The sequence below is a fragment of the Mycolicibacterium frederiksbergense genome, assembly GCF_012223425.1.
In the GTDB taxonomy this organism is placed as follows: domain Bacteria; phylum Actinomycetota; class Actinomycetes; order Mycobacteriales; family Mycobacteriaceae; genus Mycobacterium; species Mycobacterium frederiksbergense.
Map to the genome: position 1 here is coordinate 1,091,060 of NZ_CP038799.1, position 226,981 is coordinate 1,318,040.

223 protein-coding genes, 2 pseudogenes and 2 riboswitches (2 of these 227 cut by a window edge) are annotated in these 226,981 nt (G+C 67.7%); of the genes and pseudogenes, 86 read left to right on the forward strand and 139 right to left on the reverse strand.

Annotated elements, in window-relative coordinates:
* On the reverse strand, positions 1–49 hold the 5' end (the start) of the coding sequence (locus EXE63_RS08210; RefSeq protein ID WP_168141533.1) for an AI-2E family transporter. 1,109 nt of this gene lie to the left of the window's left edge; the window shows 49 of its 1,158 coding nt (coding positions 1–49); its start codon is at positions 47–49; the stop codon falls past the left edge of the window.
* Between the two features lie 78 nt (positions 50–127).
* Between EXE63_RS08210 and EXE63_RS08215 the strand changes: the two genes are divergently transcribed.
* Complete coding sequence (locus EXE63_RS08215) at positions 128–706, forward strand: carboxymuconolactone decarboxylase family protein (protein ID WP_168141534.1); 579 nt, start codon at positions 128–130, stop codon at positions 704–706.
* 3 nt (positions 707–709) lie between these two features.
* Here the strand turns inward: EXE63_RS08215 and EXE63_RS08220 are convergent, their stop codons facing one another.
* The gene (locus EXE63_RS08220; protein WP_168141535.1) at positions 710–1,612 is read right to left on the reverse strand and encodes a sigma-70 family RNA polymerase sigma factor; all 903 of its coding nucleotides are present in this window, start codon (positions 1,610–1,612) and stop codon (positions 710–712) included.
* Positions 1,613–1,734: 122 nt separating this feature from the next.
* On the opposite strand from EXE63_RS08220, the gene EXE63_RS08225 reads away from it, so the two are divergent.
* Positions 1,735–3,243 carry an APC family permease gene (locus EXE63_RS08225; protein WP_168141536.1) on the forward strand — a complete coding sequence of 503 codons (1,509 nt, stop codon included), beginning with the start codon at positions 1,735–1,737 and terminating at the stop codon, positions 3,241–3,243.
* A gap of 21 nt (positions 3,244–3,264) precedes the next feature.
* Complete coding sequence (locus EXE63_RS08230; protein WP_168141537.1) at positions 3,265–4,125, forward strand: universal stress protein; 861 nt, start codon at positions 3,265–3,267, stop codon at positions 4,123–4,125.
* Between the two features lie 5 nt (positions 4,126–4,130).
* Here the strand turns inward: EXE63_RS08230 and EXE63_RS08235 are convergent, their stop codons facing one another.
* Positions 4,131–5,615, reverse strand: a complete 1,485-nt coding sequence (locus tag EXE63_RS08235; RefSeq protein WP_168141538.1) for a gamma-aminobutyraldehyde dehydrogenase — start codon at positions 5,613–5,615, stop codon at positions 4,131–4,133.
* Positions 5,616–5,715: 100 nt separating this feature from the next.
* Here EXE63_RS08235 and EXE63_RS08240 point away from each other — a divergent pair, with 100 nt between their 5' ends.
* The 3 genes from EXE63_RS08240 to EXE63_RS08250 all read left to right on the forward strand — a co-directional run bounded on the left by EXE63_RS08240 (position 5,716) and on the right by EXE63_RS08250 (position 8,908).
* Positions 5,716–6,237 carry an Lrp/AsnC family transcriptional regulator gene (locus EXE63_RS08240; protein WP_057166871.1) on the forward strand — a complete coding sequence of 174 codons (522 nt, stop codon included), beginning with the start codon at positions 5,716–5,718 and terminating at the stop codon, positions 6,235–6,237.
* Positions 6,234–7,619, forward strand: a complete 1,386-nt coding sequence (locus EXE63_RS08245) for an aspartate aminotransferase family protein (protein WP_168141539.1) — start codon at positions 6,234–6,236, stop codon at positions 7,617–7,619. The genes EXE63_RS08240 and EXE63_RS08245 overlap by 4 nt, the downstream gene beginning before the upstream one ends.
* A gap of 89 nt (positions 7,620–7,708) precedes the next feature.
* Entirely contained in the window at positions 7,709–8,908 is a 1,200-nt protein-coding gene (locus tag EXE63_RS08250; protein WP_272955800.1) for a D-alanyl-D-alanine carboxypeptidase family protein, read from the forward strand.
* Here the strand turns inward: EXE63_RS08250 and EXE63_RS08255 are convergent.
* Complete coding sequence (locus EXE63_RS08255; RefSeq protein ID WP_168141540.1) at positions 8,896–9,756, reverse strand: nitronate monooxygenase; 861 nt, start codon at positions 9,754–9,756, stop codon at positions 8,896–8,898. The genes EXE63_RS08250 and EXE63_RS08255 overlap by 13 nt on opposite strands.
* Positions 9,757–9,817: 61 nt before the next feature.
* A riboswitch (guanidine-III (ykkC-III) riboswitch) is annotated at positions 9,818–9,882 on the forward strand.
* A 12-nt stretch (positions 9,883–9,894) separates the two neighbouring features.
* Here EXE63_RS08255 and EXE63_RS08260 point away from each other — a divergent pair.
* Positions 9,895–10,212, forward strand: a complete 318-nt coding sequence (locus tag EXE63_RS08260) for a DMT family transporter (RefSeq protein ID WP_168141541.1) — start codon at positions 9,895–9,897, stop codon at positions 10,210–10,212.
* Here the strand turns inward: EXE63_RS08260 and yhjD are convergent.
* Positions 10,209–11,264 (reverse strand): inner membrane protein YhjD, encoded by a 1,056-nt coding sequence (yhjD, locus tag EXE63_RS08265; protein ID WP_168141542.1) that lies wholly within the window; start codon positions 11,262–11,264, stop codon positions 10,209–10,211. The two genes, EXE63_RS08260 and yhjD, sit on opposite strands and share 4 nt — an antisense overlap.
* Positions 11,265–11,285: 21 nt before the next feature.
* Positions 11,286–12,311, reverse strand: coding sequence for a tryptophan--tRNA ligase (trpS, locus tag EXE63_RS08270; RefSeq protein WP_168141543.1), 1,026 nt, complete (start codon positions 12,309–12,311; stop codon positions 11,286–11,288).
* Between the two features lie 124 nt (positions 12,312–12,435).
* Between trpS and EXE63_RS08275 the strand changes: the two genes are divergently transcribed.
* Positions 12,436–13,398: an esterase/lipase family protein gene (locus tag EXE63_RS08275; protein WP_210000380.1), complete on the forward strand. Its 963-nt coding sequence runs from the start codon at positions 12,436–12,438 to the stop codon at positions 13,396–13,398.
* Between the two features lie 2 nt (positions 13,399–13,400).
* Here EXE63_RS08275 and EXE63_RS08280 read toward each other — a convergent pair whose 3' ends face one another.
* Positions 13,401–13,796 carry a MarR family winged helix-turn-helix transcriptional regulator gene (locus tag EXE63_RS08280; RefSeq protein ID WP_168145468.1) on the reverse strand — a complete coding sequence of 132 codons (396 nt, stop codon included), beginning with the start codon at positions 13,794–13,796 and terminating at the stop codon, positions 13,401–13,403.
* Between the two features lie 78 nt (positions 13,797–13,874).
* Here EXE63_RS08280 and EXE63_RS08285 point away from each other — a divergent pair, with 78 nt between their 5' ends.
* Complete coding sequence (locus EXE63_RS08285) at positions 13,875–14,516, forward strand: TIGR03086 family metal-binding protein (protein WP_168141545.1); 642 nt, start codon at positions 13,875–13,877, stop codon at positions 14,514–14,516.
* Here EXE63_RS08285 and EXE63_RS08290 read toward each other — a convergent pair.
* A complete protein-coding gene (locus EXE63_RS08290; RefSeq protein ID WP_168141546.1) occupies positions 14,486–15,286 on the reverse strand; it encodes an exodeoxyribonuclease III in 801 nt (266 codons plus the stop codon). The genes EXE63_RS08285 and EXE63_RS08290 overlap by 31 nt on opposite strands.
* Positions 15,287–15,388: 102 nt before the next feature.
* Between EXE63_RS08290 and EXE63_RS08295 the strand changes: the two genes are divergently transcribed.
* Entirely contained in the window at positions 15,389–16,228 is an 840-nt protein-coding gene (locus EXE63_RS08295) for an epoxide hydrolase EphH (RefSeq protein ID WP_168141547.1), read from the forward strand.
* A gap of 25 nt (positions 16,229–16,253) precedes the next feature.
* On the opposite strand, the gene EXE63_RS08300 is transcribed toward EXE63_RS08295, so the two are convergent.
* A complete protein-coding gene (locus EXE63_RS08300) occupies positions 16,254–18,488 on the reverse strand; it encodes an NADP-dependent isocitrate dehydrogenase (protein ID WP_168141548.1) in 2,235 nt (744 codons plus the stop codon).
* Positions 18,489–18,753: 265 nt separating this feature from the next.
* Positions 18,754–18,873: riboswitch (SAM riboswitch) on the forward strand.
* 41 nt (positions 18,874–18,914) lie between these two features.
* Here EXE63_RS08300 and EXE63_RS08305 point away from each other — a divergent pair.
* From EXE63_RS08305 to EXE63_RS08320, 4 genes are all read left to right on the forward strand, one after another.
* Positions 18,915–20,249 (forward strand): bifunctional o-acetylhomoserine/o-acetylserine sulfhydrylase, encoded by a 1,335-nt coding sequence (locus EXE63_RS08305; RefSeq protein ID WP_168141549.1) that lies wholly within the window; start codon positions 18,915–18,917, stop codon positions 20,247–20,249.
* Between the two features lie 9 nt (positions 20,250–20,258).
* A complete protein-coding gene (gene metX / locus EXE63_RS08310) occupies positions 20,259–21,386 on the forward strand; it encodes a homoserine O-acetyltransferase MetX (RefSeq protein ID WP_168141550.1) in 1,128 nt (375 codons plus the stop codon).
* On the forward strand, positions 21,383–22,114 hold the full coding sequence (locus tag EXE63_RS08315) for a class I SAM-dependent methyltransferase (RefSeq protein ID WP_168141551.1): 732 nt from the start codon (positions 21,383–21,385) through the stop codon (positions 22,112–22,114). The genes metX and EXE63_RS08315 overlap by 4 nt, the downstream gene beginning before the upstream one ends.
* Before the next feature lie 78 nt (positions 22,115–22,192).
* Positions 22,193–22,660 (forward strand): DUF4383 domain-containing protein, encoded by a 468-nt coding sequence (locus EXE63_RS08320; RefSeq protein WP_168141552.1) that lies wholly within the window; start codon positions 22,193–22,195, stop codon positions 22,658–22,660.
* A gap of 1 nt (position 22,661) precedes the next feature.
* On the opposite strand, the gene EXE63_RS08325 is transcribed toward EXE63_RS08320, so the two are convergent.
* Both EXE63_RS08325 and EXE63_RS08330 read right to left on the reverse strand, forming a co-directional pair.
* Positions 22,662–22,955: a DUF3017 domain-containing protein gene (locus EXE63_RS08325; protein WP_168141553.1), complete on the reverse strand. Its 294-nt coding sequence runs from the start codon at positions 22,953–22,955 to the stop codon at positions 22,662–22,664.
* Positions 22,955–23,800 carry a bifunctional methylenetetrahydrofolate dehydrogenase/methenyltetrahydrofolate cyclohydrolase gene (locus tag EXE63_RS08330; protein WP_168145469.1) on the reverse strand — a complete coding sequence of 282 codons (846 nt, stop codon included), beginning with the start codon at positions 23,798–23,800 and terminating at the stop codon, positions 22,955–22,957. The genes EXE63_RS08325 and EXE63_RS08330 overlap by 1 nt, the downstream gene beginning before the upstream one ends.
* A gap of 28 nt (positions 23,801–23,828) precedes the next feature.
* On the opposite strand from EXE63_RS08330, the gene EXE63_RS08335 reads away from it, so the two are divergent.
* Positions 23,829–25,052 (forward strand): NADH:flavin oxidoreductase, encoded by a 1,224-nt coding sequence (locus tag EXE63_RS08335; protein ID WP_168141554.1) that lies wholly within the window; start codon positions 23,829–23,831, stop codon positions 25,050–25,052.
* A gap of 87 nt (positions 25,053–25,139) precedes the next feature.
* Complete coding sequence (locus EXE63_RS08340) at positions 25,140–27,752, forward strand: ATP-binding cassette domain-containing protein (RefSeq protein ID WP_168141555.1); 2,613 nt, start codon at positions 25,140–25,142, stop codon at positions 27,750–27,752.
* Between the two features lie 62 nt (positions 27,753–27,814).
* Here EXE63_RS08340 and EXE63_RS08345 read toward each other — a convergent pair whose 3' ends face one another.
* From EXE63_RS08345 to EXE63_RS08370, 6 genes are all read right to left on the reverse strand, one after another.
* A complete protein-coding gene (locus tag EXE63_RS08345; protein ID WP_168141556.1) occupies positions 27,815–28,375 on the reverse strand; it encodes a pentapeptide repeat-containing protein in 561 nt (186 codons plus the stop codon).
* Entirely contained in the window at positions 28,372–28,980 is a 609-nt protein-coding gene (locus EXE63_RS08350) for a GTP-binding protein (RefSeq protein WP_168141557.1), read from the reverse strand. Before EXE63_RS08350 ends, EXE63_RS08345 begins: the two co-directional genes overlap by 4 nt.
* Positions 28,961–29,347: a DUF742 domain-containing protein gene (locus EXE63_RS08355; protein WP_168141558.1), complete on the reverse strand. Its 387-nt coding sequence runs from the start codon at positions 29,345–29,347 to the stop codon at positions 28,961–28,963. The genes EXE63_RS08350 and EXE63_RS08355 overlap by 20 nt, the downstream gene beginning before the upstream one ends.
* 7 nt (positions 29,348–29,354) lie before the next feature.
* Entirely contained in the window at positions 29,355–29,756 is a 402-nt protein-coding gene (locus tag EXE63_RS08360) for a roadblock/LC7 domain-containing protein (RefSeq protein WP_168141559.1), read from the reverse strand.
* A complete protein-coding gene (locus EXE63_RS08365) occupies positions 29,749–32,328 on the reverse strand; it encodes an ATP-binding protein (protein WP_168145470.1) in 2,580 nt (859 codons plus the stop codon). Before EXE63_RS08365 ends, EXE63_RS08360 begins: the two co-directional genes overlap by 8 nt.
* A gap of 218 nt (positions 32,329–32,546) precedes the next feature.
* Positions 32,547–33,152 (reverse strand): class I SAM-dependent methyltransferase, encoded by a 606-nt coding sequence (locus EXE63_RS08370; protein ID WP_168141560.1) that lies wholly within the window; start codon positions 33,150–33,152, stop codon positions 32,547–32,549.
* Between the two features lie 30 nt (positions 33,153–33,182).
* Here EXE63_RS08370 and EXE63_RS08375 point away from each other — a divergent pair, with 30 nt between their 5' ends.
* Positions 33,183–33,647 (forward strand): tRNA (cytidine(34)-2'-O)-methyltransferase, encoded by a 465-nt coding sequence (locus EXE63_RS08375; RefSeq protein WP_168141561.1) that lies wholly within the window; start codon positions 33,183–33,185, stop codon positions 33,645–33,647.
* Between the two features lie 9 nt (positions 33,648–33,656).
* Here the strand turns inward: EXE63_RS08375 and EXE63_RS08380 are convergent, their stop codons facing one another.
* Entirely contained in the window at positions 33,657–34,298 is a 642-nt protein-coding gene (locus EXE63_RS08380) for a nitroreductase family protein (RefSeq protein WP_168141562.1), read from the reverse strand.
* A 23-nt stretch (positions 34,299–34,321) separates the two neighbouring features.
* Between EXE63_RS08380 and EXE63_RS08385 the strand changes: the two genes are divergently transcribed.
* Positions 34,322–34,732: a TIGR03667 family PPOX class F420-dependent oxidoreductase gene (locus EXE63_RS08385; protein ID WP_168141563.1), complete on the forward strand. Its 411-nt coding sequence runs from the start codon at positions 34,322–34,324 to the stop codon at positions 34,730–34,732.
* 3 nt (positions 34,733–34,735) lie between these two features.
* On the opposite strand, the gene EXE63_RS08390 is transcribed toward EXE63_RS08385, so the two are convergent.
* Positions 34,736–38,032: an error-prone DNA polymerase gene (locus tag EXE63_RS08390; protein ID WP_168141564.1), complete on the reverse strand. Its 3,297-nt coding sequence runs from the start codon at positions 38,030–38,032 to the stop codon at positions 34,736–34,738.
* A 152-nt stretch (positions 38,033–38,184) separates the two neighbouring features.
* Between EXE63_RS08390 and EXE63_RS08395 the strand changes: the two genes are divergently transcribed.
* On the forward strand, positions 38,185–39,453 hold the full coding sequence (locus tag EXE63_RS08395) for an integrase core domain-containing protein (RefSeq protein WP_168141565.1): 1,269 nt from the start codon (positions 38,185–38,187) through the stop codon (positions 39,451–39,453).
* 140 nt (positions 39,454–39,593) lie between these two features.
* Complete coding sequence (locus EXE63_RS08400; RefSeq protein WP_168141566.1) at positions 39,594–40,907, forward strand: HNH endonuclease signature motif containing protein; 1,314 nt, start codon at positions 39,594–39,596, stop codon at positions 40,905–40,907.
* 7 nt (positions 40,908–40,914) lie between these two features.
* Here the strand turns inward: EXE63_RS08400 and EXE63_RS08405 are convergent, their stop codons facing one another.
* The 3 genes from EXE63_RS08405 to EXE63_RS08415 are packed head-to-tail and all read right to left on the reverse strand — an operon-like array spanning position 40,915 to position 44,224.
* The gene (locus tag EXE63_RS08405) at positions 40,915–42,426 is read right to left on the reverse strand and encodes an APC family permease (RefSeq protein ID WP_168141567.1); all 1,512 of its coding nucleotides are present in this window, start codon (positions 42,424–42,426) and stop codon (positions 40,915–40,917) included.
* Positions 42,423–43,304: a universal stress protein gene (locus EXE63_RS08410; protein WP_168141568.1), complete on the reverse strand. Its 882-nt coding sequence runs from the start codon at positions 43,302–43,304 to the stop codon at positions 42,423–42,425. The genes EXE63_RS08405 and EXE63_RS08410 overlap by 4 nt, the downstream gene beginning before the upstream one ends.
* A 53-nt stretch (positions 43,305–43,357) precedes the next feature.
* Positions 43,358–44,224: a MaoC/PaaZ C-terminal domain-containing protein gene (locus tag EXE63_RS08415; RefSeq protein WP_168141569.1), complete on the reverse strand. Its 867-nt coding sequence runs from the start codon at positions 44,222–44,224 to the stop codon at positions 43,358–43,360.
* A gap of 84 nt (positions 44,225–44,308) precedes the next feature.
* Here EXE63_RS08415 and EXE63_RS08420 point away from each other — a divergent pair, with 84 nt between their 5' ends.
* Both EXE63_RS08420 and EXE63_RS08425 read left to right on the forward strand, forming a co-directional pair.
* Positions 44,309–46,306 (forward strand): SDR family oxidoreductase, encoded by a 1,998-nt coding sequence (locus tag EXE63_RS08420; RefSeq protein ID WP_168141570.1) that lies wholly within the window; start codon positions 44,309–44,311, stop codon positions 46,304–46,306.
* A gap of 92 nt (positions 46,307–46,398) precedes the next feature.
* Complete coding sequence (locus EXE63_RS08425) at positions 46,399–47,394, forward strand: nucleoside hydrolase (protein WP_234904555.1); 996 nt, start codon at positions 46,399–46,401, stop codon at positions 47,392–47,394.
* Here EXE63_RS08425 and EXE63_RS08430 read toward each other — a convergent pair.
* Together EXE63_RS08430 and imuA' are read right to left on the reverse strand one after the other, a co-directional pair.
* A complete protein-coding gene (locus EXE63_RS08430) occupies positions 47,385–48,947 on the reverse strand; it encodes a DNA polymerase Y family protein (protein ID WP_168141571.1) in 1,563 nt (520 codons plus the stop codon). The two genes, EXE63_RS08425 and EXE63_RS08430, sit on opposite strands and share 10 nt — an antisense overlap.
* Before the next feature lie 29 nt (positions 48,948–48,976).
* Positions 48,977–49,711, reverse strand: a complete 735-nt coding sequence (gene imuA' / locus EXE63_RS08435) for a DnaE2-dependent mutagenesis accessory factor ImuA' (RefSeq protein WP_372513099.1) — start codon at positions 49,709–49,711, stop codon at positions 48,977–48,979.
* Positions 49,712–49,998: 287 nt separating this feature from the next.
* On the opposite strand from imuA', the gene EXE63_RS08440 reads away from it, so the two are divergent.
* The 8 genes and pseudogenes from EXE63_RS08440 (at position 49,999) to EXE63_RS08475 (ending at position 59,176) form a co-directional block, all read left to right on the forward strand.
* Positions 49,999–50,247 carry a hypothetical protein gene (locus tag EXE63_RS08440; protein WP_168141572.1) on the forward strand — a complete coding sequence of 83 codons (249 nt, stop codon included), beginning with the start codon at positions 49,999–50,001 and terminating at the stop codon, positions 50,245–50,247.
* A 62-nt stretch (positions 50,248–50,309) separates the two neighbouring features.
* Positions 50,310–51,914 carry a S53 family peptidase gene (locus tag EXE63_RS08445; protein ID WP_168141573.1) on the forward strand — a complete coding sequence of 535 codons (1,605 nt, stop codon included), beginning with the start codon at positions 50,310–50,312 and terminating at the stop codon, positions 51,912–51,914.
* Positions 51,914–53,832, forward strand: a pseudogene (locus EXE63_RS08450) (zinc ribbon domain-containing protein). Before EXE63_RS08445 ends, EXE63_RS08450 begins: the two are co-directional and overlap by 1 nt.
* A 160-nt stretch (positions 53,833–53,992) precedes the next feature.
* Positions 53,993–54,973: an alpha/beta hydrolase gene (locus EXE63_RS08455; protein ID WP_168141574.1), complete on the forward strand. Its 981-nt coding sequence runs from the start codon at positions 53,993–53,995 to the stop codon at positions 54,971–54,973.
* A complete protein-coding gene (locus EXE63_RS08460; RefSeq protein ID WP_168141575.1) occupies positions 54,970–55,812 on the forward strand; it encodes an SDR family NAD(P)-dependent oxidoreductase in 843 nt (280 codons plus the stop codon). Before EXE63_RS08455 ends, EXE63_RS08460 begins: the two co-directional genes overlap by 4 nt.
* A 12-nt stretch (positions 55,813–55,824) precedes the next feature.
* The gene (locus EXE63_RS08465; RefSeq protein ID WP_168141576.1) at positions 55,825–56,745 is read left to right on the forward strand and encodes a ferritin family protein; all 921 of its coding nucleotides are present in this window, start codon (positions 55,825–55,827) and stop codon (positions 56,743–56,745) included.
* Between the two features lies 1 nt (position 56,746).
* Positions 56,747–58,240: a flavin-containing monooxygenase gene (locus EXE63_RS08470; RefSeq protein WP_168141577.1), complete on the forward strand. Its 1,494-nt coding sequence runs from the start codon at positions 56,747–56,749 to the stop codon at positions 58,238–58,240.
* Positions 58,241–58,267: 27 nt separating this feature from the next.
* The gene (locus EXE63_RS08475) at positions 58,268–59,176 is read left to right on the forward strand and encodes a MerR family transcriptional regulator (RefSeq protein WP_168141578.1); all 909 of its coding nucleotides are present in this window, start codon (positions 58,268–58,270) and stop codon (positions 59,174–59,176) included.
* A gap of 214 nt (positions 59,177–59,390) precedes the next feature.
* Here EXE63_RS08475 and guaA read toward each other — a convergent pair whose 3' ends face one another.
* From guaA to EXE63_RS08495, 4 genes are read right to left on the reverse strand one after another with little or no spacing between them, the layout of a single operon-like run.
* On the reverse strand, positions 59,391–60,950 hold the full coding sequence (gene guaA / locus EXE63_RS08480) for a glutamine-hydrolyzing GMP synthase (RefSeq protein ID WP_168141579.1): 1,560 nt from the start codon (positions 60,948–60,950) through the stop codon (positions 59,391–59,393).
* 16 nt (positions 60,951–60,966) lie between these two features.
* On the reverse strand, positions 60,967–61,602 hold the full coding sequence (gene upp, locus EXE63_RS08485; protein ID WP_168141580.1) for a uracil phosphoribosyltransferase: 636 nt from the start codon (positions 61,600–61,602) through the stop codon (positions 60,967–60,969).
* Between the two features lie 14 nt (positions 61,603–61,616).
* Positions 61,617–62,819: a URC4/urg3 family protein gene (locus EXE63_RS08490; protein WP_168141581.1), complete on the reverse strand. Its 1,203-nt coding sequence runs from the start codon at positions 62,817–62,819 to the stop codon at positions 61,617–61,619.
* Positions 62,816–64,072, reverse strand: a complete 1,257-nt coding sequence (locus EXE63_RS08495; RefSeq protein ID WP_210000384.1) for a GTP cyclohydrolase II — start codon at positions 64,070–64,072, stop codon at positions 62,816–62,818. Before EXE63_RS08495 ends, EXE63_RS08490 begins: the two co-directional genes overlap by 4 nt.
* A 195-nt stretch (positions 64,073–64,267) precedes the next feature.
* On the opposite strand from EXE63_RS08495, the gene EXE63_RS08500 reads away from it, so the two are divergent.
* Complete coding sequence (locus EXE63_RS08500; RefSeq protein WP_168141582.1) at positions 64,268–65,713, forward strand: catalase; 1,446 nt, start codon at positions 64,268–64,270, stop codon at positions 65,711–65,713.
* Between the two features lie 68 nt (positions 65,714–65,781).
* Here the strand turns inward: EXE63_RS08500 and EXE63_RS08505 are convergent, their stop codons facing one another.
* From EXE63_RS08505 to guaB, 3 genes are all read right to left on the reverse strand, one after another.
* The gene (locus tag EXE63_RS08505; protein ID WP_168141583.1) at positions 65,782–67,524 is read right to left on the reverse strand and encodes an FAD-dependent oxidoreductase; all 1,743 of its coding nucleotides are present in this window, start codon (positions 67,522–67,524) and stop codon (positions 65,782–65,784) included.
* 69 nt (positions 67,525–67,593) lie between these two features.
* Positions 67,594–68,730, reverse strand: a complete 1,137-nt coding sequence (locus tag EXE63_RS08510; RefSeq protein WP_168141584.1) for a GuaB3 family IMP dehydrogenase-related protein — start codon at positions 68,728–68,730, stop codon at positions 67,594–67,596.
* Between the two features lie 24 nt (positions 68,731–68,754).
* On the reverse strand, positions 68,755–70,296 hold the full coding sequence (gene guaB, locus EXE63_RS08515; RefSeq protein WP_168141585.1) for an IMP dehydrogenase: 1,542 nt from the start codon (positions 70,294–70,296) through the stop codon (positions 68,755–68,757).
* A 168-nt stretch (positions 70,297–70,464) separates the two neighbouring features.
* Here guaB and EXE63_RS08520 point away from each other — a divergent pair, with 168 nt between their 5' ends.
* Positions 70,465–70,869 (forward strand): DUF5319 domain-containing protein, encoded by a 405-nt coding sequence (locus tag EXE63_RS08520; RefSeq protein WP_168141586.1) that lies wholly within the window; start codon positions 70,465–70,467, stop codon positions 70,867–70,869.
* A 7-nt stretch (positions 70,870–70,876) separates the two neighbouring features.
* On the opposite strand, the gene EXE63_RS08525 is transcribed toward EXE63_RS08520, so the two are convergent.
* From EXE63_RS08525 to EXE63_RS08535, 3 genes are all read right to left on the reverse strand, one after another.
* Positions 70,877–72,097 carry an anti-sigma-D factor RsdA gene (locus EXE63_RS08525; RefSeq protein WP_168141587.1) on the reverse strand — a complete coding sequence of 407 codons (1,221 nt, stop codon included), beginning with the start codon at positions 72,095–72,097 and terminating at the stop codon, positions 70,877–70,879.
* A complete protein-coding gene (locus EXE63_RS08530) occupies positions 72,090–72,665 on the reverse strand; it encodes a sigma-70 family RNA polymerase sigma factor (protein WP_168141588.1) in 576 nt (191 codons plus the stop codon). The genes EXE63_RS08525 and EXE63_RS08530 overlap by 8 nt, the downstream gene beginning before the upstream one ends.
* A 103-nt stretch (positions 72,666–72,768) precedes the next feature.
* Positions 72,769–73,569 carry a hypothetical protein gene (locus tag EXE63_RS08535; protein WP_168141589.1) on the reverse strand — a complete coding sequence of 267 codons (801 nt, stop codon included), beginning with the start codon at positions 73,567–73,569 and terminating at the stop codon, positions 72,769–72,771.
* 398 nt (positions 73,570–73,967) lie between these two features.
* On the opposite strand from EXE63_RS08535, the gene EXE63_RS08540 reads away from it, so the two are divergent.
* The 4 genes from EXE63_RS08540 (at position 73,968) to EXE63_RS08555 (ending at position 77,261) form a co-directional block, all read left to right on the forward strand.
* On the forward strand, positions 73,968–74,258 hold the full coding sequence (locus tag EXE63_RS08540; protein WP_105362692.1) for a WhiB family transcriptional regulator: 291 nt from the start codon (positions 73,968–73,970) through the stop codon (positions 74,256–74,258).
* A gap of 106 nt (positions 74,259–74,364) precedes the next feature.
* Positions 74,365–74,859 (forward strand): hypothetical protein, encoded by a 495-nt coding sequence (locus EXE63_RS08545; RefSeq protein WP_168141590.1) that lies wholly within the window; start codon positions 74,365–74,367, stop codon positions 74,857–74,859.
* Positions 74,860–74,968: 109 nt separating this feature from the next.
* The gene (locus tag EXE63_RS08550) at positions 74,969–76,330 is read left to right on the forward strand and encodes a histidine phosphatase family protein (RefSeq protein WP_168141591.1); all 1,362 of its coding nucleotides are present in this window, start codon (positions 74,969–74,971) and stop codon (positions 76,328–76,330) included.
* Positions 76,331–76,418: 88 nt separating this feature from the next.
* The gene (locus tag EXE63_RS08555) at positions 76,419–77,261 is read left to right on the forward strand and encodes an IclR family transcriptional regulator (RefSeq protein WP_234904422.1); all 843 of its coding nucleotides are present in this window, start codon (positions 76,419–76,421) and stop codon (positions 77,259–77,261) included.
* Positions 77,262–77,268: 7 nt separating this feature from the next.
* Here EXE63_RS08555 and EXE63_RS08560 read toward each other — a convergent pair whose 3' ends face one another.
* Positions 77,269–78,357 carry an acyl-CoA dehydrogenase family protein gene (locus EXE63_RS08560; protein ID WP_168141592.1) on the reverse strand — a complete coding sequence of 363 codons (1,089 nt, stop codon included), beginning with the start codon at positions 78,355–78,357 and terminating at the stop codon, positions 77,269–77,271.
* A gap of 57 nt (positions 78,358–78,414) precedes the next feature.
* Between EXE63_RS08560 and EXE63_RS08565 the strand changes: the two genes are divergently transcribed.
* Positions 78,415–79,260: an acyl-CoA dehydrogenase family protein gene (locus tag EXE63_RS08565; protein ID WP_168141593.1), complete on the forward strand. Its 846-nt coding sequence runs from the start codon at positions 78,415–78,417 to the stop codon at positions 79,258–79,260.
* Positions 79,261–79,332: 72 nt separating this feature from the next.
* Here the strand turns inward: EXE63_RS08565 and groL are convergent, their stop codons facing one another.
* The 10 genes from groL to EXE63_RS08615 all read right to left on the reverse strand — a co-directional run bounded on the left by groL (position 79,333) and on the right by EXE63_RS08615 (position 89,332).
* Positions 79,333–80,952 carry a chaperonin GroEL gene (gene groL, locus EXE63_RS08570; RefSeq protein ID WP_168141594.1) on the reverse strand — a complete coding sequence of 540 codons (1,620 nt, stop codon included), beginning with the start codon at positions 80,950–80,952 and terminating at the stop codon, positions 79,333–79,335.
* Positions 80,953–81,057: 105 nt separating this feature from the next.
* Positions 81,058–81,360, reverse strand: coding sequence for a co-chaperone GroES (groES, locus tag EXE63_RS08575; protein ID WP_036421278.1), 303 nt, complete (start codon positions 81,358–81,360; stop codon positions 81,058–81,060).
* A 277-nt stretch (positions 81,361–81,637) separates the two neighbouring features.
* Positions 81,638–82,660 carry a tRNA (adenosine(37)-N6)-threonylcarbamoyltransferase complex transferase subunit TsaD gene (tsaD, locus tag EXE63_RS08580; protein ID WP_168141595.1) on the reverse strand — a complete coding sequence of 341 codons (1,023 nt, stop codon included), beginning with the start codon at positions 82,658–82,660 and terminating at the stop codon, positions 81,638–81,640.
* Positions 82,657–83,121: a ribosomal protein S18-alanine N-acetyltransferase gene (gene rimI, locus EXE63_RS08585; protein ID WP_168141596.1), complete on the reverse strand. Its 465-nt coding sequence runs from the start codon at positions 83,119–83,121 to the stop codon at positions 82,657–82,659. Before rimI ends, tsaD begins: the two co-directional genes overlap by 4 nt.
* Positions 83,118–83,747: a tRNA (adenosine(37)-N6)-threonylcarbamoyltransferase complex dimerization subunit type 1 TsaB gene (tsaB, locus tag EXE63_RS08590; RefSeq protein WP_168141597.1), complete on the reverse strand. Its 630-nt coding sequence runs from the start codon at positions 83,745–83,747 to the stop codon at positions 83,118–83,120. Before tsaB ends, rimI begins: the two co-directional genes overlap by 4 nt.
* Complete coding sequence (gene tsaE, locus EXE63_RS08595; RefSeq protein ID WP_168141598.1) at positions 83,744–84,208, reverse strand: tRNA (adenosine(37)-N6)-threonylcarbamoyltransferase complex ATPase subunit type 1 TsaE; 465 nt, start codon at positions 84,206–84,208, stop codon at positions 83,744–83,746. Before tsaE ends, tsaB begins: the two co-directional genes overlap by 4 nt.
* Positions 84,201–85,319 carry an alpha/beta fold hydrolase gene (locus tag EXE63_RS08600; protein WP_234904423.1) on the reverse strand — a complete coding sequence of 373 codons (1,119 nt, stop codon included), beginning with the start codon at positions 85,317–85,319 and terminating at the stop codon, positions 84,201–84,203. Before EXE63_RS08600 ends, tsaE begins: the two co-directional genes overlap by 8 nt.
* A 5-nt stretch (positions 85,320–85,324) precedes the next feature.
* Complete coding sequence (gene alr / locus EXE63_RS08605) at positions 85,325–86,476, reverse strand: alanine racemase (RefSeq protein ID WP_168141599.1); 1,152 nt, start codon at positions 86,474–86,476, stop codon at positions 85,325–85,327.
* Between the two features lie 53 nt (positions 86,477–86,529).
* Entirely contained in the window at positions 86,530–87,915 is a 1,386-nt protein-coding gene (gad, locus tag EXE63_RS08610; RefSeq protein WP_168141600.1) for a glutamate decarboxylase, read from the reverse strand.
* Between the two features lie 4 nt (positions 87,916–87,919).
* On the reverse strand, positions 87,920–89,332 hold the full coding sequence (locus EXE63_RS08615) for an NAD(P)H-hydrate dehydratase (RefSeq protein WP_168141601.1): 1,413 nt from the start codon (positions 89,330–89,332) through the stop codon (positions 87,920–87,922).
* Between the two features lie 172 nt (positions 89,333–89,504).
* Here EXE63_RS08615 and EXE63_RS08620 point away from each other — a divergent pair, with 172 nt between their 5' ends.
* Entirely contained in the window at positions 89,505–90,401 is an 897-nt protein-coding gene (locus EXE63_RS08620) for an alpha/beta fold hydrolase (RefSeq protein ID WP_168141602.1), read from the forward strand.
* On the opposite strand, the gene EXE63_RS08625 is transcribed toward EXE63_RS08620, so the two are convergent.
* Positions 90,366–91,325 (reverse strand): alpha/beta fold hydrolase, encoded by a 960-nt coding sequence (locus EXE63_RS08625; RefSeq protein WP_168141603.1) that lies wholly within the window; start codon positions 91,323–91,325, stop codon positions 90,366–90,368. The genes EXE63_RS08620 and EXE63_RS08625 overlap by 36 nt on opposite strands.
* On the opposite strand from EXE63_RS08625, the gene EXE63_RS08630 reads away from it, so the two are divergent.
* Positions 91,324–91,689 carry a hypothetical protein gene (locus EXE63_RS08630; protein WP_168141604.1) on the forward strand — a complete coding sequence of 122 codons (366 nt, stop codon included), beginning with the start codon at positions 91,324–91,326 and terminating at the stop codon, positions 91,687–91,689. The two genes, EXE63_RS08625 and EXE63_RS08630, sit on opposite strands and share 2 nt — an antisense overlap.
* Before the next feature lie 33 nt (positions 91,690–91,722).
* On the opposite strand, the gene EXE63_RS08635 is transcribed toward EXE63_RS08630, so the two are convergent.
* Positions 91,723–92,781 (reverse strand): zinc-dependent dehydrogenase, encoded by a 1,059-nt coding sequence (locus EXE63_RS08635; RefSeq protein WP_168141605.1) that lies wholly within the window; start codon positions 92,779–92,781, stop codon positions 91,723–91,725.
* Between the two features lie 193 nt (positions 92,782–92,974).
* Between EXE63_RS08635 and EXE63_RS08640 the strand changes: the two genes are divergently transcribed.
* The gene (locus EXE63_RS08640) at positions 92,975–94,951 is read left to right on the forward strand and encodes a PTS mannitol transporter subunit IICBA (protein WP_168141606.1); all 1,977 of its coding nucleotides are present in this window, start codon (positions 92,975–92,977) and stop codon (positions 94,949–94,951) included.
* Between the two features lie 19 nt (positions 94,952–94,970).
* The gene (locus EXE63_RS08645) at positions 94,971–95,729 is read left to right on the forward strand and encodes a DeoR/GlpR family DNA-binding transcription regulator (RefSeq protein ID WP_168141607.1); all 759 of its coding nucleotides are present in this window, start codon (positions 94,971–94,973) and stop codon (positions 95,727–95,729) included.
* A 7-nt stretch (positions 95,730–95,736) separates the two neighbouring features.
* On the opposite strand, the gene EXE63_RS08650 is transcribed toward EXE63_RS08645, so the two are convergent.
* The 3 genes from EXE63_RS08650 to cynS all read right to left on the reverse strand — a co-directional run bounded on the left by EXE63_RS08650 (position 95,737) and on the right by cynS (position 98,591).
* Positions 95,737–97,131, reverse strand: a complete 1,395-nt coding sequence (locus tag EXE63_RS08650; RefSeq protein WP_168141608.1) for an HNH endonuclease signature motif containing protein — start codon at positions 97,129–97,131, stop codon at positions 95,737–95,739.
* A gap of 132 nt (positions 97,132–97,263) precedes the next feature.
* Positions 97,264–98,121 carry a formate/nitrite transporter family protein gene (locus EXE63_RS08655; protein ID WP_168141609.1) on the reverse strand — a complete coding sequence of 286 codons (858 nt, stop codon included), beginning with the start codon at positions 98,119–98,121 and terminating at the stop codon, positions 97,264–97,266.
* Between the two features lie 23 nt (positions 98,122–98,144).
* Positions 98,145–98,591 (reverse strand): cyanase, encoded by a 447-nt coding sequence (cynS, locus tag EXE63_RS08660; protein WP_168141610.1) that lies wholly within the window; start codon positions 98,589–98,591, stop codon positions 98,145–98,147.
* A 218-nt stretch (positions 98,592–98,809) separates the two neighbouring features.
* On the opposite strand from cynS, the gene EXE63_RS08665 reads away from it, so the two are divergent.
* The gene (locus EXE63_RS08665) at positions 98,810–99,556 is read left to right on the forward strand and encodes a helix-turn-helix domain-containing protein (RefSeq protein WP_168141611.1); all 747 of its coding nucleotides are present in this window, start codon (positions 98,810–98,812) and stop codon (positions 99,554–99,556) included.
* A gap of 4 nt (positions 99,557–99,560) precedes the next feature.
* Here the strand turns inward: EXE63_RS08665 and glmS are convergent, their stop codons facing one another.
* A complete protein-coding gene (gene glmS / locus EXE63_RS08670) occupies positions 99,561–101,429 on the reverse strand; it encodes a glutamine--fructose-6-phosphate transaminase (isomerizing) (RefSeq protein WP_168141612.1) in 1,869 nt (622 codons plus the stop codon).
* Between the two features lie 90 nt (positions 101,430–101,519).
* Between glmS and EXE63_RS08675 the strand changes: the two genes are divergently transcribed.
* From EXE63_RS08675 to EXE63_RS08695, 5 genes are all read left to right on the forward strand, one after another.
* The gene (locus EXE63_RS08675) at positions 101,520–101,708 is read left to right on the forward strand and encodes an AbrB/MazE/SpoVT family DNA-binding domain-containing protein (RefSeq protein WP_168141613.1); all 189 of its coding nucleotides are present in this window, start codon (positions 101,520–101,522) and stop codon (positions 101,706–101,708) included.
* Positions 101,709–101,712: 4 nt separating this feature from the next.
* On the forward strand, positions 101,713–102,747 hold the full coding sequence (locus tag EXE63_RS08680; protein ID WP_168141614.1) for an alpha/beta fold hydrolase: 1,035 nt from the start codon (positions 101,713–101,715) through the stop codon (positions 102,745–102,747).
* A gap of 14 nt (positions 102,748–102,761) precedes the next feature.
* A complete protein-coding gene (locus EXE63_RS08685; protein WP_210000387.1) occupies positions 102,762–103,604 on the forward strand; it encodes a dienelactone hydrolase family protein in 843 nt (280 codons plus the stop codon).
* A 47-nt stretch (positions 103,605–103,651) separates the two neighbouring features.
* Positions 103,652–104,692 (forward strand): LLM class F420-dependent oxidoreductase, encoded by a 1,041-nt coding sequence (locus EXE63_RS08690; RefSeq protein ID WP_168141616.1) that lies wholly within the window; start codon positions 103,652–103,654, stop codon positions 104,690–104,692.
* A 170-nt stretch (positions 104,693–104,862) separates the two neighbouring features.
* Positions 104,863–106,233, forward strand: a complete 1,371-nt coding sequence (locus EXE63_RS08695) for a DEAD/DEAH box helicase (protein ID WP_168141617.1) — start codon at positions 104,863–104,865, stop codon at positions 106,231–106,233.
* Between the two features lie 92 nt (positions 106,234–106,325).
* On the opposite strand, the gene EXE63_RS08700 is transcribed toward EXE63_RS08695, so the two are convergent.
* From EXE63_RS08700 to EXE63_RS08770, 15 genes are all read right to left on the reverse strand, one after another.
* A complete protein-coding gene (locus EXE63_RS08700) occupies positions 106,326–107,666 on the reverse strand; it encodes a hypothetical protein (RefSeq protein WP_168141618.1) in 1,341 nt (446 codons plus the stop codon).
* 5 nt (positions 107,667–107,671) lie between these two features.
* Positions 107,672–107,977, reverse strand: a complete 306-nt coding sequence (locus tag EXE63_RS08705; RefSeq protein WP_168141619.1) for a type VII secretion target — start codon at positions 107,975–107,977, stop codon at positions 107,672–107,674.
* Between the two features lie 48 nt (positions 107,978–108,025).
* Positions 108,026–109,363: a phosphoglucosamine mutase gene (glmM, locus tag EXE63_RS08710; protein ID WP_168141620.1), complete on the reverse strand. Its 1,338-nt coding sequence runs from the start codon at positions 109,361–109,363 to the stop codon at positions 108,026–108,028.
* Positions 109,364–109,519: 156 nt separating this feature from the next.
* Positions 109,520–109,978, reverse strand: coding sequence for a hypothetical protein (locus EXE63_RS08715; RefSeq protein ID WP_210000390.1), 459 nt, complete (start codon positions 109,976–109,978; stop codon positions 109,520–109,522).
* A gap of 396 nt (positions 109,979–110,374) precedes the next feature.
* Positions 110,375–110,809: a 30S ribosomal protein S9 gene (rpsI, locus tag EXE63_RS08720; RefSeq protein WP_082614123.1), complete on the reverse strand. Its 435-nt coding sequence runs from the start codon at positions 110,807–110,809 to the stop codon at positions 110,375–110,377.
* A 92-nt stretch (positions 110,810–110,901) separates the two neighbouring features.
* Positions 110,902–111,345: a 50S ribosomal protein L13 gene (rplM, locus tag EXE63_RS08725; RefSeq protein WP_057167120.1), complete on the reverse strand. Its 444-nt coding sequence runs from the start codon at positions 111,343–111,345 to the stop codon at positions 110,902–110,904.
* 193 nt (positions 111,346–111,538) lie between these two features.
* Entirely contained in the window at positions 111,539–112,312 is a 774-nt protein-coding gene (gene eutC, locus EXE63_RS08730; RefSeq protein WP_168141622.1) for an ethanolamine ammonia-lyase subunit EutC, read from the reverse strand.
* Between the two features lie 8 nt (positions 112,313–112,320).
* On the reverse strand, positions 112,321–113,730 hold the full coding sequence (locus EXE63_RS08735; RefSeq protein ID WP_168141623.1) for an ethanolamine ammonia-lyase subunit EutB: 1,410 nt from the start codon (positions 113,728–113,730) through the stop codon (positions 112,321–112,323).
* Positions 113,727–115,139, reverse strand: coding sequence for an ethanolamine permease (gene eat / locus EXE63_RS08740; RefSeq protein ID WP_168141624.1), 1,413 nt, complete (start codon positions 115,137–115,139; stop codon positions 113,727–113,729). Before eat ends, EXE63_RS08735 begins: the two co-directional genes overlap by 4 nt.
* A 321-nt stretch (positions 115,140–115,460) precedes the next feature.
* Positions 115,461–115,871, reverse strand: coding sequence for a hypothetical protein (locus EXE63_RS08745; protein ID WP_168141625.1), 411 nt, complete (start codon positions 115,869–115,871; stop codon positions 115,461–115,463).
* The gene (locus EXE63_RS08750) at positions 115,868–116,227 is read right to left on the reverse strand and encodes a glycerol dehydratase reactivase beta/small subunit family protein (protein WP_168141626.1); all 360 of its coding nucleotides are present in this window, start codon (positions 116,225–116,227) and stop codon (positions 115,868–115,870) included. The genes EXE63_RS08745 and EXE63_RS08750 overlap by 4 nt, the downstream gene beginning before the upstream one ends.
* The gene (locus EXE63_RS08755; RefSeq protein WP_168141627.1) at positions 116,220–118,091 is read right to left on the reverse strand and encodes a diol dehydratase reactivase subunit alpha; all 1,872 of its coding nucleotides are present in this window, start codon (positions 118,089–118,091) and stop codon (positions 116,220–116,222) included. Before EXE63_RS08755 ends, EXE63_RS08750 begins: the two co-directional genes overlap by 8 nt.
* Before the next feature lie 59 nt (positions 118,092–118,150).
* Positions 118,151–118,735, reverse strand: coding sequence for a propanediol/glycerol family dehydratase medium subunit (locus EXE63_RS08760; RefSeq protein WP_272955801.1), 585 nt, complete (start codon positions 118,733–118,735; stop codon positions 118,151–118,153).
* 2 nt (positions 118,736–118,737) lie between these two features.
* Complete coding sequence (locus tag EXE63_RS08765; protein ID WP_272955802.1) at positions 118,738–120,465, reverse strand: propanediol/glycerol family dehydratase large subunit; 1,728 nt, start codon at positions 120,463–120,465, stop codon at positions 118,738–118,740.
* A gap of 12 nt (positions 120,466–120,477) precedes the next feature.
* Positions 120,478–120,906: a diol dehydratase small subunit gene (locus tag EXE63_RS08770; protein WP_168141629.1), complete on the reverse strand. Its 429-nt coding sequence runs from the start codon at positions 120,904–120,906 to the stop codon at positions 120,478–120,480.
* A 359-nt stretch (positions 120,907–121,265) separates the two neighbouring features.
* Between EXE63_RS08770 and EXE63_RS08775 the strand changes: the two genes are divergently transcribed.
* The 5 genes and pseudogenes from EXE63_RS08775 (at position 121,266) to EXE63_RS08795 (ending at position 125,189) form a co-directional block, all read left to right on the forward strand.
* A complete protein-coding gene (locus EXE63_RS08775) occupies positions 121,266–121,961 on the forward strand; it encodes a (2Fe-2S)-binding protein (RefSeq protein WP_168141630.1) in 696 nt (231 codons plus the stop codon).
* A gap of 172 nt (positions 121,962–122,133) precedes the next feature.
* Complete coding sequence (locus tag EXE63_RS33255) at positions 122,134–122,820, forward strand: response regulator transcription factor (protein WP_272955803.1); 687 nt, start codon at positions 122,134–122,136, stop codon at positions 122,818–122,820.
* A gap of 20 nt (positions 122,821–122,840) precedes the next feature.
* Positions 122,841–123,463 (forward strand): annotated as a pseudogene (gene bluB, locus EXE63_RS08785) (5,6-dimethylbenzimidazole synthase).
* A 23-nt stretch (positions 123,464–123,486) separates the two neighbouring features.
* Positions 123,487–124,623, forward strand: a complete 1,137-nt coding sequence (gene cobA / locus EXE63_RS08790; RefSeq protein ID WP_168141631.1) for a uroporphyrinogen-III C-methyltransferase — start codon at positions 123,487–123,489, stop codon at positions 124,621–124,623.
* Complete coding sequence (locus EXE63_RS08795) at positions 124,623–125,189, forward strand: histidine phosphatase family protein (protein WP_168141632.1); 567 nt, start codon at positions 124,623–124,625, stop codon at positions 125,187–125,189. The genes cobA and EXE63_RS08795 overlap by 1 nt, the downstream gene beginning before the upstream one ends.
* 137 nt (positions 125,190–125,326) lie before the next feature.
* Here the strand turns inward: EXE63_RS08795 and EXE63_RS08800 are convergent, their stop codons facing one another.
* Together EXE63_RS08800 and EXE63_RS08805 are read right to left on the reverse strand one after the other, a co-directional pair.
* Positions 125,327–125,896, reverse strand: a complete 570-nt coding sequence (locus EXE63_RS08800; RefSeq protein WP_168141633.1) for a cob(I)yrinic acid a,c-diamide adenosyltransferase — start codon at positions 125,894–125,896, stop codon at positions 125,327–125,329.
* 18 nt (positions 125,897–125,914) lie between these two features.
* Positions 125,915–126,625, reverse strand: a complete 711-nt coding sequence (locus tag EXE63_RS08805; RefSeq protein WP_168141634.1) for an MIP/aquaporin family protein — start codon at positions 126,623–126,625, stop codon at positions 125,915–125,917.
* 262 nt (positions 126,626–126,887) lie between these two features.
* Between EXE63_RS08805 and EXE63_RS08810 the strand changes: the two genes are divergently transcribed.
* Positions 126,888–127,286, forward strand: coding sequence for a GlcG/HbpS family heme-binding protein (locus EXE63_RS08810; RefSeq protein WP_168141635.1), 399 nt, complete (start codon positions 126,888–126,890; stop codon positions 127,284–127,286).
* An 18-nt stretch (positions 127,287–127,304) separates the two neighbouring features.
* Here EXE63_RS08810 and EXE63_RS08815 read toward each other — a convergent pair whose 3' ends face one another.
* From EXE63_RS08815 to eccCa, 10 genes are all read right to left on the reverse strand, one after another.
* On the reverse strand, positions 127,305–128,033 hold the full coding sequence (locus EXE63_RS08815) for a 5'-methylthioadenosine/adenosylhomocysteine nucleosidase (RefSeq protein ID WP_168141636.1): 729 nt from the start codon (positions 128,031–128,033) through the stop codon (positions 127,305–127,307).
* Between the two features lie 3 nt (positions 128,034–128,036).
* Entirely contained in the window at positions 128,037–129,554 is a 1,518-nt protein-coding gene (gene glpK, locus EXE63_RS08820; RefSeq protein WP_168141637.1) for a glycerol kinase GlpK, read from the reverse strand.
* A gap of 39 nt (positions 129,555–129,593) precedes the next feature.
* Positions 129,594–129,992, reverse strand: coding sequence for a DUF779 domain-containing protein (locus tag EXE63_RS08825; RefSeq protein ID WP_105364772.1), 399 nt, complete (start codon positions 129,990–129,992; stop codon positions 129,594–129,596).
* A 31-nt stretch (positions 129,993–130,023) separates the two neighbouring features.
* A complete protein-coding gene (adh, locus tag EXE63_RS08830; protein WP_168141638.1) occupies positions 130,024–131,547 on the reverse strand; it encodes an aldehyde dehydrogenase in 1,524 nt (507 codons plus the stop codon).
* Between the two features lie 86 nt (positions 131,548–131,633).
* The gene (locus tag EXE63_RS08835) at positions 131,634–132,557 is read right to left on the reverse strand and encodes an alpha/beta hydrolase (RefSeq protein WP_168141639.1); all 924 of its coding nucleotides are present in this window, start codon (positions 132,555–132,557) and stop codon (positions 131,634–131,636) included.
* A 102-nt stretch (positions 132,558–132,659) separates the two neighbouring features.
* Positions 132,660–133,949, reverse strand: coding sequence for a helix-turn-helix domain-containing protein (locus EXE63_RS08840; protein ID WP_210000643.1), 1,290 nt, complete (start codon positions 133,947–133,949; stop codon positions 132,660–132,662).
* Positions 133,950–134,121: 172 nt separating this feature from the next.
* Positions 134,122–134,418 (reverse strand): WXG100 family type VII secretion target, encoded by a 297-nt coding sequence (locus tag EXE63_RS08845; RefSeq protein ID WP_168141641.1) that lies wholly within the window; start codon positions 134,416–134,418, stop codon positions 134,122–134,124.
* A gap of 35 nt (positions 134,419–134,453) precedes the next feature.
* The gene (locus EXE63_RS08850) at positions 134,454–134,762 is read right to left on the reverse strand and encodes a WXG100 family type VII secretion target (RefSeq protein WP_168141642.1); all 309 of its coding nucleotides are present in this window, start codon (positions 134,760–134,762) and stop codon (positions 134,454–134,456) included.
* A gap of 97 nt (positions 134,763–134,859) precedes the next feature.
* Positions 134,860–135,975, reverse strand: coding sequence for a type VII secretion-associated protein (locus EXE63_RS08855; RefSeq protein ID WP_168141643.1), 1,116 nt, complete (start codon positions 135,973–135,975; stop codon positions 134,860–134,862).
* A complete protein-coding gene (eccCa, locus tag EXE63_RS08860; protein ID WP_168141644.1) occupies positions 135,972–139,535 on the reverse strand; it encodes a type VII secretion protein EccCa in 3,564 nt (1,187 codons plus the stop codon). Before eccCa ends, EXE63_RS08855 begins: the two co-directional genes overlap by 4 nt.
* 108 nt (positions 139,536–139,643) lie before the next feature.
* Here eccCa and eccD point away from each other — a divergent pair, with 108 nt between their 5' ends.
* Together eccD and mycP are read left to right on the forward strand one after the other, a co-directional pair.
* Positions 139,644–140,957 (forward strand): type VII secretion integral membrane protein EccD, encoded by a 1,314-nt coding sequence (gene eccD / locus EXE63_RS08865; RefSeq protein WP_210000394.1) that lies wholly within the window; start codon positions 139,644–139,646, stop codon positions 140,955–140,957.
* Entirely contained in the window at positions 140,954–142,321 is a 1,368-nt protein-coding gene (mycP, locus tag EXE63_RS08870; protein ID WP_168141646.1) for a type VII secretion-associated serine protease mycosin, read from the forward strand. The genes eccD and mycP overlap by 4 nt, the downstream gene beginning before the upstream one ends.
* Here the strand turns inward: mycP and eccB are convergent.
* A complete protein-coding gene (eccB, locus tag EXE63_RS08875; RefSeq protein WP_234904424.1) occupies positions 142,250–143,599 on the reverse strand; it encodes a type VII secretion protein EccB in 1,350 nt (449 codons plus the stop codon). The two genes, mycP and eccB, sit on opposite strands and share 72 nt — an antisense overlap.
* 114 nt (positions 143,600–143,713) lie before the next feature.
* Positions 143,714–144,277, reverse strand: coding sequence for a CGNR zinc finger domain-containing protein (locus EXE63_RS08880; protein ID WP_168141648.1), 564 nt, complete (start codon positions 144,275–144,277; stop codon positions 143,714–143,716).
* 73 nt (positions 144,278–144,350) lie between these two features.
* Between EXE63_RS08880 and EXE63_RS08885 the strand changes: the two genes are divergently transcribed.
* From EXE63_RS08885 to EXE63_RS08905, 5 genes are read left to right on the forward strand one after another with little or no spacing between them, the layout of a single operon-like run.
* Positions 144,351–145,361 carry an EamA family transporter gene (locus EXE63_RS08885; protein WP_168141649.1) on the forward strand — a complete coding sequence of 337 codons (1,011 nt, stop codon included), beginning with the start codon at positions 144,351–144,353 and terminating at the stop codon, positions 145,359–145,361.
* Positions 145,362–145,376: 15 nt separating this feature from the next.
* On the forward strand, positions 145,377–146,054 hold the full coding sequence (locus EXE63_RS08890) for a cutinase family protein (RefSeq protein ID WP_168145479.1): 678 nt from the start codon (positions 145,377–145,379) through the stop codon (positions 146,052–146,054).
* Between the two features lie 40 nt (positions 146,055–146,094).
* Positions 146,095–146,742, forward strand: coding sequence for a cutinase family protein (locus EXE63_RS08895; protein WP_168141650.1), 648 nt, complete (start codon positions 146,095–146,097; stop codon positions 146,740–146,742).
* A gap of 24 nt (positions 146,743–146,766) precedes the next feature.
* Complete coding sequence (locus EXE63_RS08900; RefSeq protein WP_168141651.1) at positions 146,767–147,477, forward strand: cutinase family protein; 711 nt, start codon at positions 146,767–146,769, stop codon at positions 147,475–147,477.
* A 51-nt stretch (positions 147,478–147,528) separates the two neighbouring features.
* Positions 147,529–148,218, forward strand: coding sequence for a cutinase family protein (locus EXE63_RS08905; protein WP_210000398.1), 690 nt, complete (start codon positions 147,529–147,531; stop codon positions 148,216–148,218).
* Positions 148,219–148,225: 7 nt separating this feature from the next.
* Here EXE63_RS08905 and truA read toward each other — a convergent pair whose 3' ends face one another.
* The 8 genes from truA to infA all read right to left on the reverse strand — a co-directional run bounded on the left by truA (position 148,226) and on the right by infA (position 152,884).
* On the reverse strand, positions 148,226–149,095 hold the full coding sequence (gene truA, locus EXE63_RS08910) for a tRNA pseudouridine(38-40) synthase TruA (protein WP_168141652.1): 870 nt from the start codon (positions 149,093–149,095) through the stop codon (positions 148,226–148,228).
* 7 nt (positions 149,096–149,102) lie between these two features.
* Entirely contained in the window at positions 149,103–149,675 is a 573-nt protein-coding gene (rplQ, locus tag EXE63_RS08915) for a 50S ribosomal protein L17 (protein WP_168141653.1), read from the reverse strand.
* Between the two features lie 73 nt (positions 149,676–149,748).
* The gene (locus tag EXE63_RS08920; RefSeq protein ID WP_105364788.1) at positions 149,749–150,801 is read right to left on the reverse strand and encodes a DNA-directed RNA polymerase subunit alpha; all 1,053 of its coding nucleotides are present in this window, start codon (positions 150,799–150,801) and stop codon (positions 149,749–149,751) included.
* 82 nt (positions 150,802–150,883) lie between these two features.
* The gene (gene rpsD / locus EXE63_RS08925; protein WP_057167086.1) at positions 150,884–151,489 is read right to left on the reverse strand and encodes a 30S ribosomal protein S4; all 606 of its coding nucleotides are present in this window, start codon (positions 151,487–151,489) and stop codon (positions 150,884–150,886) included.
* A gap of 17 nt (positions 151,490–151,506) precedes the next feature.
* Positions 151,507–151,923, reverse strand: a complete 417-nt coding sequence (rpsK, locus tag EXE63_RS08930) for a 30S ribosomal protein S11 (protein WP_019512358.1) — start codon at positions 151,921–151,923, stop codon at positions 151,507–151,509.
* Between the two features lie 6 nt (positions 151,924–151,929).
* On the reverse strand, positions 151,930–152,304 hold the full coding sequence (gene rpsM, locus EXE63_RS08935) for a 30S ribosomal protein S13 (protein WP_057167085.1): 375 nt from the start codon (positions 152,302–152,304) through the stop codon (positions 151,930–151,932).
* Positions 152,305–152,466: 162 nt separating this feature from the next.
* Positions 152,467–152,580 (reverse strand): 50S ribosomal protein L36, encoded by a 114-nt coding sequence (gene rpmJ / locus EXE63_RS08940; protein ID WP_003879483.1) that lies wholly within the window; start codon positions 152,578–152,580, stop codon positions 152,467–152,469.
* A gap of 82 nt (positions 152,581–152,662) precedes the next feature.
* Entirely contained in the window at positions 152,663–152,884 is a 222-nt protein-coding gene (gene infA / locus EXE63_RS08945; protein WP_003418601.1) for a translation initiation factor IF-1, read from the reverse strand.
* Positions 152,885–153,274: 390 nt separating this feature from the next.
* Between infA and EXE63_RS08950 the strand changes: the two genes are divergently transcribed.
* The 4 genes from EXE63_RS08950 (at position 153,275) to EXE63_RS08965 (ending at position 157,720) form a co-directional block, all read left to right on the forward strand.
* On the forward strand, positions 153,275–153,790 hold the full coding sequence (locus EXE63_RS08950; protein WP_168141654.1) for a hypothetical protein: 516 nt from the start codon (positions 153,275–153,277) through the stop codon (positions 153,788–153,790).
* Between the two features lie 21 nt (positions 153,791–153,811).
* A complete protein-coding gene (locus EXE63_RS08955) occupies positions 153,812–155,260 on the forward strand; it encodes a flotillin family protein (RefSeq protein ID WP_168141655.1) in 1,449 nt (482 codons plus the stop codon).
* 130 nt (positions 155,261–155,390) lie between these two features.
* Positions 155,391–156,845 carry a wax ester/triacylglycerol synthase family O-acyltransferase gene (locus tag EXE63_RS08960; RefSeq protein ID WP_168141656.1) on the forward strand — a complete coding sequence of 485 codons (1,455 nt, stop codon included), beginning with the start codon at positions 155,391–155,393 and terminating at the stop codon, positions 156,843–156,845.
* Positions 156,842–157,720 (forward strand): universal stress protein, encoded by an 879-nt coding sequence (locus EXE63_RS08965; protein ID WP_168141657.1) that lies wholly within the window; start codon positions 156,842–156,844, stop codon positions 157,718–157,720. The genes EXE63_RS08960 and EXE63_RS08965 overlap by 4 nt, the downstream gene beginning before the upstream one ends.
* A gap of 20 nt (positions 157,721–157,740) precedes the next feature.
* Here EXE63_RS08965 and EXE63_RS08970 read toward each other — a convergent pair whose 3' ends face one another.
* From EXE63_RS08970 to EXE63_RS08990, 5 genes are all read right to left on the reverse strand, one after another.
* Positions 157,741–158,628, reverse strand: coding sequence for a universal stress protein (locus EXE63_RS08970; RefSeq protein WP_168141658.1), 888 nt, complete (start codon positions 158,626–158,628; stop codon positions 157,741–157,743).
* Entirely contained in the window at positions 158,625–159,671 is a 1,047-nt protein-coding gene (locus tag EXE63_RS08975) for a zinc-dependent alcohol dehydrogenase family protein (RefSeq protein ID WP_168141659.1), read from the reverse strand. Before EXE63_RS08975 ends, EXE63_RS08970 begins: the two co-directional genes overlap by 4 nt.
* Positions 159,672–159,715: 44 nt before the next feature.
* Entirely contained in the window at positions 159,716–161,203 is a 1,488-nt protein-coding gene (locus tag EXE63_RS08980) for a bifunctional aminoglycoside phosphotransferase/ATP-binding protein (protein ID WP_210000401.1), read from the reverse strand.
* A 102-nt stretch (positions 161,204–161,305) separates the two neighbouring features.
* Complete coding sequence (locus EXE63_RS08985) at positions 161,306–161,689, reverse strand: hypothetical protein (RefSeq protein WP_168141661.1); 384 nt, start codon at positions 161,687–161,689, stop codon at positions 161,306–161,308.
* A gap of 182 nt (positions 161,690–161,871) precedes the next feature.
* A complete protein-coding gene (locus tag EXE63_RS08990) occupies positions 161,872–162,321 on the reverse strand; it encodes a pyridoxamine 5'-phosphate oxidase family protein (protein ID WP_168141662.1) in 450 nt (149 codons plus the stop codon).
* A gap of 129 nt (positions 162,322–162,450) precedes the next feature.
* Between EXE63_RS08990 and EXE63_RS08995 the strand changes: the two genes are divergently transcribed.
* The gene (locus tag EXE63_RS08995) at positions 162,451–163,332 is read left to right on the forward strand and encodes a universal stress protein (protein WP_168141663.1); all 882 of its coding nucleotides are present in this window, start codon (positions 162,451–162,453) and stop codon (positions 163,330–163,332) included.
* An 8-nt stretch (positions 163,333–163,340) separates the two neighbouring features.
* Here the strand turns inward: EXE63_RS08995 and EXE63_RS09000 are convergent, their stop codons facing one another.
* Positions 163,341–164,126, reverse strand: a complete 786-nt coding sequence (locus EXE63_RS09000; protein WP_168141664.1) for a sigma 54 modulation/S30EA ribosomal C-terminal domain-containing protein — start codon at positions 164,124–164,126, stop codon at positions 163,341–163,343.
* Positions 164,127–164,366: 240 nt separating this feature from the next.
* Between EXE63_RS09000 and EXE63_RS09005 the strand changes: the two genes are divergently transcribed.
* Together EXE63_RS09005 and EXE63_RS09010 are read left to right on the forward strand one after the other, a co-directional pair.
* On the forward strand, positions 164,367–165,002 hold the full coding sequence (locus EXE63_RS09005) for a hypothetical protein (RefSeq protein WP_168141665.1): 636 nt from the start codon (positions 164,367–164,369) through the stop codon (positions 165,000–165,002).
* A gap of 154 nt (positions 165,003–165,156) precedes the next feature.
* Positions 165,157–166,038, forward strand: coding sequence for a universal stress protein (locus tag EXE63_RS09010; RefSeq protein WP_168141666.1), 882 nt, complete (start codon positions 165,157–165,159; stop codon positions 166,036–166,038).
* 9 nt (positions 166,039–166,047) lie between these two features.
* Here the strand turns inward: EXE63_RS09010 and EXE63_RS09015 are convergent, their stop codons facing one another.
* Positions 166,048–166,518, reverse strand: coding sequence for an SRPBCC family protein (locus EXE63_RS09015; protein WP_168141667.1), 471 nt, complete (start codon positions 166,516–166,518; stop codon positions 166,048–166,050).
* 113 nt (positions 166,519–166,631) lie between these two features.
* On the opposite strand from EXE63_RS09015, the gene EXE63_RS09020 reads away from it, so the two are divergent.
* The 6 genes from EXE63_RS09020 to EXE63_RS09045 are packed head-to-tail and all read left to right on the forward strand — an operon-like array spanning position 166,632 to position 173,249.
* Positions 166,632–168,335 (forward strand): response regulator, encoded by a 1,704-nt coding sequence (locus EXE63_RS09020; RefSeq protein ID WP_168141668.1) that lies wholly within the window; start codon positions 166,632–166,634, stop codon positions 168,333–168,335.
* Positions 168,336–168,348: 13 nt separating this feature from the next.
* Positions 168,349–169,854 (forward strand): ATP-binding protein, encoded by a 1,506-nt coding sequence (locus EXE63_RS09025; protein WP_168141669.1) that lies wholly within the window; start codon positions 168,349–168,351, stop codon positions 169,852–169,854.
* A 59-nt stretch (positions 169,855–169,913) separates the two neighbouring features.
* Positions 169,914–170,759, forward strand: a complete 846-nt coding sequence (locus EXE63_RS09030) for an LLM class F420-dependent oxidoreductase (protein WP_168141670.1) — start codon at positions 169,914–169,916, stop codon at positions 170,757–170,759.
* A 25-nt stretch (positions 170,760–170,784) separates the two neighbouring features.
* A complete protein-coding gene (locus EXE63_RS09035; protein WP_168141671.1) occupies positions 170,785–171,636 on the forward strand; it encodes an LLM class F420-dependent oxidoreductase in 852 nt (283 codons plus the stop codon).
* A gap of 18 nt (positions 171,637–171,654) precedes the next feature.
* Positions 171,655–172,650: a dTDP-glucose 4,6-dehydratase gene (gene rfbB, locus EXE63_RS09040; RefSeq protein WP_168141672.1), complete on the forward strand. Its 996-nt coding sequence runs from the start codon at positions 171,655–171,657 to the stop codon at positions 172,648–172,650.
* Positions 172,647–173,249, forward strand: a complete 603-nt coding sequence (locus tag EXE63_RS09045; RefSeq protein ID WP_168141673.1) for a dTDP-4-dehydrorhamnose 3,5-epimerase family protein — start codon at positions 172,647–172,649, stop codon at positions 173,247–173,249. The genes rfbB and EXE63_RS09045 overlap by 4 nt, the downstream gene beginning before the upstream one ends.
* 13 nt (positions 173,250–173,262) lie before the next feature.
* Here EXE63_RS09045 and EXE63_RS09050 read toward each other — a convergent pair whose 3' ends face one another.
* The 3 genes from EXE63_RS09050 to EXE63_RS09060 are packed head-to-tail and all read right to left on the reverse strand — an operon-like array spanning position 173,263 to position 175,615.
* Complete coding sequence (locus EXE63_RS09050; RefSeq protein ID WP_168141674.1) at positions 173,263–174,009, reverse strand: Rv2686c family ABC transporter permease subunit; 747 nt, start codon at positions 174,007–174,009, stop codon at positions 173,263–173,265.
* Positions 174,006–174,719 (reverse strand): fluoroquinolone export ABC transporter permease subunit, encoded by a 714-nt coding sequence (locus EXE63_RS09055; protein WP_168141675.1) that lies wholly within the window; start codon positions 174,717–174,719, stop codon positions 174,006–174,008. The genes EXE63_RS09050 and EXE63_RS09055 overlap by 4 nt, the downstream gene beginning before the upstream one ends.
* Complete coding sequence (locus tag EXE63_RS09060) at positions 174,716–175,615, reverse strand: ABC transporter ATP-binding protein (protein WP_168141676.1); 900 nt, start codon at positions 175,613–175,615, stop codon at positions 174,716–174,718. Before EXE63_RS09060 ends, EXE63_RS09055 begins: the two co-directional genes overlap by 4 nt.
* A gap of 161 nt (positions 175,616–175,776) precedes the next feature.
* Between EXE63_RS09060 and EXE63_RS09065 the strand changes: the two genes are divergently transcribed.
* Positions 175,777–176,220 (forward strand): GbsR/MarR family transcriptional regulator, encoded by a 444-nt coding sequence (locus tag EXE63_RS09065; RefSeq protein WP_168145481.1) that lies wholly within the window; start codon positions 175,777–175,779, stop codon positions 176,218–176,220.
* Here the strand turns inward: EXE63_RS09065 and EXE63_RS09070 are convergent.
* Positions 176,217–176,837, reverse strand: a complete 621-nt coding sequence (locus EXE63_RS09070; protein ID WP_168141677.1) for a TetR/AcrR family transcriptional regulator — start codon at positions 176,835–176,837, stop codon at positions 176,217–176,219. The genes EXE63_RS09065 and EXE63_RS09070 overlap by 4 nt on opposite strands.
* Complete coding sequence (locus tag EXE63_RS09075; RefSeq protein WP_234904425.1) at positions 176,834–178,351, reverse strand: FAD-dependent monooxygenase; 1,518 nt, start codon at positions 178,349–178,351, stop codon at positions 176,834–176,836. The genes EXE63_RS09070 and EXE63_RS09075 overlap by 4 nt, the downstream gene beginning before the upstream one ends.
* A gap of 145 nt (positions 178,352–178,496) precedes the next feature.
* Between EXE63_RS09075 and EXE63_RS09080 the strand changes: the two genes are divergently transcribed.
* Genes EXE63_RS09080 through mmsB form a run of 3 tightly spaced genes read left to right on the forward strand, consistent with a single transcriptional unit; the run spans position 178,497 to position 182,073 of the window.
* Positions 178,497–180,017, forward strand: a complete 1,521-nt coding sequence (locus tag EXE63_RS09080; protein ID WP_168141678.1) for a CoA-acylating methylmalonate-semialdehyde dehydrogenase — start codon at positions 178,497–178,499, stop codon at positions 180,015–180,017.
* Positions 180,018–181,178: an acyl-CoA dehydrogenase family protein gene (locus tag EXE63_RS09085; RefSeq protein WP_168141679.1), complete on the forward strand. Its 1,161-nt coding sequence runs from the start codon at positions 180,018–180,020 to the stop codon at positions 181,176–181,178.
* Positions 181,179–181,197: 19 nt separating this feature from the next.
* Complete coding sequence (gene mmsB / locus EXE63_RS09090; protein ID WP_168141680.1) at positions 181,198–182,073, forward strand: 3-hydroxyisobutyrate dehydrogenase; 876 nt, start codon at positions 181,198–181,200, stop codon at positions 182,071–182,073.
* A gap of 9 nt (positions 182,074–182,082) precedes the next feature.
* Here mmsB and EXE63_RS09095 read toward each other — a convergent pair whose 3' ends face one another.
* Positions 182,083–182,880 (reverse strand): HAD family hydrolase, encoded by a 798-nt coding sequence (locus EXE63_RS09095; RefSeq protein WP_168141681.1) that lies wholly within the window; start codon positions 182,878–182,880, stop codon positions 182,083–182,085.
* 104 nt (positions 182,881–182,984) lie between these two features.
* Here EXE63_RS09095 and EXE63_RS09100 point away from each other — a divergent pair, with 104 nt between their 5' ends.
* Both EXE63_RS09100 and EXE63_RS09105 read left to right on the forward strand, forming a co-directional pair.
* Positions 182,985–183,647, forward strand: a complete 663-nt coding sequence (locus EXE63_RS09100; protein ID WP_168141682.1) for a response regulator — start codon at positions 182,985–182,987, stop codon at positions 183,645–183,647.
* Entirely contained in the window at positions 183,644–184,843 is a 1,200-nt protein-coding gene (locus EXE63_RS09105; protein WP_168141683.1) for a GAF domain-containing sensor histidine kinase, read from the forward strand. The genes EXE63_RS09100 and EXE63_RS09105 overlap by 4 nt, the downstream gene beginning before the upstream one ends.
* Before the next feature lie 7 nt (positions 184,844–184,850).
* Here the strand turns inward: EXE63_RS09105 and EXE63_RS09110 are convergent, their stop codons facing one another.
* The 3 genes from EXE63_RS09110 to EXE63_RS09120 all read right to left on the reverse strand — a co-directional run bounded on the left by EXE63_RS09110 (position 184,851) and on the right by EXE63_RS09120 (position 186,652).
* Positions 184,851–185,354 carry a MarR family transcriptional regulator gene (locus EXE63_RS09110; protein WP_105362512.1) on the reverse strand — a complete coding sequence of 168 codons (504 nt, stop codon included), beginning with the start codon at positions 185,352–185,354 and terminating at the stop codon, positions 184,851–184,853.
* A gap of 63 nt (positions 185,355–185,417) precedes the next feature.
* On the reverse strand, positions 185,418–186,131 hold the full coding sequence (locus tag EXE63_RS09115; RefSeq protein ID WP_168141684.1) for an anti-sigma factor family protein: 714 nt from the start codon (positions 186,129–186,131) through the stop codon (positions 185,418–185,420).
* Positions 186,128–186,652: a sigma-70 family RNA polymerase sigma factor gene (locus EXE63_RS09120; protein ID WP_105362514.1), complete on the reverse strand. Its 525-nt coding sequence runs from the start codon at positions 186,650–186,652 to the stop codon at positions 186,128–186,130. Before EXE63_RS09120 ends, EXE63_RS09115 begins: the two co-directional genes overlap by 4 nt.
* A 144-nt stretch (positions 186,653–186,796) precedes the next feature.
* Between EXE63_RS09120 and EXE63_RS09125 the strand changes: the two genes are divergently transcribed.
* A complete protein-coding gene (locus EXE63_RS09125; protein WP_168141685.1) occupies positions 186,797–187,462 on the forward strand; it encodes a GntR family transcriptional regulator in 666 nt (221 codons plus the stop codon).
* 11 nt (positions 187,463–187,473) lie between these two features.
* Here EXE63_RS09125 and map read toward each other — a convergent pair whose 3' ends face one another.
* The 3 genes from map to secY are packed head-to-tail and all read right to left on the reverse strand — an operon-like array spanning position 187,474 to position 190,185.
* Positions 187,474–188,268 carry a type I methionyl aminopeptidase gene (gene map, locus EXE63_RS09130; RefSeq protein WP_168141686.1) on the reverse strand — a complete coding sequence of 265 codons (795 nt, stop codon included), beginning with the start codon at positions 188,266–188,268 and terminating at the stop codon, positions 187,474–187,476.
* Between the two features lie 27 nt (positions 188,269–188,295).
* Positions 188,296–188,841: an adenylate kinase gene (locus EXE63_RS09135; RefSeq protein ID WP_105362518.1), complete on the reverse strand. Its 546-nt coding sequence runs from the start codon at positions 188,839–188,841 to the stop codon at positions 188,296–188,298.
* Positions 188,842–188,856: 15 nt separating this feature from the next.
* Entirely contained in the window at positions 188,857–190,185 is a 1,329-nt protein-coding gene (gene secY, locus EXE63_RS09140) for a preprotein translocase subunit SecY (RefSeq protein WP_168141687.1), read from the reverse strand.
* A gap of 261 nt (positions 190,186–190,446) precedes the next feature.
* Here secY and EXE63_RS09145 point away from each other — a divergent pair, with 261 nt between their 5' ends.
* Genes EXE63_RS09145 through EXE63_RS09155 form a run of 3 tightly spaced genes read left to right on the forward strand, consistent with a single transcriptional unit; the run spans position 190,447 to position 193,178 of the window.
* Positions 190,447–191,361, forward strand: a complete 915-nt coding sequence (locus EXE63_RS09145) for a class I SAM-dependent methyltransferase (RefSeq protein WP_168141688.1) — start codon at positions 190,447–190,449, stop codon at positions 191,359–191,361.
* On the forward strand, positions 191,361–192,257 hold the full coding sequence (locus tag EXE63_RS09150; RefSeq protein ID WP_168141689.1) for a class I SAM-dependent methyltransferase: 897 nt from the start codon (positions 191,361–191,363) through the stop codon (positions 192,255–192,257). The genes EXE63_RS09145 and EXE63_RS09150 overlap by 1 nt, the downstream gene beginning before the upstream one ends.
* A 9-nt stretch (positions 192,258–192,266) precedes the next feature.
* On the forward strand, positions 192,267–193,178 hold the full coding sequence (locus EXE63_RS09155; protein WP_168141690.1) for a class I SAM-dependent methyltransferase: 912 nt from the start codon (positions 192,267–192,269) through the stop codon (positions 193,176–193,178).
* Positions 193,179–193,196: 18 nt separating this feature from the next.
* Here EXE63_RS09155 and EXE63_RS09160 read toward each other — a convergent pair whose 3' ends face one another.
* The 25 genes from EXE63_RS09160 to EXE63_RS09280 form a co-directional block, all read right to left on the reverse strand.
* Complete coding sequence (locus EXE63_RS09160) at positions 193,197–193,553, reverse strand: STAS domain-containing protein (RefSeq protein ID WP_168145483.1); 357 nt, start codon at positions 193,551–193,553, stop codon at positions 193,197–193,199.
* Positions 193,554–193,582: 29 nt separating this feature from the next.
* Positions 193,583–194,665 (reverse strand): glycosyltransferase, encoded by a 1,083-nt coding sequence (locus EXE63_RS09165; protein ID WP_168141691.1) that lies wholly within the window; start codon positions 194,663–194,665, stop codon positions 193,583–193,585.
* Complete coding sequence (locus tag EXE63_RS09170) at positions 194,665–195,369, reverse strand: glycosyltransferase family 2 protein (RefSeq protein ID WP_168141692.1); 705 nt, start codon at positions 195,367–195,369, stop codon at positions 194,665–194,667. Before EXE63_RS09170 ends, EXE63_RS09165 begins: the two co-directional genes overlap by 1 nt.
* Positions 195,366–196,727 carry a PIG-L family deacetylase gene (locus EXE63_RS09175; protein WP_168141693.1) on the reverse strand — a complete coding sequence of 454 codons (1,362 nt, stop codon included), beginning with the start codon at positions 196,725–196,727 and terminating at the stop codon, positions 195,366–195,368. The genes EXE63_RS09170 and EXE63_RS09175 overlap by 4 nt, the downstream gene beginning before the upstream one ends.
* Positions 196,720–197,736, reverse strand: a complete 1,017-nt coding sequence (locus tag EXE63_RS09180; protein ID WP_168141694.1) for an acyl-CoA dehydrogenase family protein — start codon at positions 197,734–197,736, stop codon at positions 196,720–196,722. Before EXE63_RS09180 ends, EXE63_RS09175 begins: the two co-directional genes overlap by 8 nt.
* 62 nt (positions 197,737–197,798) lie before the next feature.
* Positions 197,799–198,437: a helix-turn-helix transcriptional regulator gene (locus EXE63_RS09185; RefSeq protein WP_168141695.1), complete on the reverse strand. Its 639-nt coding sequence runs from the start codon at positions 198,435–198,437 to the stop codon at positions 197,799–197,801.
* A 79-nt stretch (positions 198,438–198,516) separates the two neighbouring features.
* On the reverse strand, positions 198,517–200,286 hold the full coding sequence (sppA, locus tag EXE63_RS09190) for a signal peptide peptidase SppA (protein ID WP_168141696.1): 1,770 nt from the start codon (positions 200,284–200,286) through the stop codon (positions 198,517–198,519).
* A 95-nt stretch (positions 200,287–200,381) separates the two neighbouring features.
* Positions 200,382–200,825, reverse strand: a complete 444-nt coding sequence (rplO, locus tag EXE63_RS09195) for a 50S ribosomal protein L15 (protein ID WP_168141697.1) — start codon at positions 200,823–200,825, stop codon at positions 200,382–200,384.
* A gap of 5 nt (positions 200,826–200,830) precedes the next feature.
* Positions 200,831–201,010, reverse strand: a complete 180-nt coding sequence (gene rpmD / locus EXE63_RS09200; protein ID WP_057167049.1) for a 50S ribosomal protein L30 — start codon at positions 201,008–201,010, stop codon at positions 200,831–200,833.
* A gap of 2 nt (positions 201,011–201,012) precedes the next feature.
* Positions 201,013–201,678 (reverse strand): 30S ribosomal protein S5, encoded by a 666-nt coding sequence (gene rpsE / locus EXE63_RS09205; protein WP_105364660.1) that lies wholly within the window; start codon positions 201,676–201,678, stop codon positions 201,013–201,015.
* Between the two features lie 25 nt (positions 201,679–201,703).
* The gene (gene rplR, locus EXE63_RS09210; protein ID WP_105364649.1) at positions 201,704–202,120 is read right to left on the reverse strand and encodes a 50S ribosomal protein L18; all 417 of its coding nucleotides are present in this window, start codon (positions 202,118–202,120) and stop codon (positions 201,704–201,706) included.
* Positions 202,121–202,122: 2 nt separating this feature from the next.
* Entirely contained in the window at positions 202,123–202,662 is a 540-nt protein-coding gene (rplF, locus tag EXE63_RS09215; RefSeq protein ID WP_105364648.1) for a 50S ribosomal protein L6, read from the reverse strand.
* A gap of 13 nt (positions 202,663–202,675) precedes the next feature.
* Positions 202,676–203,074, reverse strand: a complete 399-nt coding sequence (rpsH, locus tag EXE63_RS09220) for a 30S ribosomal protein S8 (protein WP_068000379.1) — start codon at positions 203,072–203,074, stop codon at positions 202,676–202,678.
* A gap of 88 nt (positions 203,075–203,162) precedes the next feature.
* Entirely contained in the window at positions 203,163–203,348 is a 186-nt protein-coding gene (locus EXE63_RS09225; protein WP_020109913.1) for a type Z 30S ribosomal protein S14, read from the reverse strand.
* Between the two features lie 2 nt (positions 203,349–203,350).
* Positions 203,351–203,923 carry a 50S ribosomal protein L5 gene (gene rplE, locus EXE63_RS09230; protein ID WP_168141698.1) on the reverse strand — a complete coding sequence of 191 codons (573 nt, stop codon included), beginning with the start codon at positions 203,921–203,923 and terminating at the stop codon, positions 203,351–203,353.
* A 2-nt stretch (positions 203,924–203,925) separates the two neighbouring features.
* The gene (gene rplX, locus EXE63_RS09235) at positions 203,926–204,243 is read right to left on the reverse strand and encodes a 50S ribosomal protein L24 (RefSeq protein WP_105364647.1); all 318 of its coding nucleotides are present in this window, start codon (positions 204,241–204,243) and stop codon (positions 203,926–203,928) included.
* Positions 204,244–204,612 (reverse strand): 50S ribosomal protein L14, encoded by a 369-nt coding sequence (gene rplN, locus EXE63_RS09240; RefSeq protein ID WP_105364646.1) that lies wholly within the window; start codon positions 204,610–204,612, stop codon positions 204,244–204,246.
* Positions 204,613–204,797: 185 nt separating this feature from the next.
* On the reverse strand, positions 204,798–205,226 hold the full coding sequence (locus EXE63_RS09245) for a RidA family protein (RefSeq protein WP_168141699.1): 429 nt from the start codon (positions 205,224–205,226) through the stop codon (positions 204,798–204,800).
* The gene (locus EXE63_RS09250) at positions 205,216–206,820 is read right to left on the reverse strand and encodes a gamma-glutamyltransferase family protein (protein WP_168141700.1); all 1,605 of its coding nucleotides are present in this window, start codon (positions 206,818–206,820) and stop codon (positions 205,216–205,218) included. Before EXE63_RS09250 ends, EXE63_RS09245 begins: the two co-directional genes overlap by 11 nt.
* A complete protein-coding gene (locus tag EXE63_RS09255) occupies positions 206,820–207,176 on the reverse strand; it encodes a Rieske (2Fe-2S) protein (protein ID WP_057167038.1) in 357 nt (118 codons plus the stop codon). The genes EXE63_RS09250 and EXE63_RS09255 overlap by 1 nt, the downstream gene beginning before the upstream one ends.
* A gap of 29 nt (positions 207,177–207,205) precedes the next feature.
* Entirely contained in the window at positions 207,206–208,651 is a 1,446-nt protein-coding gene (locus EXE63_RS09260) for an aldehyde dehydrogenase family protein (RefSeq protein ID WP_168141701.1), read from the reverse strand.
* The gene (locus EXE63_RS09265) at positions 208,648–209,892 is read right to left on the reverse strand and encodes an NAD(P)/FAD-dependent oxidoreductase (RefSeq protein ID WP_168141702.1); all 1,245 of its coding nucleotides are present in this window, start codon (positions 209,890–209,892) and stop codon (positions 208,648–208,650) included. Before EXE63_RS09265 ends, EXE63_RS09260 begins: the two co-directional genes overlap by 4 nt.
* Positions 209,889–210,239: a Rieske (2Fe-2S) protein gene (locus EXE63_RS09270; protein ID WP_168141703.1), complete on the reverse strand. Its 351-nt coding sequence runs from the start codon at positions 210,237–210,239 to the stop codon at positions 209,889–209,891. The genes EXE63_RS09265 and EXE63_RS09270 overlap by 4 nt, the downstream gene beginning before the upstream one ends.
* A 64-nt stretch (positions 210,240–210,303) precedes the next feature.
* Positions 210,304–211,023, reverse strand: coding sequence for an iron-containing redox enzyme family protein (locus EXE63_RS09275; RefSeq protein ID WP_168141704.1), 720 nt, complete (start codon positions 211,021–211,023; stop codon positions 210,304–210,306).
* 195 nt (positions 211,024–211,218) lie between these two features.
* Positions 211,219–211,671 carry a GlcG/HbpS family heme-binding protein gene (locus EXE63_RS09280; RefSeq protein ID WP_168141705.1) on the reverse strand — a complete coding sequence of 151 codons (453 nt, stop codon included), beginning with the start codon at positions 211,669–211,671 and terminating at the stop codon, positions 211,219–211,221.
* 233 nt (positions 211,672–211,904) lie between these two features.
* Between EXE63_RS09280 and EXE63_RS09285 the strand changes: the two genes are divergently transcribed.
* Positions 211,905–213,575 carry a PucR family transcriptional regulator gene (locus tag EXE63_RS09285; RefSeq protein ID WP_168141706.1) on the forward strand — a complete coding sequence of 557 codons (1,671 nt, stop codon included), beginning with the start codon at positions 211,905–211,907 and terminating at the stop codon, positions 213,573–213,575.
* 12 nt (positions 213,576–213,587) lie between these two features.
* On the opposite strand, the gene EXE63_RS09290 is transcribed toward EXE63_RS09285, so the two are convergent.
* Entirely contained in the window at positions 213,588–214,982 is a 1,395-nt protein-coding gene (locus EXE63_RS09290; RefSeq protein WP_168141707.1) for an MFS transporter, read from the reverse strand.
* 372 nt (positions 214,983–215,354) lie between these two features.
* On the opposite strand from EXE63_RS09290, the gene EXE63_RS09295 reads away from it, so the two are divergent.
* On the forward strand, positions 215,355–216,911 hold the full coding sequence (locus EXE63_RS09295; RefSeq protein ID WP_168141708.1) for a hypothetical protein: 1,557 nt from the start codon (positions 215,355–215,357) through the stop codon (positions 216,909–216,911).
* Positions 216,911–217,609 (forward strand): YoaK family protein, encoded by a 699-nt coding sequence (locus tag EXE63_RS09300; protein WP_168141709.1) that lies wholly within the window; start codon positions 216,911–216,913, stop codon positions 217,607–217,609. The genes EXE63_RS09295 and EXE63_RS09300 overlap by 1 nt, the downstream gene beginning before the upstream one ends.
* A gap of 21 nt (positions 217,610–217,630) precedes the next feature.
* Here EXE63_RS09300 and EXE63_RS09305 read toward each other — a convergent pair whose 3' ends face one another.
* The 6 genes from EXE63_RS09305 to EXE63_RS09330 form a co-directional block, all read right to left on the reverse strand.
* Positions 217,631–218,359, reverse strand: coding sequence for a hypothetical protein (locus tag EXE63_RS09305; protein WP_234904426.1), 729 nt, complete (start codon positions 218,357–218,359; stop codon positions 217,631–217,633).
* On the reverse strand, positions 218,359–220,710 hold the full coding sequence (locus tag EXE63_RS09310; protein ID WP_168141710.1) for an arylsulfatase: 2,352 nt from the start codon (positions 220,708–220,710) through the stop codon (positions 218,359–218,361). The genes EXE63_RS09305 and EXE63_RS09310 overlap by 1 nt, the downstream gene beginning before the upstream one ends.
* Positions 220,711–220,804: 94 nt before the next feature.
* The gene (locus tag EXE63_RS09315) at positions 220,805–222,490 is read right to left on the reverse strand and encodes a glycosyltransferase family protein (protein ID WP_168141711.1); all 1,686 of its coding nucleotides are present in this window, start codon (positions 222,488–222,490) and stop codon (positions 220,805–220,807) included.
* Complete coding sequence (locus tag EXE63_RS09320; protein ID WP_234904427.1) at positions 222,487–223,977, reverse strand: glycosyltransferase; 1,491 nt, start codon at positions 223,975–223,977, stop codon at positions 222,487–222,489. Before EXE63_RS09320 ends, EXE63_RS09315 begins: the two co-directional genes overlap by 4 nt.
* Positions 223,974–225,899 (reverse strand): cellulose biosynthesis cyclic di-GMP-binding regulatory protein BcsB, encoded by a 1,926-nt coding sequence (locus EXE63_RS09325; protein WP_168141712.1) that lies wholly within the window; start codon positions 225,897–225,899, stop codon positions 223,974–223,976. The genes EXE63_RS09320 and EXE63_RS09325 overlap by 4 nt, the downstream gene beginning before the upstream one ends.
* A gap of 68 nt (positions 225,900–225,967) precedes the next feature.
* Positions 225,968–226,981, reverse strand: the 3' portion of a protein-coding gene (locus EXE63_RS09330) for a hypothetical protein (RefSeq protein WP_168141713.1). Its footprint extends 495 nt past the window's final position; the window shows 1,014 of its 1,509 coding nt (coding positions 496–1,509); its start codon lies off the right edge, out of view; it ends in the stop codon at positions 225,968–225,970.

A 226,981-nucleotide genomic window follows, 5' to 3' on the forward strand; every position in this document is an offset into this window, starting at 1 on the left:
GAAGATGCGTCCCGAATACCGAGCCCCGACTGGGCAGTATGTCCTTCACGCTTCTTCTTTACCCCCCGACAGCCGATTCAGACGACTTCTGGTGTCACAATCTCGCATGCTGCCTCGTCTGATACATATGACGACGAGAATCGCTGCACTGACCCCCCACCGCGCCGGCCCGCTGACCCGGATGATGTACCGCTATGCCAAGCGGCGGTTCGGTGAAGTGCCCGAGCCGTTCGCGGTCGCGGCACACCACCCACGCCTGCTGATCGCCAACGGTGTGCACGAGGCGCTGCTGGCGGCCGGGTCGAAGAAACTACCGACCAACGTCCGCGAGCTCGCGGTGTTCTGGACCGCGCGCACCGTGGGCTGCTCATGGTGCGTGGACTTCGGTTCGATGCTGCAGCGCCTCGAAGGCTTGGACGTCGCCCGGCTCAAGCACATCGACGACTACGCGACATCGCCGTCGTTCAGTGATGACGAGCGCGCCGCGATCGCCTACGCCGACGCCATGACCACCGACCCGCACACCGTGACCGACGAGCAGGTGGCCGATCTGCGGCAGCGGTTCGGCGACGACGGTGTCATCGAACTGACCTATCAGATCGGCGTGGAGAACATGCGGGCCCGGATGTACTCGGCGCTGGGCATCACCGAACAGGGCTTCAGCTCCGGCGACGCGTGCCGGGTGCCATGGCCTGATCAGGCCTGAGCGCTATCTGCCCCGCAGCGGCGACGCGGTGAACTTGTCCGGGTTCGCGATATCCCATAGCGCACAGACCTTTCCGCCCCGGATCGTCATCGCCGAGATCCGCGGCATCAGCTCGGGATATCCGTCAACGGCGGCCGCACCGGGCGTGTAGGCACCGAGCCGGCCGTTGATCAGCGCCAGCTGATTGCCCGCGAGCCAGTTCGGCCCATACCGCTCGGCCAGCCCGAACAGGAACCGGGCCACCTTGTCCGGTCCGTGGATGACGCGCGCCGCCGTCGGGGCCCGGCGGTTGGAGTCCCCGGTGAAGGTCACCTCCGGGTGTAGCAGCCGGACGACGGCATCCAGATTCCCCTCGGCCAGCGCGGCCATCAGCAGTCCGGCCGTCTCGTCGTGGGTGTCGTCGGAGGCCACGGGTGCTGCGTGCTCCACGGCGCGCCGGGCCCGCGAGGCCAACTGACGGGCGGCAGCGGCGCTGACGTCGAGCACGTCGGCGATGTCAGCGAACGGGACCCCGAAGCCGTCGTGCAGCACGAAGGCCACCCGCTGATCCGGGGTGAGACGCTCCAGCACCACCATGGCCGCGAACCGGGCGTCCTCGTCGGCGACGACGGCGGCCAGCGGGTCGTCGCGGTCGAAGCCGGTCACCACCGGCTCGGGCAGCCACTGCCCGACGTAGGTCTCGCGGCGGCGGCTGGCCGAACGCAGCCGGTCCAGGCCCAGCCGGCTCACCACGGTGGTCAGCCAGGCACGCAGATCCACGATGTCGTCACCGGAACCGCGCCAACGCAGCCAGGCGTCCTGCACGATGTCCTCGGCGTCGGCGTAGGTCCCGGTGAGCCGGTAACCGACGGCGAGCAGGTGCGGTCGCAGCTCCTCGAATTCCTCGGCCCGGGCACTCGCGGTCATACGCCGAGTCTAGGACCGCCGCAAACATGCCCAAAGAAGCGAATCCGTCGTCGTGTTACCTCAAAGAAAACCTTTTCGTCGTATATACACGTAACAACAACGGAAACCGTATATTTCTGCGAATGGCAATCGCGGAACAGCCGGCACCCATGACCACCGACAAGGGTCTGCAAGCCGGCGCGCTCGGTCTGGTCGGCAATGTGGTGATCGGTCTCGCCGCGGTGGCTCCCGCGTACAGCCTGGCCGCCACGCTGGGGTATGTGGTCCTCAACGTCGGAGACAAGGCGCCGGCGATGTTCGTGCTGGCCTTCATCCCGATGCTGCTGGTCGCCTTCGCGTACAAGGAGTTGTCGCAGGACACCCCGGACTGCGGGACGACATTCACCTGGGGCACAAAGGCTTTCGGCCCGTGGATCGGCTGGATCGGCGGCTGGGGCCTGGCGGTGTCCGCGATCATCGTGTTGGCCAACGTCGCCGAGGTGGCGGCCATCTACCTGTTCAAATTCCTCGGTCAGGACGCGCTCGCCGATAATCTGTTCGCCAAGGTGGCGCTCGGTTCGTTCTTCATCATCTCGATGACGCTGGTGAGCGCGCGCGGCGTCGTGGTGTCAGAGCGAATGCAGAATGTCCTGATCTCGATCCAGTTCGGCGTGTTGATCATCGCCAGCATCTGGGCGTTGATACGGGTGTTCAGCGGCACCGCGGGCGCCCAGGCCGTCAGCCCGCAACTGTCCTGGCTCTGGCCGTCCGGTCTCGACGTGTCCTCCATTGCCGCCGCGATCATCCTCTGCATCTTCATCTATTGGGGCTGGGACGCCTGCCTGGCCGTCGGCGAGGAGACCAAGAATCCCGGCAAGACGCCCGGTATCGCCGCGGTCATCACCACCTTGATCCTGGTCTGCACCTACGTGTTGGTGGCCTACGCGGTGCAGTCGTTCTCCGGCTTCAGCGTCGTCGGCATCGGGCTCAACAATCCCAACAACACCGACGACGTGCTGACCGTGCTCGGCGGACCGGTGGGCGGCTCGATCCTGGCGTCGCTGCTGCTGCTCACCGTGTCGGTGTCCGCGCTGTCGTCCACCCAGACCACCATCCTGCCCACCGCCCGCGGCACCCTGTCGATGGCCGTGTACGAGGCGCTGCCCAGACGCTTCGCCAGCGTCCATCCCAAGTACATGACACCGGCCTTCGGCACCATCGTGATGGGCGCCATGGCGTTGTTCTTCTACCTCGTGTTGACGTTCCTCTCCGAGAACGCGCTGGCCGATTCGGTCGCCTCGCTGGGGCTGGCGGTGGCCTTCTACTACGGCATCACCGCGTTCGCCTGCGTCTGGTACTTCCGCAGGACGTTGTTCGCTTCGACCCGGAACCTCTTCTTCCGCGGCATCTTCCCGCTGCTGGGCGGTAGCGCGATGGCGGTGGCCTTCGGGATCAGTGCCAAGGACATGATCGCGCCGGACTACGGTTACACCGCCTTCGGGCCCATCGGCGGTGTGTTCGTCCTCGGCGTCGGCATGCTGGTGCTCGGCATTCCGCTGATGCTGGCGTGCTTCGCCTTCGGCACCAAACGCTTCTTCCGCGGCGAGACACTCAATGGCGGCACCGAAGTCAAAGTCCCCGATGTGTACTGACAAGAAAGAACAGGCAGCACAATGCATCTGACTGTCGGATATCTCGCGACACCGACCGGCGACGACGGCGTCGCACTGGCGGCCGCGCTGGCCCGCACCTTCGGGGCAGACGTGGACGTCGTGCTGGTGGTACGTGAGGAACTGCCCGACGGGCATCCGGGGCGCGCCCAGTATCAGAAGCTGCTCATCGAGCGGGGTGAGCAGTGGATCGCCAAGGCGGTGTCGACCCTGACCGGCGCCGCCGCGTCGGTCAACGCCAACGTCCTGGTGGGTGAGTCGTTCGCCGAGACATTGCTGCAGTTCGCCGAGGACCACGAATCGGACCTCATCGTGGTCGGCGGCGCGCGCGACGGCTTCTTCGGCGGGCATGTCATCGGGCCGGTGTCCAGTGCGCTTCTGCACAGTTCGACGATCCCCGTTGCACTCGCTCCGCGCGGCTACTCCGATGATGCCCCCGAGCGCATCGAAGCCATCACCGCCGCGGTGCCCAGCAGGGCCGGTGACGACAATCCCCTGCCCTTCGCCATCACCTTGGCCAGCGCGGCCAACCTCGCGATCCGGATGGTGTCCCTGGTATCGGCCGAAAACCTGGCCGAGGCCGCCGATCTCAAGGATCTGCGGCAGATGCAGATCGATGCAGCGCAGGAGAACCTGGCAGTGGCCGCCCGCGCACTCCCCGAGTCTCCCGAAATCGAATCGCTGGTCGCCGAGGGCATGACGCTGGAGTCCGCGCTCAAGAAGCTCAACTGGGACGACACCGACGTGCTGGTGGTCGGATCCAGCAGGTTCGCCGCACCCAAGCGGATCTTCCTGGGCTCCACCGCATCACGGATCCTGGCCGGCACCGATGCGCCGGTGATCGTCATCCCGCGCGCGGAGTAGCGGGCCTAGCGCTTCGTGAAGATGGTCCGGTGCCAGTCCTTTTCGGCCGCACCGGTGATATCGCTCATCACGTGCTTGATGGTCAGGTACTCCTCGAAGGAGTAGTCGCTCATGTCCTTGCCGAATCCGGATGCCCCGACACCGCCGTGTGGCATCTCGGAGATGATCGGGATGTGGTCGTTGATCCACACGCAGCCGGCGTTGATCTCACGCGACGCCCGCTGCGCGCGGTAGACATCGCGGGTCCACGCCGAGGCGGCCAGTCCGTAGACGGTGTCGTTGGCCTGGCGCAGCGCGTCGTCATCGTCGGTGAACGCGCGCACCGTGAGCACCGGACCGAACACCTCGTCGCGGTAGATCTCGGAATCCTCTGCCACATCGGCGATCAGCGTGGGCCGGTAGAACGCACCCGGCAGGTCCGGGCTGACGCCACCGGTCACGATCCGGCCACCCTGTCCGGGTGCGCGGGACACCATGGCCGCGACCTTGTCCCGGTGCGCGAACGAGATCAGCGGCCCGAGATCGGTATCCGGATCGTTCGGGTCGCCGATGACGATCTTGCCCATCACCTCGCCGACCCCGGCGACGAAATCGTCGTACAGATCCCGCGACACGATGGCCCGGGTCGCCGCCGTGCAGTCCTGCCCGGAGTTGATCAACGCACCCGCGACGGCACCCTGGATGGCCGCGTCGAGATCGGCGTCATCGAAGACCACGAAGGGCGCCTTGCCGCCGAGTTCGAGCTGGGTGCGGTGACCGTGCACGGCGGCCGCGGCCATCACCTTGCGGCCCACTCCGGTCGATCCGGTGAACGTGACGACGTCGACATCGCGGTGCCCGGCCAGCGCGGTACCGACATCGGCGCCCGAGCCGGTCACCACGTTGAGCACACCGTCGGGCAAGCCGGCCGCCGTGGACACCCTCGCCAGGGTCAGCGTGGTCAGTGGGGTGATCTCGGCCGGCTTGATGACGACGGCGCAGCCGGCGGCCAGCGCCGGGATGACTTTCCACACCGCCATCTGCAGCGGATAGTTCCACGGCGTGATGGTCGCGACGACACCGACGGCTTCGCGCCGGATGCTCGAGGTGTGATCGGCCGAGTATTCGGCGGTGGCCTTGCCTTCCAAATGTCGTGCCGCACCGGCGAAGAACGACACGTTGTCGATGCTGCCGGGCACGTCGAACTCGGTGGCCAGGCGCACCGGCTTACCGCACTGGGCCACTTCCTCGGCGATGAAGGTGGCCGCCTCTGCTTCCATCAGCTCGGCCAGCTTGAACAGCACGGCGGCCCGCTCGGCCGGCGTCACGGCGGCCCATCCGGGCTGAGCGGCGCGTGCCGCGGCCACGGCGGCGTCGACATCGGCGGGGGTTGCCAGCGCGTAGGTCGCGGCCACCGCGCCGGTCGCGGGGTTGATGATCTCGAAGGGCGCACCACTGGTTCGCGCCGCTGCTCCGTTGATCCAGCTGCCGGGGATTTGCGTTGCACTCACAGAGCTCTAGCCTACGCATTACCGCAATCTGTGGCACATCGAACGGCTGATTTCATGGAATTAGTTGCTTGTAACGACGGATTCCGTGCACAATCGTCACATGTCGAACCCGGATTCCCAGCCCGGCGCGTCCGCCGTGTCACTGCGAATCAACCACTCCCGCCCCGGCGCCGCGTTCCAGCTGGACGAGCTCTCGAAGGCCATCATCGAGAAGCTGCAGCAGGACGGTCGACGTTCCTACGCCGGGATCGGCAAGGCCGTCGGCCTGTCCGAGGCCGCGGTGCGCCAACGGGTCCAACGGATGGTCGATGCCGGTGTCATGCAGATCGTGGCGGTCACCGATCCCATGCAACTCGGTTTCGCCCGTCAAGCCATGATCGGCATCCGATGCACCGGTGACACCACCAAGGTCGCCGAGAAGCTGGCCGCACTGGAGTCCGTCGACTACGTGGTGCTCACCGCCGGAACCTTCGACGCGATCGTCGAGGTCGTCTGCGAGGACGACGGTGACCTGCTCGACCTGCTCAACACCAAGATCCGCGCCGTCCCAGGAGTGATAGCCACCGAAACGTTGGTTTACCTGAAACTAGTCAAACAGCAATACAACTGGGGCACGAGATGACAATTACCGAAGCAAGCACAAGCGCGGCAAGCGATCTGGCCGCCAAGGCCAACCGGCATCTGTGGGGACATTTCGCCCGCCACGGTGACGGCATCACCCCGCCGATCATCACCCGCGGTGAGGGCACCCGGATCTTCGACGACAAGGGCAACAGCTACATCGACGGCCTGAGCGGGCTGTTCGTGGTCCAGGTCGGGCACGGCCGTGAGGAACTCGCCGCCGCGGCCGCCAAGCAGGCCGAGCAGCTGGCGTTCTTCCCGCTGTGGTCCTATGCCACCCCATCGGCGATCGAACTGGCCGAGCGGGTGGCCAATTACGCGCCCGGCGACCTGAACCGGGTCTTCTTCACCACCGGTGGCGGCGAGGCCGTGGAGAGCGCCTGGAAGCTGGCCAAGCAGTTCTTCAAGCTGACCGGCAAGCCGGGCAAGTACAAGGTGATCTCGCGCTCCATCGCCTATCACGGCACCCCGCAGGGTGCGCTGGCGATCACCGGCATCCCGGCCTTCAAGGCACCCTTCGATCCGCCGACCCCCGGCGGCTTCCGGGTGCCCAACACCAACTTCTACCGCGCTCCCGAGCAGTTCAGCAGCGACCCCAAGGCATGGGGCCGCTACTGCGCTGACCGCATCGCCGAGGCCATCGAGTTCGAGGGCCCCGACACCGTCGCCGCGGTCTTCCTGGAGCCCGTGCAGAACGCCGGCGGCTGCTTCCCGCCGCCGCCCGGATACTTCGAGCGGGTCCGCGAGATCTGCGACGAGTACGACGTACTGCTGGTCTCCGACGAGGTGATCTGCGCCTACGGCCGGATCGGCTCGATGTTCGCCTGCGACGATTTCGGGTACGTTCCCGACATCATCACCAGCGCAAAGGGTTTGACGTCGGGCTACTCCCCTCTCGGCGCGATGATCGCCAGCGACCGGCTCTTCGAACCGTTCAACGACGGACAGACCGTGTTCGGGCACGGCTACACCTTCGGTGGGCACCCGGTGTCCTCCGCCGTCGCGCTGGCCAACCTCGACATCTTCGAACGCGAGGGCATCAACGCCCACGTCAAGGAGAACGCCCCCGCCTTCCGCGCCACCCTGGAGAAGCTCTACGACCTGCCGATCGTCGGCGACGTCCGCGGTGAAGGCTTCTTCTACGGCATCGAACTGGTCAAGGACAAGGCGACCAAGGAGACCTTCGACGACGATGAATCCGAGCGGTTGCTGCGCGGATACCTCACGCCGGCGCTGTGGGAGGCCGGGCTGTACTGCCGCGCCGACGACCGTGGCGACCCGGTGGTGCAGTTGGCTCCCCCGCTGATCAGCGGGCAGGCCGAATTCGACGCGATCTACGACATCCTGCACAACGTGCTGTCGGAGGCCTCCCGCCGGATGTGACCCGGTTCGCCACACAAACCACACAAGTCACATCAGCCACAGCGTGGCGGCCCAGAAATCTGGCGTGAATCTCCTAGTCTGCACAGACGATGGCTTCCAAAGTTTCGCTGCGCCGAGTGGCTTGTGCGGTCACGGCGACCTTGATGCTGACCGGCTCCGCGCTGGTCGGAGCGCCGCTGGCCGGCGCAGACCCGGGCCCGGATCCCTGCCCCTACAAGGTGACCACGCCGCCCGCGGTCGATGACTCGGAGGTGCCCAAGGCGGGTCCGCCGCCACAGCCGCTACCGGTGCCCGCCACCCCGCTCGGTGGCGATGCACTCGGCGGTTGCGGGCTGATCACCGCGCCCGACACCCCGCCGGTGCCCGGTGACGTGTCGGCCGAGGCGTGGCTGGTTGCCGACCTGGACACCGGCGACATCATCGCCGCCAAGGATCCGCACGGACGGCATCGCCCCGCCAGCGTGATCAAGGTGCTCACCGCGATGGCGTCGATTCAGGAACTGCCGATCAACCGTGTGGTCACCGGCAGCGAAGCCGACGAGAACGCCGAGGGCAGCAGCGTCGGCGTGAAGAACGGCGAGCGCTACACCGTCAGCGACCTGCTGCACGGCCTGCTGATGGTCTCCGGCAACGACGCCGCGCACGCGCTGGCCGCCCAGCTCGGCGGAATGGACACCGCGCTGCAGAAGATCAACAACCTGGCCCGCCGGCTCGGCGCCCGCGACACCCGTGCGGCGACGCCGTCGGGCCTGGACGGCCCGGGGATGAGCACCTCGGCCTACGACATCGGCCTGTTCTACCGGTACGCCTGGCAGAACGACACTTTCGCGAAGATCGTGGCCACCCAGAAGTATCAGTGGCCGACCTACGAGCTGGAAAACGACGTCAAGCTGCTGTCGAACTACCCGGGCGCACTCGGCGGCAAGACCGGCTATACCGACGACGCCGGGCAGACGTTCGTCGGCGCCGCCGAGCGGGACGGCCGACGGCTGGTGGCGGTCACGCTCAAGGGCACCCGGGTACCGATCGCCCCGTGGGAGCAGGCGGCCCGCCTGCTCGACTACGGCTTCGCGACGGCGCCGGGCACCAAGATCGGTTCCCTGATCGAACCCGACCCCTCGTTGAGCACTCCTGAGCCGGAGAAGACTCCTGATCCCACGGCGGTGGCCGCGACCGCACTGCCGAGTGCCGACGCGCTGCCGGTGCGGGTCGGTGTCGGATTCGTCGGCGTCCTCATCGTCTTCGCGCTCATCATGGCTGCGCGTTCGATGAACCGTCAGCGCGCCTGAGAGCCCCAGCGCCCCAACAACGCTGCCGCACCCGCACCGAGCTGGACGACGAGTTCGTCGGCGTCGACGGGACCACGCAGCTGTCCCACACCTTGGCCGGCATTGACCGGCGACCCGCGCAGCACCCGCTCCGGAATGCCGGCCGGCCAACGGTATCCGGCCGCGATGTCGTGCTCGGAGGTCAGCTCGGTCTGCGATCCGGCCAGCAGTTCGGCGCGGGCATCATCGGAAGTCAGCGCCTCGGTACACGCGGCGAACGCGGTCCCGATCCAAGCCCCGGCGGCTCCGGCCGCCAGCACTGCGGCCACCCCGCGTGGCGAGGCGATCCCACCGGCGGCCAGCACCGGAACGTCGACGGTGTCGAGCACCGCGGTCAGCAGCGGCAGGGTGCCCATCACGGGTTTGCCGTGCCCGCCGCCCTCGGCGCCGCGGGCCACCAGCACGTCCACCCCGGATTCCGCCGCACGGACGGCGTCGTCCACCGTGGCGACCTGCGTCGCGGCAACCACCCCGGCCTCATGCGCGGCCTGCACCCAGGCCGGTCCATTTCCCGTCGCTGCGCTCGCCTCGGTGTCCTCGCCGAAGCTGACGCTCAGCAGCGCCGGCCGGGCGGACAGGGCCACCTCCAGCAGGTCCGGCTGCTCGCAGAGCACCCAGTGCACCAGTCCGATACCGAACGGACCGACGCATCCACCCAGCGCGGCGAGCTCGCGGCTCAACACCTCCGGGGTCGCCGCGCTGCCCATGCCGATCATGCCCAGCCCGCCGGCCCGCGACACCGCGGCGGCCAGCCGTCCACCGGCCGCACCTCCCATCGGCGCGTTCACCACCGGGTAGGTGAGACCCATTGCGGCAGACCATGTGGTGAGCAATGACACCACCGGGACGCTACCGGAGTTTGCTACCGTCGAGATGTCACCATGTGACACCGGACGAGGCGGCACCGTACCCGGCCAGCGACAAGACGGAGCCACGGAGGGTGTGCCATGGCGTGGTTGATTCTGGTGATCTCGGGTGTACTGGAGGCCGTGTGGGCCACCGCGCTCGGCAGGTCCGAGGGCTTCACCAAACTGGCCCCGTCGGTGGTTTTCGGTGTGGCGCTGATGTTCTCGATGGCCGGCCTGGCCTTCGCCATGCGCTCGCTGCCCATCGGCACCAGCTACGCGATCTGGGTGGGTATCGGCGCCGCGCTCACCGTGGGCTACGCGATGTTCACCGGCTCCGAGGGCGCCTCAGTCATCAAGGTGGCGCTGATCCTCGGCATCATCGGCTGCGTCGTCGGCCTCAAACTGATCGGACACTAGCGACGTGAGCGCAACAGCCGGGACAAGCCGAGTGCGCCGATCGCGCCCACCGCGAAACTTGCGACGGCACCTGACATCCCGACTCCCTCACGCACCTCGATCCGCGGACTGATCCGGACCGGGCCGGGCGGCTCGACCGGCACCGCCTCCAGGTTCTCCGGAGCGGTCGCCGCCCAGGCCGTCGCGAACAGGATCAGTCGCGCGGTGATGTAGGCGAACACCATCAGCCCCAGCACCGGACCGAAGGTGGCGCCGGCCGGCCCGGTCACCACCGCGCGCAGGTAGATCGAGGCCACCTGCTTGAACACCTCGAACGCCACGGCCACGATCAGACCGGCCTGCAGCGAACTCCGGAAGCTCACCGACTCGCGCGGCAGCCGGGCGATAATCCAGGTGAACAGCATCCAGGAGACCCCGAGCGAGAACACCCACGACGCCACCTGCAGTCCGACGCCGAGACCCGGCACATCCTGCAGCCCGAACCAGCCCAGCACCGCCGTCATCGGTGACTCTTTGCTCAGCGCGGTCAGGCCGATCGTCAGTGCCAGCGCCACGAACGCCGAGACCAGCGACAACAGATCCGACAGCTTTGTGGACACGAATCCGCCGGGCGCGTGCCGCTGCTCCCACATCTGGCTCAGCGCTTCGCGCAGGTTGGCCATCCAGCCCAGGCCGGCCCAGGCGGCGGTGAGCAGCCCGATCACGCCGACGGTGCCGCGCGAGTCGATCGCCGAGTCCATCAACTCCACAAGTTGCGACCCGAGGTCACCCGAGACGCTGGAGCGGATGCGCTCCTCGACCTCCGCCATCAGATCGGGCTGGTTGGCCAGCACGAACCCACCGATCGAGAACCCGACCATGAGCAGCGGGAACAACGCGAAGATGGTGAAGTACGTGATGCCGGCGGCGTAGAAGTCGCCCTTGCAGTAGTTGTACCGGTCCTGCGCCACCATGATGCGGTTGAACCAGGCGAAACGATTGCGCAACCGGTCCATCACACCTGGTTTGTCCGGCTCGGACGGGGCTGTCGGTACCGCTTCGCGGTCGGCCATCGGTGGTCCCTTTCCGGGCTGTCAACGTGTCGGCGACAAGAATCCCATTCGGTCATATACCCGCTGCAACGTCGCTGAAGCGACCCGGTCGGCGCGCGCGGCCCCGGTGGCCAGCACCGCCTGCAGCTCGGTCGGGTCATCGAGCAGTTCGTCGACACGTGCCTTGATCGGCGTGACGAATTCGACCACGGCATCCGCGGTTTCGGTCTTGAGATCGCCGTACCCGCGTCCGGCGTAACCGGCCACCAGCGTGTCGATATCGGTGCCGGTCACCGCGGACTGAATGGTGAGCAGGTTGGACACCCCGGGCTTGGCCTCGCGGTCGAATCGGATCTCACGCTCGCTGTCGGTCACCGCCGACCGGATCTTCTTGGCGGTCTTCTTCGGATCGTCGAGCAGGCTGATAAGGCCGGCGTCGGTGGCTGCGGACTTGCTCATCTTGGCCGTCGGGTCCTGCAGGTCATAGATCTTGGCGGTGGCCTTGGGGATGATCGCCTCGGGAATGACGAAGGTGCCCGGAAGGCGGACGTTGATGCGTTCGGCGATATCGCGGGCCAGTTCCAGGTGCTGGCGCTGGTCCTCCCCGACCGGCACCAGCGCGGTGTCGTAGAGCAGCACATCGGCCGCCATCAGCACCGGATAGGTGAACAACCCGACCGTGGTCGCCTCGGCCCCCTGCTTCTGTGACTTGTCCTTGAACTGCGTCATCCGCGATGCCTGCCCGAAACCGGTGAAACACCCCAGCACCCAAGCCAGTTGGGTGTGGGCGGGTACGTGGCTCTGGACGAACACCGTCGCCTTCGCCGGATCGACGCCCAGTGCGAGATACTGTGCAGCGGTCACCAGGGTGCGCTTGCGCAGCACCTCCGGATCCTGCGGGACGGTGATGGCGTGCAGGTCCACGACACAGAAGTACGCGTCGTAGTCGCTCTGCAGGCTGACCCACTGGTTGACCGCACCGAGGGCGTTACCGAGGTGCAGGGAATCCGAGGTGGGCTGTGCGCCGGAGAACACGACCTGGCGACCGGCGCTGCTGGAGTCACTCATGATGCCTCGATCTTGTCATGCGCGCATTTCACATCGCGCCCGCTATGGTTTACGCATTCGTCAATTAACCGGAGGCGTCGTGCGCCGCTTTTCCCCAGCCCTGCTGAGCCTTATCGTTGTCGCCATGCCCAGCTTCGGAACTGCCACTGCCGCAGCGGAATCCGATGGGCGCGCGGTCGTCATCGTGTCCGGCGGCGACGCCACGAGCCCGTTCACCACCCCATCGGTGGCCTGCGCATCGGGTTTGGCGGCCGGCAACACCGATACCGCGCTACGCCAGTACCTGCTCGAACAGGGCCATACCGTCTATACCTCACCTGCGATGGCCGGCCGCGGCCCGGTCGTGGACCAGGACGGGTTCGGCGCTTTCGGAGATTGCCCGATCACGCTGCCGGAGAACATGACCGTCAACTCCACCGGCAGTATCGATACCGCCGGTGAGCACCTGGCCCGCTTTTTCGACCACTTGCACACCGCATACGGTGTCGATGAAATCGACATCGTCGGCCATTCCATGGGCGGGCTGTACTCGCGTGCGGCGATCAGGGTGCTGCAGGGCCTCGGCTCCCCGATCCAGATCCGGTCGCTGACCACCATCGGCACCCCGTGGCAGGGGTCGTATCTCTCCGACTACGCCAACGGCATCACCCCGAGATCGGACTGCCTCGGTGACGCCTTCTGCGAGGCGGCGATGGACGGGATGAAGACCGAGGTCGAGCGGCTGATGGCCGGGTCAGGGCGCGAGGTCAACCAGGCTTATCTGATGGGTCCCGACGGCTGGAACGAATACCAGGCCGGCGTGCTCGACCAGATCCCGGTCACCCTGATCGGCGGCAACCGCTTCACCGCGCCGGACGGCTCCGGACCGCCGAATCCGGCCGTGTGGCCCAACGACGGCCTCGTCGCGACCTCCAGCGCGCTGGCGACCGATATCAGCGACCGGGTGCTCCCGCAGCGCCGGACAGTCACCTTCGACGACACCCACAGCATCTTCGTCTCCGACGCCAACGGGCTGCCCTGGGAGACCGGGTTGACCTGGGATCGCCGGGTCCTTCAGACCGTGAACGCCGCCGTCGAGGACTCCTGAGGTCAATCGTTTTCCGCGCGGGTCCACAGGTCGAGCACCCGGAGGAAGATGCGGCGCTCGTCGGCGCTCAGGGCTCCCAGCCACCGTTCCTCGCCACGTTGGATGTCCGACTGGGCGGCATCCTTGACCTTCTGCCCCTTCGCGGTGATCGCCAGCAGGCGAACCCGCCGGTCCTCGGGATCGACCTGACGCTCGATATGGCCACGGTCCTGCAGGTCATCGAGGGTGCGGATGATGCGCGTCTTGTCGGCGCCGATCGCTTCGGCGAGGGCGGCCTGGGTGCGTACCGGCCCGCCGTCCAATGCGCACAGCACGACGTAGCCCCACATGGTGAGATCGTGCGCCTCCAGCACAGGCAGCTCGGCGGCGGCCATGTCGCGCAGCAACGGGGCGAGCATGGCCGCCAGGTCGGGACGTCGCGGCACCGCCACATGCTAAGCGTTGCTCAATCATAAGCTATAGCTTATCGTAAGCTGATGCATATCAATTCTGCCGGTATCGCACCCTCCCACCGAACCGCCGTCCTGCACTCCGTTTTCATCGTCGAGGCCGTCACCGCATCCGACCTGGATCTGCCGACACCGTGCGCGGGGTGGACGGTGGCCGACCTGCTCGCGCACATGACCGTTCAGCACCGCGGGTTCGCCGCGTCGGTGCGGGGCCACGGCGCCGACGCCCGAATCTGGGATCCCGAGACGATCAGCGCGCAGGTGCGGGCCGACCCGGCGGGGAGTTACACCGCCGCCGCCCGCGATGCGCTCGACGCATTCAGCGCCGACGGCATCGACGACGCCGTGTGCGCCCTACCCGAATTCGGTCCGGACGCAACGGTTCCCGGCGCGATCGCGATGGCCATGCATTTCGTGGACTATGTCGTGCACGGCTGGGACGTCGCCGCCAGCCTGGGCTTGCCGTTCCAGCTGCCCGACGAGGTGGTCGCCGCGGCGCTGCCGATCGTGCTGGGGATCCCCGACGACGGGTCCAGAGACGCCGCGAATACGCCGTTCGGGCACGCCGTCGAGGCCGCCGGCACCACGGATCTCGGCCGGCTCCTGGCCCACCTGGGCAGGCGGCCGGACTGGTCGGCTCAGGCGAACTCGACGGTCACCGGGGCGTGATCGGACCAGCGCAGCGCGTACAACTCGGCCCGCTCCACCCGCGCCGATACCGCACGGGCGGCCAGCCCCGGGCTGGCCAGGTGGTAGTCGATACGCCAGCCCGCGTCATTGTCGAAAGCCTTACCGCGCCATGACCACCAACTGTATGGGCCCGCCACGTCGGGATGCAGTCGGCGCACCACGTCCACCCAGCCGGTCGACATCAGATCGGTCAGCCACTGCCGCTCTGCGGGCAGGAAGCCCGCCTTCTTGACATTGGCCTTCCACGCCTTGATATCGCTCTCGGTGTGCGCGATGTTCCAGTCACCGCAGAGCACCGCATCGTCGCCCTGCGCGAGCAGCGCGGCCATCCGGGTCTCGACCGCGGACATGAAGCGTTCCTTCTCCCGCTGGCGCTCGGTCTCGGCCTCGCCGGTGGGCAGGTACACGCTGGCCACCGTGGCTCCTGCGGTGTCGACCTCGATATAGCGGCCGTGCTCGGCGAACTCCTCGGAGCCCGGACCGATGCGCACCGCGTCGAAGGGTGCGCGGGACAGCACGGCAACACCGTTGCGGCCCTTCACATGCGGCTCGGCCGCGGCGAGATGCCAACCGTCGGCCAGCGCCGGCGCCAGCGCCTCGGCGAGCTGCTCGTCATCGGCGCGGGTCTCCTGCAGGCAGACGACGTCGGCGGTGCTGTCCTTCAGCCACGGCAGCAGTCCGAGGTTCTCCGTGGACCGCTGTTTGACCGCTGCGCGGATGCCGTTGACGTTGACGGTGGTGACGATCACGGTGGACGACCCTAGTGGACGACCCCGACATCTGTTGATCCCCGGCCCGGCCCACCGGCGACCCCTTGCGGTACCGGCGGTACCGCCATACTGTCGGGCGCTATGACCCAACGCGCACCCATCCACCGCGGATCGGGTGAACCGATCCTCATGCTGCACCCGTTCCTGTGCTCGCAGAACGTCTGGCGCACGGTGGCCGACCAACTCGCCGACACCGGCCGCTTCGAGGTGCTGGCACCCACCATGGTCGGTCACAACGGGGGTTCCCGCGCGGGCACATGGCTACTGGACACAGCCGCACTGGTGGACGATGTCGAACGTCGGATGGACCAGATCGGCTGGGAGAGCGCCCATATCGTCGGCAACTCACTGGGCGGCTGGGTGGCATTCGAACTGGAGCGGCGCGGCCGGGCACGCACCCTGACCGCCATCGCTCCGGCGGGCGGGTGGAGTCAGCACTCCCCCACCAAATACGAGACAGTGCTGAAGTTCCTGGCCGGCGGCCCGGCCCTGATCGCCGCCCGCCTGCTCGGGCCGCGCATCCTGGACCTGCCGTACGGCACCCGGATCGCCACCCTGCCGGTGAGCGGGCCCGCCGACGGACCCAGCCGCGCGGACCTGGTCGCCCTCGTCGAGGATGCCACGCACTGCACGGCCTACATCCAGTTGCTCATCAAGACGTTGCGCCTGCCGGGCCTGCTGGAACTGGCCCAGGTGGGCGTGCCGACACACCTGGTGCTGTGCGAGAAGGACCGGGTGTTCCCGAGCCCGCGCGGAACGAAGTACTTCATCGAGAACCTGCCGACCGACGCAAAGGTGACCCGCCTGCCGGGACTGGGCCACATCCCGATGCTGGAGGCGCCCGGCCAGATCACCGAACTGATCGCCGAATTCGCCGATCAGCACACCGAGCCCGAACGCGAGGCGCCACCGGCGGGCTGACGCCGCTACCCGTGCGGGCGCCAGGTCAGCTCTTGGCGGACTCCAGCGCGGCGTTGAACGTCTTGGAAGGACGCATGACCGCGGCGAGCTTCTCCGGGTCCGGGTAGTAGTAGCCACCGATATCGGCGTGCCCGCCCTGAACCTCGTTGAGCTCGGCGATGATGGCGTCCTCGTTCTCCGCCAGCGCCTTGGCCAGCGGCGCGAAGTGCTCGGCGAGCCCCTTGTCCTCGGTCTGCTCGGCCAGCGCCTGCGCCCAGTACATGGACAGGTAGAACTGGCTACCGCGGTTGTCCAACTCGCCGGCCTTGCGCGACGGATTCTTGTTCTCGTTCAACAGCTTTCCGACCGCGGTGTCCAGCGTCTCACCGAGCAGCTTGGCCTTGGCATTATCGGTCTTGCTGCCGAGATCCTCCAGGCTGGCGCCGATGGCGAGGAACTCACCCAGCGAATCCCAGCGCAGGTGGTTCTCCTCGACCAGCTGGCTGACGTGCTTGGGCGCCGAGCCGCCGGCTCCGGTCTCATACAGTCCGCCACCGGCCATCAGCGGCACGACCGAGAGCATCTTCGCGCTGGTGCCCAGCTCCAGGATCGGGAACAGGTCGGTGAGGTAGTCACGCAGGATGTTGCCGGTCGCGGCGATGGTGTCCTGCCCGCGGATCACCCGCTCCAGCGTGTACCGCATGGCCCACACCTGCGGCAGGATCGTGATGTCCAGGCCCTCGGTGTCCTCGTCCTTGAGGTACTCCTTGACCTTCTTGCGCAGCTCGTTCTCGTGCGGACGCTCGTCGTCGAGCCAGAACACCGTCGTCATGCCGGACTGCCGGGCGCGGTTGACCGCAAGCTTCACCCAGTCGCGGATCGCGGCGTCCTTGACGATCGGCATGCGCCAGATATCGCCTTCTTCGACCTCCTGGCTCAGCAGCACCTCACCGGAATCGATGTCGACGATCTTGGCGACCCCGGCCTCGGCGATCTCAAAGGTCTTGTCGTGGCTGCCGTATTCCTCGGCCTTCTGCGCCATCAGTCCGACGTTCGGCACGGTGCCCATGGTGGTGGGATCGAACTGGCCGTGCGTCTTACAGAAGTTGATCATCTCCTGATACATCCGCGAGAAGGTCGACTCCGGGTTCACCGCCTTGGTGTCCTTGGTGCGTCCGTCGGCGCCGTACATCTTGCCGCCGAGGCGGATCATCGCGGGCATCGACGCATCCACGATGACATCGGACGGCGAATGGAAGTTGGAGATGCCCTTCGCCGAATCGACCATGGCGAGTTCGGGGCGATGCTCGTGACACGCGTGCAGGTCGTTGATGATCTCTTCACGCTGCGAGGCCGGCAACGACTCGATCTTGCCGTACAGATCCGAAAGACCGTTGTTGACGTTCACGCCCAGCTCGTCGAACAGCTTCTCGTGCTTGGCGAACGCGTCCTTGTAGAACACCTTCACCGCGTGACCGAACACGATGGGGTGGCTGACCTTCATCATGGTCGCCTTGACGTGCAGGGAGAACATCACACCCGTCTTGTAGGCGTCCTCGATCTGCTCCTCGTAGAACTCGATGAGCGCCTTCTTGCTCATGTACATGCTGTCGATCACATCGCCGGCGTCGAGCTTCACCTCGGGTTTGAGCACGGTTTCGCCCGCCGAGGTCTCCAGCACCATCTTGACCTTGCGGTCCTTGTCCACCGTCAGCGACTTTTCGCCGTGGTAGAAGTCGCCGTCCTTCATGGTCGCCACGTGGGTGCGTGACGCCTGCGACCACTTGCCCATGCTGTGCGGATGCTTGCGGGCGTACTCCTTGACGGCCTTGGGGGCGCGGCGGTCGGAGTTGCCCTCGCGCAACACCGGGTTCACCGCGCTGCCGAGGATCTTGGAGTACCGCTCCTTGATCTGCTTCTCTTCGTCGGTCTTCGGGTCTCCGGGGAAGTCGGGGAGGTCGTACCCCTTCTCCTTGAGTTCCTTGATGGCGGCCAGCAACTGGGGCACCGACGCACTGATGTTGGGCAGCTTGATGATGTTGGCGGCCGGATCCTGGGTCAGCTCGCCGAGTTCGGCGAGGTTGTCCGGCACCTTCTGCTCATCGGACAGGCGGTCACTGAACTCGGCCAGGATGCGCGCCGCCACGGAGATGTCACTGGTCTTGACGTCGATCCCGGCGGCGTCGGCGAAGGTCCGGATGATCGGCAGGAAGGCGTAGGTCGCCAACAGCGGCGCCTCGTCGGTCAACGTGTAGATGATGGTCGGATGCTCGGCGCTCATGTGTACTCCCGGCGTCACTGTCGTGTCAGATGCAGCGAAAGTCGTTTCTGCCGTGATTGATTGAGCAGAGGCGCTCTCGCACCAGCGGGCCGCCCGCGGCCGTTCTCACGACGGTCCCAGGCTGCCCTCACCGGCAACACTACAAGGGCCGACGAACCGGCGAGGGGTCAGCTTTGACTACTGGCCAGTAGCTATTTTTGTGGCCGCGCGACACCTCCGATAACCAGGTGGCATCGGGTCAACGTCGTGAGCTAGGCTTCATATCGGTCATGAGTGCCAGCATCTAGCCCCGGCTTGCTGGCCGGCAACCCTCCAACCGCGGTGGGGTGCTCCGGGTGAAGACCAGGTTGAGCAGTCGAATGGCGACTGCCGGCAAGCGCGGGTCCGCACTGACGGGCCCCCAGACACAGATGGAGGTTCGTTCCCGTGAGCACGCCAGAAGATCCCACCGCCACGTGGTCGTTCGAGACCAAGCAGGTACACGCCGGCCAGACCCCCGACACGGCGACCAGCGCCCGGGCACTGCCGATCTACCAGACCACGTCCTACACGTTCCGCGATACCGACCATGCGGCCGCGCTGTTCGGGCTGGCCGAGCCTGGCAACATCTACACCCGGATCATGAATCCGACCACCGATGTCATCGAGCAGCGGGTGGCGGCCCTCGAGGGCGGTGTCGCAGCGCTGTTCCTGTCCTCCGGGCAGGCCGCCGAGACGTTCGCGATCCTGAACCTGGCCGGCGCCGGGGATCACATCGTGTCGAGCCCGCGGCTCTACGGCGGCACCTACAACCTGTTCCACTACACGCTGCCCAAGCTCGGTATCGAGGTCAGCTTCGTGGAGAACCCCGATGACCTGGAGTCCTGGCGCGCCGCGATCCGGCCCAACACCAAAGCGTTCTTCGCCGAGACCATCTCCAACCCCCAGATCGACATCCTCGACATCCCCGGCGTCTCGGGCGTGGCTCATGAGCAGGGCATCCCACTGATCGTCGACAACACCATCGCCACCCCGTACCTGATCCAGCCGATCGCCCACGGTGCCGACATCGTGGTGCACTCCGCGACCAAGTACCTCGGCGGTCACGGCACCGCGATCGCGGGCGTCATCGTCGACAGCGGCACCTTCGACTGGACCCAGGGCCGTCACCCCGGTTTCACCGAGCCGGACCCGAGCTATCACGGTGTGGTGTTCTCCGAGCTCGGCCCGCCCGCGTATGCGCTCAAGGCGCGCGTGCAGCTGCTGCGCGATCTGGGATCGGCGCTGGCACCGTTCAATGCCTTCCTCATCGCCCAGGGCCTGGAAACCTTGTCGTTGCGCATCGAACGGCACGTCGCCAACGCCCAGCGGGTCGCCGAATACCTGTCCGGACGCGAGGACGTCGTGTCGGTGAACTACGCCGGCCTGCCCACCTCACCCTGGTATGAGCTGGGCCGCAAAATTGCCCCCAAGGGCACCGGCGCGGTGCTGGCCTTCGAACTGGCCGGGGGCATCGAAGCCGGAAAGGCCTTCGTCAACGCGCTGACCCTGCACAGCCATGTCGCCAATATCGGCGACGTGCGGTCGCTGGTCATCCACCCGGCCTCCACCACCCATCAGCAGCTGACTGCCGAGGAACAGCTCACCACCGGCGTCACGCCCGGGCTGGTGCGCCTCGCGGTGGGCATCGAGGGGATCGACGACATCCTGGCCGACCTGGACCGGGGGTTCGCCGCGGCCCAGGCCTTCGCCGGTGCCGGCCAGAGTGTCGCGTCGGTGTGAGGCGGCCCGATGACCATCTTCGACATACTGAGCGACGTGCCGACTCTGCCCGCAGAAGGTGAGCTCGGGGTCGTCCACATCGGCGCCCTGACGCTGGAAAGCGGCGTGGTCCTCGACGATGTATCGATCGCGGTGCAACGCTGGGGCGAGCTGAACCGCGAACGCGACAACGTCGTCATGGTGCTGCACGCACTCACCGGCGATTCGCACATCACCGGTCCGGCGGGCCCCGACCATCCGACACCGGGCTGGTGGGACGGCGTGGCCGGGCCCGGCGCGACGATCGACACCGACCGCTGGTGCGCCATCGCCACCAATGCGCTCGGCGGCTGCCGCGGCTCGACCGGGCCCAGCTCGATCGCACCCGACGGAAAGCCCTGGGGCTCAAGGTTCCCGGCGATCACCATCCGCGATCAGGTGAATGCCGATCTCGCCGCGCTGGCCGCGCTCGGGATCACCGAGGTGGCCGCGGTGATCGGCGGATCGATGGGCGGTGCACGGGCGCTGGAGTGGATCGTCGGGCACCCCGACACCGTCCGCGCCGGCCTGATCCTGGCGGTCGGCGCACGCGCCACCGCCGATCAGATCGGCACCCAGAGCACCCAGGTTGCCGCGATCAAGGCCGACCCGGACTGGAACGGCGGCGACTACTACGACACCGGCCGCGGCCCGGCCGCGGGTCTGGAGATCGCGCGACGCGTCGCGCACCTCACCTACCGCGGCGAGGCCGAGCTGGACTCCCGGTTCGGCAATGACGCCCAGGGCGACGAGGACCCCACCAACGGTGGGCGCTACGCCGTGCAGAGCTACCTGGAACATCAGGGCGGCAAGCTGGTGTCCCGGTTCGACGCCGGCACCTACGTCGCGCTCACCGACGCACTGAGCAGCCACGATGTCGGCCGCGACCGCGGCGGCGTGGAGGCTGCGCTGGCCGGATGCCCGGTGCCGGTGCTCGTCGCGGGCATCACCTCCGACCGGCTGTACCCGCTGCGCCAGCAGCAGGAACTGGCCGACCTGCTGCCCGGCTGCGCCGAACTGAAGGTCGTCGATTCGATCTATGGCCACGACGGGTTCCTGGTGGAGACCGAGGCGGTGGCTCCGCTGATCCGGCAGACCCTGGAGATCGCGTCCCGGTGAGCCCGTCGAACAAGCAGGGATCCCTGTCCTTCGGCGAGGAAGCCGCCGCCTACGAACGCGGGCGGCCGTCCTACCCGCCGGAGGCCATCGACTGGCTGTTGCCGAGCGGCGCGCAGCGCGTGCTGGACCTCGGCGCGGGGACCGGCAAGCTGACCGTGCGGCTCGTCGAGCGCGGCCTGGACGTGGTGGCCGTGGACCCGATTCCCGAGATGTTGGAAGTCCTCAGCCACTCGCTGCCGCAGACCCCGGCGCTGCTGGGTACGGCCGAGGAGATTCCGTTGCCGGACAACAGCGTCGACTCCGTGCTGGTGGCCCAGGCCTGGCACTGGTTCGACCCGAAACGCGCCGCGCAGGAGATCGCCCGGGTGTTACGCCCCGGCGGCCGGCTCGGGCTGGTGTGGAACACCCGCGACGAGCGGATGGGCTGGGTCAAGGATCTCGGCACCATCATCGGGCACGAGCACGACCCACTCAGCGACGAGGTGACGCTGGATACGCCGTTCACCGATGTGGAACGCAACCGGGTGGAATGGACCAGCTACCTGACCCCGCAGGCACTCATCGATCTGGTGGCGTCCCGTAGCTACTGCATCACCTCGCCCACCGAGGTGCGCACCCGCACACTGGAGAAGGTCCGCGAACTGCTGGCCACTCATCCGGCGCTGGCCAACAGCACCGGTTTGGCGCTGCCCTACATCACGGTCGGAATCCGGGCGACGCTGCCCTGAGCTGGCGTCATCGATGCCGGCGCCGGAATATTCGTGCCGCCGAATGGGTACTAGACGGTGAACGACGAGAGGCCCGCGATGACCAAGCGTGACCGAGACCGTCTTGCCGCAGCCGGAGGCACCGCCCCCGTGGTGCAGATCGCCGCCATGGTGATCGGGGCGGTGTTCCTGGTGTTCGGGGTCGCGGGCTTCATCCCGGGTATCACCAGTCACTTCGACGAACTGAGCTGGGCCGGTCAGCACTCCGGCGCGCTGCTGCTCGGAGTTTTCGCGGTGTCGATCCTGCACAACGTCGTGCACCTGGCGTTCGGGCTCGCCGGCCTGATTCTCGCCCGGACCGCGGCGTCGGCCAAGGCGTATCTGCTCTGGGGTGGAGCCGTGTACGCGGCGCTGTGGCTCTACGGGGTGGCGATCGATCACCACGGCCCGCTGAACGTCGTGCCCGTCAACGCTGCCGACAACTGGCTGCATCTCGGTTTGGCGGTCGCCATGATCGCCTCGGGGGTGACGCTGGGGCGCATGGCGATTCAGCCCGACCAATCCTGAGTCAGGACGTGCCCAGCGGGTCGATCGTCCATGCGATGTAGAGCATCGCCGCGCTGACGGTCGCGGTCGTGGCAAAATCGATGGTGCGGGAACGGATCACCAACAGGCCGGCGCGGTCGTCGGAGAGGGCCAGCCGCAGGGCGGCCGCCACTCCCACCGCGATTCCGATGACGAGCGCACCGCGGCGCCAGTAGCCGGTGATCACCAGCCCCAGTGCGGCCAGGAGTATCAGGCCGACCAGCAGGATCGGCCACTGACCGGCAAAGACCTTGCGGGCGAACTCCTTTGGTGTCACTAGGCGCGCTCCGCGCGCTCCACCACGTTGGTCAGCAGGAACGCCCGGGTCAACGGGCCCACCCCGCCGGGGTTCGGCGACACGTGACCGGCGACATCCCAGACGTCGGGCGCCACGTCACCGGTGAGCTTGCCCTCGACCCGGCTGACGCCGACATCCACCACGGCAGCACCGGGTTTCACCATGTCGGCGGTGACCATATAGGGCACCCCGACCGCAGCCACGATGATGTCCGCCTGCCGGGTCAGCTCAGCCAGATCGCGGGTTCCGGTGTGGCACAACGTGACCGTGGCATTCTCCGAGCGACGGGTGAGCAGCAGGCCGAGCGGGCGGCCGACCGTGACTCCGCGGCCGATGACCACCACGTGCGCGCCGGCGATCGGCACGTCGAAACGACGCAGCAGGTGCACGATGCCGCGCGGCGTGCAGGGCAGCGGCGCTTCCTTGCCCAGCACCAGCCGACCCAGGTTGGTGGGGTGCAGACCGTCGGCGTCCTTGTCCGGGTCGATGCGCTCCAGGGCCGCGTTCTCGTCGAGGTGCTTGGGCAGCGGCAGCTGCACGATGTAGCCGGTGCATTCGGGGTTGGCGTTGAGTTCGTCGATCGTCTCGTCCAGGGTGGCCTGGCTGATATCGGCGGGCAGGTCACGACGGATCGAGTTGATCCCCACCTTCGCGCAGTCGGCGTGCTTGCCGCGCACGTAGGCCTGCGACCCCGGGTCGTCGCCGACCAGGATGGTGCCCAGTCCCGGGGTGCGGCCGGCGGCCGTCAGGGTGGCCACCCGCCCCTTGAGATCGTCGAGAATTTCGTCGCGGGTGGACTTACCGTCCAAAGTCGTCGCTGCCACGTAGGTCATTGTGGCAGGCTCGCCCGGTATGAACATCCAGCCCGGAGTGTTCACTGACGTGTTCGGCGAAGCCAAACTCGGTCCGGTGACGCTGCGCAACCGCATCATCAAGGCCGCCACCTTCGAGGCGTCCACGCCGAATGCGCTGGTCACCGATGATCTGATCAAGTACCACCAGCTCCCCGCCGCAGGCGGTGTGGGCATGACGACGGTCGCCTACTGTGCCGTCACCCCGGGCGGGCGCACCGACGGCTGGCAGCTGTGGATGCGGCCGGAGGCGCTGCCCGGACTGCGCCGGCTCACCGACGCCGTGCACGCCGAGGGTGCCGCGATCAGCGCCCAGATCGGCCACGCCGGCCCGGTCGCCAACGCCAAGACCAACAAGGCCCCGGCCCTGGCCCCGGTGCGGTTCTTCAATCCGCTCTCCATGCGGTTCGCCCGCAGGGCCACCCTTGAGGACATCCGCGCGGTCACCGCGGCGCACGCCGACGCCGCGCGGCTGGCCATCGACGCCGGATTCGACGCGGTGGAGATCCACCTCGGGCACAACTATCTGGCCAGTTCGTTCCTCAGCCCGATGCTCAACCGGCGCACCGATGAGTTCGGCGGCTCGCTGGAGAACCGCGCCAAGGTCGCGCGCGGGCTGGTGCGGGCGGTGCGCGACGCCGTCGACACGCACGGGGCCAAGAAGATCGCGGTCACCGCCAAGCTGACGATGACCGACGGGGTGCGCGGCGGCATCCCGATCGACGAATCCCTGCAGACCGCCAGGTGGCTACAAGATGACGGCGGGCTCGACGCCATCGAGCTGACGGCGGGCAGTTCCCTGGTCAACCCGATGTACCTGTTCCACGGTGACGCGCCGCTCAAGGAGTTCGCCGGCGCGTTCAAACCCCCGATCAGCTGGGGCATGCGGATGACGGGCAAGAAGTTCCTGCGCGAATACCCGTACCGGGAGGCCTACCTGCTGCGGCACGCCCGCCAGTTCCGGGCCGAGCTGTCGCTGCCCCTGATCCTGCTTGGCGGTATCACCAACCGCGAGACCATGGATCTGGCGATGGCCGAGGGATTCGAGTTCGTCGCGATGGGCCGTGCGCTGTTGGCCGAACCCGACCTGATCAACCGCATCAAGGCCGACGGGGACGCCCATACGGTCAAAGCGCTGTGCACCCACTGCAACAAATGCATGCCGACGATCTACACCCACACCCATTGCGTGGTCACCGGCGCTCCGGACACTCTGACCGTCTGACGATCCTGCGCCGAGAACGCCTCAGATCGGCAACAACGCCCTTGCAGCCCGGCACACCGCTTCGCCCAACCGATACAGTTGTTCCCGATGAGCCGCCCCGGAACGCCCGCGCTGACCGTTCGATACGAGGGGTCCGCACGCACCTTCTCCGCAGGCAACGACGTCGTCGTCGGCCGCGATCTGCGTGCCGATGTCCGTATCGCCCACCCGCTGATCTCCCGCGCGCACCTGGTGCTGCGCTTCGATCAGGGCCGGTGGATCGCCATCGACAACGGCAGCCTCAACGGCATGTACCTCAACGGCCAGCGGGTGCCGACCCTCGACATCGTCGACGGCCAGCTCCTCAACGTCGGTAACCCGGACGGCCCGCAACTGGCCTTCGAGGTCGGGCGCCATCAGGGCTCGGTGGGCAGTCCCCCGCCGACCGCCGCGGTCCCGACCCCCACCGGCCCCAGGCCCAGCGCCTCTTGGCCGACCCAGGCACCGATCCAGCCCGCTCCGCCGGCGTGGCCGACCGGCGGCGCACCGGCGCAGAACCCGCCGCGCTATCCGTCGGCGCCGCAGCCGTACCAGCCGACAGGCCAGCAGGCCTACCAGCCCAGCGCGCCGCAACCGGCCTATCCGCCACCGCCGGTCGCGCGCTCACAGCCGGCCTACATCCCGCCGGCCGACCCGTCGCAGACCGCCATGGGTCCGACCGCCGTGCCGCGCCCGTCGGAGAACAATCTCGCGACCAGCATGCTGAAGATCCTGCGTCCGGGGAAGGCACCCGAGGTGCCCCCGGGCGGGATCAAGATCGGTCGCGCCACCGACAACGACATCGTCATCCCCGACGTCCTGGCCTCACGGCACCACGCCACCCTGGTTTCCGGCCCCGGTGGCACCGAGATCCTGGACAACCGCAGCATCAACGGCACCTTCGTCAACGGTGCCCGCGTCGACGACGCGTTGCTGCGCGAGGGCGATGTGGTCACCATCGGCAACGTCGACCTGGTGTTCACCGGCGGGACGCTGGTCCGCGGCTCGGAGACCCAGGCCGCCACCCGCACCGGTGGTCTGGAGGTCCGCGGCCTGACGTGGACCATCGAGGGCAACAAGACGCTGCTGAACAACATCTCCATCGACGCGCGGCCGGGCACGCTGACCGCGATCATCGGCCCGTCGGGCGCCGGTAAGTCGACGTTCGCCAAACAGGTCGCCGGTCTGACGCATCCGACCGACGGCCGGGTGTCCTTCGAGGGCCACGACATTCACGCCGAGTACGCCTCGCTGCGCTCCCGGATCGGCATGGTCCCCCAGGACGATGTGGTGCACGGCCAGCTGACCGTCAAGCAGGCGCTGATGTACGCCGCCGAGCTGCGGCTGCCACCGGACACCACCAACGAGGACCGCGAGCGGGTGGTCCTGCAGGTCCTCGAGGAACTCGAGATGACCCAGCACCTGGAGACCCGGGTGGACAAGCTCTCCGGCGGTCAGCGCAAGCGGGCCTCGGTGGCACTCGAGCTGCTGACCGGCCCGTCGCTGCTGATCCTGGACGAGCCGACCTCGGGCCTGGACCCGGCGCTGGACCGCCAGGTGATGACGATGCTGCGCCAGCTCGCCGACGCCGGCCGCGTGGTGCTGGTGGTGACGCACTCGCTGACCTACCTCGACGTCTGCGATCAGGTGCTGCTGCTGGCGCCGGGCGGCAAGACGGCGTTCTACGGTCCGCCGAGCCAGATCGGCCCGGAACTGGGCACCACCAACTGGGCCGATATCTTCTCCTCGGTCGCCGGTGACCCCGACGCCTCCCATCAGAGCTACCTGTCCCGCAGTGGCCCGCCGCCGCAGGCCGAGGCCTCCTCACAGCCTGCTGATCTCGGCAAGCCCGCGAAAACCAGTGTGCGGCGGCAGTTCTCCACCATCGCGCGACGCCAGATGCGGCTGATCATCTCCGATCGCGGCTACTTCGCGTTCCTGGCGGTGCTGCCGTTCATCATGGGTGTGCTGTCGCTGTCGGTGCCGGGCACCGTCGGCTTCGGCATCCCGGACCCGATGGGCGACGCCCCCAACGAACCCGGCCAGATGCTGGTGCTGCTCAACGTCGGTGCCATCTTCATGGGCACCGCGCTGACGGTCCGCGACCTGATCGGTGAGCGCGCCATCTTCCGCCGCGAACAGGCCGTCGGGTTGTCGACGACGGCGTACCTGATGGCCAAGGTGTGCATCTACGCGGTGTTCGCCATCATCCAGTCCTCGATCGTCACCGCCATCGCGGTTGCCGGCAAGGGCGGCCCGACCCAGGGGTCGGTGTCCTTCCTGCCGCCGACAGCCGAGCTGTTCCTGGTGATGGCGGCAACGACGGTGACCGCCGCGATGGTCGGCTTGGCGCTCTCGGCGCTGGCCAAGTCCAGTGAGCAGATCATGCCGCTGCTGGTGGTCGCGGTGATGAGCCAGCTGGTGTTCTCCGGGGGCATGATCCCGGTGACCGACCGCATCGTGCTCGATCAGCTGTCCTGGTTCACCCCGGCGCGCTGGGGTTACGCAGCGTCGGCGTCCACGGTGGACATCACCAAGCTGGTGCCCGGCCCGCTGACGCCCAAGGACTCGCACTGGGAGCACACCGCGTCGGCATGGTGGTTCGACATGGGCATGCTGGCGCTGCTGAGCGTGGGCTACCTGACCTTCGTGCGCTTCAAGATTCGCCTCAAGGCCGGCTGATCACTGCGGTTTGTGGAGTGTTTGTCGGAGTCATTCCGACGGAGACTCCTCAAACCGCTGCGCTATTCGCCGTGGACGTTCAGCCCGTGGGCCGCGGCGTAGGCCAGCGCCTGCTCGATGTTGATGCGCGCGCCCCGTACTTTGGCCGTCGTCCAGAAGGTCGGGTCGGTCCGCGCGCCACGCAGATCGGCCTCGTCGAACTTGGCGTCCTGCACCCGCGCGCCGCTCAGGTCCGCGCGCTGCAGCACCGCCTTGCGCAGGTCCGCGCCGACCAGGTTCGCCTCACGCAACCGGCAGTCCGACAGGTCGACGGTGCGTAGGTCACACCCACCGAGCACGCTGAGCGACAGGTCGACCTCGACAAACCGAAGCGGCCGCAGCCGGGTCTCGGTGAACACCGACCCCAGCAGGCTGCACTGCCGGAACGTGCTGTGCAGCAGCGCGGCCCGGCGGAAGGTGCAGTTGCGGAAGGCCGACCCGAGATGCACGGACTCGGTCAGGTCGACACCGCTGAAATCGCATTCGTCGAACACCACCCGCTCGGTGCGCAGCCGGCTCAGGTCGTCATCGCGGAAGTCGTGTCCGGTGAACTCACGGTCCACCCAGACCTGGTCTTCGCTCACACCGCGGCCAGGGCGTACTCGGCGATCGCGATCAGCGCTGCGCGTGCGGAATTCCGGTCGCGGGCATCGACGGTGACGATCGGGATGTCCTCGCGCAGCGCCAGCGCCTGCCGCACGGCGGTCTCCGGATGTCGTGGCGCCCCGTCGAACTCGTTGATCGCGATGAGGAACGGGAGTTTGCGGGCCTCGAAGAAGTCGATGGCGGCGAAACTGTCCTGCAGGCGCCGGATGTCGACGAGGATGACGGCGCCGATCGCGCCGCGGATCAGGTCGTCCCACATGAACCAGAAGCGGCGCTGACCGGGAGTGCCGAACAGGTAGAGCACCAGATCCTCGGCCAGGGTGATGCGTCCGAAGTCCATCGCCACCGTGGTGGTGTTCTTGTGCGGGGTGGCGTCGAGCCCGTCGACACCGGCCGATGCGGTGGTCACCAGCGCCTCGGTGCGCAGCGGCATGATTTCCGAGACCGCGCCGACGAATGTGGTCTTGCCGGAGCCGAACCCGCCGGAGATGACGATCTTCGTCGCCCCTGGCCGCTCGGAGTGCCCAGCTGTCTCAGACTGCCCAGCCGACGCCGAAGGCGTCTCAAAGTGCCCGAAGGCCACGCAGAGTCCTCCCGATCAGTTCACGACGTTCGTCGGCGGAGGCCGTATCGACCAGTGTCGTGTGTACCCGAAGATACCCCTCGGAAACGAGGTCACCGATCAGCACACGCGCCACACCGAGCGGTAAGGACAAACGCGCCGCGATCTCCGCGACCGACGGACTGCCCCTTCCGAGGACCAGGATGCGTGCCCGCACATCGCCACCCGGCCACCCGGCTGCCGGTGCGGTGTCCAGCGTCCTGATCGGTGCCTCCAGCGGCAGCTGCACGGCGGAATCGGTGCGTCCGGCGGTCAGCCGGTAGGGCCGCACCATGCTCGGCACATCCGCAGGGTCGGCGGATTCCCAGGCATCTGGCGGCGGCTCCATCGCAGCCTCAGGTGCGTTGGCGGCTACGCCGTGCGGACTGGACGACGTTGCCCACCTGCTCCACCAGAATGGCCATCTCATAGCCGATCTGGCCGATATCGCAGGACCGGGTCGCCAGGGTGGCGAGGTTGGATCCGTCACCCACGCGCATCAACAACAGATAGCCGTTCTCCATCTCGACAATGGACTGCATGACGTGGCCACCCTCGAAGAGCTGCGCCGCTCCCGTCGACAGACTGGCCAGTCCCGAGGCGACCGCGGCAAGCTGATCGGCGCGTTCGGTCGGCATGTGCTCACTGGCGGCCATCAGCAGGCCATCGGCGGAGACCAGCACGGCGTGCGAGACTCCGGAAACCTCGCGGGCGAACTTGGCGACCAGCCAGTCGAGTGTTTCGCGAGTGTCACTCATGGGATCCTCCGGTGTCGCGGGTGTGCGACCGACCGGCATGCACCCCACCGAAGTGGCTGCTGAGGCTGGCTCGTACCGCGGCGGGATCCGGCCGCGGGCCGGGGTCGGCAGGCTCCGATGGTACCGGGGCGACGTCATCACCTGCCCCTGGCACGAGTCGTTCCCCGGGCCGGCGGACCGGCAGGCCCTCGGCGGTGTGTTCGGTGACCGGTGCATCCTCGGCAGAGGCCGCCGCCGACCAGCCGTGATCCCACACCGATTTCCAGTCCAGGTCGGTGCTGGCGCCCAGATCGGTCGGATCGACCAGCCACTCCGACAACATCTTCTGATAGATGGCGTCATCGGAGGATTCCGAGCCCGCCGGCTCGGCTTGTCGCTGGGGACGCGCGGCGAAATACGCCGAGGTGTCCGCCGGCGCGGGGGTCCGGATCGGCAACTCTGGTGGCGTCTGCACCGGTGTCGGCTCGGTGGGCCAATGCTCCGCTTCCGCCTCGGCCGGCTCCATACGGAACCCGCTGGCACCCGGATTGCGTTGCGGCAAGCCGGATACCGGGGCCTGCTCGCGGGACTCGGCGACCGGCTCCAGATAGGAGGGTTCGGGCTGTACCGGCACGAACTGCTGCACCTCGGCCACCGGGGCCGGCTGGAAACCGGTGAAGACCGGCGTCGGCAGCACGCCGGCGAGCAGCTCCTCGGGCACGTACACCCCGGCCGTGGTGCCCGAATGCGCTTCTCCGGCAACGGTACTGCGCAACCGAACCACCAGTCCGTGCTGGCCGGCCAGTCGGCCGACGACGAACAGGCCCATGTGCCGTGCCGTGTACGGGGTGACTTCGCCACCGGACTGCAGACGGGTGTTGGCCACCCGCAGATCGGGTTCGGCCATGCCCAGGCCCGAGTCGGCGACCTCGATGACGAGTGCACCGTTCCCGGTGCGCACCGCCGACACCCGCACCTGCGCCTCCGGCGGCGAATAGCGCAGCGCATTGTCCATCAGCTCGGCAAGCACGTGCACCAGGTCGGCGGCCACCGTGCCGCTGATATCGCAGTCGGCGACGACATCGGTGACGACCCGGGTGTATTCCTCGACCTCGGAGGCCGCGGCGTTGACCACCGCGGAGACCGGTACCGGCTCAGCGTGCTCGCGGGTGACCTTGGTTCCGGCGAGCACCAGCAGGTTGGCGCCGTTGCGGCGCATCCGGGCGGCCAGGTGGTCCAGCCGGAACAGACTGTCCAGGCGTTGCGGGTCTTCCTCATCGCGTTCGAGCTGGTCGATGAGCGTCAGCTGCTGATCCACCAACGATCGGCTGCGCCGCGACAGGGTCTCGAACATATCGCTGACCTGCATCTGCAACCGGGCCTGCTCGCCGGCCAGCAGGACGGCCTGCTCGTGCAGTTCGTCGACCGCGTGCGCGACCTGCCCGACCTCCTCGGTGGTGTGCACCGGGATCGGGCGGATCGGGCCGGGGTCTCCCCCGGTGCGTACCTGTTCGAGTTCGCGGACGAGTTCGGTGTGGGCGACCTTGAGCGCACTGTCCCGCAGCCGGCGCAGCGGCCGGACCAGTGACCGCGCGACCAGCGCCACGATCAGCAGGGCGATCAGGATCACCGCGAGCACGATCACTGCGTCTCGGATGGCGGTGCTGCGTTGCGCGTCGGCCTGCGCACCCACGGTCGTGGTCACCGACGTCGTGGCCTCGGAGATGACGGCGTCGGCGATGTCGTTGGTGGCGGCGATGGACTGGCTGAGCTCCGGATTGTTCACCAGAACCGCCGTCGGGTTGGCCATGATCGCCATCCGGCGGATGAACTGCTCTTGCAGTTCCTTGGCCTCGTCCGAGCCGACGCCGAGAATCTGGCTCATGCCGAACAGCGTGGACGGTTCGGTACCGGCGACGGTGTTCATCGAGGTGCGCAGTTCGGGTTCGGGCACTTCGCCACCGAGGTTGACCAGCAGCTGCTGCATCATCATCTGCCCGCGGGCACCGACCGCCCGGGACAGCCCGAGCGTCTCGCTGCGGATCTGTGCGTCATCGACGCGCACCGATCCGTTGATGGCGTCCTCTGCGGTCAGCAGGATGGGTGCGTAGGTGGTGACCCTGTCGCGCAGGCCGATCGAGTTGGAGCCCACCTTGTTCACCAGGTCCTGGCCGCCCTGGAGAATCGCGGTGACGCCGCTGTCCACGTCGGGCAGCACGTCGGTTTCGTCGAGTTGGCGTTGCAGTGCCTGGCGGGCGGTGTCGAACTCGCTCAACGCGGCCTGGGCATCGCCGCCGGCGCTGCCGGCCAGGACGGCGGTATCGAGCGCGGCCATGTACTCGACGACGGCGGGCACCATGTCGGCGCGGTCGGCCGCCAGCCGCAGATCGGCGGCGTCGGTGAAACCGGAGTAGATGCGCAGCCCACCGAATGTCGCGGCCAGAGCCAGCGGAACCAGCACGATGGCAAACACTTTCCAGCCGACGGGCCAGTTGCCCAACGCCCAGCGCGACGGCCTTTTCACGGCTTGCGCTGCCGCACTGTCGAATTCGTCGCGCACAGACGTATCCGGCGGCGCGGCATGGGCCGTCATCGGAATCCGCACAACGTTGGTGTTCATATACTTCCTGCTTTTGCCCACCATCGGGGCCGGCGTGGCACGCCTGGCAATTTGTCGAGTATGGCAGTCACCGACAGTGGTTTCCATACCTCGATATCGAACGGACACAGTTCGTGACCGTTACGTTGCGCAGTCGTGGTGATGCGGGCAAACAGGTCTGACGTGCGCGTCACTTCGCCGGCGTGGAATGTCTACGCGGGCCGCAGGATCGCGACCAGGAAGTCGGAGCCCTCGGTGAACGGCCGCACATCCCAGGTGGACAACAGCAGGTCGGGCACCAGCCCGGCGTGGGCCGCGTCGTCGAGAAACTCGGTGTGCTCGTACTCGCGTCCGGCACCGAACCCGATCACCGCGCGGCCACCGGTGCCGAGATGGGCCCGCAGCCTGCTCAGCACCTGGGTGCGGGTGCTCGGCGCGAGGAAGGTCATCACATTGCCCGCCGACACGATGAGGTCGAACGGCTCGGCGACTCCGCGGGCGGGCAGGTCCAATTCGGCGAGGTCACCGACCAGCCAGCGCGGGCCCGGGTGGTCCTGTTCGGCGGCGGCGATGAGCGCCGGGTCGACGTCGACGCCGACGACGTCGTGTCCGGCGGCGGCCAGATAACCGCCCACCCGGCCCGGACCGCAGCCCGCGTCGAGAATGCGGGCACCGCGTTCGGCCATCGCGTCGACGAAGCGAGCCTCGCCCGCCAGATCTTTGCCCGCGCGCTCCATCGCCCGGAAGCGATCGATGTACCACTGCGAATGGCCCGGGTCGGCCGCGACTTTCTGCATCCAGATGCTCTGTTCGACCATGAGCCCATTATCCCGGGGCAAGATGACCGGGTGTTCAAGGTGCTGTTCTTCTCCCCACGCATCGCGCCCAATACCGGCAACGCGATCCGGATGGTGGCCGCGACCGGGTGCGAGCTGCACCTCGTCGAACCGCTCGGCTTCGACCTGTCCGAACCCAAGCTGCGCCGGGCCGGCCTGGATTACCACGACCTGGCATCGGTGACGGTGCACCAGGACCTGCCCGCGGCCTGGGACGCGATCGGGCCGACGCGGGTGTACGCGTTCACTGCGCACGCCGACACGTCGTTTGCCGACGTCTCCTACCAGCCCGGCGACGTGCTGATGTTCGGCCCGGAACCGACCGGCCTGGACGAGCACACGCTGGCCGACCCGCACATCACCGCGCAGGTGCGGATCCCCATGCTGGCCGGCCGTCGGTCGCTGAATCTGTCCAACGCCGCGGCCGTTGCCGCCTATGAGGCGTGGCGCCAGCAGGGGTTCACCGGCGCGGTGTGAGCGGCAGGTCTACCAGGTGTCCCAGTGCGCGAAGTTCTCGGCGGGCAACCGTCCGGCCTTCTTGAAATCGGTGCCCTTGGTGTAGGCGATCGGGAACAGCCCGCCCTGGGCGTACTGATCGAACGGGATGCCGAGCACCTCGGCGGCCTGCTTTTCACCGTCACCGAGGAGGAGCAGCGTCGTCCACGCCGAGCCCAGCCCGCGGGACCGCAGCGCCAGCATGAAACTCCACACCGCAGGCAGCAGTGAGCCCCAGTAGGACGCGCTCATCCCGGCCGGTGCGCCGTCGGGGCGGCCCTCCAGGCACGGGATCAGCAGCACCGGGGCCTTCTCGAAGTTCTCGTTGAGGTACTTCGCGGAATCGGTGACCCGGACGATCTGCTCGTCGCGAATGTCGCCGCGCTCTGGCTTGGGCAGATCGAGATACGGATTGGCGTTCGTCCGGTAGATATCGGCCAGCGCCTTCTTCTTGGCCGGATCCTCGACGAAAACCCATTGCCAGCCTTGAGCATTGGAGCCGGTGGGAGCCTGCAGCGCCAGGTCGAGACATTCCAGGAGCACTTCGCGCGGCACCGGTTTGTCGAAATCGAGCCGCTTGCGCACCGAACGCGTGGTGGTCAGAACTTCATCCGCGGTCAGGTTGAGTGTCATACCGCGAGACTACATTCGCGAACATGACTGCAGACCTGACACCGGAAATCATCGAGCGTCTGAGATCCGACGACTACGGATGGCTGACCACCGTCGCGAAGTGCGGGCAACCGGTGCCCAAACTGGTGTGGTTCTTCTTCGACGGCACCGACATCGTGGTGTACACCGAGCCCGGCGCGGCCAAGGTGCGCCATATCCGCAACCATCCACCCGTGAGCCTGAACCTGGACTCCGACGGCAACGGTGGCGGAATCATCGTGATCGGAGGTCCGGCGCGGGTGGACGCCGAGGGTGTCGATCTGCGCACGGACACGCCGTACTGGGCGAAGTACCAGGCGGCCTCCGATCAGTTCGGGCTGACCGACTCGATGGGCAACTTCAGCACCCGGCTGCGGATCACCATCGAGAAGGTGTGGACGACGCCCACCGAGTGAGCCTCACTGGAAGTCCCGCGACCGCGAGCGCACCTTCAGATCGATGGGGCTCATCCTGTCCGCGGCCACCGTCACCGCACCGGTGGCGTTCTGCACGATGCCCCGGATGACCAGCGCCGACGCCGTCTGCGCCAGCTTGCGATGACGCGCCCACACCCCGCGGGAGCACATCACGTTCACCATGCCCGTCTCGTCTTCGAGGTTCATGAACGTCACGCCCTGGGCTGTCGCGGGCCGCTGGCGGTGCGTCACCGCGCCCGCCACCAGCACGCGGGTGCCGTCGGGTACCGACAGCAGCTGATCGGCAGGCACGATCCCCATCTCGTCGAGCGTCTCGCGCAGGAACTGGGTGGGATAGCTGTCCGGGGACACCCCGGTGGCCCACACGTCGGCGGCGGCCAGTTCCAGCGCGCTCATCCCGGGCAGCGGCGGGATATGCGAGGACGACCCCACCCCCGGCAACCGGTCCGGCCGTTCGGCGGCGGCCGCCCCCGCCGCCCACAACCCTTCTCGGCGGGTGATCCCGAAACACCCGAGCGCACCCGCGGTGGCCAGCGCCTCGGTCTGCGAGACCGAAAGCTGCACTCTGGCCGTCAGATCCAGCAACGACGTGAACGGGCCATTGGCCGTGCGCTCGTCGACGATCCGTTGTGCCAGCTCATCGCCGATGTGACGGACGCTGCCCATCCCCATCCGCACATCCAGGCCGCGGTTCTCACAGGTGGCGTGCGCCAGCCCGACGTTGACGTCCGGACCGTGTACCAGCACGCCGTGCCGGCGCGCATCGGCGACCAGCGACTGCGGTGAATAGAAGCCCATCGGCTGGGCCCGCAGCAGCGCCGCGCAGAACACCGCCGGGTGGTGCAGCTTGAACCAGGACGAGTAGAACACCAGCGATGCGAAGCTCAGCGAATGGCTCTCCGGGAAACCGAAATTGGCGAACGCCTCCAGCTTCTCGTAGATCCGCTCGGCCACCGCCCCGGTGATGCCGTGGCGTTCCCGCATTCCGTCGTAGAACCGGTCGCGGAGCCGCCGCATCTTCTCGGTGGACCGTTTCGAGCCCATCGCCCGGCGCAGCTGGTCGGCCTCGGCCGGGCTGAAACCGGCGCAGTCCACCGCCAGCTGCATCAGCTGCTCCTGGAACAACGGCACACCGAGGGTCTTGCGCAGCGCCGGCTCCATCGACGGGTGGTCGTAGACGACCTTCTCTTCGCCGTTGCGCCGCTTGATATATGGGTGCACCGATCCGCCCTGGATAGGTCCGGGACGGATCAACGCGACCTCGACCACCAGGTCGTAGAACATCCGCGGCTTGAGCCGGGGCAGGGTCGCCATCTGCGCGCGGGATTCGACCTGGAACACCCCGACCGAGTCGGCACGTTGCAGCATCTCGTAGACGCCCGCTTCGGACAGGTCCAGCCGGGACAGATCCACCTCGAGGCCCTTGTGTTCGCGCGCCAGGTCGATGGCATAGTGCAGGGCCGACAGCATGCCGAGACCGAGTAGATCGAACTTGACCAAACCGATTGCCGCACAGTCATCTTTGTCCCATTGCAGCACACTGCGGTTCTCCATGCGGGCCCATTCCACCGGGCAGACATCGGCGATCGGGCGATCACAGATCACCATGCCCCCGGAGTGGATACCCATGTGCCGGGGCAGGTTGGAGATCTGGGTGGCCAGGTCGACCACCTGTTCTGGGATGTCCTCGACATCGGGTGAGTCGGCCAGACCGTTCCACCGGCTGATCTGCTTGCTCCAGGCGTCCTGCTGCCCCTGCGAGAAGCCCAGCGCGCGGGCCATGTCCCGGACCGCGCTGCGCCCCCGGTAGGTGATGACGTTGGCGACCTGGGCAGCGTAGTCCCGGCCGTACTTGTCATAGACGTACTGGATGACGTTCTCGCGCAAGTCCGATTCGATATCGATGTCGATATCGGGTGGGCCGTCCCGCGCCGGTGACAGGAACCGCTCGAACAGCAACTCGTTGGCGATCGGATCGACGTTGGTGACCTTGAGCGCGTAGCAGACCGCCGAATTGGCCGCCGAGCCACGGCCCTGGCACAGGATGTCGCGCTCCCGGCAGAACCGGGTGATGTCGTGCACCACCAGGAAGTAGCCCGGGAAGTCCAGCTTGTCGATGATGGCCAGTTCATGTTCGATCTGCGCGTACGCCTTGGGCGCCCGGTCCGGTGGGCCGTAGCGATCCCGGGCGCCGTCGCGCACCAGTTTGCGTAACCAGCTGGATTCGGTGTGCCCGTCCGGCACGTCGAACGGCGGGAGTTGCGGGGCGATCAGCGCCAGCCCGAACGCACACTGCTCACCCAGGTCTGCTGCCGCCGTGACGATTTCGGCACCGAACAGCCGGGCCATCTCCTCCCCCGACCGTAGATGCGCTCCGCCCAGCGGCGCCAGGTACCCGGCCGCGTCGTCCATCGAATTGCGGGCCCGGATGGCCGCCATCGCCATGGCCAGCCGACCCCGCGACGGCGCCGCGAAATGGGCGCCGGTGGTGGCGACCACGTTCAGGCCGAACCGTGGCGCCAGCGCGGCCAGAGCGGCATTACGTTCGTCATCGAGCGGGTGTCCGTGATGGGTGAGTTCGATGCTGACCCGGCCGGCGCCGAACCTGTCCACCAGATCGGCCAGCGCCCGCTCGGCGGCCTCCGGTCCGCCATCTGTAAGTGCCTGTTGGACATGTCCTTTCCGGCAGCCGGTGAGGATGTGCCAATGCCCGCCGGCGGCCTCGGTCAGCGTGTCGAAGTCATACCGTGGCTTACCCTTCTCGCCACCGGCCAGGTGTGCCGCCGAGATCTGGCGCGACAGCCGCCGGTAGCCCTCCGGGCCGCGGGCCAGCACCAGCAGATGCGGTCCGGGTGGGTCGGGCTGTTCGGTGCGCGGCACATTTCCCAGCGACAGTTCGGCACCGAACACGGTGGACATGTCGAGTTCGCGGGCGGCTTCGGCGAATCGCACCACTCCGTAGAGACCGTCGTGATCGGTCAGCGCGATGGCCCGTAGGTCCAGCCGGGCCGCCTCCTCCACCAGTTCCTCCGGGGTGCTGGCACCGTCGAGGAAGCTGTAGGCCGAGTGCGCGTGCAGTTCGGCATAGGGCACCGACGAGCCGGAACGTTGCACCCCCTCGGCCTGGTAAGCGCCGCGCTTGCGGGACCAGGCGGGACTGTCCCCGCCGTCGCCGGGCGGCTCCAGCGGCAGGCCGGACCGGCGTGGCTTACCGCGCGGTCTGCTGTTGAGCACCCGCTCCATCTCGGTCCAGCTCGGCGGCCCGTTGTGCCAACCCATCGAGTCAGTGTATCGAACACGTGTTCGATATGTCCAATGTGGAATCGGACCGGGGTGTCATGTCTCAAGACATCGGTGACAGTTCTGCATCAGGACATCGGTGACACTTCGAGGGTTCTTGGTGGTGACACTTCTGCGCCGAGGCTGCGGGGGTGGCTGTTAATGAACCTATCGATCCTCGTGTCCGGTTGGCGATCTCACAGTGGCCTGATGACGCGCCGCGTGGGGCGGTCTCGACGTTCTGCGCCGAGCACGGCATCTCCCGAAAGTCGTTCTACGCGTTACGTCAGCGCGCGAAGACCGATGGGCAGGCCGAGGTGCTCGAACCCAAGTCTCGGCGGCCGAAGTCGAGTCCGTCGAAGTTAACTGAGGAGGTTAGGCAGCAGGCCGTGGCCGTGCGTGCCGCTCTGGAGGGCTCCGGCCGCGACCACGGACCGATCAGCGTGTACGACAAAATGCACGCGATGGGCCTGCCGCAGGTCCCTTCCATCGCAGCGTTGGCACGGATCTTCCGTGAGGCCGGTGTGGCTCGTCTTGAGCCCAAGAAGAAGCCCCGCTCGGCATGGCGACGGTTCGTCTACCCGGCCCCGAACGCGTGCTGGCAAGTCGACGCCACCCAGTACGTGCTCACCGGTAGCCGCACGTGTGTGATCTTCCAACTCATCGACGACCACTCCCGCTACGCGGTGGCCTCCCATGTGGCGTGGACAGAGACCGCCGAAGCGGCCATCGCAGTGTTTGACAAGGGCGTGGCAGCCTGTGGTGTTCCCCAACGGTTATTGTCGGACAACGGAATTGCGCTCAACCCCTCGCGGCGTGGCTACCTCGGCCGACTCGTCAAACACCTATCGCGACTAGGGGTTCAGGCGATCACCGGCAAGCCCGACAAGCCCACCACCCAGGGCAAGAACGAACGCTTCCATCAGACCTTGTTCCGCTACCTCGACAAGCAGCCGCTTGCCAGCACGCTGGCCGAGTTGCAGGCCCAGGTCGACGCGTTCGACGACATCTACAACACCGAACGTCCCCACCAAGGGCTGCCAGGACGCGTCACACCGCGCACGGCCTGGGAGGCAATCCCCAAAGCTGAACCACCGCGCCCCAGGCCCGACGCGCCGGTTCTTCCAGCGGTCACCACACCGCGCAGGTCTGCGCCCACCGACCTCCCCGCCGGCACCACCGTCGCAACCCTGACCAGCGCCGGCGCATTCGTCCTCGCCGGAGTTCGCTATCAAGTCGACGGTGGGCGCGGTTTCGAACAGGTCTTGGTGGTCATCGACGGCGAGAAGATCACCGTGGCTGACCTGGACGGCGAAGTCCTCATCGAACACACCCGACCCGCACCGGGGGTGAAGTACGTCGGCAACGGACGCCCCCGCGGTCCACGCCCCAAGAACGAGAAACCGTCACCGATGTCCTGAGACATCAACTGTCACCGATGTCCTGATGCAGAACTGTCACCGATGTCCTGAGACATCACAGGAATCGGACCGGGGTCAGCCGAGTACGGGCCGGAAAGTCCGTCCGGTTACTTGTCGGAACCCTCTTCTAGAATCGTGGTATGCCGCCGCCGACAACACCTTTCGCCGCACACACACCTCGGGTGTCGCGGTTGGAGGTGTTGTTCGAGGAGATGGCGGAGTTGACCGGGAAGCGCAATGCGATCGACGGCCGGTTGGTGGAGATCGTCGCCGAGATCGACGGCAGAGGCACCGATGACGGGAACTCGTTGTGGGGTGCCACCGGATGCCGGTCTATCGAGGCATTAGTGGCATGGAAGACGGGGGTCAGCCCGCGCCGGGCCGAGACCATGGTCGCCGTCGCCCATCGCATCGACGAACTTCCCCGCTGCACCCAAGGCTTGCAGGAAGGGCGGGTCTCACTCGATCAGATCGGGGTCATCGCCGAACAGGGTGGCCAGGGCTGCGACGAGCACTACGCGGAATTGGTGAAGGTCGCCACCGTCGTCCAGCTGCGGACCGCGGTCAAGCAGGAACCCCGCCCCGAACCGGAACCCAAGCCCGAACCCAAGCGCACGATCACCAAGGTCGAAGGTGAAGAGTCCACGACGTGGCGGATCACCCTGCCGAAGGTGGAGGCCGCGAAGTTCGAGGCCGGCCTGCAGTCCCACCGCGACAAGCTGGTCGCGGATTGGAAACGCGATCACGACAAGGCCGACAGTATCGACCCCGAGGACGGCTGGGCCCGCGACGGCGACGCCGAAACCACGGTTCCTGCGCAGGCGCCCCCGTTCCCGGACGGGGTGGACGCGTTCATAAGCCTCGTCGAGGCCGGTTGGGACACCGACGCGCAGCGGCGCCCGCACGGCCAGCACACCACCGTCGTCATGCACCTCGATATCGAGAAACGGGTCGCGGCCCTGCATCTGGGACCAGCGCTGTCCGACGAGGACCGCCGGTATCTGCTCTGCGATGCCACCTGCGAGGTGTGGTTCGAACGCAGTGGCCGCCCGATCGGGGTGGGCCGGGCCACCCGCACCATCAACCGCCGGCTCCGCCGCGCCCTGGAGCACCGCGACCAGACCTGTGTCGTTCCGGGTTGCGGCGCCACCCGTGGCTTGCACGCCCATCACCTGGTGCACTGGGAAAACGGCGGCCCCACCGAACTGTCCAACCTGGTCCTGCTCTGCCCTTTCCACCACCGCCTGCACCACAAAGGCGTCATCACCCTGACCGGGCCCGCCGACAAACTGAAAGTCACCGACGAAGACGGCGAAATACTCACCGACGCGTCACTGGCCCGCCCACCCACCACACCCCCACCGGATGTACCACCATGCCCCGGACCAAAAGGGGAACGCGCGCAATGGTGGTGGTACACGCCCTACGAACCACCGCCGCCAAAACCCAACTAGCGCTCGGCTATTCCTTCAACGCCGGGGTGTCGCGCCGCAACGTCTGGCCGGTGAAGAAGTCCGGTCGCTGCGCGCGCATCACCAGCATCAGTACCGCGCCCAGCGCGAGGATGCCGAACCCGATGAAGAACACCAGGCCGATACCGCCGATCTCGGCACCGCTGCCGTTCTCCGGGTTCATGCTCTCGACGATCGAGATGACGAAGACGGCCGCCAGTATCAACCCGCCCACGAGCGGAAACAGGAACTTGAACACGATGTTGTGGACATTGGCGAACAGCTCCCTGCGGAAGAACCAGACACAGGCGAACGCGGTGATCCCGTAGTACCAGCAGATCATGATGCCCAGGGCGGCAATGGTGTCCCAGAGCGCGTTGTCGGACAGCAGCGTCACCACGGTATAGAACCCACCGGTGACCACGCCGGCGACAACGGTGGAATAGACCGGCGTCAGGAAGCGCGGGCTCACTTCGGCGAAGCGGGTGGGAAACGCCTTGTAGGCCCCCATCGCGAGCATGGCCCTCGCCGCAGGCAGGAAGGTGGTCTGCAGGCTGGCCACCGACGAGGCGAACACCGCCAGATACAGCAGCGGCCCGAACCAGTGCCCCAGCACCGGGTCGGCCAGCGCACCGAACACGTTCTCCGAGTTCTCCGGATTGCCCAGCCCCAGCCCCTCTTCGCCGACACCGGCGTACATCATCACCGCGACGGCGATCAACAGATAGGTGATCAGAATCGATGTCACACAGAGCAACCCGGCCCGGCCCGGCACCTTGGTCGGATCCTTGGACTCCTCGCCCAGGGTCAGACAGGTGTCCCAGCCCCAGAACGCGAAGATGGAACCGGTCAGACCGATGGCGAACACCGCCATCGTCAGCCCGGTGAACGGATTGAACCAGTCCAGGTCGAAACTCAGCCCGGCCGGCGCATCCCCGCGCCCCACATGGACGAACGCCGTGATGGCGAATGCCATCAGCACCACCAGCTGGAAAGCCACCAGCACGTACTGCACCCGCTCGCTGGTGGTGATGCCCCGGCTGGCGATCAACGTGGCCAGCGCGATGAATACCAGTGTGGTGATGATGTTGACGAGTTTGTTGCCCGCCAGATCGGCGATGCCGGGTTGGTTGATGACCCGGGCGATGAGCAGATAGAAGAACTCGACGGCGATGGCGGCCAGGTTGGACAGCACGATGATCGAAGCGACCACCATGCCCCAGCCGCACATCCAGCCGACGTAGGGTCCGAATGCCTTGGTGGACCACGTGAACGACGCCCCGCAGTCCGGGGTGCGGGAGTTGAGTTCTCGATAGGCGTAGGCGGTGAGGAACATCGGGATGAAACCGGCGATGAAGATCGCCGGCATCTTCAACCCGACTGCCGCGACGATCACGCCGATACTGGCGGTCAGCGTGTAGCCCGGTGCCACACAGGAGATCCCGAGCATGGCCCCCGACAGTGTGCCGACCTTGCCTTCGGCCAGGCCCTTGGAGACAGTGCCGGCATCCTGCGCAGTCATGCTGTCTCCTTGTCGGCAGTTCTGGGTACGACGACCATCGGAACGTCGAGCACGCGCAGCATCTTGGCCGCCGTCGATCCGAGAAACAGCCGGCGCGGTGCGGCGAGCCTGCTGGATCCGACCATGATCACATCGCCGTCATGCCAGGGCAGTCTGCTCACCGCGTCCTCCACCGAGGCACCCTCAGCGACGGTGGCCGTGACCGAAAACCCCTCGGGCAGTGACTCTTTTGCTTCCTCCAGGGCGCGCCGTGCGTGACCCATCGCCCGTTCCCGCAGCGCATCGGCGTCACCACGCAGGGATCCGAACATCGGGTCGAGAGCCACCAGCGACACCAGACGCAAGGGGACGTCGGCGGCCTTACAGGCCCGCACCGCCGCGTTCAGCAGCGTGCCCGCGCCGGCGCGCTCGCCGATCGCACACGTCACCTCACGCACCCGTTCCACCGCGGACAGCCGAGTTCCCTTCGGCGCCACCGCCACCGGAACATGCGCGGAATGCAGCAGTTCGTTGACCACCGACCCCAGTGAGTAACTGCCGGCCAGTCCGCCGCCCGACCCGCCCACGACGACGGCCTGAGCTCCGAGGCGTTTCACCTCGTTGATGAGGCCGTCGGCGGTGGAATCGCTGACGCTGACATGCGAGTGCGCCACCACGTCATCGGGCACCCCGGCCAGCGCCTCGTTCAGCCATTCGCCGGCCTGCTCGGCGAGCAGTTCCTCATAGCCTCCGGTGGGAACCATCGCCGGTACCCCGCGGTCCGGGGGCAGCACCATGCACACGTCGAGCTCGGCGCCCAGACTCCGGGCGAGCCGGACGCCAAGCGCCACAGCGTCCGCTCCACCCGGGGTGGCGAGATATCCGACAACCAGTCTCATCGGGCCATCCTGTCAACGCGCGGCGGTGCGCACTGGCGATTGGCCCCACGAAATCAGTTGTATTCGGCAGTCCCGTCATCGAGCACGACGCGGGCATCGGATCCGTCCGGCTGGGCGGCCTCGGTGCGGAACACCGCGCGACCCGATTCGGTGCGCCAGATCGAGGTGGTCAGCGTCTCGCCGGGGAAGACCGGCGAACTGAACCGCGAGGCCACCGCGGTGACCTTGGTGGCATCGCCGCCGCCGAGTTCGGCGACCAGTGCCCGGCCGGCCACGCCGTAGGTGCACAGGCCGTGCAGGATCGGCCTGGGGAAGCCGGCCAGCGTCTGGGCGAACCAGGGATCGCTGTGCAAGGGATTGCGGTCGCCGGAGAGCCGGTAGAGCAGCGCCTGATCGGCACGGGTCGGCAGGGCCACCTGGGCATCGGGGGCTCGGTCGGGGAACTCGGGTGCCGCCGGTCGCTGGCCGGGCTGTCCGCCGAATCCGCCCTCGCCGCGGATCACCACGGTAGTGAGGGTTTCCACCAGCACCTCGCCGCTGTCCGGGTCGGCGCCCACCCCCTTGAGCATCACCACCGCGTTCTTGCCCTCACCCTTGTCCTGGATGTCGGCGACCTCGGAGTGCACGGTGAGCGCGCCCGCCGGCGGCAGCGGCCTGAACAAGCGGATCGCCTGTGACCCGTGCAGTAGCAGGCTGAAGTTGAAGGATCCGATCTGCAGCGCCGCCGCGAACGGCGAACAGGCGATCACGGCGAAGGTGGGCAGCACCTGCTGCTCGATATCGTGACTGTTCTCGGTGGTGAAGGCCAGGTCGTCGGTGCCGGCGCCGACCCCGAGCGCGTAGAGCAATGTCTCACGGTCGGTCCAGCTGAAGGTTTGCGACTCGGTCTTGGCACCGACGGCGTTCGGGTCGATCGGCATGGGCGGGTATCCCTTCATGGCGGACTACGGGGTGTGACCGGGACCATAGTTGACCTTTGCCGGTTCGAGGACGACCATGGCCGCATGCATTATGTCGTTACCGGCGGTACTGGGTTTATCGGCAGTCGCGTGGTGGCCCGTCTACTGGCCCGCGACCCGGACGCGCAGGTGCACGTGTTGGTGCGGCGCTCGTCGCTGGAACGCTTCGAGCGACTCGCCGACACGTGGGGCCCGCGCGCGAAACCCCTGGTCGGTGACCTCACCACCGAGGATCTCGGGCTGAGCGATGACGCCATCGCCGAGCTCGGGACCATCGCGCACGTGGTGCACAGCGCCGCCATCTACGACATGACCGCCGCCGAGGACGTCCAGCGCGCCGCCAACGTCGAGGGCACCCGCGCGGTCATCGGCCTGACCCGGCGCCTGGGCGCGACCCTGCACCATCTGTCCTCGATCGCGGTCGCCGGAGACTTCCACGGCGAGTACACCGAGGACGATTTCGACGTCGCGCAGAACCTGCCGACCCCGTATCACCGCACCAAGTTCGAGGCCGAACAACTGGTGCGCACCGACGCGGGCTTGCGATACCGGATCTACCGACCCGCAGTCGTCGTCGGAGATTCGCGGACCGGTGAGATGGACAAGATCGACGGGCCCTATTATTTCTTCGGCGTTCTGTCCAAACTGGCGGTGCTGCCGAGTATCACGCCCATGGCGGTACCCGACGCCGGCCGCACCAATATCGTGCCGGTCGATTTCGTGGTCGACGCGTTGGTCCACCTGACGCACATCGACGGTGCCGACGGACAGACCTTCCACCTGACGGCACCGAAAGCGATTGGCCTGCGCAGCATTTACCGCGGTGTAGCCAAGGAGGCCGGGCTTCCGGCGCTACGCTTCGGGTTGCCCGGCGCGGCCGTCGCACCGGTGCTCAAGGCCACCGGCCGGGCCCGGGTGCTGCGCAACATGGCCGCCACCCAGCTGGGTATGCCCGCCGAGATCCTCGACGTCGTCGACCTGGCGCCGACGTTCACCGCGGACCGGACCGCAGCGGCGCTGGCCGGCACCGGAATCGAGGTGCCCGAATTCGGTTCCTACGCAGGAAAATTGTGGCGGTACTGGGCCGAACATCTGGACCCAGACCGGGCCCGCCGCGATGATCCGTCCGGCGCGCTGGTGGGCAGGCACGTCATCATCACCGGCGCCTCCAGCGGTATCGGTCGCGCCTCGGCGATCGCGGCTGCCCAACGCGGAGCCACGGTGTTCGCGTTGGCCCGCAACGCCGATGCCCTCGATGACCTGATAGCCGAGATTCGCGCCGAGGGTGGCGATGCGCACGCATTCACCTGTGACGTCACCGATTCCGGTTCCGTCGACCACACAGTGAAGGACATCCTGGGGCGCTTCGGTCACGTCGACTATCTGGTCAACAACGCCGGCCGGTCCATCCGCCGGTCGGTGTCGGCCTCCACCGACCGACTGCACGACTACGAACGGGTGATGGCCGTCAACTATTTCGGCGCGGTGCGGATGGTGCTCGCCCTGCTGCCGCACTGGCGCGAGCGCCGGTTCGGTCACGTGGTGAACGTGTCGAGTGCCGGTGTGCAGGCCAACAGCCCCAAGTACAGCGCGTACCTGCCCACCAAGGCGGCACTGGACGCGTTCTCCGAGGTGGTCGGCACCGAGACCCTGTCGGACCACATCACCTTCACCAATATCCATATGCCATTGGTGAGCACCCCGATGATCGCGCCGTCGCGCCGGCTGAACCCGGTGCCCCCGATCACCGCCGAGCATGCCGCGGCGATGGTGGTGCGCGGGCTGATCGAGAAGCCCGCGCGGATCGACACCCCGCTGGGCACGCTGGCCGACCTGGGTACCTACTTCACGCCCCGGCTGTCGCGACGGGTACTGCACCAGCTCTACCTGGGCTATCCGGACTCCCCCGCCGCCCGCGGGCAGTCCGGCGACGAGCCCACCTCGGAGCGCCGGCCCAGGAAGCCGTCCCGCGCGGCGCGGCCCATGCGGGTGCCCCGACCGGTCAAGCGCGCGGTGCGGGCCATTCCGGGTGTGCACTGGTAGCGGCCCCCACCTATCGTGGGAGCGTGACTGGGCCTGAAACCGATGCGCCGCTACCGGTGTTCGCCGACGTCGACACCGGAGTGGACGATGCGATGGCGCTGGCCTATCTGTTCGCCAGCCCGGACGCGCAGGTGGTGGGCATCGCGTCGACGGCGGGCAATGTGCCCGTCGCGCAGGTGTCGGTCAACAATCTCGGGCTGCTCGAACTGTTCGGGATCGACGACGTTCCTGTCTCCGAAGGCACCCCGGTGCCGCTGAGCATTCCGCTGCGCACCGCCGAGGACACCCACGGTCCCGAAGGGCTCGGCTACGCACGACTGCCGGAGACCGACCGATCACTCACCCCGTACGACGCCGCCCAGGCCTGGGTCACCGCGGCCCGCGAATACCCCGGCGAACTCGTCGGATTGGTCACCGGCCCGCTGACCAACCTCGCGCTGGCGCTGCGTCTGGAGCCCGCACTGCCCCGACTACTGCGCCGTCTGGTGATCATGGGCGGCGCGTTCGACTACCGCGGCAACACCACCCCCGTCGCGGAATGGAACACCCATGTCGACCCGGAGGCCGCCGCCGAGGTGTTCGCGGTGTGGGGCGCGGCGTGGGGCCTGAGCACGCCCACACATCTACCGATTGTGTTGGGCCTCAACCTCACCGAGAACGTGGCGATGACACCGTCCATCCTGGGCCGGCTGGCTGCCGCCGCCGGTTCGCCGTCGGCGCAACTCAGTGTGCTCGATGATCGGGGAACCCGGTCGACGGCGACCAATCCGCTGATCCGGGTGCTCGAAGATGCCATGCGCTTCTACTTCGAGTTCCACTTCGACCAGGGCGAGGGCTACCTGGCGCACCTGCACGATCCGCTGGCCGCCGCGGTCGCGCTGGACCCCGACCTGGTGCGCTACCAGTCCGCGACCGTCGACGTGGAACTGACCGGCACCCTGACCCGCGGGATGACGGTGGCCGACTGGCGTGGTCACTGGGGTCGGGAGCACAACGCGCACATCGGTGTCGAGGTGGACCCCGCCGCGTTCTTCGACCGTTTCATCGAGCGGGTCGGCCCGTTCGCCCGGCACCTCGGTCATTCATAGATGCCCTCCACATGCCACTGCCGTTGGCGGTAGCACAGCAGCATCGCCACCCCGACGCCGGCATCCTTCTGTCCACCGCGACCGGACACCACCACCTGGGCTCGCGCGGTCCGTCCCACCGGTGTGCGATCGGGATCCCACCAGCGTTCGTCGACCGGCCACGGCCCGGTCCACCAGCTGATATCTCTCCCGCGGCCCGGGGACTCCAGCCGCACCGGATCCGAGGAGAACAACCCACGGCTCGTCACCCGTACCGGCTTGCCTTCTGCATCAAGCACTTCCACCGGATCATCGAGCAACACCGCCGGCGAGGGCTCGGGTAGCTGGCCCGGCCAGGGCTGAGTCGGGTCGGCCCGCGGAACCGGCTCGTCGCCCAACGGGGTGAAGGTGATGCGCTCGGCCGGCCCACGGCCACCGCTGAGCACCGGCACCTGTACGGCTTCGAGCCCCAGCAGACCCTGCACCCGCACCAGCGCCCGCCGGGCACGCAACCGGTCGTCGTCACCGGATGACCCCCACAGCGGGAGTTGCAGCGCCCCGGCCGAGACCACCTCCACCGGATGCAACCGCAGCATGGTGATCGCCGCGGTGGGTACCGTCCCCCCGGTTGCCCGCCGAGCCAGCCAGCCGTCCAGTTGCCACCGCACCCGATCCGCGGTGGCATCCTCGGTCAGCGGTTCCGCGCAACGCCAAACCCGGTTCAGCTCTTCACCATTGGCGGTGACGGCCTGGATGGCCAGCCGGGTGCAGCCCACCCCGGCACCTTCCAGGCTGCGGTGCAGTTCGCCGGCCAGCGATCGGCCGGCGAAGGCCGCCGCATCCACCCGGTCGATGGGTGGATCGCAGTTCATCACCGCATCGAGCTCCGCGGGAAGATCACGCCCCGACGGTCCGCGGTCGGACTCCCCGCAGGCGAATCGGTGGGCGAGAAGAGCGTCCGCGCCGAACCGGGAGGCCACATCGGTACGCGACAACTCGGCGAACTGACCGATGGTGCGGATTCCCATCCGCCACAGCAGGTCTGCCAGGTCTTCCCGGCCCGCCCCGGAGAGGCTGGGTTCGGTGGCCAACTGCCGGATGGACAGCCCGGACAGGAATGCCGCGTCCCGGCCCGGCTCGACGATGCGCCCCGCTCTGGCCGCGAACACCGCGGTGGACAACTGATCGGCGATACCGGTCTGACATTCCGCGCCCGCCGCGGCCACCGCGTCGACCAGCCGTTCGGCGGCCTCCTGTTCTGATCCGAAATAGCGGGATGCGCCCCGGACCGACAGCACCAGCAGACCGGGGCGCAGCACCTCGGCCCGGGGAACCACCTCGTCGACCGCCGCCGTCACGGCCTCGAAGTGGCGGGCATCGCGCGCCGGGTCTGCGGTGACGACGTGCAGCTGCGGGCACCGGGACTGCGCCTCACGGCGGCGCAGCCCGCGCCGCACCCCGACCGCCCGGGCCGCGGCCGAACAGGCGATGACCCGGTTGGCCAGGGTGACCGCCACCGGGTCGGTGGCGGCGAGCCCGGCCGCGGCGGCAGCGGCCACCGCAGGCCAATCCATGCACCAGAGCGCAAGAACCCGCGGCACCGTCAGCCACCGACCGCGAGGCGCGGTTGCCCGGGAATCCGGCTCCTGGTCCGGGTGTCCAACCGCACCCGCCCGATCCGTCCCCGGCCGGAAATCGCGGCACCACCGGAACCGACCATCTCGTAGCCGCAGACCCTGGCATCCAGCCGAGCCGAGGCACCGTGCCAATCACCCCCGGTGACCAGCAGCGTGCACCCCTTCTGCCGGGCGCGCGCGGTCACCGCCCGTGCTCGGCTCATCGGCACTGATCGCCCGGCCAGCGCCAGCACCACCAGGTCCAGACCATCCAGCAGGACCGCGGCCACCTCCACCGGATCATTGCCGGGATAAGGAATCACCGCGACCCGGCTCAGGTCGGCACCCATCTCCACGGCCGCCAACAGACCGACATCGGGCTGCCCGACGATGGCCGCATGCCCGCCCGCCGCGGTGGCCGCGGCCACCATCCGCAGTGCCAGCGATCTGGCCCCGGACAGCACCGCCACCGTCCCCCTGGGCAACAGCGGAGAAAGAGGCCCGGACACCGGTGGCGCCGGCAACGCATCGTCAGACGGCCCGATCGGCGGATCCGGGGCTTCCAGCAAAGTTTCCGAGGCAGAATTCAGGTCATCGCCGGCGACCCTCCGCGCACCCTGGATTCCCATCCTCCCGGAGACTTCGGCTATCCTGTGACGTAACTGTTCTACCTGTTCAGCGCGCTCTTTTCGGTGCTGCTCCAGGTCCATCGCCACCGCCACAGCAGCACCTCCAGCATCATCCGAAACGGGCGTTGTTCGAACACATGTTCGATCTCTCGAGTAAACACTCGTCGGGTGTGACAGTCAAGCGGTGGAATGGACGCCCAGATCAGCGTCACGGATCGGTCATCGACAACGCTTGAGTAAGGGAATGCACTGATACAGGCCCTGCGTTACAGTTTCTGACACCAGATCCCGGCCCTTGAGCGGGACTGCTGCACCCGGTTTTCGCGGACCATCGCGCCGACCAACGATTCACCACAACGAGAACAAGTAAAGGACCGAACATGGCAACAAATCGTCTGGCTCGTCGTCGGATTTCGGCAGCGGTTGGCGGTGCCGCCATCATCGCGATGATCGGCTTCACCGCGGCGTGCAGCAGTGACAGCGACACGCCCGAAGAGTCGACCACCACGACCACCACCACCGAGCCCTCGGTCACCCCGACCGAGAAGTCGCTCAACCCCGGCGGTGGCGTGTTCACTCCCCCGGTGACGGCCCCGCAGCCGACCTTCGACCCGCAGCAGAACGACTGAGCGACAACTCTGAACGGGGCGGGTCCGAATTTTTCGGACCCGCCCTCAGTTCTTCTGGAACCATGAGAACGGTGCTCGCTCGCTCACTGGCCGCCCTGCTGCTCATCGGAGCCCTGGTGGTCGCTGTCGATCTGTACGTCGGCAGGGAACGCCCCGATGCCTTGCGCATCGAGGGCCCCTACGCGTCCCTGCTGGAAGCGTCGATCGACCTCGGACCGGCCCGCGAGGAGAGCATCGAACTCACCGCCACCCTCACCGACGAATCGCAACCCACCGCGCTGATGGACTGGGCCCGCGACCAATCACTGTCGGTGCAGTGGCGCCCCGGCGATGACTGGGTGATCGTCGAGGGACCCCCCGCCGCCGTCGAGCAGGCTTTCGATGTCTCTGTGCGCGACTACCGCGGCAGGAGAGGACAACTCTTCTACGCCTCACCACACCAGCCCGCGGTCCCCGAACACCTGCGCGACGAGGTGTCCGAGATCGGCCGAATCCTCAGCTACACACCACATCACATGTCCCGCCCCGATCACATCCCGCTCGATGTGCCCGACCAGGGGCTGGCTCCCCAAGCGCTGCTGAACACCTACAACGCCGACGACCTGAACAGGGGCGGCTTCACCGGCAGAGGCATCACCATCGTGATCTTCGCCTTCGACGGATTCCACCAATCCGACCTGGACACCTACACCACCATGTTCGGCCTGCCGCAGTTCACCCCGGAGGTCGTCGGCGGATCGCCCGGCGAGCCACGCGGTGAACTGTCAATGGATCTTCAAGTGGCACATGCGGTTGCACCCGATGCCCGCAAGGTCGTGGTGAATGCCCGTCCCACCGTCGAAGGTGGCGGCGGATACCGCAAGATCGGCGAGATGCTCGAGGAGACCGATCGCCAGTTCCCCGGTGCGGTATGGAGTTTCTCGATCGGTTGGGGCTGCGACAAACTGATCACCGCCGCCGATCTGGCCCCGGTCCGGTCCGCGCTGCGCACCGCCCAGTCCCACGGCACCACCGCCTACAACGCCAGCGGCGACCTCGCCGGGATGGAATGCCGTGGGGGGCAAGACTGGTCGTCGCCCCCGAGTGAACAGGATGTCGGCCTCGACTCGATCGCCTCGTTGCCCGAGATGACCAGCGTCGGCGGCACCACGCTGTCCACCGATGCCGACGGCAGATGGGTATCCGAGCAGACCTGGTTCGACGTCCCGCTGTCCCAGGGCACCGGCGGCGGCGTATCGGCGCTGTTCGACATGCCGCCCTGGCAGCGCGATGCCGCGGCCGCGGTCGCACCCGATCGCCACAACGGCAAGCGCATGACACCGGACATCGCCGCAGTCGCCGACCCGTTCACCGGTGTGAAGATCGTGATCAACGATCAGATCGTCGTCGGTGGCGGCACGTCACAGTCCGCCCCCATCTGGGCCGGCCTCACCGCGGTGATGAACCAGTGGCTGCTGGAGAACAACGGCTCCCTGATCGGTGACATCAACCCGTTGCTGTACCGCATCGCCCAGGGTGCTCCACGGCCCGCCTTCCGCGATGTGACCTTGGGCGGCAACGCCGTCGACAATGCCGGTCCCGGCTATGACCTGGTCACCGGACTGGGCACGCCCGATATCGACAACCTCGTGCGCAACCTGCAGATCGCGCAGCGGGTGGGTGCCTGATGAGCGCTCCCGGCATGGTCGAATGCCAGGTCTGCCAGATCGATGTTCCCGCTGGCGTTTACTGCGGACTCTGTGGCGTGCCACTGGCCGATCACAAACGCGGTGACGGCCCGCACTGGCTGCGCGCCCGCGCCTTCAGCGCCGCGCCCGGACAGCGTCTGCTCACACCGTCGCTGACCAGTTCGCTGTTCCCGCACCTGTCGCCGCGGTCACGCAAGGTGTTCCTGATGGGCCTGGTGCTGCTGGCAGTGGCGCTGACCGTCGGCACCGTGCTGCGCATGCCCGCCGCTCTGATCGCCGTCGCGTCACTGGGCATCCCCCTGCTGTTCGCCCTCTACCTCCGCGAATCCGGTGTGTCCCGCGATATCCCACGCAGCACGCTGATATTGACCGCGACCCTGGGCATCGTGCTCGGCGTCGGCTGGGTGCTGCTGACCGGAGTCGCGCTGGCCCGCGCCTACGGCGTCCCCTTGGGTGCAGGTATCGCGGGTGGCCGGGTTCTGCGTGACGGTATCGCGATACCGGTGGGCAGCATGCTGCTCATGCTGGTGCCCGCGCTGGTGGCCCGGGTCGGGTGGCGTGGCAACCGGGAATCCCTGGACGGCTACGCCATCGGGGCGCTGGGGGCACTGACGTTCACCGCGGCGGCCACCCTGACCCGGCTGGCGCCACAGTTCACCACCGGGATGATCAACCGGGTCCGCCCGCTGGACGGATTGCTCGTCGAGGCCGGCATCCGCGGCATCGCCATGCCGCTCACGGCCGCCGCCGTCGGCGGTCTGATCGGCACCGCGCTCTGGTTCACCCGGCCGCCCACCAAGGTCACCAAGAACCGTGGCTTCGTCCGCGGCACCCTCGTCGCCATCGCGTTGGTGGTGATCTCCGTCTACGCCGGACTGGGCCTGCTCGACGTGGCCCGCTTCCCGCAGTGGGTGCAACTGGCCGGACACCTGACCCTCACCGCGCTCGCGCTGTTCGCACTGCGGGTCGGACTGCACCTGGCCCTGCTGCACGAGGCACAGGACGAGATCCGCACCGACGAACCGATCCTGTGCGTCGAGTGCGATCACGTCGTGCCCGATGCGCCGTTCTGCGCGAACTGCGGGGCGGCCATGCACGCATCCTCGCGCCGGTCGCGTCGGGCCCGGCGCGACGACCGCCCGATCCGGCTCGCCGAGGAACCCGCGGCCGGGGAACTCGTGGTGGGTTTGAAACCCGGCTATTCGCTGCACTCCGGCACCTTCGAAACGCTTCAACCGCCGAAGACGTCATTCCGCAACGTGGCGCTGGTGCTGGGAATCGCGGTTGTCGTGGTGGCCGGCGGCCTGGTCGGACTGTCCGGGCTGATCACCAAACCCGCTGCCAAGTACGTCTGCCCGCCGGATTGCGGGAGCCCGCCGATGAATCGCGCGGTGGAGATCAACCCCCGATTCACCTCCGCGGACGGGTCGTTCTCGGTGTCCTATCCGGTGGAGGGTGCAGCCTATGAGGTCTCCAAGCAGGACAACGGGATCACCGCGGTGTTGCAGGCCGGCGACGGCGGCACCATGCAGCTGTTCAGTCGGCCCGCGGCCGGGCGCACCCCGAAGCAGATCGCGGTCGACCTGGTGAACGAGACGTTCCCGATACCAAGACGGCCTACGAGATCCCCAACACCATGGTCGGTTACCAGCACGGATACGGGATGGCCGCCGATATGTGGCCGCAGGGCGCGATGAGCAGTTCCAGCCGGATGCGGATCATCGTGATGGTCGCCGTGAAGAACGATCTGGCCCTGATCGCCGGCGCGGTCGGGCCGTACCGTGCCTTCGGGCCGGATTTCGGTTCCGGTAAGCCGTCAGCGGCCAACCTGCAGCTCGCGCTGGACATGGGCAAGTACGTCAACAGTTTCAGCTGGCGCGGCGACCCACGCCGGTAGTCAGGCGCGAGCAGCCGTAAAAGACCCCTGAAATGGGAGTTTCCGGGGCCTTTTACGTCTGCTCCACAGGGACCTGGGTCACACAACACCAAATGTTGACATTGACAAATGTCACCAATTGAAGGTGTACTCATCGGACGCTCGATCGACGGAGGTCCGAATGCCCGAGCAGTCCCTTCCCACCCGCGGATCGTTGCGGTCCCGCGGCGCCGCCACGGTCAGCAGCGTGACCTTGCGGCAGATCAGCGCGGTGCTGCCGCCCGAACGGGCCTGGGGCCTGTGGGCGTCCCGGCAGATCATCGCGCGGGTCATGGACACCTTCGGGCCCTCGCTGGCGGGCACCGAGGTCGAGCAGGTGGACGTCCGCCTGGCCGACGGCCGCCGGGTCGTCGGGGAATGGGTGCGCAGCGGCACGGTGACCGATCGGGCCGGAGCCATCTACTACGTGCACGGCAGCGGATACGCGCTCTGCTCGCCCCGCACCCACCGCAGACTGACCGGCTGGCTGTCCCGCCTGACCGGACTCCCGGTGTTCTGCGTCGATTACCGGCTGGCGCCGAAGTACCGCTTCCCCACCGCCGCCGACGATGTCCGCGCGGGCTGGGACTATCTGCGCACCGAAGCCGGCTTCGCCCCCGAACGGATGGTCATCGCCGGCGATTCCGCGGGCGGCCACCTCTCGGTCGACCTGCTGCTGCAGCCCGGTGTCCCGCATCCCGCCGCGATGGCCCTGTTCTCCCCGCTCGTGGACCTCACCTTCGGGCTGGCCCGCGCCCGCGAAGCGCTGCGCGACGATCCGGCGATCCGCGCCTCGGATGCCGCCCGCCTCATCGGGTTGTATTGCACCGGAACCGATCCGCGCCACCACCGGCTCACTCTCGATATCGCCGGCGGCCGTCCCATGCCGCCCACCCTTATCCAGGCCGGTGGCGCGGAGATGCTGCAGGCCGACGCCCGCACCCTGCACGCGGACATCCGCGCCGCCGGCGGCGACAGCGAGTTGCAGGTGTGGCCCGATCAGGTACATGTCTTCCAGGCCCTGCCCCGGCTCACCCCCGAAGCCGCACCAGCCATGCGCAAGGTCACGTCCTTCATCGCGCAGTCCCTGCAGCACAACGCGATTGACCGGGCCGCCGGATGAACCTCTTCGGGAGCTCACGGCGTCGAAGCAAGGGAGCGGACGCCGTCGTCACCGGTGCGGGCAGCGGGATCGGCGCCGCCTTCGCGCTGGAGCTCGCCGCGCGCGGCGGTCGGGTGGTGTGCAGCGATATCAACGAGAACGCCGCCCGCGCCACCGCCGCGGAGATCACCGCCGCAGGCGGTGAGGCGACGGCATTGCGTTGCGATGTCTCCAAGATCGAGGATGTGCAGGCCCTGGCCGACGCCGCGCAGAACTGGTTCGACGGCGCGCCGACGCTGGTGATCAACAATGCCGGGGTGGGTGCCGGTGGCACCCCGATCGGCGAGGTCAGCCTGGACGACTGGAACTGGGTGCTCGGTGTGAACCTGTGGGGGCCCATCCACGGCTGCCACGTCTTCACCCCCATCCTGCGGGCCGCCCAGACCGATCAGCCGCGCGGCATCATCAACGTCGCCTCGGCGGCGGCGTTCGGCGCCGCACCGGGAATGGCCGCCTACAACGTGAGCAAGGCTGGGACACTGTCCCTTTCGGAAACGCTGGCCGCCGAGCTCGCCGGCACCGGGATCAACGTCACCGCGTTGTGCCCCACCTTCGTCAAGACCAATATCCTCGACACCGACCGCATCACCGCCGGTTCCAGCCAGCTGGCCGACACCCTGATGCGCTGGACCGGGTTCTCCCCGCAGAAGGTCGCCCGGATGTGCCTGGACACCAATGACCGCGGCGGCCTCTACTGCATGCCGCAACCTGACGCCCGGATCGGCTGGGGCATCAAACGTTTCACACCGACGGTGTACACCCGTGCCGTCGGTCTCACCACTCGCATCACCGCACCGTAGGAGGTCTGGACAATGGCTGTCGACATGGACGTCATGCTCGCGAAGATCAAGGATCGGCAATGGGCGCTGGCCGATATCGACTGGGATGCACCGGGCGCGGAAACCATCAGCGACGAGTTCCGGCCCAAGCTCAAGGCCTTCATGGCCGATCTGTGCTGGATCGAGAATGTCGGTGCCCGCGGTTTCGCGGCGCTGGCCAAGAAGGCCCCGACACCCGTGCTGGCCGAGATCTACCGCTACTTCCACGCCGAGGAGCAGCGGCACGCCAATGCCGAACTGGCGCTGATGAAGCGGTGGGGCATGCTCGAAGACGGAGAGATGCCCGAGCCCAACGTCAACATCCGGCTGGCCATCGACTGGCTGGATACCTACGCCGACGATATGTCGCTGTCCGTACTGGGCACCGTCATCCCGATGCTCGAGGTCGCCCTGGACGGCGCGCTGCTGAAGTTCCTGCTCGACGAGGTCGACGACCCGGTCTGTCATCAGGTCTTCGAGAAGATCAACAGCGACGAATCACGGCATATCGCCGTCGATTTCGAGGTGCTCAACATGATCGGAAACGCCAAGGCGCGGAAGCTGGCCATCGATTTCGTGGGCAGCGTCGCCTCCCCCGGGCTGATCATCGGCATGATCATCTACGTTCCGCTGCTCAACCGGATGCGCAACAACATCGTCGACATGGGCCTGGAGCCCGAGCGGCTCTACAAGGCGATGGCGCGGTTCAAGGACATCGGTGGTCGCTCCGAACACACCTGGCGCGTGCCGACCTACCAGATCCTGAAACTGCACTCACGCTGGGTGGTCAACTCCCGCAACCCCTATCACTGGGTGGCCAACCCGATGGTGGCCGCCTCGGACTACCTCCCCAAGGCGGTACTGAAGCCGATTCCGTCCTGGTTCAAGGAACTCACCTACAAGCCGGCGGCCTGACATGGCGGCGCACATTCACGACACCATCATCGTCGGCGCCGGGTTCAGCGGTATCGGCACCGCGATCAAGCTCGCCGAATCCGGCGTCGAGGACTTCGTCATCGTCGAACGCGGTGACCGCGTCGGCGGCACCTGGCGGGACAACACCTATCCCGGTGCGGCCTGCGACATCCCGTCGCTGCTCTACTCCTACTCGTTCGCCAAGAACCCCGACTGGACACGGGCGTACTCGCCGGCCGGTGAGATCTGTGCGCACATCGAGGAGATGGTCGACGACTTCGACGTGCGCCGGCGCATCCAGTTCGGCGTGGAGGTCAACGGACTGTCCTTCGACGAGGCGGCCGGAGTCTGGACGGTGGCCACGAACGGACGCAAGAAGCTACAGGCGCGTACCGTGGTGCTGGCCTCCGGGCCGTTGACCGACCACAAGTTCCCCGACATTCGCGGGCTGGACACCTATCAGGGACACAAGATCCACAGTGCCCGTTGGGATCACGACTACGACTTCACCGGCAAGCGGGTCGCGGTCATCGGCACCGGCGCCAGCGCCGTGCAGATCGTGCCGGAACTGGTCAAGCAGGCCGGTTTCGTGAAGGTGTTTCAGCGCACCCCGGGCTGGGTGGTGCCGCGGATGGACGTCGCCACCCCGGAGGCCGCCAAGACGCTGTTCGCCAAGGTGCCCGCCGCCCAGGAGCTGGCCCGGCAGGTGCTGTACTGGGGCCACGAGGTCACCGCCACCGCATTGGTCTGGGACACCCCGCTGACCGGTCTCGTCTCGCGGCTGGGCAAGGCGCATCTGCGCAAGCAGGTCAAGGATCCGTGGCTGCGCAGGCAGCTCACCCCGGACTTCACCCCCGGCTGCAAGCGGATGCTGGTCTCCAGCGACTACTACCCGGCGCTCCAGCAGGACAACTGCAAGCTCATCGACTGGCCCATCGCCACGATCAGTCCCGTCGGTATCCGCACCAGCGACGGCATCGAGCACCACCTGGATGCCATCGTGTTCGCCACCGGGTACGACGTCCACCTGTCCGGTCCGCCGTTCCCGGTCACCGGTCTGGACGGTCGGGTGCTGGCCGACGAATGGTCCGGAGGCGCCCAGGCCTACAAGAGCATCCAGGCCCACGGCTACCCGAACCTGTTCCTGATGACCGGCCCGAACTCCGGGCCCGGCCACAATTCGCTGCTGGTGTATTCCGAGGGCCAGATCGACTACGCGGTGAACGCGATCGGCACGATCCTGCGCGATGACCTGCGCTATCTGGACGTCCGCGCGGACGTCCAGCAACGTCACAATGCCGCGCTGCAGCGGCGGCTGCGCAAGACCACCTGGATGAGCGGGTGCAGCAGCTGGTACCTGACGGCCGACGGATTCAACGCGTCCATGTACCCCGGCTTCGCCACCCAGTATCTTCGACAGATGCGGGAGTTCCGATTCGGTGACTACACGGCGGTGGCGCACGGCGCACGTGTGACGGCGTTGTCGTCGGCCTGATGGCGGCCATCTGATGGCTGAGATCTGATGGGAACGCCCAAGCAGCCCCGGCAGTCGGCCGGCGCGATCTCGACGATCCTCACCGGACTGCGCCGGGCCCCCCGCCAGATCCGGCGCAGCTCGCGTGACGTCATCGAGAACGCGGTCACCCAGCTCTTCGACGCGGCGGTGCAACCGCACGGTGTCGCCGCCTCGGGCGAGTACCGGATCGATGAGCTGGCGCAGCTGGCCGGAACCACCACCCGCAACATCCGGGTCTACCGGGATCGTGGTCTGTTGCATCCCCCGCTGCGGGTGGGCCGTATCGCTTTGTTCAACGACACCCACCTGACCCGGCTGCGGCTGATCACCTCACTGCTTGACCGCGGCTACAACATCGCCCACGTGCACGAGATGCTCTCGGCCTGGGAACAGGGCAAGGGTGTCGGTGAGCTGCTCGGTCTGGAATCCGCGATCGCCGGGAGCTGGTCGACCGAGAAGCCCGAACGGATGAGCGTCGCCGAGGCCAAGCGACTGGTCGACGACGACCCGGGGTTCGACCGCATGCTCGGTTTGGGCGTCATCAAGCTCGAGGATGGTGAAGCGGTCGTCGTGCGCCCCAAGCTGATCGAGGCGTTCAACGAGATCCGGCAGTACGGGGTCGCCACCGACAAGCTCATCGGCCTGCACGAGCAGATCGCGCCGCTGGTCGATCAGATCAGCGGCCTGCTGGTGCAGGCGGGGATCGAGGAGGCGCTGCACCGCATCAACCCCGGTGCCGCGCTGCCGCCCGACACCGAGATCGCCGAACTGCTCACGATGCTGGTGCGCTTCCGCACCCAGGCCGTCTCGGCGGTCTCCTCGACACTGGCGTTCTCGATCGAGTCGACCATCGAGTCGGCGGTCGGTCAGATTCTCGGCGAACTGATCGACAAGGAAACCGAACCGGACACCTGATTTCAGCGCGTGACCAGCAGCTCATGGTCGCCGGTGCGCCAGGCGTGCCTTCGGTCGACGATCGGATCTACGAAACTTCAGCCGGAACGCGCCCGGCGGGCCCGCAGCTGTACTGACGTACGTCCTACGGCCCGATCACGTACCTGGCTTCAGTCTCGTGACGGTCCGCCTCACGAGACTGAAGCCAGGTAGAAACGGGTCCAGCGCAGGCGGGTCACTCCCACTCGATGGTGCCGGGCGGCTTGCTCGTCACGTCCAGCACCACCCGGTTGACCTCGGGCACCTCATTTGTGATCCGGGTCGAGATCCGTTCCAGGACTTCATAAGGCACCCGGGTCCAGTCCGCGGTCATGGCGTCCTCGCTGGACACCGGTCGCAGCACGATCGGGTGGCCGTAGGTACGCCCGTCGCCCTGCACGCCCACCGAGCGCACATCGGCCAGCAACACCACCGGGCACTGCCAGATCTGCTGATCCAGCCCCGCCGACGTGAGTTCCTCGCGGGCGATCGAGTCGGCGCGGCGCAGCGTGTCCAGCCGGGACGCAGTCACCTCGCCGACGATGCGGATACCCAGCCCGGGACCCGGGAATGGTTGGCGGCCAACGATTTCCTCGGGCAGGCCGAGTTCGCGTCCGACCGCGCGCACCTCGTCCTTGAACAGCAGGCGCAGCGGTTCGACGAGCTTGAACTTCAGGTCGTCGGGCAGTCCGCCCACATTGTGGTGGCTCTTGATGTTCGCGGTGCCCGCACCGCCGCCGGACTCCACGACATCCGGGTACAGGGTGCCCTGCACCAGGAAGTCGACCTCGGGCCCTCCGCCCTCGACCACATCCCGGACCGCGCCCTCGAAGGCACGGATGAATTCCCGCCCGATGATCTTGCGCTTGCCCTCTGGGTTGGTCACCCCGGACAGCGCCTCCAGGAAGCGGTCGGCGACATCGACGGTGATCAGCTTGGCGCCGGTGGCCGCGACGAAGTCGCGCTGCACCTGGGCACGTTCGCCGGCGCGCAACAGCCCGTGATCGACGAACACACAGGTCAGCCGGTCGCCGATGGCACGCTGTACCAGCGCCGCGGCGACCGCGGAGTCCACTCCGCCGGACAGCCCGCAGATCGCCTGGCCGTCGCCGATCTGGTCGCGGACCTGCGCGATCAGCTGCTCGGCGATATTCGCCGGAGTCCAGGCAGGTCCGATCCCGGCGAACTCGTGCAGGAAGCGGCTCAGCACCTGCTGGCCGTGCGGGGAATGCAGGACCTCGGGGTGGTACTGCACCCCGGCGAGTCGCCGGGCCCGGTTCTCGAAGGCCGCCACCGGCGCGCCGGAGCTGACGGCCACCACCTCGAAGCCCTCGGGGGCTTCGGTGACCGCGTCACCATGGCTCATCCACACCGGCTGATTGTCGGGGAGATCCGAATGTAGCTGGCCACCAGTGACATTCATTTCGGTGCGGCCGTACTCACTGGTGCCGGTGCGGGCGACCGTGCCGCCGAGCGCCTGTGCCATCGCCTGAAAGCCGTAGCAGATACCGAACACCGGGACGTCGAGATCGAACAACGCCGGATCCAGCCGCGGCGCACCGTCGGCGTACACGCTGGCCGGGCCGCCGGAGAGCACGATGGCCTGCGGATCGCGGGCCTTGATCTCCTCGACCGTCGCGGTGTGCGGGATGACCTCGGAGAACACCCGCGCCTCGCGGACGCGACGCGCGATCAACTGGGCGTACTGCGCGCCGAAATCGATGACGAGAACGGGGCGGGTCGGGGCTGCTTCCACCCGGACAGTGTAGTGGTCAGGTGCCGAACAGCCGGTCCCCGGCGTCGCCGAGACCGGGGACGATATAGCCGTGTTCGTCGAGTTGGCGGTCGATGGCGGCGGTGTAGACCGGGATGTCGGGGTGGGCCTCGTGCAGGGTCGCCAGCCCTTCCGGACAGCTCAGCAGGCAGACGAACTTGATGGACCGCGGATGGTGCTCCTTGAGCCGGTCGATCGCGGCGATCGCGGTGTGGCCGGTGGCCAGCATCGGATCCACCACCACGACATCGCGTTCGTGCAGATCGTTGGGCACCTTGAAGTAGTACTCGACCGCGATATGCGTCTTGGGGTCGCGATACAGCCCGATATGCCCGACCCGGGCGCTGGGCACCAGGCTCAGCATGCCGTCCAGAATGCCGCCGCCGGCGCGCAGGATGGACACGAAGACCAGCTTCTTACCGTCGATGACCTTGGCGGTCATGGTCTCCAGCGGCGTCTCGATCTGCTCTTCGTGCAGCGGGATATCGCGCAGTACCTCGTAGGCCATCAAGGCCGACACCTCGCTGACCAGACGCCGGAAGCTGTTGGTGGATACGTCCTTGCGGCGCAGCGTGTTCAGCTTGTGGGTGACCAGCGGGTGCTCGATCACATGCACCGCAGACGGTGGGGTCATCGACGATCCTTTCCTCAGAAGACGGTGCCGTCGCTGATGACGGTGAGCGGTGGCAGTCCGCCGCGCAACTGCTGGGCCAGGGCCCGTCCGGCCGCCCAGCTGCCGCCTTCGAGGACGCAGGCCAGCGGAAGTTGCTCAGCGGTGACGCCGAGGCGATCCCGCACCAGGCCGGCGAGCTCGTCGAGCAGCGCGACGGTGAGCGCGCGCCATTCCACCACCAGCTCGTCGGCGGGCGTCCACCCGCGCGCGGCCCAGCCGGGATCGCGCAGCGCCAGCACACCGGTGTCCAGGAACAGACCGCCGTTGCGGTATTCGGGGAGCCCGGTCAGCGCGTCGAGGCCGGTCACCGGCGCTCCGGCCCAGCCGAACGGCTCCAGCAGTGAATATGTCAGCCACTGGGAGAGCTTGTGGAACGGCACCCAGCCCGCGGTGGCTCCGGCGCCCGGCACCGCACCGTGCCGCCAGCAGTCACCGAGCGGTTCACCGTCCAGCACATTGTCGGCAAGCCAGATTCGCGACATCGTGGACAGCAGCGCGGACAGGATGTCGTGCGCGGCCACCGTCGGCGTTGCCGGATCGGGAACCAGTAGATCGAACAATCCCCCCGGGCGGCCCGGGGTGCCGAAAGCGGCCGGCTGATCGGCCATGGCGGCACCGAGCCGGCGCAGCAGGTCGACCCGGCCGTCGAAGCCGACGAGCGGGTTGTCCGGGCCCAGCTGAAATGCCGTCGCCAAGGTGCCGGCGTCCAGGCCGCTCAGCCCCGCGGCATCGGCCTGCAGCGGGCGCGCCGGGTCCGAGGAGAAGGTGCCCGCGGTGAACGCGTGCCAACTCGCCACTCCCAAACCCTCGGAGCGGGTGAGTGCCAGGCCGGTATCGGCTTCCCGGTAGCTCCAGTCCGGACCGGCACCGGCGTCGAGCAGCACGCTGACCACGGTCAGGTCGATCATCGCCCGGGCACGCCCCGGGCCGTCCAGTCCGTCGAGGTCCAGCGTGCGGTCCACGCCACCGGCCTCGAAATGCCGCCACCGGCTGTGAAACGGGATGACGAGATCGGGAAACCGCGCCGCGGTGCTGTCGGCCACCTCGGCGGCAGCGGCGCCCATGGCGTCGTCGTGGACCGTGAACCACGCCGAGTCGCCGGCACGCGCCCGGCTCAGCAGGAATTGCGAACGGGTCCGGATCTCGGCGGTGCTGCGCAGTGTCGCCGCGGGGTTCACACCAGACCCCGGCCCACCGTGTTCTTCAGGTCGTCGGCGTCGGGGACCGGTCCCGGGGTGAAGTAGCCGGCGGCCATCTTGGCGTCCATCTCGACCCGGGCGTCCGCGGGAATGAGGTCATCGGGGATGTTGACCCGCTCGCCGACGGTGATGCCCGATCCGGTGATGGCGTCGTATTTCATGTTGCTCATCGACACCAACCGATGGATGCGGGTGACGCCCAGCCAGTGCAGCACATCGGGCATCAGCTCCTGGAAACGCATATCCTGCACGCCTGCAACACATTCGGTTCGCGCGAAGTACTGGTCGGCGGTATCGCCGCCAATCTGGCGCTTACGCGCGTTGTACACCAGGAACTTGGTGACCTCACCGAGCGCACGGCCCTCCTTGCGGGAGTAGGCCACCAATCCGACACCGCCGCGCTGGGTGCCGGCGATACACTCCTCGATCGCGTGGGTCAGATACGGGCGGCACGTGCAGATATCGGAGCCGAACACGTCCGAGCCGTTGCACTCGTCGTGCACGCGTGCGGTCAACTCCACATCCGGATCGGCGAGATCCCTTGGGTCACCGAAGATGTAGACGGTCTGCCCACCGATCGGCGGCAGGAACACCTCGAGATCACCGCGGGTGACGAGTTCGGGGTACATGCCGCCGGTCTCCTCGAACAGCGCCCGGCGGAGCGCGGATTCGGTGCAGCCGAACCGTGCGGCGACACCGGGTAGGTACCAGACCGGTTCGACGGCGACCTTGGTCACCACTGCGGCGCCGCCGGGCATCAGCACCCGGCCGTCGGGCCGCAGCCGGCCCTGCTGCATCGCCACCGTGACCTCCGGCAACATCACGTGCGCCTTCGTCACGGCGATGGTCGGCCGGATGTCCTGGCCGGCCTCGAGTTCGGCGGCGAAGACATCGGCGACGGCGGCACCCCACGGGTCGAGGCTGACGATGGCGGCCGGGTCCTGCCACTGCGGGTAAGGGCCGATCACATCGGTCGGGGCGGTGTTCGTGAGGTCGGCGCGGTGTTGTGGCGACAGTGCGCCGGCGGCCACCGCCAGCGCACGGTAGACGCCGTAGGAGCCACTGTGGGTGCCGATCACGTTGCGATGCGCCCGGGTGCCGGTGGTGCCGACCACCGGGGCGCGCTCTGCCGGGGTGGCCGCGCCCCACCGGATGGCCGGCGCGGTGGCGCCCGCGCTGTGCGACGTCAGCCGGATATGACGCGCGCCGGTGCGATCTGTACCAGTCCCCACGCCGCCCTCCTCACACACGATCGCGCAACACCTCGGACGACTGCATTGTCACCCGCATCGTATCAGCGTGGTCCGCACCGCACCGGGCATACGAATGGCACAGTCTCAGAACACTTTTCGGACCGAGGTGTCGAAACTCACGCGCCGGGGTATACGCTCGCTGCGGCCTGCCCGCAGGCACGAAAGGAGCACAGTGTGACAAATTCACAGCCCAAACCGACCACCACCGACACAGGTATCCCGGTCTACAGCGATGAGCACTCCCTGACCATCGGCCCCGACGGCCCCATCCTGCTGCAGGATCACTACCTGATCGAGCAGATGGCCAACTTCAACCGGGAACGGATCCCGGAGCGGCAGCCACACGCCAAGGGCGGCGGCGCGTTCGGCCATTTCGAGGTGACCCATGACGTCAGCGCCTACACCAAGGCTGCCTTCCTGCAGCCCGGAGCCAAGACCGAGACGCTGACCAGGTTCTCGACCGTCGCCGGTGAGCGCGGCAGCCCGGACACCTGGCGCGATCCCCGCGGGTTCGCCACCAAGTTCTATACGCCCGACGGCAACTTCGACATGGTCGGCAACAACACCCCGGTGTTCTTCATCCGCGATCCGATGAAGTTCCAGCATTTCATCCGGTCCCAGAAGCGCCGGTCCGCCAACAACCTGCGCGATCACGATATGCAGTGGGACTTCTGGACGTTGTCCCCGGAGTCCGCACATCAGGTGACCTGGCTGATGGGTGACCGGGGCATCCCCCGCACCTGGCGGCACATGAACGGCTACTCCAGCCACACCTACAGCTGGATCAACAACGCCGGCGAGATCTTCTGGGTGAAGTACCACTTCAAGTCCGACCAAGGAATCGAGTTCCTCACCCAGGACGAGGGCGATCAGATGGCCGGCCAGGACGGTGACGCTCACCAACGCGACCTGTTCGACTCGATCGAGCGCGGCGAGTTCCCCAGCTGGACGTTGAAGATGCAGATCATGCCGTTCGAGGACGCCAAGAACTACCGGTTCAATCCGTTCGACCTGACGAAGGTGTGGCCGCACAGCGACTACCCGCTGATCGATGTCGGCAAGCTGACGCTGGACCGCAATGTCACCGACCATCACACCGAGATGGAACAGGCGGCGTTCGAGCCGAACAACGCGGTACCGGGTACCGGGCTGAGCCCGGACAAGATGCTGCTGGCGCGTGACTTCTCCTACTCCGACGCGCACCGCGCCCGGCTCGGGGTGAACTATCGCCAGATCCCGGTGAACACCCCGAAAACCGAGGTCAACAGCTACTCGAAGGACGGGGCGATGCGGGTCACCAACGTCACCGACCCGGTGTACGCACCGAACTCCTACGGCGGGCCGAAGGCCGACCCGTCGCGCACCGGCGAGCCGCTGTGGCATGCCGACGGCGACATGGTGCGGTCGGCGTACTCGCTGCACGCCGAGGATGACGACTGGGGTCAGGCGGGCACGCTGGTGCGCGACGTGCTCGACGACGCGGCGCGTGACCGGCTGGTCTCCAACATTGCCGGTCACCTCTCCGACGGGGTGTCCGATGCCGTGTTGGCGCGCGCCTTCGAATACTGGCGCAATGTGGACAAGGATCTCGGCGACAGAGTCGCCGCCGAGGTCAGCTAGCTCGCATGCGGTGGTGCACTCAGATCGTGAAAATCGCCGATATCACGCTCTGAGTGCACCGTCGCGGGTCAGCTCACCCGGGGCGTGCTGACCGGCTCGATCGGCAGCCTGCGCAGCGCGGCGGGCGCCTCGGCGGGTACCACCGGGCGCACCGGCGCGATCGGGTCCAGTCGGCGGTAGGGCTCACCCTGGGCCGGACGCAGATCGGCTTCACCCTTGTTCGGCCACAGCGCCGCGGCCCGCTCCGCCTGCGCGGTGATCGACAGCGACGGGTTGACCCCGAGGTTGGCCGAGATCGACGCTCCGTCGGCCACATACAGCGTCGGGTAGCGATACACCCGCTGGTAGGGGTCGATGACGCCGGTCTCGACGCTGTCGCCGATGGCCGCGCCACCCAGGAAGTGTGCGGTGAGCGGGATGTTGAACAGTTCGCCCCAGGTGCCGCCGGCCACTCCGTCGATCTTCTCGGCGATGCGGCGGGTGACCTCGTTGCCGGCCGGGATCCAGGACGGGTTGGGCAGGCCGTGGCCCTGCTTGCTGTCCAGCATCCGGTAGCCGAACCAGGTCTTGCGGGTGAACGTCGTGATCGAGTTGTCCAGGTGCTGCATGACGAGCGCGATCATGGTCCGTTCGCTCCAGCGGCGCGGGTTGAGCAGCCGCAGCGTTCCGCGCCGGTCGGCCCTGGCGGTCTGGACGAGTTGTTTCCAGCGCGGCACGTCGGTGCCCTCGGGCCCGGTGCCGTCGGTCATCAGGGTCTGCAGCAGGCCCATCGCGTTGGATCCCTTGCCGTAGCGGCACGGTTCGACGTGGGTGTCACTGGTCGGGTGGATCGACGAGGTGATCGCGACCCCCTGGGTGAGGTTGAGGTCGTCCCCGACGGTGAGCCGTCCCGCGCCGACGATGGACTCGGAGTTGGTGCGGGTCAGCACGCCCAGGCGGTCCGACAGGCCGGGCAGCTTGCCGTGATCCCGCATCCGGAACAGCAGCTTCTGGGTGCCGTAGGTGCCGGCGGCCAGGATCAGGTGGTTGGCGGTGAAGGTCTTCTTGCGGCGGCGCAGTTTCCCGCCGGTGCGCACCGTCTGCACTTCCCACACACCATCGGGGCGCTGCTCGAACTCCCGCACGGAGGTGAGCGGATGGACGTGTGCGCCAGCGGATTCCGCCAGACCCAGGTAGTTCTTCAGCAGGGTGTTCTTGGCGCCGTGCCGGCAGCCCGTCATGCACTCACCGCATTCGATGCATCCGGTGCGAGCCGGGCCTGCGCCGCCGAAGTACGGGTCGGGGACGGTCTTGCCGGGCGTCTTGGCACCGTCTTCGCCGAAGAAGACGCCGACGGGAGTGGGGACGAAGGTGTGCCCCACGCCCATGTCCTCGGCGACCTCCTTCATGATCCGGTCGGCATCGGTGAAGGTGGGATTGGTGACGACCCCGAGCATCCGCTTGGCCTGGTCGTAGTGCGGCATGAGCTCTTCGCGCCAGTCGGTGATGTCCTTCCACTGGGCATCGGCGAAGAACGGCTCCGGCGGCACGTAGAGGGTGTTGGCGTAGTTCAGCGAACCGCCGCCGACCCCGGCACCGGCCAGGATCATGCAGTTGCGCAGCAGGTGGATGCGCTGGATGCCGTACATCCCGAACTGCGGGGCCCACAGGAACTTGCGCAGGTTCCACGAGGTCTTCGCGAACTCGTCGTCGGCAAACCTTCGTCCGGCCTCCAGCACCCCTACGCGGTAGCCCTTTTCGGTGAGCCGCAGGGCGCTGACGCTACCGCCGAATCCCGAGCCGATGATCAAGACGTCGTAGTCAGGCTGCATCAGAACAGTATGGCCCTACCGGCAGGTAACTTTCTAGACAGGAGGGCCTAACTTGTAAAGATTGGCTGATCAGGACCCGACGGTCAGCCCGACCTTCTGGAATTCCTTGAGGTCGCAGTAGCCGGCCTTGGCCATCGACCGGCGCAGGCCGCCCACCAGGTTCAGCGAGCCGAACGGATCGTCCGACGGGCCGTTGAGCACCTGCTCAAGCGACGGACGCTCACCGAGCGCCACCTGCAGCAGCGCACCGCGCGGCAACGACGGGTGTGCCGCGGCCGACGGCCAGAACCAGCCGTCGCCCTGTGCCTCGGCGGCCACCGACAGCGGCGGGCCCAACACCACGGCGTCGGCACCGCAGGCGATCGCCTTGGCCAGATCGCCGGAGGTCTGGATGTCACCGTCGGCGAGCACATGCACGTACCGGCCGCCGGTCTCGTCGAGGTACTCCCGCCGCGCGGCGGCCGCATCGGCGATCGCGGTGGCCATCGGCACGCTGATGCCCAGCACCTCATCGGAGGTGGTCACCCCGGACGTGGAGCCGTAGCCGACGATGACGCCGGCCGCGCCGGTACGCATCAGGTGCAGGGCGGTGCGGTGATCGAGCACACCGCCGGCCACCACGGGGACGTCCAGTTCGGAGATGAAGGTTTTCAGGTTCAGTGGTTCACCGTCGTTGGCCACCCGCTCGGCGGAGATCAGAGTGCCCTGGATGACCAGCAGGTCGATACCCGCGGCCACCAGCGCCGGGGTCAGCGCGGCGGCGTTCTGCGGGCTCACCCGCACGGCGGTGGTGACACCGGCTTCCCGGATCCGGGCGACGGCGGCACCCAGCAGTTCGGGGACCAGCGGCGCGGCGTGCAACTGCTGCAGCATCCGGATCGGCGCCGACTCGTCATCCGAGGTGGCCGCGGTCTCGATGACCGCAGCGATCTTGGCCTCGACATCGGCATGGCGGCCGATCAGCCCTTCACCGTTGAGCACACCGAGTCCGCCGAGCCTGCCCATCTCGATGGCGAACTCCACCGACACCAGGGCGTCGGTGGGATGCGCGAGCACCGGGATCTCGAAGCGGTAGGCATCCAGCTGCCAGGCCGTCGAGACGTCCTTCGAGGACCGGGTCCGGCGGGCCGGGACGATGTTGATGTCGTCGAGCTCATAGGTGCGGCGAGCTGTTCTGCCCATGCCGATTTCAACCATGTCACGCATGTGTGATGTAGCCCCTTTCGGGCTTTAACGGGCGTAGTAGTTCGGGGCTTCGACGGTCATGGCGACGTCGTGCGGGTGGCTTTCCTTCAAGCCCGCGGCGGTGATCTGCACGAACTGCGCCTGCTGCAGATGCTCGATGGTGTCCGAGCCGGTGTAGCCCATCGCGGCACGCAGACCGCCGGTCAGCTGGTGGATCACCGTGGACAGCGGCCCGCGGAACGGCACCCGGCCCTCGATGCCCTCGGGCACCAGCTTGTCCTCGGAGAGCACATCGTCCTGGAAGTAGCGGTCCTTGGAGTAGCTCTTGGCGGCGCCGCGGCCCTGCATGGCACCCAGCGACCCCATGCCGCGGTAGCTCTTGAACTGCTTGCCGTTGACGAAGATCAGCTCGCCGGGCGACTCGGCCGTGCCGGCCAGCAGCGAGCCGAGCATGGCGGTCGAGGCGCCGGCGGCCAGTGCCTTGGCGATATCGCCGGAGTACTGCAGGCCACCATCGGCGATCACCGGGACCCCCTTGCGCGAGCAGGCGGCGACAGCCTCCAGGATGGCGGTGATCTGCGGGGCGCCGACACCGGCGACGACGCGGGTGGTGCAGATGGAACCGGGGCCCACGCCGACCTTGACGGCGTCGGCTCCCGCATCGACGAGCGCTGCGGCGGCCGCCCGGGTGGCGACATTGCCGCCCACCACATCGACGCGATCGCCGACGGCTGCCTTCAGCCGGCTCACCATGTCGAGCACCAGCCGGTTGTGGGCGTGTGCGGTGTCGACGATGAGCACGTCCACGCCGGCGTCCGCCAACGTCATCGCCCGGGTCCAGGCGTCATCGCCGATACCGACGGCCGCCCCGACCAACAGGCGTCCGTCGCTGTCCTTCGTGGACAACGGGAACTGCTCGGTCTTGACGAAATCCTTGACGGTGATCAGTCCGGTGAGCTTGCCGTGACCGTCGACGATGGGCAGCTTCTCGATCTTGTGCCTGCGCAGCAGCCCCAGGGCCGCTTCGGCCGAGACGCCGGCCTGCGCGGTGATCAGCGGGGCCTTGGTCATCACCTCGGAGACCGGCCTGGACTGGTCCACCTCGAAGCGCATGTCACGGTTGGTGATGATGCCCACGAGCGCACCGGCCGCGTCCACCACGGGCAGCCCGGAGATCCGGAACCGCGCGCACATGGCGTCGACCTCGGCCAGCGTGTGCTCGGGAGAGCAGGTCACCGGATCGGTCACCATGCCGGCCTCGGACCGCTTCACGGTCTCGACCTGACCGGCCTGCTCGGCGACCGACAGGTTGCGGTGCAGTACGCCCATCCCGCCGGCCCGGGCCATCGCGATGGCCATCCGCGACTCGGTGACGGTGTCCATCGCCGAACTGACCAGCGGCACCCGCAGCCGGATCCGTTTGGTGAGCTGGCTGGACGTGTCGACGTTGGCGGGCACCACGTCCGACGCGGCCGGCAGCAGCAGGACATCGTCGAAGGTCAGCCCGAGCATCGCGATCTTGGTCGGATCATCACCGCCGGTGGGTACCGGGATGGCGAGCGGGACGCTGCTTTCAGCGATCGACATGGGTGGAGCCTCCACTAGCAACAGTCGCGAATCTAAGAGGCCATTCTATCGGCACTGACCTCGACGCTCGCGGCCACGCCGCGAGGTGGGTCCGGAGTTCGGCACGTGCGGGCGGCGCGCGGGGTGAACCGGTGGCGCGAAAGCAGCGGGGCTGCGTAGGCTAGATCCGTGCGAGATGACCTCCCGCCTGGCCTGCCACCCGACCCCTTCGCCGATGACCCGTCCGATCCATCGGCGGCTCTCGACGCGATCGAGCCTGGCCTGCCACTCGATGCGCAGGAACGCAGTGCCGTGGAAGCGGACCTGGCTGACCTGGCGGTATATGAGGCGTTGTTGGCGCACAGGGGAATCCGCGGCCTCGTGGTGTGCTGCGACGAATGCCAGCAGGACCACTATCACGATTGGGACATGCTGCGCGCGAACCTGCTGCAGCTGCTCGTCGACGGTACGGTCCGCCCGCATGAGCCGGCCTACGATCCCGAGCCCGATGCCTACGTGACCTGGGATTACTGCCGCGGGTACGCCGACGCCTCACTCAACGAGGCCACGTCGGAGCCCGACGGCTACCGCTGATCTGCGCTCATTCTCCGCTTGACGGCGGTGTCGTCGTCGTGGTGACGGTCGGCACCGTCGCGGCCGGCTCATCCGCGGTCTGCACCGGCTCCTCGAGGACCGGCTGCTCCACCACCGGAGCCTCCTGCACCACCGGTGCCTGAGTGCTCGGCGGCGCTGCCGGCGCCGAGGACGGCGCCTCGGCCCGCGGCGGAGCCACTGATGTGGACTGCGTCACCGTCGTGGTGGTCGTGGTGGTCGGCGCGGTGGTCGTGGTCACCGTTGTCGTGGTCGTCGGTGCCGTCGTGGTGGTGCTCGACGGTGCCGTGGTCGTCGGTGCCGTCGTGGTCGTCGGCTGGGTCGTGGTCGTTTCCGACGTCGACGTCTGCGAACTCGAGGTCGGCGATGTCGAGGTCTCGGTGACCGGACTGGTCGACGTGGTGGTCTCCGAGCCGGTGGTCTCCGAGGTCGCGGTCTCGGATGTGGTCGTCTCAGCTGCGGTGGTCTCCGACGGTCCCGTCGTCGAGAGCACCTCGGGGCCCGGGGTGGTGGTGACCGTGACGGAATCCTCGATCACCGGCATCGGCAGCAGCGTCAGCGGTGAGGCCGGCAGCTGCGGCAGCGGCTCACCCGCGGGGGGCAGCGTCGCGGCCGGATCCTGCTCAACGACCTTGTAGGTCAACGCATTCCACTGCTGGATCAGCTCTTGCTTCTGTTCGACCCGGTCGACGCTCTGTACCGTCGCCGACAGCGCGGCCAGCTTGTCCTGCGCCTGGTCCCACTGGCCCTCGTCCACCAGTTGCTGCACCTGGGCGAGCTCGGTCTGCGCGGCCAGCACCACCGCGTCATCGCGGGTGGCCCGCTCGTCGCCGAAGAGCATGCTGCGCACGCCGTAGAGCCCGTCACCGGGCGCGGCCGCGAAGACGGCGGTCCCGAAGCCGCCGAGGCAGAGCACGGCGGCGGCCGCCGAACCGACGACAGCAAGCGAGAGCCGGTTGCGCCGGGATGGCCCGGCGGTGGCATCGACCAGTGCGGCAGTGGCCTCGGCGGGAGTCACCACATGATCCATCGGGACCTGGCGCACCTCATCGCGCCATCCCGAGAGCAGGAACGCGAGGTCGGCGTCGCCGCGGTCGGTGGAGAACACCGGCTGTTCGGAGGCCAGCGCGTCCAGGAACTTGTCGGCGCGGTTGATGTCGTTGAGGGAGGGATCACCGCCGTTGGCGGTCCATCGACCGAAATCAGGCATGCTCACCTCCCGTTGTGATCTGTGACTTGAGTCGTGCCAGGGCTCGGTGCTGGGCAACCCGCACCGCGCCAGGTGTACTTCCGACCGCTTCCGCGGTTTCCTCTGCGCTCATCCCGACGACGACGCGCAGGATGAGAATCTCGCGCTGCTTGTCCGGGAGGATCGACAACAGTCGCTCCATCCGGGCCGACGCATCGGCGTCGAGTGCCAGCTGTTCGGGGCCGGCCTCACCGGAGAACCGCTCCGGCACGTTTTCGGTGGGCTCGGCGCGGTTGCGCGCCGACGCCCGGTGAGCGTCGGCAAGCTTGTGCGCCGCAATGCCGTACACAAAGGCCAGGAACGGACGCCCCTGATCCTTGTAGCGCGGCAACGCCGTGATGGCGGCCAAGCACACCTCCTGCGCAATGTCGTCTGCGGACAGACCACTTCGTTCAGCTGACCCGATCCGTGCCCGGCAGTACCGGACGATGATCGGGCGGATGGTCTCCAAGACCACCCGAAGAGCGTCACGATCTCCCGCCACAGCATCGGCGACGACATCATCGAGACGTTCTCCCGAAATGGTCATCGTGGTTGATCTCTCCAGCGTTACGGATGTGGCGTTCTACAGATGGGGCTGCGCGGACGTATGCGTCAGATAAACACTAACGATCCAGATGGGGTGAATCGGCTCAGCGACGCGACCACACGCCGCCTCCGCGTCGCACTGTATCGGCGGCGGCGTCGCGGATGGCGACGACCTGCGAGGCAGAATGCGAGGTACTGCCGATATCGGCGAGCAGGCATCCCAGCGCCCAGCGCAGCGGGATCAGGCCGAATCGGTCCGTCTCAGCGAACGCCGCGTCGGCAACCTCGCGCGCGGCATCGAGGCGGCCGGCACAACACAGGGCGGCCGACAGCACCACCTGAGATTTGACGGCGTGGCGCGCCGAGCCCAGCGTGTCGGCGTGAGCGACGGCGCGTTCGGCGTGCGCGACGGCGGCGACGCCGTCACCGCCGGCCATCGCGAGTTCCGCGGCGACCCAGCCCAGCCGGACCGGCAGCCGCGGCGGGGCCGCGGAGTCGAGCAGCCCGCCCGCCCGCGCCAGCAGCCGGGCCGACGCCGACAGCCGCCCCACCCCCAGAGCGTCGGCGGCAAGACCCACGAGTGCATCCACACCGGCTTCGGGATCGTCGGCGACCACCCAGGCCCGGCCGTCCCAGCCGCGCGCCGGATCGTGCCCGCCGAGCTGGCGCAGAAACGAGGCCCGGGTGCTGTGGGCCAGCGAGAGTGCCGACCCGCGCGCTCCGGCGCGGATGATCTGGTCGAGTTCGTGCAGTGCGCAGGCATAGCGGCCCTGGCCGCCGGCGGCGACGGCCCGCAGCCAGCGCTCGCACGGGGTGGTGGCCGGCGGCAGCGGCCAGAGCTGCGGTTGGGCACCGAATGCGGCGTCGGCCAAGCGGGCGTTCACGGTGGATTTCGGGCTGGCCATCGCACCGGACGCTATCAATGCCGGGGTACCGGCCTAAAAAAAGTGACCAATTCGACCTCGGTTAACAATTGATGGTCGGCACGTTACGAATGGATCAACGGGCTGCCGATCCGCGAAATTGCCGAATCGGCGCGAGCAGGGGAAATGCGCCCCGAAGCGCACCCCCGACGCGATGCAAACCACCCGCCGCATTGCCCGCAAGTGAACACGATGAACGTGACGTAAATTCACGGCCTGCATTGATGCCTTTTCCCGGTGAACCTGGGTATTGACGGCTTTTCTGTAGCCCTTCTACGTTGTGTGCACGAGATGTCATCGGCGACATGTGCTCGGTTCAGTTCCGCGACTCACGCACTTCACGCGTTTCGCGAAATGGGTGCGACGAGAGGGGTTTTCACATGCCACAGCCGCAGCAACTGCCCGGACCCAACGCCGACATCTGGGATTGGCAAATGGCGGGTCATTGCCGGGGCGTCGATTCGTCGATGTTCTTCCATCCCGACGGCGAGCGTGGCCGCGCTCGCGCCCAACGCGAGATGCGCGCCAAGGAGCTGTGCCGGTCCTGCCCGGTGATCACCCAGTGCCGCTCGCACGCTCTCTCGGTCGGCGAGCCCTACGGCATCTGGGGCGGCCTGTCCGAGTCCGAACGCGAACTGCTGCTCAAGCGCGGGATGCGCCGCAGCGCCTGATTCTTCGCTGCGCGAGCAGACACGGATGGCCTCTCAGACACACGTTTGAGGGGCCATTCGTGTCTGCTCGTGTAACTCGCGCGCGCCCGGCGCCGATCACATCCATGTGAACTCCTTCCGGCTCGCAGGCTCCGTCGCGTTGGCGGCCGGCGCCGTCCTGACCGCAGCCCCGGCCCACGCCGCACCGCTGCCCGGCTTCTGCGCGGCGGACGTCGTCGTCGACGGAATCTGCACTACGCGGTTGGCCTCGGTGACCACCGACGTCGTCAACGGGACGATCACCGGCACCCCGGTCGGCGGCACCGAGGCGGTCACCCTCACCGGACAAGCCGATGCATACCTGGAGTCCGACGGATTCGGTGACACCCCGCCGGAACCCGTTGCGAACTGGGACAGCACGCTGGCGCAGGTGAGCGGTCTCGACGTCTCCCCCGCCGACCCCAATTGGTACGGCAACGCCAAGGCCAAGGTCTTCCTGCCCAGGACCCTCAACGACCTGGCCACGCACTTCCCGCCCGGTAGCCTGCTCGTCCGGTTCACCGGCGACGAGGCGCAGCCGGGCGCGTTCCAGTTGGTGTCCATTCAGCCGACGCTGCGGTAGTTCCGCCGGATCACTCCTGCGGTCTCAGTGAGTGAGATCACACCTTGTTGGCCGTCCGCCCCGCGGGCCACCGTGTGCTGTCTACTCCACCGGCAGGAAGAAGTACTCCATGAAGGATGCGTCCGGACCAGTCACCGCCCGCGGTCACTGGTCACGCCTCGGCAAGCTGCTCGGCATCGCCCTGCTCTCGTCGGCCATGCTCATCGGTGCCGCAATCCCGGCGGCGGCCGCCGAGTTGATGCGGGTGACGTTCGTGCGCCACGGGCAGTCCGCGGGCAATGCCTCCGGCCTGATCGACACCTCCACCCCCGGCCCCGTTCTCACACCGACGGGCCAGACCCAGTCCGAGGCCGTGGTCGGCAGGCTCGGCGTCCACAACTACGACGGCGTCTACGCCTCGACCATGCAGCGAACCCAGCTCACCGCCGGGCCGCTCTCGAAGTACCTGCACCTGCCGATCCGGGTGCTGCCCGGCGTCCACGAGATCGAGGCGGGCGTCTTCGAGGGCACCCCGGAGAGCGAGGCCGCCAACGGATACGGCCGGTATCCGCTGGCCTGGGCGTTGCAGGGCAACCGTGATCTGCGCATCCCCGGTTCCATCGACGGCCACGAGTTCGACGCCCGCATGGACGGTTCGCTGCAGGAGATCTACGACAACGGCGACCGCAACGCCGTCGTCTTCTCCCACGGCGGGGCCATCATGTTCTGGACCATGATGAACGCCACGAACCTGACGATGGAACAGAAGCTGGACCTGCTGCGCTACGCCCCGCTGAGCAACACGAATTACGTTGTCGTCGAGGGCAATCCGGTAGACGGATGGAAGCTGGTGGACTGGAACGGACAGAAGTTCGCGCCCGAGGCCACGCTGGCCGCCGAGGTACGTCTGCAGCTGCGGACCCTGCAGCGCCAGCTGTCCGGTGCCGTGACACAGGTGGTGGCGTCGTTCGCGACGCTGAACCCGGCAAAGGTGCTCGCCGCGATCGCCGCGAGCTTCTCCGACACCGTCGTGTCCATCGCCAAGTTCGCCGGCGCGGTGAACCACAAGCTCGCCACCGAGTGGGCCGACAAGACCGAGCCGAGCCCGACGGTGCAGAGCCTCGCGACGGCCGCCGTCGCACCTGCGGCCGAACAGGACGCTCCCGCGAGCGAGGCCAAGACGGTGGTGGCGGATCGGCAGACCTCGAAAATGACTGTCCCGGCTGACAGTTCCGCGTCCGTCGAGCAGGCCCCGAAGGCAGCGACGGTCGCCTCGGAGTCGGTCACCGAGGAGGTCACGCCCGGCGCTGAATCGGAGACCCCGGCCGAGGCCGTAGCCCCCGAAGCCCCGGAGATCGGCGCGGTCGAGGTGCCCATGACGACCACACCGGCCAAGGCGCCGCGGGCGGCCAAGTCGGCGGCCAGCGGTGCGACCACCGCCAAGAAGGCCGGCAACCCGCGGGCCAAAGCCGGCGCGAACAGCGCCGGCTGACCTGTCCGGCGCGATGAGATTCCCTGTCGTCGATGCCGACGGCAGGGAATCTCCGTGTCAGAACGGGGCGGCTCGCTACAGTGACACCGTGCCGCGGGGTGACAGTACGACCAGTGCTCCCGCCTCGATGGTCGCGCGGGTGGCCCTGATCGTGAACGCTTTCGACCGGGCGGGCGCCGTGCTGCGTCTGGACCAGGTGGCCGAGCGCACCGGTCTGCCGCGCTCCTCCACGCACCGCATCCTCAACCAGCTGCATGACGCCGGCCTACTGCAGCACACCCCCGACGGATACTCCTTGGCCGCATCGGCATTGCCTGCCGCGGGAGCCATCGACCATGCGCAGCTGCGCAGCATCGCCTCACCGGTGCTGGAACGCCTGCACGCCGATACCGCGCTCGTCGTGCACCTCGGGGTGCTGGCCGGCGCCGATGTGGTCTATCTCGACAAGGTGGCCGGCGGCGGTGGTGCCGCGGTACCGACCCGGGTCGGCGGCCGGACACCCGCACACGCCAGCGCGCTGGGCAAGACGATGCTTGCGCGCCTGCGCGCCGAGGACATCGACAAGACCCTGGACAAGCAGCTGCGCAAGTGCACCCCATCGACGATTGCCGACCTGCCCACCCTGCATCAGGAATTGGCCAGGATCAGGTCGCGGCGTGGAATCGCCTACGACGAACAGGAACTCGCGGTGGGCCTGTCCAGCGTCGCCGCCCCGATCACGATGTCGGGCACCGAGGTGGCCGGGCTCTCGCTCACCGGGGCGGTGCCCGCGCAGCATCTGGTGCGGGTCGCGCCGTTTCTGTCACGCTCCGCCAACGGCATCTCCGGGCGGCTCGGCAGCGCCGCCACCGAACACGCCGATATCGAGACCGTGACCGACGACATGCTGTCGCGGGTGTTGCGCACGCTGGCCTCCGACGCGTGGGTGTGAGCGGCCCTCACCAGATCAGATCATCGACGGCGATGCCCACCGAGTGCCGGCCCACCACCGTCAGCACCTGCTCGACGTTACTGGCCACGTGCATGCGCGCGGTCTGGACGTCCCGCCAGATCCGTTCCAGCAGTGGCTCGTCGGGCTCGATACCCGCGTCATCGACGACTACCTCGACGGCGCGCAACGCACGATCGGCGGCCATCACCTGATCGCGCCTGGTCCGCAGCATCAACTCGGCATCCGGATACCGTTCGCCGCGAACACAATCGAGTTGTTCGGCGACATTGCGTCGGATCTGCATCATCGACAGTTCGACATCGGCGCGGGCCGTCACATGCGCGTCCGACGCTGCGTGGAGCGCACGGTGGGCCGCGCCGAGCAACGGCATCGTCCCGGCCAGCGTATAGAGCGTCGGCTGAGGCAACCGCTGCAGCGCGGGCAGCGCCGCATCGGGCACCATGTCGAGCCAGCTGAACGCCCGGTACTCCGGGACGAAGGTATCGGTGACGATGACATCGTCTGCGCCGATTCCTCTCAGCCCCAGACCGTTCCAGGTGGGTTGCACGGTGTAGTCACCGCGCGGGACCAGCACCGCCATGAAGTCCTGTGCCGCGCCGTCGGCGCCGACCTTCAGCGCCGCCACGCTCAACCAGGACGCGTAGGGCGCTCCCGTGCACCGTGCCCAACGGCCGCTGAGCCGAAAGCCCCCGGGCACCCGCTCCAACCGTCCGGTGGGCGCATAGGATGAGCACAGCAGGGCCCGCGGATCCGCGCCCCAGATCTCCCGGAGCACCCGCACGTCACGCACCGACAGCCCCCAGTTGTTGACCGCGAGCCAACCGGCCAGCCAGCCCGTCGACATGCACGCCGAGGACAGCTCCCGGGTCGCCGTCAGGTAGATATCGGGGTCGGCGTCCAGGCCACCGAAGTCCGGCGGCTGCAGCAGCGCAAAGTATCCGGCGTCGTGCAGCAGGGTGATCACCGCGCGGTCGACCACACCCGTGCGATCGACCTCAGCGGCGGCCGCGGCGACCTCGGGGAGCAGATCCCGGACGGAACTGAGTACAGACTGCGACGTACTCCCCCTCGTCATCGTGTCGGCGTGCAACGATCGTGTGTATATCAGTCCCCGTCACCGCTGGAGGTGGGTATGTCGCAATCGGCCGTTCGCGACAGCGTCGACGGTTCGCGCGCATACCGCTTGACCCAACCCTCGGCGCACGACGGCCTCGGGCTGGCACCAGACGAATTAATCCGGGCGGTAGGTGAAATCGCGGTCAGCGATGGATCACTCGGCTGGCTGGCCGGCAGCTACGGTATCGCCGCGCTGGCGCTCGCGCCCGCGGTGGCCGACGACGTGTGGGGTGCCCGTCCGGACGCGGTGGTGACCGCCGGGCACCGCGGATCGGCCGTGGTGGCGCAGGGTCGGCTGACAGGGCGCTGGGGGTCGGTCGTCGGCGCGGAGCATGCGGATTGGTTTCTGCTCTCCTGCGATGGCGCGTATGTACTGCTCCCTCGGAGGCGCGTCGATGTCGCCGTCCACGCCCGGCCCGCCGCCCTTCCCGGTGCGGGGATCGGCGACGTGACGGTCGCCGACATCGCGGTCGACGACCGCGACCCCGCTGTGGCCGACCGCGTGGTGGCCGCGGCAGCGGCGGCCTCCGTCGTGGTGGGATCGGCCCTGGGCGGGTGGCGCCGGCACGTCGATCAGGTGCGGGCCCGGCTGGCAATCTCCTACGGCGGTGACGAGATCGCCGATGAGGCGGCCGCCCAGATCGCCCGCACCGCATCGGATCTCGACGCGTCACGGTTGCAGATCGCGACGGCGGGATTCACCGGAGGCACCGCGCCGTTCGCACAGGCGATCTCCCGGGCCCGCGGCGCGGCGGACCGCCTGATGGCCGGCAGCCGGCACGCACTCGACGCCTCGGACCCGGTGACCGCCGCCTGGCGCGATGTGCATGCGGGCTGCCGGCTGGCCGCCGCGGTCATGTGATGGGAGGGCTCGCGGCCCTGCAACGAAAACACCCCCGGCCCAACAGGACCGGGGGTGTTCTCGTTGTACTGATCAGTGAGCGTGGCCGTGATGGCCGTGGCCGTGATCTTCTTCCTCGACCGGCTTCTCGACGACAGCCGTCTCGGTGGTGAGGATCATCCGCGCCACCGACGCGGCGTTCAGAACCGCCGAGCGGGTGACCTTGACCGGGTCCACGATGCCCTCGGCGAGCAGATCGCCGTAGGTCAGCGTGGCGGCGTTGAAGCCCTGCCCGTTGGGCAGCTCACCAACGTTGTTCACCACGACAGCGCCATCGAGCCCGGCGTTGGTGGCGATCCAGAACAGCGGGGCCGACAGCGCCGAGGAGAACACCTCGAGGCCGAGCAGCTCGTCGCCGGTCAGCGATCCGCGCAGCGTGTCCAGTTCCTTGCGGGCCTGCACGAGTGCCGCGCCACCACCGGTGACGATGCCCTCTTCGACAGCAGCCTTGGCCGCCGCGACGGCGTCCTCGACAGCTTCCTTGCGCTTCTTCAGGTCGGTCTCGGTGGCCGCGCCGACCTTGATGACCGCGACGCCGCCGGACAGCTTGGCGAGGCGCTCTTCGAGCTTCTCGCGGTCCCAGTCCGAGTCGGTGGCCTCGATCTCCGAGCGCAGCTGCGACTTGCGACCCTCGATGGCCTCCTGGGTGCCGGCGCCGTCGACGATGACGGTGCTGTCCTTGGTCACCACCACCCGTCGTGCCGAGCCCAGCACGTCGAGTCCGGCCTCGCGCAGCACCAGACCCACGTCGGGGTTGACGACCTGCGCGGCGGTCACGACGGCGAGGTCGTCCAGGAACGCCTTGCGCCGATCACCGAAGAACGGCGCCTTGACGGCGACGGCCTTGAGCGTCTTGCGGATGGCGTTGACCACGAGCGTGGACAGCGCCTCTCCCTCGACATCCTCGGCGATGATCAGCAGCGGCTTACCCGACTCGGCGACCTTCTCCAGCAGCGGCAGCAGGTCCGGCAGGGAGCTGATCTTGTCGCGATGCAGCAGCACCAGCGCGTCCTCGAGCACCGCTTCCTGCGAATCGAAATCGGTGATGAAGTACGCCGAGGTGAAGCCCTTGTCGAAGCCGACACCCTCGGTGACCTCGAGTGCGGTCTCCAGCGTGGAAGACTCCTCGACCGTGACGACGCCGTCGGCGCCGACCTTGGTCATGGCCTCGCCGACCAGATCGCCGACGACCTCGTCGCGGGACGAGACGGTGGCGACCTGAGCGATGGCCTTCTTGTCGCTGACCGGCGTGGCGGCGGCCAACAGCGCCTCCGACACGGCGTCGGCGGCCTTGCTGATACCGGCGCCCAGGGCGATCGGGTTGGCCCCGGCCGCCACGTTGCGCAGGCCGGCCTTCACGATGGCCTGGGCGAGCACGGTGGCGGTGGTGGTGCCGTCACCGGCGACGTCGTTGGTCTTGGTGGCCACCGACTTGACCAGCTGGGCACCCATGTTCTCGAACGGGTCCTCCAGGTCGATCTCGCGGGCGATGGTGACACCGTCGTTGGTCACCACGGGGCCGCCGAAGGCCTTGGCCAGCACCACATGGCGGCCACGCGGGCCGAGCGTGACGCGGACGGCATCGGCGAGCTTGTCGACGCCGGCCTCCAGAGCGCGACGCGCAGTTTCATTGAATTCGATCTGCTTGCTCATAAATGTCCTTTGATGTGCCGAACCCCCGTGCGCCGGGGGGCAATGCATACCGCCCCGGACGTCATCCGCTCAAAGGCGGGGACATCCGGGGCGGTACACGAGTGCTTACTTGTTGACGACAGCCAGCACGTCACGCGCGGAGAGGATCAGGTACTCCTCGCCGCCGTACTTGATCTCGGTGCCGCCGTACTTGCTGTAGATGACGGTGTCGCCTTCGGCAACGTCCAGGGGGATCCGCTTCTCGCCATCCTCATCCCAGCGGCCGGGGCCAACTGCGACGACGGTGCCTTCTTGCGGCTTTTCCTTGGCGGTGTCGGGGATGACCAGACCGGAAGCGGTCGTGGTCTCGGCCTCGTTGGCCTGTACGAGGATCTTGTCCTCGAGTGGCTTGATGTTGACTGCCACGATGGGAGCCCTCCACTTTGTTGGGTATAGGAGTCCGGATTGCGTCCGGGTCCTCATGGTTTTCAGGTGTTCGGCCTGCGCCCGTACCTATGCTCCGTCGTCGCGGGTGCCGGTGCTGCGGTTGGTCGCGTGCCACCTAGCACTCTATACATGAGAGTGCTAGCACTCAAGGTCGGGTTGTGCAGATCCCGATCCGCGGCCGCTACCCGTCGTGTGTGCGCCAACCATCAGGTGATCGAAAGACATCCCGACCATCGCGGCGTGGACTTGTCGTGGCTGCTCATGCCACCTGACCCGTGACCACCGGCAAACCCGGATCGGTGGCCGAATCCAGCCCCGAGGCCGGCGCACCGGCAGCGATCAGGTGCGCCGCGAACGACGCGATCATCGCGCCGTTGTCGGTGCACAACCGCGGCCGCGGCACCCGCAGCGTCAACCCCGCAGCGGCGCAGCGCTGCTCGGCGAGTTCACGCACCCGCGAGTTGGCGGCCACCCCGCCGGCGATCAGCAGGGTCGACACCCCCAGATCGGTGGCGGCACGCACGGCCTTGGCGGTCAGCACATCGGCGACGGCCTCCTGGAACCCGGCTGCCACATCGGCGCGCGCCGCATCGGGATGCCGCTCCAGGTGGCGGGCGACGGCGGTCTTGAGTCCGGAGAAGCTGAAGACATACGGCGCATCGCGCGGCCCGGTCATCCCGCGCGGGAACACGATCGCATCGCGATCACCGGTGCGGGCCAGGTCGTCCAGCGGTTTGCCACCGGGATAGCCGAGGCCGAGCAGCCGGGCCACCTTGTCGTAGGCCTCCCCCGCCGCGTCATCGACGGTGCTGCCCAGTTCGACGATCGGCTCACCGAGTGAGCGCACATGCAGCAAGTTGGTGTGACCACCGGACACCAGCAACCCCACGCATTCGGGCAGCGGGCCATGGTCGTAGACATCGGCGGCCAGGTGCCCGCCGAGGTGGTTGACCGCGTAGAACGGCACTTCCCAGGCGGCCGAATACGCCTTGGCGGCAGCGACTCCCACCAGCAGAGCGCCCGCCAGCCCGGGCCCGATGGTGGCGGCGACGACATCGGGGCGGGTGATGCCCGCGGTGTCCAGGGCACGGCGCATGGTCGGACCGAGCGCCTCCAGGTGCGCCCGGGACGCGATCTCGGGCACCACTCCGCCGAAGCGCGCATGCTCATCGACGCTGGAGGCCACCTCGTCGGCCAGCAGAGTGACGGTCCCGTCGTCGTCGAGCCGTGCGATACCGACTCCGGTTTCGTCACAGGAACTTTCGATGGCCAGGATGATCATGCCGGGTCTCGCTTCATGGTGTAAGCGTCGGCACCGCTGACCTTGTAGTACCGCTTGCGCACGCCCACGGTGGCGAAACCGACGCTCTTGTACAGGTTGATGGCCGCCTCGTTGTCGACGCGGACCTCCAGGAACACCTCCCCGCGGGTGGCGAATCCCAGCAGGTCATCGAGCAGCCGGCGACCGATGCCGCGGCCCTGGTAGGTCGGGTCGACGCCGATGGTGTGCACCTCGTATTCGTAGGGCGGGATCCGGCCCAGCCGCGAGATGCCGGCGTAGCCGATCAGCCTGCCCTCATCGCGGGCCGCCACATAATGGTTGTGCTTGCCGTCCAGGGCGTGCAGGAACGCCGCCGGCGGCCAGGGGTCGTCACCGTCGAACAGCTGGGACTCCAACTCGGCGCAGCGGGCCGCATCGGCGCGGGTCAGCGCGTCGATCGTGGTGTTGTCGGGTGCGGTCACGCCAGGCCTCGTTCGGCCAGCGTCTTGGCATCCGGGCGCCGCAGGTACAGCGGGATCAGGGGCTGTGGTTCCTGGTTCCAATCCGGCACGGCCGCCACGAGTTCGGCGGCGGTCGGGTACTCCGGTCCGATGACGGGAAGTCCGAACGACGCGGCGAGCGCCGGCGATCCGGCCACCGCCTGCACACCGTCGGCATTCACCTCGGCCGCGGCGTTGACCGCCGGTCCGGCGACCCGCACCCCGTCGCGGTAGCGCGCCCAGTACACCTCGCGGCGGCGGGCGTCGGTGACCACGAGGACCTCACCGCGGGTGGCGCGGGCGATGGCGTCGAGCGTGCACACCCCGTGCACCGGGATGCCCAGTGCCTGGCCGTAGGCGGCGGCGGTGGCCATACCGACGCGTAGACCGGTGAACGGGCCGGGCCCGCAACCGACCACGACGGCGTCCAGATCCGCCATGGTCTTCCCACCGTCGGCAAGTGCGGCAACCACATTCGGTGTCAGACGCTCGGCGTGAGCGCGGGCGTCGACGATGGTTCGCTCGGCCAGGGTGACGATCGTCGCACCCAGCTCGACGATGCCGGCGGTGACGGCGGGGGTGGCGGTATCGAGGGCCAGTACGATCATGAACTGCTCCATTGCCATGTCGCGGTGCGCATCTCGGAGTCGTCGGCACGGTCGAGGTGGATGTCCAGGTGGTTCTCCGAGAGCCGCTCGGCCAGGCCCTCGCCCCACTCGACGACGACGACGGCGTCGTCGAGGTCGGTGTCGAGGTCCAGCGAGTCGAGTTCGCCGAGCAGGTCACCGCCGTGATCGAGCAGTCGGTAGATGTCCACGTGCACCAGGGCAGGCGCCCCGGCGCGACGGGCCGGATGCACCCGCGCCAACACATAGGTGGGCGAGGTGACCGGTCCTTCGACATCCATGGCCACCGCAATTCCCTTGGTGAACATGGTCTTACCGGCTCCGAGCGGGCCGGACAGCACCACCACGTCACCGGCGCGCAGGTCGGCGCCGAGGCGCGCGCCGAGCGCGACGGTGTCCTGCGGGGTGGCCAGTTCTGCGGTGCCGCCCGTGCGCTCAGCCATGGTTACGGGCCCGTTCCCTGAGCCTGCGGGTGAGCGCCACCAGTTTGGACGGGGTGGCTCGTTCGACCAGGCGCACCAGCGCGTCGTCGATCAGTTCCGGCTGCTCCAACTGCACGAGGTGTCCCGCGCCCTCGGCGATCACCAACTCGGACTTGGGTAGCGCCGCGGCCATGTCCTGCGAGTACTCCAGCGGCGTGAGCAGGTCACGGTCGCCGCACGCGATCAGGGTCGGGATCTTCGCCAGCGCCGTGAGCCCGTCGGTTTCGTCGTGCACCTCCAGGGCGTGCAGGAACCCGACCAGGGTGTGCACCGGGGTGTCGTGCATCATCCGCTCACTGAAGGCGACCACGCTGGGGCTGACGCTCTCGTCACCGTAGGAGGCCGCCCGCAGCACCGGTCCGATGATCGAGCGGGCCACACCGCGGCCTCGGTGCACCAGTCCGGGCGCATAGCGGACGACGAACCGGGCCGCCTCCAGCGCCGGGTTGCGCAGTATCTCCCCCAGCGGGGAGCGCGAGATTCCCTCGGCGGCAGAGGATATCAGTGCGGCACCGACGACTCGGGTGGGATAGCGCTGTGGGTACTGGCGGGCGTGGGACAACACGGTCATCCCGCCCATGGAGTGCCCGACCAGCACGACCGGGCCGCGCGGCGCCATCACCGCGAGCACCGACTCCAGGTCCTGGCCGAGTTGGGGCACGGTGAAGGTGTCCGGCGAGGCGTCTCCGGACAGACCGTGCCCACGCTGGTCGTAGAACACCATCCGGACCTGATCGCCCCACTGCTCGGCCAACCGGTCACGCTGAAAGTGGAAGGCGCCCATCCGCAGACAGAACCCGTGCGCGAAGACCACGGTCAGCGGTGCGTTCTCCGGCCCGCATTCGCGGACCGCGAGCGGCACCCCGTCTCCGGTGGTGACGACCACGCTTCGGTCGTCGTGCAGCAGTTCGAAATCCTCGTGTGCGTAGGGATCCTCCACGCTGACCCGGCGGGCCAGGGAACGGGCCACCGAAACCCCGGCCACCGAGCCGACGGCGCTCAGTCCGGCCAGTCCGGCCAGCCAGCGCGCCACGGCCCAGCGCTCGGGCGGGCGGATATCGTCGTCGGCCACCGGTGTCAGCCCATCTCGCCGCGATAGACACGGGTGATCCGGCCCCGCACAGCGGTGACCACCTCGTAGTTGATCGTGCCGATCAGATCGGCCCAGTCCTGGGTGGTCGGCTCGCCGGAATCACCGGGGCCGAACAGGATTGCCTCATCGCCGACGCCGATATCGACGGGCCCGGGCCCGAGGTCCACCACGAACTGGTCCATGCAGATGCGGCCAACGCCGGGATGGCGGCGACCGTTGATGGACACCTGCAGCCGACCGCTGAGCGTGCGGAAGATCCCGTCCGCGTAACCGAGCGGGATCAGCGCCACTGTGGTGTCCCGCTCGGCGATCCAGGTGTGCCCGTAGGACACTCCGTCCCCGGCCTTGATCGAGCGGACCACCGCCACCGGAGCCTTCAGCGTCATCGCCGGGCGCAGGCCCATATCGCCCAGGGCGGGAATCGGGGTCTGACCGTAGATCGCGATTCCGGGACGGATCATGTCGAAGGCCAGGTCCTGGCGGGTCATCGCCGCGGGCGAGTTACTCAGGTGCGCGATCTCGAAGTCGACGTCGTACTCGCGGGCGAGCTCACGCATCTCCTGCAGACGGGCGGCCTGACGATCGTTCATCGGGTTGCCCGGATCGTCACCGCACGCCAGGTGGCTCATGATGCCCCGGGCATGCACCGTCCCCTCGGCTACCGCGTGTGCCAGGGCAACCAGCACCTTGGGCAGGTCGGCGGCGGCCACCCCGTTACGACTCAGGCCGGTGTCGACCTTGAGGGTCGCGGCAGCGGTGACCCCGGTGCGCCGGGCCGCATCGACCAGGTCGTCGAGCTGTCCCGCTGAGGACACCGCGATCTGCACGTCGGCGGCCAGTGCCGGGGAGAAATCGGTGCCCGGGGCGTGCAGCCACGCCAGCACCGGTGCGGTGATGCCGTCCCTGCGCAGGGCCAGGGCCTCACCGACGGTCGCCACGCCCACTTCGGCGGCGCCGGCGGCCAGCGCGGTGCGCGCGACGGGGGTGGCGCCGTGGCCGTAACCGTCGGCCTTGACCACCGCCATGACCCCCGCCGAGCCCGCGCGCTCTCGCAGTACGCGCACGTTGTGTGCGATGGCGCCGAGATCCACCTCGGCCGTGGGGCCGGGCGGGGCGGTCAGGTCGGTCGGGTGCATTGACTCGATTTTGTCATGCCGGTGCCGCCGACCTGTTCGCGCCGAGTCTGCGATCAGTGCGCGAAGGGCTGCACGGTGTCGAAGTGACCACCCGGTTTGAGCTGGTCGAGGTGCTCGAGAGCGGTGATGGTGTCATCCCGCAACGCCCGGGCCAGATCGGCGGAGAATCCCTCGCGGACCACCACCCGCAGCACCGTGACGTCCTCGGCGCCCTCGGGCATCGTGTAGGCCGGCACCTGCCAGCCGGAGGCGCGCAGGGCCTGGGAGACGTCGAACTCGGTATAACCCGGATCGCCCTTGAGCCGGAAGCTGACCACCGGGATGGCCGAGCCGTCGGTGATCAGCTCGAAGTGCTCGCTGTCGCGCAACTGGTCACCGAACCAACGCGCCGTGTCCGAGAGGCAGTGCATGACCTGGGAGTATCCGGCCCGGCCCAGGCGCAGGAAGTTGTAGTACTGCCCGATCACCTGGTTGCCCGGCCGGGAGAAGTTGAGCGTGAAGGTCGGCATGTCGCCGCCCAGGTAGTTGACCCGGAACACCAGGTCCTCGGGCAGATGCTCGGCGCTGCGCCACACCACGAACCCGATGCCCGGGTAAGTGAGTCCGTATTTGTGGCCACTGACATTGATGGACACCACCCGCGGCAACCGGAAGTCCCACTGCAGGTCCGGATGCAGGAACGGGACGACGAACCCGCCGCTGGCCGCGTCGACGTGCACCGGCACATCCACCCCACCGTCGGCGGCCAGCTTGTCCAGCGCGGCGCAGATCTCGGCGATCGGCTCCAGCTCCCCGGTGAAGGTGGTGCCCAGGATGCCGACCACGCCGATGGTGTCCTCGTCGACGGCGTCGAGCACCTGCTCGGGGGTGATCACGTAGCGGCCCTCGGCCATCGGCAGATAGCGCGGCTCGACGTCGAAGTAGCGGGTGAACTTCTCCCACACCACCTGCACGTTGGAGCCCATCACCAGGTTGGGCGTGCGGCCCTTCCAGCCATCACCCACTTTCGCGCGCCACCGCCATTTCAAGGCCAGCCCGGCGAGCATCACGGCCTCGCTGGATCCGATGGTGGACACCCCGACCGCGGTGGCGGCGTCATCGTCGACCAGGTCCTCGGCGTGGAACAGGTCGGCCACCATCGCCACGCAGCGCGCCTCGATGGCGGCGGTCGCCGGGTATTCGTCCTTGTCGATCATGTTCTTGTCGAAGGTCTCGGCCATCAGCTTCTCGGCCTCGGGGTCCATCCACGTCGTGACGAAGGTGGCCAGGTTCAGCCGTGAGCTGCCGTCGAGCATCAGCTCGTCGTGGATGTAGCGGTAGGCGGCCTGCGGGTCCATCGATTCGCCCGGCAGTCGCAGCGCGGGCACCGGGTCGGTCGAGAGCCGTCCGGTGTAGGCGGGGGCGATATGCGGCGGGCGCGGGTGGTGCCTGCGGCTCATGTGTTCATCCTTTTCCGATCGTTGATGCGATGGCGGCGCGCAGGTGGGCGAGGATGCCCCCCGCGGATGTCGGGGCAGGGTTCGGTCCGGGATCGGCGGCGGCCAGCGCGGCCGCCCGGGCGTGCACGAACGCGGCCATCGCGGCGGCCTCGGCGGCCGGGACCCCCGCGGCCAGCAGCGCGCCGATGACCCCGGACAGGACGTCACCGGATCCGGCCGTGGCAGCCCAGGACTGTCCGGCGGGGTTCAGGTAGACCGGTCCGGTCGGCGAAGCGATGACGGTGACATTGCCCTTGAGCAGGACGGTGGCGCCGAGGGTTTCGGCCAGGGTGCGCGCCGCGCCGACCCGGTCGGCCCCGACGTCCGTTCCGGCCAACCGCTGGTACTCGCCCGCATGCGGGGTCAGCACCGTCGGCGCGGACCGCCCGTCCACCAGCTCGGGCGCGGCGGCCAGCAGGGTCAGCGCATCGGCGTCGACGATCACCGGGAGATCCGAGGACAGCGCGAAACGCAATGTCGCAAAAGCGCTTTCGTCGGTTCCGAGCCCGGGTCCGACCACCCAGGCCTGCACCCGGCCCACCGTGTCGGTGTCGGGGGTGGCGATGACTTCGGGCCAGTGGCTCACCACGTCATGTGCGGCGCTACCGGCGTAGCGGACCATGCCCGAGGTGGCGGCGACGGCGGCGCCGGTACTGAGGATGGCGGCACCGGGATAGGTCGCCGAACCGGCCAGCACACCGGTGACACCCTGGGTGTACTTGTCGTCGCGCGGTCCGGGGATGGGCCAGCGGGCGGCCACGTCGGCGGCCTCGAACCCGCGCAGATCCGACGGCGCGAGATCCAGTCCGATGTCGATGAGTTCGATCCGACCGCAATCCGCCAGTGCGTGTACGGGTTTCAACCCGCCAAAGGTCACGGTGACGGCCGCCTGCACATGGGGACCGTCCTCGGCGCCGGTGTGCACGTCGATCCCGCTCGGAATGTCGACGGCGACGACAGGCGCTCCGCAACCCTCGAAGACGGCCGCGGCATCGGGACGCAACCCGCCCCGGCCGGAGATGCCGACGACGCCGTCGATCACCAGATCGGTTGCCGCCGGGATGTTCTGCACCAGTCGGCCACCGGCCTTTCTGAAGGCGGCCAGCGCCGCCGGATGGGTGCGATCCGGGGAGAGCAGCACCGCGGTGGCGTGCACGCCGCGGCGACGCAGAAAGGTCGCCGCCCACAGCGCGTCGCCGCCGTTGTCCCCGGAACCGACCACCGCACAGATCCGCCGTCCGGCGACGGTGCCGAGTTCACCGGCGATGACGGTGGCGAGCCCGTAGGCGGCCCGGCGCATCAATGCTCCGTCGGGCTGAGACGCCAGCAGCGGGGCTTCGGCGGCACGGATCGCGTCGGCGGTGTGGTAGTGCCGCATCAGCTCCCGTTCCGATTCGATGTGCGCGCGCGCCAACAGGTTACGCGCACTCGGAGATCTGTGGGGCCGATCGCCGGTGTCGAGATCGAACTAACCGGTCTAATTGACTTGACAGGTTATGCAATCTGGAGTTGACTCGGGATAACCGTTAAACGGCTTAGAAAGGTTAGACATGGTCACCCACCATCGATACGCCCAGATCGCCGGACGACAGCTGTTCTACCGGGAAGCCGGGCCGACCGGCGCGCCCACCGTCGTGCTGCTGCACGGCACGCCGGCCAGCTCGCACATGTACCGCAATCTGATCCCCGCGCTGGCCGACCGTTATCACGTGATCGCCCCCGACTATCCCGGCTTCGGCCATTCCGAGGTTGCCGGAGTCGACGCGTTCGACTACACCTTCGACGCGCTCGCCGACCACGTCGACGCCCTGCTCGACCATCTCGGGGTGAACCGCTACGCGATCTATGTCCAGGACTACGGCGCCCCGGTCGGCTGGCGGCTCGCATTGCGCCACCCGGCGCGGATCGCAGCGGTGATCACCCAGAACGGCAACGCCTACGTCGAGGGCTTCGTGGGCGATGCGATGGAGCCACTGTTCGCCTACGGCCGGGACCGGTCGGCGTCCAACGCGGCAGCGCTACGCGAGCTGCTCACCCTGGATGGATTCAAATGGCAATACACCCATGGTGTTTCAGATCCCAGTGTGGTCGATCCCGACGTCTGGATCAACGCGTACACCGCGGTCGCCTCGTCCGAAGAACGCATCGATGCCCAGCTTCAGCTGTTCGCCGACTACCAGAGCAATGTCGAGCTCTATCCCGCCGTGCACGAGTACTTCCGGACCAGCGGGGTGCCGCTGCTTGCCGTCTGGGGCCGCAACGATCAGATCTTCGGCCCCGCCGGGGCGCTCGCGTTCAGCCGCGACCTGCCACAGGCCGATATCAACCTGCTCGACGGCGGCCACTTCCTGCTGGAGAGCCGTCTGGCCGAAACGGTGGCGCTGATCCGACCGTTCCTGCAACGGCACCTGTCAGCGCAACTCGACAGCGCCGAAGAAACGGCGTGAGCGCTCGGCGATGCGGTCCGGGAACTCGCCGCTGACCGCATGGGAGGCGTCCGGCCACAGCTCGACCTGTCCCGTCGCCAGCAGCCCTCGAGCCCGGTCCGCCGCCCGCGCGGGGTGATGAATCACGCTGCGGCCGGCAATAATCGCCAGCACCGGCAGCGAGAGCGCGCGCAGCGCGTCGTCAGCGAACACCCGTGGCGCCGGCTGGCGCACCACGAATCCCCTTGCTGCGGCGTCCAACAGCTCGGCCTCGGGCAGGGTCTCGTCGACCGGGGCGCCGCCGGCCAGCCAGCTCATCACGCGACGGCGCAGCCCGCCCGGAAACCTCGGCACCACCAGTGCGATCGACGCGATCACCGCTTTCGCGGGGACGCGCCCGAAGGTCATCGCGGGGTCCAACACCATGATCGAGGCGATTCGGTCCGGCGTACGTACCGCAGCATTGACGGCCAGCCACCCACCCATCGACACCCCGAGCAGATGCACCCGCGCCAACCCCAGCCCCGCGATCACCTCATCCAGCCAGCGAGCCTCGTCAGCCGCATCGGCGATCGGCCCGGACTGCACCGACAGCCCGGCGTCGCCGAGCAGGTCCAGGCTGAACACGGTTCGCTGCGCGACCAGCGAGGCGAGGTTGGTGCGCCACATCGGGCTGCCCGAGCCGCGCCCGGGCAGCAACAGCACCGGGGTCGGGCCGGCCGGGCCGTCGTACCGGTAGACGCGGACGGCGCCCAGACCGGTGGGCACATCGAACTGGGCGCTGAAGGCGGGTGCGGCGGCGCGATAGGCGTCCAGGTAGCGCGTGAACGCATCCTGGCTGACGAAATGTCCGATGCGCTGCCGGGACGCGATGTTCACCGCGGGGATCACGAGTTCGATACCGGCCAGATTAGTGGGCTCGCCCTGATTAGAGTGGCCGTCCATGACCTACGGCTACCCCGCGCCTCCGCCGGCCAAGCGCCCGATCTCCGGCGTCGACCTCGCGGTGTCGATCACGGCGCTGGTGCTCACCGTCGCCGGCGGCGCCGTAGCGGGCTTCTTCGGAATCTTCTTCATGGCCTTCACCGATCATTGCCCACCCGAGAGCTGCGATATCGACGCCGGCGTGGCCGCCATGTTCACCGGCTTCACCGCGGCGGCGCTGTTGTGGATCGCCGGCACGGTGCTGACCGTCATACGGCTGATACGGCGTTGCACCGCATGGACGTTCGCGATCGGCACGCTGGCACTGTGCGCGGCGGCGTGCGTCGCGGGCATCGGCGGCTATCTCGTCGCGGTCGGCGGATAACACGCGGACTTCCGCCGGAACGCGGGTCCGGGATCAGGGCTCGACGGTCACCTTGATGGCCTCGCCCTTCTTGACGATGTCGAAGGCATCGAGCACGTTCTCCAAGGGGATGCGGCGGGTGATGAGGTCCTTGACCGGAACCTGCCCGGTGGAGATGTACTGCAGGGCGCGCTTGTTGTGCTCGGGCGCGGATCCGTTGGCTCCGTGGATGTGCAACTGGCGATAGTGCACGACATTGGAGTCGCAGGTGATGGTGGGATCGGTCTTGGGCAGCCCGCCGAAGAACGAGATGCGGCCGTTGCGGGCGGCCATCGCGATGGCCTGCTCCTGGGCGACATTGGCTGCGGTTGCGGTGATCACGATGTCCGCGCCTCGACCGCCGGTGAGTTCCATGACCTTCTCCACCACGTCGACATCGGCGGCGTTGATGACACCGTCGGGGTTGACGGCGTCGGCCGACATCTTGAGCCGGGCGTCGTTGACGTCGACGAGGTAGATAGGACCGCACTTGTGCACGCCGCGCGCGATGCGGATGTGCATGCAACCGATGGGGCCCGCACCGAAGACCACGACGGTGTCGCCCTCCTCGATGCCGAGCAGCTCCTGGGCGTTGATGGCGCAGGCGAACGGTTCGGCGGCCGAGGCCTCGTCGAAACCGACGTTGTCCGGGATCTTGTTCAGCCCGTCGACCTTGAGTACCTGCTTGGGCACGATCATGAATTCGGCGAAGCCACCGTCGTACTGGTAACCCATCGAGGTCTGGTTCTGGCACACCGCCATCCAGCCCTTGCGGCACTCGTGACACTCGCCGCACGGGACCGCGGCGATCACCTGGACGCGGTCGCCCACCGACCAGTCGCTGCCGTAGGTCGCGTTGACGTCGGCGCCGACCTCCACGACCTCGCCGGCGATCTCGTGGCCGATGGTGCGCGGTGGCGTCAGGTTCTGGTGCCCGTTGTGGAAGATCTTGACGTCGGTGCCGCAGGTGGAGCAGTTACGCACCCGCAGTTTGACCTCGTCGGGGCCGCATTGCGGCTCCGGCACGTCCTCCAGCCGGACATCCTCGGGGGCGTAGAAACGCAGGGCTTTCATGGGCTGTCCTTCCGGTTGTCGGCCATTCCAAGGAGCTGCTGTGTCAGCACTCTAACCCCAATGTGGTCATAAAACCACAAAATTGGCTGCCCGTTTTTGCCCATATCCCTTGCATTTCTGCCCGAGTGTGCGTATTACTAGATGTGCATGTGACCGGCATCACCCATCTGCCGGCGGAATCGGAGGTCATCGGATGTCCACTGTCGAAGCGTCTGCCGCGGCGTCCCCGCAGACCGGCATGCGGGTGCGCGTACAGAAATTCGGCACCGCGCTGTCGAACATGGTCATGCCCAATATCGGCGCGTTCATCGCGTGGGGCCTGATCACCGCACTGTTCATCGAGCAGGGCTGGTTGCAGGCGATCTTCGCGGGTCTGCGGGACCCCGACGGCTGGGTGGCCAAGATCGGTGGGTGGGGCGCCTACGACGGCGCCGGGATCGTCGGCCCGATGATCAGCTACCTGCTGCCGTTGCTGATCGGCTACACCGGCGGCCGGATGGTCCACGGCAACCGCGGCGCGGTGGTCGGTGCGATCGCCACCATGGGTGTGGTCGCCGGCGCCGACGTGCCGATGTTCATGGGCGCCATGATCATGGGCCCGCTCGGTGGGTGGGCCATGAAGAAACTGGATGCCCTGTGGGAGGGCAAGATCCGGCCCGGCTTCGAGATGCTGGTCGACAACTTCTCCGCGGGCATCCTCGGCATGATCCTGGCGATCTTCGGTTTCTTCGGCATCGGCCCGATCGTCTCGTCGTTCACCCGGCTGGCCGGCAATGCGGTCGATTTCCTGGTCGACAACAACCTGTTACCGCTGACCTCGATCCTGATCGAGCCGGCCAAGGTGCTGTTCCTCAACAACGCCATCAACCACGGCGTGCTGACCCCGCTGGGCACCACCCAGGCGCTGGAGACCGGCAAGTCGGTGCTGTTCCTGCTGGAGGCCAACCCCGGCCCCGGCCTCGGGCTGCTGCTGGCCTACACGTTCTTCGGCCGCGGTGTCGCCCGCGCCTCGGCGCCGGGAGCGGCGATCATCCAGTTCTTCGGCGGCATCCACGAGATCTACTTCCCGTACGTGTTGATGAAGCCCAAGCTGATCATCGCCACCATCCTCGGCGGCATGACCGGCGTGTTCATCAACGTGCTGTTCGGGTCGGGCCTGCGGGCCCCGGCCGCGCCGGGCTCCATCATCGCGGTGTACGCCCAGACCGCCGGCGGCAGCTTCCTGGGCGTCACGTTGTCGGTCTTCGGGGCGGCCGCGGTGTCCTTCCTGGTGGCGGCCTTCCTGCTCAAGACCGACAAGGCGACCGATGAGCCGGATCTGGCCGCGGCCACCGCGTCCATGGAGTCGATGAAGGGCAAGAAGTCCAGCGTCGCCTCGGCCCTGGTCCGCGCGGGCAACGGCCCGATCAAGACCATCGTGTTCGCCTGTGACGCAGGCATGGGCTCCTCGGCGATGGGCGCCTCGGTGCTGCGCAAGAAGATCCAGCAGGCGGGATTCGGTGACGTGAAGGTCACCAATTCGGCGATCTCCAATCTGACCGACACCTATGACCTGGTGGTGAGCCACCGCAATCTGACCGACCGGGCCACCCAGAAGACCGGATCGGCGGTACACGTGTCCGTCGACGACTTCATGAGCAGCCCGCGTTACGACGAGATCGTCGAACAGCTGCGGCAGGCCAATGGCGGTGCGACCAGCGACGTCGCGGCCCCGGCCGTCGAACAGGCCTCCGCGGCCGGCGGTGACGCGCTGCCGGTGGGTTCGATCGTGCTGAACGGCACCGGCACCAGCGCCGCGCAGGCCATCGATGAGGCCGGCTCCCTGCTGGTCGCCGCCGGCGCCGTCGAGCCGTCCTATATCGGCGCCATGCACGAGCGCGAGAAGTCGGTGTCCACCTATATGGGCAACGGCCTGGCCATCCCCCATGGCACCAACGAGGCGAAGACGGCGATCCGCCGCACCGGGATCTCGTTCGTCCGCTACCCCGACCCCATCGACTGGAACGGCAAACCCGCCGAGTTCGTCGTCGGAATCGCCGGTGCCGGGGACGACCACATGGCGCTGCTGACCCGGATCGCGCATGTCTTCCTGGACAAGGACCGCGTCGCCCAACTCCGCGCGGCGACCACGGCCGAGGAAATCCAGGCCGTGCTGAACGCCGGGGAATGACACCGACCAGAATGTGACCGTGGATTCGGACAGCCGCCAGCGCCAGATCGTCGAGTTCGCCCGCCATCGGGGGCGTGTCGAGGTACCCGCTCTGGCCGAGGAGCTTCAGGTCGCGACGGAGACCATCCGTCGCGACCTGAAGGTGCTGGCGGGCCGGCGGCTGCTCAAACGGGTGCATGGCGGGGCGGTGCCGCTGGAGACGGTGGCGTTCGAGTCCGGCGTCGAGTACCGCAGCCAGGTCGATCTGGCGCAGAAGCACCGGATCGCCGGGGCGGCCGCCAATGAACTCCATGGTGCCGAAACCGTCTATCTCGATGAGGGTTTCACGCCCCGGCTGATCGCCGAACTGCTCGCCGAGCAGAACCTGACGGTCGTGACCGCCTCACTGCTGGCCGCCGAGGCACTGGCCCACAGCGGTACCGTCACGGTGCTGCTGCTGGGCGGACGGATGCGGGGCAGAACCCTTGCCACCGTCGATGAGTGGGCGCTGGAACGGCTGCGCTCACTGGTCATCGACGTGGCATTCCTGGGCACCAATGGCATCGACCTCGTGCACGGCCTCACCACCCCCGACCCGGCGGTGGCGGCGGTCAAGCACACCGCGGTGCGGGTGGCCACCCGCCGGGTGCTGGTCGCTGCGCATTCCAAGTTCGGGCAGACCAGCTTCTGCCGGTTCGCCGAGGTGTCCGATTTTCAGACCGTCGTGACCGGCACCGAGTTCCCGATCGCGCAGGCGCACCATTATGAAGCACTGGGGCCCAACGTTATTCGAGCCTGACCGGCTGTCAGAAAGGCGGTGGGTTGGCTTTGATATCGGCGCGGTTGAGTGCGCGTTCGTGGGCTATTCGGTAGGCGAGGTTTTGTGCCCGGGTGCGGGTGCGTGTGGGGGCGGCCAGGTCGCGGTGTCGGCTCGGCGGTGGCGCCGGTGGCAGCACCAGCGTGGCGGTGGGGGTATCGAGTGAGGGGAAGAACAGCGCGCCGTCGGGTCTGGTGGTGTACACCCGGCCGTTGGGTGCGGTGATCGTGATGGTGCCGTCCGGGTGTTGCTGATCGCGCCAACCCTGCGGGCCGCAGTGAAATGTCTTGATCAGATGGTGGATTCGGCAGTACAACTTGGTGTTCGAGGGGTGCGTGGTCCCGTAGGGCCATGGCACCGTGTGGTCGATATCGCAGCGCTCGGCCGCGACGTTGCAGCCCGGCCAGCGACACGTCAGATCGCGGCACCTGATGAACTCGGTGAGCGTGCGCGATGGCTGGTAGCCGCCCTCGGTTCCCAGATCGGGTGCCGCCGGCACGGGCCGGACCGTGGCCCGCGCGACCATTCTGCGGACCTGCTCGGCCGGAATCGGCCCGTACCCGGGTAGCAGGGCCGGGCGATCCGAGCGGCCCTCGACAGTGTCGCGGTCACCAAGCAGGTGGATGACGATGTGGCCGGCGGGCGCCTCGGTACCGGCGGCAGGGCAGGTGTCGTTGCCGCATTCACACGGCAACGCGGTCGCACCCAGGGCCGGCAGATCGATGGCATCGGCACGGCGTTCATCGAGCGTGCGGGGGTCATCGGGGCAGGTGGTGCGGGCCAGTTCATCGAGGCGCCGATCGAAGACTGCGCCCTTGGCGGCATCGACGCGGCCGTGGATCTCGACCATCCCGTCGCCGATCGGTTCGACGGTGATCCCCCGCTGCCGGCGTGCCTGCCGCGCCCGCCGTACGGCCTCGGGGTCCACCTCGATGACCATCCAGTCCACCAGTTCGGTGATGCGCTCATCTGAGCGCGCGTTGCATGCCGGTGCCGCCGCGGCCAGCTGCGCGTCGAGGACCGACATCACGTCGGGATCGGTGATCAGCGCGGTGCGGTGCAGGATGACCCGCAGCACCCGAAGGTCCACGGTGCCGGTGGCGAAGACCTCGGCCAATCGCGGTAACCGGGTGAGCAGGTCGCGGCCCTGGGTGATCAGGGTGCAAGCGCGGCCGCGGCTGAGCCCGAGTTCGGCACCCAGCTCGGCGGCGACCAGCTCCCAGTCATCGACGATCAGGTCCTCGAACGCATTGCCCAGCTCCGCCATCCGGGCGACCGCGAAGGTGCCCGCGGCCAGTATTTTCGCGGCCACCGCCGTGCGTTCGGCGCGCAGCTGCTCGCGTGCGGCGTCCAGTGCCGTCACCGCCTCCGTCGCCGCCTTCATGATTCGAACATACATTCGACCACCGACAAGTTCTGACACGTGAATCGAAGAACGCCTGCAACGCCCCCGCCACCAGTTCGGGCACGGTCGGACTCGCGGTCGGTATGGCCACGACCGCGAGTCCGCCGGCGATCAGATCTTGCTCGGCACCGGTACCTGGTCCACCGAGACAAGATCGCCCGGTCGCGGCCGCGACGGCCCGGTCCGCCCGTGCGTCGCGTAGATGACCAGCCCGACGAACGCCAGCCCGCCCACCAGATTGCCCAGCACGGTCGGGATCTCGTTCCACACCAGATAGTCGACGACGGTGAACTCACCGCCGAGCAGCAGCCCCGACGGGAACAGGAACATGTTCACGATCGAGTGCTCGAAACCGAGATAGAAGAACACCATGATGGGCATCCACATCGCGATCACCTTGCCGGGCAGGCTGTCCGACATCATCGCTCCGACCACACCCATCGACACCATCCAGTTGCACATGACGCCGCGCAGGAACAACGTCAGCATCCCGGCGGCGCCGTGCTCGGCGTAGCCGACCGTTCGCCCCGCGCCGATGTCCCCGATCGCCTGACCGACGGCATCCGGTTCGACGCTGAACCCGTAGGTGAAGTAGACCGCCATGAACACCGCGACGGTGAGCGCACCGAGCAGGTTACCGACGAATACCAGGCCCCAGTTGCGCAGCATCGGCTTGAGTGTCACACCCGGGCGCTTGTCCAGCCAGGCCAGCGGCACCAGCGTGAAAACCGCTGTCAAGAGGTCGAATCCGAGCAGGTGCAGCATGCAGAAGCCGACCGGGAAGAGCACCGCGCCCAGCAGCGGCTCCCCCGTCTTGACCGAGATCGTCACCGCGAAGGCCGCAGCGAGGGCGAGGATCGCCCCCGCCATGAAGGACCGGATGAGCGTGTCACGGGTGGACATGAACACCTTGGACTCGCCGGCATCGATGATCCGGACGGCGAGCTCGGCGGGTTTGACATACGACATGGGCTGATTCCTTTCGGTCGGAGTCACCACTGGTAGGGCAGGAATTTGCCGTCGATGGTCACGACGACGCGGTCTCCCCCGGGATCCGCGCGCCGCTCGAACGAGACGTTGCAGTTGATCGCGCTCATGATGCCGTCGCCGAACTCCTCATGGATCAACGCCTTGAAGGCCGGTCCGTAGACGTTGATGAGCTCCACGAACCGGTAGATCGTCGGGTCGGTCTGCAGCGCCGGGTCGGCTGTCCGGTAGGGCTGCCGCTGCAGTGCGGCAACGGTTTCCGGGCTGAGGTCGAGCAGTTCGCCGGCCGCGGCGGCTTCCTTGGCCGGCATCGGGTGGCTGCCCAGCAGGGCCGCCACCGTCCACACCAGCGGTCGGTCGATGTGGTCGGCCAGCTTCTGCCAGCTGATCCCGGTGGCCGAACGTCGTTGTTCGATCTCGGTGATGACGGGTGAGGCGGGGTCATAGACCATGCGTGGGTTCCTTTCGTGGCATGCGGCGGTGGATTGTGCTGTGGCTCCATATCACCGTGTCGACGGCGTCGTGCCCATGGCAGAAGACGCACGGAATCCGGCGTTTTGCGCAGGGCGGCCCCGAACGGCCGTCGTTTAACCGCGCCGTAACGAACGGAGAAACACCTCGAAACGCCTTGCGCCTAGCCTCGGCTCATCATCGGAAGCCAGGTGGGAGCATGGTCAACAAGACGAATCTCAGCGCGCGGCGGCTCGATGTCGGAACACTGTCGGCGGCTCTCGATATCGCGCCGACCCCGCTGTGGGTGATCGGCCCCGACGGCACAGTGGCGCTGGCGAATCAGGCAGCGCTGAGCATGCTCGGCTATCGGTCCGACGATGACGTGATCGGCGCACCCAGCCACGACACCCTGCACGAGTGGCACCCCGACGGCTCCCGCTACCCGTCGCAAACCTGTCCGATCCTCGATGGTTGCGGTTCTCCTGGCGTGACGGCACACGAATGGTTCATCTCCCGGGCCGGGCAACCCATCCCGGTCACCTGGTCGGCGAAACCACTGGGGACCGACGGCACCCGACTGCTCGCGTTCGCCGATGCGACGGAACGACTGGCCGCCCGCCCGTCCGGCATCGGCAACGAGCCCGCGCGCACCGAGTTACGGGCACGACTGCTCGCACATGTCCGCACCCGGTTCCGTGACCCGGATTTCACGGCGGCCAGGCTGGCCGCCGAGTTCCATCTCTCGCTACGCTCCGTGCAGCAGGTGTTGGCAGAGGACGGTCGCTCGCCGGCCAGCGAAATCCGGCGGCAGCGGCTGGAACTCGCGAGCACCCTGATCTCACAAGGCTCTTCGGTGAGTCACGCGGCGCGCTCCAGCGGCTTCACCGACCCGGGTACCTTCAACCGCGCCTTCCGCCGCCACTTCGGCGTCCCGCCCAGCGAATGGGCCAGGCGGGCCGGCTGAACGGTTACTCGACGGTGACCGACTTGGCCAGGTTACGGGGCTTGTCCACGTCGTAGCCCCGTGCCTGAGCCACGCCCGCGGCGAACACCTGCATGGGAATCGTCGACAGCAGCGGCTGGAAAAGCGTTGACACCGCGGGTATCTCGATCAGGTGATCGGCGAACGGCGCCACCGTGTCGTCGCCCTCCTCGGCGATGACGATCGTGACCGCACCGCGGGCCTGGATCTCGCGGATATTGCTCAGCAACTTGGAGTGCAGCATGGCCGCACTCTTGGGTGAGGGCATCACCACGATGACCGGCAGATCATCCTCGATCAACGCGATGGGGCCGTGCTTGAGCTCACCTGCGGCGAACCCTTCGGCATGCATGTAGGCCAGTTCCTTGAGCTTGAGCGCACCCTCGAGAGCCACCGGGTAGCCGACGTGGCGGCCCAGGAACAGCACCGCGGAGGCGTGGGCGTATCGCTGTGCCAGCGCGGTCACCGGCTCCATGCAGGTCAGCACGCGTGCCACCTGATCCGCCATCGCCTCCAGGTCGTGGTACTCACGGGCCACCTCATCGGCGTACTTGGTGCCGCGGGCCTGCGCCAGCGCCAGCCCGACCAGATAGTTCGCGGTCAGCTGCGCCAGGAACGTCTTGGTGGACGCCACGCCGATCTCCGGACCGGCGCGGGTGTAGAGCACCGCGTCGGCCTCGCGCGGGATCTGACTGCCGTTGGTGTTGCAGATGGCCAGCACCTTGGCCTTCTGCTCCTTGGCGTGCCGCACGGCCTCCAGGGTGTCGGCGGTCTCACCGGACTGCGAGATCGCGATCACCAGGGTGCTGCGATCCAGGACCGGGTCGCGGTAGCGGAATTCACTGGCCAGCTCCACCTCGACCGGTAGCCGCGTCCAGTGTTCGATGGCGTATTTGGCCAGCATGCCGGAGTGGTAGGCGGTGCCGCAGGCGACGATGAAGACCTTGTCGACCTCACGCAGCTCCTGGTCGGAGAGCCGCTGCTCGTCGAGCACGATCCGGCCGTCCGCGAAATGGCCCAGCAGCGTGTCGGCCACGGCGGCGGGCTGCTCGGCGATCTCCTTGAGCATGAAGTACTCGTAGCCGCCCTTCTCGGCGGCCGAGAGATCCCAGTCGATATGAAAAGGCCGGGCGTGTACGTCGTCACGGTCGCCGGCGAAGTTGTAGATCTCGTACCCACCGGCGGTGATGACCACCGCCTGGTCCTGCCCGAGTTCGACTGCCTCACGGGTGTATTCGATGAACGCCGCCACATCGGAACCGATGAACATCTCGCCGTCACCGACACCGACGACCAGGGGGGTGGAGCGGCGCGCAGCCACGATGGTGCCGGGGTCATCGGCGAAGGCGAACACCAGGGTGAAATGGCCTTCCAGCCGTCGCAGCACCGACAGCACGGAGGCGACGAAATCCCCGGCGGTGTCCCCGTCGCGGTAGGCCTGCGCGACCAGGTGCACGGCGACCTCGGAATCGGTGTCGCTGGCGAACTCGACGCCCGCGGCCTCCAACTCACCGCGCAGGACCGCGAAGTTCTCGATGATGCCGTTGTGCACGACGGCGAACTTGCCGCTGGCATCGCGATGCGGGTGCGCGTTGCGGTCGGTGGGACGCCCGTGCGTGGCCCACCGGGTGTGTCCCATACCGGTCGTCCCGCCGAGGTCGCCTGCCGCAGCGTCCTTGAGGGCCTCTTCCAGATTGGCCAACCGGCCCGCCCGGCGCTGCACGGTGAGTCCACCGGCGCCGTCGAGCAGGGCCACCCCCGAGGAGTCGTAGCCGCGGTATTCCATCCGTCGCAGCGCATCGACGACGACCTCGCAGGCAGGACGCTGCCCGACATAGCCGACGATTCCACACATAGGGGCCCAGGGTAGTGCACGGCCACGCATCCGCCACCGAGAGACATCCCACTAGTAGTATTGGTATGATTTGTACAACCAAGGAGGGGCGTGGCAGACGGCAAGTACGCGAGCACTGTTCGGGTCGGCGAGAAAGGGCAGATCGTGATTCCCAAGGCCGCGCGCGAGTTATTTGGCATCGCGCCGGGTGACACACTTCTTCTTCTGGCTGATGTGGATCGCGGCATCGCCATCGTGCGGCCTGACCTGTTCGAACAGTTCCCGGAAAGCCCCCGCTGATCGAATGCGGCCCCGGGTGGTGACCGGCGCGGCAGCACTGATCGCGATGGCTGCCACGACCTATGCGCTGAACAATCTGACCTACGCCGCCAGGCAGGCTCGGCGCGTGGCAGCTGCGGGTTTTGTCGAGAGACGGATCGCGCTGAACGGTTCGACGCTCAACTATGCCGTGGGACCCGACAACGGCCCACCACTGCTGCTCATCCACGGCCAGATCACCGACTGGCGCAGTTGGAGCCGAGTTCTTCCCGCGCTGTCACGAACCCACCACGTGTTCGCGGTCGACTGTCCCGGTCATGGTGGTTCAGATCACAACCCGTACACGTACCAGGCCGTGGCCCAGGCCGACGCCATGCGGCGTTTCCTCGCCGGTGCCGTGGGAGCGCCGTCACTTGTCGCGGGCCACTCGTCGGGCGGGTTAGTTGCAGCGATTCTGGCCGCCGACTCGCCCGAATGGGTGCGTGGCGTCGTACTCGAAGACCCGCCCTTTTTTTCGTCGGTGCTGCCCGCCGCGGAGAAGACGTTCAACTATGTCGGGCTGGCTACCGTTGCACACAACTTCCTGGCGTCCGGTCGGATCGACTTCACCAACTACTTCCTGCAGCACGCCGGCATCTGGCAACTGTTCGGCAAGTTGGCCGGCCCACTACAGCGTTCAGGCATGCGCAACCGGCTGCGCCATCCGGACAAACCGGTGCGGTTCCCGGTGTTGCCACCCTCGGTCAACGAACTGTTCCGCGCGGTCGACTGCTATGACCCTCGATTCGGAGCAATGTTTTACGACAACAGCTTTCACGATGGGTTTGACCACGCTCGGACCCTGCAACGCATCACCGTGCCCGTCGCCCTGATGCACGCGAACTGGCACCACGACAAGGATGGAGTCTTGTTGGCGGCCATGAGCGGCGCAGACGCCGCACGCGCACGGTCATTGCTGCGCGGTGCAACCTTCCACCGCGTCGACAGCGGGCACAACATCCACTTCGAGAAACCTCGCGAATTCCTCGCCGTCGTCGCGGCGCTGACACAACGGCTGTGAGCTACGGTCGTCGGGTGGCAAGCACCAAGAAACTCTTCGCTGCTCTGACCCGGCGCGGACCGCACCGCGTCCTGCGCGGAGATCTCGCTTTTGCCGGTCAGCCCGGCATCGTCTACACCCCGGAGTCGGGCCTGAGCCTGCCAGGTGTGGCGTTCGGCCACGACTGGCTGGCCGCCGCCGACCGCTACGAGGGCACCCTGGAGCATCTGGCGTCCTGGGGCATCGTCGCGGCGGCCCCCGACACGGAACGCTCACTGGCCCCGTCCGCGCTCAATCTTGCTGTTGACCTGGGCACCACCCTGGACATCATCGCCGGGGTGCGGCTGGGACCGGGCAAGATCAGCGTGCACCCGGCCAAATTGGCCGTCGTCGGACACGGCTTCGGCGGGTCGGCCGCGGTGTTCACCGCCGCCGGCCTGGGATCGCGACTGAGGGCCGCCGCGGCACTGTTCCCCGCGGTCACCAGCCCGCCGGCCGAACAGCCCGCCGCCGCGCTGACGCTGCCCGGCCTGATCCTGCGGGCACCAGCCGACGCCACGGCGCTGAAATCCAATGCCGATGCGCTGGCTCGTTCATGGCCGGGGGCAATTCTGCGGACGGTGGCCAAGGCCGAGGCCGGCGGACTCATCGAGGGCCGCCGGCTGGCCAAGGCGGTCGGCCTGCCCGGTGCCGACAAGGGCACCCAGAAGGCGACCCGCGCGCTACTGACCGGCTACCTGTTACACGTGCTGACCGGCGACAAGGAGTACCGCGATTTCGCCGATCCGGAGGCGGTGCTGCCCAAGACCGTCGCGCCGGACCCCGACTCCGTGCCGCCGACGCTGGAAGACAAGGTTGTCGCGCTCCTCAAGGGCTGAACACCACACCATGCCACCAACCAACCGGTTGGTGATATAACTCAGTCATGCGCACCGGAATCTTTCTCAGCTACGCGGGCGGCTTCAAGCAGGCCGTCGAGCAGGTCGTCGAACTGGAAAAGGTCGGCGTCGACATCGCGCTGGTGGCCGAGGCCTATTCCTATGACGCCATCAGCCAGCTCGGATATCTGGCGGCCAAGACGACCACCATCGAACTGGGATCCGGCGTCGTACCGATCTACGTGCGCACCCCGACCCTGCTGGCGATGACCGCGGCGGGCCTGGACTACGTCTCCGACGGGCGCTTCCGGCTCGGCATCGGCACCTCGGGCCCCCAGGTCATGGAGGGCTTCCACGGCGTCCCGTTCGACGCTCCGATGGGCCGTACCCGCGAGGTCGTCGACATCTGCCGCCAGGTCTGGCGCCGCGAGAAGGTGAACTACGACGGCAAGCACTACCAGATCCCGCTGCCCGAGGGCCGCGGCACCGGCCTTGGCAAACCGCTGCGCCTCATCAATCACCCTGTGCGGGAGAATATCCCGATCACCATCGCGGCGCTGGGGCCGAAAAACGTTGAGCTGACCGCAGAAATCGCCGAGGGCTGGCAGCCGGTGTTCTTCTACCCGGAGAAGGCCGACGAGGTGTGGGGCGACGCACTGCGGGCCGGCTACGCCAAGCGCGATCCCGCCCGGGGCCCGCTGGACATCATGGTCAGTGCCAGCCTCGCGATCGGCGATGACGTCGAGGACCGGCTGGCCTGGGCCAAACCCCAACTGGCGCTGTACATCGGCGGCATGGGCGCCAAGGGCAAGAACTTCTACCACAATCTGGCCACCCGGTACGGGTTCGGTGAGGTGGCCGACCACATCCAGGAGCTGTTCCTGGCGGGTAAGAAGGACGAGGCGATCGCCGCGGTGCCCGACGAACTGGTGCGGCACGTGTCGCTGGTCGGCCCACGCGGATTCGTCAAGGAACGCCTGGCCGCCTACAAGGAGGCCGGCGTGACGACGATGCTGGTCCATCCGCTGGCCACCGACGACGCCGAGGCCCTGCGATTCACCGAGGAATTGGTGACGCTCACCTCATAAGTTAGGGCCAAACGGCTTCCTTGGGTATCGTGAACCGCAGCGGCATCGTCTGTTCTGCCTTTTGCCGCTTCGCCAGGGCCATTTCTTGAGCCCTGCTCGATCGTCACACCGAGAGCCGCGGGAACCATCCGCGCCGGGCAGGACGACCATTCCTAATCCATGGAGCATTCTTGTCTACGTTTGCCGACTTCGGCCTGCCCGAAGCCGTTGTCACCACACTCACTGCCGCCGGCATCGAGTCCCCCTTCCCCATTCAGTCCGCGACGCTTCCCGATTCGCTGGCCGGCCGCGATGTGCTCGGCCGCGGTCGCACCGGATCCGGCAAGACCTATGCATTCCTGCTTCCGGTCGTCGCCCGTCTGGCCGCCTCGGCCACCCCGCGGCGTTCCGGTCAGCCGCGCGCGCTGATCCTGGCCCCGACCCGCGAACTGGCCACCCAGATCGACGCATCGCTCGCACCGTTGGCCAAGGCCACCGGCCTGCGTTCGGTGACCGTCTTCGGTGGCGTGAGCGCCGGGCCACAGATCCAGAAGCTGCGTGACGGTGTCGATATCGTCATCGCCTGCCCCGGCCGCCTGGAAGACCACGTGAAGTCCGGTCACGCCGACCTGTCGGCAGTGCAGATCACCGTGCTCGACGAGGCCGACCACATGGCCGACCTCGGCTTCCTGCCCCCGGTGAAGCGCCTGCTCGACCGCACCCCGCGCGACTGCCAGCGGCTGCTGTTCTCGGCCACCCTCGACGGCGGCGTCGACGTGCTGGTTCAGCGCTACCTGCGCAACCCGATCGTGCACAGCGTGGACTCCGAGAATTCACCGGTCTCCACACTGGTCCACCACGTCCTGCACGTCGACGGCGCAGCGCGATTCGACGTACTGGCCGACCTGGCCGCCTCACCCGGGCGCACCATCGTGTTCGCCCGCACCAAGTACGGCGCAAAAGGCCTCGCCCGCAAGCTGAATTCACGCGGTGTGCCGGCAGTCGAACTGCACGGCAACCTTTCCCAGAACGCCCGTACCCGCAATCTCGGGGCATTCTCCGATGGCTCCGCCTCGGTGCTCGTCGCCACCGATATTGCCGCGCGCGGTATCCACGTCGACGATGTCAACCTGGTGGTGCACGCCGACCCGCCGGTCGAGCACAAGGCCTACCTGCACCGGTCCGGGCGTACCGCGCGTGCCGGCAACGACGGCACCGTGGTGACCCTCATGGTCGACGACCAGGTCGCCGATGTGCGGGTGCTGACCCGCAAGGCCGGCGTCAAGCCGACCATCACCAAGTTCAGCGGCGCCTCGCACCCGGTGCTGCTGGAGATCGCCCCCGGCGAGCGGTCCTTCACCGGCGGTCTCGTGATCGACACCCCGGAACCCCCGGCGCGCACCGCGCAGCAGCCCGGACGACGCCGCAGGCCGCAGCGTCACAACGGTGCCGGCGGCACCGGTTCGGCGGGTTCGGGCCACACCGGCGGCGGTCGCTCCAGTGGCGGTCGCGGCGGACAGCGCCGCAGCGGTTCCGGAACGGCGCGCACCGGTACGCGCTAACAGTCCTTCGATCAAAATCGACGAAATGATCACGCCGGACTCCTCGGCAACGATCATTTCGTCGATTTTGCGTTTCACCCGCAGCCCCTAGTTCAGGGACCGGCCTGCGGCAGCTCGTCGGCCGCGATCTCGCACGGTGTGTCGGCCGGTACCGGCTCGGCGGGCGCCGCCACCGCCGGATCGGCCAACGGCTCGGGGACCGGTGTCGGCACCACCGGTTCAGGCGTTACCGCAACGGGTTCCGCCGGCACCTCCGCCTCCGCCGGCCCCGCCGATTCCTCGGCAGGGGTCTCGCCCTCCAGCGGCTCGTCCTCGTCCGGTTCCTCTCCGTCCGGGTCTTCCTCGTCCTCGTCTGGCTCCGGATCGCCCAGGTCGTCCAGTTCGGCGCCCTCCGTGCGGTCGTCCGAGAAGGGATCCAGATCGCCTACAGCGCCCAAAGTTTCACCGAGTCCGCCGCCGGAACCCAGCAGGCCGCCGAGCATGTCGGAAAAGGACTGCCCGAGACCGGACAGACCCGACATGCCCGAACCGAGGGGGGACGTCGCGGCCGGCATCGGCGCGGCGGCCGCGGCCATCGGATCGGCCGCTACCGGTGTGGTCGGGGCAACCGACGGTGCCGCAGCCGGGGCGGTCGGTGTGGAAGTGGACGCCGGTACAGCCTCCATCGAGACAGCGGACTGAGCGGGCACCGTGCCCGCAGCCGCCGGGCCGGCAACAAAGGACGTCGGAACAACGGCCGCCGGCGCAGACGCCACGGAAACCGTCTCCGCTGCAACAGGTATGGCCCCGGATAGACCGGGACGCTCAAACACAGCCGACGCCTGCGATGCGATGGCGGCGGCCGCATCTCGGTACGCCTGCCGGATCGCCGACTCGGTGTCGCGCATCGTGGAAACCCAGTCGAGGGCGATATCGGTGGCCACGAACGGCGCGACCTGCATGTCCACCATTTCACTGGCGCCGGCCCGGTCCCCGACACCGGCCGTGACGGTGCGGGCCGCGCTCAGCCACTCGGCTCTCGTCCCGCGCGCCTCGATGCCCTGGGTGGTGTCGACCTTGGCCTCGACCAACTGCCACAGTCGATTCCGCAATTCGTCGAGCGCGGCCACACTGCCGCGCAGCCCATCGACGACGGTAGCCGCCGTTTCGGTATGGCGCACAAGGTGATCGACCGCCGCCACGGCCCCGGCGCCCCGCCACGCCGCGGCCAGCGCGCGGTGGGCTTGTTCCTGCAGCACCAGTGCCGCCTCGACCGCGGCGAGCGCTTCCGACAGCGTGCGGTGGTCGTCGTCGAGCGCTTGGAGGTCCAGACCCTCCTCGGCGGTGTACGCGGCGTGCAGGTGGGCAGGCTCCGGCACCGAATGTCCGAGCCGGCGGCAGGCCCGTACATACTCGGTCATCACCTCGGCCGCCGGCGCTCCCGCGGCAAGCATGCCGTTCATCCGATCCGGCGGGCCGCGCGGTCATCGATCTGCGCATAATCCTCGGCGGAAACCCGGAGTTGCGAAGCGATTTCACGAGAACGACGCGACCAGCCACGCAGTGCGCCGATCGTGTGCTCGACAGACCGGCGCACCTGGGCTCCCTCGTCGGTGTACTCCCGGCCGGCCCGCGCACCGGTGAAGGCCAGCGCTGCCTGACAGCGTTGCCACGCGCCGTCGACCTGATCGGCGGCGTTGTCGAAGCGGTGCGCGATATCGAGTACCGCAGCGACATCCATCCGGGCTGAATCGGTGAGTCCCATACCCAGATTGGACGCAGCGGCGCCCCGTTCGGTTCCCTCCCGGCGAAACTAGTTCTGCCGGCTGACCGATTCGGCGACCCGCACCGCGAGCTGACGGGCGGTGTCCGCGTCGGCGGCTTCCACCATGACCCGAACCACCTGCTCGGTTCCCGAGGGGCGCAGCAGGATCCGGCCGGTATCGCCGAGCTCGGCCTCGGCCGCGGCGACCGCGGTCCGCACCGTGGGCGCTTGGGCGACGGTCGTCTTGTCCGCCACCGCGACATTGATCAGGACCTGCGGCAACGTCTTCATCGGCTCACACAGCTGGGCCAGCGTCGAACCGGTGTGCGCCATCCGCGACATCAGCCGCAGTCCGGTCACGATCCCGTCGCCGGTGGTGCCGAAGCTCGGCAGCACGATATGACCGGACTGCTCGCCACCCAGCGAGAACTCGCCGGCCCGCAGTTCCTCGAGCACATACCGGTCGCCGACCGCGGTGGTGCGGACCTCGATACCGGCCGCCCGCATCGCCAGGTGCAGGCCCAGATTGCTCATCACGGTGGCGACCAGGGTGTCCGACGCCAATTCACCGGCTTCCTGCATGGCCAGCGCCATCATCACCATGATGGCGTCCCCGTCGATGAGCTCACCGCGCGCATCCACGGCCAGGCACCGGTCGGCGTCACCGTCGTGGGCCAGACCCAGGTCGGCGCCATGAGCGAGCACGGCCTGCTGCAACTGCTCCATATGGGTGGATCCGCAGCCGTCGTTGATGTTGAGGCCGTTGGGCTCGGCGTTCAGGGTGATGACCTCGGCGCCCGCCGCGCGGTAGGCCAGCGGCGCGGCGGTGTAGGCCGCGCCGTTGGCGCAGTCGACCACCACCTTGATGCCGTCCAGCCGGGCGGTGACCGCCTTGGCGACATGGCGCAGATAACGGTCCAGGGCGTCCTCGGCATCGACGACCCGCCCGATGCCGCCGCCGAGGGGACGGACACCCGGACCCGAGGTCAACAACTCGTCGATGCGGTCCTCGGTGGCGTCGTCGAGCTTGTGCCCGCCCGGGCCGAAGATCTTGATGCCGTTATCGGGCATCGGATTGTGTGACGCGGAGATCATGATCCCGAAATCTGCGTCATAGGCGCTGGTCAAGTACGCCACTGCGGGAGTGGGAAGCACTCCGACGCGCAGCGCATCGATGCCCTCACTGGTCAGTCCGGCGATGACCGCGGCCTCCAGCATCTCGCCGCTGGCGCGTGGATCGCGGCCCACCACGGCGAACCTGCGCCGGGCTCCGCCCGACGAGCCCAGCCGCCGCGCAGCGGCTGCGCCCAGCGCGAGCGCCAACTCGGCGGTCAGGTCGAGGTTGGCGACTCCGCGCACGCCATCGGTGCCGAACAGTCGAGCCATGCCCACAAATTTCTCACACGAGACGCCCAAAGAGCCAACTGACAACCCCGGTGGCCGTCTCGGCGCCCAACCGACACCCGATCGTGCCCCGAACGGGCCACCGCCCGCACCCTGGTGGGTGCGGGCGGTGGGGTGCTGCTGTTCGACCTGATCTGGTTACCCGGCGGGCGCGGGAACAGGGGTCGTGGTCGTGGTGGTGGGCTCCTCGTCGCCGGTGACGTCATCCGGTGCGGGCACCTCGGTCTCCGTCACGGGCTCCTCGGAGAAGGACGCGCCCTCGGCGGTACCCGGCGCATCGATCACACCGGAGGTGCCGTCCTCGACGGTCGCGGTGTTCTGCCGGAAGTCGACGGCGCCGATGTCGTTGTTGCACACGCTCTGCTGCGAGCCGCTGGCGTCCACGCTCTCGGCGACTGAAGAGATCGTCATGGCGTCGGTGTCGCAGACGCCTGCGGCGATCTGGGTGGCCGTCTCGATCGGCACGCCGGTGAGCACGCCGGCCGTGCCGATGGCCAGGTCCACGCGGCCGTCGCCGGGCTCGGCGTTGGCCGCTGCGGCCCCTCCGAACAGGAGGAGGGCGCCACCAAGGGCGGCACCGGCGGTCACTCGCGTCATGGTCATTTTCTTCATTTTCATCCTTTCAGTCAGAGAAGCGGTGCCGGTCCCCCACGAGCTGACTGACTCGTACCGACGGCAGATTGTCTGCCTGGGCGCATGCTGCGGCGCCCCCGCTTCCACACCCACGGTGGTTCACCGTCGCGCGCGGTGTCAAACCCGACCCGCAAACATCGCTGTCAGGGCCAACATATCGCCGGGTCTCAGAAATTCGCTGTCAGCGACGGGTTTGCGCACCGAAACGCCGTGATGAACAGTGCTGGTGCCGGACGTGGCGACACCGCGACCTCGTTACCCACGCCCGAGTGCCGAGAGATCAGCAAACAAGGTCACGATAAAAAGAAACCGCCGGGTGTGGATCGGAATCCACACCCGGCGGTGCCAAGACTGAACAGATCAGCGCTTGCTGTACTGCGGAGCCTTACGGGCCTTCTTGAGGCCGTACTTCTTGCGCTCGATGGCACGCGGGTCACGCGTGAGGAAGCCGGCCTTCTTCAGGGCCGGACGGTCCTCGGGCTGCACGATGATCAGTGCACGCGCGATGGCCAGACGCAGTGCGCCGGCCTGCCCGGACGGGCCACCACCGTCGAGGTGGGCGTAGATGTCGAAGCTGTCCACGCGATCCACGGTCACCAGCGGAGCCTTGATCAGCTGCTGATGCACCTTGTTCGGGAAGTAGGCCTCCAGGGTGCGGCCGTCGAGATGGAACTTGCCGGTGCCGGGCACCAGGCGCACCCGGACGACGGCTTCCTTGCGGCGGCCGACGGTCTGGATGGGGCGGTCGATGTAGATCGGCTCGCGCGGAGCGGCTTCCTCGACTGCGGCTTCCACGACGGTCTCGTCGGCGGTTTCGGTCGCCTCAGGCGCCTGCACGGCGTCTTCGGTCACGTCCACCTCGACAACCTCGGTCTCGTTCACTTCGGTCACTGGGCCACCTGCTTGATCTCGAACGGAATCGGCTGCTGCGCGGCATGCGGATGCTCCGGGCCGGCGTACACCTTCAGCTTCTTCTGAACCTGGCGACTCAGCTTGTTGTGCGGCAGCATCCCGATGATCGCGTTCTCCACGACACGGGTGGGGTGCTTCTCCAGCAGCTCGCCGATGGTGCGCTTGCGCAGACCGCCCGGGTAACCCGAGTGGCTGTAAGCGAACTTGTTGGTGAGCTTGTCGCCGCTGACGGCGATCTTCTCGGCGTTGATGACGATGACGAAGTCGCCGCCGTCAACGTTGGGCGTGAATGTCGGCTTGTGCTTGCCGCGCAGCAGCTTTGCTGCTTCGACGGCGAGCCGGCCGAGCACCACGTCTTGGGCGTCGATGACGTACCACGAACGCGTGGTGTCACCCGCCTTCGGCGTGTAAGTAGGCACAGTGCTTACCTTCTATTCTCGGGTTACGGTGCCGGTCAGGCGGACGCGCTCAGGGTTGCCCGGCGACCGACGTTGACCCGGGACCCGTATGCCCGGTGGGGCAGCACACGCCAACGCAGCAGCTTACCGGCCGCCGTCACCCCAGGTCAAAACGCCCAAACCGGAGCCCAACGTGAAGACGATGGCGCGAAATCTAGGAGATCTCGCGATCGACTTCACGGTCGAGGGATTCCAGGGACCGGGAGGTGTCCTTGAGGTCGACGCCGGAACGCCCGAGCGCCACCGCACCGCCGATCAGGCCGGTGGCCACCCGCGCCGCCTCGGTGTATCCCAGCCCGTCGGGCGGGTGGATATTGGAGATGCAGTTGCGATCCGCGTCGGTGCGGCCGGGCCGCGGCAGATGCGTCAGGTAGATGCCGAGGCTGTCGGCGACGCTCAGGCCGGGTCGTTCCCCGATGATCAGCACCAGCGTGCGCACCCCCTGCGCGGCCGCGATGTGATCGCCGAGCGCCACCCGGGCCTGGGTGGCGATCACCGGCGGCGCCAGGGTGTACCGATCACCCAACCGATCCACCAGGGCCTTCAACAGCGCGGCCCCGTGATGGCTCAGTGCGGTCGGCGACAGTCCGTCGGCCAGCACGAAGCCGATATCGGCCGGACTGGGCGGCACGTCCATGTCCTCGGCAGGCATCCGGCCCAGGTCGGGGCGGCGCAGGTATTCATCGCGGGTGGTGGCCCGGCTGGTCACCACCACCGGATCGCCGATGCCCACCTCGCGCACCATGGCGGCCAGCGCATCGGCGTCCAGCGGGATGTGGACGGCATCGCGGGCCGCGGCGTGCGCGGCCGCCAGTTCCAGGACCTCACGGGTGGGCAGGGCGGTACCCGCCCGGCCCAGCCCGATCCTGGCCTGGGTGGTCTTGCGCAGTTCGGCCCAGAACTCCTGGACCGCGGGATCAGATGTCACGGCGCTCCTCAGGTGGCGGAGGTGAGCGCACGCAACGGTGAGTGCGTCAGATCGAACGGTGTCAGGCGGCCAGTCTCGTCGACCATCCCGACCTTGCGCAGCCAGCCCTCGAACTCCGGCGCCGGCCGCAGCCCCAGGGTCCGGCGGGTGGTCAGCACATCGTGGAAGGACAGGCTCTGATAGCCGAGCATCACGTCATCGGCTCCCGGGACGGTGATCACGAACGCCGCCCCGGCCGCCGCCAGCAGCGTCAGCAGGGTGTCCATATCGTTCTGGTCGGCCTCGGCGTGGTTGGTGTAGCAGACGTCGACGCCCATCGGCAGCCCGAGCAGCTTGCCGCAGAAGTGGTCCTCGAGCCCGGCGCGGATGATCTGCTTGCCGTCGTACAGGTACTCCGGACCGATGAAGCCGACGACGGTGTTGACCAGCAAGGGATTCAGATCGCGCGCGACGGCGTAGGCCCGCGTCTCCAGGGTCTGCTGGTCGACCGGTTTGCCGCCCACACCCAGGTGGGTGTGGGAACTGAGCGCCGATCCCTGCCCGGTCTCCAGGTACATCACGTTGTCACCGACGGTGCCGCGTCCCATGCTCGTGGCGGCGTCGCGGCCCTCCCGCAGCAGCGCGATGTTCACGCCGAACGCGGAGTTGGCGCCCTCGGTCCCGGCGATGGACTGGAACACCAGGTCGACGGGCGCTCCGCTCTCGATCAGCCCGATCGTCGTGGTGATGTGTGACAGCACGCAGGACTGCACCGGGATGTCGTAGCGGGTTCGGATCGAGTCCAGCAGGACCAGCAGGTCGGCGGTGGCCTGCGGGGAATCGGTGGCCGGATTGATCCCGATCACCGCGTCCCCGCAGCCCAGCAGCAGCCCGTCGAGCACGGCCGCGGCGATGCCGCGCGGGTCATCGGTCGGATGATTGGGCTGCAGCCGGGTCGCCAGCGTGCCGGGCAGCCCGACGGTGGTGCGGAACGACGCGGTGACCCGGGTGGCCGCCGCGACCGCGATGAGGTCCTGATTGCGCATGATCTTGCTGACTGCGGCCACCATCTCCGGGGTCAGGCCCGGGGCGATGGCCGCGATCCGGGTGGCGCTGTCGTCATGCGAGGAGGTCTCCAGCAGCCAGTCCCGCAGACCGCCCACCGTCAGTCCCGAAACGTGCGAAAAGGCTTGACGGTCATGGGTGTCCATGATCAGCCGGGTGACCTCGTCGGTGTCGTAGTCGACAATGTCCTGATTGAGGAAGGTGTCCAGCGGCAGGTCTGCGAGCACCCACGCGGCGGCCGCGCGTTCTGCGTCGTGTTCGGCGGCGCACCCGGCGAGTTGGTCGCCCGAGCGCAGCGGTGTGGCCTTGGCCATCACCTCCACGAGTCCGTCGAAGGCGTAACTGACGCCCGAGACCTGCTGCCGGTAGATCACTTGAGCTCGCTCTCCGCTCTCGCGAGCATCGCGAACTCCTCATCGGGGGAATTCGACACCAGCTTGTGGCGGCTGTACACCGCGAAATAGAGCATGAACGCGGCGAACACACCCAGGCACCACCCTGCGGCGACGGGGTCGACCAGGAAGGTCGCGATGACGGCGAACACCCCGATGACGAGGGCGAAGCCGGTGGTCACGACTCCGCCCGGGGTGCGGTAGGGGCGCGGCATCTCTGGTTCGCGGCGGCGCAGCACGATATGGCTGATCATCATCAGCACATAGCTCAGTGCCGCCCCGAAGACCGCCATGTTCAGCAGCATCGCGCCCTGGCCGGTCAGGGAAAGCGCGAACCCGATGATCCCGGGCACCAGCAAGGCGAGGAAGGGTGCCTTGCGCGCGTTGGTCACCGACAGCGTCTTGGGCAGGTACCCGGCCCGGGACAGCGCGAACAACTGCCGCGAATAGGCGTAGATGATGGAGAAGAAACTGGCGATCAGGCCGGCCAGGCCGATGTAGTTGACGACCTTGGCGGCCGTCCCATCGCCCAGCGCCTCCACGAGCGGGTTACCCGAGCTCGACATCGCGTCGGCTCCGCCGGCGCCCGTGGTGAGGATCAGCACCGTCGCGCAGGTGACCAGCAGCACGGCCATACCGGCGATGATGCCGCGTGGCACGTTCCTCTCGGGGTTGGCGGTCTCCTCGGCCGCCAGCGGCACGCCTTCGATCGCGAGGAAGAACCAGATCGCGAACGGGAAAGCCGCCCAGATGCCCATGTAGCCGTTGGGGAGCCAACTGGAGGCGCCGGCGGCGGTCTCGTCGACGGCCATGTCGGTGAGGTTGGCGACGTCGAAGTGCCCGATGGCGGCAATGGCGAACACCAGCAGGCCGACCAGCGCGATCGCGGTGATCACGAACATCACCTTGAGCGCTTCACCCACACCCGCAAGGTGGATACCGATGAAGATCAGATATGCGGCCAGGTACACCCACCAGCCGTCGGTGATGCCGAACAGCCCCAGCGACTCGACGTAGGCCCCGATGAAGGTGGCGATGGCCGCCGGCGCGATGGCGTACTCGATGAGAATGGCTGTGCCGGTGGCGAAACCACCCCAAGGACCGAGCGCCCGCCGAGCGAAGGTGTAGCCGCCACCGGCGGCCGGCAGCGCCGAGGACAGCTCGGCCATGCCCAGCACCAGCGCCAGGTACATGCCGGCAATGATGACGGCCGCGATGGCCAGCCCGCCGAAACCACCTTCCGCGAGGCCGAAGTTCCAGCCCGAGTAATCGCCGGATATGACATAGCTGATGCCGAGACCGGCCAACAGTACCCAGCCCGCGGTGCCCGACTTGAGCTGACGCTTTTGCAGATAGTCCGCACTCTCGAGGTGTTCTTCAACACCGGCCACTTGGAACTCCTTCGTTCACAGTGCAATCAGATTCTTCTGGGGCTCTTGACATTCCGTGCGCTTGTGCGCCGATCTGGACCCGGTCGCGAAACCGGCGTCCTAACGTTCACGCGTCCGGCTGCTCACCGCGAGACAACCTAAAGGTCTGATTCCCAACCTTTGATACAGCAGTATCGTCCGTAATCGCTGCTGTGTCCACCCCAAAATGGCCATTTCCACCCGGCTTGTGGTCGCGACCACCGGCCCCACGATTCGGCGCACCTGGCCGGCCGTCCAGAAGCGATTCACCGGAACCGGATCCCGACGATCAGATACGCGGGATCAGCTCGCGCTGCGCAGATTCGACTCGGCGAGATCGAGCATGTCGCGCCAGAACCGCGACCGGTCCGAGCGGATACCCGCTACCGCGGCGGAACGCCAGTACTCGATATGGGGCCGGAAGGAACGATGCTCGTCGAGCAGATCTGCGGTGGCCGCAACCAGCTGGCCGTCGATGTGGTCGTCGACGCCCAGCGCACGCCACACGCGCGACATCTTGCGCAGGTTTCGACGATGCTCGCGCAGCGCCGACAGCAACCACCGCACCGAGGTCCGGGAATCGTCATCGAGCCATTCGGCGTCGCAACAGCTGTTCAGCAGGGCGCTCTGTGCCTTGACCGAATCGTCGATGGTGCGCAGGGAGTCCAGGATCTGCGTCCGCAGTTGCGGGTTGCCGACCGGGGCGACGGTCACCGGGGAGCCGACCGGAGCGGGATTCCTACGACGATGCGTGCCGCATTGTGACCCGCAACCCGAGCCACCGCAGCCGTCGCGGAGGTCTCGCTGAACAATCCGGCAACTGATTCCGGCAGTTTGGCATGCATGATGGCCACCCGGCCCGTGCGATCGGCCCCGACACCGACCTCCAACGAGGACCTCTCCGCGGCGCGGCGCGCCAGTTCGACGGCGGACCCATCGCCGGTTGTCCGCTCCAGAACGTAGGGCACCCCCTCCTCCTCGATTCCGGCCAGCACCTCGATCTCGGTGGCCGATGCAGCGGCACTGATCACCAAGATGGCGGGCTTCTCAGGCTGACCACCCTCAAGCATCGACCGAGATCCTGTCCGGAGCCCCTTGGGTCGCGGCATACGCGGCGACCAGGCCCGAGGCGACCGCGTTTCGCGGGCCTTCGGTACCTCGCACATTTCCTGTGCCACAAACGATTCCATAGGGGGCGACAGCATCTGCGATGAGGTCTGGAATCTCGAAATCCAGTGCGCATCCCCCCAGCAGCACGACGAAGCCGATCCGGCGAAGATCACCGTGCGGGGCGATACCGCGCAGCGCCCGCAGGGCGTTGACGACGAACACGCGCTCCTTGGCCGTGCGACGCACCGCGCGGATCCGGTCCAGCGAATGCCGGGTCGGGATCGGATTCATCCCTGTCGGCGTCAGCGTCACCACGCGCGCAAACGCATTGGGCGACAACGGCTTCTCGAAGAACTGGACGGTACCGTTCTCCAGCCTCACATGAAAGAAGCTCTCCGCCTTGCCGAGCGGGAACTGTTTGATTTCCTCGGCCAGTTCGAGGTTGTCCAGACCCAACTCGGCATCGATCAGTTTGGTCACCAGGTCTCCGGCACCGGCCAGATGCACCGCCTGGGTGGCACCCTCGCTGTCGATCACCGCGGCATCGGTGGAGCCGCCCCCCATATCGAGCACGACGAGTGGCTTGTCGGTGCCCGGCGTGGTGAGCGCACCGAGCACCGCCATCTCGGCCTCCACCCCTCCCACCACCGCGGAGATCCGCCGGCAACCGGCGTCGGCGAGCGCAGCCGCCACTGCATCGGCCACGGCCTGCATGCCGCTCTCCTTGGTCCGCACCATGGCCGCCAGCGCGACGGCGTTCTCCAGGGCGACCTCGCCGGCCACCCCACCGCGAACCTCCTGCGGCACCAGTGTGTCGATGGCCAGCAGGTCACCGATGTGCACATCGGCCAGGGCATGCTTGGACAGATCTGCCATGCTCTGGCGGACGTTGGAAATCATGCCGCCGGTGTTGGTCCCGGACTCCCCCAGCACATCGCGCAGCGGGCTGACCCTCTCCACCTCGGCCATGATCTCCGCTGCGCCACGCGAGACGTCGATGCTCCCGCGTTTGGCGGCTCCGATGAACTCCAGGGACCCGGCCGGAATCGTCCGATCCTCGACATCACCGGAGGGCGTGCGGATCACGACGGCCGAACGATTACCGGTCAGCGCCCGCGCCACCGGGGAGACCACCCGGGTCTGATCGGGGTCGAGCTCGAAAATGGTGGCCAGGCCATAGGCATTCGACAAGGTCCGAATCGACTGACCCGGTCCGGCCACCTCCACCGCCGCCAACATGCCCACCGGCACCGCGTCCACCCGCGACACCTCGTCGATGATCGGGATCGGACGGTTCAGCCGGTTCGCCACCAGCACCGCATCGTCGTTTCCCAGAATCGCCGCGGTGACGTCGACTCCACGTTCCACCGCGGCGTTGAGGGTGCTCGCGGTGAGATCGAAGTCGACGCCGCGCGGGACCACCACGATCACCTGATCCCCCGGCGCCGCGTCCGGAAGGGCTCCGAAGTCGACGATGGTGCCGACGCCGAGACCCCGGCCTCCCGGCGTACGGGGATCATGCCCGATCATCGTCGACTCGGTGATGATCGTCTCGGTGATGGTCTCCATCGCCAATCCGCTGATCACCGGTGTCGCCTCATTGAGCAGAATCACATCCAGATCGGCCAACCGGATGCCGGCGTCCTGAGCGGCGCGCGTCACCGCCTTGACCACACCGTCGACGTTCTTGACGGTGCCCTTGATCCCGGTCGTCCGGGTCAGGGCGACGCCGACATAGCGCACCGACCCGTCCTCGTCGATGAGGGCGACGCTGGCCTCGGTCGTGGAGTTGCCGATATCGACCCCGACCACCGTCACACTCACCGATCGAACCTCTTTCCTAGTCCCGCTCTAGCCTGTCTCACATCAGTTTTCGTCGTCCGTCAGACGGCGGCGGCGAAGGTGGCAGCCACCTCGACGGGCTTGGCACCCTTGCGGATCTGTTCGGTTTCCTTGAGGTGCAACAGCGCCGCCTTGGCCTGCCACCGTGGCCGCGCCATCTGGTCATTCAGCGTCGGAACTGGCTCCGGGGACTCCCCTTTCGCGTACTGAGCGGCGTTGGCGCCGATATTGCGATAGGTCTCCAAGGTCAGCAGCGGACACTGCGGAAACAGTTCCAGGCTCGACAGCCGCGGCAGGTCACGCTGGTGAATCATCGAGGTGCCGCGGGACAGGATCCCGATCCCGATGCCCGATCCCGACAGCTTGGCCGCGGTGTGGGCGAGCACGGCCAGATCGGCGCTGTGGGTGACACGGATACAGCGAGCGGACACCTCTTGCTCCTCGATACCCGCCAAGATCTGGCGCACCACCTCCGCGTGCGGGATGTCCACGATGGTCTGGCTGAAGAAGTCGGCGAAGGCCGGTGAGATGGCGAGCACCACCTCATCGCTGCGCGTGCCGCGCTGCGCCGGACCGATCTCCTCGAAGGTCAGCGTGCGCTGCGCGTCGTTCAGTGTGGGCGACATGGTCATTCCACCTCCAGTTCGGGGTTCGATGCGCTGGTGACGTGGCGCAGCCGTTTCATCTCTTCCCACCGCGCGCCCGACGGCCGGTAACCGGTGTCGGGACCGTTGTAGTCATTGGCGTCGTTGACCGCCGACAACGGCTCCAGGTCACGGGTCATGATCGCTGATGTCTGCAGGAGATCACCCGAAACACGTTGCCGCAGAACGGCCAGCAGGTTGGATGCGACATCGGAGAACCCGGTGGCCTCCAGCGCCTTGACCAGGTCCAGACCGGTCACGTTGCGGTCCATCACCTGCTGGGCACCCTTGAGATCCTCCAGCACATCCCGCGGGATGCACTCCCGGCTCCCGTTGGCGTAGACGGCCGCATCGACCTCGGCATCGCTGATGGGCGGCAGGTCGAGGTGCGCAAAGACCGCCTGCAGCGCCTTGGCCGCGCGGGTCCGCACCTCCAGAATCTCGGACTCCTTGACATGGCGCAGCCCGCCGTCGATCTGCAGATCCCGCTGGATCGTGTTGAAGTCGTCGAAATCGTCGCTGTCCACGTTGGACCCGGCGAACATGTTGTCGTAGTTGGGCACCGCCGAGTAGCCCGAACAGACGAAGTCGGTGCCGGGCATCATCTGCGGCATCAACCGCGCGGTGCGCCGCATGGCCGAGTGCGAGAAGGACTGGTCGTTACCGGAGGCACACTCCAGGTCCACCGCCGAGGCGATCAGGTTCTCCGCCGCCACCGCACGGATACCCGCCGGTACCGCGCCCGGCACACCGATGCACGAGATCGAGCCGTTCTGCAGGCCCTGCACACCGGCGCCCTTGGCGATCAGAATGCAACGAATCTCCAAGTACAGCATCGACTTACCCTGCGCATTGCCCATCTGCACCTCTGATCCGGTGCCCGAGGTGAAGCGCATCTTGATACCGCGCGACGCGTAGGCCGACGCCAGGAAAGCCTTGGAATACGGGGTGTCGTCACCGTCGACGAACACCGGTTCGGTGCCGTACACCGAGATGGTCTCGGCGTAGCCGGTGATCCCGCGCATACCCAGATCCAGCTCGGTGGCCTCCTCCAGCGCGCACTGGGTCAGCGGCCCACCGGTGCCGACCTGGCTGCCGATCTGCTGGGCCATCGCCACCAGCGGCGCGTAACGCACCACGCCCAGTGTGGTTTCGACCTCCGCGAATCCACGGATCGATGCTTCGGCTGCCTCACAGACCACCTGCACCGGGTTGTCCCGCGCGCTGGTGCAATGCCCCTGGTTGGCCGGGGTGCGCCGGGCCCGCATCTTCTGCATCGCCATCATGATCTCGACGATGTTCATCGTCTTGGCCACCGCGAGCAGCTTGGCCGGGGTCAGCCCCTTGGTCACCGCGATGACCTCGGCGCGAGTCACCTTGGGATTCACCAGCATTGTGGCGATCTCGGCGGCCGGGATCGCCATCGATGCCTCGGTGGTTGCCACGTCGATCGCCTTGTCCGCGATGAACTGGTCGATGAAGTCGAAGTCGGCCCGGACGGTGCCGTCCATCTCGACGATCTGACCGTTTTCGACGCGGACGCTCGGCGCCGGGTCATATGCGCTGTCCATCGCGACCATGCCGACTTCCGGCCACTCCTCGACGAAACCGTCCAGGTTGACCGGGCGGTCCTCCAGCAACATGGTGCGGTGGGAATGGCGGACGCCGTCCTTGTCCAACGCGTGATTCTGCGGAACTGCCGAAGCTGTCACTGGTCCGATCTCCTATTCGCCGGCCGCGAGCACATCGCGACGTTCATAGACATCAGCCGCTTCTCGCACCAATTGCGCGAGGTGTTCGGCCTGGTACTGCGTCGACAATTCGTCGGCAATCGCGTCCAATTCCGCTTTCGTGGACGCATTGGGACGCAACGCGTTGTAGATCTCCAGAACCCGTTCATCGGAGATCACGGTCATCTCCGCGGCGCGCCGGAGGTTGTCGCCGATCTGGGTCCGGCCGGACTTCTCGGCGATCTGCGCCTGCAACCGCAGCGCCTCCGGGGTGATGCGCAGATCTGCGGCCTCCACGTCCCCGGCCATCACCGCATCCATGGTGATGGCGTCGATCGACTTTCCGGTCGGAGTGAACAGCAGGTCCCTGCGATGCACGCTCAGCGGGTAGTCCACCGCCGGGTCGAGATTCGGTTCCGTCATGCACTGCTCCAGAGATTCGGGGCGGGCACAGCCCGCCCGGGGATGTCATCCGCGTGACGGGGCGCCGTCACGTTTTCACATTGTGGCGGTCGTCACGTTGCACCGACGTTGCACGCTCCGCGGCGGCGTAACAGCACGTCGGCGGCGCCGCGGGCGGTCACACTCACCCGCCGTGCACCACCTCCACCCCTCGGAGCTGGCCGTTGATCGCCGCTCCGGCCGCCGGACGGGCAGGTTCGCCGACGTCGGTGTGGTCAGCCGCAGCGGCCGGCGCACCTATCCATCTGGCCAGTTTTCGGCCTGACCCGCCGGAAAGTCAGGCAGTCCCGACCGGGCCCGGTGACTACCGTCAGACGGTGATGAGTACCGCCGCCGATGTCCTGGAGGAGCTGTCCCGCCTGGGCGGCTACTTCGCGCTGCCCCCGGCTGGAGCCGGTGCGGTGCGGTACTCCCAACTGGCGACCCCGGAGGTGGTGACCCGGTTCGTCGAAGCCACCCGGACGGCCATCGCCACATCGGTGCGGGTTCCCGCCCCCACCGTCGAGGCCCGGGTGGCCGCGTCGTCGTTCCAGCTCGGGGTGGCCGCCCGACTGCTGTCGCCGATGATCGCGGGGGCGCTGTGTCGTCAGGCGATCCCGGTGCTGACTCCGGATAACCTGTTCTTCAGCGCCCAGAATCACGCGCCGGTGTTCTCGGTGCACGATATCGGAGTTCGGGATGCACCCGATATCGAATCCGCGGCACGCGGAATTTCGGCGTCACTACCGACATTGTTCGAGCCGCTGAATCTGACCCTGCGGGGCGTTGCGGGGCTGTCACCGCTGGTCAGTACCGGCAACGTGGCATCTGCAGCAAACGGGGCGGTGACCGTCCTCGCGCTGACGCACCCCGAGCTTGAGCGCGCCGGTCGCGCCTTGATCGAGGCGCTGCTGGCCGGCACGCCATTGACCGATGCGGGCCGCCTCGACCGCGGCAACTTCACCAGACACAGTTGCTGCCTCTTCTACAAAGTGCCCGGCGCGGGACTCTGTGGCGACTGCGTGATCTCCCGGTAGCGCCGATCACACCACCCTGCCCGATGACTGGTCGGTCATATTGCAACCTTGGTGCAACGGTGCCGGAGCTACCATTCGCCCGCCATACGGCAGGACGGAGTCAACCATGAGTTTGTCACCAACCGGATACGCCCAGACGCCAACCACCAGGCCTCGCCCCGAGATTGCCCGGATGCCCCAAATCGACTACCAGCAGCCATTTTTGGGATACCCATCCAGCCTCCGCACCACGATCGTCGCCAACGACGAACTTCTCCGCCACGGACTCGTGCACGTGGTCTCACGCATCGATCGGATCCGGTTCGTCGGCGACCTGCGCTACGGCGAAGGGCTTGCCGAGCGCGTCAGGGAGCTGCGCCCGGAACTGCTGGTGCTCGGAATGGACCGCACGTTGGTGTTGTCGGATTTGCTGGCGGAGCTGGATGTCACGCCGCGGGTCATCGTCGTGATGGACAGCCAGGACGAGGGCGCCAACACGTTGGACCTGCTGCGAGCCGGGGCCGACGCCCTGGTCGACAGGCGCTCGACCGCCACCGAACTGCGCAATACGTTCAACCGGGTCATCAACGGCCAGTCCGCGCTCGACAGTCACAGCGTCAACGCCGTGATCACCGAACTGCGATGTCCCCGTAAGGATTTTCGCGACGATCTCGTTGCGGTGCTCACCGCCCGCGAACGCGAAGTCCTAGACCTGCTCGTCGAGGGCCTCGATAACCGGACGATCGCCGCCCAACTGTTCGTGTCGGAAGCCACCGTCAAGTTCCACCTGCAGAACATCATGAAAAAGCTCGGGGTGCACAAACGCGCGGCCCTGATATCGGTGGCCCTGCGAGGCCACAGCCGACAGATGCACTCGTGACCGCGGCGCCCGAAACCGAACTGTATGACGTGATCCGCCGGCGTCGCGATGTCCGCGCGGAGTTCACCGGAGCAACCGTCGACGACTCGGTGCTGACCCGGATCCTGCAGGCCGCCCATACCGCACCCAGCGTCGGGATGAGCCAGCCGTGGGACTTCGTGGTCATCGAGAATCCGCTGACCAAGGCCGCTTTCCACGACCATGTGATGGCTGAGCGGCAACGCTTCCACGACAGCCTGCCCGCCGAGCGGGCCCGAACGTTCGACCGCATCAAGATCGAGGGCATCCGCGAGTCCACCGTGAGCATCGTGGTCACCTACGACGACACCCGCGGTGGTACCGCCGTGCTCGGCAGGCACGCCAGCCCGGATGCCGGTCTGTACTCGGTGTGCCTGGCGATCGAGAACCTCTGGTTGGCCGCCACCGCCGAAGGGCTCGGCGTCGGATGGGTGTCCTTTTTCCGCGAGCAGTATCTGCGTGGGCTGCTGGGTATCCCCGACGCGCTGTCCGACCGATCGCGTGGTTGTGTCTCGGACCGGTGACGGCCCTCCAGCAGATCCCGGACCTGGAACGGCATGGTTGGCAGGACCGCAGGCCGCTGTCGAGGGTCGTCCACCGCGAATTCTACGGAAGCAGGTCATGACCGCAGACCACAGAGAGCACCGGATGTCCACTCACACAATCCCTGTCGACCGGCCGCCGGCCGTCTCCATCGATCTGGCAGTGCGCGATCAGCGGGTCACCATTGCCGGCGCGACACCGCGCGCGATGGCGACCGCCGCGGCCATGCTCGACGCGGGCGCGATCGTGACAGTCATCAGCGAGCAACCCACCGCCTACCTGAGCGACCTGGCGGCCCGAGGGTTGGCCACTGTCGCGCACCGCGGTTTCCAGTCCAGCGATTTCGACTCGGCCACCTTGGTTTTCGCTCTCACAGATGACCACACGCAGAATCGGAGGATCGCCGAAGAAGCCCAGCGGCGCGCGGTGCTGTGTTCGGTGGAACCGGACCCACCGAGTCCGGGGAACGGTCACCGCTCCGGCGGGCGTGTCATCTTGGTCGGCGGCGGGCCCGGTGACCCTCGCCTGCTCACCATCGCCGGCCGCGACGCGATCGTCGGTGCTGATGTCGTCGTCACCGACCGTCTCGCCCCTGTCGGCGTGCTGCGCCAGTTGGCGCCGTACGCCGATATCATCGATGTCTCCAAGATTCCCGGTGGCCGCCGCACCGAACAGAGCGAGATCAACTGCGCCTTGATCTCTCGCGCCCAGGCCGGTCAGATCGTGGTGCGGCTCAAGGGCGGAGACGGGTTCGTGTTCGGCCGCGGCGGCGAGGAGTTGGACTGCTGCGTGCGGGCCGGTGTGCCCGTTGAGGTGATCCCCGGCGTCAGCTCCGCGATAGCGGCTCCGGCATCCGCGCTGATCCCGGTCACCCATCGGGGTCTCACCCAGGGATTCACCGTGGTCTCCGGTCACGTCCCACCCGGACATCCGGAATGCACCGTCGACTACGCGGCGCTGGCGCGCGCCAACACCACGCTGGTGTTGATGATGGCCGTCGCCAACCTCGCGGCCATCACCCGGACGCTCACCGACGCCGGACTGCATCCGGACACCCCGGCCGCCGTCATCGCAGACGGCAGCCTGTCCAGCCAACTCGAAATCCGCGGCACGGTAAGCACTATCGCCGACCTGGCGCATGATGCCGGGATCGGACCACCGGCCACGACGGTGATCGGCGCGGTCGCGGGCTTCGTGCCCGGCACCTCCACGCTCCGGCAGGCGCAACGATCGAGCGTCTGATGCGACTGCTCGGTTCGGCACGCACACCCGGCCGCCGGATCTGGGTGATCCGCCACGGCGAGTCCACCTGGAACGCACGGGGCCTCATTCAGCGACAGGTCGCGCACCCCCCGTTGACGGCAAAAGGTATCGAGCAAGCCTATGCCGCAGGTTTTTCATTGCGATACCGCGACATCGGTCAGATCGTGACCTCGGATGCGGTGCGTGCCCGCCAGACCGCCGCGGCAATAGCCACCGTCCTGGACGTACCGGTCATCGTCGACCCCCGGTTGCGCGAGCGCGACTGGCTCGCCACCCCCGGGCTCGCCCCGGCCAACTCCCGCTCATCGCACGGGCTCGAGGACCCCAGGCCGCGGGTGGCCGAGGCGCTCTGGGCACTGGCCGGCCTCGGGGCTGACTCAGCCGTGGTGACGCACGGCGATATCGTGTGCGCGCTGCTGGATATGTTGGCTGCCCGCAACGCCGAGACCGTGCACTGGGGCGACGGCATGTCGGTACCCAACGGTGCGGTGGTACCGATGCCGATCGCGCACCTGCGGAGCGCCGGTGGAGGCACTCAGCCCTGAGGGGAGGCGTCGACGCTCACCGGGACGCCGGTCAGTGCGCGTCCGATAGGGCACAACGACGGTGCCTGCCAGGTTCCTCGAATGCCGCCGCCGTCCGCGCACTCATGAGATACCCCTGTTGCTACCGGTTTTCGTTGTCAACCACGATCGCCGCCGGGACGCCACAGCACGTCCCCACCCGGATTCTCGACCCTGGCCAGAATGAAGAGCAGATCCGAGAGCCGGTTCAGATAGCGCAACGCGCACTCGTTGACCGGGGCGGACCCGGCGAGAATCCACCCGCTACGTTCCGCGCGCCGAGCCACCGTGCGGGCCTGATGCAGGTACGCCGACGCCGTGCTGCCGCCCGGAAGGATGAAGCTGGCGAGTTTGGGCAGGTCGGCGTTGAACTCGTCGCACCACGATTCCAGGCGACTCACCTGCTCGTCGGTGACCCGCAGCGGCGGGTACTCCGGGTCCTCCACGATGGGGGTGCACAGGTCCGCCCCGACATCGAACAGATCGTTCTGGATGTGTTGCAGTACTGCGCTCGTGCGCTCGCTTGCGCCGCCGCAGGCGATGGCAACCCCGATGACGGCGTTCGTCTCGTCACAGTCGGCGTAGGCGCCGACACGCGCATCGGCCTTGGGCACCCGTGACATGTCGCCCAGCGCGGTGGTGCCGGCATCACCGGTTCTGGTGTAGATGCGTGTCAAATGCACTGCCATTGTCTGTAATCCGCCCGTCTAGATGAGTGCGAGCGCCAAGCCGGCGGCGGCAGCGGAGCCGAGAAGCGGTCCGACGATCGGCACCCACGCGTAACTCCATCCGGCGTCGGCTTTGCCCTTGATCGGCAGGATCGCGTAGGCCAGACGGGGGCCCAGGTCGCGGGCCGGGTTGATCGCGTAGCCGGTTGGGCCACCGAGGCCGAAACCGATCGCCATGATCACGAAGGTCACCGCCCCGTACCCGAGGCCGCTGTTGATGTCCGGGTTGGTCACGATCCAGAAGATCAGCACGAACGTCGCGATGATCTCGGTGACGAGGTTCCACGGGATCCCGCGGATGGCCGGGGAGGTACAGAAGATGCCCCGAGTCCCGCTGTTGTCGTCGTTGTTGTCGTACTGGAGTTTGAAGGCGGCCCAACCGAGTACCGCGCCGATGAACCCACCGGACAGCTGCGCGGCCCAGTAGACCGGCACCGACGACCAGGCGATGTCGCCCGACATGGCGACCGCGAGGGTGACCGCGGGATTGATGTGCGCGCCGGAGGGGCTGGCGATGCTGGCCGCGGTGAACACCGCGAAGCCCCAGCCGAGCACGATGACCACCCAGTCACCGCCACCACCGTGCGAGAACGAATTCTTCAGCACGACGGCCGCGACAGCCCCGTTTCCGATGAGGCAGAGAATCGCCGTCCCGATGAACTCCCAGACGAAGATGTCGATGTTCGACACTGGCCGCGATCCTCCTGACGTGTGCACTGCACCGAATGTGACAGCTGAAGTCTGCGACGCCGACGGCCGGTTCCGTGATCACTATTGCTGCGTCCCAACCGGTTTACTGTCCATTGGGCTGTGCTTTTGGCTAGGGTCCGTCGGCCACCGCGACGAATCGCCGCGACGCACGGCTCCGAGGCATTAACATCGCGCCTGAACTTGGGGCCACCCCAGAAGTGGCCGAAGCACACGCCGCTGCATCCAGCCGAAAGGGTTCTCCATGACATCGCTCCCCCTGACCAAGGCACAGGCCATCGTCGACGCCGCGATCGTCAAGGCCGATGAGATCGGCCAGCCGATGAACATCGCCGTGGTCGACGACGGCGGGCATCTGGTGGCGTTCGCCCGGATGGACGGGGCGATCAAGGCCAGCATCGATATCTCGACACGCAAGGCGCGGACGTCGATCCTGATGAACGCACCCACGAGCGCACTGATGGGGCTTGTCCAGCCCGGCGCCGAACTCTATGGCCTCGAACAACTTTCCGGAGGGTTGGTCATCTTCGGCGGCGGACTGCTGCTGGAGCGGGACGGCGTGGTGGTCGGTGCCATCGGGGTCAGTGCGGGCAGCGTCGAGCAGGATATCGCGGTGGCCGAGGCGGGCGTCGCGGCACTGTAGCCGGCACCCGCCCGGCTTTCATCGATGCAACTGGGGCAACAACCGACGCACCACCATGGCCGACGATCCGGCGACCTGCTCGGCGAAGGCCGCGAAGTCCTCCAGTGCGTCGCTTCCGGCCAGATCGGATAGCGCCCGCACGATCAACCACGGCACCGAGAAACGCTCGCACACCTGCGCGACCGCGCCACCTTCCATCTCGATGGCCCGGCCGCCGTGTTCGCGGTGCAGGCGCTCCCTGGTGACCTCGCAGTGCAGGTACTGATCTCCGGTGAGTATCAACCCGTACACCAGCCGTGACGCCCCCGGCAATGCGAATCCGGAGAAGGTCGTCCGCACCCGCGCCATCAACTCCGCGTCCACCGCGTACCCGAGTTCTGCAGTGGGATTGATCGACTCGACATGGCCGGCCTGATACACCGACAGTCTCTCACCGGCGATCGTGCCCGCGTCGATCTGCACCACCCGGTCGGCGATCACGATGTCACCGATCGCCAGTCCCGGATCCAAGCCGCCGGCGACACCGGAGAACAACACCGCCGAACAACCGAAGCGGTCCACCAACAACGAGGTGACCAGCGCGGCGTTCACCTTTCCCATACCTGCTCCGACAAGCACCACCGGTACGTCGTCGATTCGACCGCAGGCGAACTCGGTGCCCGCGATCTGGACCCGATGCTCGGCGTCGAGCCGATCGAGAAGATGCGTCAGCTCTTGGGGTATCGCGCAGATGACACCGATCGGCACGGGTTAGGACACGTCCACCCAGTCCAGCGTGCGCTGCACGGCCTTCTGCCAGCCCGCATAACCGGAGCTGCGCTGTTCCTCCGACCATTCCGGGCTCCAGCGCTGACCTTCCTGCCAGTTGGCACGCAGGTCGTCCGGGTTCGCCCAGAAGCCGACGGCCAGCCCGGCCGCATATGCCGCACCCAGCGCCGTGGTCTCGGCGACGACCGGCTTCACCACGTCCACGCCGATCACATCGGCCTGGATCTGCATGCACAGGCTGTTCGCCGTGATACCGCCGTCGACCTTCAGAACCTCAAGGTGCACACCGGAATCGGCCTCCATCGCGTCCACCACGTCACGGCTCTGATAGCAGATGGCCTCCAGCGTCGCCCGGGCCACGTGGGCATTGGTGTTGAAACGGCTCAACCCGACGATCGCGCCACGGGCATCCGAACGCCAGTACGGCGCGAACAGCCCGGAGAAGGCGGGCACAAAGTAGACCCCGCCGTTGTCCTCGACCTGCTTGGCCAGCGACTCGCTCTGCGCAGCACCACTGATGATGCCCAGCTGGTCCCGCAACCACTGCACCGCCGAACCCGTCACCGCGATGGAACCCTCCAGCGCGTACACCGGTTTCGCGTCCCCGAACTGGTAGCACACCGTCGTCAACAGGCCGTTGGTGGAACGGACGATTTTCTCACCGGTGTTCAGCAGCAGGAAATTGCCTGTGCCGTAGGTGTTCTTGGCTTCGCCCGCCTTCAGGCACACCTGGCCCACCATCGCGGCCTGCTGGTCACCCAGAATCCCCGTCACCGGGACCTCGCCCCCCATGGGTCCGGAGCTCAGCGTCACCCCGTAGGGCTCCGGTGAGGACGACGGCCGGATCTCCGGCAGCATCTGGCGCGGAATTCCGAAGAACGACAACAACTCATCGTCCCAGTCCAGGGTTTCCAGATTCATCAGCATGGTGCGGCTGGCATTGGTCACATCGGTGACGTGCACCCCGCCGCGTGTCCCGCCGGTCAGATTCCACACCACCCAGCTGTCGCTGTTGCCGAAGATCGCGTCACCGCTCTCCGCGGCTTCCCGCACCCCGGCCACGTTCTCCAGGATCCACTGGATCTTTCCGCCGGAGAAGTAGGTGGCGGGCGGCAGGCCGGCCTTCTGCCGGATCACATCACCGCGCCCGTCGCGGTCCAGCGCCGTGGCTATCCGGTCGGTGCGGGTGTCCTGCCAGACGATTGCGTTGTAGTACGGCCGCCCGGTCTTGCGGTTCCACACCAGGGTGGTTTCCCGCTGATTGGTGATCCCCAGCGCGGCAATGTCATCGGGCTGCAGGTTGGTGTTGTTGAGCACGGAGGTCAGCACCGAGGCGGTGCGTTCCCAGATCTCCACCGGGTTGTGCTCCACCCAGCCGGGCTGCGGCATGATCTGTTCGTGTTCGAGCTGATGACGGCCCACCTCGGCACCGGCATGATCGAAGATCATGGCTCGGGTGCTGGTGGTGCCCTGATCGATGGCTGCGACGAAATCGGGCAACGCTGCTCCTGACGTCGAAAGGGTGGTACCGGGTGGGTTCTACGGTAGCTGGGCGGACCGCATCGATGTGGCGTGCGCCGGGACCACCCGGGCCAACGATACGAACCGCAAACCTTCTGATTCCTCGAGGCTGAACCCGGTACCGCGGCCGGGTTCCACATCGATCACCAATTGACTGTGCTCCCATACCGGCACCTGTGGGCCCGAAACCCACACCGGCACGCCGTATGGCTGACGATCCGAGACGACGTCGAGCATGCCGAGCAGGACATCGCTGTCCTCGATCGAGAACTCGCCGACGGGGTGACACATGAGCGTGGCGCTCACACCGAAGCCGCCGGACTGGCGAAACATCAACGCCCCGTTCCGGTTCTGAAGATGCACCACCAGCCCTGCAGCAGCCCGGGTGATCAACACCCGGGCTGCCGGGGAGTCCATCAGAGTCGCCCGCTCTTGGCGCGAGCGCTCATCAGAAGAATCCCTGCGCGTTGTCGCTGTAGCTGACGAGCAGGTTCTTGGTCTGCTGGTAGTGATCCAGCATCATCTTGTGGTTCTCGCGTCCGATCCCGGACTGCTTGTACCCACCGAACGCGGCATGCGCCGGGTACTGGTGGTAGCAGTTGGTCCACACCCGGCCGGCCTTGATGTCACGCCCGGCGCGGTAGGCGGTGTTGCCGTTGCGCGACCACACGCCGGCCCCCAGCCCGTACAGGGTGTCGTTGGCGATGCTGATGGCCTCGTCGTAATCGGAGAACGAGGTCACCGCCACCACCGGACCGAAGATCTCCTCCTGGAACACCCGCATCTTGTTGTGGCCGGTGAAGATGGTCGGTGCGACGTAGAAGCCGCCGTTCAGATCGCCGCCCAGTTGCGCACGCTCACCGCCGGTGACCACCTGCGCGCCCTCGTTCTTGCCGATCTCGATGTAGGACAGGATCTTCTCCAACTGATCGTTGGAGGCCTGCGCGCCGATCATCGTCTCGGTGTCCAGCGGGTCGCCCTGGCGCACGGCCTTGGTGCGGATCGCGGCCATCGCCAGGAACTCGTCGTAGATATCGGCCTGCACCAGGCTGCGCGACGGGCAGGTGCACACCTCGCCCTGGTTGAGGGCGAACATGGTGAAGCCTTCGAGCGCCTTGTCCTGGTAGGCGTCGTTGGCGGCCAGCACATCGTTGAAGAAGATGTTGGGGCTCTTGCCGCCGAGTTCGAGGGTGACCGGGATCAGGTTCTGCGAGGCGTACTGCATGATCAGCCGGCCGGTGGTGGTCTCACCGGTGAAGGCGATCTTGGCGATCCGGTTGCTGGAGGCCAGCGGCTTGCCGGCCTCGACTCCGAAGCCGTTGACCACGTTGAGCACGCCCGCGGGCAGCAGGTCGCCGATCAGCGACACCAGGTACAGGATCGAGGCCGGGGTCTGCTCGGCCGGCTTGAGCACCACGGCATTGCCCGCGGCCAGCGCCGGTGCCAGCTTCCACACGGCCATCAGGATCGGGAAGTTCCACGGGATGATCTGGCCGACGACGCCGAGCGGCTCGTGGAAGTGGTAGGCGACAGTGTCCTCGTCGACCTCCGAAAGCGAACCCTCCTGCGCACGAATGCATCCGGCGAAGTACCGGAAGTGGTCGACGGCGAGCGGGATGTCGGCGTTCAGCGTTTCGCGGATCGGCTTGCCGTTGTCCCAGGACTCGGCGAGTGCAATGGACTCGAGGTTCTCCTCGATGCGGTCGGCGATCTTGTTCAGGATCAGCGCACGCTCGGCGGCCGAGGTCTTGCCCCAGGCCGGTGCGGCGGCGTGCGCGGCGTCGAGCGCCTTGTCGATATCGGACTCGTCGGATCGGGCGATCTCACAGAACACCTGGCCGGTGATCGGGGTGGGGTTCTCGAAGTAGCGACCGGCGGTCGGTGCGACCCACTGCCCGCCGATGAAGTTGTCATATCGCGCGTCGAACGACATCAGGGCGCCGTCGGCGCCCGGACGTGCATAAACAGTCATGGTTTCTCCTGCGTTGTGACACCGAGGTGTGTCGGTCGTCACTCAACTTAGGCGCGCAGAGGTTGCATCACGGTTGCAACGCGCACTCAGTTCACCACCGCCTGCAGCACCTCCCGGCCGACGGCCTCCAGCCGGCTCAGGCCCGGCTCCTCGATCGGATAGTGGCCACAGTTCTCCAGCAGTTCCACCCGCGTCGGGCCGGCGATCCGCTGAAGAAACCGCACGCTGAGTGCCGGGGGCGTCCAGGTGTCGGCCGCGGGCGCGACCAGGGTGACCGGCGCGCCGCGATAGCGCTCCGGCGGGGTGTGTTCGTAGTTCAGCCAGCTCGACAGGAAACCGAGCGGCACGCTGACCCCGCCACCGCGTGGGTCGGAGGCGCACAGCCTCGACAGACCCGGATCGCGGCTCATCGCCGACATGTCGGCGAGCAGGCGGATGGGCACGCGCACCGAGCCGAGCACCGAGCCGGCCGCCCGCAGGATCGGCCCCGTGAGCGCACCCGCGATCTTGATCCGGGATACCGCCGCCAGCGCGGCCGGATCGGTCAGATCGAGCAGGCAGGTCGCCAGCACCGCATCGGCGGCGCCGGTGCGATGCGCCGCCTCGTAGGCCATCATCCCGCCCATGCTCGCGCCGAACAGTATGATCGGCCGGTCGTCACGGGCCCGTTCGGCGGAGATGATGTCGCACAGCAGGTCGATCCAATCGGCGTAGCGCACCGCGGCCGGGTTGGGTTCCTCCGTGTAGCCGTACAGCGGCATATCCGGCGCCAGGATCTCCACGCCGATGCCGTCCCGGTTGCCGGCGACCAGGCCGGCCAGCGGCCACAGGGCCCCGGAGTACCCGCCGCCACCGTGCACCAGGATCCCGCGGGCTTTCGCCGTATTCGGGTCACCGCCGCGGGCGATGTGGACGCGGCGCCCGCGCCAGTCCATCCAGGTCTGCCGTGGCGCGGCGATGCGGCCACGAAGGTCGGCGGGCAGGAACGCGGCATAGCGATCGATGTCCATGTATCGATCGTCGGCTGCCACGGCGCGGCTGACAACTCGCGTACGTTGTCATCGTCGGCGCAGGTCAGTGCCACCGAAGCGGGTACTGCTCAGCTTTTGCGCTCAGCCGAGTTCGGAATCGAGCCCGGCCAGGTGACCGCGGGCCCCGGCACGAGCCACCGGATCGGTTTCGGCGTGGTCGTGCAGCAGGGTCCACCCGCGCCGGTCATCGCGGCCGTCGGGCAGTTCCAGCCAGCGTCGCAGCAGACCGAGATCCGCGCCGGCCAGGACCGCACCGCGCAGGCTGGTCATCAGTTCGGTACGCAGCCGCCCGATCGCCGGGGACACCGACTGCGGGAGCAGCGCACCGGAGTACGCCGTGAGCGCGGCCGAGACGTCACCGGCCGCCAATGCGTCGAGCACGTCGCCCATATCACTGGCCACCGGACCGAGCAGCCGGTACGGCCGGGACGCGATGTAGCTGGTCCCGATCACCCGGCGCAACCGGGACATCTCGGCGCGGATGGTCACCACGTCGAGGTCCTTGTCATCGAGCAGCATCGCCAGATGGTCGGCGCTCAGGCCCTCCGGGTGACGGATCAGCAACACCAGGATGTCGGCATGCCTGCCGGTCAGCGTGGCGGAACCGGAGCCCGCCTGCCATTTCGGCCGGTCGGCACCGAGCACGGACAGCCTGGGGGCCGCACTCGCCACGGGCGCCGGGGGGGTGGGCGCCGGGGTGGTCAGGCGCAGCAACGCGAGCTGATTTTCCACCGCGACGGCGGTGGCCCGGACCAGCGCCAACGTCTCCGGCGCGGCGACGCGGGATCCGCCGGTGAGGTCGATGGCACCCAGCAGCACCCCGGTGGCCGGGTCGTGCACCGGTACCGCGGTGCAGTTCCAGGGATGCACGATGCGGGAGTAGTGCTCGGATCCGCGGATCTGCACCTCCCGATCCAGGGCGAGCGCGGTGCCGGGCGCGTTCGTCCCCGCGATGTTCTCGCTCCAGTCGGTGCCGGGTACGAAGTTCATCGCCTCGGCCTTGCGGATGGCGAGCCGGTCGCCCTCGACCCAGAGCAGGGTGCCATCGGCGGCGGTGACGGCGACGACGACGCCCGCATCCACGGCATCCTCGACGAGGAGGCGACGGATCAGCGGCAGCGTCGGCGCCAGCGGATGGGTCTTGCGCAGTTCGTCGAGCGCGTTCACCGCTTCCGCCGTGCGGCCCATGCTGTCGGGATCGACGCCGGTGGCCAGACTGCGCTGCCAGCTCTCGGCGACGACCCTGCGCAGCGGCACCGAATCGAGATAGGACGCGTCGACCTCACCTGCGACGAAGAGGTCATGGACGGCGCGTACCTGTGCCGGGGGCACGCGCCCACCGGTTGTCCTCGATATCGCCACCAAGCTCACACTCCCCGCGCACAGCCGAAGAGCCGACACCAGCGCATCACACCAGGATAGTTGACGGTCGACAGTCTGAATCGAATTCGTCCTCCTGGGGGCGCTACGCCATGACTGTGCGGTCCCGCCGGTCTCTCCCCCCGACGCGGGACCGCACAGGGTCATGGGTGTCCGCGGCCGGTCAGCGGCCCCAGGCGCCGGCGGCGCGGCGGTCGGTCGCCGAGACATCGTCGGCCCCGTCGCGCACCGCGTTGCCCAGCCGGAACAGGATGTCGTTGAGCGCGGCGGCCGACTGGTTCCAGCGCAGCTGTTCGGTGCGGTAGGCCTCGGCGGCCTCGGCGGTCCAGGTCTGCTGCAGCGGCGCGATCTGGGCCCGCAACTCCTCCAGCGCCGCATTGAATCGGGCCGAGGTGCTGTGGATCTCCTGGCGCACCGTGTACTCGATCTCGTCGAAGTTGTACGTCAGCATCATGTCCATGTGCCTGTCTCCGGGTTTCTGCCGCTCGGGTGTCTCTACAGCTGATTGCTGACGGCGCCGATACGGTGCGAGTGGCCGTCGGCGGCCTCGCGCAGCGTGCGTTCGTTGAGCCGGATGGTCTCCGCGATGCGCTCCAGCGCGTGGTGCAGCGCCAGCGACTCGGCGTTCCAACGGTCGACGACCTCCCGGAAGCGGACGGCCGCCGCACCACCCCACACCGATGCCGGCACACTGCACATCCGTCCGATGAAGGTGCCGAGCATGGCCCGGATCTCCTGATTGCGGGCATCGATCTGACCGGAGACCGAGTGCATCAGGTCCAGGTCGGTGTTGAGTGCGGGCATGGTGGTCCTCCCCCGGTGAATGACTTCCCTTGCGGAAATGCTGTTGTGAATAGGACGCAGCGGCGCCCGATTCGGTTCCGTGTGATCCGAATTCGTTTCACGGTGCCGCGTGTGCCGACCGGATGGCCGCATCGCAGTGCTGCCGGATCTCGGCCCCGGAGGACGGCTGCTGGCATCCGATCGCGATCCGCACCTGTCCGTCGAGGAAGACAGCCCAGGCGATCTCGCGGTCCGGGCGCGTCTCGACATAACTGAGCACGGCACGGCCACCCCGGTGGTCGTCGACGCGCAAACCGGTGAAGACCCCCGGCGGCTGCAGTGCCAGCGCAGCCTCCAGGACCGCGGCGGTGTGGGCCGTATTCGGTCCGGCCACCGACTGCGTGAGCAGGATCGCGGCGACTTCCTCGGTCGGCGAAAATGCCTGTACTCGGGGCGAACCCGCGCCCTCGGTGATCCGGCGGACCACCCAGCCGGCGGGGATCTCGACCGTCACGCGACCCTCGGTGAGCAGCGTCACGGGCCGCTCGGCGGGCTCGCCCGTCCTGGCTAGACCGAGCAGCATCCCGAGGGCCAGCAGCACGCCCGCCGACACCGCCCACCCCGACGTGCGCCGGCGCGGTACCGGCCCCGGCAGTTGGCGTTCCCCGAGGGCGGCGACCACCGTGGCGTCGTCGACGATCCGCACCTCGTGGCCGTGCAGCATATCGGCCAGGGCGGCCGCGATTTCCGCCGCGCCGGCCACACCCACCGGTGCGTCGATCACCACCGGTCCTGCTCCGATGACGTCGCGCGCGACGGTCTCGGCGACCCGGGCAGTCGCACCCAGACGGGGCGTGACCGCGATGGGCAGGGCCGAGCCACGGCAGATCACGAACTCCGGTGCGATCTCGACGACACTCGCGGCCGGTGATCGCAGCGTGTCGTGCCGACGCAGGATGACCGGTTCCTCGCAGTGCTCACCCGCGGCGCGCCGGATGCGATTCACCCGCGCCTCACTCCACCAGCCGGGACACACGAGCAGCAGTCCGCCCGCCGGTTCTCCGGCCGCCGCGGCGATGACCCGCGCCCACAGCTCGTCGAGGGCGACCGGCCGTTCATCGACGAGCACATGATCGTCGTCGATGGCATCGATTGCCGCAGCGACGATGTCGGCCGGCACCGGGTTCGGCCCGCTGACCGTTCCCGGTCCGATGACCAGTGCCGTGGCGCTCACGGTTCGGGGGTCCACGCGATCTGCACCCGCTCGTCGGCGTGCCCCCTGCGAGTCAGCATGGCCCGCCCCGGGGGTAGCGGTGTGGGCCGCGCGAGGCCGAGCAGGGCGCCCTCGTCCGCACCCGCGCTCATCAGCAGCCCAGCGCAGCCGAGCTCACGCATGGTGGCGGGCACCGGATTGAACATCGCCCGCGCCGCACCGCCGGCGCGGCGCGCGATGACCACGTGCAGTCCGATATCGCGGGCGTGCGGGAGGAATTCCAGCAGCGGTGCCAAAGGGTCCGTGCCGGCGCCCGTGATCAACTCGTAGTCGTCGACGATCACATATATCTCCGGACCCGACCACCACGACCGGTCGCGCAGTTGCTGCGGGGTGGCCGAGGCGCCCGGCAGCCGCCCACGCAGCTCATCGGTCAGCCCGGCGAGGTGTGTCTGCAGCATCCCGGTGGACATCAGGTAGCCGGCCAGGTACCCGGTGTCCACCACACCGAGCTGTGTCCTGCGCACATCGACGAGATGGATCTGCACCTGTTCCGGCGTGCAGGTACGGGTCAGTTGGGTGCACACCGTCCGCAGCGCCGCGGTCTTACCGCAACCGCTGTCGCCCAGCACGATCAGATGAGCGGTCTCGGCGAAATCGACGGCCATGGCTTTCAATTCGGACTCTCCGATGCCGATGGTGACGTTCGTCGGACCAGCGTCGCGGGCGGGCACCGATTGGCGCTCCACCAGGGCGGGCAACAGCCGGACCGGCACCGCCGAGCGGCCGGCGTGACGCATGCGCAGCTCCTGGCCGATGGCCTCGATGGTGTCCGGTCGAGACTGCGCGATGACCGAGACCCGGCCGTCGCGGGTGATCCCGGTGCCCGGCGGACTGTCGATGAGATGGCGGGCCGCCTTGCGGTCCATCTCGGATTCCGCGGGCTCACCCAGGCGCAGTTCGATCCGGGTGCCGAGTTGGTCCTTGAGCGCGGGCCGCAGTTCTGCCCAGCGGGAGGCCGTGATGACGACGTGGATTCCGTGGGCGAGACCCTGGGCGGCCATGGCGGTGATGGCCTCCACCAGGGCGTCGTCGCTCTCGCGGAGTGCACCCCACCCGTCCACCACCAGGAACACCTCGCCGTAACCATCGGGTGCCGCGGCACGACCGGCGTCCACCCGGCGTCGGATCAGCGCCTGCAGCTGTGCCACGGTCCGCCGCACCAGCTCGCCGTCGCCTGGTCCTGCGATGACGCCGGTGTGCGGAAGATGCTGTAGCGCAGCCAATGTGCCGCCACCGAAGTCCAGGCAGTAGAACTGGACATCGGCGGGGCCGTGCGTGGCAGCCAGCGCCAGTAGCAACGTGCACAACGAGGTGGACTTACCGGATCGCGTCGCACCCACCACGGCGACGTGCCCTCCGGCCCCGTTCAGGTCGGCGATGAGCAGGTCGCGACGCTGCGCGAAGGCGTTGTCCACCAAACCGATCGGCGCGGTCAGGCGGGTGCCGTCGTGCCGGGTGAGCAGTTCTTCCACAGTCGGACACCCCCTCAGCGCGGGCAGCCACAGCGTGTGCGCTGGACTGCCCCGGCCGGCCAGCCGGTGCAGCGCGGTCTCCAACACCGTTGCGCCGGTGTGCAGAGGCACCGCAGCCTGGCCGGCAGCGTCATCGGACGCCGCGGTGAACCGGCGTGGACGCAGGTCCGGTACGGCCCGGGAATCATCCCGGCCGGATACATACGCCGTCCGCAGCCGCACCAACAGGCCGTCGGTGGTCTTCAGGTAGGCCGCACCCGGCGCGGCAGGCAGCTCGTAGGCGTCGGGCACTCCGAGAACTGCCCGGGATTCGCCGGCCGAGAACGTCTTCAGACACACCCGGTAGGACAGGTGGGTCTCCAGGCCGCGCAGTCTGCCCTCATCGAGGCGCTGGCTGGCCAGCAACAGGTGCATCCCCAGTGACCTACCCAGCCGACCGATCGCGACGAACAACTCGGCGAGCTCGGGGCGCTGGCTGAGCAACTCGGAGAACTCGTCGATGACGATGAACAGCGCGGGTAACGCGGGCAGACCGGAGCCGGACGATCGCGCCCTGCGATACTCGGCGATGTTGGCGAGATTGCCTGCCGATCGCAGCACCTGCTGCCGGCGGTTCATCTCACCGGAGAGTGCATCGTGCATCCTGCTGACCAGGTATGCCTCATCGTCCAGATTGGTGATGACCGCCGACACGTGGGCGAGCTTCTCGAAGCCGAGAAACGTCGCGCCGCCCTTGAAATCGATGAGGGCGAGATTGAGATCGTCGGGCGGATGCGCAGCCACCAAACCGAGGATCAGTGTGCGCAGGAACTCGGACTTTCCCGATCCGGTGGCCCCGACGCACAGCCCGTGCGGGCCCATTCCGCCCTGGGCGGCCTCCTTGATGTCGAGGAACACCGGTTCGCCCCGCGCATCCACGCCATCACCGATACCGATGGGCACCCGCAGCCTGTCCGAATCCGAACGGGGGCGCCACAGCACGGCCGGATCGAGATCCGTTGCGGTATCGACGCCGATCAGACTCGTCCATGTCGTCCGGGCCGCTCCGGCATCCGGTCCGGTGCGCCACCGGGCCAGCCGGCGCGCACACATTTCCGCCTGCGCCGGCGACAGACCGTCCACGTGGTCGAATCCGGCGAGTTCGATGACAGTGTCACCGCCTCCGTTGAGATCGAGCACCGTGGCATCGGGGTCGGCCTGGGGCGGCATGTCCCCGTCCAGGATCGCCACGGCGTGGGAAGGCCCGCCCACGCCCGTCCCGTGGTGGGGCAGCCATTTCAGCCAGTCCCACTGCGGATCAACGGGTCCCGTCACGCGGACATCCCCCGGGCTGTGCAATACCGCAAGTTGGCAGACGATGGCACGCACCAGGGCTCGCGCCGCGGCCGGCTCACCGTCGAAACCGATGTGTCCGGTGACGTCGAGCGTGACGGGCAGGTCCGCCACCACGGATCGGCCGGCGAGGAGCTCCTCCAGCGCGGCCGTGGTCACCGGGTCCGGTTCGGCGACCGGATCGGCCGGGCCGGCGATCAGCGGCGTCACCAGCGGTCCGGCACCAAGACCGACCCTGATCCGGCAGAAGTCCGGGTCACCGGGCCTGCGCTCCCACATTCGCCGGCCGCCGGCCAGCGTCCACAGCACCGCGGGATCAGGATGTCTCCAATGCGCCGAAACATGCTGTCTCCGCGCGGTTTCGCGGGTCACCGACGCCACAGTGTCCAGGTAGCGCAGGTAGTCCCGCCGACCGGCGTTCAATTCGGCTGTCCGCCCGCGGGCGGTGTGCGCCAGTGTGCCGAGCACCGAAAGCACCATCATGACCGGGAAGATCAGGTACATCGGGTTGCGTGGAGCCGATGCACCCGGCCCGCTCGATGCGTTCAGATACAGCACCACCATGCCGCCGACCGCGACGAGCATCAGCACCGGCAACAGGCGCGCCAACGGACTCGCCGGCTCCGCGGCGGGTACCTCCGGTGGTCGCCGCAGCGGCACCTCCACCTCCGGCACGGGCGGAGCGGGCAGACGCTTCTCCCTGAGGAACTCCATTCCTGTTTTGACGCAGCGCGCGCCCCGCCGGTTCCCCCGAATTTTGGTGCGCGGTGCATGCTCGGCGCCCGGCTACCGTGACATCGGGGAGTGTTCGGGGGGATGGCGATGGATGATCCGTTGTGCCGGGTGTCGATTCAGCATGCCCGGCGGCAGCACGTGGTCGACCTCGTGTTGCCACGGCATGCCGAACTGGGCCTGCTGCTACCCGATATCGTCGGCCTCGTCGCCGACGGCGCGGCCTCGGATGCCGCCCCGCAGGGCTGGCGACTGGACCGTCTGCGCGGCGGGCACTGTGATGAGTCGATGACCCTGCACGAGAGCGGGGTATCCGACGGCGACGTCATGGTGCTCTCCCCCGTCGGCGCCCCGGCGCCCGGCCCGCTACCCGAGGATGCCTTCCGCGCCGTGTCCGGGGCCGAGCCCGGTCCCGAATCCCGCCCCGCGATCTCTGCCGGATTCTGGACGTGCGCCGGTCTGGCCGCGCTGATCGCGCTCGGCTACTCGGGCATCCACGGTGGCGCGCCGATGCCGGCCGCGGGGACCGCCTCGATCAGCGCGGCGGTGTGCCTGATCGCCGCCTGGCGACGGGACGCCATGCGCTCGACACTGCACGGTCTGGCGGTCGGTTTCATCTGCGTCGCAGGATTTCTGGCGGTACCCGGTGACGGCGGCACACCGGGGGTGACGCTCGGTGCAGCCGCCGGCTGTGTCGCCTCGCTGTGGTTGCTGCGCACGGCAGGCGGCGATGTCTGCTCGCTCACCGCGGCGGCGACCGCGTCCGCGGCGGTGGCGGCGGTGGCGTCATTCTCGCTCATGGTGTCCGTGGACCTGGCGGCATGGGGTGCGGTGCTCGGCGCGCTGTCCCTGGGGGTACTCAGTGTGGCCGGACGGGTCACGTTGGTGCTCAGCGGTCTTCGGCCACCGTTTCCCGGTGAGGGCATCGGCGCCGACCCGATATCGGCCGCGGCTGCGGCCGGTGGCCGTGATGTCTTCGCCGGGCTGGTCACCGGAAGTGCCACGGCGACCACGCTGGCCGTCGTCGCGATCGCCACCGGCTGCCTGGGCGCGGCGACGTGGCTTCCGGGATTCGCGCTGGTCGCGGTGCTGGCGGCCCTGCTGCTGTTGCGGACCCGGTGCTACGCCGACCCGCGGTGCCGCAACGCCCTGGGTTGGTGCGGCCTCATCTGCGCCACGGCAGCGGTCGCACTGGCGACGGTATCGGCGCCGCGGTACGCGGGTCCGGCGGTGGTGCTGACCGTGGCGCTCGCGGGCTGGTGCCGGGCAGGCCAGGGCACGCGCGCCGCGTCATGGGCACGCGGCGCCGATGTGGCCGAATACATCCTGCTTGCCGCGGCGGTGCCGCTGGCATGTTGGGTCGCCGATGTGTACGAGGTGGTGCGGTCGATGAGTGTCGGATGACCGGCCGGACAGCGCCGATGATCGCGACCGTGCTGTTGACGGTTGCGCCGGTCCTCACTGCGGCGCCTGCGGCCGCTGTCGGTCCACCACCGATCGAGGATCGGTTGTTGCCGCCGGCCGGACCGGCCGCGTCGCGTTATCCCACCGAACAATTCGCGACCTGCACCACCGCACCGGTGATGGTGTCCGGCCCGCCACGGGACAGGCCCGAACTGCGCACCGCGTGGGTTCGCACCCGCGGCGCCGGACAGATGGTGGCGGTCATCGACACCGGCGTGGCGCGGCACCGGCTGCTACCGCATCTGGTGCCGGGCGGGGATTACGTCGCCGACGGTGACGGCACCGCAGACTGTGACGGCCACGGCACCATCGTGGCCGGGATCATCGGTGCGGCTCCCGACCCGGCAGGCAGGTTCAGCGGTATCGCCCCGGATGCCGCCGTTCTGGCAATTCGGCAGTCCAGCATCAAGTTCCGTGCCGCCGGGCACGCCGGCGACGGCGACGGCGTCGGCGATGTCGAGTCGCTCGCGGCGGCGGTGCGGGCCGCCGCCGACCAGGGCGCAACGGTCATCAACATCTCGTCGGTGGCCTGCCTCGCGGTCGCCGACGCACTCGATGACCGCGCGCTGGGTGCGGCCCTGGCGTACGCGGTCGACACCCGCAACGTGGTGGTCGTTGCCGCGGCCGGAAATGTGGGCGGACAGGGCACCTGCCCGAAACAGAATCCACTACCCCCAGCCGGCGGCGGTCCGGACTGGGATCGCGTCGAGGTGGTGGCCAGCCCCAGTTGGTATGACGACTACGTCCTGACGGTCGGTTCGGTGGATGCCGACGGGGCGCCGTCGGACTTCACCTTGGCAGGTCCGTGGGTGGACGTCGCCGCCCCCGCCGAGGCCGTGATATCGCTGAACCCGGCCGGCGAGGGCCTGGCGGATAGCATGCCGGGATACCCTGAACCACAGCCGATTTCGGGCACCAGCTATGCGGCTCCGATGGTGTCGGGCGTGGCGGCACTGCTTCGCGCAGTGGCCCCGAACCTGACCGCCCGTCAGGTGATGCACCGCATCGAGAGCACGGCGCGGCGCCCTGGGTCGGGCTGGAATCCGTTGGTGGGACACGGCGTGGTGGATGTGCTGGCCGCGATGCACGGTATAGCCGGTCCGGTACCGGCGAGCGCGGCGCGCCCCCTCGCGCGGCCGCCCGCCGTGGCCACCGACGCCGAGCCGCGACGGTTCGCCCTGGTCGGTGCCGCGGTGTGCACGGTGCTTGCGGTGGCGTCGGCGGCGCTGAGATCACGACGGGGTGCCGACGCTGTCCCGCACCACGGTGGCACGGGCGACACCGAGTTCGGGTCCGCGCGGTAACAGCGCGAGCAGCGGCCACGGCGCGGCGCCCGGCGTCGGCGGTAGTCCGAGGGCTTCGGCGGCTTCGGCGTCACCGACACCGAATGCCACCCCGGCCCCGGTGACCAGGTACCGCGGGCCGGTCGACAGGCCTTCCCCGGTGACACCCGCCGCCCGGGTGTAGACACTGTGGCCGGCCGGGACCGCGACGGCATCGATCCCGGGGCCGGCGCCATCGGCCTGCACCAGGTCGAGGGCGCCCTCTGGTTCCGGCCGGGTGCCGGGCGCCAGCACGGCGGTGTCCGGCGCGGCGCCGTTTCGCCGCCACTGCCAGCGCGTGCAGAGCGAACCACCGAGATCCGCACCGGCCACCGCCGGATCCGCCAGATCGGTCACCGCCAAGGTGTCCAGCACCGGCACCGCGGTGATCCAGTCGGCCGGCACGTCGGGTATCTCGTCGGCGCCGTGTGAGTCCGTGAAGCGGATCAGATCGGCTGCCACCCGTCCCACCCGCTGCACTCCGCCGGCGAGCACCACATAGTGGTCGGCGGCGTCACCGGCCCGCGGCACCCGCAACACCTCGCCGACCCGGAAATCGGCGAGCCCGGCAGGTCCGGGGCCTCCGGCACCGGGCACCCGGGGCGCGGCGATCGGCGTCGCCTCCGGGAGGGGATCCAGTAGTGCGGCCGAAACCCTCAGCGGGACAATGTCATCGAGACGCAGTGCGCGTATCGCTGCCCGGTCGCGCAGGTCCACTGCGGCGCGCCGCCCGGCGTGTAACACGAAGGTGCCCCGCGCGCGTTCCTGCGCCGCGGTGACCAGGACCGGCGGAGCGATCGGATACTGCGTGGGTGGACCGATGATCATCGTCGTGGTCGAGTCGTCGCTGTCCTCGCACACCGTCCAAGCCTGCTGTTCGTCCCCGAGCGCCTGCGCGAGATCGCCCGGCGCGCCCGGGATGCCCATCAGCGGACCGCGTTCGGCGGCTGCGATCATGGCCGCGCTCACCAGCCGAGGCACCGCCGGGGTACCGGCGATCAGCCGAGCGGACGCCAGGTTCGGCACCGGGTGCATGACGTCACCGACTCGCACGTACATCGCACCGGACTCCCGCACCATGACGATGGGGTCGGCTCCCAGACTTCCGTGCGGCCTCAGCAGCGCCAGCACTGCACACACCGCCACCACGATCGCGGCCAGCACCATGCCGGCGACCAGGGCCATCGACTGGCTGCGGATCGGGTCGTCGAGCATCCGGATATCCCGGTACACCAACGCGTATTCCATTCTGCGCGTCATGAAGCGGTAACCGCTGACCTGAAGCCGTGTCACCGAACGCCGAACCATATGCCCCCCGGCTTCGACCCTAACCGGCTTGCCGCACGGCGCCACGCACCACTTTCCGGAGCGCTGTTACTCCTTGCCGCGCCGTTGCCGGTAGGCCGCCACGTGTTGCCGGTTACCGCAGTTGCCGGTGTCGCAGAAGATCTTCGAGCGGTTGCGGGACACATCAAAGAGCACAGCGCCACAATCCGGGGCGGCGCACGTTTTGAGCCGGCGCAGTTCACCGCCGCGGATGAGGTCGGCCAGTGCCATCGCCATCTCCGCGCCCATCCTGCGCGCCAGCGGGTCGTGGATCGAGGCCAGATGCAGATGCCATTCCGGCATCTCGGCGTGCCGGGTCAGCCAGGGCGAGGCCTTGGTGTCGGCGAGCAGCGCGTTCACCTGACCGACCGCGCGTTCCTCGTCGTCGGCGGCCGCCCAGAGCCGGCCGATGCGCTCCCGCAACCGGTGCACGTCGGCGAGTTCGGCCGCGTCCCGGTCGCGGCGCCCGGTCCAGCCGAACTCGGCCAGGTAGTCGTCGAGTCCCGCGATATCGCCGATCGTGTCGACGTTGCCGTCCGATGAACCTCGGTCGCTGTTGATCAGCACGCACGCGGCCCGCAGTGTGAGCTCCGTGTCATGAGTGAAAATCATTTGACGCATGACTCCCGTCACCGATATTGTCATGAGCAACATTCATTTTACTCATTACACCTTGGAGCGCCTCATGACGGTGACCGACGCGCGGTCCACGAACCGGTTCCGGCTCGGCCTGATGTTCGCGATCACGTCCGCCTTCGCGTTCGGCCTGTCCGGTCCGCTGGCGAAATCGCTCATGGAGGCGGGCTGGACCCCGACCGCCGCGGTGACCGCACGATTGGCGGGCGGGGCGCTGGCCATGGCCGTGTTCGCCAGTCTCGCCAAACCGGGGTGGTTCCGTGAGGCACTGGAGCATCGCCGCACGATCATCGCGTATGGCGTGGTCCCTGTCGCGGGTGCCCAGTTCTGCTACTACAACGCCGTCTCCCATCTCTCGGTGGGCGTGGCACTGCTGCTCGAATACACCGCCCCGATCCTGGTGGTGGGCTGGCTGTGGGCACGGACCCGGCGCCGGCCGGGCAACCTCACCCTGGCCGGCGTCGCCATCGCGATCACCGGCATCACGCTGGTGCTCGACGTGTTCTCGGGCGCGCACATCAACTCGACCGGAGTGCTGTGGGGACTCGCCGCCGCGGTCTGCGCGGCCTGCTACTTCATGATGTCGGAGAAAGCCAGTTCCGACGGCACGGGGCTGAGTCCCATCACACTGGCCGCGGCGGGTCTGATCGTCGGCGCCGTCGCCGTTGCCGCACTCGGCGTCTCCGGTGTGATGCCGATGCGCTTCAGCACCGAGAACGCCGCGGTGGCCGGCCTTACCCTGCCCTGGTTCGTCCCCGTCATCGCACTCGCCGTCATCCCGACCGCCATCGCCTACACGCTGGGCATCATGGGCGTGGCCCGGCTGCGACCGCGGTTCGCCTCCCTGGTGGGCCTCTCCGAGGTGTTGTTCGCGGTGCTCGCCGCCTGGGCGCTGCTCGGTGAGGCGATCACCGTCACCCAGACCATCGGCGGCGCGGTGGTCCTACTCGGCCTGGCACTGGCCCGCCAGGGCGACCGCACCGAACAGGTGGCACAGGCCAATTGGCCCGACGTCCCGCCCGTGCAACCGCCGGCCGGGCAACCGATTAGCCGTAGCTAACCTTTGAATGTGAAGATGTTGATCGTGAAGCTGCGCACGATGGCTGCCCGGTCGGCCGCACTGGGATCCGCCCTGGTATCCGCAATTGCCGTTCTTGCCGGTCCCGCACCGGTCGCGTCCGCCGAGCCCTGCTCCGATGTCGAACTGATCTTCGCGCGCGGCACCAGCGAGCCCCCCGGCATCGGCCGCGTCGGACAGGCACTCGCGGATTCGCTGCGTCCGCAACTCGGTGGCCGCACCCTGAGCACCTACGGGATCAACTATCCCGCCACCTACGACTTCTTCACCGCCGCCGACGGCGCCTTCGACGCGACCGGCCGCATCTCCTACCTGGCACAGAACTGCCCGGGAACGCAGGTCGTGCTCGGGGGTTACTCGCAGGGCGCGGCCATCGTGTCGATGCTCGTCGGGCTGCCGCCGGTCGGCGAAAAGATCGGCGAATTCGGTTCGGCGCCGCCACTGCCCGGCAACCTGGCCGGAAATGTCGCCGCGATGGCGGTCTTCGGCAACCCCGGCGCCAAGTTCAGCAACCCGGTGTCGGTGGCCCCACCGCCGTTCAGCGGCCGCGGTATCGACCTGTGCGCCGACGGCGATCCGATCTGCTCGCGCGGGCGCAACCCCTTCGCACACACCCACTACGAGTCATCGGGATTCATCCCGCAGGCCGCCGGGTTCATCGCCGGCCGCGTCTGATCCGGGACTTGTTTAGCCCGCCTCCGCGTTATGCTTTGGCGTGGCCATTGATCTTGTTCGCCGTTGTTCCGTATTCGTCGCCGCCGCTGCCACCGCAGCCGGCGCGCTGATCCTGACGCCGGCGTCACCGGCACAGGCCGAGGGATGCCCCGACATCGAAGTCGTGTTCGCCCGCGGCACCAATGAGGATCCGGGCCTCGGCCGGATCGGGACTGCCTTCGTGAACTCGCTGCGCAACAAGGTGGGCGGACGCTCGGTGGGCACCTACGCGGTGAACTACCCGGCAAGCTTCGACTTCCTGGCCGCCGCCGGGGGCGCCAATGACGCCAGCGGCCACGTCCAATGGATGATCAACAACTGCCCGAACACGCGAATGGTGCTGGGCGGCTACTCACAGGGTGCGGCCGTCATCGACGTCATCGCCGCGGTGCCGGTGCCCGGCATCGGGTTCAACGCCCCGTTGCCGCCGAACACCCCCGAGCACGTCGCCGCACTCGCAGTGTTCGGCAACCCGTCGGCAAAGGTGGGACTGCCGCTGACGGTGAGCCCGGTCTGGGGCGGCAGGTCCATCGATCTGTGCAACTTCGGTGACCCCGTCTGTGGCCCCGGCGAGGACGTTGCCGCCCACCGGGCCTACGACGGCGGTCCGGCGGAGCAGGCCGCGAGCTTCGCGGCCGGTCTGCTCTGAGCGCACCCCGGTACACTGCATCAGGTGTCCTTCCGAACGCTCCCAGCAAAGCGCCGTGCGCGTAAGTTCGCCGCCACCGTCGCCGCGGTAGCGGCCATCGCCGGCGGGTTCGTGGCCACGACGACGGCCGGGCCAGCCGCGCAGGTCCCCCGCGCCTCAGCCGAACCGTGTGCACCCGTGGAGCTGATCTTCGCGCGTGGGCGCAACGAGGCCCCCGGCGTCGGCAGGCTCGGCAATGCACTGGTGGCCGCACTGAATGCCCGGCTGCCCCAGCCGGTCGGCGTGTACGGGGTGAACTACCGGGCCAACACCGAGATACCGCAGGGCGCCAACGACATCAGCAACCGCATCCAGTACATGGCGGGCGCCTGCCCGGACACCCGGCTGATCGTGGGCGGCTACTCACTGGGCGCCGCATCGGCCGTACTGGCGCTGTCGGCCACCCAGCCAGGCATGGGCTTCAACCGCCCGCTGCCGCCCGGTATGGACAGCCACGTGGCCGCCGTCGTGCTGGTCGGCAACTTCTCCAAGCAGCTCCCCGGCCACCAGATCGCGGGACAGTACCTCGACCGGACCATCGACGTCTGCAACGCCGAAGACCCGGTCTGTTCGGGCGGTCTGCCGAACGACCTCAACGATCTGCAGCGGGTCTGGGGTGACCACCTGCAGGACGGCTACATCAGTTCCGGCCTGATCGACCAGGCCGCCGACTTCGCCGCCGCCCGGGTTCGGTAGACGGCTCACTTCGCAACGCGCACGTCAATTCCGGCCGCTACACTCGGTGCGGTGATCTTGACGCCGAGAGGTCCGGTCCGCCGTTTCACCGTGCTGGCGTCTGCGGTGTTCGTCGTGCTGGCCGCACTGACCGTACCCACGCTGACTGCGCCCGCCCTGCTGCCGACCGCCGGGGCGGTGTCCTGCCCCGACGCCGAGCTGATCTTCGCGCGCGGGCGCATGGAATCCGCCGGTGCCGGTCCCATCGGCAACGCCCTGGTGAGCGCGCTGCGCTCCAAGACGGGCAAGAACGTTGCACTCTATGCGGTGAAGTACCCCGCGGACACCCAGATCGACATCGGCGCCAACGACATGAGCGCCCGGGCGCAGTACATGTCGGCCAACTGCCCGGACACCCGGCTCGTCCTGGGTGGCTATTCGCTCGGTGCGGCGGTGACCGATGTGGTGCTCGCGGTTCCCTTCGCAGCCTTCGGCTTCAAGAATCCGCTTCCGCCCGGCATCGATCAGAAGGTCGCCGCGGTGGCGCTGTTCGGCAACGGGATCGCCTGGGTGGGCCCGCTCTCGAACTTCAGCCCGGTCTACCAGGAACGCACAATCGAGCTGTGCCACGGCGATGACCCGATCTGCAATCCGACCGACCCGGAAAACTGGGAATCGTACTGGGCCGACCACCTGGCTCCGGCATACATCAAGGCCGGCATGGTGAATCAGGCCGCCGATTTCGTGGCGCCGCGGCTCTGAGGCCGCCTCAGAGGGTACGTAGATCGCGCGTCACATGGATGCGCGCGGCCAGCTGATCATCGGGCGGATAATCCACCCCCACCAGCGTCAGCCCACGAGCCGGTGCCGCGGCGAAATCGCTGGAGCGCTTCGTCGCGTCGAGCAGCGACGCGCACCACGCCGGCTCCCGGCGTCCCTCCCCCACGGCCAGCAGGGCACCCACCAGTGACCGCACCATCGACCAGCAGAACGCGTCGGCGCTGACATGGGCGGTGAGCAGGTCGCCGTCTCGTGTCCAGTCCAGGCGCTGCATCTCACGGATCGTGGTGGCGCCGTCGCGGTGCTTACAGAAGGCGGCGAAGTCGTGCAGTCCGATCAGGTGGCGCGACGCTGCCGACATGGCGTCCACATCGAGCGGGCGTGGCCATGGCGTGACGAAACGGGCCTGCTGCGGGGTGGCTCCGTATGGTGCTGTGGCCAGGCGGTATTCGTAGTGTCTGCGCAGCGCGGAGAACCGCGCGTCGAAGCCGGCCGGGGCGCGCACGATGCTGAGCACCCGGGCGTCTTCGGGCACGAACCGTGCGAGACGTCTTGTCAGCGGCAGGAATTCGGGTTCCCCAGCAGGCCGCGCGCTGCGCGGGTAGGCATGCCCCAGCGCATCCTCGGGGATGTCGACATGCGCCACTTGGCCGGTGGCGTGCACACCGGCGTCGGTACGTCCGGCCGCCCGCAGGATCACCGGGGTGCGAAACACCGTCGACAGCGCGTCCTCGAGGACCCCGGCGACGGTGCGCTGCCCCTCCTGGGTGGCCCAGCCGGCGAACTCGGAGCCGTCGTAGGCGATATCCAAGCGCAAACGAACGAGCCCGCCACCGGAGTCGATGGCGGGCTCGTTCATTGCATTGCTACTTGGCGTCGTCGGCCTTGTCCTCGGCCTTGTCCTCGGTGGCCTCCTCGGCGACGGCCTCTTCGGCCGGAGCTTCGGTGGTCTCCTCGGCAGCCTCGTCGGCCGTCGGGCCTTCGGTGGCCTCGGGCTCGACAGCGGCCTGCGGGGCAGCGGCAGCCGCGACCTTCTGCGAGGCGTCCGCGCGGCGAGCGCGATTGGCCTCAGAGGTAGCAGTCTTCTCCCGGACCAGCTCGATGACGGCCATCGGGGCGTTGTCGCCCTTGCGTGCCTCCACCTTGATGATCCGGGTGTAGCCACCCTCGCGATCGGCGAAGAAGGGACCGATCTCGGCGAACAGGGTGTGCACCACATCCTTGTCGCGGATCTTCTTCATCACCTCACGCCGGTTGTGCAGCGTGCCCTTCTTGGCGTGGGTGATCAGCTTCTCCGCGTACGGACGCAACGCCCGTGCTTTCGGCTCGGTCGTCTTGATGCGGCCGTGCTCGAAGAGCGAGGTGGCCAGGTTGGCCAGCAGCGCGGCCTGGTGCGAGGACGACCCGCCGAGGCGAGGACCCTTGGTGGGCTTGGGCATTGCGACTATCTCCTATGTGGGGCCGGCCCCCGTATCAGGTAGGGCCGGGACGGACTTGGGCGGAATGCCCTGTTTAGAGCTGTTCGGTTTCGGCGAAGTCCTGGTCGGTGTCCAGGTCATAGCCTGCGTCACCGGTCCAGGTACCGGTGGCCACGTCGTAGCCGGCAACCTCGGACGGATCGAAGGTGGCCGGGCTGTCCTTGAGCGAGAGACCCAGCTGATGCAGCTTGATCTTCACCTCGTCGATGGACTTCTGGCCGAAGTTACGGATGTCGAGCAGATCGGACTCGGTGCGCGACACCAGCTCGCCGACAGTGTGCACGCCCTCGCGCTTGAGGCAGTTGTACGAGCGCACCGTCAGGTCGAGGTCGTCGATCGGCAGCGCGAAGCTGGCGATGTGGTCGGCCTCGGCCGGCGACGGCCCGATCTCGATGCCCTCGGCCTCGACGTTGAGTTCCCGTGCCAGACCGAAGAGTTCGACCAGGGTCTTGCCGGCAGACGCCAGCGCGTCACGCGGGGTGATCGAGTTCTTGGTCTCGACATCGAGGATCAGCTTGTCGAAGTCGGTGCGCTGCTCGACGCGGGTGGCCTCCACCTTGTAGGTCACCTTGAGCACGGGCGAGTAGATGGAATCGACCGGGATACGGCCGATCTCGGCACCGGAGGCCTTGTTCTGCACGGCGGGCACATAGCCGCGGCCACGCTCGACGACCAGCTCGACCTCGAGCTTGCCCTTGTCGTTCAGGGCCGCGATGTGCAGATCCGGGTTGTGCACCGTCACACCGGCCGGCGGCACGATGTCACCGGCGGTGACCGCACCCGGGCCCTGCTTGCGCAGGTACATGGTGACCGGCTCGTCCTCTTCCGAGGACACGACCAGACCCTTGAGGTTCAGGATGATGTCGGTGACATCTTCCTTCACACCGGGGACGGTGGTGAACTCGTGCAGCACACCGTCGATGCGGATGCTGGTGACCGCCGCGCCCGGGATGGACGACAGCAGCGTGCGCCGCAGCGAGTTGCCGAGGGTGTAACCGAAACCGGGCTCCAGCGGTTCGATGGTGAACCGGGACCGGTTGTCGGCCAACGTCTCTTCGGACAGTGTGGGTCGCTGTGAAATCAGCATGTTTCTCTATCTCCTTCTCGGCACCCGCTATTTGATGCCGTCTGGGCGTCCCAGGCCACCGTGGCCTGGGACGGTCACTCGTCTACTTCGAGTAGAACTCGACGATGAGCTGCTCGGTGAGCGGCACCTGGATCTGTGCCCGCTCGGGCAGCTGGTGAACCAGGATGCGCTGACGCTCGCCGACGACCTGCAGCCAACCCGGGATCGGGCGCTCGCCCGCGGCCTGGCGTGCCGCTTCGAACGGCAGGGTGTTGATCGACTTGTCCTTGACATCGATGATGTCGTACTGCGACACGCGGTAGCTGGGGATGTCGACCTTCACACCGTTGACGGTGAAGTGGCCGTGGCTGACCAGCTGGCGAGCCATCCGACGGGTACGCGCCAGGCCGGCGCGGTACACGACGTTGTCCAGGCGGCTTTCCAGGATGCGCAGCAGGTTCTCGCCGGTCTTGCCCGAAAGGCGGTTGGCCTCTTCGTAGTAGCGGCGGAACTGCTTCTCCATGACGCCGTAGGTGAAGCGAGCCTTCTGCTTCTCCTGCAGCTGGGTGCGGTATTCGCTCTCCTTGATCCGCGCGCGGCCGTGTTGGCCGGGCGGGTAGGGGCGCTTTTCGAACGACTGATCGCCGCCGACGAGGTCGACGCCGAGGCGACGCGACTTGCGGGTCGCGGGGCCGGTATAACGAGCCATTGTCTAAATCCTCTTCCCTAGACCCGGCGCCGCTTGGGCGGACGGCAGCCGTTGTGCGGCTGCGGAGTGACGTCGGAGATCGCGCCGACTTCGAGGCCTGCGGCCTGAAGCGAGCGGATCGCGGTCTCGCGGCCCGAACCCGGGCCCTTCACGAAAACATCGACCTTCTTGACGCCGTGTTCCTGCGCCTTGCGGGCAGCGTTCTCGGCGGCGAGCTGCGCGGCGAACGGGGTCGACTTACGCGAACCCTTGAAGCCGACGTGACCCGACGAGGCCCAGGCGATGACGTTGCCCTGGGGATCGGTGATCGAGACGATGGTGTTGTTGAAGGTGCTCTTGATGTGAGCAGCGCCGTGCGGGACGTTCTTCTTTTCCCTGCGGCGGGTCTTCTGACCCTTCTTGGCGGCGGTGCCGCCCTTCTTTGCCTGTGCCATCCGGGGTTACCTGGCCTTCTTCTTGCCGGCGATGGTGCGCTTCGGGCCCTTGCGGGTGCGCGCGTTGGTCTTGGTGCGCTGTCCACGCACGGGCAGGCCACGACGGTGGCGCAGTCCCTGGTAGCAACCGATCTCGATCTTGCGACGGATGTCGGCCTGGACCTCGCGGCGCAGGTCACCCTCGACCTTGAGGTTGCCTTCGATGTATTCGCGCAGCTGGCTCACCTGATCGTCGGTGAGGTCCTTGGTGCGCAGGTCCCGGCTGATGCCGGTGCCTTCCAGGATTTCCTGGGAGCGGGTACGGCCGATGCCGTAGATATAGGTCAGCGCGATCTCCATGCGCTTGTCACGCGGGAGATCGACGCCCATGAGACGTGCCATCAGGCAGTGATTCCTTCTCTATGCGGAGGTCTGTTCCCAGTCCGTTCCCCGTCTTGGCGGGGCCCGGCCTCCGTGCCGGGCGTGTAGTGAGCAGCCAATCCGCTCACTGGTACTGGGAGGTCTGCATTCAGTTGTGGGTGGTTCTGCGTGCTTGGACTGGGACTAACCCTGCCGCTGCTTGTGCCGCGGATCCGAGCAGATCACCATGACCCGCCCATGCCGGCGGATCACCCTGCACTTGTCGCAGATCGGCTTGACGCTCGGGTTCACCTTCACGGCTTCGCGATCCTTCTAGGTCGGTTGCGGCAGACACCGGAGTGCCCGCCACAGGTAGTGGTTGTTGCAGTTGAGGGGCGTGTTACTTGTACCGGTACACGATGCGGCCCCGGGACAGGTCGTAGGGCGAAAGCTCCACCACTACGCGGTCCTCGGGCAGGATGCGGATGTAGTGCTGCCGCATCTTGCCGCTGATGTGGGCCAGAACCTTGTGTCCGTTCTCCAGCTCAATGCGGAACATCGCATTGGGCAGAGGTTCGACGACACGGCCCTCGACCTCGATGGCACCGTCTTTCTTGGCCATACTGTGTTAGCGATCCTTGCCTTCGTTTTCGTATCTTGTGCACCCTCGGCTTGGCACGCCAGCAGCACCGACTGAGAACGTGGGCCGGATCACCGAAATCGCTAAGGTTTCAAGACAGGCACGCAAAGAGTCGGCGCGGAAGCCGCACCGTTGTTCCACGATACCCGCTGTCGGGTGTGCTTCAAAATCGCGAAACCAGTGCTCCCGCCGGGGTCCATCCGTACGACAATGGACGCGGGATCCCGCCCTCCTGCCCGCCGTACCCCGACCCCCGGGTCGCTCCGCTCCTGCCCGCCGTACCCCGATCCCGGGTCGCTCCGCTCCTGCCCGCCGTACCCCGACCCCCGGGTCGCTCCGCTCCTGCCCGCCGAACCCAACGGAGGTCCGTCAGTGACCGCTGTGTACCTCGCCGCCTTCATCGTCGGTGCCGTCGCGGTGATCGCGGCGCTGCTGCTGGCCGATGTCGGCCCCGGCGACGGTATGCCGTTCCTGAGTCTGACCGGCCTGTCGGTGGCGCTGCTGGGTGCCGGGACCGGCGGTCTGGTGGCCACCTGGATCGGCGTCGGACCGGTGGTTGCCGCGCTGGGCGCGGTGGGCACCGCCGTCGTGCTGATCGTGGTGTCACATGGGCTGCTGTTGCCCTATCTGCGTCGCCAGCAGTCCAACTCCCACCGCGGACGCTCGTCCTACATCGGCCTGCTGGGCACCGTCAGCCTCGAAGTCCCGGCCGGCGGCTGGGGCGAGGTGTCCTTCGTCGACGCCGAGGGCAACCGGGTGTTCTCCCGCGCCAAGAGCGACGAAACGTACGCCCTGCCCAAGGCGACCCAGATCTACATCGCCGATGTCGACGCCGATTTCGTCCACGTCGTCGCAGTCCCGCCAGACCTGGCAGTTCCCGAGCACTGACAACCCTGAGAGAGGCCTCACGTGTCCCCGCTGCTCATCGTCATCCTGGCCGCCGTCGCCGCCATCCTGATCCTGGTGGTGCTGCCACTCGTGTACGTCAAGAACTACATCAAGGTGCCGCCCAACGAGGTTGCGGTGTTCACCGGCCGCGGCACCCCGAAGGTCGTGCGGGGCGGAGCCCGGTTCCGGATGCCCGGTATCGAACGCGTCGACATCATGAGCCTGGAACCGTTCAACGTCAGCATCAACCTGCAGAACGCCCTGTCCAACAACGGGGTGCCGGTCAATGTGGAGGCGGTGGGGCTGGTCCGGATCGGTTCGGCCGATGAGGCCGTGCAGACCGCGGTACAACGCTTCCTCACCTCCGATCTCAACGAGTTGCAGCGTCAGATCAACGAGATCCTGGCCGGCAGCCTGCGCGGTATCACCGCCACCATGACCGTCGAGGACCTCAACTCCAACCGCGACACCCTGGCCCGCAGCGTCGTCGAGGAGGCCGGCAGCGACCTCGCCCGCATCGGCATGGAGGTCGATGTCCTCAAGATCGCCGGTATCTCCGATGCCAACGACTACCTCAAGTCCCTCGGTCAGCGCCGCATCGCCGAGGTGAAACGCGATGCCGCGGTCGGGACCGCCGAGGCCGAGCGTGACGCCCAGATCCGGTCCGCCAAGGCCCGCCAGGAGGGCTCGGTGGCCCAGGCCGAGGCCGACACCGCGATCGCGACGGCCAACCAGCGCCGTGATGTCGAACTGGCGCGGTTGCGCGCGCAGACCGAGGCCGAGAATGCCCAGGCTGACCAGGCCGGGCCGCTGGCCAACGCCCGCGCGCAGAAGGATGTCGGCATCGCCACCGAGCAGGCCGAGGCCGCCCGGGTGCAGGCCCGCATCGAGGTGGAGCAGCGTCGCGCCGAACAGGCGCAGGCGGCATTGCAGGCCGATGTCATCGCCCCGGCGGAAGCCCAGCGCCAGGCCGATATCGCGCTCGCCGAAGGACAGCGGCAGGCCGCGATCCTGGCCGCTCAGGCCAAAGCCGAGGCGGCGCGGCAGGCCGGTGAAGCCGAGGCCGACGCCCGCAAGGCCGCCGCCGACGCCCTGCGTGTCGAGCAGCAGGCCGAGGCCGCCGGCATCGAGGCCAAGCTGGTCGCCGAGGCGACCGGCAAGAAGGAGATCGCCTCGGCGCTGAACAGCTACAACGCCGAGGGAGCCCGGCTGCTCATGCTGCCCGACGTGCTGGCCTCGGTGGTGAAGGCGACCGAGGCGGCCGCCATGCCGCTGGCCGAGATCGAGCGGCTGTCCATCATCGGCGGATCCGCCGATGCCCAGGACGCCGTAGGCGGCCTGCTCGGCGTGAGTCCGCTGGCGGTCGCCAAGATCGTCGAGGCCCTGAAAACGTCCGGAATCGACGTGGCCGCCCTCCTGAACCGATCTCCGGATTCGACCGCCGACAATGGCGACCAACCCACGCGATGACGCGGGGCAGCGCGTCAGCCCCACCCGCGCAATGTCGTGACCGTCCCTCGGCGAGGAAGGGCCGCAGGTCCCGCTGAGCAGGGACCTGTGACTCTGACCCTGGCCCGCCCCCGCGTCGATAGTCGTAGGGGTGGCCCGTCTCAACACCCTCGATGCCGGTTTCCTGGACGCCGAGGACGCCGATCCCCACGTCAGCCTGGCGGTCGGGGCGGTATCCGTGCTGAACGGGCCGATACCCGACCACGACCAGCTCGTGGCTGCCATCAGTGACCGGATCTCCGCGATTCCCCGGCTGCGGCAAGTCGTACGCAGGCAACCGTTCGACCTGCTGGCTCCGGAGTGGGTCGACGACCCGGCCCCCGACTCGGCACACCACATCCGCCGCGCCGCCCTGCCACACCCGGGTGACGACGCGGCCCTGTTCCGGTTCACCGCGGAGGCGATGGAGCCCCGTCTCGACCGGGAACGACCGCTCTGGCAGTGCTGGATCATCGAGGGCCTCGCCGAGGGCCGTTGGGCGTTGTTGATGAAGGTGCATCACTGCATCGGCGACGGCATCGCGACCATGCACATGCTCGCCGGGCTGAGCGACGGCGGTGAAGGCGAGACGTTCGTCAGCGCGATCCGCGCCGCCCACGCGGACACCCCCGTGGCGCCCGCACCGCCGGCGCTCACGCTCAATCCGCTCCGATGGGCACGCAGCGCTTGGGACACCGCATCGGCGGTGACCGCAGCAGCCGCACTGACCGTCGGCGGCACGGTGCAGATCATCGACGGTCTGCTGCGCTCCGGACCCGGGTCCACGCTGAACGGACCCGTGACGACGATGCGGCGTTACAGCGCCGTCCAAGTCCCCCTGGTCGACGTGGCATCGGTCAGCCAGGCATTTGACGTCACGCTCAACGATGTCGCGCTGTCCGCCATCACGGACAGTTTCCGATCCGCATTGAAACGTCGCGGCGAGGTGCCCCATCACCGGGCGCTGCGCACCCTGGTACCCGTCTCGGTGCGATCCAGCGAGGCGATGGATCGGGTCGACAACCGGGTTTCGGTCATGTTGCCCTACCTACCGGTTGACGAACCCGACCTGGTGGAACAGCTGCACACCGTGCACCGGCGGATGGCGCGAGCCAAATCCGGCGGTCAACGCCAGGCCGGCAGCTCCGCGGTGTCCGCGTTGAACCTGGTGCCGTTCGCCCTCGCGTCGCGGGCCATCCGCATGCTGACCGCACTGCCGCAACGCGGCATCGTCACGCTGGCGACCAACGTGCCCGGACCCCAGCACCATCTTCGGGTGTTGGGGCGCGAAGTTGTTCGCATGCTTCCCGTTCCACCGGTGGCGTTGCGGCTTCGTGCCGCGGTGGCCATCCTGAGCTACGGCGAGGACCTGTTCTTCGGAATCACCACCGATTTCGATGCTTTTCCCGATGTCGACGACCTCGCCGACGGTATCGGCCGGGCCCTCGCCCACCTCACCGCCGTCGCTCGGCACCCGCGCCCGGGCCGGCCCGCGTTGGCGCTGCTCGATTTCAGGACGACCGAACGATCAGACGACAACCGATCAGCGGTGAAAGGAACACGATGACACAGCCGAACGAGGTCGAGATCGAGAAGATTGTTGCCGGAGTGGCTGATTCGCCATCATCACGAGCCGCCGTCGAATGGGCCGCCAGAGAGGCCGAGCTCCGCGGTGTTCCCTTGGTCCTGCTCCACGCGAGCACGTTGCCCATCGGGGCCTGGCCGATCGCACCGGTACCGGTGGGGTACCTGGAATGGCAGATGAAGGTCGGGCGAGAACTTCTCGATGACACCGCTCGCCTGGTGGAGCAGACCACCGGCGGCGCCGTCTCGGTGACGACCGACCTGGTCGTGGCCACTCCGACCGCAGCGCTGGTGGAGGCCTCCCGCACGGCCGGCATGGTCGCCGTGGGATCACGAGGCAAGGGCGCACTTTCACGGTTGGTGTTGGGCAGCGTCAGCGCGGGCCTACTGCACCGTGCACAATGCCCGGTCGTCGTGGTTCACGGTGAGGGCCCTACGCCCGCCCCCGACGCGCCGGTTTTGCTCGGGTTCGACGGATCGCCCTCCTCGCAGTCGGCCATCGCGCTGGCGTTCGACGAGGCGTCCCGGCGCCGGGTGGGATTGGTCGCCATGCATGCATGGTGGTCTCCCGGAGCTTTCGAGATGCCCGGCTTCGATTGGGAGACACTGCGTCCGGAGGTGAACCGGCAGATCCGGGAAATGCTCACCGCCTGGCAGCAGCGCTTCCCCGACGTGCCCGTGGAACGCATCGTGGTCGCCGACCAGCCCGCCGCACGGATCGTCGAACATTCGGACTCGTGCCAGTTGATCGTGGTGGGAAGTCACGGGCACGGCGCAGTGGGCAGCACGCTGCTGGGGTCGGTGAGCAACGCGGTCGTGCACGCGGCAACTGTGCCGGTGATCGTCGCGCGCCAGTAGTGCGCCGACGGCCGGCCCGCTCAGCCCGGGCTGCGCTTCGAACGACACACCGCGACGGGCACCGCCGAATGATGCAGCATGTTCAGGCTCGTCGACCCCAGGACGGCCGCAGCCAGCGGCGCGCGCCCACGGCTGCCGACGATCACCATCTGCGCGTCGGACAGCTGTTGCAGCAGTGCCCGACGGGGGCCGAGGGCATCGACGAGCACATCGACGCTGACCTGTGGATGTGCCCGGCGGTAGGGCTCGACGGCCCGATTCAGGGCGTTCACCTGCTCCAGCTCGACAGCCCCCCAGTCGATCAGGAAGGGAACCGAGATGTCACCGGCAGGCACCCGCATCGACCATGCGTGGACCGCCTGCACCGGAGCCCCGAGCGCGGCAGCCAGTTCGAAGGCCAGATCCAGCGCGGCGTCGCTGGAGCCATCCACTCCGACCACGATGGGCTGCGTTGTCGGCCGCAGGAGTTCGCCACGCCAGGCGATCACCGGGCAATCCGCGTGACCGCACAGGTCAAGCGTGAGCGATCCGACAAGTACCGCAGCACCGGGTGATACGTCGTCACAGCCCAGCACCAGCAGCCGGGCGTTCCGGCTGAGGGCCTTCAACGCATCCTCGACGGGCTCCTCGAGGGCGACCGTGCTGATCTCCAGGTCCGGGTGGTCACGTCGGACCGCCTCGGCCGCGGTCTTGAGAATCATCGGCGCCGCCTCACGCTGGGCGCTGACACTGGCCGCGGCGACGGCGGCCATCACATCACTGAACTGATGCCCGCCGTGCGACATCGCATGCACGATCTGCAGTGACGTTCCCAGGTGATGTGCCAGCGCACCCGCCCAGCGGGCGGCGTGGTGCGCGACGATCGTGCCGTCCACGCCGACAATGATCGGCGCTGCGATACCGGTCATTTCGGCACCGTCAGCAATACCTTCAATGCTCCCGTTTCAGCCGGCCGGCTGAAGACGTCGTAAGCGGCCTCGAAATCGTCGAACGTGAAGCGGTGCGTGATCATCGCCGCGGTGTCCAGCCGGTTGCCTGCCACCAGATCTACCAGTGTCGGCGTGGAATAGGTGTCGACCAGCCCGGTGGTAATGGTGAGATTCTTGATCCAGATGTCTTCCAGGTGCAGTGTCGCCGGCGCCCCGTGCACCCCGATATTGGCGACGTGGCCCCCGGCCCGGGTCAGCCGAACGGCGTCCTCGAAGGTGCCCGGTGTGCCCACGGCCTCCATGACGCAGTCGGCACCGAGACCGCCGGTCAACCCGTCGATCACCGCCCGCACCGACCCCGTGCCCGGATTGACCACCACATCGGCGCCGAACGTGCGCGCGGCCTCCAGCCGGGAGTCGGCCACATCGATGGACACGATGGTTCGCGGGCTGTGCAGCCGGGCGGTGAGTATCGCTGCCAGGCCGATCGGTCCGGCGCCGACGATGGCCACCACGTCGCCCGGCCGGACCGCGCCGTTGAGCACACCGACCTCGTAGGAGGTGGGCAGGATATCGGCCAGCATGACCATCTGTTCGTCGCTGACTCCCTCGGGCACCTTGTGAGTCGAGTTGTCGGCGAACGGAACCCGCACGTACTCGGCCTGTGTCCCGTCGATGAGGTGCCCGAGAATCCAACCGCCGCCGCCCAGGCACTGCCCGTAATGCGCCTCGCGGCAATAGCGGCATTTTCCGCATGCACTGATGCAGGACACCAGCACGCGGTCCCCGATATCGAGGGTCTCGACCGCCGCTCCGACGGCTGTCACGGTGCCGACGGCCTCATGGCCCAGTACTCGGCCCGAAGCCACCTCGGGCACATCACCTTTCAGGATGTGCAGGTCGGTGCCGCAGATCGTGACGGCGTCGACCCGAACGATCACGTCACCGGGATGCTGGAGTTGCGGGTCGGGCACCTCCTGCCACGATCGCCGTCCGGGTCCTTGGTAGACGAGAGCTTTCACAACAGGTCCCTTCTTTGTGGAGTGTGATATGCCGGCCGCGTCGATCAAATTCCGGTGCAACAGATTTGCCGCGCTTCGGCAGTGCTCACGTGCAGCGGGCGGCTGGTGTCCACACGATGGGCGCCCGCCCAGTCGTCGAGGTCGGGTGCGAGCGGGGCGGCCATCTCCACCGTCGCATCGGAGGACGTGTCGGCCCGTGTCGCGATGCGTGCCTTCGCATCGTCAAGTGCTGTCCTGCATACGAACTCGATGACCGGCACCGAAAGGTCACCGGCGATCGCATGTGCCGAACGGCGGTGCCGGGGATCACGCCAGGTCCCGTCCAAGATGACCGTCTGGCCACCGGCCAGTAGCCGTTGCGCTCGACGGCAGACCTCGTCATAGACGAGATCTACGTTCTCCGGGGTGTACAAGCCTGCTCGCAACGTACCGGCGGACCCACTGATTCGACCGTCCTGCTGCAACTCGCGCCGGGTGTCATCGGTCGAGATCACCTGTGCCCCGATGTCGGCGGCCAATGATCGGGACAAGGTCGATTTCCCCGTGCCGGGGCCGCCTCCGATGATGATCAGCCGGACCGTTCCCATCCTGAGGTGTTCGAGTGCGATGCAGAGGTGCCTGCGGGCATCGTCGCGAGCTTCGGTGTGCCCCTGCAGCACACGGATGCAGTCGACTTTGGCGCGGACCACCGCGCGGTAGGAGATGTAGAAGTGGACCAGCGCCGGTGGGGCCTGATCGTCGGCCCGACGCACATACTGATCCAGGAAGTACGCGCCGAGGTCTTTGTGCCCCAGGAACTCCAGGTCCATCGCGAGGAACGCGGCATCGTCGATACCGTCGACATAGCGCAGGTGATCGTCGAACTCCAGGCAGTCCAGCAGCGCGGGGCCCTCCGGCAGGCAGTAGATGTCGGCGGCCATCAGGTCACCATGACCGTCGACGATCCGGTGTTCCTCGATGCGCCGCCCGAACAGGGCCCGTCGGCTGGAGACGAACGCGGCGAAGAGCCGTTCCAGTTCGGCGACCCCGTCGATGGGCAGGATGTCGGGCGCGTAGCTGCGCAGTTCGGCCAGGTTCTCCCGCCAGCGGGCGGTGACGGCGTCCACCGTTGCGCAGGTGTCGATGAGGTGATTGCGTTCGGCGGTCCGATGGAAGCGGGCCAACAGGGTGGCGATCTGTTCCAGCTCGGTCTCGACCGAGCTGGATTCGGTGACCAACCTCGCCAGGCAGCGTGAGTCCGGGTGGCGGCGCATCACGATGACCGGCTCGCCAGGACCGTCGGACAATCCGACCAGGTGCGCCACGCCGAGATAACTCGCGGGCGCCAGGCGCCGATTCAGGCTCACCTCGCGCCGGCAGACACGTTCTCGGTCTTCGGGGGCGCTGAAGTCCAGGAAGTCGGTGACCACCGGCTTCTTGACCTTGTACGCGCGATCGCCGATGAGTACGACCAGACCGGTATGGGTTTCCCGGATCTCGGCGGCACCGACCGACTCCAAGGTCTCCGCGAGCCGATCGGGCGCTGCATCCATACCCACCATCGTCGTTTCCGGGCGACGGTGCCGGAAACGGCCGAGCGTCCCCGGCCGGGTAGCAATGGTCCTCGCTCTTCAGGGCACAAATACCCTTCAGACTCACGGTGCCGCAGGCCCGGTGGCGGACCCCGCCAAGTACTTGTTGGCAGTCGCCATCGCCGCCTGCACCTGGCGGCCCGCCTGTTCGAGGTTGGACAGGAACTCCGCGTCATAGTTGTTCGGTGTCTGCTCGATCACCGACAGGCACATGTGCGCAGCAGCATGCGCATCCGCCGCCGCGGCACCCAACTCTGCACTCAGATCCCCGACAGGTGCGGGTAAATGCGCGGGCACCCGCACCGCGGCAACATCGTGCATCACCTGGCAGTCCGACGCGAGCGCGACGGGCTCCCTGCGGCGCAACGCCCTCTGCGTCTCGTCGAGAACAGCCTGCAGCGCCGCGACATCCCGCACACTGGCGGTGTCGTCCGCCCGGTCGGTCATGAGTATCACCGAAACGATGATCCGCCGGCCCACGGGTCCGGCTCCTTGCCATGAGTCACATATCCGATCAATGAGGGACCGGGTTCATCGTCACGGTGATGATCGACGACGGTGTCACGATCCGCCGAGGCCCCGATGGGCGACACCGATGCCAATGCTGCGTTGCTTGGCAAGGTTTTTCGTCATCCCAGTACTGGATCTTCGGCGGGCAGAGCCGACGCTGGGGTGACATTGAACCGAAATCGCCTCCCCGTGACGTTGCGCGGGCGGATCCGGACGAAATGCGGCTTCTCCGAACCTGTCCAGGGAACCACCCCGGCCCGTTCGGCCTCGGCGATGTCCTCGTCGCTGCGTATCGAGCGTGCAACTCCCGCCACGATGACGCTCCAGCCTTCGCTCAGACCGTGCCCGTCCGCTTCGAACAGGACATTGTTGTTGATCGCCGCACTGACCAGCTTGGTGCCCGGTGCCGTACGGAACACGATCGTCCGATCTTGCACGGCGTAGTTCACCGGGAAGATCGCCGGGTTGCCGTCGACCGCGGTCACCAACCGGCCAAGCGCTGCGCCCGCCAGCAGATTCCAGCACTCGGTCACGGACAGGATCGTCATCGAGTGGTCATCGTCGGTCATGTGTCGACTGTAGGCAGCTCACCCCCTCCCCGTCTGAGGTCCAAAGTCCCTTGTTCGACACACCAAGGACTCCTGAGCGGTCGCCGACGCTGCCCTAACGTCAGATCAACCCGTTCACAGGAGTACCAAATGTCGCAATCATCAACTCGATTCGGGATGCTCGTCGGCATCGACGGCTCCCCGGAATCACTGGCAGCTGTGCGCTGGGCGGCCCGTGCAGCCGTTCTGCGGCGCCGCCCCGTCACCCTGATGCACGTCGTTTCGCCGATCATTGTCAGCTGGTCGATAGAGGCTGTGCTGTCGGACTATCAAGGGTGGCAGGAAGACAACGCCGACAATGTCATCAAGCTCGCGCAGGAGGCGCTGTGCGCCGCCGTGGACGGTTCGCCTGCACCGGAGGTCCTGGTCGAACGTCGTCACGACGGTGTGATGACGGAGCTCACCGAAGCCTCGGGCAGCGCCGATCTGATCGTCATCGGCAGTCGCGGACTCGGCCCGGTCGGTGGAGCCGTGCTGGGCTCGGTGAGTCGCGGCCTGCTGCACCACGCACGGTGTCCGGTGGTCGTTGCCAAAGACGGCGTGGACAGCGACACCGACCGCGAGCTGCCGGTCTTGCTCGGTATCGATGGCTCACCGTCGTCGGAGGCAGCGATCGGGTTCGCCTTCGCCGAAGCGTCACGCCGCGGAGTCGACCTTGTCGCGTTGCATGCCTGGAGCGACGTCGCGCTGTTTCCGATTCTGGGCCTGGATTGGCACAAGTTCGAGGACCAGGGCCGCGAGATTCTCGGAGAACGGCTGGCCGGGTGGCAGGAGCAGTATCCCGACGTCACGGTCCACCGGCGCATCGTGTGCGACAAGCCGGCGCGCTGGCTGATCGACGAGTCCAGGCATTCACAGCTGGTGGTGGTCGGAAGCCGGGGCCGGGGCGGGATTTCCGGAATGTTGCTGGGTTCGGTCAGCACCGCTGTTGTCGAATCCGCGTCGGCGCCCGTGGCGGTGATCCGCGCCTGAGCGCCCACCTACCCGGCGGGCGTAATCACCGCGAGATCGCCGTCAAGGCGCCGGTAGAGCACACTGGCACGCCCCGCGGCCGCGTCGATGTAGAACAGGAAGGGCAGATTCAGCAGGCCCATGCGCTCCACCGCTGCCTCCTCACGCAGACAAGGCACCGGCTGGCCGCTGATGCTGACCGGCAGCTGGAAGGGTGCCACCTGGTCGGCGAGCGCGGGGGCCACCAGGGCCAGGCGAAGCCCCGTCGGCGAATCTCGGTACACGACACCCGATGCAGCACAGCCAATTTCGTGGAAAAGGTGGAAGTCGTAGCCCAACATCTCCATTTCGGCGACCGCTTCGTCGACGGTGCACGGGGCCATGGCATAGCTTTTGCGCCGACTGATCCGGGCCTCGCCGGTTACCGGAGGACGCGCCGCGCCGGACTCCGCGGCGTGACGCCAGGGGGGCGCCGCATCTGGTCCGCGATGTGGTTCCCACAGCTCACACACGTGCTCGAGACGCCGCCGCATCAACGCCTCCAGCTTGTCGATCGCTTCGCGGGCCGTGGCGGCCTCAACCTGCGCGCGAACGGGACGTCCCCGCACATCCATGTTGGCCTGCGCGATCACCGCGGACCCATCGACATCTCGGCGGCCCCGCGTCAGCCGCAGGCGCGCGTGGGTGATCGGGTGACGGGTGAATCGCCCGAGACCGCCGATCTTGATGCGCGCGTACTCCACGGCGCCGGGGAAGACTCCGCGAGTCGTGATATCGAGGTCGAAGGCCGGTACCGCATCTACTCCGTTGGGCATGTCTCTCTTGGTACCCCCGTGGGGTTCGGTCGGTAAGGGCCCAAAGTCATCGGCTTCGCGGCGCCGCATCCAGGTGTGGACGGCGTCGGCCTTCCCCGGACGAACGACCCCGATGGGAGGGACTTCGGTCCCTATCCGGCGACTGCGGGCAGGTGATCAGATGCCAGTGACTCGCACGGGGACGGCGGCCCCCGCAGGCGCTTCGCCCCGTGCCACTGCAACCGCCGAACGGAGATCATGGTGGGAAAGCAGCGCCCCGCGCTGGCAGCGCTCTCGGCCGTGGTGTGCCTCGGCACGTTGTATCGCGTGCACCTGCGACCGTGGCTCTACACCTGGGGAGCACGCGCCGACGAGATTCGAGCCACGCTGCCGGGAGACGAACTGGTCCAAGCGCCCGGCCCGCGAACTACCCGCGCGGTGAGCGTGGACGCTTCCAGCGCCGACATCTGGCCGTGGTTGGCCCAGATCGGCGAGGACCGGGGCGGGTTCTACAGCTACTCGCTGCTGGAGCGCGCGGTCGGCGCCGACGTGCACAACGCCGATGCCATCCATCCCGAATGGCAACACGTGCACGTCGGTGACACGATCTGGTTGGCCCGCCGCTACGGTCCGGCAGCCCGCCAGATGGTGGCCGCGGTGCAGCGTGACTCGCATCTGGTGCTGATGTCCCCTGCCGACTTCGAGCGTGTTCGACGCGGCCAAAAGGCCTCGGGATCTTGGGCGTTCATCCTCCGGCAGGACGTCGGCGCCACCCGATTGCTGGCACGCGGCAACGGCGGCGCGGCCGGCCACTTCTGGTTCGACGTCCCGCATTTCGTGATGGAACAGAAGATGCTGCGCGGTATCGCGCGGCGAGCAAGCTCGGGCAGGTCATGAGAGGACGCATATCCCAGCGCCTGCAGGGGCCATTGTCCCCTGCAGGCGGTGACCAAAGCCTCCGTCCGGCGGGCCGCGACGCGCTCTACGTTCGATTCGGGCCCGCACCATTGCGGTCCGTGCCACGCCGGATCGCCGATTCGAGGAGTTTGAGATGACGTCACACCGAGGGATCGTGGTGGGAGTCGACGGTTCGAAGGAGAGCGAATCAGCTGTCGATTGGGCCGCGCGGGAGGCTGCCCTGCACAAGGTCGGGCTCACCCTGGCACACGTCCTGCCCGACGATCGACTACGCACCTGGTACGAGATTTCGATCGCGGACCAGCTGGAACGGATCGCCACGCAGCACAGTCGCGAGATCCTGTCCAGGGCGACGGCGATCGCCGAGCAGGCTGCCGCCGCCTCAGGCCCGCTACCGATCACCGAACACCTCGTCGAGGGCAATGCCGTGTCGACGATGTCCGACCTGTCCAAGGGCGCGCAACTGGTGGTGGTGGGCAGTCGGGGGCTCGGCCGCGTCGGTCGCGCTCTGCTCGGCTCGGTCAGCGCCGGGCTGCTCCGGCACGCCCATTGCCCGGTCGCGGTGATTCACGCCACGGCGGAGGCGCAGCTGCAGTCCGGGCAGGCCCCCATCGTGGTGGGTATCGACGGCTCACCCGCCTCGGAGGCGGCGGTCGCGGTGGCCTTCGAGGAGGCCTCGCTGCGCGGGGTCGAGCTGATCGCGGTACACGCGTGGAGCGACCTGACGGTGTACGCGTACCCCAACGACGAGTGGATGACGCTACAGCCGCAGGCCGAGGAGATACTGGCCGAGCGGCTGGCCGGCTGGCAGGAGCGCTATCCCGACGTCGCGGTCCGACGGGTGGTGGTCCGGGACCATCCCGCTCACCAGCTGCTCGTGCACGCGGAGTCGGCGCAGCTTGTGGTCGTCGGAAGCCACGGCCGCGGCGGGTTCGCCGGGATGTTGCTCGGATCGGTCGGGGCCGCGGTCGCGCAGGCCGCCCGCACTCCCGTCATCGTTGCGCGCTCGTCCTGATCGCGGGATCTATTGCTGCGCTTCGGCGGCGGCTTTGATCGCGGCGAGCGTGGCGGGAATACCGCTGAGCGCCAACGCGGATCGCTGAGCGATCTGCGCATCGGCGTCGTCACCGAACCGCTCGCGAAATCCCTCGAGGCCCTTGGGCAGGAATCGCCAGTACTGGGTGAGTCGCGATCCGGCATCCTGCGGCTCGACACTGAAACCCCAGCGCACCCAGCCGTTGTTCACCTCCCACGCGAACTCGCGTCCGGGTTCGGCAACGACCACCTGGCTGCGCGTCTCCCAGGTTCTTTCTGGAAGGACGTTACGGCCGGTGAACCACGCCCCCACCACGGCACCGGCGCCAGGTTCGTCCCACCAGCAGGCCTTGCACACCGGACTCCACTGCCCGATCCGGGTGACATCTGAGACCAGCGCGTAGACCGCATCCGGGGCGAGCGCGATGGCAACGGAGTCGGAGAATTCGAGGACGGTCATTCTCGGAGTCTAGGAACCCCGGGACGGACGCCGTGTTCGCCCTCGGCGATGCCGTCCCCGAACCGGACATCCGGGCAGAATTTCGTCAGACCAGCGGCGCATACTTATGGGCAATGCCCGGATCTGAGAACCAACCCCGTTTACCCGCAATCCTGACGGTCGATGACGACCCGGCCGTCTCCCGTGCGGTGGCCCGCGATCTGCGCCGCCACTATGGCGAGCGCTACCGCATCATCCGTGCGGAATCCGGCGCCGACGCCTTGGAGGCCCTCAAGGAACTGAAGTTGCGCGGCGACACCGTCGCCGTGTTCGTCGCCGACTACCGGATGCCGCAGATGAGCGGGATCGAATTCCTCGAAAAGGCGATGGAGTTCTTCCCAATGGCCCGCCGCGTGCTGCTCACGGCCTACGCCGACACCCACGCCGCGATCGATGCGATCAACGTCGTCGACCTCGACCACTATCTGCTCAAACCGTGGGACCCGCCGGAGGAGAAGCTCTATCCCGTCATCGACGGACTGCTCGAGGAGTGGCGCTCGGTCGGAGACCGCGGCATGCCCTACACCAAGGTCATCGGTCACCGGTACAACGACCGTTCCTGGGAGGTGCGCCAGTTCCTGGCCCGCAACGAGTACTCGTTCCGCAGCGTGAACGCCGACGAGCCCAAGGGCCAGCAACTGCTACAGGCCGCCGGCCTCGATGACAGCGTTCTTCCGGTGGTCATCACCGAGAAGGGCCACACGATGGTCGCACCCAGCGACGCGGAACTGGCCGCGCTGCTCGGGTTGTCCACCAGCCCGCAGCTGGACATGTACGACCTCGCGGTGATCGGCGGCGGTCCCGCCGGCCTGGCCGCCGCGGTATACGGCGCCTCCGAGGGCCTCAAGACCGTCCTCATCGAGAAGGCCACCACCGGCGGGCAGGCCGGCCGCAGCTCGAAGATCGAGAACTACCTCGGCTTCGAAAACGGCGTCGCGGGTGCCGTGCTGACGACGACCGCCCGGCGGCAGGCCGAGCGCTTCGGCGCCGAGGTCATCACGACGCAGGAGGCCGGCCGGCTCAAGACCGGCGGTATCGGTGCGGCCCACACCGTCCACCTCAACGATGACCAGACCATCGGCGCCCGCGCGGTGATCCTGGCCACCGGCGTCGATTACCGCCAGCTCGAGATCACCGGATGCTGGGAAAACCCCGACTCCCCCGGCGACAACTACATCGGCCGTGGCGTCTACTACGGCGCATCCGTGGCCGACAACAACGAATGTGCGGGCGAGGATGTCTACATCGTCGGCGGCGCCAACTCGGCGGGCCAGGCCGCGATGTACATGTCGCAGACGGCCAAGTCGGTCACCATGCTGATCCGCGGCTCATCGCTGGAGGCCGGGATGTCGCAGTACCTCGTCGATCGCATCAACCGGACCGACAACATCAAGGTCAGGACGTGTACCGAGGTCGTCGACATCACCCCGGGCGACGGTTTCCTGTCCGGGCTGGTTCTCCTCGACAAGCGGACCGGCGAAACCGAACCCGTTCCGTGCAACCGGATGTGTTGTTTCATCGGGGCCACGCCCCGCACGGAATGGCTGGAGGAAGCGGGAATAGCTCGCGACGATAACGGCTTCATATTGTCGGGGCCGGATCTCCGCGACAAGGTCGGCTGGACGCTGGACCGTCCGCCGCATCACCTGGAGACGAGCGTTCCCGGCGTATTCGTCGCCGGTGATGTGCGTTCGGAGTCGGCCAAGCGGGTGGCCGCGGCGGTCGGCGAGGGTTCGATGGCAGTGATGTTGGTGCACAGGTATCTGGCGGAAGCCTGAGAGGACGCGAGCAATGGGCGCACAGAACGGCGAAGAGTGTGTGCGCGACGAGTTGCGCACCCTGTTCCTCTTCGAGCATCTCTCCGATGAGCAGCTGGACATCCTGTGCGAGGCCGGCCATATCCAGTATTTCCCTGCGGGCCCGCTCGTGGTCGAGGGCGAATCGGCGACCTGCTTCTACGTGTTGATCGACGGTGAGCTGGTCATGTCGAAGCGCTCCGGCGGCGTCGACATCCAGACCAACCGCACCTCCCAGCGCGGCGTGTACTTCGGTGCGTGGTCGGCCTACATCCCCGGCGAGGAACAGCTCTACCAGGCCTCGGTGCGGCTGGTCACCAAGTCACGGGTGTTCGTGCTGCAGGCCGACACCTTCGCCGAGTTCATGCGCCAACAGTTCCCGATGGCGGTGCACCTGATGGAGGGCCAGCTGGTCGGCGGCCGGCGCCAGAGCCAGATCATCGGGCAGCGCGAGAAATTGCTGGCGCTGGGCACCATCACGGCGGGCCTGACCCACCAGCTCAACAACCCGGCCGCCGCAACGGCGCGCGCCGTCTCGGATCTGCGCGAGACGGTCGGCAAGATGCGGCACAAGCTGTCGATGCTCGCGGACGGAAAGTTCAGCCCCGAGGCGCTGCGGGTCCTGGTCCGCATCCAGGACGACGTGGCCGAGCAGGTCGCCAAGAATCGGGACGTCGAGCTCTCGGCCCTGGAGGCCTCGGATCGCGAGGATGCGATCGGCGATTGGCTGGAGGACCACGACATCATCGGCGCCTGGGATTACGCGCCGACATTCGTCGAGGCGGGCCTGGACACCGACTGGCTGGAAAAGGTCCTCACCTCCGTCGACGATGTCGACGCCACCGCGTCGCTGCAAGGTGCCATCGGGTGGCTGAAATACACCATCGACAACGAGTTGCGGATGAACGAGATCGCCGAGGCCAGTAAGCGGACCTCGGCGCTGCTGGCCGGCGCCAAGCAGTACTCGCAGATGGACCGCGGCGCCTACGGCAGCGCCGACGTACACGAGCTGCTGCGCAGCACCATCATGATGTTCGGCGACAAGATCGGCGGGCCCCGCAAGGGCAGGCCGGTGTCCATCGTCAAGGACCTGGACAAGACACTGCCCGAATTGCAGTGCTACCCAGGTGATCTCAACCAGGTGTGGACCAACATCATCGACAACGCGATCCAGGCGATGCAGGGGCACGGGACGCTGACCATCCGCACCGCGCGGGAGAACGAACAGATGATCCGAGTGGAGATCTGCGATGACGGCCCGGGTATCCCGGAGGATGTCATCGAGCGCATCTTCACCCCATTCTTCACCACCAAGCCCTTCGGTGAGGGCACCGGCCTCGGCCTGGATCTGGCCTGGCGCATCGTGGTGGAAAAGCACGGCGGCAACATCTCGGTGCAGAGCAAGCCCGGTGACACCCGGTTCGCCGTGTGCCTGCCGCTGGTGGCACCGGCACCGGTCACACCGACTCCTGGTGAACTCTCCGCGGCCGGCACCGAATAATTTGCGGTCAATCTGCGCGAATCGGAATGCGCACGGTTTCGGCCGCGGTTGACCTGACCATGACGAAACCAAACTTGGGCGCATTCGGGGTATTCGGCCACTACAGCCAATGGCAGCAGCTTTCGCCGGGGCAGCTCCGCGATATCGAGGGCCTGGGTTACGGCGCGATCTGGGCCGGCGGCTCGCCACCCGCCGAGCTCGAGTGGGTCGACCCGATCCTCGGCGCCACCGACTCCCTCCAGCTCGCGACCGGCATCGTCAACGTCTGGACCGCTGCGGCCGCCCCGGTGGCCGACTCCTTCCACCGCATCGAGAAGCAATACCCGGGCCGGTTCCTGCTCGGCATCGGCGTGGGCCACCCCGAGGCGCACACCGAGTACAAGAAGCCCTACGACGCGCTCAACGACTACCTCGGCGAGCTGGATCAGCACGGTGTGCCCAAGGACCGCATCGTGGTGGCCGCCCTCGGCCCACAGGTCCTCAAGCTCTCGGCACGGCGCAGCGCCGGCGCCCACCCGTATCTCACCACCCCGGAGCACACCCGTGGAGCCCGCGAGCTCATCGGACCCGACGCCTTCCTCGCCCCCGAGCACAAGGTGGTTCTCATGACGGACGCAGACAGGGCACGCGAGGTGGGGCGCAACGCGCTGGAGATCTATCTGAACCTCGCGAACTATCTCAACAACTGGAAGCGGCTCGGCTTCACCGATGCCGATGTGGCCAAGCCCGGCAGCGACGCACTGGTCGACGCGGTCGTCGCCCACGGCACCACCGAGGCCGTCGCCGCGCGCCTGCGCGAACACCTCAGCGCCGGCGCCGACCACGTTCCGGTTCAGGTGTTGACGGGTACTGACAAGCTGGTGCCTGCGCTCGCAGAACTGGCCGGCCCGCTCGGCCTGCAGTAACGAGACCCGGAATTAAGGACAACACATGACCGACGCTGTCACGCTCAAGCCCGACCTCGGCCGCTACGGCGTCTGGACGTTCGGTGTCCCCAAGCCCGATCAGGCCGCCGAGATCGAGCGGCTCGGCTACGGCGCACTCTGGATCGGCGGTTCACCCAAGGGCGACCTGAACTATGTCGAGCCGCTGCTGGAGGCCACCGAGAACCTGCAGGTGGCCACCGGCATCGTCAACGTGTGGACGGCCGATGCCGAGGAGGTCGCGCAGGCCTACCACCGGGTGGAAAAGGCCTTCCCCGGCCGGTTCCTGCTCGGGATCGGCATCGGTCACCCCGAGCACACCGAGGAGTACCGCAAGCCCTACGACGTGCTCGTCGAATACCTCGACGCGCTCGATGCGCAGAAGGTCCCGACCAGCCGCCGGGTGATCGCCGCGCTCGGGCCCAAGGTGCTCGAGCTGGCAGCAGCCCGCAGCGCGGGTGCCCATCCGTACCTGACCACCCCCCAGCACACCGGCCAGGCCCACAATTTGATCGGCAACACCGTCTTCCTGGCCCCCGAGCACAAGGTGGTGCTCAGCACCGACGCGGACGAGGCCCGGGAGGTCGGACGCGGCGCTGTCGACTTCTACCTGAACCTGAGCAACTATCTGAACAACTGGCGCCGGCTCGGTTTCACCGAGGACGACATCGCCAAGCCGGGCAGCGACCGGTTGATCGATGCCGTGGTGGCGCACGGCGACGCTGATGCCATCGCGGCGCGACTGCACCAGCATCTGGAGGCCGGCGCAGATCATGTGGCCATCCAGGTACTGGGCGGCTGGGACAAGCTGATCCCGACGCTGACCGAACTGGCGGGTCCGCTGGGCCTCAAGAAGTAGCCCGATAGGGTTTCACCCATGCGCCTGCTGGTCACCGGTGGCGCCGGGTTCATCGGCGCGAACTTCGTGCACCTGACGCTGCGCGAGAACCCGGACGCCGAGGTGACGGTGCTCGACGCGCTCACCTACGCCGGCAGCCGGGAGTCGCTGGCACCGGCGGCCGACCGGATCCGGCTCGTCGAAGGTGACATCACCGACGCCGAGTTGGTCACCGGGCTGGTTGCCGAGACGGACGCGGTGGTGCACTTCGCGGCGGAGACCCACGTCGACAACGGCCTGGCCGACCCGACGCCGTTTCTGCACTCCAATGTCATCGGTACCTTCACGGTGCTCGAAGCGGTGCGCCGGCATGGCGTGCGGTTGCATCACGTGTCGACCGACGAGGTGTACGGCGATCTCGCACTCGACGATCCGACGCGGTTCACCGAGTCCACGCCCTACAACCCGTCGAGCCCGTATTCGTCGACGAAGGCCTCCGCCGATCTGCTGGTGCGGGCCTGGGTCCGCTCTTACGGTGTGCGCGCGACGATCTCGAACTGCTCCAACAACTACGGGCCCTATCAGCACGTGGAGAAGTTCATCCCGCGCCAGATCACCAACGTGCTGACCGGGCGCAGGGCCAAGCTATACGGCGCCGGGGCCAATGTGCGGGACTGGATTCACGTCGACGATCACAATGCGGCGGTGTGGCGGATCCTGCGCGACGGCGATTCCGGCCGCACCTATCTGATCGGCGCCGACGGGGAACGCGACAACCTGTCGGTGCTGCGCACGCTACTGCGACTGCTCGACCGTGATCCCGACGATTTCGACCGGGTCACCGACCGCGCCGGCCATGATCTGCGTTACGCAATCGACGCCTCGGCGCTGCGCGACGAACTCGGCTGGCACCCGGAGCACACCGATTTCGAAGCCGGACTGGCCGCCACCGTCGACTGGTACCGCAACAACGAGTCCTGGTGGGGCCCTGTGAAAGCCGCCGTCGAAGCCCGGTACGCGGAGCGCGGACAGTGACCGCCCGGGAACTGAGGGTTCCGGGCGCGTGGGAGATCACGCCGGCGCTGCACGTCGACGGGCGCGGCCTGTTCTTCGAGTGGTTCAGCGATCCCGAGTTCAGCGCGATGACCGGGCACCACTTCGACATAGCTCAGGCCAACTGCTCGGTGTCGGCGGCCGGCGTGCTGCGCGGTGTGCATTTCTCCGAGCTGCCGCCGAGTCAGGCCAAATACGTGACATGCGTGCGCGGTTCGGTGTACGACGTGGTGGTCGACCTCCGGGTCGGCTCCCCCACCTTCGGGCAGTGGGATGCCGTCCTGCTCGATGATCGCGAACGCAAGTCGGTCTACCTCTCCGAGGGCCTCGGCCACGCTTTCCTTGCACTGGAACATGATTCGACGGTGATGTACCTGTGTTCGGCCGGCTACGCACCGCAGCGTGAGCACACCATCCTGGCCACCTCCCTGGGCATCGACTGGCCCGAAGAGCACCCACTGAACCTCTCCGAGCGCGATGCCGCCGCGCCCACGCTGGACGAGGTGCAGGCCGCCGGGTTACTGCCGTCGTGGGCGGACACCCGGGCTTTCGTCGCAGGCCTGCGCGCCCGAATGCCTTGATCTCTGCCGGTTCTCAGATGTTCTTGGCGATGAAGCGACGGAACAGCGGCCACGCGACCGCCAGGTTGTACAGCGCGCCGACGATGACGTACGGCCACCAGGTGCCATGCTCGCTGGCGACCCAGAACGCCTTGGCCGCCCAGTAGGGCGGCAGCACACCGAAAGCCAGGTTCCAGGCCGAGTCGATGAACCACGGCAGACACGGCAGACCGGCGATCAGCATACCGAGCGCTCGCATCATCGCGATACCCTGAATCTTGTTGCCTGCCACCGCGACGATCAGCAGCAAGGTCACCACAGCGGACAATCCGGCGAGCATCCCGATCGGTATCAGCACCGGGACCAGGCCCGGTTGCAGAATTCCGCTCAACGACATCGTGGCCACCACGTAGGCGGTGGTGACCAGCATGACCGTGGCGGCGCGGTACCCGAAGAACGTCGACAACGACACCGGCGCCACCCGCAGCGCTGTCAGCGTGCCGGCGTCCATCTCCTCGAGCACCAGGAACGCTGCCATTCCGCCGGCGATGATGATGCTGGTCAGCAGCAGAAACCCCGTGAGAATCAACGGGTAGTAAGGCACCAGGTCGAACTGCTGGCGCGCGGCGAGCATATCGGTGAACATCGGTGTGAGCACCGCAACGCACGTTGTCCAGATGACCGGAGCGAGCACCAGCATGACCAGCAGGGGATCGCGGTAGGTGCCGCGAAGATCGTTGCGGGCGAAGGCCGCCAGCGCACGCGCAGATGGGACCGTCACAGCACTCCCGCCCTCTGCACCGCGTAGCGATCGAACAACGTGTGAGCGGCACGCCACAGCACGACCACGCACAGCACCGGATAGAGCACCGCGTAGAGCAGCTGCCAGCCGGTCAGGTCCACCTGGTGGAACGCAGCACCCAGCAGCAGCATCGGCCCCTGCATCGGGAACACGTAGAGCACCGGGTTGGGCCACAGACCCGAATAGTGGATGACCGGCGGGACCAGCATGATCGCCAGCGGGATGGTGGCGGCCAGGAACGAGTCGGTGACCGCGGCGAAGGGCAGCGAGGTGATGAACCCGACGATCAGCATCAGCAGGGTGCCGAGCAGCACGCCGCCGAGCAACGGCACCGGCCGATAGGCGAGCCCGTCTGCGGCGGTCACCACGATGACCGCGACCAGCAGTGAAATCGAACTCAGTACAGCGAGTTTGGCGCTCAGATACTCCCAGAACCGCAACGGCGTCGACAGGAGTGCGCCCAGGGTGCGCTCCTGCTTGTCGAAGAAGACCGACCCGCCGATGAAGAAGAAGCCGATGATCGCGATATCGCCGGCCAGCACGTAGGGCTCGGCGACCGGACGCAGATCAGGTGGCATCGGTAGCAGTACGGCGAGCCAGATGAGCCCGGAGAACACACCCGCGTGCAGGAACTTCTGCCGGTACTGCAAGGTCAGTTCGAGCCGGATCGCCGTCCGTAGCCGGGTCATGTCAGACGCCTTCCGGTCACCTCGACGAAGACGTCATCGAGGCTGGCTTCCTGGCTGTGGATGGTTTCGATGTGGTGATCACGCAGCACGGCATGGAATTCCGGGTCGTCCGCCAGGCCGTCCAGTCCGAATTCGGCGGATTCGAGCGCCTTGCCCGATCGATACTGCACCCGTATCCGACGTTGAATGCGCGCGATTTTCAGCTCGGCCGGGGTGTCGAGGGCCACGATCTGCCCATCGACCACGAACGCGACGCGGTCGCACAGTTCGTCGGCCGTCGACATGTCGTGGGTGGTGAGGAATATCGTCGCACCGCGTGCCTTCAGCCCCAGGATGATGTCCTTGACCTTGCGCGCGCTGACCGGGTCCAGCCCGGAGGTCGGCTCGTCGAGGAACAGCAGTTCGGGATTGTTGATCAGCGATCGGGCGAAGGTCAGCCGCATCTGCATGCCCTTGGAGTACTTGCCAACCCGGACCTTCGCTGCATCGGCCAGATCCACGGAATCCAGCAGTTCCATCGGGTCCGCGGTGGGGCCGTCGTACAAGGATGCGAAGAACCGGAGGTTTTCCAGGCCGGTGAGCTTCTGATAGTGGTTGGGCAACTCGAAAGACACGCCCACCCGCTGGTAGTAGTCCGGGCCCCAGTCGAGTGGGTCTCGACCGAACACCGTGGCACTGCCGCCGTGGCCGCGGAGCAGCCCGATCAACAGTTTCTGGGTGGTCGACTTCCCGGCGCCGCTGGGGCCGAGGAACCCGAAGATCTCGCCCTGCCCGACGGCGAAATCCATTCCGCGGATGGCGGGTTCGGCGGCCTTGGGATAGCTGAACGTCAGATCGTGGACGCGGATGATCTCCGGCGTGGCAGCCGGAGCGGACGGGGACAGCACGGGGGACACGGTCACCCTTCGGTCGGGCGTACCGCCGGACCCGGCGGAACGCAGCTGGATACCATCTCCGACCAGACTTCCCGGAACACCGCGGACCACTATACTGAACTTTCAGAAATTATTGAAGCTTTCTGTGAAGGGCAGGTTTTCAGGTGTCCACGTCGTCAGAACTGCAGCACGCCGCCGAACAACTCGCGCTGGTGCTGTCCAGCCACGGGCTGCAGCGCATGACGGCGCGGGTGCTCGCAACGCTGCTCTTCACCGAGCGCCCCAGCATGACCATGGGCGAGCTCGCCGATGACCTGCAGGCGAGTGCGGGTTCGATCTCGGGCGCACTCAAGATGCTCACCTCGGTCGGCCTTGCCGAACGAGTTCCCGCACCGGCCAGCAGACGCGACCACTTCCGGCTGCGCGACGATGCCTGGGCCATCCTGTTCACCAACCAGAACGAGACCCTGTCGGCCATGCAGGCCGCAGCCGACGCCGGCATCGCGGCCACCGAGGACGACAGTGCGGCCCGTGAGCGGCTGAGTCAGATGCGCGACTTCTACGCCTTCCTGATGGCGGAGATCCCGGCCCTGCTGGACCGGTGGCATCAGGAACGCCAGGCCTAGTCTCGATCCACCCGACTCGGTAGCAGCCCCACTTGGCGGTAGACCTGGCGCAGGTACCGCCGCATCTCGGTGACATCGGGTGGATTCGGCTGCAGCACACGGTAGGTGATCGCGCCCACCATCATGTCGATGGTGACCTCGACGTCGGTGTCGGCGGCCACGGTTCCTTCCTGACGGGCCCGCTCCAACAGCCGCGCGGCCAGTTGGCGACGCGGCAGGATATAGCGCTCCCAGTAGCGGGCCATCAACTCCGGGTGACTGACCGCCGAGCCGAACACCCTGGCCACCAGGGCGCGGTACTCAGCGGTGGCCGCCATGGCCGCCGCACCGTCGATCGCCGCCTCCACCAACGCATACGGCGACTGTGTCTCGATGACCTCCGACGCCGCCCACCCGACCTCCTCGGCCACCAGGGTCTCCATTGCCGCAGCGATCACCTCTTCCTTGCTCGACCAGCGGCGATAGATCGTCGGCTTGCCGACGCCCGCCCGCTTGGCGATCTGCTCCATGCTGGTCCCCTCGACGCCCCTGTCGATGAACAGCGCCAGAGCGGCCCGCAGGATGGCCAGATCGGTTGCGGCATCACGCGGTCGACCCCGGCCCACCGGCCCATTCATCGGACGGTGCCGGTCTCCAGAGCTGAAGCGAGCCAGCGGTTCAGGTCGGCCTCCTCGCCGGGGCTACCCCGCCACGCCAGGTGCCCGTCCGGGCGGATGAGCATCAACTCCGCACCGTCGTGACCGAGACAGCCGACGAAATCGCCGAGCCTGCGCAGCGCCGCGGTGGCGTCCGCTCCGAGCGTTGTGCCGGCTGGCCGCAACAATGCCCACCGGCCGCCGAGTTCGCGGTGCAGCCGTGCGGGTGTCCCGTCGGCAAGCGTGCAGGCAATGTCGGCGATCCGGTCCCCCGGCCGCGGCCTGGGCCCGCGCCCGCCGAGCGGTCCCTTGCGATAACTCACCCATAGCTGTGACGCGGTGAAGGTCGTCCAGCGTTGCACGGCACCGACGCTGAAGATCCGCGGGGCCACCCGATCCCGCAGGAAGCGCCCGACCGGGTTGCTCGCGATGTTGACCCTGGTCACCGCGCTGGTACCCCGCAGCACCCCCTTGGCCAAGGGTCGCCGTTCGGCCTCGTAGGTGTCCAGCAGCGCGTCGGTGGCCAGGCCGCGCACCACCAACGCGAGTTTGAATGCCAGATTCTCGGCATCCCCGATCCCGGTGAGCATCCCCTGCCCACCGAACGGCGAATGGGCATGGGCCGCATCGCCGGCGATCAGGATCCGGCCGCGCCGGTAGGTGTGGGCCAGTCTGCGGTGCACGGTGAACACCGACAGCCATTGCGGATCACCGACACGAACGTCGAGCCCGGTGCGCTCGGGCAGCACCGTTCGGATCCGCTGGAGAATCTCACCGTCAGTGGGCTTTTGACCCTGGTCCGGGTCATAGGCGAAGACCCGCCACAGATCGCCGCCGCCCTGGGGGTCGGGCATCGGCATCACGCCGATCACGCCATCGGGATGTATCCACCCGGACGTACCTCCCCTGTCGACGTCCCAATCCAGATGCACATCCGCCAGCAGGAAGCGTTCGGTGAGCTTTACCCCGGGAAACCCGATATCCGCCAGTTGCCTTGTGCTGCTGGAGGTACCGTCGCACCCGACGACCCAACGGGCCCGGACCGTCTCGCCGCCGTCGAGTTCGGCCAGCGCGCACCCGGGTTCCTGCCGCAGACCGACCAGGGCCCTGCCCCACTCCGGCACGAGACCGAGAGCAGCCAACCGGTCTCGCAACGCACCTTCGACCCGGGCTTGCGACACCACCATCGGTGGAGCGGCAGTGCCCAGACCCGGGTCACCGAACTCCAGCGTCATCAGCGGACGTCCGCCCAGATAGCTGGTGATCCGCATGGCGCGCAACGACTCTTCGGGAAGGGTCCCGAGGCCGCCGATGCGGCCCAGCACCTCCGAACCGCGGGCGTGCAGGAAGTTCGCCCGCGATGTCGTGGCCGGGCCGCCGGCGCGATCGACGATCCGCACCGACAATCCGTGCAGGCGCAGCGCACACGCCAGCGTCAGACCGGTGGGCCCGGCGCCCACCACCAGCACGTCGATGTCCATCGCGGGCGCAGTCATCCGAATATCTTAACGACACCGTAACGTAAATAAAAGGGGTCCCGCCTCGACCCTTGCCAAACCTCGTGACGAATTACTAGGATATGCAAGTATCTCGGCCGTGCGCCGGGCCTCTGAATTCTGCTCACCCCTTTGGACGGACGTCATGACCACACAGATTCCGCACTTCATCAACGGCGAGCGCAGCGCCCTCGCATCCACCCGCACCGCCGATGTGCTCAACCCCAGCACCGGCGAGGTCCAGGCCCAGGTCCTGCTCGCCTCGACCGCCGACGTCGGCACCGCCGTCGCCAACGCCGTCGAGGCGCAGAAGGTGTGGGCCGCCTACAACCCGCAGCGCCGCGCGCGGGTCTTCATGCGCTTCGTCGACCTGGTCAACCAGAACGCCGACGAGCTCGCCCGGCTGCTGTCCATCGAGCACGGCAAGACCGTCGCGGACTCCCTGGGCGACATCCAGCGCGGTATCGAGGTCATCGAGTTCGCGATCGGCATCCCCCACCTGCTCAAGGGTGAGTTCACCGAGGGCGCGGGCACCGGTATCGATGTCTACTCGATCCGCCAGCCGCTCGGCGTCGTCGCCGGTATCACCCCGTTCAACTTCCCGGCGATGATTCCGTTGTGGAAGGCCGGACCGGCGCTCGCGTGCGGAAACGCGTTCATCCTCAAGCCCTCCGAGCGCGACCCCTCGGTCCCGCTGCGGCTGGCCGAGCTTTTCATCGAGGCCGGTCTGCCCCCGGGCGTGTTCCAGGTGGTCCAGGGCGACAAGGAGGCCGTCGACGCCATCCTGACCCACCCCGACGTCCAGGCGGTCGGTTTCGTCGGGTCCTCCGACATCGCGCAGTACATCTACTCCACCGCGGCCGCACACGGCAAGCGTTCACAGTGCTTCGGCGGCGCCAAGAACCACATGATCGTGCTGCCCGACGCCGATCTCGACCAGGCCGTCGACGCCCTGATCGGCGCGGGCTACGGCAGCGCCGGTGAGCGCTGCATGGCGATCAGCGTCGCGGTACCCGTCGGCGAGGAAACCGCAAACCGCCTGCGCGCCAAGCTCGTCGAGCGCGTCAACCAGCTACGCGTCGGGCACAGCCTGGACCCCAAGGCCGACTACGGCCCGCTGGTCACCGGCGCCGCGCTGGAGCGGGTCCGCGACTACATCGGCCAGGGTGTGGACGCCGGCGCCGAAATCGTGATCGACGGCCGCGAACGCGCCACCGACGAACTCACCTTCGACGACCAGAGCCTCGAAGGCGGCTACTTCATCGGGCCCACCCTGTTCGACCACGTCACCACCGACATGTCCATCTACACCGACGAGATCTTCGGGCCCGTGCTGTGCATCGTGCGCGCCGAGGACTACGAAGCCGCACTCGAACTGCCCACCAAGCACGAATACGGCAATGGCGTGGCGATCTTCACCCGCGACGGTGATGCCGCCCGCGACTTCGTCTCCCGGGTGCAGGTCGGCATGGTCGGGGTCAACGTGCCGATCCCGGTTCCGGTGGCCTATCACACCTTCGGTGGCTGGAAGCGGTCCGGTTTCGGCGATCTCAACCAGCACGGACCCGCCTCGATCCAGTTCTACACCAAGGTGAAGACCGTCACCGAGCGCTGGCCCTCCGGCATCAAGGATGGCGCCGAGTTCGTCATCCCCACCATGAAGTAGGTGCCGGTGTTCGAGTTGGATGACGACGAGCGCGTCATCACCGAGACGGCGGCCGCCTTCGCCGAGAAACGCATCGCGCCGTTCGCACTGGTTTGGGATGAGTCCCATCACTTCCCGACCGACGTGCTGCGCGCGGCCGCCGAGCTGGGCATGGCGGGCATCTACTGTGCCGAGGATGCCGGCGGCAGCGGACTACGCCGACTGGATGCGGTGCGCATCTTCGAAGCGCTCGCGGCCGCCGACCCCACGATCGCCGCGTTCCTGTCCATCCACAACATGTGTGCCTGGATGGTGGACAGCTTCGGCACCGACGAGCAGCGCAAGACGCTGGTGCCCAAACTCGCGTCCATGGAATCCATCGCCAGCTACTGCCTCACCGAGCCAGGAGCAGGATCGGACGCGGCGGCGTTGCGCACCAAGGCCGTTCGGGACGGTGACCACTACGTCCTGGACGGGGTGAAGCAGTTCATCTCCGGGGCGGGTGTGTCGGACCTGTATGTGGTGATGGCCCGCACCGGCGCCGACGGACCCCGCGGCATCTCGGCGTTCGTCGTCGAGAAGGACACCCCAGGCGTGAGTTTCGGCGCCGATGAGCAGAAGATGGGCTGGAATGCCCAACCCACCGCTCAGGTCGTGTTCGAGGGTGCCCGGGTGCCGGCCGACGCGCTGCTGGGCGGCACCGAGGGCACCGGTTTCGGGATCGCGATGAACGGGCTCAACGGCGGCCGCATCAATATCGCGGCGTGCTCGCTGGGTGGCGCGCAGGCCGCCTACGACAAGACGGTGAGCTATCTCGCCGACCGGCAGGCGTTCGGTGGAGCACTGCTCGACGAGCCGACCATCCGTTTTACGCTCGCAGATATGGCCACCGGCCTGGAGACCTCGCGGAACATGTTGTGGCGAGCGGCATCCGCCCTCGACAGCGACCACCCCGACAAGGTGACCCTGTGCGCGATGGCCAAGCGCTACGTCACCGACACCTGTTACGAGGTCGCCGACCAGGCCCTGCAGCTGCACGGCGGCTACGGCTACCTCAAGGAATACGGCTTGGAGAAAATCGTCCGGGATCTGCGGGTACACCGCATCCTGGAGGGCACCAACGAGATCATGCGCGTGGTCATCGGCCGGGCGGAATCCGCCCGGGCCAGGGCCGCCGGCTAACGAGAGGTAAGGCAGAAAGATGAGCACCGTTGCTTTTCTGGGACTGGGTAACATGGGCGGCCCGATGGCCGCCAACCTGCTGGCGGCCGGACATGCCGTGCAGGGCTTCGATCCCGTCACCGCAGCCAAAGATGCCGCAAAGGCCAACGGCGCCAGCGTTTTCGACAGAGGCGCCGAAGCCGTTGCCGGTGCCGATATCGTGATCACCATGTTGCCCAGCGGTGTGCTGGTGAAGAACTGCTATGCGGACATCCTGCCCAAGGCTGCCGCGGGCGCTCTGTTCATCGACAGCTCCACCATCTCCGTCGATGACGCCCGGGAAGTGCACAAGCTGGCCGCCGACCATGGTTTCGCCCAGCTCGACGCACCGGTGTCCGGCGGCGTCAAGGGCGCGGTGGCCGGCACGCTGGCGTTCATGGTCGGTGGCGACACCGAGGCAGTCGAGCGCGGTCGCCCCGTGCTGGAGGCCATGGCGGGCAAGATCATTCACTGCGGCGACTCCGGCGCCGGCCAGGCGGCCAAGGTGTGCAACAACATGGTGCTGGCGGTCCAGCAGATCGCCGTCGGGGAGGCATTCGTGCTCGCCGAGAAGCTCGGACTGGACAAGCAGTCCCTTTTCGACGTGATCACCGGTGCCACCGGCAACTGCTGGTCGGTCCACACGAACTGCCCGGTGCCCGGGCCCGTTCCCACCTCGCCGGCCAACCACGATTTCAAACCGGGCTTCGCGACGGCGCTGATGAACAAGGACCTCGGTCTGGCCATGGACGCCGTCACCTCGACCGGGTCCGCGGCGCCGCTGGGCAGCCACGCCGCCGAGATCTACGCCAACTTTGCCCGCGACCACGCCGACAAGGACTTCAGCGCGGTCATCGAGTACATCCGCAACGGATAGCCGGATCCGCTAGGCCGCCGACGGGCTGTGCTGATCCCACCACCGGGCGTGCAGCCGGCGACAGTTGGCCAGCCGCAACGCATCTCCGGTGCCGTTGTAGCCGGCACGCACCGCAGCGGCCGCCCGTCCTCGCCCGGCGTCGGCATCGATGAGCACGGTGGCCACACCGGCCGCATTCGCGCTGCGCAACGCGGCGGGTGAGCCGGCCACGGCCAGCGCATCATGGGGCGCGACCCCGAGTTCGGCGAGCGCGTGCGCGAACAGATTCGGCCCGCTCACGTCGTCGGCGGTCACGACGGATTCGACGAGACCCTCACCGACCAGCTGACGCACCAGTGGCTCGGCCCAGCTGCGCCGGCCGGTGGTGACGACGCTGACCGGGATGTGCGCCACGAAGGCGTCCATCACCAGGTCCACCAGGCCTGGGCGCGGCGTCAGGCCGGCGTCGAGGATCATCTCCTCGAACATCATGTCCTTGGCCGCGCATATCTCGTCGACGAGCAGCTTGACCAGCACATCGCATTCCGTGCCGACGCACCGTTTGCGCAGTTCGGCGGCGACCCGCTGGCGTTCGTCCGGCAGCGCCATCAGCCGCTGATAGCGCCCGACGCTCCACTGCAGGTCCAGCCCCAGCGAGGCGAATGCGGCGTTGTAGACCACGCGGTGACCGTCGAGGTCCAGCTCGGACAGGGCGTCGAGGTCGAACACCACCGCATGCAGCGGGTAGGCAGCCGGGTCGTCGGGCTCGTCGCCATGCCACCAGAACTGACCGGTCGCGGGCCATGCTTTTCCCTCACGCGTGGACATGCCCCCACAGTGGCCCACGTCACATACCCGCCGCGTCCCCCATAAGGGGGATTGGGCAGGCCAAGTTGGGAAGAAGTGCGGGTCGCCACGCCTAAGGTGTTGCCATGGCGCCCTCCAGCCCGCTGCGTCTCGTGCTGGTCGATGACCACGAGATGGTCATCGAGGGTCTCAAGGCCATGCTGACCACCTTCGGCGACCGGGTCCAGGTGGTCGGTCAGGCCATCGGCGCCGAGCAGGCTGTCCTCGTCGTGCAAGAGCTGCAACCCGACATCGTGTTGTGCGATGTCCGCATGCAGGGCTCCAGCGGCCTGGATCTGTGTGTCACGCTGCGGGAGCGAAACCCGGACCGCAAGGTGGTGATGCTGTCGGTCTACGACGACGAGCAGTACCTGTTCCAGGCGCTGCGGGTCGGGGCGTCGGGTTATCTGCTCAAGAGCATCAGCAGCGACGAGCTGGTGCGCCAGCTGGAGTTCGCGCACCGCGGCCAGACCGCGATCGACCCGACCATGGCCGCCCGTGCCGCCGACACCGCGGCCCGCCTGCAGCGCGACGAGTTCTGGCCCGGCGTCCGGCAGGGTCTGACACAGCGGGAGAGCGAGATCCTGTCCTACGTGGTCAGCGGGCTGTCGAACCGCGGTATCGCCGGCAAGCTGGTGATCGGCGAGGAGACCGTCAAAACCCACCTGAGCTCGATCTACCGCAAGCTCGGCGTGAGCGACCGCACCGGTGCGGTGGCCACCGCGCTGCGTGAGGGGATCTATCAGTGACCTACCCGGTGCTGACCGCCGACCGAGAGCTGGCGCTGTTGCGCGAGCTGATCCAGGCGACCTCCAGCGGTCCGGGCGTGGAGCCGCTGGCCGCGGCCGCCGCCCGGATGATCACCGATGCCACCGCGACAGACGTCTGCTTCGTACACGTCCTCGACGACACCGACCGTTCGCTGACCCTCACCGGAGCGACCCCGCCCTTCGACAGCGAGGTCGGCAAGATCCGGTTGCCGCTGGGCAGCGGGATCTCCGGCTGGGTGGCCAGCAACCGGCAGCCGGTGGTGATCAGCCACGACAAGGAATCCGACCCGCGCTATCTACCGTTCGAGTCGCTGCGCGGCTCGGACTTCACCTCGATGGTGTCGGTGCCGATGGAGACCGACCCGGGTGGTCTGGTCGGGGTGCTCAACGTGCACACCGTGCACCGGCGCGAGTTCACCGCACGTGACGTCGAACTGCTGCTGGTGATCGGACGGTTGATCGCAGGCGCGCTGCATCAGGCCCGGCTGCACCGCCAGCTCGTGGCCCGTGAGCGGGCCCACGAGAACTTCGTCGAGCAGGTGATCCAGGCCCAGGAACTGGAACGGCGGCGCCTGGCCGGCGATATCCATGACGGCATCTCCCAGCGCCTCGTGACGCTGTCCTACTGGCTGGACGCGGCCACCCGGGCGGTGGCCGACGAGGCGGGTGCCCCCTCGAACGCGGCAGCCGATCACCTCGCCAAGGCCCGCGAGCTGGTCGACCTGACGCTGCAGGAGGCCCGCGCCGCGATCGGTGGATTGCGCCCGCCGGTGCTCGACGATCTCGGGTTGGCCGGCGGCCTTGCCAGTCTGGCCCGTTCGATACCGCAACCCGCCATCGACGTCGACCTGGCGCAGGACCGGCTGCCCGATCACATCGAACTGGCGCTGTACCGGATCGCCCAGGAATGCCTGCAGAACGTGGTCAAGCATGCCCACGCCACCCGCGCGAAGCTGACCTACAGCGTGAAGGACGACCTGGCACGTCTCGAAATCGTCGACGACGGAGTCGGATTCGATACGTTCGAGCATCCGCTGGGCAGCGACGAGATGGGCGGCTACGGGTTGCTGTCGATGGCCGAACGCGCCGAGATCGTGGGTGGCAGGCTGCACATCCGGTCCCGGCCGGACGTGGGCACCACCGTCACCGCCACCATCCCGCTGCCGTCGGCGTAGCCGCGCCTCAGAAATCGCCGGCGTGCCGGCGCAGCGTCTCGATCGAGGTCGCCAGCGACCTGGACTCGTCGGTGGAGATACCGATATCGGCGAAGACATCCTTGTTGAGCGTCTCGGTCGCGTCCTCGACGGTGGAGCGGCCCAGTTCGGTCAGCCGCACCAGCGTGGTGCGCCCGTCTGTCGGGTGTGGCAGACGTTCCACCAGCCCGTCGCTCTCCAACCGCCGGATGGCGTGCGTGACGCTGGTGACGTGAACCTGCAGGCGGTCAGAGGCTTTGGTGATGGGCAACTCGCCGTTGCGGCTGAAAGCCAGCAGACGCAGCAGTTCGAACCGGGAGAAACTGAGGTCGTAGGGCCGCAGCGCGGTCTCGACCCGGGCCAGCAGGATCTGATGGGCCCGCATCACCGAGGTCACCGCCACCATGCCGTCGGCGACCTCACCCCAGCCGGCCCGTTCCCAGTTCGCACGCGCCAGCGTGATCGGGTCACGTTTGCCGGGAGGTGAGGGCATGACCTTTCTTACCGCACCGGCGGGGCTTTTCCCGTATCGAGGCGCCGACGGATCACCCGGACCTCACAGATTCCGCTCCAGCAGCACGGTGCCATCGTCGGCGGAAACCAGTTGCACAGCGGCGATTCCGCTCTGTGGCAGCGCGACGTTGCCGCTGGGCAGCGCGGTGGCGCCGGACAGGCCGAGCCAGGTCGCGACCTGGGTCCGGCTGCCGTCGTGTCCCACGACGACCATTCCGAGATTCTGCGCCGCGCCGTCGCGTTGACCCCAGTCCCCGTAGCTGCACGCCATGTCGATGCGAGTGCCCCAGCTGTAGCTGGACAGGGCGATACTCGCATTGATCGGCGTCTCGCTGACCTTGTCCATCTCCAGCATCGCGACGGCCGGTGAACCCTGTTGCAGACCCACGGTTTCCGGTGCGACGACCACGACCAGACCGACGGCGAGCAGCGCTGCCGCCACACCCACCGCGACCGTGGTCAGCCACCGGGACCTGCGGCGCCGGGCTCGCACCCGGTCCAACACGTGCTCGCGAAGTTCCGGCCGCAGCGGCGGGTCGGGCAGCCGGTGGTCCAGCGCCGTCACCTCGTCGAGGTCCACCATCGCCAGCAGCGCCGGCATCCCGGTCAGCTCGGCGACCGCGTCGCGGCAGCGTGCACAGGTCTGCAGGTGGGCCTCGAAGTCGCGGCGCTCGCCGGGAGTCAGCGCGCCGAGCACGTAACTGGCGTCCCAGGTGAGGTACGGGTCGCCCGCGGCGGTCTGGGTGAAGTCGGTCATCGGGTCACCCCCATTTCCTGCAGGTTCAGTCTCAGCGCCCGCACCGCGTAATGCAGCCGGGATTTCACCGTCCCTTCGGCGATGCCGAGGTCGGCGGCGATCTGCGCGGTACTCCAGCCTTGGTAGTAGGCCCGCCGGATGACCGCGCGGTGGTCCTCGGAGAGTTCGCTCAACGCGGTGCTGATCAGCAGTCGGTCCAACGCGGTGTCCACTTCGTCGGGGCCGGCAGCGGCAGTGTTTCCGGCGACCGTTTCGACATCGGGCGTTCCTGCCTCGTTGCGGAACCGCGCACTGCGCCGTTCGTCGATGACGAGATTACGCGCCACGGTGTACAGCCAGGCCCGAGCGGGCCGATCCGGGTCGGCGCTGACTTCGGGATGGCGCCAGGCCCGCAACAGCGTCTCCTGCACCACGTCCTCCGCCCTGCCGGCATCGCCGGTCAAGCGCAGGGCGTAGCGCCACAGCGCTGCTGCGTGCTCGTCGTACAACACCCGCATCATCGCGGCCTCCGGATCGTCCACTCCCAACCTCCGTCTCTGACACGACGTGGGTGGCCGGCGAGTTCAACCTAACGCCGGTACCTGGGAGATTGCCCACGGTCTACCGCGGCCTGGCCGGCGTTGCAGGAGTCGGTGTCCATCAGCACGCAACCTAAGATCGTCTGCATGCCGGTACCGGGTGAGCAGGGCAAACACAAGCGGTCGCTGCTGCGCGAGCAGGCCTACCTGTCACTGCGGGACGCCATCGTCAACGGCACGTTGGCTCCCGGCGAGAAACTGCGCGACCCGGAGCTGGAGAAGTGGCTCGGCATCAGTCGTACACCGATCCGGGAGGCCATGGCCCGCCTGGAGACGGCCGGCCTGGTGCACACCATGCCCGGCCGGTCCACCGTCGTGTCCACCATCGAACGCAAGGCCGTGCTCGACGCGCAGGCCGTCGCCGCGGCCATGCACGCGCTCGCGGTCCGCATCGCGGTCCCGCTGATGGGCACCGGTGAGTATGCCGCCATGGCGGAGGCCAACACGGAGTTCGCGGACGCACTCACCGCGGGCGATCCTGCGGCGGCGTTGGCCGCGGACGACCGGTTTCACCACGTCGCCGTGGCGGCGAGCGAGAATCAGGCCATCGCGGTGGCCCTGGAGTCGGTGACCCCGGTCCTCAGGCGATTGGAGTACCAGCGCTTCTCGTCGTTGTCCGGGCGCCAGTCGATCGCGCAACACGAGCGGATCATCGAACTCTGCCGCCACGGCGATGCCGATGCTGCAGCGGCCGCGACGCAACAGAACTGGGAGACCCTCACCTTCCTGGCCAGTGACCAGGATGTGCATTAGACCCCGCCGGCTCAGAGCGTCAGGATGCGCGGTCCGTCCGCGGTGACGGCCACGGTGTGCTCCCAATGCGCGGCGCGTGAACCGTCGGTGGTCACCACGGTCCAGTCGTCGTCGAGCACCTTGGTGTTCGCCGTGCCCAGTGTCAGCATCGGCTCGATCGCCAGCACCGATCCGACCTCGAGGTACGGGCCCTTTCCGGGCGCGCCCTCATTGGGCAGGAACGGATCCATGTGCATCTCGCGACCGATGCCGTGCCCGCCGTAGCCGGCAACGATGCCGTACTTGCGGTCGTCGCGTGCCTCGGCGGCATGCGTGCCGACCTCGATGGCATGGGAGACATCGGTCAACCGGTTGCCGGGCACCATCGCGGCAATACCCGCCTCCATCGACGCCCTGGTGGCCTCGGACAGCAGTTCGTCGGCCGGAATGAGTGCCCCGACGCCGAAGGTGACGGCGGAATCGCCGTGCCAGTCGTCGAGGATGGCCCCGCAGTCGATCGACACCAGGTCACCGGCGACGAGTTTCTCGGCATCCGAGGGGATGCCGTGCACGACGCGGTCGTTGACCGATGCGCAGACGGTGGCCGGGAACCCGTGATAGCCGAGGAACGACGGCACACCGCCGCCGTCGCGGATCACCGATTCGGCGATCCGGTCCAGTTCACCGGTGGACACGCCGGGGGCGGCGGCATGGCGGACGGCTTTGAGCGCCGCGGCCACCAGTGCGCCCGCGGCGGCCATCGCGTCGAGTTCGCCGGGGCTGCGCTGGGGCACGACCTTGCGACGCAGGCCGGGCACGTTGATCATGATTGGCCGATCAAGGGGTGCTCCTGATTACTGGCCGAGCGCCTGCAACGCCCGGGCGAACACCTCGTCCAGGGTGCCGACGGCCTCGACGGTCTTCAGTTCGTCTGCGTAATAGTCCAGCAGCGGTGCGGTCTCGGCGTTGTAGACCGCCATCCGGTTGCGGATGACCTCTTCGGTGTCGTCGGCGCGGCCGCGACCCTTGAGGCGCTCGAGCAACTCGTCCTCGGACACCCGGAACTCCAGCACCGCGTCCAGCTTCAGGCCGCGCTTGGCCAGCATCTCCTTGAGCGCCTCGGCCTGCTCGACCGAGCGCGGGTATCCGTCGAGGATGAACCCGGCGGCCGCGTCATCGTGGTCGATGCGGTCGTCGACGAGCGCGTTGGTGAGCGTGGCGGGCACCAGGTCACCGGCGTCGAGGTACTTCTTGGCTTCCACGCCGAGCGGGGTGCCGGCGCCGATGTTGTGGCGGAACAGGTCTCCGGTGGAGATCTGCGGGATGCCCAGCTGGGCGGCGAGCTTCTCCGCCTGGGTTCCTTTTCCGGCACCGGGAGGTCCGAGCAATACGATTCTCACTTCAGGAACCCTCTCTCACTTCAAGAAACCTTCGTAGTTGCGCTGCATGAGCTGGCTCTCGATCTGCTTCACGGTATCCAACCCCACGCCGATCATGATCAGCACCGCAACGCCGCCGAAGGGCAGGTTCTGCAGGGTAGCGCCGCCGCTGCCGGCCTGCAGAACGACGTTCGGGAGCACCGCGATCACACCGAGGTAGATCGAGCCCGGCAGGGTGATGCGGCTCAGCACGAAACGCAGATAGTCAGCGGTGGGCTTGCCCGGTCGGATACCCGGGATGAACCCACCGAACTTCTTCATCTCGTCGGCCCGTTCCTCCGGGTTGAACGTGATGGACACATAGAAGTACGTGAAGAAGATGATCAGGCCGAAGTAGAAGGCGATATGGACCGGTGCGGTCGGGTTGGACAGATGGTTGGCCACGAACGAGCTCCACCACCCGGTGCCCGGGTTGTCGCGGCCACTGTCGATGAGCTGGGTGACCAGCTGTGGGATGTAGATCAGCGAGGACGCGAAGATCACCGGGATGACGCCGGCCTGGTTGACCTTGAGCGGCAGGTAGGTCGAGGTGCCGCCGTACATGCGCCGGCCCACCATGCGCTTGGCGTACTGCACCGGGATGCGGCGCTGCCCCTGCTCGACGAACACCACACCGACCAGCACGGCCAGCGCGCCGATGCAGACGAAGGTGAAGACCATGCCGCCGCGGGCGTCCAGGATGGCCTTGCCCTCGGCCGGGATGCGGGCCGCGATGCCCGCGAAGATCAGCAGCGACATGCCGTTGCCGACGCCGCGCTCGGTGACCAGCTCGCCCATCCACATGACCAGGGCGGCACCGGCGGTCATGACCAGCACGATGATGACCAGGCCGAAGATCGACGAGTCCTCGATGATGTCCAGGCTGCAACCCTGCATCAGGCCACCGTTGGCGGCCAGCGCCACGATGCTGGTGGCCTGCAGGATCGCCAGTGCGATCGACAGGTACCGGGTGTACTGGGTCATCTTGGCCTGACCGGCCTGACCCTCCTTCTTGAGCTGCTCGAAGCGCGGGATGACCACGGTCAGCAGCTGCACGATGATGCTGGCGGTGATGTAGGGCATGACGCCGACCGCGAACACCGACAGCTGCAGCAGCGCGCCACCGGAGAACAGGTTGATCAGCGAGTAGATCTGCGCCGAGTCACCGCCGCTGACCTGCTCGATGCACTGCTGCACGTTCGGGTAGTTGACGCCCGGCGACGGAATGGTCGCGCCGACGCGGTACAGAATGACCAACCCGAGGGTGAACAGGATCTTGCGCCTGAGGTCGGCAGTCCGCATCGACGAGATGAAAGCCGAAAGCACTCTTCCTCCTGCGCAGCCGACTTCAATCGCGCGGCGTGCAATGGGGCTGGAAAATCCAGCGTCTGGTTAAAGTCTCATGCGCTCTAGCTGCAGGTTCACCGCCCGCATAGTCGCGCGTCAAACAGTCTACGAGAGTAACAGCTGTGCCCCGCACCGCCCTTGTCCACGACGCGAGCGCGACGGCGAGGTCCAACAGGATCGAAGCGTACAGTCGGTGGTGTTCATTAAATCAGCTAATTAAATTGTGCGAAGGAGATCGCCATGGCACGCACCGACGGAGACAGCTGGGACCTGGCGTCCAGCGTGGGCGCCACCGCGACGATGGTCGCGGCGGCCCGCGCGATGGCGAGCGCCGCCCCGGACCCCGTGATCAACGACCAGTTCGCCGCCCCCCTGGTGCGCGCGGTGGGCGTCGACTTCTTCACCAAGCTCGTCGACGGCGAGCTCACCGAAGCCGATCTTGGCGACGATCCGCAGCTGAACATCGCGCGCTTCGCCAATGGGATGGCCGCGCGCACCCGGTTCTTCGACGACTTCTTCGCCGACGCCGGCGCGGCGGGCGTGCGGCAGGCCGTCATCCTGGCGGCCGGCCTGGACTCGCGCGCCTACCGGCTGGCCTGGCCCGCCGGCACCGTGGTCTACGAGATCGACCAGCCCGAGGTGATCGCCTTCAAATCCCGGACGCTCGCCGAACTGGGCGCCCAGCCCATCGCGGTCCGCCGCGCCGTCGCGGCCGACCTGCGCGACGACTGGGTGTCGGCACTGCGGTCGGCAGGTTTCGATCCGACGGCACCGACGGCCTGGATCGCCGAGGGACTGTTCGGTTACCTGCCCCCCGAGGCGCAGGACCGGCTGCTCGGCCTGATCACCGAGAACAGCGCGCCCGGCAGCCGGGTCGCCGCCGAGGCGGTGCCCGCCACCATGGACGTCGATCCGGAGGCGGTCCGGGAGCGGATGCAGACGGTAACCGAGAAGTGGTCCTCGCACGGGTTCGATCTGGACTTCAGCGAGCTGATCTATCTCGGTGATCGCACGGAAGCGGCGACGCACCTCACCGAACTCGGCTGGCAGACCTCGGCGATCCCGACCAACGGCCTGCTGGCGCAGTACGGACTGCCCCTCATCGAAGAAGATCAGCAGTTCGGGCAGGCGTCCTACCTCACCGCGGTCAAGTGATGGCACGGTCCGAGGGCGACAGCTGGGACCTGGCCTCCAGCGTGGGCGCCACCGCCACCTCGGTGGCCGCCTCCCGGGCGCTCGCCAGCCGTGGGCCCGACCCGCTGATCGACGACCCCTACGCCGCGACGCTCGTCGAGGCCGTCGGCGTCCCGCACTTCGTGAAGATGGCCAACGGCGATTTCGACGACAGCCACGATCCGCTCTTCGGACGGGACCAGATGCGTGCGCACATCGCGGTGCGCACCCGGTTCTTCGACGACTTCTTCGCATCAGCCTGCGCTGCGGGGGTACGTCAAGCGGTCATCCTCGCCTCCGGGCTCGACACCCGCGTCTACCGCCTGGGCTGGCCCGCCGGGACCGTCGTGTTCGAGATCGACCAACCGGCCGTCGTCGAGTTCAAGACCCGGGTGCTCGCCGACACCGGCGCCACGCCCGGTGCGGATCGCCGTACCGTCGGCATCGACCTGCGCGAGGACTGGCCGGCCGCCCTGCGGAGCGCCGGTTTCGATCCGTCGGCCCCGACGGCGTGGATCGCCGAAGGGTTGCTGATCTATCTGCCCCCGGAAGCGCAGGACCGGCTGCTGGACAACATCACTGCACTCAGCGCCCCCGGCAGCGCGCTGGCCACCGAGCACATGGACGCCAAGGCCCTCACCGGGGACTGGGCCAAGGAGCTCAGCGCGCGCGGCCGCCGGTACGGCAGCGATATCGATCTGAACGAGTTGTTCTACAGCGGCCCGCGCACCTCGGCCGGCGATCACCTGAGCGCGGCCGGCTGGCGGGTGACGGTGCTGCCCAACGACGAGGCCTATGCCGCCCAGGGATTCGAGCGTCCCCACGACGAACTGGCGGCGATGGTGGGAGACTCCGGCTATCTGACGGCCAACAAGTGAGGTATTGCCATGGCACGCTCCGAGGGTGACAGCTGGGACCTGGCTTCCAGTGTCGGCGCGACGGCGACGATGGTGGCCGCGGGTCGGGCCATCGCCACCAACGCCGAGCACCCGCTGTTCGACGATCCGTTCGCCGCGCCGCTGGTGCGCGCGGTGGGCATCGAGGCCTTCACCTTGATGGTCGACGGCACCATCGATATCGCGGCCATCGCTCCCGAGGGCGCGGCGCAGGTCAAGTCAAATATCGACGAGATGGCGGTGCGGACGAAGTTTTTCGACGACTACTTCGTCAACGCAGGCGCATCCGGTGTCCGTCAGGCCGTCATCCTGGCCGCCGGGCTCGATGCCCGCGCCTACCGGTTACCGTGGGCGGACGGCACGGTCGTCTACGAGGTCGACCAGCCCGATGTCATCGAATTCAAGACCCGGACACTGGCAGATCTGGGCGCCTCCCCCACCGCCGAACGCAGGACTGTGCCGATCGATCTGCGCGAGGATTGGCCGGCGGCCATGCGCGCAGCGGGCCTGGACCCCGAGCGTCCGACGGCGTGGTGCGCCGAGGGCCTGCTGATCTATCTGCCGCAGGAGGCGCAGGACCGGTTGTTCGACAACATCCACGAACTCAGCGCGCCGGGGAGCACCGTCGCCACCGAATTCGTGCCGGGTATGCGGGATTTCGACCCGGAGAAGGCGCGCGCCGCGGCCGACACCTTCGCCCGGCTGGGTCTTGAGATGGATATGCCGTCGCTGATCTACCACGGTGAGCGCACCTCTGCCGCGGACTATCTGAGCGCGAAGGGCTGGCAGATGACCGGCGTTCCCCGTACCGAGCTGTTCGCCAGCTACGGTCTGCCCACACCGGAGTTCGGTGACCGGGATGTGCTCGGCGAGATCGTCTACATCAGCGGCGCATTGCCGTAACCGATCCTCGCCGGCCGGTCAGTCCCGGACCGCCGCCAAGGCCTCGTCGAGTTCGGCGAACACACCCACGATATCGGCGATGCCGATCAGCTTGAGTGGGCGGCTGGTGGCGGGGCCGTCGGCCACCACCACGAAACGCACCCCGGGTGACAGGTCGGCATGGGCGGCCACCAGCACGCCCATCCCCGACGAGGCCAGGAACTCCACCGCACCCAGATCCACCACGATCGCCGCGGGCGTCGCGGCCGCGGCGGCCGCGATGGCCGCGGCCAGTTGCGGTGCGGTGATCGCATCGACGGTTCCGCTGACCACCACCACGATGGCACCGTCGATTCGGCGCTCCTCGATGGTGCAGCCGGACGGATGGCTTGTCATGGTCGCCTGCTCCTTCATGTCGTTCTCGATCACTGTCGGGAAACCTCCAGTCCGTTCGTGCGTCGCGCCAGCGTCAGCAGCTGTTCGTAGCCGTCGACCGTGCGATCGCTGCTCAGTCGGGCCCGCGCCGATAGGCCGACGCGCTCCCGGTCTGTCCGCATCACGGCGTCGAGGGCGGCGGCAAGGCGGGCGGACTCACCGTCACCGGCTGTCACCAGGACACCCCCGGGCAGCATCACCACCTCGGCCAGCCCACCACGGCGCAGGCCCACCACTGGCGTCCCGCACATCTGAGATTCCGCGGCCACCAGGCAGAACGGCTCCTCCCAACGCGGTGTCACCAACGTTGCCGCGCTCTGGCCGTAGAACTCGGCGAGTTCGTCATCGCGCAGTGAGCCGACATATTCGGCCCGAGGTCCGAGCGCCGGCCGGATCACGTCGTCGAACCAGCCGATGTCACTGACCGGTCCGGCCAGACGCAGCCGCCGGCCGTAGCGGGCCGCCGCCTCGATGGCGATATCGGCGCCCTTCTCCGGGGCGAGGCGCCCGGCCCAGGCCAGGTCGTCACCACCGGGCCCCACCGGGAATCCGGCGGGATCGACACCGTTGTGAATCACGCGGACGTCGCGCAGCGTCGCCCACTGTCTGCGCAGCGCCGCGCTGACCGCCACCAGATGCGACGCCGGGCCCGCCAGCCAGGCACCGATCTCCATCCAGGGGAACGGAGGGGTGTGCAGTGTCGTGACCATCGGCACCCGCAGTGTGGAGCTGAGGGACAGCGGCAGCTGATGCAGGCTCTGATTGAGTACGGCGTCGATATCGTTGCGGTGCAGAAGATCCCGCATCACCGACAGATAGGCCACCTGATCGCTGAGGAAATGCGGCTCGGGCATGTTCGGGTCGCCAGACGCGATCGTCGACAGCTCCGGGGTATTCGGCATGACGTGCAGGTCATCGGCGAGCGCCGGGGTGGTGCCGGCGCGGGCCCACAATTCGACATGGTGTCCACGTTCGCGCAGTCCGCGAATGAGGATCGCGGTGAAGCGCTCCTGTCCCCCCGCATAGGGTTCGGCCACCGGGTGACGTGCCGGCCCGATCACGGCGATCCTCATCAGTTCGCCTCGGCTTCCAGGCCCGCGATGTAGGTGCCGAACCCGCCGTTCACCCGTGACTCGGTGCGCCCGGAGGTGAGGACACTGGTCTGGTGCGTGGCCACCCACCGCTGCGTGCGGGCGCGGATACGCTCGACGAGACCGACATCCTCCCGGCTCTCGGCATCCCGAAAGCCCCCGGCACGCAGATAGATATCGGCACGGAAGCCGAGATTGGCGCCGTGCACATGGTCGTGCCCCTCGGTGAGATCGTGATGCCGCAGCCAGCTTTCGTAGATCGCCGGGCTGACATCACCCGGTGTCACGGTTCCGATCACCGCGTCGAGGCCCGAGTCCGCGAACTCGATCTGCCTGTGCAGCCAGTCATCCGGCACCACGGTGTCGGCATCGGTGCACGCTATCCACAGCTCGGCGGTGTCGACCCCGGCCTGCCGGGCCCGGTTGATCGCGTCCGCCGTGCCCAGCTGCCGCACGGCGCCGACACAGTCGGCGCCGCTGGTGAGGACGCGAACCCCGAACTCGCCGACGACATCGAGCGTGCCGTCGGCACAGTTGTTCAGCACCACCGTGATTCCGCCCGTGACACCGGGATTCTCGGCGTTCAGAACGGCGATGCTGCCGCGCAGGCTGTGCAGGCAGGCCCCGATATGCGCCTGCTCGTTGCGGGCCGGCACCACGACCTCGACATGACGGATGGTGGTCATGATGCGCCGCGGTATTCACGGTAGACCGAGACGGGTTCGCCCCATACCTCGACGATCAGGTCGACATCGGCGTAGCGGGCGCGCAGCGGGAGATCCAACAGCGCCGCGGCCTGTGCATGCACGGTGGCGCCATCGAGCGGGATGTCGGCCGTCGGCCCTCGCCAGTGCGCCAGCACGATCTCTCCGCGGGCGGTGAGCCGCCTGCGGACGGCGCGCAGCGTCGCGATCAGGTCGGGACCGTCCAGGAAGTAGCCGATCTCGGAAAGGATGATGGCGTCGAATGACTCGTCGGGCAGATCGTCGGGGGCGACCCCGCAGATCCATCGCACCGCGCCGGTCCTGTTCCGGGCGACCGCCAGCGCGCGTTCGCTCGCATCGATCGCCACCACGGTGTCGGCCCGGCCCGTCAGTTGTTCGGCGAGCTGCCCGGTGGCGCAACCGACCTCAAGGATCCGCTGGTAGCGCTCACGTCCCAGACAGGCCAGCACCAACTCGAGTCGGCGCCGCTCATAGGCGAAGTCATCGAGGTGCCACGGATCGTCCTCGCCGGTCGCCATCATCGCGTCGAACGGTTCGGCGACGGCAGCCCGCGCCCGCCCGCCACCCACGGCGGCACGGACCCGATCCGCGAGATCCGCCGCGGCGGGCATCAAGACGGTTTCGAAGACCCGATGGGCGCGGCTGCGCACCGACGAGCCGACGATCGGCAGGCCGTCATCGGAGTACAGCTGGCTGAGGTAGCAGTCGATGGCCGATCTCTTAGCATCCAGGCCCTTCAGCGAGGGCGCCAGGGTCCGAACTCGCGACCAATCCATGTCTTTCGGTGTCGCCCAGTGCCACAACCAGATCGGATAGTTGATCAGCACCGCGGATCGACGACGCACCGCCGACTCGGCTGCCCGCGCGACGGCGTCATGATCGGAATGCCCATCACATTCCACCGGTGCGAACACCACGGTGCGCTCATCGATCAGCTCGGCCAGCCGCCGGATCAGTTCGTCCTCATGGGTATCCAGGCCGCCGTCGGGCAGATCCCACCACAACGCCGAGATCCGGTCACCGAGTGCCGCGGTGGCTCTGTCGCCTTCGATGCGCCGCGGTGTCGATCCGGGGCCGGAACCGCCGTGAGTGACGAAGACGATGGTGATGTCGGCGTTTCGCGCGCTCAGGTCCGACAGCGTCGCCCCGAGCGAGAGTGTCTCGTCGTCGGGATGGGGGGCCACCACCACGATGCGCGGGCACCGCGCGACAATCGCGTCCAGGTCCAGCCTGGGCACTCCGTTCCATCCGGAGTCGAGCAACCAGGTCGCTTCGTCGGTACCGGCCTCCCGGTGTGTGAAGGGGCGAGGGTCATCCATGACGACGCTCCGCGGCCCCCAGGGCGAGCTCGCCCAGATAGGCCAGATCACGGTGTCCGTGATGCTGCCGTAGGTACACACCCAGATCGGCCACCCGTCGGGCGTACTCCTCCTCGCCCACCAGCGGGCCCGGGCCGAGCACGTAACCCGCGCTGCGCAAGGTCTTTTCGCTCACCCGCGCGACCGCGGCCCGTACCCGTTGCGCGAGCAGCATGGGGTCATCGTGGCCGGCATCTATGGCGGCCGCCGCGTGCTCCAGACAGGTGCCGGCGGTGAACAGGCCCTCGTCGACGTCTCCGAACTGGGCGAGCGATATCGGGTCCCGCGCGCGATCTGCCAGGTGGTGCACGATCCGTTCCCGGAAGGCCAGCGCGATGCCGTACCAGACGGCGGCCACACCTATTCCGCCCCAGGCGAATCCCGGCCGTTGCACGTACCAGCCCGGGCTGTCCAGCGCCACCGCGGGCAACGCCTGGATCTCGATGGGTCCGCTGGGTATGGCGGCCAGCCCGCGGGACACCCATGTCGTCGGCGCGACGCGCACGTGCCGCGGATCAAGCCGAACCGCGAAGGCCTGCTGTCCGCCTCCCTCGACCTCGGCGGTGATCACCGCGTGCGACAACCGCCCGGCCAGCGAACACCACGGCTTGCTGCCCGACAGGGTCCAGCCGTCCGGGCCCTGCGTTGCCGCCAGTTTCAGTCCCGACCCGTGCGCCGCGTATACCCCCCAGGTGGAACCGGCATCCGCGCCGATCGCCGGGATGTCGGCGCTCATGCCCGCCTGTGCCAGGATCGCATGCGCATCCAGGTGCGGTTCGACGATCCGAGCCAGCGAGGCATCGACCAGTCCGAGGGTGGCAAGGGTCTGCAGATACTCATGAGTGCGCCCGGCACCGGGACGGCACTGCTGCGCGGAACACTGGGTGGCGACATCGAGCGCCGCCGCGACGTCGACGGGCCCGTCAGCCGGCAGCCGTGACCGCAGTTCCTGATCGATGAGTATCTGCACCCTGACCAGTCAACGCCTGATCGGCCCGCCGAGCTACACCCTTTGGGGTGTGATCCGGGCGCTCAGGGGTGCAGTCGGGACACGTCCGGCCGGAAGTCATGGTCCATCCCCCAGGCCACCGCCTGCGCACGCCGGGTGACGCCGAGCTTGCGATAGGTGGAACGCACCACGGACTTGACCGTGTTGATGGACAGATAGCAGCGTTCGGCGATCTCGCTGTTGGTCTGGCCCTGGGTGATCAGCGCGAGGACCTCGGCTTCCCGGGCAGACAGGCCCGCGTCCCGGCCGGGCCACTCCATCGGCATGGACATGCTGCCGTCGCCGCGTTCCACCACCGTCTCGCCGGCATGGATACGCTCCAGGCAGTCGACCAACGTGTCGACCGGCAGCGATTTGGCCAGATAGCCGCTCACCCCGCCGGCCAGCGAGCGGTCGATCAGCAGCTGGTCGATATTCCAGGAGTACACCGCAACCCGGCCGATATGAGGCTGGCCGACCAGGTCACTGACATCGGTGCGGTCCCCTTGGGCGGCGGCAAAGGTGTCCCAGATCGCGATGTCGACCGGGCTCTGCACATCGGTCCTGGAATCGAGTTCGACGATGCGCAGCCGGTCCCGGTAGGGCTGCAACAATGCGGCCAGCCCCGCGACGATCAGTTCGTAGTCGTTCACGATCGCCAGGCTCACGGGCGAACCGCGCATGGAGCCCGCCTTCCGCTCGACCTGCACCGACCCGCCCACGATAGACGCAACCGGCACCGCGGGGGGCAACGCGCCGAGATCAGAACCTGAAGTCTCCCAGCCATAGTGCGTGAGCACCGCTGACCGAGCGTTCCACCTGCTCGAACACGCCCGCCACCGAGCTGCCCAGCAGCGCACCGACGGCCTGCGGCAGCGACGCCGCCGCGGGCTGCGAGGAGGCCTTGGGCCGCAGCACGTCCAGCATGGACGAACCCGGGTAGTTGACGATCCGCACCTCGGTATCCGGCGCGTAGCCGGCGCGCACCTTGGCCCGGCCGATCGCGGTGCGCAATCCGCCGAGTTCGTCGACCAGACCACGATCCTTGGCATCCGAGCCCGTCCACACCCGGCCACGCGCGACCTCTTCGACCGCGGCCACCGTGAGGTTGCGCCCGTCGGCGACCCGTTCCACGAAATCGGCGTAGAACAGATCGGCCTCGGCCTCCACATGCGCCTGCTGCTCGTCGGTGAAGCGCTCGTTGCTGGACCAGGCATTGGCATTTGCGTTGGTACGCACCGAATCCGCGCCGACACCGAGCTTGTCCTTGAGTTGGCGGGACACCAGCTTTCCGGTCACCACGCCGATCGATCCGGTGATGGTGCCCGCGTTGGCGATGATCTCGTCGGCGGCCATCGACACGTAGTACCCACCGGATGCCGCCACCGCGCCCATCGAGGCGATCACCGGTTTGCCCGCCTCGGTGGACCGAACCACCTCGCGCCAAATGGTTTCCGATCCGGTGACCGACCCGCCCGGGCTGTTGACCCGAAGGACGATGGCCGCCACATCGTCATCGGCGACGGCTTCCCGCAGCGCCGCCGCGATGGTGTCACCGCCGGCGTTGGAGTTCCCGAGCGGCAGCATCTGCGGGCCGCCACGCCCGCTGACGATCGGCCCGTCCAGGGTGACCACGGCGATCCCGGGTTTGGACTTGCGGCCCGGCATCGACGGCGCCGGCTTGAACGCATTCGCCTTCGCGTACCGCGACAGGAACAGTCGCGGCGGAGCGTCCTCGCCGTCGGCAGCCGCCGGGGCGCCGGTGAGTTCGGCGATCCGGGCGTAGGCCTCATCGCGGAAACCGATGCGATCGACCAACTTTGCCGACACCGCGGCATCGCGCAGCAGCGGCGCCTTGTCGGCCAGTGCGTCCACCTCGGCGGCATCGAGGTGGCGGGATTCGGCCACCGCGGCCAGCACCTGTGTGTGCAGGCTGCCGATCAGCGCGGTGTCGGCCTCCCGGTGTGCGTCGGTGTAGCCGTCCTGGGTGAAAAGGTTTGCCGCCGACTTGTATTCGCCGCGTGCCACGAACTGCGCCTCGATACCGGCCTTGTTCAGGGCACCGCGCAAAAACAGCGCACTGGTGGCGAATCCGATCAGCCCGACCGTGCCCGACGGCTGCATCCAGACCTCGCGGAATGCCGAGGCCAGGTAGTAGGACAGTGTGCCCGGGTAGGTTTCCGCCCAGGCCAGTGTTGGCTTGCTCGCGCCGAAGGCGGCGATGGCGTCCCGCAGTTCCTGCACCGGGCCGGGAGCGGCGGCCGGCAGCTGGATCCTGGCGATCAGCCCGGCGACCCGGTCGTCTTCGGCGGCACGGTGCAGCGCATCGACAGCCTGGCGCAGCGTCAACGGCCGGCCGCCGAGCGAGATGAGCGCGAAGGGGTCGAACCCGAGCGATTCCGGTGGTGCGGACTGCAGATCGAGTTCGAGCACACAGCCGTCGGGCACACCGTTGTGGCGGGCCGTGTCGACCTTGCGCACCAGGGACTTCAGGTCGTCGGGACCGGGCAGGCTGGGGAGGAATCCGAACATCTCCCGAGCCTACCGGCGCCACCGCGGCGGGCCCTTTCGCCGATCGTGAACGCAGAAGGCCCCGCCGAGTGGCGGGGCCTTCGCGTGGAGACTCTTTACAGTTCGGTGGCCGAACCGCCGGCGGCCGTGATGGCCTCCCGCGCGGTGGCACTGAACTTGTTGGCGGTGATGTCGACCTTGACGGTCAGCTTGCCGTCGCCGAGGACCTTCACCAGGCTCTTCTTGCGAACCAGGCCCTTGTCCACCAGCTCGGCGACACCGATGGTGCCACCCTCCGGGAATGCCTTGGTGATATCGCCGATGTTGACGATCTCGTAGGCCACCCGGAAGCGGTTCGTGAAGCCCTTGAGCTTCGGGAGCCGCATGTGGATCGGCATCTGGCCACCCTCGAAGGTCGAGGGGACGTTCTTGCGTGCCTTGGTGCCCTTGGTGCCGCGACCCGCGGTCTTACCCTTGGAGCCCTCGCCACGTCCGACGCGGGTCTTCTTCGTCTTCGACCCGGGGGCGGGCTTCAGGTCGTGAAGCTTGATGACACTCATGATTCCTAGACCTCCTCGACCGTGATGAGGTGATGCACGGTCTTGATCAGACCACGGGTCTGAGCGTTGTCCTCACGGACCACGGACTGGCGGATCTTCCGCAGCCCCAGCGTGCGCAGGCTTTCGCGCTGCTTCCAGCGTGCGCCGATGGTTCCGCGCACCTGGGTGATCTTGAGCTCTGCCATGACTATGCCGACCCCTCACGCGCGGCACTGGCGGCCAGCGCCTCGCTTTCGCGCCGGGCCTTGAGCATGCCGGCCGGCGCCACATCCTCGATGGCGAGCCCACGTCGGGCCGCCACCTCTTCGGGCCGCTGGATCATCTTGAGTGCGGCGACGGTGGCATGCACCACGTTGATCGCGTTATCGCTACCCAGCGACTTGGCCAGGACATCGTGCACCCCAGCGCATTCGAGCACGGCGCGGCAGGCACCGCCGGCGATGACACCGGTACCGGGGCTGGCCGGACGCAGCATCACGACACCGGCCGCAGCCTCACCCTGAACCGGGTGCACGATGGTGCTACCGATCAGCGGCACGCGGAAGAAGTTCTTGCGAGCTTCCTCGACGCCCTTGGCGATGGCGGCCGGAACTTCCTTGGCCTTGCCGTAGCCGACGCCGACCATGCCGTTGCCGTCACCGACGATGACCAGAGCGGTGAAGCTGAAACGCCGACCACCCTTGACCACCTTGGAGACGCGGTTGATGGTGACGACGCGCTCGATGTAGTTGCTCTTCTCACCGCGGTCGTCGCCACGGCCACGGCCGCCACGATCGTCACGGCCTCGGCCGCCGCGATCTCCGCGGCCGCCGCGATTGTCCTGCGCCGAACCGGCGCCAGCCTGGTCGGCCATCATGCAGTCCTCTCGTTGTCAGTCATCAGAATTTCAGCCCGCCTTCGCGCGCGGCATCGGCCAGCGCGGCGATCCGGCCGCCGTAGGTGTAGCCGCCACGGTCGAACACGACCGTCTCGACACCGGCTGCCTTGGCGCGCTCGGCGATCAGCTGACCGACCCGCACGCTCTGTGCCTTCTTGTCGCCGTCGACGGCACGCACATCGGGCTCGATGGACGAGGCCGCGGCGACGGTGACGCCGGCGAGATCGTCGATGAGCTGGACGTGGATGTGCCGGGACGACCGGTTGACCATCAGACGCGGAGCGTCGGCGGTGCCGGAGACCTTCTTGCGCAACCGGGCGTGACGACGGATCCGCGCGACCCGACGGGTCTCGGAGATGTTCTGCCCCACCGGCTTGTGCTTGGTGCCGGCGGCTGCATCAGTTTTCGTGGAAGCCATGGTTACTTACCTGTCTTTCCGACCTTGCGGCGGATCTGCTCACCCTCGTACCGCACGCCCTTGCCCTTGTACGGGTCGGGGCGGCGCAGGCGGCGGATGACCGCAGCGATCTGGCCGACCTTCTGCTTGTCGATGCCCGTGATCGAGAACTTCGTGGGTGTCTCGACCGCGAACGTGATGCCCTCGGGCGCTTCGATGAGGACCGGGTGGCTGTAGCCGAGTGCGAACTCCAGGTTTGCACCCTTGAGCGCGACGCGGTAGCCGACGCCGAAGATCTCCATCTTGGTGGTGTAGCCCTCGGTGACACCGGTGACCAGGTTGGCCACCAAGGTGCGTGACAGTCCGTGCAGCGAGCGACTACGCCGCTCGTCGTCGGGACGGCTCACCACGATGGCGCCTTCGTCGTTGCGCGAGACCACGATCGGCTCGGCGACATCCAGGGTCAGGGTGCCTTTGGGGCCCTTGACCGACACGTTCTGGCCATCAATGGCCACATCGACCCCGGCAGGAACCAGGACCGGCTGCTTTCCAATACGCGACATGTTTTTCGTTCCCCTACCAGACGTAGGCGAGGACTTCGCCGCCCACGCCTTGTCGAGTTGCCTGGCGATCGGTGAGCAGACCGGAGGACGTGGAGATGATCGCCACGCCCAGGCCGCCGAGCACCCGAGGCAGATTGGTGGACTTTGCGTAGACCCGCAGACCGGGCTTGCTCACCCGGCGCAGGCCGGCGATGCTGCGCTCACGGCTGGGGCCGTACTTCAGCTGCACCACAAGGGCTTTGCCCACGCGGGCGTCCTCGGTGCGGTAATCGGAGATGTAGCCCTCTTTCTTGAGGATCTCGGCGATGTTCGCCTTGATCTTCGAGTGGGGCAGGGTCACCTCATCGTGGTACGCCGAGTTGGCGTTACGCAGACGCGTCAAGAAGTCTGCGATGGGATCGGTCATCGTCATGACAGCCGGTTCACCTTCCTTGCGGCGGTTCCCATTCGGTCAATCGACACTCTGGGCCTTCCGAAATTTGAATTCGAATGAATGCTGGTTACCAGCTGGACTTCTGGACACCGGGCAGTTCGCCCGCGTGCGCCATTTCGCGCAAGCAGATCCGGCACAGGCCGAACTTGCGGAACACCGCGTGCGGACGGCCGCACCGGTTGCACCGGGTGTAGCCGCGAACCGCGAACTTCGGCTTCTTGTTGGCCTTGTTGACCAGAGCCTTCTTTGCCATGCTCAGTTCTCCTTGAACGGAAAGCCGAGGGCCCGCAGCAGCACTCGTCCTTCGTCGTCGTTGGTCGCCGTGGTGACGACGGTGATGTCCATGCCGCGGGGGCGATCGATGGAATCCACGTCGATCTCGTGGAACACCGACTGCTCGGAGAGCCCGAAGGTGTAGTTGCCGCTGCCGTCGAACTGCTTGGGGCTCAGACCACGGAAGTCGCGGATACGGGGAAGCGCGATCGAGACCAGGCGGTCCAGGAACTCCCACATGCGGTCGCCGCGCAGCGTCACCCGGGCGCCGATCGGCATGCCCTCGCGAAGCTTGAACTGGGCGATGGACTTGCGCGCCTTGCGGATCTCGGGCTTCTGGCCGGTGATCAGGGCGAGGTCGTTGACCGCACCGTTGATCAGCTTCGCGTCACGGGCGGCGTCACCGACACCCATGTTCACGACGACCTTCACCACGCCCGGGATCTGCATCACGTTGGCGTAGTTGAACTCTTTGTTGAGCGCGTCCTTGATTTCCTCGCGGTAGCGCTGCTTCAGCCGCGGCTGCACCTTGGCGACGTTTTCTACTGTGGTCATTCTCAGATGTCCTTGCCGTTGCGCTTGGAGACCCGAACCTTCTTGCCCGACTCCTCGTCGACGCGGTAGCCGATGCGGGTGGGGTTTCCGTCGGAGTCGATGACCATCACGTTGGAGACGTGGATGGCAGCCTCCTGCGTGACGATGCCGCCGGAGGAGGCGCCGCGCTCGTTCTGCGACTGCGCGGTGTGCTTCTTGATCCGGTTGACGCCCTCGACGAGGACCTTCTCGCGGGTCGGGTAGGCCTCGATGACCTTGCCCTTGGCGCCCTTGTCCTTACCGGAGATCACGAGCACGGTGTCACCCTTGTGCACCTTCATTTACAGCACCTCCGGGGCGAGCGAAACGATCTTCATGAACTTCTTCTCACGCAGCTCGCGGCCCACCGGGCCGAAGATGCGGGTGCCGCGCGGATCGTTGTCCGCCTTGATGATGACGGCGGCGTTCTCGTCGAATCGGATGTAGCTGCCGTCTGCGCGACGACGTTCCTTCACGGTGCGCACGATCACGGCCTTGACGACGTCGCCCTTCTTGACGTTGCCGCCGGGGATGGCGTCCTTGACGGTCGCCACGATGATGTCGCCGATGCCGGCATAACGTCGCGCCGAGCCACCGAGAACGCGGATGCACAAGATTTCCTTGGCACCCGTGTTGTCGGCCACCTTCACGCGCGATTCCTGCTGAATCACTCGATCTCCTGACCTGGTTATGTGTGCACGGCAGATACCGACCTGACGTGCGCGGTCTTTGTTGCCCCGAGAGCACGCAGGGTTTTCTCACATGAAGAGAACCGAGGTCTGCCCCAGGCAACCCCTAGAGTCTAGGGGACGACCTGCGCAGAGCCAAATCCCAGCTCATCGGGGGCGGCACGGTTCTACAGGACCGCTGCGGTCAGCTCCACTTCGACGGGCGCCCCGGACGGTAGTGCACGGACGCCGATGGCACTGCGCGCGGGCAGCGCGGAGACACCGAGTTCAGCGGCCAGCACCGCCGAGGCGCCGTCCGCGACGGCGCTCAGCGCGGTGAATCCGGGTGCGCAGGCGATGAACACCGTCATCCGCAGACACCGCAAAGCCCCAGTTCGTGGCATGGCCGCGCGGGCTGCGCTCAGTGCGTTGAGCGCGGCGAGGCCTGCCGCCGAGCGCGCCTGCTCGGCGCTCAGGGTGTCCCCGACGACACCGGTCCAGACGAGCGCACCGGCGCGTCTGGGCGTCATACCCGCGGTGTATATGACGCCGTCGTGGCAGACCGCAGGCACATAGTCGCCCTGGGGCGTAGGGGCTTCGGTTCGCTCATTCGACACCGAGCGCCACTCCCTCCTGGCGGGGGTCGGCGGCGCCGGCGAGCACACCCCGGTCGTCGACGGAGATCAGCTGGGCACTCCCGCCGGCACCGAGGTCGGGTTGCACGACGATGCGGTGCCCGAGAGCGGCCAGTTCGTCGCGCACGGCACCGGGCAGGCTGGGCTCGACGCGCAGTTCGTCGGGTGCGCCGATGACGTCGGCGTCCGAACCCGGGAACACGGTGAATCGCGATGCCGCCACCGCCTCGGCGGCATCGCGGCCGTGGTCCAGGACGTGAGAGATCAGCTGCATGTTCCACTGCACCTGCCCGTCACCGCCAGGGGTGTTGCCGACGTGCCGCAGCGCCCCGCGCTCGTCGGTGACGATCCAGGCGTTGAGCGTGTGCAGTGGTTTGCGGCGTGGTGTGACCTCGTTGGGGTGTCCGGGCAGCAGGTAGGCACCCCGGCCCAGCCGGTTGTTGAGCACCACTCCGGTGCCGGGCACGGTGAACTTCGCCCCGAAGGTGAACGCCAGCGAGTGGATGAAGCTCACCGCGCGGCCGTCGGCGTCCACCGCCACTGTCGAGGTGGTGTCCCCCGCCGCGACCGCCATCGGGCCGCGGACTTCGATGCGGCCGTCGAGATCGCGGCGTTGCGCGTCCAGGCGTTCGGCTGTCAGGATGTAGTCGACACCGTCGCGACGATTATCGCTGCCGCACAATGCAAATCGGTCCGCGAACGACAATCGGGCGGCTCGGGCCAGCCGGTCGATGGCGGCCGCCGACAGCCATTCGGTCGCACCGAGAGCGCCGTCGCACAGGGCCGCCTGCTGCAGCACCATCCACCCGGGCGTCGGCAGGGGCGTCTGGTGCAGCACCGCGCCGGCGTAGCGCCCGGTGAGCGCGGGCTCAGCAGTCACCTGCGCGCCCGCGGCCCATTCGTCGCCGCTGAAGGGTGCGCCGCCGGCCTGCAACGCCGCCACGGCACGTTCGGCGAACTCGCCGGTGTAGAAACCATCGGGGTTGTGTGCCAGCATCCGGATGGTTGCCGCCAGCGCCGGCTGCGGGAGCCTGCGCCCGACCGCAGGCGGAACACCTTGGGACGCATAGATCTCGGCGAGCCCGGGGTCGGCCGCGATCGCCGCTGCCGCCACGCCGACATCGCCTGCGGTGCGCGCCGAGCAGGGCAGCCCGTTCTCCGCGATGCGGGCGGCGGGTTCCCACAGCTCGGGCAGCGACCTGGTGGCGCCGCCGCCATGCAGTGCCAGCAGCGCGGCGGGTGCACCGGGCACCGCCACGGCCAGCGGCCCGTCCATCGGTATCGCGCCGAGGCCACGCGCGGCATAGAAATCCGGGGTTCCGCCGTCGGGCCCGAAGCCGGATCCGTTGACGGTCCACACCCCTCCGTCGGGTTCGCGCACCACGGCGAAGGCGTCGCCGCCGATCCCGCACTGCCCGGGCAGGGTCAGCCAGGTCAGGCCGGCCATCGCCAGCGTGGCGTCGATGGCGTTGCCACCGTCGGCCAGCACCCGGGCACCGGCCAGGCTGGCCGCCGGATGACTGCTGCTGACCATCCCGCCCGCCGACAGTGCCGGTGGGCGTTGCGCCGCGCTCATCAGGCGCCCCGGCGGGCCCGGCGGGTGGGGCCTGCGGGCATCTCGCCCGGCTCCACGCCGACGAAGATCTCACCGTCACGTTCCTGGCACGGGAAGGTCTTGATGGGTTCGGTGGCCGGCGGGCTGATCGGCTCACCGGTCTCCAGGTCGAACGCGCTGCCGTGGCAGGAGCAGCCGATGCCGTCGTCGCGCAGCTTGCCCGAGGACAGCAGGCAGTCCAGGTGCGTGCAGTAGTTGGAGGTGGCATAGGCCTTGCCGTTGAGCCGCGCCACGGCAAACTCGTGATCGCCGGAGTAGAACCGCCTCACGATTCCCTCGGGCACCTGCCCTGATCGTGCTACCCGAACAAAATCCATTGTTGCTCTCCGTGTTTCTGTGTGGGGTGTCAGGCGTCGAGGTAGACGGTCTTCTCGGCCAGGTAGAACTCCATCATCGAAGCCCCGGCCTGTTCCTTGAACGTGGCGGTCGACGATGCCTTGTATCCGCCGAACGGCGCGTTCATCGCCATCCCGGTGGTCGGCTGATTGATCTTGACCAGACCGGTCCGCGACTCGCGGGCGAACCGCTGGGCGGTGGCCAGGTTCGAGGTGACGATCGCCGCCGACAGCCCGAACTCGGTGGCATTGGCCAGCTCGATCCCCTCGCTCAGCGAGCCCGCCCGCTGGAAGGTCAGCAACGGGCCGAACACCTCCTCGGTGACGATGCGCATCGTGGGTTCGGTATCGGTGAACACCGCGGGCCGCACGAAATGACCACCCGGGCTTCCCGCCACGTCCACGGTGGTGCCGCCGCACCGCAACCGGGCGCCCTCGGCGACCCCGACCGCCACATAGTGCGCAAACTTGTCGAGCTGCTGCGCGCTGGCCAACGCACCCATGTCCACACCGTCACCAGCGCCCGGGCCGACCACCAAGGCGTCGGTGCGCCGGATGACCCGCTCGACCAGTTCGTCGTGCACCGCATCGGTGGCGATCACCCGACTGGTGCCGGTGCACGCTTGACCGGACAACCCGAAGGCGCCCTTGACGATCAGCGCCGCCGCGCGGTCCAGGTCGGCGTCGTCGGCGACGAGCACCGGATTCTTGCCGCCCATCTCCAGCTGGACCCGCCGGTGCGGCCCTACCCTGGCGTGGATGGCGCGGCCCACCTCGGTGGAACCGGTGAAGGTCACGGCCGCGATCCGCTCGTCGGCGGCCACCGCGGCACCGGCCACCCCGTCGCCCTGGACGAGCGCGATCACCGAGGGCGGCAACCCGCCGGCCAGCAGCGCCTCGACAAGGCGTTGCCCCATCAGTGGGGTGATCTCGGAGGGCTTGAACAGCACCGGGTTTCCGACCGCCAGGGCCGGTCCGAGCTTGCGCGAGGGAATGTTGAGCGGGAAGTTCCACGGGGTGATCGCACCGACGACGCCCACCGGTTCACGCAGCGTGTACAGCAGGGTGTCGCCGGCCGCGGGCAGCGTCACTCCCCCGCCGCGGGTCGCCTCGGCGGCGTAGAACCGCAGATTCGCCGGTGTGCGACTGACCTCCATGGTCGCCTCGGCGAGGGTTTTGCCTTCTTCGCGGACCAACTCCTCGATCAGTTCGGGGCCGCGCTTCTGCAGTTCGGCGGCAGCCGATTCCAGGATCGCGGCGCGACGCTCGGGTGCGGTCGCCGCCCATTCCGGTGCGGACTTGCACAGCCCATCCACGGCGTTGGCGACATCGGCGGGCCCCGAGGCGGGGAAGGTTCCGATGAGGTCGGCCGGGTCGGCAGGGTTGGTCCGGGAGAAGGTGTCGCCGGACAAGGCGGGCACCCAGGCCCCGCCGATGAAGTTTCCTCCGGTGGTCATTGCTGTACCTGCGATTCTTCGTCGATGTCTGCGTAGGCGAGATCCCACAGATCGGTGTCCTCATCGCGCAGGGCGGCTATGTCGACCTCGCGGCCCAGCAGCTCCCGCACGGCCATGATGTCCTCGCCGCGGTCGATGGTGAAGGCGCCCCGCACGGTGGCGCCTTCCAGGTAGAAGCCGGTGAAGTCCAGCGCACCGAGATCACCGCGGATCACCGGTTCTCCGGTTGCCGCACCGACGAATTGGAGGTTGCGCCCGTGCTGGTCCGACCAGAACCACGGCGCGTCATCCGAGGGTGCGTCGCGGCCCAGCATCGCGTTGGACACCGCGACGCCCTGCCTGCTGGCATTGTCGAAGTGTTCCAGGCGAACGTGGCGGCCCGCCCGCTCGGAGTACCGGCGCGCCACGTCTCCGGCGGCGTAGATGTTCGGGATGGTGCTGCGGCCCAGGGCGTCCACCACGATCCCGTCCTCGATACGCAGCCCGGTAGCCTCGGCGGCGGCGGTGTTCGGTGTGATGCCGATGCCGATCACGACGGCGTCGGCCTCGAAAGGTGCTGCGGCGTCCGTCATGTCGATGAGCACACCGTCGGCGGTGGTCCGGATGCCGGCCAACCGTACTCCGGTGCGCAGATCCACGCCGTTGTCGCGGTGCAGCAGGCTGACGGCCTGTCCCATCTCCACGCCGAGGATGCGGGCCAGCGGCACCGGAACCGACTCGAACACGGTGACCGCCACCCCCGCGGCGGCCGCGGTGGCCGCGATCTCCAGGCCGATGAATCCCGCGCCGATGATGGCCAGCCGCCTACCCGGCACCAGCACCGGAGCCAGCCGCAGCGCGTCGTCGAGGGTGCGCAGATAGTGCACGAGATCGGGGCGCGGCCCGGGCACGGGCAGCGTTCGCGGTGTGCCACCGGTGGCAAAAAGCACTGCGTCGGCGACGATCTCGGAACCGCTGTCCAGCTCGACGGTCCGCGCGACCGGATCCACCCGCAGCACGCCGGTTCCGGTGACGATCTCCACGTCGTTGTCGGCGATCCAGCTGGGACGCAGAATCCAGAGGGCGGCCTCACTGTCGGTACCTGCCAAAAATTCCTTGGACAGCGGCGGACGCTGATAGGGCGCATGGGGTTCGTCCCCGATGAGCATGATGCGGCCGTCGAACCCCTGCCTGCGCAGGTTGCGGGCGGCCACGGCGGCGGCCTGGCCGGCGCCGACGGTGACGATGGTGCGCGGTGTCATGTCCGCGCCTCCTCTTCGGTGCGGGCCGGCACACGGCTTTCCGGCGCGAGGTTGACATAGATGGTGCCGTCGTCGTCGACACGCACCGGGTAGGTGGGCTGGCACAGATCCTGATCGGCCTCGTAGCCGGTCTCCAGGTCGAACTGCCACTGGTGGCCCGGACAGATCACCTTGCCGTGCAGCAGCGTCCCCTTGAACAGCGAACGATCTTGGTGCACACAGAGATCAGCGAAGGCGTACACCCGCCCTTCGGTCTGGAACAGAGCGATGGCGGTGCCGTCGATCTCGACCCGCAGCTTGCGGCGTCTGCCCAGTTCTCGTGCGGTGGCGACCGCGGTCCACTCCATGATTCTCCTGTCCGATTTCGGCGCGCCCACGCTCGCGCAGCGGTCGTGGGCGCGCCGAAGTCACTCAGACGCCGGCGGGCTCGAGCTCGGGTGCGACATAGGTGTCATACAGCCCCTTGGTGTAGGAGAAGCGCATCTCGGCTCCCCAGCGCACCATCTGCAGGCAACGCTGCTGCAGCGCCACGGTGTCGGCGTGGTCCAGCACGATCTGGTAGCCGCGCTCGCCGTGCACCACATCGGAGGTGATGTGCAGATCGAAGAACTCGATCTCGTCCTCGGTGAACTTGTAGACCTCACGCAGGGGCACGATCTGCTTGGTGTAGATGCTGGGCACCTGTGACTCCAGGCCCACCACCAGCGCGGCGGTGGCCACCACGAAGTGCTCGCGCTGCGACACCGCGTAGCACCAGGACTGCAGACCGCGAGTGATGGCATTCATGTTGTTCGGGTCCTCGATGCGTTCCTTGGTGGTCCCGCAGGCCTCGCCGAACTTGATCAACAGGTCGGTGTGCCGGATGTCGGCGAGCTCTTCCTCGTACATGTTCTGCAGCGTGAAATCCTTCGCGCCGGTGAACTCGTCGGGGGTGTTGGCGTAGATGTTGGCCAGGTAGTCGGCGAACGGCCCGACGTAGTGGAAGTGGTTCTCGGCCCAGCGGGCGAAGTGATGGCGCTCCAACTGTCCCTCGGCCCACGCCTTGGAAAACGATGCATTCTTGGCCTCACGGCCCTTGATGGCGTTCTCCAGCTCGGCGCGGAACTCGTCGCGGCCCAGTAGTTCAGTCATGGATCAGATCCCTTCGATCAGTTGATTTCGCGAAACGATGAGCAACAGAGAATGTTTCGCAATGATGGGGGCTGCGAGACGCCGCGGCGTTGCGAAGTCGCCTCTGCACCAGCGACGTTAGCCAGCAGACCGGCGTTGCGACATGGACAACATCACCCCGGATGCCCGCGGCGACGAGGCATGGTGCACACCGCCTCAGTGACTGCCGACCGCAGCGGTCAGCGCCTCGAACTCGGCCAGGATCGCCGCACCGACCGCCTTGTCCTGAGCGCCGTTGCCGCCACTGATCCCGACGCCGCCGATGATCTGGCCGTTGAAGACGAGCGGAAATCCGCCGACGAAGACCGCGAACTTGCCCGGCAGCATGTGGCTGATCCCGAAGGCCTCGTTGCCCGGCAGCGCCGGCCCGTCCGGCGCCTCGTTGAACAGGTGTGTGGCCCGCTCGTGACCTGCGGCGGTGAACGCCTTGGCGATGGAGATGTCAACGCCGGTCAACCTGGCACCTGGAAGGCGGTGCAGGGCAAGAACATTACCGCCGTCGTCGCAGATGCACAGAGTTTGCTTGACGCCGATCTCCTCGGCCTTGGCTCGGCCGGCCGCGAGCAGTGGCAGGGCGTCGTCGAGGGTGATCCGGTAGATCTGGTGCATATCTGCTGACCTCCTGAGAATTGCGGGTTTCGTGCGGGCGGCAATTCCGCCCCGGGCTGTTCGCCTGGTGAATGTCTACCGGTGCGAGCGGACGCCCGCCTTGGTCACAATGTCCGCTTTATCGGCCGCATCATGGTCAAACTGCACATAGGCTGTGGGCACTCGACAGTGTGATCGTGGTGGTTCGATCCGCCACCGCATCGACGAACGCACCGCACAGAGCAGGTGAGCACATGGCAGCAGAGCACCCGCATGGTGACCGGATGACGGTCGCCGGACTGCTGGACGAATCCCTCATGTCGGGTGCCCGGGTGATCGCCGGCCAGGATCACACGGATCGCGAATTGCATTGGGTTCTGCCACTTTCCGAGGTGCTTTCCCGCCATGAGCCGCTGGACGGCGTCGCGGTCTACGCGCGCCCGGAGGCACTGCTGGGCAGCGCGGGCGCACTGGCCGCGCTCGCCGCGCGCGGTGCCACCACCCTGGTCGTCGACGGTGCGGTCCCCGCCGATTTCCCGGCGACACTGCCCGCCGGGCTGGTGGTGATCGAGATGGCGTTCCCGGTCGGGTTCACCGCACTGAACCGGCTGCTGGCGGAGCGGGCGCTGAGCCAGGAAGTGCACGTGATGCGGTATGCCACGCACGTGCACGCGTCCTTGGCGGGGCTCTTCCACCGCGGGGCCGGGCTGCAGATACTGATCCGCGAGGTGTCCAACCTGGCCCGCAACCCGGCGGTGGCACTGGATGCCCGCGGCCAGATCGTGGCCCACAACGGCTTGGCCGCCGAGGCGGCGGCAGTCCTCACCGAGGTCATCGTCCCGAAGCTGACCGTCGACCTACCGGCCGGCGCCAGGCTCCCGGGTCATCACGACACCCGCGTCGAGCAGCTCGCGGACCCACATGGCAACGCCTGGACCGCCATCTCCACGGCCATCCGGCTCGGTAAGGCGTTCGAGGGCTGGGTGCTCGTCCTGGTGCCGAATTCCGAACCCGGCGCCCACGATCTGGCGCGGCACATCGTCGTCACCGAACAGGCAACCGCCATCATCGGTTCGGAGATGTTGCGGCAGCACAGCGTCGACGAGGCCGAGGAACGGGCCCGCGGTGATTTCGTGCAGGCCCTGGTGCACGGACATTTCTCCAGTGAGCACGATATGCGTGCGCGGGCCGAGTACCACGATGTCGACATCGACTCGCAGTTCGGTGTTTTCGTCGCGCCGGGCGCGATTCCTCATGGGGTGGACAACCCCGCGGCGAGCATGGTCCGGCTGGCCCGGTACGCCGCCAATGTGGCACCGGATCCCGCCGTCCGCTCCTACGTCACCGTGCTGGGTGACGTCCTGGTGGTGGTGCGCTCACTCTGTGGCGGCGACGACACCGCACGGCACCGCGAGATGGTGCATTACGCCGAGGCCATGGCGGGCGAACTGGAGAACCGCCGCGGCGCCGCGGTCGCGGTGTCCTACAGCAGGCCTGCCAGTGGTGCACAAGCCGTCTCGGCGAGCTACCGCGAGGCCCGCATCGCCCTGGGCATCGCGCGCAGGCTGGGTCTCACCGGCGCGGTGTCCTATCAGGATCTGCGGAGTTTCACCGTGCTTGCCGAGATCGCCGAGACCGAACAGAGCAAATCGCTGGTCAACGACATCCTCGGACCCCTGCGCGGTACTCCCGATCTGCGCGACTTCCTGACCGGATACCTGGCCAACGGCGGGAACGTCAACGCCACCGCCCGGGTGCTCAACGTGCACCGCAACACCATGCTGACCAAGTTGGATCGGGTGTCGCGGGCGATCGGTCTCGATATCCGGTTGCCCGACAACCAGTTCACCGTCTGGCTGGCGATCCGGCTGGACCTGCTCAGTGAGGTACACGCCGCCGTCGACCGGGAGGCCAGCTTCCGCTGAGGTCCGGCGCCGCTACCGAACGGGTGTCGGATCGCGCCCGATGAACGAGCCCAGCAGACCGAGCACCGCGACACCGGAGACCATCGCGAACGCGAGCGTGAAGCCGATGGTGCCGCCGAAGCCCAGCGCGATCGCGACCCACGCGGCGCCCATCGCCGAGCCGCCGAACCGCACCAGGTTGAACAACCCGAGCCCGGTGCCCTGCGCGCCGGCGGGCGAGCGGGTGGCACCGGTGGCCGCCGGCGTCTGCACGAAGGCCGTTCCGATCCCGATCAGGACCAGAATCGCCACGAAAGCGGCCAGTCCCCCGCTCTTCTCGACGAGATGCGCGCCGACGGCCGCCGCCAGCATCCCCTGGCCGACGATCAGCAGCAACAACCCGGTGCGTAGCACCCGGCGGGCCCCGATCCGGTCCAGGTAGCGCCCGACCAGCGGGCCCAGGATCACCATCGAGGCCGGGATCGCCAGCAGCACCACGCCGGCCAGCGACCCGGTCCGGCCGCTGCCGACGAGGTAGAGGGGCACCGCCAGCAGCGTGGCCCCGAGGCTGAACATGAACGCGAAGGCGCCCAGGGTGCTGCGCACGAACCGGGCCTCCGCCACCAGCCGCACATCGACGAACGGTTCCGGCACCCGCAGACAGTGCCCGACGAAGAAGACCAGTACCGCCACGGCCACCGTCACGGAGATGACGACGACCGCCGACAGACCTTGCTGCGGAACGAGTGCGATGCCGAGAATCAGCAGCCCCGACCCGAACGTCAGCGCGGTGGCACCGATGGTGTCGAATCGCATCGCGGTGCCGGGATGGCGCGGGATGTGCAGCAGGGTGCCGATCAGACCGGCCAGCGCGACCGGCACCAGCGGCACGAATACCCAGCGCCACCCCCAGCCGTCGGCGATGAATCCACCCATGGTGGGGCCGATGGCCTGACCGATGCCGTTCACCGAGGCCCACAGACCCACCGCTCTGCCCCGGCGCTCCCCGGCGAACAGCCAGGTCAGCAGGCCGAGGACGGCGGGACCGAGCGCTGAGGCGGCCGCACCGCCCAGACAGCGCCACAGGATCAGCAGTTCCAGCGAGGGGGCGGTCGCCGCACCGACGGCGCACACCGCGGTGGCGATCAACGACGTGCAGTACATCCGGCGTCTGCCGAACCGGTCACCGATCCAGCCGACGAGCGGCATCGTGGCGGTGAATGTCATCAGGAAGCCGACCACCACGAATACGCCGCTGCTCAGCGGCGCACCGAATTCGGCGAGGATGGCCGGCATCGGCACGTTCACCACGTTGTTGCTCACCGTGCCGACCAGCGTCCCGGACAGCAGCGCGGCGAGCGCCAAGGGCGTCCCCGCCCCGTCGGGGACCGCCGGACCCGCGGGGGTGCGGCTGTCTGTGTCAGTCATGGCAGGGACTTCCGTGGCCGTTCTGTGTGGTGGTGGCTGCGCGAGCGGCAATGGCACCCGCACAGCCACTGTCTCACCCCGAGCGCGGCGAAGGCGCCGCCCGTCCGGGCGAAGGCGCACAGAGACGGCGCGTGGAATCGGACATTGTGCACAGCCGGTCCGGGCGCCCACATCGTGACAAAACGCACCCCAGCGCGGATTTTAACGTTTGCGAAACACCGCGACATCAGGATGACAAGGTCGGAACACGTTGCACAGGGCCGTGCGCACAGCGTTGTGCACTGTGTGCGTTGACCCGTTCGGGCAACGGGCCGAGCATTCCCCCATCAGACTGCACAGCCCACGAGCAGTTGTGAGTGAAAAGACCCGTCGATGGATATACAACTCAGCGCGGCCCACTGGATCTATCTGGCCGGAATCGTCGTCATCCTCATCACGATGGCGTTGCGCAAGAACATCGTGGTGCCCGCGGTCGTCGCCACATTGCTTACCGCGTGGGTGTTTTCGGGCAGCATCGTGACCGGCCTCTCGTCGATCTTCAACGCCAGCCTGGTCGCCGCCCAGGAGCTGTTCAACATCTTCCTGATCATCGCCTTCATCACCGCGATGCTGGGTGCCCTGCGTGAGATGGGTGCCGACAAACTGATGGTGGCCCCGTTCCGGCGGGTGATGCGCGCCGGTACCAGCAGCTTCATCACCCTCGCGATCGTCACGTACGTGATCTCGCTGTTCTTCTGGCCCACGCCCGCCGTCCCGCTGGTCGGCGCGGTGCTCATCCCGGTGGCGATCCGTGCCGGGCTGAGCCCGTTGTCGGTGGGCATGGTGATCGCCATCGCCGGGCAGGGCATGGCCCTGTCGTCGGACTACATCATCAAGGTCGCGCCCGGCATCTCGGCGACTGCGGCCGGAGTCGGCGCAGACAGCGTGGCCGACAAGGCGCTCGTCCTTTCGCTGATCACCGGGATCGCCGCGCTGCTCATCACCTACGTCATGCAGCGCCGGACGTGGCAGAAACCGTCACCGGATCTGCTGGTCGCCTGGGAGAACAAGGCCGACAAGTTCGGCCTGCCCGAAGGCGGCACGAGCGACGGCGCCGGTGGCAGCGCAGCGGCCCCGCAAGGAACGGATCCGCGGACCCCGGTGCCGACCGGCTCCGCTGGTACCTCAGCCACCGCGACGTTGGCACCCGCCGATACGGTGACCGAGCCGGTGTTGCCGAAATCATTGGCCGCCAAGATATTTGCCACGTTGGTGCCCACCGCCTACCTGGCGTTCATCGTCTACCTGTTGCTGGGCAAGTTCACCTCGCTGGTACCGCCGCTGCAGGGCGGTGACGCGGCGGGCATCGTCGGCGGCATCGCGGCGATCCTCCTGTTCGCGGCCTGTGTGACCAACGACAAACGCGACTTCCTGGAGAGCTCGTCCACGCACATCATCGACGGCCTGGTCTTCGCCTTCAAGGCCATGGGCGTCGTGTTGCCGATCGCCGGTTTCTTCTTCATCGGCAGTGGTGACTTCTCGGCCCGGGTGCTCGGGATGGGTGCCGACGCCACCGGGCCGGCCTTCCTCTTCGATCTGATCAGCTCCGCCATGGCGCATGTGACACCGAGCCCGTTCGTCCTCGGTTTCGGCGTGCTCTTCGTGGGAATCGTTGCCGGACTCGATGGTTCGGGGTTCAGCGGACTGCCGCTCACGGGCTCGCTGGCCGGTGCGCTCGGCCCCGCCGCCAACATGGATCCCGCGACCCTGGCCGCGATCGGTCAGATGGGCAATATCTGGTCCGGCGGCGGCACTCTGGTGGCGTGGTCATCACTGATCGCCGTCGCGGGCTTCGCCCGGATTCCGGTGCTCACCCTGGCCCGGAAGTGCTTCGTGCCGGTGATGGCCGGTCTGGCGCTGTCCACCGTCTTCGCCATTCTCGTCTTCTGATGGCGCTGACCGACACCGAACAGAAGCTCGCCCTGGCCGCGACGGTCACGTTGACCTTCGTCACCGGAGTCGTCGATGCGGTCGGCTTCCTGGCCCTGGACCGGGTGTTCACCGGCAACATGACCGGCAACATCGTGATCCTCGGTATGGGCGTGGCCGGTGCCGACGAGCTGCCGGTGCTGGGCCCTGCGGTCGCGCTGGCCGCGTTCACCGCGGCGGCCTTCGTCGCCGGACTGGTGTTGCGTGCGGGCACCAAAGGGTGGCAGCACCGGGTCACCGTCCTGTTGACGGTCGGCGCGCTGACGTTGGCCAGCCTGACCGTGGTGGCCGCCGTGGTCGGTGACCACTCCGGGCCGGCCATCCAGGTCGTGATGGCGGCCGCGACTGCCGCGGTGATGGGTTCGCAGGCGATGGTCGCCCGGGCCGTGGCGGTCGCCGATATGACCACCGTCGTGGTGACCTCGACGCTGGCCTCGCTGGCGGGTGAAACCTGGACGCGCAAGGGTGGCGGTGTGCTGCTCAACCGCCGATTCGGCGCCATCGCGATGATCTTCGCCGGCGCGGTCGTCGGGGCACTGCTGCTGCGGTGGCACATCGCCGTGCCGTTCGCACTATCGGCGGTCCTCACCGCCGGGGTCGCGATGCTCGGGCACCTGCGGTTGTCCCCGCAGCGTTCCGAGCCGGCCGGCGCGAGGTAGCCGCTCAGGCCTGGACCGGGATCACGGGATTCTTATCTCGAAGTCTTCCGTCAATTGTGTTGCGGCCGGGTCGAATCCACTGGTCCCGGTGGGCGCCTCGGTGTGCACCGAGATCAGGTAGTCACGACTGTTGGTCCACACGTGCACGATGCGGTCGACGAACTCGATCGCCTCCTCGGGAGTGTCGGACACCGCGCCGAGCAGCTTCTGTCCGCTGTAATCGCACAGCTCGGCGGGCAGTACGCTCAGCGAGCTCACCGCGGCGTCGGCGGTCAGCTCGTCCGCATACTCGGCGAACGCCGCCTGCGGATCCAGCGTCGTCGGCATGATCGTCACGGTTGCCGACATCCCGTCCGGGCCCGCCAGTTCGGCGCCCACGTCACCCGTCCCGCCCTGCATCGACCAGCCTTCGGGGACGGCGATGGTGATCACCGGGGCTACCGAGTCGGCGACCTGGGCCACCATGCCGACCGGCGGGCGCTGCTCGGGTTCGCAGGTCACCGTGCCCGCCGGGATCGGCGTCGTGCTGGTCGGGACGACACCGAAATCCGGATGCCCGCTATCGGTGCTCGGCGCGCCGGGATCGGTGGTGGGACTGACGGTCGCCGTCGTGGTGGCGCCGGTCGTCACCGTGGCGCCGTCGTCGGCCACCGCTGCGCCGTCACTCGACTTGCTGCACGAGACCAGCATCGGCGCCGCCAGACACAGTGTCGCCGCCGCTGCGGCTGTTGCTCCTCGGATAGCTGTCATCAGTCCTTCGCGAACGCCCGTGCCAATTCCCGTTCTCCATCAAGGTAGGGCGCTCCCGAGATGTCGACCACCCCTTTGGCGATTGTTCCACCGGTGAACGGGAACGGCGCCCGATAGGAGCTGCACACCGCCTGGCCGGGATTGCTGCCCACCTTGATGCCCGCACCGGCCAGACCGAAGCTGCCCGGGTGGGCACGCACCCCGCTGCGGGTTCCGACCACGGTGCCGTCCACGTACAGCGACACATCCCCGAGCGGTGTGTGGCTGTTCTCGACGGTCCCGGTGCGCTCATACCGGACACCGAGGATGTGTCGTCCCGACGGCACCACGTCGGCGGAGGACACCCGCTGCTCGTCCTCACCCATGAAGTTGTAGACGTGATGAAGGCGCCCGTCCTGGACGAACAGCACATGCCCGCCGTGACCGGCGCCGTGTTTGTACAGGACTCCTTCGGCACCGGCCGCGTCCACGTCCACCTCGACGAACACCGAGAACGACCGGCCCCGGATCTCCGGCGTTGCGCCACTACCGACTTCGGCGTTGTCGGGGTAGTAGGTGTAGCTGGTGCGCTCCCCACTCAGGTAGGGCCGCCACCGCCCGAGCGTCTCGAAGATGTTGAGGTCGGCCAACGGCAATCCGTTGTACTTGGCCGCCTCGGTGAACCACAGCGCCTTGAGTTCCTCCAGCTTCTCCGGGTTCTCGGTGGCCAGATCGTGGCATTGACTGCGGTCGGATTCGATGTGGAACAGCTCCCACCGGTCGGCGTCGAAATGACCCCAGCCCGCCGGCGACGCCGCGTGCACGGTGTTCGCGAACCAGCCGTCATGCCAGATGCCCCGGGTGCCGAGCATCGCGTAGTACTGGGTCTGCTTGTCCGACGCCACCTGCGCATCCTTCAGGGTAGCCGCGAAACTTGTTCCATCCAGCGGCTTCTGGGAGATGCCACGGACCTCGTCGGGCGGGGTGATGCCGAGCAGGTCATACACCGTCGGGGTGATGTCGGCGACGTTGACGTAGTGGTCCCGGACCTCGCCGTGCGCGTCGATCCCGCCGGGCCAGGAGATGATCGCGCTGTCGGCGATACCGCCCTCGTGCGAGGCGTAGCGCTTGAACAGCTTGTACGGCGTGTTGAACGCCATGGCCCACCCGATCGGGTAGTGGTTGAAGGTCTGCGGCGAGCCGAGTTCGTCGAAGAAGCGCATGCTGTCTTCCACGGTGTCGATGTAGCCGTTGAAGAACTTGCTCTCGTTGACCGACCCGTTGGGCCCGCCTTCGCCACTGGCGCCGTTGTCGGAGATGACCACGATGACGGTGTTGTCCAGCTGCCCCGACTCCTCCAGATAGTCGAGGATGCGCCCGATCTGGGCGTCGGTGTAGGACAGGAACCCGGCGAACACCTCGGCCATCCGGGTGAACAGCTTCTTCTCCTCGTCATCGAGGGTGTCCCACGGGCGGACCGTGTCCTGGGCCGGCCAGGGCTCGCCACCCGGGCCCGTGACGCCCAGATACGGGTTGACCGGCGAGAGCTCGGTATCGGCCGGCACGATGCCGAGGCGTTTCTGGTTTTCCAGCACGATCTCCCGGTACCGCTCGTAGCCCATGTCGAAGGTGCCCGCGTACCTGTCGGCCCACTCCTTGAACACATGGTGGGGCGCATGCCCGGCGCCCGGGCACAGGTAGGAGAACCACGGCTTGTCCGGTGCGATCACCTTCGAGTCCTTGATGAACTCGATTGTCTTGTCCGCCAGATCCTTCGACAGGTGGTAGCCATCCTCCGGGGTGGCCGGCGGCGCCACCGGATGGTTGTCGTACACCAGGTCCGGGTACCACTGGTCGGTCTCCCCGCCCAGGAAACCGTAGAACCGTTCGAAGCCGCGGCCCAGCGGCCAGTGCCGTTTGGTGGCCGCCAGGCTGGACTCCTCCAGCGGCGTCAAGTGCCATTTGCCGATGCAGTAGGTGTTGTAACCGTGTTCGGCCAGCACCTCGGGCAGCAGCGCGGTGTCGTAGGGAATCCGCCCGTTGCTGTTCGGGAATCCGTCGGTGAACTCTTCGATGGTCGCCATCCCGACGGTGGTGGGGTTGCGGCCGGTGAGCAGCGCGGCCCGGGTCGGTGAGCACAGCGCGGTGGTGTGGAACTGCGAGAGCCGCACGCCCTTTTCCGCGATGCGGCTCATGGCCGGCATTTCGACGAGCCCGCCGAAGCAGTCCCAGGTGGCGATGCCGATATCGTCCCAGACCAGATACAGCACATTGGGCGCATCGGCAGGCGCCCCCGGGGCGGCATAGGGCCCCCAGTCCGGTTCGGAATCACGGATGTCGAGCGCGATCTTGCCCTGGAACTCTGCGGTCATCGGACCTCCCGGTTTGACGGACGCCCGGACCATACACCCGCTGGGTGACGGGCACCGGGCAAATTGACGCCGACATCAATGCCTGCCGCGCCGGCTAACCGGAGTCGCTGGGTTCGGCGATCCGGTACAGGCGCCAATCCGGTTGGCCGTCACCGTCATTGGGAATCTCCAACTCCAGCGAGGCGATTTCGGCGCCCGTGTCGTACAGCGTCGGATACCGCAGGTTGAGCGCATCCGAGCTGCCTCGGCCCGTGGGCGGCACCGACAGCAGGTAGCGGATGCCGTTGCCTGCGGGATCGTTGAGCAACTCGGTGAAGTCCGGATCGGACGGGATCACGAAGACCCTGGGCCGTGGTGAGGCGGCGATGATGCCGAACCCGTACACGGTGTCGGTGATGACCGAACTGTCCGGCAGGTCCAGGGTTTCCAGATAATCGGCAATCCTGCGCTCGGTGCCGAAGGTCCGCGCGATCCGCTGTTCGGTGGCGGCGCGCTCGGTGACATCGTCGGGGTCCGGGGCCAGCACCGCGGCAAGGCCGTATTCCTGCGGGGCATAGTCGGGCAACGACATACCCAGCACGGTGACCGGAATCCCGATCGCAAGTGTCGAGGCGACCGCCATATAGGGGGCCGCCGAACGGCGTTGCCGCGCCGGTTCGGTGACTGCGGGCGCGAACTTGCCACGACGTTTGGGGCGGGCGAAGACACCGTCGGGCACCCCCAGCAGCGCCAGTGTGGCCGCCATCGGAATCGCGATGATGAAGAACCGCAGGAACGGAAAGGTCGACCCCTGCGCGTAACTGAGCGCCTGGAAAGCCAGCACCGCACCGAACATCGCCAGCGGGACCACCAGCATCTGCCAGTTCGGCCGGCCCCAGCGCTGCATCAGCGCCCACAGCGTCAACGGAAGCAGTGTCGGCGCGAGAAACATGATGCACGCCGCGGCGAAGCTGACCGCCTCGACGGTGTTCGGTGCCGTCATCCCCGACTGCTCCAGGATCGCGGCATTCCCGTACTGGGATGTGAACTGCGCAAACGCTTCCCCGGTGATCAACCATCCCGCGGCCGCCCAGCCCAGGAAGGCCGCGATCCCCGGCCCGCTCACGATCAGCATGTCCATCACCGCCCGGTGCACTCTGGGCGCCGGCCTGGCCCGCAGGTAGGTGGTGATGCCGACGACCAAACCGGCCGCTCCGACCGTCGCCAGGGCGTCATAGCGGGTCAGGTACGCCAGCCCCATGGCCACGCCACCGGCGGCGACCAGGTGATGCACGTCATCGTCGACCATCCACATGATGAGCCGGCGCACCGCCCAGGTCATGAAGAAGATGAACGGGGCCTCGCTCATACCGTTGGAGCCGTAGAAGACGATCATCGGGTTCAGCGCGAACAGTGCGGTGATCGTCAGCGAATAGCTGCGGGGCAGCCCACGATCGGCGCCCATGCTGAAGATCTGCACGGCCGCACCGGACATGAACAGCGCCGACATCAGCGTGCCCGAGAACGCACGGGCGGTGATCTCGGGAAAAAGCGGGCTCAGCCAGACCGCCGGGATCTGCACCATCGCCGCAACCGGTGTGAAGATGAACCCGAGGGCGGCGAGATGCGGATCGCGGCTGAACAGCACCGACCGGGTGGACGACACCCGAGACAGGGTGTCGCCCATGATGAACCCGTTCTGGATCTGCAGCCAGTAGCCGACGGCGATGTACACCACCAGGCCCAGGAAGAAGATCGAGAACTTGAGCCTGCGGTCGGACCCGCCCAGCGCCACCGTCATGGCTGGCCGGTCGACTGGTGCACGGTGCTGTCATCGGGCCGCTCGGCCAGTCCGTGAAACGTCTTCTCCCAGAACGATGGCTGGCGGATCATCTGGTAGCAGCCCTTGGCCGCGGCGACACTCATCATCAGCCAGAACAGCGCGACCGTCAGCCCGGCCACCAGCAGGTCGGACCTGTCGTCCTCGCGCAGCGCGATCATGTTCATGTACATCACCGTGAAGTTGCCGATGATCATGGCGACCAGAGCGGGAAAATAGATGTAGTCCGGGAACACCTCGCCCACCACCGCGGGCTGGCCCAGAAACCACAGCAACGTGATGAACCAGAACAACAGGTTGAGTACGGCGATGATCGGCGTACCCGCCAGCACCAGGGTGAACCGGATGAAGCTGCGCAGACCGAGAGTGCGGTACAACTTCACCGGCCGCCGGATGTGGACGAGCCAGGTCTGCAGATAGCCCTTGTACCAACGGGAGCGCTGACGGATCCAGTTGATCGGGTCGCTGTTGGCCTCTTCCAGCGTGTAGGAGTCGATGACGGCCGTGTGGTAGCCGCTGGCGGCGATCCGCAATCCGAGATCGGCATCCTCGGTGACGTTGAACGGATCCCATCCGCCGATCCCCTGCAGCATGTCCCGGCGCAGATGGTTCGAGGTGCCGCCCAACGGGATCGGTGAGGTGCTGACCATCATCCCGGGCAGCAGGAAACCGAACCAGAGTCCGTACTCCGCGGTGAACCACGCGGTCAGCAGGTTCTGATGCCCGTTGTGGTAGACGAGTTTGGCCTGCACACATGCCACGTCGTCGGGGAGGTCCCGGAACGCGGCCACCACCCGGCGCAGCTGCAGCGGTTCGGGCAGATCCTCGGCATCGAAGATGGTGACGATCTCCCCGGTGGCAAAGTGCAGACCGTAGTTGCACGCCTTGGGTTTCGTCCGCGGCTCGGCCGGCGGCACCAGCAGGATGGTGATCACGTCGGATTCGCCGCAGGCCCTCGCCGCGTCGATGGTGCCCTGATCGTCGGCTTCCAGCAGCAGCAGCACCTGCAGCCGCTCCCGGGGGTACTCCAGGGAATCCATCGCGCCGATGAGGTCGGCCACCACTTCGGGCTCGTTGTAGGCCGGAACGAGGATCGTGTACGCCGGCAGCTCGTCATCCGGGATGGACCTGGCCACCTCGTCGGGGATGACGATGGGCCGCGAGGCGAGTCCGCGACGGAAGATCAGGACCCGGTCTCCCAGGGTCAGCAGGTATGCCAGGGTGCACAATCCGATGAGCGCTATAGCCGTCACCATCGGCTGCCAGACCGCGACGGCGATCACGATGGCCAGCAGACTCAGCAGCACCGGTTTCTGCCAACCCAGCAGCGGTTTGGAGGCCGACCTTCTGGGATCGTCGTCACGCAGCCCGTTGATGGCCCGGTCCAGCGCGTACTCCTGCTGCGCGGCCGTCACGGTGTGGGCGTCGAAGATCTCTCGTGTGCTCACTGCTGGCCCCGGGACCGCCTGCCGCGCAGAACGATCAGTGCCGCACCGAGCACCGCCAGCGCCAGGGCTCCCACCCCGAGGGCCAGGTACAGGCGTGTGCGGTCGGCGGAGGCCGCCGTCGGCGCCTCGGCGGCCGGCGTCGTCAGCTGGATGGGTTCGCGTCCCGGCATGGAGACCACCGCGTTACCGGTGAGCCCCGACCACCGATTGACATCGGAGTCCAGCCAGGTGAGCAACCGGTCCAGTTCGGCGGGTGCATTGCTGGACGTGGCGACCAGCACCGTCCGGCCCCCGGTGTACACGGTCTGCAGCGAACCGAAGCCGACCTCCGGGTCCAGCGCCAGCGTGCTGGAATTCCCACTGCCGTCCACACTTTCGACGGTGATGACGCCGTCGGCGTCGACCGTGACGGGCAGCGCGATACGGTCGTCGTTCCAGCCTTCGGGGCTCACCACGATCGCCGGTTCCGCGGACGCGATGGCGTCCCCCGGGGACACCACCACGGTGTCGAACGGCAGACCGCTCAGCCGCTGCAGACCGGTGACGATACGGACCGCGCGGCGCAGATTGTCCAGGCCCTCGTCGATACCGACCTCGACGCGCGGCATCAGCGCCTGCGGCAAGGACTGGAAGCCGGCCGGGGCGGGCGGCCCGGCCAGTGTGGTCTCGACCGCGGACTCACCGTCGATGGTCAGGGTGATCGGCTGGAACTCCCCGCATCGACCGGTGTTCCCCGCGACGTCGACCGCGATATCGAGGTTGGTGTAGCGCTCCAGCACCCGTTCGGGCACGTCGATCCAGCGGTCGATCAGGCCGCTCGGTTCGGTTGCCCAGCGGGCCAGCATCTCACCCGCCACACTCACCGTCACCTGCCCGGCGAGGCCCTCCGGCAACGGTGTGTAGGACCCCTGCAGGTGCACCCTGACGTCCTTCACGGGCCGTCCGATCCGGGTCTGGTCGAGCGGGACGGTGACCCGCGGGTTGACCAGACTGGTGGCGTTCACTCCCGGCTGGCCCAGCTTGCGGATGGTGGTGCGGTCGCTGGGCAGCTGCGGTGCCGTCGCCAGTGGACCCGCGACAGCGCTCGACGCGACAGCCAGCTTCGACAGGTCGCTGGACAGCAGCCGGGCCTGGTTCTCCAGATCCGCCGGCGATCCGGTCACCAGCAGAGCCGGTACCGCATTGGGACCCTCCAGCCTGACACCGGGCGCCTCACCTTCGCGGATCACGATCTGACGCTCCAGTGGAACCGGTGGCCGCAGCGCGCCGTCGGTCGAGATGAGGTCGATCTCGGTGCGCTGCGGGCCGTAGCGCGCGACCGTCGCGGTGGCCAGGCGCACCGCGGCATCGGATTCGGCACGCGACGGGTTCGGCGGGACGGCCAGTGTCAGCCGCTGCAGCACCGGAGGCAGGAAGTCGGCGACGGTTGCGGGGGCCAGTTCCTGACCGGTGTACCTGACCTCGGTTCCCGCCAGCCGCAACGGATTCGACGCGTCGAACACGCAATACCCCTCGGGCAGCGTCAGATAACTGCGCAGCAGCACGGTGACGGCGTTGTCCACGATCCGCGCCCCGGCCAGCGGGATCGTGATCGGCGCCTGGTCCGGGGGCAACGGGACCCTCGAGATGATGCGCTCATCCTGACTGACCTCCAGCGTCCCGCCCAGTGCGTTCACGGGCAGCGCCAGGGTCGCGACGAGTTCGGTGGGCACCAGCCCGGGCTGCACCGGGATCGACAACGTCTGCTGGCCTTCGATGCCGTACAGCGAGATCGTGGAATCGATGCCGACCGTCCGCAGACTCAGAGTGGGTGAATTCGCCAGTGACATATCGCCTTCGGGCTCAGCCACGGCGACGCCGGGCAACGCGGTCCCGCCGGCGACCACCGCGGCCGCGATCACAGCAAGTACGCGTGATGTCACTCCAGCGAGAGTACGTCGCCGGGTTCGAGCCAGACCTTCGTTCACCGGAATCGTCATCCTGTCCTGTCTCATCGGAACTGCGCCGCCACCAGCGCCCGGCTGAACGTCCGCAACATGTCCTCGTCCTTGAAGACCGGCGTGCGGTCGTCGAGTACCGCGTTGCCGCGGAACAGCAACGTGATCAAGGTACGGAAGTTGGAGGCCAGGCTGACCGACGGCGCCGGGAAGGGCGCGTTGGGGTCATGGTTGTCGACGGCGAAGATCGTCACCCGTTGCGCGAGTGTGTTGTCGCCCCAGGCGAACTGCATCGAGTTCCAGGTGACCAGCAGGCGGTCGTCGACCACCGACGTCATTCGGCCGTGAACCCCCATGTCGAGATCGATCTGACGTTGCGGGCTGATGCGGGCGTCGGTCAGGCCGTAGAGCACACGCGAGGGGTAGACCCCGAAGGAGAACGGGCGGCGGCTGACGACGCTGTCCACGACGATGGTGCGCGGTCGGGACAGTTTGTCCCAGTCCGGATTTCCCGACGTGGCGAGCATGTACTGGCGGACCAGCACGGCGCCGTCACCGTAGAGGCGGTGCACCTGCGGGTACTCACGCTGCTCGGTCACCATCCACCCGATGGGCGCGTCCAGCGGACGCCCTTGCGTCAGCCGGTCCGGGCTGGGTCTGCTGATCGGGGCCGTGCTGGTCTGGGTCGGCAGGCTGCACAGCGCGAGCACGACGGTGATCACGAACACGAGCGGCAATCCGGCCCAAACCTGTTTGGAGGCAAGTGGTTCGACCTTGCGGTCGAGTATCCGCTTGGGGGCACCCCGACGGGCCTGGAAGAACATGAAGAGACCGACGACGCTGATCGCCGTCACCGCGGGCACCTGCTGGTAGACCACCATCGGCGCGTCGGGGAAGACCGTGGAGATGGTGATCAGCGCGGCGAACCCGACGACCCAGGACCCCAGCGAACCGTAGACCCCGCGCTTGAAGGTCCGGCCCACCGCGGTGCCCGTCCCCACCGCGGCGATCAGCAGCGTGGCGGCACCGGCGGCGAACGCGCCGCCGCCCAACAACACCACGGTGAG

Excerpts from the sequence above, each read along its gene's own strand:
- EXE63_RS09285 (WP_168141706.1), top strand. The coding sequence starts at position 211,905 with ATGGCAGCAGAGCACCCGCATGGTGACCGGATGACGGTCGCCGGACTG.
- EXE63_RS08365 (WP_168145470.1), bottom strand. The coding sequence starts at position 32,328 with ATGACGGCCCATGCCGCGCCGCCGGATACGTCTGTGCGCGACGAATTC.
- EXE63_RS09250 (WP_168141700.1), bottom strand. The coding sequence starts at position 206,820 with ATGAGCGCGGCGCAACGCCCACCGGCACTGTCGGCGGGCGGGATGGTC.
- EXE63_RS08825 (WP_105364772.1), bottom strand. The coding sequence starts at position 129,992 with ATGGACTCCCCGGCAGCCCGGGTGTTGATCACCCGGGCTGCTGCAGGG.
- EXE63_RS08400 (WP_168141566.1), top strand. The coding sequence starts at position 39,594 with ATGCCGCCGCCGACAACACCTTTCGCCGCACACACACCTCGGGTGTCG.
- EXE63_RS09010 (WP_168141666.1), top strand. The coding sequence starts at position 165,157 with ATGACGTCACACCGAGGGATCGTGGTGGGAGTCGACGGTTCGAAGGAG.
- rpsD (WP_057167086.1), bottom strand. The coding sequence starts at position 151,489 with ATGGCTCGTTATACCGGCCCCGCGACCCGCAAGTCGCGTCGCCTCGGC.
- EXE63_RS09150 (WP_168141689.1), top strand. The coding sequence starts at position 191,361 with ATGGCACGGTCCGAGGGCGACAGCTGGGACCTGGCCTCCAGCGTGGGC.
- EXE63_RS09170 (WP_168141692.1), bottom strand. The coding sequence starts at position 195,369 with ATGACCACCATCCGTCATGTCGAGGTCGTGGTGCCGGCCCGCAACGAG.
- rpsK (WP_019512358.1), bottom strand. The coding sequence starts at position 151,923 with ATGGCACAGGCAAAGAAGGGCGGCACCGCCGCCAAGAAGGGTCAGAAG.
- EXE63_RS08220 (WP_168141535.1), bottom strand. The coding sequence starts at position 1,612 with ATGACCGCGAGTGCCCGGGCCGAGGAATTCGAGGAGCTGCGACCGCAC.
- tsaE (WP_168141598.1), bottom strand. The coding sequence starts at position 84,208 with ATGGCTGAGCGCACGGGCGGCACCGCAGAACTGGCCACCCCGCAGGAC.
- EXE63_RS09075 (WP_234904425.1), bottom strand. The coding sequence starts at position 178,351 with ATGACTGCGCCCGCGATGGACATCGACGTGCTGGTGGTGGGCGCCGGG.
- EXE63_RS08630 (WP_168141604.1), top strand. The coding sequence starts at position 91,324 with ATGACCTACGGCTACCCCGCGCCTCCGCCGGCCAAGCGCCCGATCTCC.
- EXE63_RS09275 (WP_168141704.1), bottom strand. The coding sequence starts at position 211,023 with ATGACTGAACTACTGGGCCGCGACGAGTTCCGCGCCGAGCTGGAGAAC.
- EXE63_RS08540 (WP_105362692.1), top strand. The coding sequence starts at position 73,968 with ATGCCACAGCCGCAGCAACTGCCCGGACCCAACGCCGACATCTGGGAT.
- EXE63_RS08260 (WP_168141541.1), top strand. The coding sequence starts at position 9,895 with ATGGCGTGGTTGATTCTGGTGATCTCGGGTGTACTGGAGGCCGTGTGG.
- EXE63_RS08530 (WP_168141588.1), bottom strand. The coding sequence starts at position 72,665 with ATGACCATTTCGGGAGAACGTCTCGATGATGTCGTCGCCGATGCTGTG.
- EXE63_RS09015 (WP_168141667.1), bottom strand. The coding sequence starts at position 166,518 with ATGACCGTCCTCGAATTCTCCGACTCCGTTGCCATCGCGCTCGCCCCG.
- EXE63_RS09080 (WP_168141678.1), top strand. The coding sequence starts at position 178,497 with ATGACCACACAGATTCCGCACTTCATCAACGGCGAGCGCAGCGCCCTC.
- EXE63_RS08215 (WP_168141534.1), top strand. The coding sequence starts at position 128 with ATGACGACGAGAATCGCTGCACTGACCCCCCACCGCGCCGGCCCGCTG.
- EXE63_RS08655 (WP_168141609.1), bottom strand. The coding sequence starts at position 98,121 with ATGTCGTATGTCAAACCCGCCGAGCTCGCCGTCCGGATCATCGATGCC.
- EXE63_RS09265 (WP_168141702.1), bottom strand. The coding sequence starts at position 209,892 with ATGACACCGCGCACCATCGTCACCGTCGGCGCCGGCCAGGCCGCCGCC.
- rpsM (WP_057167085.1), bottom strand. The coding sequence starts at position 152,304 with ATGGCACGTCTCATGGGCGTCGATCTCCCGCGTGACAAGCGCATGGAG.
- EXE63_RS08225 (WP_168141536.1), top strand. The coding sequence starts at position 1,735 with ATGGCAATCGCGGAACAGCCGGCACCCATGACCACCGACAAGGGTCTG.
- EXE63_RS08565 (WP_168141593.1), top strand. The coding sequence starts at position 78,415 with ATGTCGCAATCGGCCGTTCGCGACAGCGTCGACGGTTCGCGCGCATAC.
- rplF (WP_105364648.1), bottom strand. The coding sequence starts at position 202,662 with ATGTCGCGTATTGGAAAGCAGCCGGTCCTGGTTCCTGCCGGGGTCGAT.
- EXE63_RS08620 (WP_168141602.1), top strand. The coding sequence starts at position 89,505 with ATGGTCACCCACCATCGATACGCCCAGATCGCCGGACGACAGCTGTTC.
- EXE63_RS08760 (WP_272955801.1), bottom strand. The coding sequence starts at position 118,735 with ATGTCGCCCACACTGAACGACGCGCAGCGCACGCTGACCTTCGAGGAG.
- EXE63_RS08965 (WP_168141657.1), top strand. The coding sequence starts at position 156,842 with ATGACACAGCCGAACGAGGTCGAGATCGAGAAGATTGTTGCCGGAGTG.
- EXE63_RS08980 (WP_210000401.1), bottom strand. The coding sequence starts at position 161,203 with ATGGATGCAGCGCCCGATCGGCTCGCGGAGACCTTGGAGTCGGTCGGT.
- map (WP_168141686.1), bottom strand. The coding sequence starts at position 188,268 with ATGATCAACGTGCCCGGCCTGCGTCGCAAGGTCGTGCCCCAGCGCAGC.
- EXE63_RS08465 (WP_168141576.1), top strand. The coding sequence starts at position 55,825 with ATGGCTGTCGACATGGACGTCATGCTCGCGAAGATCAAGGATCGGCAA.
- EXE63_RS08390 (WP_168141564.1), bottom strand. The coding sequence starts at position 38,032 with ATGGGTTGGCACAACGGGCCGCCGAGCTGGACCGAGATGGAGCGGGTG.
- trpS (WP_168141543.1), bottom strand. The coding sequence starts at position 12,311 with ATGAGTGACTCCAGCAGCGCCGGTCGCCAGGTCGTGTTCTCCGGCGCA.
- EXE63_RS08995 (WP_168141663.1), top strand. The coding sequence starts at position 162,451 with ATGTCGCAATCATCAACTCGATTCGGGATGCTCGTCGGCATCGACGGC.
- EXE63_RS08550 (WP_168141591.1), top strand. The coding sequence starts at position 74,969 with ATGAAGGATGCGTCCGGACCAGTCACCGCCCGCGGTCACTGGTCACGC.
- EXE63_RS08360 (WP_168141559.1), bottom strand. The coding sequence starts at position 29,756 with ATGAGTGACACTCGCGAAACACTCGACTGGCTGGTCGCCAAGTTCGCC.
- EXE63_RS09000 (WP_168141664.1), bottom strand. The coding sequence starts at position 164,126 with ATGCCCAACGGAGTAGATGCGGTACCGGCCTTCGACCTCGATATCACG.
- EXE63_RS08635 (WP_168141605.1), bottom strand. The coding sequence starts at position 92,781 with ATGAAAGCCCTGCGTTTCTACGCCCCCGAGGATGTCCGGCTGGAGGAC.
- EXE63_RS08425 (WP_234904555.1), top strand. The coding sequence starts at position 46,399 with ATGGCGCTGGCCTATCTGTTCGCCAGCCCGGACGCGCAGGTGGTGGGC.
- EXE63_RS08750 (WP_168141626.1), bottom strand. The coding sequence starts at position 116,227 with ATGCTTGAGGGTGGTCAGCCTGAGAAGCCCGCCATCTTGGTGATCAGT.
- EXE63_RS08700 (WP_168141618.1), bottom strand. The coding sequence starts at position 107,666 with ATGCTTGCCGCGGGAGCGCCGGCGGCCGAGGTGATGACCGAGTATGTA.
- cobA (WP_168141631.1), top strand. The coding sequence starts at position 123,487 with ATGTCCACTCACACAATCCCTGTCGACCGGCCGCCGGCCGTCTCCATC.
- EXE63_RS09160 (WP_168145483.1), bottom strand. The coding sequence starts at position 193,553 with ATGACAAGCCATCCGTCCGGCTGCACCATCGAGGAGCGCCGAATCGAC.
- EXE63_RS08285 (WP_168141545.1), top strand. The coding sequence starts at position 13,875 with ATGCATATCAATTCTGCCGGTATCGCACCCTCCCACCGAACCGCCGTC.
- EXE63_RS08690 (WP_168141616.1), top strand. The coding sequence starts at position 103,652 with ATGCGCACCGGAATCTTTCTCAGCTACGCGGGCGGCTTCAAGCAGGCC.
- EXE63_RS08340 (WP_168141555.1), top strand. The coding sequence starts at position 25,140 with ATGAGCCGCCCCGGAACGCCCGCGCTGACCGTTCGATACGAGGGGTCC.
- rplQ (WP_168141653.1), bottom strand. The coding sequence starts at position 149,675 with ATGCCCAAGCCCACCAAGGGTCCTCGCCTCGGCGGGTCGTCCTCGCAC.
- EXE63_RS08255 (WP_168141540.1), bottom strand. The coding sequence starts at position 9,756 with ATGGGTCTCACCTACCCGGTGGTGAACGCGCCGATGGGAGGTGCGGCC.
- EXE63_RS09255 (WP_057167038.1), bottom strand. The coding sequence starts at position 207,176 with ATGGATTTTGTTCGGGTAGCACGATCAGGGCAGGTGCCCGAGGGAATC.
- EXE63_RS09125 (WP_168141685.1), top strand. The coding sequence starts at position 186,797 with ATGCCGGTACCGGGTGAGCAGGGCAAACACAAGCGGTCGCTGCTGCGC.
- EXE63_RS09280 (WP_168141705.1), bottom strand. The coding sequence starts at position 211,671 with ATGCACCAGATCTACCGGATCACCCTCGACGACGCCCTGCCACTGCTC.
- yhjD (WP_168141542.1), bottom strand. The coding sequence starts at position 11,264 with ATGGCCGACCGCGAAGCGGTACCGACAGCCCCGTCCGAGCCGGACAAA.
- EXE63_RS08535 (WP_168141589.1), bottom strand. The coding sequence starts at position 73,569 with ATGGCCAGCCCGAAATCCACCGTGAACGCCCGCTTGGCCGACGCCGCA.
- EXE63_RS09025 (WP_168141669.1), top strand. The coding sequence starts at position 168,349 with ATGGGCGCACAGAACGGCGAAGAGTGTGTGCGCGACGAGTTGCGCACC.
- EXE63_RS08430 (WP_168141571.1), bottom strand. The coding sequence starts at position 48,947 with ATGGATTGGCCTGCGGTGGCCGCTGCCGCCGCGGCCGGGCTCGCCGCC.
- EXE63_RS08800 (WP_168141633.1), bottom strand. The coding sequence starts at position 125,896 with ATGGCAGTGCATTTGACACGCATCTACACCAGAACCGGTGATGCCGGC.
- metX (WP_168141550.1), top strand. The coding sequence starts at position 20,259 with ATGACCATCTTCGACATACTGAGCGACGTGCCGACTCTGCCCGCAGAA.
- EXE63_RS08770 (WP_168141629.1), bottom strand. The coding sequence starts at position 120,906 with ATGACGGAACCGAATCTCGACCCGGCGGTGGACTACCCGCTGAGCGTG.
- rplR (WP_105364649.1), bottom strand. The coding sequence starts at position 202,120 with ATGGCTTCCACGAAAACTGATGCAGCCGCCGGCACCAAGCACAAGCCG.
- EXE63_RS08810 (WP_168141635.1), top strand. The coding sequence starts at position 126,888 with ATGACATCGCTCCCCCTGACCAAGGCACAGGCCATCGTCGACGCCGCG.
- EXE63_RS08320 (WP_168141552.1), top strand. The coding sequence starts at position 22,193 with ATGACCAAGCGTGACCGAGACCGTCTTGCCGCAGCCGGAGGCACCGCC.
- EXE63_RS09175 (WP_168141693.1), bottom strand. The coding sequence starts at position 196,727 with ATGGATGACCCTCGCCCCTTCACACACCGGGAGGCCGGTACCGACGAA.
- EXE63_RS09225 (WP_020109913.1), bottom strand. The coding sequence starts at position 203,348 with ATGGCAAAGAAGGCTCTGGTCAACAAGGCCAACAAGAAGCCGAAGTTC.
- EXE63_RS08850 (WP_168141642.1), bottom strand. The coding sequence starts at position 134,762 with ATGCCCGCACTCAACACCGACCTGGACCTGATGCACTCGGTCTCCGGT.
- glmS (WP_168141612.1), bottom strand. The coding sequence starts at position 101,429 with ATGTGTGGAATCGTCGGCTATGTCGGGCAGCGTCCTGCCTGCGAGGTC.
- EXE63_RS08990 (WP_168141662.1), bottom strand. The coding sequence starts at position 162,321 with ATGACCGACGATGACCACTCGATGACGATCCTGTCCGTGACCGAGTGC.
- EXE63_RS09300 (WP_168141709.1), top strand. The coding sequence starts at position 216,911 with ATGGCGCTGACCGACACCGAACAGAAGCTCGCCCTGGCCGCGACGGTC.
- EXE63_RS09155 (WP_168141690.1), top strand. The coding sequence starts at position 192,267 with ATGGCACGCTCCGAGGGTGACAGCTGGGACCTGGCTTCCAGTGTCGGC.
- EXE63_RS09035 (WP_168141671.1), top strand. The coding sequence starts at position 170,785 with ATGACCGACGCTGTCACGCTCAAGCCCGACCTCGGCCGCTACGGCGTC.
- mycP (WP_168141646.1), top strand. The coding sequence starts at position 140,954 with ATGACCGGCCGGACAGCGCCGATGATCGCGACCGTGCTGTTGACGGTT.
- EXE63_RS09070 (WP_168141677.1), bottom strand. The coding sequence starts at position 176,837 with ATGAATGGGCCGGTGGGCCGGGGTCGACCGCGTGATGCCGCAACCGAT.
- EXE63_RS09295 (WP_168141708.1), top strand. The coding sequence starts at position 215,355 with ATGGATATACAACTCAGCGCGGCCCACTGGATCTATCTGGCCGGAATC.
- rpsH (WP_068000379.1), bottom strand. The coding sequence starts at position 203,074 with ATGACGATGACCGATCCCATCGCAGACTTCTTGACGCGTCTGCGTAAC.
- alr (WP_168141599.1), bottom strand. The coding sequence starts at position 86,476 with ATGCACCCGACCGACCTGACCGCCCCGCCCGGCCCCACGGCCGAGGTG.
- EXE63_RS09020 (WP_168141668.1), top strand. The coding sequence starts at position 166,632 with ATGCCCGGATCTGAGAACCAACCCCGTTTACCCGCAATCCTGACGGTC.
- EXE63_RS08625 (WP_168141603.1), bottom strand. The coding sequence starts at position 91,325 with ATGGACGGCCACTCTAATCAGGGCGAGCCCACTAATCTGGCCGGTATC.
- EXE63_RS08615 (WP_168141601.1), bottom strand. The coding sequence starts at position 89,332 with ATGCGGCACTACCACACCGCCGACGCGATCCGTGCCGCCGAAGCCCCG.
- EXE63_RS08640 (WP_168141606.1), top strand. The coding sequence starts at position 92,975 with ATGTCCACTGTCGAAGCGTCTGCCGCGGCGTCCCCGCAGACCGGCATG.
- EXE63_RS09100 (WP_168141682.1), top strand. The coding sequence starts at position 182,985 with ATGGCGCCCTCCAGCCCGCTGCGTCTCGTGCTGGTCGATGACCACGAG.
- EXE63_RS09095 (WP_168141681.1), bottom strand. The coding sequence starts at position 182,880 with ATGTCCACGCGTGAGGGAAAAGCATGGCCCGCGACCGGTCAGTTCTGG.
- EXE63_RS08410 (WP_168141568.1), bottom strand. The coding sequence starts at position 43,304 with ATGAGACTGGTTGTCGGATATCTCGCCACCCCGGGTGGAGCGGACGCT.
- EXE63_RS08460 (WP_168141575.1), top strand. The coding sequence starts at position 54,970 with ATGAACCTCTTCGGGAGCTCACGGCGTCGAAGCAAGGGAGCGGACGCC.
- EXE63_RS08835 (WP_168141639.1), bottom strand. The coding sequence starts at position 132,557 with ATGGACATCGATCGCTATGCCGCGTTCCTGCCCGCCGACCTTCGTGGC.
- EXE63_RS09165 (WP_168141691.1), bottom strand. The coding sequence starts at position 194,665 with ATGAGGATCGCCGTGATCGGGCCGGCACGTCACCCGGTGGCCGAACCC.
- EXE63_RS08775 (WP_168141630.1), top strand. The coding sequence starts at position 121,266 with ATGAGTACCGCCGCCGATGTCCTGGAGGAGCTGTCCCGCCTGGGCGGC.
- infA (WP_003418601.1), bottom strand. The coding sequence starts at position 152,884 with ATGGCCAAGAAAGACGGTGCCATCGAGGTCGAGGGCCGTGTCGTCGAA.
- EXE63_RS09315 (WP_168141711.1), bottom strand. The coding sequence starts at position 222,490 with ATGACGGTGGCGCTGGGCGGGTCCGACCGCAGGCTCAAGTTCTCGATC.
- EXE63_RS08280 (WP_168145468.1), bottom strand. The coding sequence starts at position 13,796 with ATGCTCGCCCCGTTGCTGCGCGACATGGCCGCCGCCGAGCTGCCTGTG.
- glmM (WP_168141620.1), bottom strand. The coding sequence starts at position 109,363 with ATGGCTCGACTGTTCGGCACCGATGGCGTGCGCGGAGTCGCCAACCTC.
- EXE63_RS08505 (WP_168141583.1), bottom strand. The coding sequence starts at position 67,524 with ATGCAGCCTGACTACGACGTCTTGATCATCGGCTCGGGATTCGGCGGT.
- EXE63_RS09270 (WP_168141703.1), bottom strand. The coding sequence starts at position 210,239 with ATGGAGTGGACCGCGGTCGCCACCGCACGAGAACTGGGCAGACGCCGC.
- adh (WP_168141638.1), bottom strand. The coding sequence starts at position 131,547 with ATGACTGTTTATGCACGTCCGGGCGCCGACGGCGCCCTGATGTCGTTC.
- EXE63_RS08245 (WP_168141539.1), top strand. The coding sequence starts at position 6,234 with ATGACAATTACCGAAGCAAGCACAAGCGCGGCAAGCGATCTGGCCGCC.
- EXE63_RS08665 (WP_168141611.1), top strand. The coding sequence starts at position 98,810 with ATGGTCAACAAGACGAATCTCAGCGCGCGGCGGCTCGATGTCGGAACA.
- EXE63_RS08880 (WP_168141648.1), bottom strand. The coding sequence starts at position 144,277 with ATGATTTTCACTCATGACACGGAGCTCACACTGCGGGCCGCGTGCGTG.
- EXE63_RS09185 (WP_168141695.1), bottom strand. The coding sequence starts at position 198,437 with ATGCGCGGTTCGCCCGTGAGCCTGGCGATCGTGAACGACTACGAACTG.
- EXE63_RS08250 (WP_272955800.1), top strand. The coding sequence starts at position 7,709 with ATGGCTTCCAAAGTTTCGCTGCGCCGAGTGGCTTGTGCGGTCACGGCG.
- EXE63_RS09110 (WP_105362512.1), bottom strand. The coding sequence starts at position 185,354 with ATGCCCTCACCTCCCGGCAAACGTGACCCGATCACGCTGGCGCGTGCG.
- eccD (WP_210000394.1), top strand. The coding sequence starts at position 139,644 with ATGGATGATCCGTTGTGCCGGGTGTCGATTCAGCATGCCCGGCGGCAG.
- EXE63_RS08230 (WP_168141537.1), top strand. The coding sequence starts at position 3,265 with ATGCATCTGACTGTCGGATATCTCGCGACACCGACCGGCGACGACGGC.
- tsaD (WP_168141595.1), bottom strand. The coding sequence starts at position 82,660 with ATGATCATCCTGGCCATCGAAAGTTCCTGTGACGAAACCGGAGTCGGT.
- EXE63_RS33255 (WP_272955803.1), top strand. The coding sequence starts at position 122,134 with ATGCCCCAAATCGACTACCAGCAGCCATTTTTGGGATACCCATCCAGC.
- EXE63_RS09260 (WP_168141701.1), bottom strand. The coding sequence starts at position 208,651 with ATGACCACCGGAGGAAACTTCATCGGCGGGGCCTGGGTGCCCGCCTTG.
- eccB (WP_234904424.1), bottom strand. The coding sequence starts at position 143,599 with ATGACGCGCAGAATGGAATACGCGTTGGTGTACCGGGATATCCGGATG.
- EXE63_RS08920 (WP_105364788.1), bottom strand. The coding sequence starts at position 150,801 with ATGCTGATTTCACAGCGACCCACACTGTCCGAAGAGACGTTGGCCGAC.
- EXE63_RS08525 (WP_168141587.1), bottom strand. The coding sequence starts at position 72,097 with ATGCCTGATTTCGGTCGATGGACCGCCAACGGCGGTGATCCCTCCCTC.
- EXE63_RS08380 (WP_168141562.1), bottom strand. The coding sequence starts at position 34,298 with ATGACACTCAACCTGACCGCGGATGAAGTTCTGACCACCACGCGTTCG.
- EXE63_RS08705 (WP_168141619.1), bottom strand. The coding sequence starts at position 107,977 with ATGGGACTCACCGATTCAGCCCGGATGGATGTCGCTGCGGTACTCGAT.
- EXE63_RS08795 (WP_168141632.1), top strand. The coding sequence starts at position 124,623 with ATGCGACTGCTCGGTTCGGCACGCACACCCGGCCGCCGGATCTGGGTG.
- EXE63_RS08275 (WP_210000380.1), top strand. The coding sequence starts at position 12,436 with ATGCCCAGCTTCGGAACTGCCACTGCCGCAGCGGAATCCGATGGGCGC.
- EXE63_RS09305 (WP_234904426.1), bottom strand. The coding sequence starts at position 218,359 with ATGACAGCTATCCGAGGAGCAACAGCCGCAGCGGCGGCGACACTGTGT.
- EXE63_RS08355 (WP_168141558.1), bottom strand. The coding sequence starts at position 29,347 with ATGGAGCCGCCGCCAGATGCCTGGGAATCCGCCGACCCTGCGGATGTG.
- guaB (WP_168141585.1), bottom strand. The coding sequence starts at position 70,296 with ATGTCGATCGCTGAAAGCAGCGTCCCGCTCGCCATCCCGGTACCCACC.
- EXE63_RS08475 (WP_168141578.1), top strand. The coding sequence starts at position 58,268 with ATGGGAACGCCCAAGCAGCCCCGGCAGTCGGCCGGCGCGATCTCGACG.
- mmsB (WP_168141680.1), top strand. The coding sequence starts at position 181,198 with ATGAGCACCGTTGCTTTTCTGGGACTGGGTAACATGGGCGGCCCGATG.
- EXE63_RS08240 (WP_057166871.1), top strand. The coding sequence starts at position 5,716 with ATGTCGAACCCGGATTCCCAGCCCGGCGCGTCCGCCGTGTCACTGCGA.
- EXE63_RS08370 (WP_168141560.1), bottom strand. The coding sequence starts at position 33,152 with ATGGTCGAACAGAGCATCTGGATGCAGAAAGTCGCGGCCGACCCGGGC.
- rpsE (WP_105364660.1), bottom strand. The coding sequence starts at position 201,678 with ATGGCCGACCAGGCTGGCGCCGGTTCGGCGCAGGACAATCGCGGCGGC.
- EXE63_RS08440 (WP_168141572.1), top strand. The coding sequence starts at position 49,999 with ATGGCAACAAATCGTCTGGCTCGTCGTCGGATTTCGGCAGCGGTTGGC.
- rpmD (WP_057167049.1), bottom strand. The coding sequence starts at position 201,010 with ATGGCAGAGCTCAAGATCACCCAGGTGCGCGGAACCATCGGCGCACGC.
- EXE63_RS08470 (WP_168141577.1), top strand. The coding sequence starts at position 56,747 with ATGGCGGCGCACATTCACGACACCATCATCGTCGGCGCCGGGTTCAGC.
- EXE63_RS08845 (WP_168141641.1), bottom strand. The coding sequence starts at position 134,418 with ATGGACATGATGCTGACGTACAACTTCGACGAGATCGAGTACACGGTG.
- EXE63_RS08420 (WP_168141570.1), top strand. The coding sequence starts at position 44,309 with ATGCATTATGTCGTTACCGGCGGTACTGGGTTTATCGGCAGTCGCGTG.
- EXE63_RS08650 (WP_168141608.1), bottom strand. The coding sequence starts at position 97,131 with ATGAAGGCGGCGACGGAGGCGGTGACGGCACTGGACGCCGCACGCGAG.
- eccCa (WP_168141644.1), bottom strand. The coding sequence starts at position 139,535 with ATGGAGTTCCTCAGGGAGAAGCGTCTGCCCGCTCCGCCCGTGCCGGAG.
- EXE63_RS08510 (WP_168141584.1), bottom strand. The coding sequence starts at position 68,730 with ATGCGTGACATGGTTGAAATCGGCATGGGCAGAACAGCTCGCCGCACC.
- sppA (WP_168141696.1), bottom strand. The coding sequence starts at position 200,286 with ATGTTCGGATTCCTCCCCAGCCTGCCCGGTCCCGACGACCTGAAGTCC.
- rplX (WP_105364647.1), bottom strand. The coding sequence starts at position 204,243 with ATGAAGGTGCACAAGGGTGACACCGTGCTCGTGATCTCCGGTAAGGAC.
- EXE63_RS09145 (WP_168141688.1), top strand. The coding sequence starts at position 190,447 with ATGGCACGCACCGACGGAGACAGCTGGGACCTGGCGTCCAGCGTGGGC.
- rplO (WP_168141697.1), bottom strand. The coding sequence starts at position 200,825 with ATGAGTGTCATCAAGCTTCACGACCTGAAGCCCGCCCCCGGGTCGAAG.
- EXE63_RS08335 (WP_168141554.1), top strand. The coding sequence starts at position 23,829 with ATGAACATCCAGCCCGGAGTGTTCACTGACGTGTTCGGCGAAGCCAAA.
- EXE63_RS09030 (WP_168141670.1), top strand. The coding sequence starts at position 169,914 with ATGACGAAACCAAACTTGGGCGCATTCGGGGTATTCGGCCACTACAGC.
- EXE63_RS08970 (WP_168141658.1), bottom strand. The coding sequence starts at position 158,628 with ATGACCGGTATCGCAGCGCCGATCATTGTCGGCGTGGACGGCACGATC.
- EXE63_RS09290 (WP_168141707.1), bottom strand. The coding sequence starts at position 214,982 with ATGACTGACACAGACAGCCGCACCCCCGCGGGTCCGGCGGTCCCCGAC.
- cynS (WP_168141610.1), bottom strand. The coding sequence starts at position 98,591 with ATGGTCTATGACCCCGCCTCACCCGTCATCACCGAGATCGAACAACGA.
- EXE63_RS08300 (WP_168141548.1), bottom strand. The coding sequence starts at position 18,488 with ATGAGCGCCGAGCATCCGACCATCATCTACACGTTGACCGACGAGGCG.
- EXE63_RS08445 (WP_168141573.1), top strand. The coding sequence starts at position 50,310 with ATGAGAACGGTGCTCGCTCGCTCACTGGCCGCCCTGCTGCTCATCGGA.
- EXE63_RS09310 (WP_168141710.1), bottom strand. The coding sequence starts at position 220,710 with ATGACCGCAGAGTTCCAGGGCAAGATCGCGCTCGACATCCGTGATTCC.
- EXE63_RS08385 (WP_168141563.1), top strand. The coding sequence starts at position 34,322 with ATGACTGCAGACCTGACACCGGAAATCATCGAGCGTCTGAGATCCGAC.
- EXE63_RS08415 (WP_168141569.1), bottom strand. The coding sequence starts at position 44,224 with ATGCCGATCGACCCGAACGCCGTCGGTGCCAAGACCGAGTCGCAAACC.
- EXE63_RS08560 (WP_168141592.1), bottom strand. The coding sequence starts at position 78,357 with ATGACGAGGGGGAGTACGTCGCAGTCTGTACTCAGTTCCGTCCGGGAT.
- upp (WP_168141580.1), bottom strand. The coding sequence starts at position 61,602 with ATGACCCCACCGTCTGCGGTGCATGTGATCGAGCACCCGCTGGTCACC.
- rplE (WP_168141698.1), bottom strand. The coding sequence starts at position 203,923 with ATGACCACAGTAGAAAACGTCGCCAAGGTGCAGCCGCGGCTGAAGCAG.
- EXE63_RS09055 (WP_168141675.1), bottom strand. The coding sequence starts at position 174,719 with ATGACCCGGCTACGGACGGCGATCCGGCTCGAACTGACCTTGCAGTAC.
- EXE63_RS08405 (WP_168141567.1), bottom strand. The coding sequence starts at position 42,426 with ATGACTGCGCAGGATGCCGGCACTGTCTCCAAGGGCCTGGCCGAAGGC.
- gad (WP_168141600.1), bottom strand. The coding sequence starts at position 87,915 with ATGAGCCGCAGGCACCACCCGCGCCCGCCGCATATCGCCCCCGCCTAC.
- EXE63_RS08890 (WP_168145479.1), top strand. The coding sequence starts at position 145,377 with ATGTTGATCGTGAAGCTGCGCACGATGGCTGCCCGGTCGGCCGCACTG.
- EXE63_RS08985 (WP_168141661.1), bottom strand. The coding sequence starts at position 161,689 with ATGACCGACCGGGCGGACGACACCGCCAGTGTGCGGGATGTCGCGGCG.
- EXE63_RS08715 (WP_210000390.1), bottom strand. The coding sequence starts at position 109,978 with ATGACGCGAGTGACCGCCGGTGCCGCCCTTGGTGGCGCCCTCCTCCTG.
- EXE63_RS08295 (WP_168141547.1), top strand. The coding sequence starts at position 15,389 with ATGACCCAACGCGCACCCATCCACCGCGGATCGGGTGAACCGATCCTC.
- EXE63_RS09115 (WP_168141684.1), bottom strand. The coding sequence starts at position 186,131 with ATGACCGACTTCACCCAGACCGCCGCGGGCGACCCGTACCTCACCTGG.
- groL (WP_168141594.1), bottom strand. The coding sequence starts at position 80,952 with ATGAGCAAGCAGATCGAATTCAATGAAACTGCGCGTCGCGCTCTGGAG.
- rfbB (WP_168141672.1), top strand. The coding sequence starts at position 171,655 with ATGCGCCTGCTGGTCACCGGTGGCGCCGGGTTCATCGGCGCGAACTTC.
- tsaB (WP_168141597.1), bottom strand. The coding sequence starts at position 83,747 with ATGATCGTACTGGCCCTCGATACCGCCACCCCCGCCGTCACCGCCGGC.
- EXE63_RS08885 (WP_168141649.1), top strand. The coding sequence starts at position 144,351 with ATGACGGTGACCGACGCGCGGTCCACGAACCGGTTCCGGCTCGGCCTG.
- EXE63_RS08455 (WP_168141574.1), top strand. The coding sequence starts at position 53,993 with ATGCCCGAGCAGTCCCTTCCCACCCGCGGATCGTTGCGGTCCCGCGGC.
- EXE63_RS08680 (WP_168141614.1), top strand. The coding sequence starts at position 101,713 with ATGCGGCCCCGGGTGGTGACCGGCGCGGCAGCACTGATCGCGATGGCT.
- truA (WP_168141652.1), bottom strand. The coding sequence starts at position 149,095 with ATGAACGAGCCCGCCATCGACTCCGGTGGCGGGCTCGTTCGTTTGCGC.